Raw genomic sequence first — 230,686 nt, 5'->3', positions numbered from 1 at the left:
AACGGGCTGCAGGAGAGGGCTGCCGCACTGTTGATGCGCTACCATTTTACATAATCTATCAATAGAAAGAGAAATAGTTGAGGGGAACCGAGGATTCCTTACAGGGTGGTGTATAATATGGCGGCTAACAAAATAGTTGTATGGGACCCGGGACATGGTGGTACCGATTCAGGTGCAGTCGGCAACGGACTATCTGAAAAGGACATAACACTCCGCATTGCAACAGAGGCTGCAAAGCGCTTAATGGCTCAATACATTGGCGTAACAAGCTATCTGACTCGGTCGACTGATGTGTTTGTAGAGTTAAGTGCGCGGACTGATATGGCCAATGCAGCTAAAGCAGCTCTTATGGTTTCTATCCATTGCAATTCAGGTGGGGGAGCAGGTGGATTCGAATCCTATACGTATTCAGGTACATCGGATAATATGACAGCGTATCTGCAAAATGTGCTGCATGGTGAAACTATGACTCAACTAAAACCATTTTCGGTCATCGATAGAGGTCAGAAAAAAGCTGATTTTCATATGCTGCGTGAGAGTAAAATGCCAGCAGTGCTTACGGAAAATTTATTTGTTGATGTGGCTTCGGATGCTGCCAAGCTAAAAAATCCTGCTGTTATAGATGCGCTTGTTAACGGTCATGTATTGGGCGTGGCCAAAGTTCTTGGATTGATTCAGAAGCCCACCGATCCTAATGCAGTAACCATCGCGGTGGATGGGCAAGTGATTACTCCGGGCATTAATATTAATGGGACCACTTATGCGCCGGTTAGAGCAGTGGCGGAATCGCTTGGTGCGACGGTAAGTTGGAATCAAGCAGAGAGACGGGTGGACATTAAGACGACGTAAGTTATAGGTTATAGGGTTCTCTCCTATAAGCGAGATTATCATCCCTTTTGAATATACAGTTGGTGCTAGTCATGAACTGTATATTCAAAAGGGATTTTTGACTGTACCTTCTGGGGATATTAGTCATATATTGTCCATTCATAGAGACGAAGATATGCAAACGTTTAAAAATGGCAGTCACACACGCTTCCGGGGGCGCAAATATATTGGTATAGTAAGGGAAAAGGTGGATTAACGATAGGAGCGAATGTTGTGGTCAGTATTAAAGATATCGCTAAGAAAGCGGGGGTTTCCATCTCCACGGTATCCTATGCGTTAAACGGGAACCCCAAAGTAACAGAGGAAACAAGCAATCGAATATTAGCAGTTGCAAAAGAGTTAAATTATGTGCCTAATGCGGCTGCGCGGAATTTAAAGAAGCGGGAAACAAAAATTATTGGGGCGTTTCTGACTGATTTTAACGGTGCATTTTATGGAGAACTTCTGCAAGGAATTAAAGAAGTGGCGAACAAAAAGGGATATGACTTGATCGTGTGCAGCGGAGCTCAATCGCATCGGCTGCTGCCGGAACGGATGATTGATGGCGCCATTGTGTTGGATGCTTCGTTTCCAAGTGATGAACTGCTCCAATATGCAAACCGCGGACATAAGCTTGTGGTGTTGGATCGTGAACTAAACCATCCCAATATTAATCAGGTTCTGCTTGATAATAAAGCAGGAGCTACATTGGCAATGGAATACTTAATTGAAGCAGGGCACCGTAAAATTTACGTGATCACGGGACCGAATGCCTCGTTTGATTCCATGCAGCGTCTGCAGGCTGTACGTCAAGCTGTTGAGCGTCATCAGCCTCTTGAATACATACCGATTCAAGGTGACTTTAACAAGTCGGCAGGGCAGGCAGCCGCTGGGCAAATTTTGAGCGAGTATACGGGACCTGCCGCTGTCTTTTGTCTGAATGATGAGATGGCCATAGGTTTATATGATGCTGTAAAAGAAACGGACCATGTCGTTGGACAGCATATTCATATCATCGGCTTTGACAACATTGAATTGACACATTACACAACACCTCGCTTGTCGACAATAGATTATTCTAAGCGAAAGTGGGGCTCCCTAGCTGCTGAGCAATTGATCAAGCTTATTTCAGAAGAAGAGGTGGAGTACGAGCGTATTTATGTGAGCTTGGTACAAGGTGATTCCGTTCATCCTGTCATAAAGGATTCAAATTCAAAGTGATCGTACGCACAATTTGCAATCGCTTCCCTTGGTAAACTGGATATAACAACCAATCCAAGGTGAGGGGGAACGGATATGTTTTGTTATCAATGTGAACAGACACCAAGCGGGGGATGTAAAGTAATTGGTGTCTGCGGGAAGAACGAGACAGTAGCCAGTTTGCAGGATACGATTATATTTGCCTTAAAAGGAATCGCCGCTTATGCAACGCATGCGCGTCAGCTCGGGTACGAAGATTCGGAAGTGAACCGCATCACGCATGAAGCCTTATATATGACACTTACCAATTCAAACTTTAACGTGCAGGAGCATATTGAGATGGCGTTGAAGGTGGGTAACGCAGCAGTTCGCATTATGGATGTGTTGGATCATGCCCATACGGATCGTTTCGGTATTCCGGAGCCAGTCACCGTATCACAGAATGCGGTAGAGGGTCATGCTATTGTGGTGACGGGGCACAACCTGTACGCGCTTGAGGAACTTTTGAAGCAGACGGAAGGAAAGGGCATCAATATATATACTCACTCGGAAATGCTTCCCGCCCATGGATACCCAGCCTTGAAGAAATACGGTCATCTTCGTGGAAATATCGGGAAGGCTTGGTACGATCAGCGTCGATTATTTGAACAATTCCCGGGTGCAATATTAGCTACTACCAACTGTGTTATGCCGATCAAGGGAACGTATGCGGACCGCTTCTTCTCTTATGAGGTAGCAGGCTTAGAAGATGTCGCCAAGATTGAGAACGATGACTTCACGCCATTAATAGAAAGAGCCTTAGCTCTGCCGTCTGTTACGATATCCTCTGATCAGGTGTTGACGACCGGCTATCATCACGAGACGGTTATTGGCTTGGCTCCGGAGATTATTGAAGCGGTGAAGGCGGGTCAGATCAAGCGCTTCTTCGTTATTGCGGGCTGTGACGCTCCTGGCAAAGGCGGGGAATACTACCGCGAGCTGGCGACATCACTGCCACCGGAAACGGTAATCCTGACAACATCTTGCGGTAAATTCCGCTTTAATGATGTGGACTATGGAACTGTGCCTGGCACGGAAATTCCACGTTATATTGATCTTGGTCAATGCAACAACTCGGGTTCAACCGTGAAGATAGCGCTGGCGCTGGCAGATGCATTTGGCTGTACAGTTAATGAGCTGCCTGTGTCGATCGTCCTCTCTTGGTTTGAACAGAAGGCAGTGGCCATCTTGCTGGGGCTGTTCAGCTTAGGCATCCAGGATATCCGGATTGGGCCGAAGCCGCCAGAATTTATTTCGGAAGGTGTAATGGATGTGCTTGTTGAGACATTTGGCCTGAAGTTAATTGGTGATGCACAAGAGGATATTCAAACGATGATGCAGTTGGCGCATTAAGTTGTGATCACGGCAACACTTGCAAGCTTAACTAGTGCACGCCTGCTCGTATAATTGGATATTGTATAAGAGAACGGTGTAACGATCATATATACACCTATCATAGAGTCCTCCAGAACGTGACTGTGCCTAACGGCAGTTACGTTCTGGAGGACTTCTTTGTGCGGCATAGGTCATTTGCGTTCAGATAATCTATGCTTGCTGCTCTAAGGGGAGCGAAAATACCGTTGCTGCGTTGGCCCATGATCTACGGAAACCGCTTGAGATCGTTCAGGGCCATACAGAAGGGGTGTTGGACGGAGGGAAACAACATGCGGACCGACCTGAATTTCAACTATTAATCCGAAATATTAATGTGTCACAATATATGAGTGAAAAGTGTGCAGAATATAGACAGCTTTGCGAACAGCAAAACGTTCAATATGAAGGTGAAATATCGATAGATCCTGATCGCTTAATTGCACTAGATCCCGACCGGATATCTCGGCTTCTCGATAATGTTACTACAAATGCGATCCGATACACTCTGGAGGCAGAGTTCGGCTTGAGGTGGGACAAACAGATCGGAAGCTCATTTTAAGTACGATAAACCGACATTTCTTGTAAGATTATGCTGTAAAAAGCAAGCAGTCTGCCTTATACTAGATGGAAGTAAAAGATGATAAGTAGAACAAAGGAGTGGAGCTTAGATGCAAGCACCGATTCGTATAGGTATTGTGGGTTATGGTAATTTAGGAAGAGGGGTCGAACAATCGATTCGACAAAACCCTGACATGGAGCTTGTGGCCGTCTTTACACGACGCCAACCGGAAATGGTACAAGCTAGTGTACCGGTAGTGGCTTTAAGCGAAGCTCATTCTTATAAGGATCGTATCGACGTTATGATATTGTGCGGGGGTTCGGCAACAGATCTTCCAGAGCAAGGCCCTCAATTGGCTGAGCTTTTCCATACGGTAGACAGCTTTGATACACATGCTCGTATCCCTGAATATTTTGACAGCGTGAACCATGTAGCTGTAGCAAGTGGACATGTTTCTGTCATTTCTACAGGTTGGGACCCAGGCTTGTTCTCCTTGAACCGTCTTCTCTTCGAAGCCGTGCTTCCTGAAGGCAATGAATATACATTCTGGGGCCGTGGCGTAAGCCAAGGACACTCAGATGCGATCCGTCGTATCGCAGGCGTGCAAGCAGGCGTGCAATACACGATTCCTTCTGACGAGGCGGTAGCTCAAGTACGTCGCGGGGATAACCCAACATTGTCTACACGTGACAAACATTTGCGAGAGTGTTTTGTTGTAGCTGAAGCCGGCGCAGATCAAGCACATATTGAGCAGGAAATTAAGACGATGCCGAACTACTTTGTGGATTATGATACGATTGTACATTTCATCACCGAAGAAGAGCTGCGTGCTAATCACAGCGATATACCTCACGGTGGCCTAGTATTCCGCAGTGGTATTACAGGAGAAGGCACAAAGCAAATTATGGAGTTTGGCTTGAATCTGGGCAGCAATCCAGAGTTTACATCCAGCGTGCTGGTGGCATATGCTCGTGCAGCTTATCGTTTGGCACAACGTGGCGAGAACGGAGCTCGTACAGTGTTCGATATTCCATTTGGTCTATTGTCACCGAAGTCGGCTGCAGAGCTGCGACAAGGACTGCTGTAAGCTGATCCGTTAGTGCAGTATATTGGAACTATCAGTTTCTAATGTAGAAGCTAGTTAGCATATCCTGACACCTCCTTAAATCGTTCTAACGATGATAGGGAGGTGTTTCTTTTTAGGCTCATGCACATGAAGCGGTGACCATACAGCACAATGTAGCGAATGAACTCCATAAAAACAGATAAACCACTTCGTATAAAGTGGTTTGGGTTTTGGTTATGGTGGGCTTAGGGCTCAAGGCCGCTGAGTGCAGCCATACTTAGACTAGGTCTGTTTGGCATGAAGCATATGCTCCAGCAGCTGCTTTATTTGTTTCTCAGGAAAGGCCGTTAATAATACTTCTTCAAAAGTCACTTGTGCCTTGTCGAGCTTGTCTTGGCCTATTGATGTTAACGAAGTATAAATACTTCGGCGATCGTCACTGCAGGCAATTCTTTTTAAGGCACCGCAGCCCTTTGCCTCAAAGCGGCTAACAAGTCGGGATACCGCACTCTGACTTAAACCAACCATAGACTCCAATTGTTGTAGTTTCAATTTTTTCTCTGAAGCTTCTGACAAAAACAAAAGCAAATAAAATTCTTTTAATGACAACTGATACTTCTCTTGCAAATTCGCTTCCAATTCATTGGCTACGTTCATTTGTATTTGAGTTAAGGTCAACCAATTTGTTATAAGGTCATTGTTAAGAGCATTCTTCATCCCACAATTCCACTCCTGAGTGTAAGTTACTGATCATAATGAATCTTAATTATCCTTTCAGCATTATAGCATTAATAAGTTTGATTGTCTGAAATCAAACTGGTACCAACACAACACCAGTTTGGTGTAAAAAGAGACCAGCTTGAGCTAACCCTGCTGGTCTTTAAACGGAATCATCCACATGTAGTTTATTTTATTGTTCTTGGAAATCCAAACTTATATGGTTTAGGAATATCCGCCTCTTTATGAAGCTGAACAGCAGCCTCCAATGCCCAGTAAGGATTTCTCAACATCCCTCGTCCAATCGCAACTAGGTCCGCCTCTTCATTGCCTATTACCGCATCGGCAAGAGCTGGTTCATCCAATCTTCCAACCGCTATAACTGGAACATGCAGACTCTCCTTGATTGCTCTGGCTAACGGCACTTGATAAGCTGCATGGGACCCTGGTTTTTCACTAGTGGTGGCGATAGGCCCAACTCCAATAGGTCCTTCACCGCCTGTACTAACGTGAAAAATATCCGCTCCGGCTTCTTTATAGGCCTTGCTGAACTCCAGACTGCCGCTAATTCCATATCCGCCTTCTACATACTCCTTAGCAGAAATACGCACAATTAGAGGCATCCCTGCCGGCATTTCGCTTTTGGCAGCTAGAATGACTTCCCGACCAAACAGAGTTAAATCTTGTCCATACTCGTCCGTTCTGTGATTGGTTAGAGGGGAATGAAATTGGTGAATGAGATACCCATGTGCACCATGAAGCTCAATAACATCAACGCCCGCTTTGACAGCTCGTGCTACGCCTTGACGAAATTTCTCGATCATTGCTTTCACTTCTGCAGTCGTTAATTCTCTTGGAGTGTTAGAATTAGCGTCAAACGGAATTGCCGATGGTGCTACAGGAACCGCCGCATCTTCGGCCTTGCGTCCTGCGTGCGCGATTTGAATGCCCACCTTGGCGCCATAAGCATGACAACCCTCAACAATTCTAGCTAACGCATGAATTTGCTCATCGGACCAGATCCCAAGATCAAAATCAGAAATACGGCCATCAGGCTCAACATCCGTCATTTCGATAATAATTAATCCGGCTCCACCGATAGCCCGGCTCACATAATGCATATAATGCCAATCCGTAGCAATCCCATCTTTGTTATTGACGGAGTATTGACACATTGGAGGCATAACTACACGGTTTTTCAGTTTCAAATCCATAAGTTCATAGGGGGTAAATAAATCCTTCATGACTTATCTCCTCTTTATATGCTATCTATATTTGGCATGTTTATTTGTGCTGAACAAAATGTTCAATCGAATAGTAAATGCATGCTCATGCATATAATTTAATGAATAACACCTTGTCTGTCAACACATTTTTGAGAGATACAGGCTTTGTTGCTGCAAATGATACGATTTGTCCAGAATCCTGGAATCAAATCATACAATTCCATTCAATAAAATGGGGGTGTCCCGTCCATTGTTAGCAAAGAATGCAATCCCTCCCTCTTACTAAGCGCGGAGGGAGAGGCATTTTACACCTAGAGGGTAGACTATGGTCTTGACTGCCAATGCACATCCAGAAATTCATCTCTTCCCGATGCTGCACGGTCCTGCTTGTAATGGTCAGGTTCTTTCCGGTAATAATCCTGATGATACGCTTCAGCCGGATAAAATGGAACTGCATCACGAATCGGAGTTACGATCGGCTTGTCAAAGCGTCCGCTCTCAGCTAAATCCCGTTTGGAGCGCTCTGCTTGTTGGCGCTGTTCTTCATCATGGACAAATATAGCCGTTGTGTAAGACTCGCCCCGGTCCTGAAACTGGCCGTGTGCATCGGTTGGGTCGATTTGAGCCCAGAATAGCTCCAGAATCTTCTCATAAGAGATGAGGCTTGGATCAAATGTGATCTGCACGGCCTCAATGTGTCCAGTTGTCTGGGTTTTTACTTGCTCATAGCTGGGACTAGGCACATGACCTCCGGTATAACCGGATATGACAGCATGTACTCCCTCCCATTGGTCAAATGGCTTCACCATACACCAGAAGCAGCCCCCCGCAAAGGTAGCAAGCTGCAGAGGGATAGAAGATAGATGGGCTTGATTCGTCATAGTCAGCCTCCTTCGTTACTTTATGGCTAATGCCATCGTATATAAATAACAATAGTGTACAGCGGACGAGCTTTTCTGTGAAGCATCGTATCATCTATTTTGAAGGTGAAATTGTATAGTTGCTATTCCCATTGATGAAATGTATGAGGTGATTATGTAATGGAGAAAACACGTATAGAGTCTGCCTTTTCCAGTGTGGCATATATTAAGCATGTCGAATTAAGGCGTGAAGCAGTGCCTCGATTTGACTTGTACCCATTTTGCCTGGATGCAGTCCGTACTTTAGATAAGCTGTCGTTTACAAAGCCAGTTACGTTTCTAGTCGGGGAAAATGGATCAGGGAAATCTACTTTGCTTGAAGGGATCGCTGTAGCATACGGATTTAATCCAGAGGGCGGCTCTAGGAACATGAATTTTGAAACCAAATCCTCGCACTCTGATCTTCATCATTATTTGAGAATTGCGAGAGGGATCAAGAAAGCGAACGACGGTTATTTCTTCCGTGCGGAAAGCTACTACAACGTGGCTTCCCAGATAGATATATTGGACGAGGATAAAGAGGCAACAGGGCCTCCGATAAAAATGTCATATGGAGGGAAATCGCTGCATGAACAATCTCACGGCGAAGCCTTCTTTTCAACCTTTATGCAACGTTTTGGCGGACATGGCATTTACTTGATGGATGAGCCAGAAGCCGCTTTATCACCAATCCGCCAAATGTCGCTCCTTGTTCGTATGCATGAGTTGGTGCAGAAACATTCCCAATTTATTATCGCTACACATTCACCTATCCTGATGTCTTATCCTGGGGCAGATATTTATATGCTAGATCAAGCAGGTATTCGGGAGACGGCGCTTGAAGACACAGACCATTATGTGGTTACACGCAGCTTTATGAATGATCGTGAAGCCATGCTGCGTCAATTACTGCAAGAGGAGGAGTGAAGCCATACGGAGTTGTTTGTGAGACTAGACGCTAAGGTGTGCACCTCATATTGTAGCTTTACAGGAATAGTTCAGGGAGCACCTTTGCAGACTGTCTCGCAGTGGATATGGCAGCTCGATGGTTACAGAAAGAGTCTATGAATTGAACCTTTATTTAAAAAGGACTTGACTCTTGTTTATGTTGTAACTATAATGATTACATCAAGTGAGTAACGAACTTTCAGGAGAGTAATAGTATATTCTTTATTATACGAATACCGTCCGCTCACTTGGATAACTTGTAGACTCATATGTATTTTTTTTGTTTGGGTTGTAACAATGATAGTTACAGATTGTGAGCACGTCAGCATGGTGTTGCAGCGTTTAATTTAATTCAGTTAATGGGGCAGTGTTATTGACATATTCAGCCCTATACAGGGAATACTTAAATAATAATTTTTGGAGGGAATCATGATGAAAATAGCTATTATCGGAGCAACAGGAAAAGCGGGAGATTTTATTTTGAAAGAAGCTGCCAATAGACAGCACAACGTTACGGCCATTGTTAGAAATGCTGCAAAATTGACTGACAATGCAGTTGGGGTATTGGAAAAAGACGTATTTCAACTCACTTCTGAAGATCTTAAGGGATTTGATGTTGTGGTGAATGCATTTGGTGCAGCTCCAGGCAACGAGCATCTTCATGTAGAGGCTGGTCGTGTATTGATCGAAGCGCTTAAAGGTGCTCCTGCTACCCGTTTAATCGTAGTTGGCGGTGCAGGCAGCTTATTCGTAGATGAAGCGAAGACATTACGTGTGATGGATACGCCTGAGTTCCCGAATGAGTACTTGGCTACTGCACAAAATCAAGGCAAAAACTTAGCAGATCTGCAGCAATCTACAGGTATTCAATGGACTTTTATTAGCCCTTCCGCATTCTTTGATCCGCAAGGCAAGAGAACGGGCACCTATCAGAAAGGTGCAGACAATTTGCTGATTAACGCTGGTGGACAAAGCTATGTAAGCTACGCTGATTATGCGATTGCGGTATTGGATGAGATCGAGAATCCGCAGCATCTAAACCAACGTTTCACGGTATCTTCTGAAGCTGAGTAATATAGAGATAATGAAAGAGCTAAGAGCATTTTTATAATTAAAAACAGACATACGCGACTAACCATCACGTATGTCTGTTTTTGCGTTATAGGCATATTGTAACCTGAATGGGGATCATCATAGCCTCATTACAGGTCCTGGAGCCAATGACTTTGTCGCCAAGAAAGGCCACTGGAGCGGAGACGCTGTTCACTAAGGTGAGTGGTGGTCGCTTGTGGCCGGGTTGAACGTCATCAATAACAGGAGCAACCACCTCTCCTAATGTGCTGTGAAGAGCAACTTCTGACAGAGCGGAAGCCGCACAGTTTCAAATAAAAGTGCGCCTGCTGAAATGGGATGCAGATTAAATGCGGACGCCTCACTTAATGGGACAGTCACGGTAAACACATCATCTATGGAGATTGCGATCGGTTATAAAATTGATTTGACCAATCCCATAACACCAACTATGATTTGTCCTAAAGAGTAAATATTTTCAAATCCCGATAATGGTTTTGGGAAACAACCGCAATCTTAATTGAAAGGAGTAGTCTGAATTGTGCGCCGAATCATAAGCGTTTGTGCAGGCAGATGTCTGGATGACGTTCATGAACAATGTTGCAGTATCACGAGTATGTTAGACTATTGCAACTATTGACGAGGGACGGAATGGAGCGTAGATTCACGCTGACAACATACCGCAGCTTTGAGACTGGAACGACTGAGCTTCGTTACACACAGTTGTGATGCGAAGTTATTGTGAATTGAAGTCGTAAGCTGCAGCTGTACCAGAAGGTGCATGCAGCAGTGAATGAGGACTTCATATTCCAATTAAAGGAGTATGGTAAACATGAATGTGATGTCGGATATGAGGAAGTTCTTACACGTACAAGGCGCGAGCCTCTTGCTGCTCGCTCTGTTTTGTTATGGTATTGGTCTAGGTATTCTGGCACCGATGAATTCGGTTTATCTAAGTGACAGCCTTGGCTTGTCAAAAGGGCAGATCGTATCCATATTCTCGATCTCGCTGGTACTTAATATGATCATGACGATAATGGTCGGACTAGTCAGCGACAGGATTAAGAGTAAGAAGCGATTGGCGATTATGGCCGCTGCGCTGTGTCTGGTTGGGCTTATCGTATACATGCGCGCCACCACCTATGGCACAGCCCTAGCAGGAATGTGTATTGCGTCTGCTCCCTCGGGGCTCATTATGGGGCAGCTTTTTGCGATGTCACGTAATCATTTTCAGCGAATAGCACCTGAGATCGTAGAGATCGGGCAGATATGGCTGCGTGCAGGGCTTAGCGTCGGTTTTTTTATAGGGCTGCTGTTAGGGGCTAATCTTTATTTACTTGCAGACTTTAGGGGCGTGCTCTGGGGAAATATGGCCGGATATGGTATGCTGCTGCTCTTACTGCTCTGGTACAAGGAGCATGAGGCAGTTGTAGATGCGGAGAGTGGTGCGGGTGGTGAAGCATTTTCGCTCATTATGCTGTTTGCTCTACTTCTGCTTTCTTGTGCGGATGCGATTCGTGGGTTATATTTGCCGCTGGTGGTCAAAGATTTGTTTGGCAAACCAGAGCTGATGTCATACATCTGGAGTGTCCAAGCGGTGTTTGAACTGATGTTTATGACATTGGCAGGGTATTGGTCTGCTCGTTACGGGAGTCGAAACGTGATATGGCTTGGCGGTATTGGAGCACTTCTTACATACACCGCATATGCGTTCTCCTCGTCCCTCATCTTGTTCTTCCTTGTTCAGCCCCTCTATTCCTTTTTTGTGTCTGTATTGTATGGGGTTGCAATGGGCTACGTGCAGCGGATGTTTAAGCATCGAACTGGATTCGGCTCCAGTCTGTACGTGTTTATTTCACAGTCAGCTACGTTTATTGGTTACATGTGTCCGTTATTTATAGCAGGGTATAGCCCGACTATCTTTGTTATTCCACTTCTATTAGTGACGGTGTCGCTTGGAGTGATCGGAGGTGTAATCGGACGGGAAAAGTGGAAAGGGCGTCGTCAGGCGCTGCATGTCTAATCTCAAGCAGAGGCCGATCCATTAGCTGCACGAAGAGACCTGTCAGCAACAATATATCTTTGTATAACAAAATCCCCTCCTGCGCAATGAATTAAAGTGCGTACGCAGATAGGGGATTTTTTGGTTTCAGGGGGCTTTGTCGTTAATTTAGGTTCCCCTAAGACGGGCAATGAAAATCCAACGGCTACCCGAATCAGAGGGATTTTTGAGCTTGCTATTCGTGTTATCTACTTCAAAAAAGCATGCTTATGAACGCTCGATAATTGTATTGTAAGTTGTGCGATCTGTGTGCTTCACGAGCTGTACGAGCAATTCTTTGGCAGCATCAATATCGTCTGTGTGAACGATCGAGGCAGGCGTATGGATATAACGGCCTACGACACCGATAATGGTCGAAGGTACTCCATTGCCGCTCACGTGAATTTGGCCTGCATCTGTTCCGCCAGGAGAGACAAAGTACTGGTACGGGATCTTGTGCGTATCGGCGATATCCTGTACGAATTCCACCAATCCACGGTGTGTGATCATGGTCGGATCAAAGATGCGCAGCAGAGCGCCTTTGCCCAAATGGCCAAACGAATTGCGATCGCCTGTCATATCATTTGCTGCGCTGCAATCCAGACCGTAGAAGATGTCAGGCTGGATCAGGTTAGCTGCAGTACGTGCCCCGCGCAAACCAACTTCTTCTTGTACAGTCGCACCGGCGAACAGGATATTCGGCAGTTCGATCTTCTGACGGTAAACTTCTTTTAGCAGCTCTAGGGCAAGGCCGACACCATAACGGTTGTCCCAGGCTTTGGCCATAATTTTCTTAGGATTGATCATCGGTGTGAACGGGCATACCGGTACGATCTGCTGTCCTGGGCGAATGCCTGCTGCTTCAGCCTCTTCACGGTTGTCTGCACCTACATCTATGTACATGACCTTCGGATCGACAGGTTTGTTTGCTGTAGCTTCATCAAGCAGATGCTTAGGGATGGAGCCGACAACACCACGAATAGGACCGTTTGGTGTAATAACGTCCACTTGTTGAGCCAAGATGACTTGTCCCCACCAACCGCCTAACGTTGTAAATTTCAGCATCCCTGTATCTGTAATCTGGGTAGTCATGAAGCCGACTTCATCCAAATGGCCAGTTACCATGACACGGGGACCTTCTTCGTTGCCGCGAACGACACCAAATACGCCGCCCAGATTATCATGGATGATCTCATTTGTGTACTTGGAGATCTCTTCTTTTACCAGACCGCGCAGTTCTCGTTCAAAGCCGGATGCAGCGGGAAATTCAGTTAGCTTGCGGAATAAATCTAAAGTTTCTTGTTGCATGACAGTTGCTCCTTTGCAGACACGTTTTGAGTTGGATCTGACTCTGATTAGGTATAACTTTATACAACTAGTATGAACTTATTAGGATAAGGAAGCAAGCGAGAAGATGGGGTCAAGCAGCTTGTCTTGTTTCATGGAGAATGTCTGTTTAAATAAGAAGTAGGAGAGTCGGTTACGAGTGAACCACGGCGCTGACTCCACAATTAGAGAACACGATCATTAGCTGTAAAGAAATAAGATAAGCTGACATCAGTTGATTACTGATGTCAGCTTATTGTTAAGGAACTTATTCTTTAATTACAAAATAGCACATCGAGCAGCAGCCAGTTCAGCTTTATTTAAACAGCCTTATAAGGTTGCTAGATCCTTGCAAGGGCAGTAACAACGCCCTGCATTTAATATAAAGACAGAGCTCTGCCCTCGTATTAAGCTTGATGAGCTGCCACGTAAGCATCGATACGGGCCATTACATCTGCTGTTACGCGCTCAAGTCTATTCATTGCATCCGTACCATCTGTACCTTTTACCGCAAAATACATCTTGATCTTCGGTTCTGTGCCGGAAGGACGCAAGCAGAACCAACTTCCGTCTTCGAGGTGGAACTTCAACACATTTTCTTTAGGCAAGTCGTAGAGTCCAAGCGAGAAGTCCTCTGTCTTCGTAAAACGAATACCGCCTGCTTCTGCAGGCGCATTTGCGCGCCAATCCTCCATAATGCCACGTATAATCGCGACGCCTTCCATGCCTTTGAGCGTGCGGGTCTGCAAGCCCTCTAGGTAATATCCATGTTCTGCATACAACTGCTGCAGCACATCGTATAGGGTTAATCCTTTGGATTTATAGTAAGCACCGGCTTCACAGATCAGCATCGCTGCAATTACCGCATCCTTATCGCGAGCATAGTTGCCTGCAAGGTATCCATAACTTTCTTCGTACCCGAAAATGAAAGTATGCTCGCCAGTAGCGTCAAACTGTGTCATTTTCTCACCGATATATTTAAAGCCAGTTAGTGTGTTCATAACGGTCATGCCGTATGATGCTGCGATAGATGCGCCCAATTCGCTAGTAACGATAGTTTTAATTACCGCACCATTAACAGGTAATGTGCCCGCTTGTTTCATGCTGTCCAGCATATAGTGAACCATGATCGCACCAGATTGGTTTCCTGTAAGCACCACATATTCACCATTGGCATCTTTCACAACAGCGCCCATGCGGTCTGCATCTGGGTCTGTGCCCATGATGATATCGGCATTCCAAGCTTTTGCTTGTTCAATTGCAATACGGAACGCATCTCGTTCTTCCGGATTGGGAGACTTCACAGTTGGGAAGCTGCCGTCTGGCAGCTCTTGTTCAGCTACGACGTTCACCTGTTGGAAGCCAACACGTTCTAGTACGCGGCGAACAGGTATGTTGCCAGTACCGTGCAGTGGTGTATAGAGTACACGGAAAGCGTCGCTTGTGGCACGGATGACGTTCGGATTAAGACTGACAGCTGCCACGGCGGAAACATAAGCCTCGTCCATTTGTTCGCCGAGCCATACAAGCAAGCCTTGGGCCTCTGCTTCAACACGTGATAGCTTCTTCACTTCAGCGAGGGAAGAGATGCCGCGAATCTCGCCAATGATACGCTTGGCTGTATCGGACGTAATCTGTCCCCCATCGGCGCCATATACTTTGTAGCCGTTGTATTCTGGCGGATTATGACTTGCCGTAACAACGATACCGGCACTCGCTTGCAGGCGACGCACCGCAAAAGACAGTTCTGGCGTTGGGCGCAGGCTCTCAAACACGTATGCCTTCACGCCATTGCCTGCCAGTACAAGCGCGGACTCCAATGCGAACTCTGGTGAGAAATGACGGGAGTCATAAGCGATTGCCACAGAAGGAGTGTCGCTTTGTTCTTTTAAGTACTGAGCCAAACCTTGAGTGGCTTTACCAACGGTATACACATTTATGCGATTGGTTCCTGCACCGATAACACCACGCAGGCCACCTGTGCCGAACTCTAAGTCTGTATAGAAACGATCGATGATCTCCCGTTCCTGATCTGCGATCGCACGTAATTCTTCTTTTGCGGTTGTGTCCACGAGTGGATCGTTCAGCCACATCTCGTACATTTGTTGAGCATGACGTTCTGTTGCCAATGTAATATCCTCCTTAGACGGCAATATCGAATGCCGAAACTTTACATAAATCTTATTGTAAGCGATTTTGTAGCCAGATGCATGTGACAAAATGGAACCCTCTTTAGGCTAGAGGCCTCTAAATCCAGCGTATGAGCGAATTATATGCGCTATTCGTCCATATTTGTTTGATCAGGCTGCTTTCCATCGTTTTTAATTTACTTGCGTAGCACGCTGTTTCAATCGAGGGGGAATTCCTCTCCTTTTTGAGAAGTGAAGCAGTATGGATAGTGACGCACAGAGATCGTGCTCATACTAAATAGCTAGCCCTAGGCCTGATTAGGAGACCTAGGGCTAGCTATCTGTCGTGTCTTACGGCAAATCAATTAACATAAAGTGTGAATCCTCATTTGCTGTTATCCTAATCTCATTGGTGTTAATGATTCGAGCATCGTCACGTGAATATAATAGTGTTCCATCGTGCAATTTTAAATGGCCTTCAATGACAAAGATATAAGTGGATCGTGCCGCTTGCTGACGAAAGCATATTGTTTGCCCTGCTTCCGGCTTGCTTAAGTACAGCGTCATATCTTGATGAATATGAGCAGTATTCAACTCGCCAGACTTGTTCGATACAACAGGCAGCAGTTGGCCACGCAAGTGATCAAGCCCATACGTAAATGTCTCATAAGAAGGAACTGCATCTTTCAGCTCCGGGAAAAACCAAAGCTGCAGCAGGTGAAGCTTTTTCTCTTCAGAAGCGTTGTGCTCGCTATGATAAATTCCGGTTCCTGCGCTCATGCGTTGTACTTGTCCTGGAAGTATGAATTCCTTATTGCCAGTGCTGTCTTGATGCTCTAATTGTCCTTCCAGCACAATGGTGACAATCTCCATGTTATGATGGGGATGGAGATCGAAGCCAGTACCAGGTGAGATGTAATCGTCATTTAACACGCGCAACGAACTAAAGTGCAAATTGTCAGCATCAGCATAATCAGCAAAAGAGAAGTTAAAGTTTGACCTCAACCAGCCGTGGTCAGCAGTGTACCGATCCTCTGCTCGGTGAATGTCCATGTTGATAGCAAACATCTATATCTCTCCTCATAAAGGTGAAAACATTACGTTATATAACTCTCGATTACCTAGGGTGGTACAGCTCCTATTCATGCAATTACTTCCAATTAAGAGAGGAATGATGTTCATCGAACATATTGTAGAATTAGAGAATGGCGTCCAGTGAGATACTCCCTGCTCCGATCATTGCAACCGCAATCGCGATGACGATTAGAATCAGGTTGTATTCGTACCCATTTTGCGTGACCCAATATCCGTTTTTGCCATGCACAGATCCGATAGCTACAACCATTGTGCCCACAATAAGAATCGCCCCAATCCAAGTGAACAAGCCGAGGCCAAATAACAATCCACCTACTAGTTCACCCGCTCCGGCTATAAAGGCCATCAGTACACCAGGGCGAATGCCGATTGATTCTAGCCAACCACCGGTGCCTTTAAGACCGTAGCCTCCGAACCAACCAAATAACTTTTGAGCCCCATGGCCCATCATGGTTAATCCCAATATGACGCGAATAAGTAACAACCCGTAATCTGCTAGCATCGATATCTTCTCCTTTAATCGTCCCAATAGTAGGGATTAGTGAGTAATCGAAATAACTAGAATTTATTAATCTCGAATTCAAGATATAAGAGGTGGATAATCCGAATCCCACTCCTAGACTAGCTAGGAAGGGGACACGGAACCTTTGCCAACTTTCTTGAGTAACTCGACTAGCTTCTCTTGTTCTTCCGTTGATAATGTACCGATCGCGTCGTGCAGCACTTGAGCATGTTCTGGGAAGATACGTTCCATCAGGGTCTCACCATCAGGTGTCAATTGCACGTAAATAACACGTCGATCACTCTCACAGGACTGTCTTACAATCAGTCCCTTGGCCGCAAGTTTATCGATGACATACGTCATCGTACCACTGGCCAGTAGAATTCGACTGCCAATCTGCTGAATCGGAGTAGGCCCCTTGTGGAATAACAGTTCCAGCACAGCAAATTCAGAAGGATTCAAGCCATATCGTTTGATGTCAAGCTGCGCAAGGTCCATCAGCGAACGTGAAGCGCGCGACAGCACAACAAACAACTTTAATGAACGTTGAATCTCGGGTGCATATACATCAAACCGCGTATTATTACTCATCGTTATTCACCACCTTGATGATTAATGATATTACAGCAGATGATACTAACATGGAGAGTCAGCACAAGAATGCCGACAACGTTACGTTTCATTCTGCAATATAAGACGGATTCATATTCTTGAAAATAATTATCTTGAAGTTGAGATAAATATATCATAACAAAATGAGGATGTCAACACTTTGCCAAGGTGTGAATCCTCACTTTTATTTCCTTAAGGACAGCATAGATTTATCTGTCATCGTCATAGAGGGTAAAGAATGTGAACTGTTTATTTTATTAAAGGTCGAATGTAAGGTGCCATTTCAAGTCCGATTTCCAGCTTACGTTGAGTATCTGTGTGCGGCTCACTAACTAACTGTTGCTGCAGCATATAGTAGAGCGTAGAGAGTGCAGCATGCACATGAGCGACAGAAGCAGCAATGGGTGAGGCAGCGATTGAGTCGAGCACAAGGAGCATGTTGTTTATTGCAGTATGGAAATCGTTTCGGTGTGCGGCCGTTGCTGCCGTTAACATCATGCGTATAGCAGGTTGCTTGAAGCCTTTTGCCGCCTCCTCGTAGTGCCTAGCGGCCACCTCTGAGCGGTGAAGACGTTCAGCCATACAAGCTGCGGCCCAATGAGAGCGCCACCCTCCAGCTCCCTCTGTAGTTGTATATAAATGTTCTATATTGCCGCAACAAGTGGCTTTGTGTGCACAGTTGTAGGCTTCCTCGAATCTGTTTAAGGTTCCTAGCAAATAAGCGTGAAGTTCCAGTAAATCAGGGAAGTTCGGATAGAGCTCATTGCCGAGCTGCGCCAATTCAAGTGCTTTTTGAATTTGGCCTGTCATTTGCAGAGCGTAGACAGATTTAAGCCAGACATCAGACATGTAACCGGGTATATCCGCTTTTTCTGTCATTATAGATAATGTGCGCATAAGCCAAGGGAGACATTCCTCATATTGCTCGTCCTGAAATAATTCCGTGCCATAGGCATACCACCATAAAGGGTCGTTAGGGTATTCTTGCAGTTGTTTTAAAAGCAGCTGACGATTGCGGTCGCTTTTGTGCTTGAGACGAAGTACTTCTGGCGCATATCCATCATGCCACAATGTTAACGGGGCCCACTGTAGTCCGTCAGGATAAGCCGTCTGTACAGAAGCAGCGATCTCCTCGTGAATGCATCCTTGGAAGCGGAAGCGCGGATCATTCCGGAATAGACGACAAGCCATGTCGACGGCTAATGAATCCGGGCAGGGCTGGCCGATGTGCCAGCGTTCAGCAAGATGAACGCAGCGGACGTAATAAGCGTGGACTCTGTCTTGGAGCAGAAGCGGCAATACGTTTCCAGCCTGCCACGATTCAGGCTCCATGATCTCATCGGCATCCAGCACGAGTATCCATGGTTCATGCGCAAGGACGATGCTGGCATTGCGGGCGGCGGCAAAATCATCCGCCCATGTAAAGTAGTGTACCGCAGCGCCGTAAGCTGCGGCGATGTGGGGAGTATCGTCGATCGAGCCGGTGTCGACAACGATAATCTCCCGTACTAACGGCACAGCTGAAGCCAGACAACGGCCGATGACGTCGGCTTCGTCACGGACAATCAGGCATAGTGTAATGGGGAGCAGGGATGTGTATGGTATACACTTCTCAGCATTCATCGCCTGTGAAATATGTGTTGCAGCGTAATGGCACGGGGGAGGACGGTCACCATGAGTCCCAATGGATGTTGTATGTGTGCTGGCGAGGACATCATTGATGGATATTGTTTTGTGCGAATCATGTAAGGAGTGGTGCCGACCTGCTTGTAACGAACGTGCAGCGTGGCTATGCACTTGATTATGCACCTCGTTATTCATGTGGCCGTGCCTCCTGTTCGGCAATAGTTAGTGCCAGTGTCCCAATCGGTATGACTAAGCGGTTCAATTTTGCTGCTGCAGATCCGCAGGGCTGCTGTTGAATGCGGGCTAATGCAATGTCTGCCTGATGCATGAGGCGAAGCGCTCCTTCTGCATTAGTTAGGGCAGAATGGTCTGTTAGGGGAGGCGTGAGCGGCGTGTCCTGTTGGCCTCCCAGCGGCATTGTTGTGTGTGATGCAGCAGGCTCGGAAGGCATGGGATGTTTAGCAGCATCAATTTGTTCATTACATGCCAGCGTCCGCATATGCGCCTTCTGCAGCGTAAGCTGTCGCGCTTCTGTCTGGGTCGTGAGCCATGCGACGGACGAAGTGTCAACAGCGGGTGCGATACCGGAGATCACCCGCATCCGCTGCCAGGCAAGCCATACCGATGCGGGACACCGCGCATCGTCCAAAGAAGCGCGATACGCGGCGTCTGCGTCATGCCAAGCCCGCGACTCCAGTGCCCATGCTGCAAGCTGCGCATAGGCACGATACGTGCCAACTCCGCCTTCGGTATGATAATGCGAAGGCGGAACGCCTAGACGTGCCGCTTCACGCATAGCACGAAGGGCTGCCCCGCGGTCGCCGGCGGCATCGTGATATATCGCCTTCGCGAAGTGGAGATCTGTATAGTCTGGATAATGTGAAATGCCTGCCGCACAAAGCTGTACGGCTTCTTCATATCGACCTAGGGCTGCGCAGGTCAGAGCTTCATACTTCACCATTAGATGGGCAAAGGTCGCGGAAATGGGAGTGGTCGCCCGGGCTTCGCGAAGCAAAATGAGCGCTTGATCCATCTTGCCCTGCCTGATGCGTTCTACTGCCAAGTTAAACAGATGAAATGGCTCTCGTCCTTCACGAGCTAATGTTAGCTCGAGCAGTTCGGCGTTACGCTCAATCTTGCGTTTATCGCGGACAATATCCGGCTGATAACCGATATGCCGCAATCTTATAGTACTAAAGCCCAACTCTGCTTGCGGACGTTCACGTAAAATAACAGGAGCGATCTGCTCATGAATGGCACCTTCGAATCGATATTCAGGACGGTTGCGAAACACCCGCAGCAGTGGATTTACACTGGCTGGAGTTGCCTGTGGGTCTTCCGACAAGGTGTGCTCTACTTGCAGAAACCAGCCTTCGCTGGTGCAATTGGCTTTCTGCAGCAGCTCCTTGAAGGCGAATTGGTCTTCTGGGACGAGCCGTTCATCTGCATCAAGCGACAAAATCCATTCACCGGTAGCTTGTTGCAGTGCAGCATTGCGGGCATCGGCAAAATGGTTGGACCAAGGATGCAGCGCAACCTTGGCATGATACTGTTCAGCGATTGAAATAGTGCCATCTGTTGAGCCAGTATCAATTATGATTACCTCATCGGCTACATCTGCTATGCTCAGTAGGCAATCGGGCAGCAAGCGCTCCTCATTCTTGACGATCATGCACACCGATAACAGAGGTCTTGGTGACAAGGCGCATATTCCTCCTTTGCAGCGTAGTTCGCTCCGTTTGCCAAGGAATGCGTTGAACGGCAGCAATAGAGCCTTGTAGCGCCTGCAACTGCTCCTTCCAAGAAGCGGAATCTGGCTCAAGCGATACAGCTTGCATTAGATGGTTCTCGCTTAACTTTAAATAAGCTAGCGCGAGCATGCGGTCACGTCGGATCGTATTCGCACCAGATGGTTCGCTCTGCTCTTGCAGCCGACGTGCACCTTCTAGCAAATCAACGGCTTCTCGCCATTGACCGGCATTCATTAACATTTCGCCGACGATTACAGCTCCTTCCGCGTCCAACCGCTGTTCGCTCATTGCTTCCAATAGATAGTGCACGGCTGTGTAAGGATCGCCAGCTTGGAACAGTGCTTTAGCACAGAATACGTCCCAAGGTGCCTGATACTGAATCCATTGGCGCAGCGGGCCGATCAAGCCTTCGCTTCCCAAGAGATTTACCCATTCGGATAATAATTGTTCTGCTGCTAACGAACAACCCTGGTTTGTATCCAATTCGTATAAAGCTTCGTCGGAATGAGAGTGTTGAGATTCTATTTCAGATCGATCTGCGACTGCAACGGCTGACGATTGAAGGATAGAACTGGAGCTCGCAGCAGTACGGACGACCGAGTAAGCATTGGTTAGACTAACCAACCAATCGTAAGCTTCCGAGGTTGTGTTGTCCCATTTGTCGCGAGAGGGTACTTGAATGGTTCCTTGAATATACGCCTGCCAGGCACATATCGCTTGTAGGGAGACCAGTCTATGTTCATCTTCTGGATGAACACGCGCGGCCTGAAGCAGATGACGTAGAAGTTCATGAGCTTCCGCATATCTACCCATGTGAAGCCATGCTGTGGCAAGTCCTCGCATGGCCTCCGGTGCAAAGAGATGAGCCGAACAGAGCTTTGAGAGTGCACTAACATATCCAGCTTCTGCATACACGTGTGCCAGTGCGGAGGCTTCTGGGAATTGGATTGCCCCCCATTCTTGCTCGAGATGGGCTACGATCTCTTCTTCATTAACCTCCATGTCAGATAATACTGCACTTAGTCCAAGTAAAGCAGTTTCATAATGTGGGAGTACACGCAGTGCGGCGTTGAACCGCTGAGCAGCCTCTTGATAGCGACCGAGGACGTGTAAGGCATTTCCCATCGCTGTTAGTGCAAGATACGTATTTGCCCCTGCTTCCAACACATATTGATCGGATATGGCTTCACTTGCATTTGTATAAGCCTGTAGAGCCTCATCCCACAATCCCTGTTTTTCTAATGATTGACCATGAACAAGTTGAAGATCCGCATAATCATGAAAAGAATCTAATCCGTCACGTGTCCATTCTTCAGCCAAGTGGGGGAGGTTGCGAGCTAACAGGACTTTAGCGGCATCCCGGATCAATGTTGGTCGATAAGCTGCCATTGGGGGAACGGTTCGCCTAGCCAGCTCGAACCATTGTGAGGCTTCAACCAGTTCACCTCGTTGAGTAGAATTTACACCTAGACCATAAAGGACAAATGGGTCAGAAGATTCATGTGGACTTTCTAACGAACTGACCAAAATATCGTAATTGCGTTTCAATTTCTGTTTGGCGTGGACATGAGACGCTATCGTACCTAGATGATGAATTTGAATTGTGCTGTTGCCAATGGAAGTTGGACCTGAATGATGCAAAATGGCTGGACCGACATCTTCATGAATTTTGCCCTCGTATTGATATTCCTGCCGTCTGCGGAAGAGGCGGATAGTACGGTGCTGTAACGTGTGCCAGTCATGATGCTCACTTAATCGGTTATGGATGATCACTGTATATCCTTCTATGTTCGAGTGCTTGATCCATTCCTTTACTTCATTAACTGGAGTGGTCAATCTCTCATCTGCGTCTATGACGAGTACCCAATCAGAAGTCATATGCGCGAGTGCTTCATTTCTCGCACGGGCAAAGTCGCCATGCCATTCAACGCCAAGGACATACGCCCCGTGATCTTGTGCAATTTGTGGGGTGCCATCTGTTGATCCAGTATCGGCCACTAATAATTCGTCTACTCCGATCGTGCTTGCGATACACGCACCGATGTATGGAGCTTCATCTTTAGCCAGTATGAGCACGCCTAGGCGATTAGCGCTCTTAGGACGACGAAGAAACATTGAATCACCTCGTCTTTATGAATTGTAAAATGGCAAATAAGCACATGATGGTCATGTGCTTATGCCAATGGTATTGATATAGCGTATGCCCAGAATGAATATTACGTGCCTTGTGCGTTAAAAAAGACGTCAATTGTAGCAGGTGCGGCTAACAAGGTTGATCGATAGGACAGACGCGTGTATTTGAGGAACCTTGCAGGTACAATAACATCTGTTGCTCCCGCTGCAATGGTAGCGCCGTTGGTATCGCTGTAATAGTGTGTTCCATCTGCACTGACTTCCACAACAGTTGTAATTGAGCCGCCCTGACGATTGTATACAAAGAAGGAGTACACGCCAAGATTACTTGTAGTGATGGCTGGGAGTGGAGTGAATGATGTGGCCCCCACTTGAACGTTTGATGTGGATTGTTCTACAAAGCTCTTTTGAGAAATGGAAGTAACACTCGACAAAGTACCAGCGGTGATAGTAGCACCGAGTATGTTGGAAATGGTACCGTTCAGGATATTGGTGATAGTTCCAGCAGAGGTCAGATTACCAGCGGTGATAGTAGCACCGAGTACGCTTGAAATGGTCCCGTCAAGAATGTTGGTAATTGTCCCGGCCGAAGTCAGGTTACCGGCGGTGATGGTAGCGCCGAGTACGCTGGAGATGGTGCCGTTCAGGATATTGGTGATAGTCCCTGCAGAGGTCAGGGTACCAGCCGTGATAGTAGCGCCGAGTACGCTGGAGATGGTGCCGTTCAGGATGTTGGTGATAGTTCCAGCAGAGGTCAGGTTACCGGCGGTAATAGTAGCGCCAAGTACGCTGGAGATGGTGCCGTCAAGGATGTTGGTGATGGTTCCGGCCGAAGTCAGGTTACCAGCCGTGATAGTAGCGCCAAGTACACTGGAGATGGTGCCGTCAAGGATGTTGGTGATGGTCCCGGCCGAAGTCAGGTTACCGGCGGTGATGGTAGCGCCGAGTACGCTTGAAATGGTGCCGTCAAGGATGTTGGTGATGGTCCCTGCCGAAGTCAGGTTACCGGCGGTGATAGTAGCGCCGAGCACGCTGGAGATGGTGCCGTCAAGGATGTTGGTGATGGTCCCTGCCGAAGTCAGGTTACCGGCGGTGATAGTAGCACCGAGCACGCTGGAGATGGTGCCGTCAAGGATGTTGGTGATGGTCCCTGCCGAAGTCAGGTTACCGGCGGTGATAGTAGCGCCAAGTACGCTGGAGATGGTGCCGTCAAGAATGTTGGTAATCGTCCCGGCTGAAGTTAGGTTACCGGCGGTGATAGTAGCGCCAAGTACGCTGGAGATGGTACCGTTCAGGATGTTGGTGATAGTTCCAGCAGAGGTCAGGTTACCAGCGGTGATAGTAGCGCCGAGTACACTGGAAATGGTACCGTCAAGGATATTGGTGATAGTTCCAGCAGAGGTCAGGTTACCGGCGGTGATAGTAGCACCGAGTACGCTGGAGATGGTGCCGTTCAGGATGTTGGTGATAGTTCCAGCAGAGGTCAGGTTACCAGCGGTGATAGTAGCACCGAGTACGCTTGAAATGGTGCCGTCAAGGATGTTGGTGATGGTTCCGGCCGAAGTCAGGTTACCAGCCGTGATAGTAGCGCCGAGTACGCTTGAAATGGTGCCGTTCAGGATATTGGTGATGGTCCCGGCCGAAGTCAGGTTACCGGCGGTGATAGTAGCGCCGAGTACGCTGGAGATGGTGCCGTCAAGGATGTTCGTGATGGTCCCGGCCGAAGTCAGGTTACCGGCGGTGATAGTAGCACCGAGCACGCTTGAAATGGTACCGTTCAGGATGTTGGTGATAGTTCCAGCAGAGGTCAGGTTACCGGCGGTGATAGTAGCGCCTAGTACACTAGAGATGGTGCCGTCAAGGATGTTGGTAATCGTCCCGGCTGAAGTTAATGTACCAGCCGTAATGGTAGCACCCAGGACGTTTGAGATAGTTCCATCGATAGGTACAGTTAATAAATGACCGCTGGAATCAGTAGTTAGTGAAGTTGGATTACCTAACGAATCCGATCCGAATATTAGAGTTTTTAAATTGTTGGGATCGGTTTGAAACACATTATAGTTAGGCACTTGTTAATGACCCTCCCTCGATATACCTAATGTCTGATCTTGATAATACACATCTACCGCTGCCCGCTCAGTATGAGCAGCGGTCAATCAAATTCGTGTCCATCGCAAAAAAACGATTAAGCACAATCACCTTTAGCGCACCAGCATCTACCGTGGCCACAGCATCTTCTGTAAAGTCAATTCCATTCGGACTTATTTCCAGCACGGCAGATAGGGTGGAGGCCCCTTTGTTTTTGACCGCATAGGATATGACAGAAGCAACGGAGGTGTCTTGAATTAGCAGTAAGTGTGCGCTGATAAATGAGACATTAAGAAATTTCTGCCTTATGGAATAGCGTACGAGTTCCTGAGACGACGTCCACATTACAGCGATGGCAACGATGCTGAGATTGTGATGGCTTGCATGTGTGTAGTTTTTTTCTTCTGTTTTTTGCTTTAGGCCGTCGCTTTAGTGGACATTGCGGCTTTTTACGGCATGCTCTCCAAGGTGAATACCGTAAAGCATAATCATATAATCACCTTTTCCTTAACATATGGGCCCCCTCAGTGCTTGGCACTTCATCATGAATCGGACGTACTGTTGGGTGATACAAGTAATCGTTGGTTAAGCTCTTGTATGAGATAGATAGGCACACCAATTCCGTTGTCAGCCATAAATCATCATATTTGTTGTTGTAGATATGGACATGAAGAAGGCATGGACAAATGCTGGGACAGCTAAGATCATTAAAAGTCGTGTTGCGCTTGGTAATAGGTATAAGCATGGGAACTGTTATGCTGCTTCCTTGCTGTAATCAATTAGCGCTTCTAGTTGCGAACGGAGAACTACAGATAGATGGAGGGCACTGAGCTGCCGAATAAATGAAGCTGATTGAGGTTACCTGCCACTTCGACGTCAGCCCCACCTTTCTTGCATCAATCTGCTAATGGATATCCTATTCATGAAGAGCGGCAGGAATCACGGCGGGTGCCCATTGTAAAATCAAAGATAGATGGTCAAACAAGGAGAAAATGAGATGCCTTAATTAATAGTTAGAGGAATTCCAATACTATGTTCAGAGTGTACGATGCGACAAGCTTTAACTTGAGCCTGCAACTGATATTAGATTGAGCTTGATCAAGAGATAATCATATCGATAAGGCGATGGATTTGCGATAGACATAGGGTTAGAATGGCCTTAATCAAAAGGCTAGCACCATGGTTAGCATACCTAAGTCTATTAATAAAGGGAGTGCATGGTCATTCTTACCTCCATGTTCAGACAGCGTCGCAAGTTCTCTGAAAGTCGTAAAGCTTTGTGGATTTCCACGATTGAAGGGATTCCGGCGGTTATTTCCTTAACGCTGCTAGGAGGTCCTTTTCTAACCGGATATTTGCTGTACTTAGGAGCTACTTCGAGTCAGATTGGATTTGTCTTGGCGATTACGACATTCGTAAACATTGCGCAGTTAGGGATTGCATTCTTATTGCAGAAGTTAACTTATCCAAAGTGGACGATGGTTGGTCTTGTAGCTGTGCATCGTTTGCTCTGGGGAGCAACAGGGCTAATTCCGTTTTTATTTGATAAGGACGTATGGGTGATAAGTTATATCGTGATGTACACGGTTGCTTTTCTAGCTAACGCCGGTGCCGGTATTATTTGGACCAATATGATGGGGGATATCGTTCCTGCACCTGTCAGGGGCCGATACTTTGGGATTCGTAATACAATTGTAAGTGCAGTTGGCAGTCTGGCCTTATTTATAGGTGGGCAGATCCTAAATGCTTATCCAGGAGGCACAGGGTTTCACATTTTATTTATCGTCATCTTTGTGTTTAACGTATGGGATATCGTTATGTTTATGATTTATCCCAATTTGCCGCTAAGCAAATCGAATGAGACCCAGTTAGGGCCGATGATTCGTAAGCCTTTGCGTGATAAACAATTTATTAGAGCGGTCATGTTTCTGGCTGCATGGCTGTTTGTGCAGAATATGATTCTTCCATTTTACTCTTATATGATGCTGGAGTTGCTTCACCTACCATACAATATGGTGTCAATCATCACCGTCGTTCAAACCTTAATGTCTATGGCGAGTTTGTATGTCTGGGGAAACCTGAACGCTAAGTATAATAACAAGTTTTTGCTGTTATGCACGTTACCGGTCATTGCGCTGTCGTGTCTGTCCTGGTCGTTAATTGCTGTTATGCCTACGCTTGTTGGTCTGTTTGTTGCTCATGCTTTGGTAGGAATTGGGACGGGTGGTTTTAATCAGATGGCGTTTAATTTTATTATTGGGGATACCCCGAAAAGTGAAAGACCAATGTTTATCGCCATGTATTCTGCCATCACTGGCTTTGCGGCCTTTCTTGGCCCTATAACGGGGGGGTTAGTATTCGAATGGTTGACACCAGCTCCTTCATGGGTCCAGACTTGGGGTGTTACAGGCCTGCTTGGAGTATGTCTATTCATTCTAGGTGGAACTTGGGGACGAAAGGTGTTATTGACTGAGGGGAAGCATGTAAACTCGCTGGGACAAAAGACGACTCTGCATGCAAAATAACCAAATAATCAGACTGCCTTGATAGGTGAGCTGCACTTCATACAGTAGTCAGGTGTAACAATAACAACCTGCTGTTGTAAGGGGCAATTCATGGGGAAGGTAGTCTTTTTTGTTTTTTGCTAAAGGAGCTTTCGTTTATTCGCATGAAAAGAAAATGGGGAGTGCATGATGATATTAGTACCATTTTTGCAGTTGTGTTACTTTTAATGTAGTTAAACGTATGTAAATGACGGATGTATCTAGTCGTGTTTGTTGTTAAGGCAAAGGCGGGATATTGATTATCGAAAGACATGAGGTACTTATTCATGAAAGAAGAGAAGCAGCAGCATCGTGCAGTAGGGATACAAAAAGACCGACAGATCCACGCACCTGCAATTTTCACAAATGAAAACAAAGATGCTGACAGGCGAGAGACCGTTATGATCGGATTAACGGCGGACGAAGTACGCTTCAGAATGGAGCAGGGGCAAGTCAATAAGCTGCCGAAAGCCCCATCGCGGACATTTGGACAAATATTACGTGCAAATCTGTTTACCAGCTTTAATCTTTTAAATGCGGTGCTGGCGCTTGCGGTAATTATCGCAGGCTCACCAAGGAATGCGTTGTTTGCCGGTGTTATTATTACCAACACCTTAATCGGTGTCATCCAAGAGGTTCGTGCTAAACGGATCCTTGAGAAGTTGTCTGTGCTGAATGCAGCGTATGTTACGGTCTTAAGAGACGGGGCTCCTGTTCATATAGATCTTGAGGAAATCGTGTTGGATGACATCATTGTGCTGACGCCAGGTTCCAAGATTGCGGCTGATGCCGAAGTGCTTCCGGGCAGTGATTTGGAAGTTGACGAATCGATGCTGACTGGAGAAGCAGATACGGTAAATAAAAGTGGTGGCGCAAACATTTTATCAGGAAGCTACGTAACGGCTGGCAGTGGGTATGCCAAAGTAAGCAGCGTTGGTGGAGCCACTTATGCAGCCAAGTTGGCCGAGGAAGCGAAGAAATTCAAGCTGATCAACTCGGAACTGCAGACGGCTGTTAACCGGATATTTAAAGTCATTATTCGCATCGTGGTTCCTGTAGGATTGATGCTGGTCATTACTCAATTGTGGTTTACAGGCAAGAGCTGGCAGGAGGCGATACTTGGCGCTGTCAGCGGCATTATTGGGATGGTACCGGAAGGTATGGTGCTCCTTACAAGTGCTACGTTTGTGGTAGCGATTATCCGTCTCGCCAAATGGAAGGCGCTCGTGCAGGAGCTTCCCGCGACTGAGGTGCTTGCAAGAGTTGATATGTTATGTCTGGATAAGACGGGGACGATTACGGTAGGAGACCTGAAACTGACGGACATTGTGCCATTGAGCAGCAGCGGGACACAGATGCTGGATAAAGTATTGTCGGGAATTGCACATGCTTTTCCCAGTATTAATCCGACCCAGGAAGCCATTATGGCGCAATACCCGCAACCATCAGAGTTCGTGATCGAGAGGCGGATTCCCTTCTCTTCCGATAAAAAATGGATGGCGGTCTCATTTGAGAAAGTGGGAGGCTGGTTACTAGGCGCACCAGAGGTCCTGCTGGGAGACCGTTACGCTTCTATTCAGGATCAAGTGGAAGCCGCTGCTTCCCAGGGGCGTAGAGTGTTACTGCTTGGACGTTTGGGCGATGTAAGCCTGGAGGATTGGCAGACGACAGATGTGAATCAAGAAGCACTGTTGTTTATTGAGGATATCATTAGAGAGGATGCGCCTGAAGCGCTGGACTATTTTAATCGCGAAGGTGTCGAGATCAAAATTATTTCAGGGGACAACCCCGTGACTGTCTCAGCGGTTGCTGCGCGTGCAGGTGTGGCAAGGGCAGACAAATACATCGATGCAAGAACATTACCTAAGGCCCGTGATGAGCTTGCCAAGATACTTAAGGATTACACGGTATTTGGGCGCGTAACGCCGCATCAGAAGAAAGAGATGGTAATGGCGCTGCAATCCAATGGACATACCGTGGCCATGACAGGCGACGGTGTGAATGATGTGCTGGCACTGAAGGAGGCGGACTGCGGCATTGCGATGGCCAATGGAGCAGATGCCACCAAGGCTGTTGCTCAGCTCGTGCTGCTGCAGTCAAATTTCAGTGCGCTGCCCAAGATTGTAGCGGAGGGCAGAAGATTGATTAACAACCTGGAACGCGTTTCTGAGCTATTTCTGTCAAAGACAACTTACTCCACGATATTGTCGATCGTTTTTTGTCTGCTGCTGCTTCCATTCCCTATTGTCCCGATTCAATTGACGCTGCTTGGTTCCGTTGCTATTGGGATACCCGCCTTCTTCTTGGCGCTTGGTCCCAACAAGGAGCGAGTAAACAAAGGCTTTCTTAAAAGGGTATTGCAGGCATCCATTCCAAATGGAGTCGTGCTGGGCGTATTGACATTGCTTATCTTTATTATCGCTCACTATGCGGGGTTGCCGCTAAAACAATGCCGCACCTTGTCCACGATTGTACTGGGTGGATCGAGTTTGGTTGTGCTGGCAAGAGTCGCGTCGCCGTTAAACGGTCAGCGATTATTAATTGTGCTAGGAATGCTGTTGTTATTTGTTGCTGCCTTTGTGGTTCCAGCGGGTAGAGACTGGTTTCTACTGTATGATATCGAATGGGAATATATTTTACTGGCAGGCTCGATGGCGGTTATGTCCTGGCCGATATTGTGGCTTGCAGACAGGCTGATTCGCAGAATGAGCTTCTGAGATGCCGACTAATCCGCAGTTCATGTTTCGGTTATCCATTAATAATTAAAGCAAGCAGCGCGCTGTTGATGTCAGTCTATCGTAGGCATGAGCAGCGGGGCTGCTTGTATTTGTGCTATAACGTATATGCTGCGCCGCGTTTAGATCGGAATGGGAGTGTGATGGCAAATAACGCTAATAGGGTACCAAGGCCAAGGGCGGTGTAGAAAATGCCAACATTGCTATGGTTGGCGACCGCTATGCCGACGTATGCCCAGACGAATACCAGTACAAAGGTCGAATCCCGATTGGGACCACCTACAAGCCAAGCGAGTAAAGCACCTACTGCTAACCCAATAACGGTCCATACTTCTTGGCTGAGCCCCATGCCGTTCCATTCTCTATCATAAAGGACTACCGCTGTATTGACGATCATAGCCACACAGATCCATGCCAAGTAAATGCTAAATGGGAGTCTTACGAACCAGCGTCCTCCTTTTGTCGATAATTCGTTTCTACGTACATTTGCATAAATAAAGATCAGGCTAACGAATAGTCCTGCCATTGCAATCAAAGACAGCCACACCTGATGGTAAGCATAATGCCACAAGAGCAGCCAAGCGATGTTAAAAAGATTGCTTAATACAAATAAGGGCCCGATCTGGCTGGCCGTTGAGGAAGATCCGGGCAATATTTGATAGATTGCAAACCCGATTAACAGCACGTATATCAATCCCCATATGCTGAACGTGAAGGGAGCTGGAGTAATAAGCACAGGGAACATAGCTGATATCTCTCCGGTCGTCTTCCCGTTAAATGGGATCAGGTTGGCTAGCGCGTTGATGGCAATGACGGCAACGATGGTTAAAAGGTTCATCCATTTCCATGCTGATGCTGACTGCATCTTGCAACCTCCTCTATTATGAGAGCCGCATACTATTTGGTTAATAAGGTAGCAATATCTCGCCTCCGATATCGCTTTATTCCACCATACGATGCTTCTCCCTCATTTATGCCATGTCATGAAGTATGTTTCATCAACAGTAAATAAGTAGTAAGCTAGGGTTAAACAATATGTATCTGGCTGCAAGCTAATTATTTTATACAGGGAATCATTTGGATATGACCGAACATTCTAGCGGCTTGTTAGAAGATGTGTATCGGGGGATAGTGACTAACGATAATTCATTGTTAGGATGACACTTCAACCCATAATTAGGAGGCTGTTATTTAATGATCGAATCTTTATTTCAAGCTGCACAAACCGGTGATGCTGAGCAAGCGCAAGTAATACTTCAACGGCATCCTTCTTTGGCCAATACTGAGAATAAAGAGGGATTGACACCACTTGGTTATGCTGCGCACTTTGGACATGCAGCTGTCGTGAAGCTGCTGCTTGAAGCAGGCGCAAATGTAAACGCTCTATCCCATTCTAAAGTCAGTTATATTCCGTCTAACACGGCACTACATGCCGCTATCGCAGGTGAAAGGGACTTGGACGTTATTCGGCTTCTTCTCCATCATGGTGCAAAGACAGTTCTTATGGACAGCAATGGTCATACCTGCCTTCAGGTGGCGGAAAATCACGGTCACAATATCGAATTGATCCGTTTATTACTAGAACATGGGGCAGATAGCGGACAATAAGCATTATAAGGACTCTTCCCCTGCTGTCACGAGGTCCACAACAAACGTCAATCAGCAGGGAAGAGTGGCAGGAGTATATAGTCTGGCTGGCATACGGACTAATAGTTAAGAATTAACGCTTAGGCAGACTCCGCCTAGACTTGTTTACTCTTACGGTATTCATTTGGAGAAACGCCTACTTGTTTTTTAAATACTTTGCTAAAGTATTTTTCATCCTGGATACCAACCATGGCGGCCACCTGCGAGATGCGTAGGTGAGGATTAAGCAGGAGCAGCTTGGCCTTTTCTGTACGTATACTGGTCAGATAGTCGGATAAGTTGATGCCGAACTGCTGCTTGAACTTGCGCGAGATGTACTCGCGGCTGACATAGAAGCGCGTCGCCATATCTTGCAGCGACAACTCTTCATGATAGTGCTGCTCGACATATTTGGCGATGTCGAAGATGATATGCTGCTCTTGCCCTTGCTGTGCAAAGCAGGCATCGGCCAACACCGTTAGTTCCCGCTGCCACAACTGCTGCCACGCTTCAAGTGAGAATGGCGCAGCAGTGATTGCGGCGTCGCGGTCAGTCAACGCGGGATTATCCCGCAGCAACAGCTCTGCAGCGTCGCCCACGGCTTCATGCGCGATATTAGCGCGCATCGTCTCCCATTCGCGATAGCAGTCGCGAATCTGCCGCGGGGAGATGGAACTGGCTGTCTTGATCGACGCTATGAACGGCTTGATGGCTGCCGAGATTTCTTCGGCACTGCCGCTCAATACGGCTAGTTTCCAGCTTTCTTCGTATGCCGCCATACGAATGCTCTTCGTATACTCTGGTGAAGCGGCATCAGCACCTGAAACTGACAGGTGTTCTTCTGCTTTAACATCCACGGTGGGCGCATTGTGTAAATAGCGTCCTGGCAGAAGCAGGTTGCGCAGATTAAGCGCCCGCTTAGTGTCCGCGTAACATTGCGGCATACCCTCTGGGAACGCATGTATGCTGCTCAAGCCAAAGTGCAGGCGGCGGTGCATCGTAATGTGCAGCGCTTCATTAATATCCTGCAGCACCGCTTCAAGCGCATCTGACTGGAGCCACATCACAATGACGATTTCCCCAGGTGCGTTCCAATGGCGGAAAACGGCCCCGCGTTTCGTACCGCGGTTCACGTACTCCTCCATAATATTTACAAGTGAGAAGTAGAGCAGATCGCTGTTATTGCCGAACTTCTGCTTAAATTTCTCATCTGTGGACTCCACAAAGACGAGTGCCATACGGAGCTGTGTAATGTCGGCAGCCAAACCAAACGTCTGCTGAAGGCGTCTAACAACAGCGGACTGTGCGATTGGGTCGTCAATCAGACTTGACCACAGTTTCTCCGTGATGACTGGCTTGAACTCATTCATCTGGATCTGCTGCGAGTATCTTGTTGAGCGCTCTTCCTCATCCTTTATCCAAGCTGTAACCGCCTTGGCTATGGCTTCATTGACTGCGTCCTGCTCGATTGGCTTTAAAATGTAATCGATCCCGCCATGTTTTAGTGTATGTCGAACCAGGTTGAAATCACCGTGTCCGCTGATTGCGATAAGCTTGCTGTCGGGACTATTGGCGCTAACCCACTCCATAAGCTTCATGCCGCTTACATTTGGCATCATCATATCCGTTATAATGATCTGTGGCTTTGCCTCTTTGATACAGGCAATGGCCTGTTCTCCATCGGAGGCTTCATCTATATGGCTGATACCGTACTGCTTCCAATCAACAAGCAGGCGTATCGCAGCCCTTACGTGTGCTTCATCATCCACGATTAGTGCCTTCATCCAGCTCTTGTCCCACCTTCATCTGTATCTTCACTTTAGCTCCATGTGGATCAACTGCTTCAAGCTGCATACTTGCATGCTGACTGCTAAAGATGTGCAATCGTGTCAAGACATTCATTAATCCGATTCTTGACAAGGCTTCTTCCGCAGTCCCAACGCCGTCCATGTTTAACGTCTTACTCTCATCCTGTAAAGCAGACAAACTAGGCTCTAACTCGAATGTTTTCATTTGCATGGAATCAGCAGTTCTATGATTTCTGCTGCCAGACTCGGCTGAGCTCTCTTGAAGTCTGCGGTTTAATTGTTCGAGCTTATCTGTTGGGATACCGAATCCGTTGTCCTCAACGATTAGTTCTAATGTATGTTCGTCTGACCATCGGCTCGTAATTCGGAGCATGCCTCCTTGTACCGTACGATCAAGGCCATGCTTGAAGTAATTCTCAACGATAGGCTGCAGCGTCATCTTTGGCACAATCAGATGAAGTGTCGTCGGATCAATATCCATTTGAACGTCAAATGTATGCTCAAAGCGCTGCCCTTGCAGCTTCAAGTAGGCTTGTACATGCTCGACTTCAGCTCTAAGCGTTGCTGTGCTTTCCTCATTAAACATGCTGTAGCGCATCATCTTGGCCAACGCTGCGATCAACGAATAGATATGCGGCGCATTATGCTGAAGCGCTAATGTACCGATTGACTGCAGCGCGTTATTCATGAAATGCGGATTAATTTGTGCTTGTAATGCTTTTAGCTGATTCGTCTTATTCGCAAGTTCCAGCTTATATTCCTGCAAAATAAGATTGTTAATCGTATCCATCATGCTGCGGAAGCGCTTTGACATGACGCCGATCTCGTCTTGACTTCCTACATGAATGTCCACATTCAGATTTCCGGCCTGGATCTGATTCATATAACGCATCAAGCGGCGGATCGGTTCCGTAATACGAATCGTAACCCATAAAGTAGCCGCTACAATGATGAGCAGTGATATCGCTAATAGCAGCATATTAAACGAAACAGCCCGCTTGGCTTCCAAGAGCAGGTATGTATTTGGTATCCGCTTGATGACCGTCCATTGTGCAATAGGTGAGTCGATGCTTTCATGCACGTACAGGGCTTGATCATATTCAAAATGACCGCTTTTACCCGGCTTTAGCAGCTCCGGTGTCATCCAAGGCTCCTGAACCTGCTGGCCAAGCCGCTCTCGGTTGTCCGAATAGACCACGAAACCGTCTTCGTCAAGAATATATAGTTGTTCTTTGTCCTTCACATAGAGCTGATCGCTGATTGCCGAGATGGCATCAAGTTTCACATCAATGGATAACATGCCAAGCTGCTTGGTAGAAGGAGTCTTATATATAGGCCGATGAATAGTGAAGACCTGGATGCTCGGAAAAAAGTACGGCGATGTCGAGAACCCGTAAGTATGGCTCATATGTGTAGGCTGCATACGGATGCCTTGTTCTGTATAACCAAGAGAGGTGACGTAAGGCTCTACATCATACAGACGACGCGGTACACTCTGCACAACTAGTGTGGAACGCTTTACTTCACTGCGATATAAATACACCTGCCATATGTCCCGCATCGAAGACTCGATATTTTGCAGCATCGTGTAGGTCTGTGCTTCCATCTGCGTATCATTGTATCCTCGCTCAAGCATACGGAAAAATTCAAAGTCCGTGTACACAGACAATGAGCTTCTGTTCAAGTTGTCCAGCATATTCAGCAGGTTCTGCCTACCTTGATAAATAAGCCGTTGATTTTCTTCCAATGCACGTTCTCGTAACGAGTGCGAATTGTATACATATGTGATCACCATAGTAGCGATTGTCGGCACGATGGTAGCAATAAGCAGGAAGCAGATAAGCTTGGTTCGGATACTATTCCAACGCATGTTTAATCCCCCGGTCAATATTTTACACCAATCCGTTCATCTCATTCGGTGTTGCCTCTTGTGCTCCCGATTCATAATGAGGATATCATATGATGTCAGAAAGGTTAAACGTCATTCTTGCAGCCAGCTCTGATACTGAACTATACGATTGGACTATACTCTCATGAAAAGGGGCGAGGCGGATGTCGCGCAAAGCTTGGTCACAGCTTGGACAACAACTCTTTTTCGTCGGACCGGCGACATTCTTTTTTATTCTTATCGTCGGAATTCCGTTTTTGTTGGGCATGTACTACTCCTTTACGGACTGGAACGGTGTTGCCGGAACGGTAGCATGGGTTGGTCTTGATAACTTTAAAGCGATTTTTACCAATGGATCGGATTATTTTGCTGCATTTTGGTTTACCGTTAAATTTACAGTCGTTGGGGTCGTATTAACGAATCTGTTTGGATTTGTGTTTGCGTATGTGCTGACAAAGCCGTTAAAGCTGCGTAATGCGCTGCGGACTGTATTTTTTATGCCAAACGTCATTGGTGGCTTGCTGCTTGGCTTTATCTGGCAGTTTATCTTCGTCAAAGGCTTCTCGGCAATCGGGGAAACAACGGGGTGGTCGTTCTTTAATCTACCTTGGCTAGGGGATGAGATGACGGCTTTTTGGGGTATCATTATCGTATTTGTATGGCAGACGGCAGGTTACTTGATGGTCATCTACATCGCTGGTATGACCAATGTGCCAAAGGATGTGCTGGAAGCTGCCGAGATCGACGGTGCCTCTAAGCTTCAAATATTGCGGACTGTCATTATTCCGCTGATCATGCCAGCAGTAACCGTATGTTTGTTCCTTGCGATCTCTTGGTCGTTTAAGATGTTTGATCTGAACTTGTCGCTTACGAAAGGCGGACCATTTAAATCTACGGAATCAGTAGCGCTTAACATCTATTTGGAAGCGTTTCAAAATAACCGTTACGGCTTAGGAACAGCTAAAGCGCTCTTATTCTTTGTTGTTGTGGCGCTAATTACGCTCATTCAGGTTCGCATCACGAAGAGCAAGGAGGTTGAAGTGTAATGTCGAAGATGAAGCGGGATTATTCCGTCAAGACCTTTGCGCTTGAACTATTGATGATTGCAGCAGGACTTATCTTCTTGGTTCCGTTTTATTTTTTGCTCGCTAACTCGGTAAAGTCATTTGGAGATTTGCTTTCTAATGCAGCCAGCTGGCCATCGACATTCGAATGGAGCAACTACCAGCGGGCTTGGGAGATAACTCGGTTCCCGGAGGCATTTATGAATTCGCTGCTCGTGACAGTGATCAGTATTCTGTTAATTGCCATAATTAGTGCGATGGCAGCTTATCGCATGGTACGTCATAATAGTCGTACGAATCAGATCTTGTTTATGATGTTTGTTGCAGCGATGGTCATCCCATTTCAATCGGTTATGATTCCGCTTGTGAAGGTGGCGGGCTGGTTGGACTTGGCCGATAGCCGCACGGGACTTATTATGTGTTACCTTGGCTTTGGTGCACCATTGTCCATCTTCTTGTTTCACGGCTTCACGAAGTCGGTGCCGTTGGAAATTGAAGAGGCCGCAGTCGTAGACGGTTGTACACCTTATGGGGTGTTTTGGAAAATTGTATTTCCACTGTTGAAACCAATGTTTGTCACCGTTGTAATCCTGAACAGTCTCTGGATATGGAACGATTACTTGCTTCCATCCCTGATGCTGCAGAGCGCAGAACTGCGGACCATTCCACTGGCGACTTACTCGTTCTTCGGGCAATATACCAAGCAGTGGGATTTAGCTCTGCCAGCATTGACGCTTGGCATTCTGCCGATTGTGATCTTCTTCTTAGCCATGCAAAAGTACATTATTGAAGGGATTACAGCGGGATCCGTCAAAGGGTAAACGAGAAGATGCGGCGTGGGTGTCGATATGGAATCCAGTATTCAAGGAAAAGTATCTTGGTCAATGATTTACACCTGAGTGGTCAATTTCATCGGTGCAACCGTTTGCAAAAGGTAAATATAATGGAATCAGAACAAGTGCACTATGCTTCGTTCTAAGAATGAAAAGGCAGCACAATGGTCTGAAACAAGTCCCTGCTGCCGACTATGAAGTAGATGGGCTGCTCATAAAGCAGCAAAGTAGAGAAACAATATGCAGCAATAGGGAAAGTGCAAGAACTAAGGGGAGGTCTTACGGATGAAACATGTTGCGAAATTATCTTTGTTGATGTTATTGGCAGTATCCGTTATGCTGGCCGGTTGTGGCTCCAAAGGATCTGACGAAAGTAGCGCGAATGGAAGCGCGAATAACGGCAGCAAGGAAGTAAAGACCGTGAAGATTTTTCAGTTTAAAGTAGAGATCGCCGAAGCGTTAAATCGCTTGAAGGGCGAATTTGAGAAAGAACATCCGAACATTAAGCTGGACATCCAGACTGTAGGCGGCGGTGCAGATTATGGTGCGGCGCTGAAAGCAAAGTTTGCTTCTAATGATGCGCCTGATATATTTAATAATGGTGGTTTCCAAGAGATGGAAACGTGGATGGAGCACTTGGAGGACTTGTCTGCTGAGCCATGGGTAAAAGATGTGATTCCCCTCGCCAAGGAGCCTATGACCAAGGAAGGAAAGCTGTACGGTCAACCGATGAACCTTGAAGGTTATGGTTTCATTTACAACAAAGATTTATTTGCCAAGGCTGGTATCACTGAGCTGCCGAAGACCTTGACACAGTTGGAAGATGCAGCAAAGAAACTGCAAGCCGCAGGTATTACTCCGTTTTCCAACGGCTATCAAGAATGGTGGATTCTCGGGATTCATAACCTGAATGTGGCGTTTGCCCAGCAGCAGGACCCTAATGCGTTTATAAAAGGCTTGAATGATGGCTCCACCAAGATTACAGGCAGCAAAGAGTTCGAGAATTGGTCGAACATGCTTGACCTGACCGTCAAATACGGCAACAAAAATCCGTTAACTACCGATTACAATACACAGGTGACCTTATTTGCAAAAGGCGAAACGGCGATGATGCAGCAAGGCAACTGGACGCAAGTGCAGATCGACGGCATCAACAAGGATTTGAACTTGGGCGTGCTGCCGATGCCAATTGACAACGATGCAGCTAAGAATGACAAACTGTTGGTAGGCGTTCCGAATAACTGGGTCGTTAACAAGAACTCCAAAGTAAAAGAAGAAGCCAAAACGTTCTTAAACTGGATGGTCAGCTCTGACATCGGTAAGCAGTATATTGCCAAGGAATTCAAGTTTATTCCTGCATTCTCAACTATCCCAGCAACTGCTGAGGATCTGGGCGACATCGCAGCAGAAGTAACCAAGTACAGCCAAGACAACAAGGTGTTAAGCTGGAACTGGTTCAAATATCCGGACGGCGTGACGCAGGAATTCGGCAACTCAATCCAAGCTTATATCGCAGGGAAGACGGATAAAGCAAAGCTGCTGGAAGACTTCCAAAAAGCTTGGGACAATTTGAAGAAAAAATAACAACTAACGAATGTTTGAAGTCTGGAATGCGGAAGGCATGCGGAAACTATAGAACAGAATTCTCATTCATCATCCTCGTGAAAACTCAATTGTATTTGGTAAGGGCTATCCGCTTGGCAGGGCGGGTAGCTCTTTTTTGTGCATGTAGTGAAGAAGGTGTGTACTTCAACAAAAATTTAGTTTAGTGCTATATAAAAGCAGGTATAAGCACATCAAGGAACTAGATGTGAGAGTTCCTCTCCGATAATAAAAGCATGACGAGGGTTGACAAAGATTGGATTTATCCTCTAATATATAAACATATTTTCATGAAAGGAGGCCGATGAAGGTGACCATTACGAATAGCAGCATTCAGCAATTGCATATTAGGAAGTGTCTTTCGTCGGACTCTACGGCATAATCTTCAGCACGAGTACTCTACTCGGTGGAGGGACCTGCTTGATACAAGCGCTGTCAGTATCGTAACTGTCAGCGGACTTGTGCGCAGGCTTAATTGTACATGTAGGAGCCATAGACGGAGGTCTATGGCTTTTTTATATTTTCGCCGCCTGCTCAATTTCAACTTATCTTGCTGTTGCAAAATAAGACGAAAAGAAAGAGAAGGGGATGCAGCGTATAAAACAAGCCGTAGACCATTCTGTCTGCGGTTTTTTCTATACAGGGATGAGACTCGGAGATATGGCGTAGGCCGCTGCTGACTGACTTTGGAAGCTGCATGGCAGCTTGACACATAAGATCAACATAGAAACGGATGAATGGAAAGGATCGATTTAAAAGATGAATACGTATTGGAAACAGGCTTCAGAAGAGGAAGCCGCTTATTATCGAACGGTAGATCTGCCAGCTGGTAAACTGCATGTGTATGCAAGTGATGCGTTGTATGCAGAACTGCCCAATAAAGTGTTTGAGATGGCAAATAACAATCTATTAATCCCTCACGCAGCGTACATGAGCTATACGCCAGACGTCCATGTGGGCGTCGGCACCTGCATTGGCACGACAGCTGTATGGAAAGCGTCAGAAGGATATGTATCGCCATCAATTATCGGCAACGATATCGGCTGCGGTATGAGGGTGCATGTGACGAATATGCACCGCAATGAGTTGAAGGATGTGAAGGTGCGACGGAAGCTAATGCGAGCTATGGAGAAATATGTGCCAGTAGATACGCACGCGCGCGGACATTTCTCGGACATTCGACTGGAGCATATTCTCACGAAAGGCGTGCATGGCCTGCCGAAGAAATATGTGCCGGATATTTATACGCCAAAGAAAACAACTTCCTTTACCCATGTGGAATGCAGCAAATTCCACTTTGATGCGGCGGTGCTGGACCTTATGCCAGAAGCAGCTTGGCATCGTGCGCATCGCCAGCTCGGGACGCTTGGCAGCGGCAACCACTTTGCGGAGGTGCAGGCGGTGGAACTGGATGAACGAAACCGCGAGGTGGCGGAAGCGTGGGGGCTGTTTGACGGGCAAGTGATTGTCATGCTGCATTCAGGGTCCCGCGCATGGGGCGGTGCAGTTAATCAGCATGGCACAAAGGCGATAGCGGATTGGATGCGTGCATCCGGGAAAGGAACGCCGGACCCGCGCCTCTTGTTTGCGCCTCTTGGCCACGCAGCGGCAGACACATACGTGCATCTGATGTACTCGGCTTTAAACTATGCTGTAGTTAACCGTCATTTGATGGCTTACGGCGTCCGCGAGGCTTTTCGTGACGTATTTGGCACTCAGGTGGAGTTGCGCACTTTGTATGACTTAATGCACAATTATGCTTGGGAGGAACAGCATGATGGAGAACGGATGTTTGTCCATCGCAAAGGAGCGACAAGATCGCTGCCTCCGCAGCATCCTGATAATCCCAAGCCATATATGGAGACAGGACACCCTGCCCTTATACCTGGATCGATGGGTAGTGCCTCTTATCTGATGGTGGGCCGCGAAGGCGGGGCTGCCAATTATTATTCGATCTGTCATGGCGCTGGACGTATTCGTTCGCGTAGTGCAACCAAGCAGTTAGTTTCCGTGGATGAATTTGCGGCCTCGCTGCGGATCGGAACAGAGGAAGAGGTTGTTGTTAATCAAAAGACGTTGGATTCCATTATTGACGAGTCACCGCAAGCATATAAAGACGTAGAACAAATTATCGACAGCGTTGTAGGTGCAGGTCTTGCAGACGTAGTAGCCGTCTGTAAGCCGCTGGCAACACTCAAAGGAGCATAAGGTGAGTATTATTAATAAATTAGATAGGCCAGTATTAGTACCCTTTCAAGCAGGCATGACGGATTATGAACATTTTGCACAAGCAGTAAAGGCTGTCCAGCTATTTCTTTCAGAGCGCTATGGCAAGTCGTGGCTTATCATTTCAAATGAAAATCGATTGGAAGAAGCTTGGGATCGGTTGGATGATGATGTGCAGTTGACGAATGCGGAAGTGGAACTTGCTGCAACGGTATACGACTTTTTTGGTGTGCGAGATGTCATATATGAAGAAGGAAGCCGGTTTGCCGAACAAGATGTGGCTGCAGGCTACAAAATTAGCAGTTCGATTCAGAATCTATTATATGTGTATCCCTCATCAGAAGTGGCGTTTGTGCGCATTCCGGTGTGGATGCATTATGGAACGGACTCAGAGAAGGTATGCTTTGCCGCCAGTGATGAGGCAATGCTGCGTTTTATGAACGAGACGCAGATTAAGCGCAGAGAGCGCGAGCGTAACAGCATTACGGTATTCACAGATACAAACAATGGGGTAGATCGGGAAACGGAGCGTCTTACAAGATCTGTGCAGCGAGAAGATGTCGTGATGGACGACAAGCTCAAAAAAGAGCTTTTCCGATCCATCGATCGCTTCTTCGACAGCGACAGTTCCTTTTATACGACTTATCGCGTTCCGTATAAGCGAGGTATCCTGCTGTATGGCAGACCGGGCAATGGCAAGACAACGCTGGTGAAGTCTATCGCAGGAAGTGTGAGTGCCCCTGTCGCATATTGGCAAATTACTGAGCACACGTCAAGTCATTCGATTGACGAAGTGTTCAATGAAGCGGTTAAGATGGCACCGATGGTGCTTGTAATCGAAGATATCGATGCTATGCCAGAGCATGCACGCTCCTTCTTTCTGAATACGCTGGACGGTGCTACGTCCAAGGAAGGCATCTTCTTGATTGGCACGACAAACTATCCCGAGAAGATTGATCCGGCGCTGATGAACCGAGCTGGTCGATTTGATCGAGCATATGAGATGCCGCTGCCAGAAAGGACGCTGCGCTTGCAATATTTGCGTCAGTTAGGCTTGGTGAGCATCCTCGGAGAGGAAGAAGAAGCACTTGCTGCCGATTTGACGGAGGCGTTTTCCTTTGCCCAGTTAAATGAAGTATACTTAACGATTGCGCTGCTCTGGTATGACAAGGAGCCAATCGATCTACACCAGATTGTACGAGATATGAAGCAAACACTAGACAAAGGTCGCAAGCAAACTTGGTTTAAAGGAAATGATACCGTCGGGTTTTTGGGATAATATTGAAAGAAAATATGGTTAAGGACAGTTGTCCCATTAGTTATTCCCTTACGTCATGAAGGGAAGAGTTAATGGGATGCTGTCTTTTTTCCGTTATAGGGAGAAGCAAGTTGATAGCAGCACAGAACTTCCTGATGATATAACATCTGGTTTGGGATTCAACTTTATTTCTAGTATCATAATGAGAGCATAAGAGATTGCAAAAGGTACTGCATAACAGACCTCATACTAGGCCGATACAAGAGAAGGAAGAACAGCCAAGATGTTGTGATGTGGCTTACAAAAACGATCCGTGTAAACGAGTTAAAGATTATATCGGCAAGGAGACTCTTAATGAACGTATTAATAGCAGATGATGAACCACATATGCTTCATATTATAAAGGCTTACTTCGAGCGGGAAGGGTTTCGTACCTTCACGGCTGAAGACGGTGAGGCTGCGCTGCATGTACTTTGCAGCGAAGCGATAGATTTGGCCATTCTGGACTGGATGATGCCGAAGGTCAGCGGCATAGAGGTGTGCAAGCACGTGAAGGTACACAGCCATGCCAAGGCTTTGCTTCTGACGGCTAAGGGAGAAGTCGAGGATGAATTGCTGGCACTTGAAGCAGGGGCGGACGATTACGTACGTAAGCCATTTGATCCGCGGATTTTGCTGCTGCGGGCTAAGAAGCTGCTGCAAGTTGCTGAGGACGTGCATGTCGGACCTCTAAACGTGGATATGCAGGGACGAAAAATATACAGGGATGGAATGGACATCGAGGCGACAAACAAAGAGTTTTTGCTGCTGAAGACGTTTATCGAACATAAAGGCCGTATTTTGACGCGTCAGAACCTGCTTGATCAAGTATGGGGCTTTGACTACTTTGGTGATGATCGAACCGTAGACACCCATATTAGACGCTTGCGCGAGAAAATTGGAGAGCACTTGATCAAGACACATCGCGGTATTGGTTACAGTCTGGAAGTGCCAAAGGAACATCCAAATGAATAAGCTGAGCCGTAAGTTGTTTGTTCGTTTCTCACTCATCGTCGGCCTTGTGCTTGTACTTAGTTATGTGGCTAATACGTTTTTTCTTCCTAAATACTATTTATATCAAAAAAAGACAAATCTGGCTCAACTAACAGAAACGCTGGAACGTATAGACGAAGACAAGCTGACGAATGAGCTTCCACATGTGGAACATCGTTATGGAGTTGATATTGTCCATGTTCCTTTTCAGACGAATATCGATGCCTTGAACGAAGCGGTGATCACGACACTTGATCGCAGGGGCATTCGACTAAGCAAGTTCTGGATAACAGAGGAAAGTGTGGCCAAGCTTGCACAGCAGGAGAAGGTTCATAAAATATTTAGCCAGACCAAGCTGAAGTCAAGCTTTCTGGTTACGTTTATGAACAAAGATGATGAACTTTATGTCATCGGCGAATCGATCGCTTACTCCGACGAGACGTTACATATCGTAAACCGCTTTACGCTGTACATCTCCGTGAGCGCTCTGGTCTTGACCTTGCTGCTGTCCGCATGGTCAGCGAGACGGATCTTGCGACCGCTTGCTGAATTGCGCGACACAGCCGAGCAGATCGCGGAGCTTAAGTTCAGTCGAGCAAAGATTCATACAGGGGACGAGATAGAAGCTTTAGCGGATAGTGTGAATAGGATGAGTGACAATCTGGAACGGGCGCATCAGGAACTGCAAGTGCGTAATGATAATTTGCGTGTGTTCATTTCGGATATTTCACATGAGCTAAAGACTCCGCTTGCGCTCATGAAGGCTTACACCGCGGGAATGAAGGATGGGCTCGACGATGGTACCTTTACAGACGTAATTGAGCAGCAAGCGGATGATATGGCACGACTCGTTGAACGTTTGCTTGAACTGTCAAAACTTCAGGCTGATACGTATGAGATAACCTCATTTAACTTTATGGAGCTTCTCGCAGAGAATGTTGATAAATATAAAATCGTTATGGCTGAGCGGAGTATAGAGCTAGAGTTGGAGCTGGCGGACGGGATTCAACAGGTTAGCGTAATGGCAGATCGTACAAAGATTGAGATTGTGCTGAACAATTTCTTTACGAATGCGATCAAGTATGCGACAGATTCTTACATTCACTGTGCTGTCACATGTGAGTATCACGTGCTGACTTTTCGCCTGCGCAACCGCACAGGGGAATGGACAGAGGCTGAATTGAAACGGATGTGGGAGCCCTTCAGTGTTGCCGAGCAATCGCGCAGCAAGCAATTAAGCGGGACTGGATTAGGGTTGTCGTTAGTGAAAACCATTCTGGAGAAGCATCAAGCTGCGTACGGTGCTAGAGCAGAAGGTGGTCAGATCGAATTTTATTTTTCTCTGCCTGTCACATTGGCGTAACAGAGAACCGCTAACATAGTGCATGCAATCAGTAATTAGGATACAGGAGGCATGCACAAGATGAATAAAGCTTTACTGATTATATTATCAGCGGTGATGGCATTCAGCCTGTTAACCGGCTGCAGTGGGCAAGGAGTGGCGACAGCGGAGGTAGCGGTATCTCCGATTATCGCCGAGACAGTGAAGGCCGCATACCATGACTTTACGTACGAGGTGGACCCTGCGACGCTTGGCATTGTTATTACAAGCGACGGTGTGAAGGAGCAAGCGTCCGTCCCAATGAAAAAGCGCGAATTTACCGAATATAAGCAAGAAGCTGGTCGGACGGAATGGACATATCCTGCGGAGCAAATCAAGGTGGTAATCGAGAAGAAGGATCATTATCTGGACATTCAGATTCAATCACTTGGTGCAGAGCAGTTTCAATGGCCGACCATTCAGGCAGACGACTACTTGCTGCCCTTGTGGGAAGGGAAGCGAATTCCGAGCAAAGATCCTAACTGGAGGCAGTTCTTGAAAGAAGAGACGTTAACGTGGAGCGAGTCGTTCTCGATGAACTTTATGGCGATGGGCATGCAAAAATATGCGCTTGTCTATGTAGTGGACAATCCGTTCAACAACGAGGTGTCATTTGGCACGGAACCCAAGATCAACCTGACATTTACACACGAATTTCCAACCCTTAATCCGAAGAAGGAATATGGATTCCGCTTATATGTCACCGCCAATGACCCTGTATCAGTAGCCAAGCTATATCGAGGCTATATTCAGGAGACACACGGGTTGAAGACACTTGCCGAGAAAGCCAAGGAGAACCCGGAAGTGGCGAAGCTGTACGGGGCACCGCATATTTATATGTGGAATAGCCAAGTGTTAACTAATGAGAATGTAAATTGGCCTGCTATGAAATCAAGGCTGGGCAGCCCAATCTGGGCATGGATTACAGAGCTTATGGAACGATATACGGAAGACGGATCACAGGAGCTTAATAGTGTGCTAGGGGAGGCGAAGAAGGAGCCGCTTAATGCTTATCACAAACGTGTCCTGGTGAAGGCGCTTAATCAGGTGTTAAAGCTGAAGCAGTTGTACAGACCAGATCTGTTCCGGTCAGCAGATGCAACAATGTTGACGGCGATCGCTGGTGGTGTCGATAAACTAAGCGAGCAGAAAATGTATGCCTTCAATAAGAGCTTGCTGAAGAGTGTCTTTGGTGATGCGTTAGCCAATCCATCCGAGTGGGGGCAGGAGCAATCGACCAAGCTGGTAGAGGACATGCATCAGGCAGGCATCAAACAAGCCTGGATCGGTCTTCCGAATTGGGCGAACGGATTGATGAATCCAGCATTTGTAGAGAAGTCTGCTAAGCTTGGTTATTTGATTGGGCCGTATGATTCGTATCACTCGATACAGGAGAAGGAAAATAAGGAATGGAATACGGCGTATTTTCCCGATAGCAAGCTGTATAACGAGGCAACCGTCACAAACAAACGGGGAAAAAAGATCGGTGGTTTCCTAAACCGCGGCCGCAAGCTAAATCCTACTCTATCACTTCCCAGCGTGAAGCAGCGATTAGAGGGTATCTTGCAGGACGGTATTTTGTATAACTCTTGGTTTATTGATTGTGATGCAACAGGAGAAATCTATGACGATTATACGCCTGGAAACATTACGACTCAGGAGCAGGATATGCAGGCGCGTCTTACGCGAATGGAGTACATCTCCAAGGAAAAGCGGATGGTTATCGGTTCGGAGGGTGGTAATGACTTCGCCAGTCGAGTGATTGCTTTCGCACACGGTTTGGAGACGCCGGTTATCAAGTGGAGCGACAAAGATATGCGTGAGAATAAAAGTAGTCCCTATTATATAGGAGGGTACTGGTCGGCACAGGGCGGAATACCTGAGCGATACGCGAAGGAAGTGCCGATTAAAGAGCTGTACCAGCGTATTTATGTAGATCCAACCTATTCGCTGCCCTTATTTAAGTTAGTATACAACGACTCTGTCATTACCACGCATCATTGGGAATGGGGCAGCTTGAAGATCAAGGATGAGGCCGCTGAACGTATGCTTTATGAGTTGTTATATAATGTGCCGCCACTATACCATTTGGATAAGGAGCAGTGGGAGAGTTATCAAGACATGATAAAGACGTATTTGGACGTATGGTCGCCTTTTCATGCCAAGGCCGTGACCAAGGAGATGACCCAATTTAAGGTGTTGTCGAAGGACCGGCTGCTGCAAACCGCCAAGTATGGTGAGGACCTTCAGGTGATTGTGAACTTTTCTAAGAAGGATGTCCAATACGAACAGGAGGCGATTCCAGCGATGTCTGCTGTGATGAAGGATGGCAATTCACGAACCGTGTTTAAAGCTAGGGATGCTGTATATAAAGGTTGATTCTGACCGTCAGTGCTGTGGCTTCTGTTTTCATAGTATCATATGACATTAACAAGAAGGCTGAACGGCTCTAGAGAGTAGAACTGTTCGGCCTTGTGACATTTGACATTATACGGGGCTTTATGATTTCATCCGTTAATAAGGGTTGATATTGATTTAGGATTGCTGCTTCGTGTACAAAAATAGCTCATCGACAGAAACCTGCAGTACGTGGGCAAGCTGAAAAGCAAGTGTAAGGCTTGGATCGTATTTGTTATTTTCAATGGCATTGATCGTCTGACGTGATACATTACAAGCTTGAGCCAAATCCTCCTGGGACAACTTCAGCAATCTTCGTAAACGTTTAATTTGATTCTCCATCGTCTACCAACTTTCACTGTTCCAACATATGTGGCATCATCATACAAGATCATTGATTAAATGTAAAATACTTTTTACATAATAATGCAGTTGATCCGGGTAAACTAGAGTTAAGAGTTCATAATGAGACCAAACTATTATCCTAATGACAAAGCATCATAAGGGGAGGAAGTTTTCATGAGTCATTATCCGATTGAACCGATTGTACAAGCGATGAAAGCCAACGCTGATCCAGAGAAAGCGGCAGCGATGTCAAAATATATGCGCGGACAGTTTCCCTTTTTTGGTATTCCCCAACCGAAGCGTAAGGAATTGTTCAGATCGCACATACGAACTTACGGGAAGCCTGCATCGGCAGATGTTTTATTAGCCGCAGTTGAGGTGTTGTGGGCATATGAAGAGAGAGAGTTGGCTTATGTGGCCATGGAACTTCTAGAAGGAGGATTGAAGCTGCTGGAATTGTCACATATACATCGAATCGAACGCTGCATCCTGACAAAATCCTGGTGGGATACAGTGGACGGATTGGCTTCCCATACAGTAGGGGGCGTGATGAGTCGTTATTCGGATGATTGTCGTCATTATGCTGGACGCTGGATAGGTTCGGATCAAATGTGGTTGAACCGCACAGCACTGTTATTCCAACTGAAATATAAAGGCAAGACAGACCGTGAGTTGTTAGCAGCGGCGATCGCAGCACACGTTGAATCAAAGGAATTTTTTATACAGAAAGCGATTGGCTGGGCTCTGCGTGAATATGCGAAAACAGATCCGGGATGGGTAGCACATTATGTGGAACAGCATGAACTAATGCCGCTCAGCCGTAGGGAAGCAGTAAAGGGACTGATGTTAGAGGGTGTCTGATGCGAGAGGGTTAAGAGAAGTGTTCAAGTAGTTTATTTGCAAAAAAAGGAGTTGACGATAACATCCCTTTGTTTTTATAATACCAATTAAACAGGTAGGAATTATTATATAAATATTACGGGGTGAACGTCGATGAAAGATCAAGCTTGGCTACCGCTTCAAGATCTCTCGGTGTATGGCAGTTGGGGCGTAGCGTTACTTTTAACCGTTGTATTGTGGTGGCTGGCGAAGAAGAAGGTCGGCTTTGGAACCCGAGTTTTACTTGCAATGGTGTTCGGTTTTGGTATTGGAGCATTATTTGGTAAGGACGCTGTGGATGTAGGCATTCTCGGTTCTATATATGTAAGCTTGATTAAAATGGTCGTCATGCCGCTTGTATTCTCGACGATTATTACGAGTATTACTTCAGTCAAAGATCTTAACGTACTTAAGAAGCTAGGAACAAAGACAATTGCGATCTTCTTAATAACAACGGCGATTGCGGCTACGATCGGTATTGGCGTTGCTGTGGTGGTTGATCCAGGAGCAGGTATCCCACAAAGCACGGATGCTGCGAAAGATTTTGAGGCGCGTGAGATTCCAACATTTAAGCAAGTACTGCTTGATCTTGTTCCATCGAATCCTGTTAATGAGATGGCAACTGGGAAAGTAGTACCTGTCATCATATTTGCTTTCTTCATTGCGATCGCCATTACGTGGGAAGGCGGACGTCATCCGGAGCGTGTAGAGCCGGTGAGGAGCTTCTTCCAATCTTTCTCTCATATTATGTTCCGCGTAACTAAGATTATTATCAGGTTGACCCCATACGGTGTGCTCGGTTTAGTCACATCAATGGCTGCTAAGTATGGCTTAGAGACACTCAAGGAATTAGCTTGGTTTATCGCAGCGGTCTTTATTGCTTGCTTGATTCATATGGTTGTCACTTATGGATTGCTGGTGACATTTGTAGCAAGAGTGAATCCTCTACGCTTCTTCAAGAAGGCGTACCCTACGATTGCGGTAGCTTTCACGACTCGCAGCAGCTATGCGACGCTGCCTGTCAATCTGGAGGTGATCACCAAGCGGATGAAGGTGTCCGAACGTGTCGCAAGCTTTGTGGCTCCACTCGGAGCTACGATTAATATGAACGGATGCGGCGGTCTTTATCCGGCTATCGTTGCGGTGTTTGTAGCCAAAGTATTTGGCATCGAACTTGGAATCACGGACTATTTGCTTATTATCGCAGTAGCTACGCTGGCATCAGTCGGTGTTGCGGGTGTGCCTGGCCCAGCATCCATTTCAACGACGGTGGTATTGGTTCAAGCAGGATTGCCATTAGAGGGCTTTGCCCTAGTACTTGGTGTTGACGCCATTGTGGATATGGCACGTACTGCTGTTAATGCTACTGGTACAACGGTAGCCTCGCTTCTGGTGGGCAATAGCGAGGGCGAGTTTGACCGTGAGGCATTTAATAACGAGCCTGATGAAGATATTGGCATCGGGCAAGAGCGCAATGTAAGAGGCAACGGAGCCGTAACAGCAGGTTAGTGCCACGTAGAATAGGGAGTCTAGCACAGGTTCTGCCTTGCTAGACTCTTTTTTTCGCATGACTAGATGAGCAGAAAGGACACTCTATCTGCCATCTATTTCTATTATGAAAATGATGACTGTGAACTAATTCTTTTAATCCGTTATAATAGAGTCTCAATCTAATAGACAAGATAGAGCAGCGGAATGAAAGGATGATAGAAATGAAACAGAACAAACAGCGTCGGTTAGCCGCCGTGTGTATGATAGCAGCGCTTAGTGCGACCCTTTTGATAAGTGGATGCTCCAACGGAGCTACCCCCACTACGGAAGGACAAAAGACACCTCAGACAGGTTCAGGACAAGTCGATCCTGCTTTGACGCCTCAGACAGGAGAAGATGCCGACAGCAAAGGAGAGGAGCCAGTGGACAAGCTTGCATCCGTAAAGAGTGAGGCCGCAATGGCGAGTACTACGGAAGAGAAAGATGGTAAGTCTGTTGTGACAAATCCAGAATCCATCTATGTCGTGGTAAACAAACAGCGTTCACTGCCGGATGGATATGAGCCGGCAGATTTGGTGGAACCCAATGTAAAGTTCTCCTTTAGTGAAGCGCATGAGAAGCGTCATATGCGTAAGGAAGCGGCAGCGGCGTTAGAGCAGTTGTTCGCCAGTGCAAACGAGAGTGACATCGAGCTGAATGCAGTATCCGGATACCGATCTTACAAGCGTCAGCAATCCTTGTTTAGTCATTACGTGGATACACAGGGTCAGGAATATGCTTCACGTGTTAGTGCTGTACCAGGGACTAGTGAACATCAGACAGGATTGTCCATTGATGTATCAAGCCCAAGTGTGAGCAATGAATTGGAGCAAGTATTTGGTGCTTCCAAGGAAGGTAAATGGCTGGCAGAACACGCGCATGAAGCAGGCTTTATTATTCGTTACCCAGAGGATGGAGAAGCCATTACAGGTTATATGTACGAGCCGTGGCATATTCGATATGTTGGTGTGGATACTGCCACTGCTATTTACGAGCAGAAGACTACGCTGGAGCAATTCCTTAGTGATTAAATGTCCGCAGGGCGAGGTCGTTATACGTATTTTAATAAATGAAAGTTAGCGATGAGCAGCATCCTGAATGAGAGAGCTTGCAGGCTGTGTAACAGCTTGTAGGCTTTTTTCTGCGACCAGACCGGCAAACGACCGTATTGAAATCGTGCAGATGGAGAGTTGCGTAGATATCCTTTTGCATGAAACGTATTGAAGCGTGTAAGATAAGGCTGGGCATAGCATTAGCTTTTAACAAATTTTGCTCAGTTCTTTTCATTTTAGAAGGAGGAATCCATGTGGCATTTGGAGCGCGGGTGCTGAAGACGGGGATTGCGGTAACGCTGGCCCTCTATATCACGATGATTCTGCAGCTTCACACACCAGTCATTGCGGCGGTGGCCGCGATCTTTGCGATGCAGCCTTCCATTTACCGTTCATGGCGGTACTTTCTGGAGCAGCTCCAGACGAACACCTTAGGCGCAGCTATAGCATTGTTGGCGGGGATGGTCATATCCAACAACCCTATAGTGGTCGGTATTATCTGTATTTTAGTTATTATGATTTGTCTCAAAATGAAAATGGAAGAAACGGTCGGCCTAACCTTAGTAACGGTCATCGCGGTAATGGAGGCATCTGGGCAGTGGGATTTTGCATTAGCAAGATTTGCACAAATTCTGGTAGGGATTGGTTCGGCGTTTGTCATAAATATATTATTTTTCCCACCGAATCCTAAAGTCCAATTTAATCAACAGCTAGAGGCAGCATTTAGTAGGATGTCGCTGCTCTTAAGAACAGTTGTGTCTGATGAGATGAAAGAAACGGCATTCCGTGCAGAGAAGGGCGCGCTTGAGGACAACTTAAAGTCACTTGGCGATAAATTCAAATTGTTTGAAGAAGAAACCAAAAAGCTGAAACGGGCCAGGTACCGGGAATCCAGACATATCGTTGTGCACAAGCAACTGCTGTATACGCTTCATAAAGGAATGGAAGTATTGGAAGCGATGGAGAACCATTATTTCCAGTCGTTTAGAGAAGAGGGTGTAGACCGTTTATTTGACGCTCATCTGGAATTGCTGATCAAGGGTCATGAACACGTTTTGTTAAAGATGGAAGACAAAGTGAAGCAGGACAGCCACGAAATTGAGCGGCTGCAGCAAGATAATGAGTCATTTCTATATGTGTTGATGACACAATGCGTACAGGGCGAGGAAGGATCGAGGCGATTATCTATCGTTGCGGCGGCATGCTATGAGTATGGTTTCCAAATTTGTCGTCTAGATCGCTTGGTAGGGCATGTGGAATCAGGGCAGGACAAGAAAAAGTGAAAGATATGCGAACACATAAAGAGCCTGTATACGGCGTTAGGGAGTTAGTCCCATACGTCATATACAAGCTCTTCTTAAGACTGCTTCAGTTAGCCGCAAGGCACCGCAGCAGACTCGCTATGAAGCCATGACACGTAGAGACGTTTGCAAATCAACATGCGACTGTTCATCTTAACCGAATGAATAATTCCTATCGTTGATAATCGAAAGTACCTATTCTTGGCAAGAGCAGCCCAGTCCGTCTTACTTATCACATCGACATACTCATTTTAATAGCTACTGTTCAACATGCAGCTATTAAATGGTGTGTAAGTGTGATAACAGACGTGCCGTGTTATCTACACAGCTGCCTGGTGATGTTGAGATCGGCAGTGTCTTACGTCATCATGGTATTCGGGACGCTAAGCAAAATCAGGTGATGACGTCACCTAGCGTCAATACTTAGCATGTTTTAACTTGTACAGATGCATACGAAGGAATATTTTCCTGTATACGTACGTGTATCTTTCAGGGAACTAAGACGGCGAGTGTTTAGTTACGTTAACAGCTTCAACTCGAGTATAAGGTTTAGTGTCGTTTAAGACGTCGCCCAGGCCCTCGGACAACCCCGATATCCACTCTTCTTGATTATAAGATAATATCTCTTTACGCAAATCGAGCATCTTGCGATCCAACTCATCAACGGCTTTGGCGGCCTCCGTGAGTTCATTGATGACATGCTGCGGGACTTGCTGCTGGAATTTATAATAAATAATGTGCTCCAGACTAGCCCAGAAATCCATCGCCAATGTACGCAGTTGAATCTCGATGTATACCCATCGCACATCGTCAAACAGGACAAGCGGCACCTGTACGATTACATGCAGACTCTGGTAGCCATTTCCCTTTGGACTGGCAATGTAGTCTTTAATGTCGACCACACGAATATCGTCTCGTGATTTTAAGTGATCTAGTATTAAATAAATATCCTTCACAAAGGCACACACAATACGCATGCCAGCTACGTCATATATTTTACTAACGATAGAGTCCAAAGTTAGGGGTAAACCTTTGCGCTGCAATTTATTAAAAATGCTGTTAGGTTCTTTTAGTCGGGTCTTGGTATGCTCAATCGGAGAATATCCATTGCGTATCTTCCATTCTGCTTGAATAATCTTAATCTTCGTCTCAAGCTCTTCCAATGCCAACTGATACAATGTGGGCAACTGCTTTACTTGTTCATACTGCTTTAGAATCATATCAGACTTGGACATGTAAAATCTCCTTCTTGCGTGTTATCGCAGATTATAAATGCAAATCTTTATCTCAAAAGCATTTCTCTGCGTCTACTCTCTATTGTAATAGATATCAGGGGGGTATTTCAAAATACAGAATGAACTTTCCCCTATTTACTAATTTTTTAAACAGCGCAGCAGCACAGAGGTTATGCCATCGTATTCACACTATGCTGTCATTTAGCGGGCAGTGCAGGTGAATTTGGTGTAGGACCACGCCAGGCATCTATCAAGAACCGACTGACCCCCTGTTTCTTGCCGTGTACGATGACAGGTGAACTGATGAAGAGCTCCTGTCTTGCACGAGTAATGCCGACATAGAGCAGACGTCGTTCTTCTTCTAACAGTGTTTGCTTGACGTCAAGTGCGCTGGACGATGTGCTTGTGATGGAATGGATGGTGCTGTCCAAGTGAACTGGATTTACAGCTTTACCATCACGAGTCCTACTAGTCGAATCGATCGAACCAACTGTGTTGGTTTGCATGGAAGAGAACTGTTCCTTCTCTGCGGGTGGCTTATCCCGAAGCGATATTCGATGCGGAAGCAATTCCTCCGTAATGCCGATTAAAAATACGCAAGGGAACTCCAGTCCCTTGGCTCGATGTATTGTCATAAGTGTAAGGGTATCGTGTTCGTCTGTGGACTGCTTGCCTGCAAGAGCAGCTGTAGGGGCCTGCGCAGCCCGCTTGTGAGCCTTTGCTGGCTTTAAGGCTGCTGCGGCAGCATAGCGTTCTCTCAGATCTTCAATATGCTTTAAATAGGCTTCGACCGTGTCAAAACGCTGAGCTGAGCTCTCCAGTTCTTCTAACGTCTCGGCAATGGTCTCTTGATAGGCTGTTGCTTTTTCTCCAGCCATTGCAGTTGTATATTTATCGTAAAATTCACGGCGCATGTCACGTATTGCCATCTGTGGCTTCAAATTAGCCAACTTTTTGATGTATCGAATGCGAGGTTTGACCGCAGCTTGCTGGAACTCGGCAATACCCGGGCAAGTAGCCAGATGCACCAGTGGGTACTTCTTGGCATGACCTTTATCTGCTTGCTGCACATACGTCAAGCCAGAATCTTTCGGTACATACAAACAAGCAACTGCGCTGCCGAGCGCATCGAAATCACGCGGCTTCAGGGCGAGCCGCAGATGATCAAGGAGCGGCTTAACCAGCGCGTGTTCATAGAACAGTGGTTCAGCACCTAACTGCTGAAACGGGATGCCGTTCATCGTCAGATGCTCAACTAATGCACGGCTTGTATGGCCCGTCCGATACAGGATCGCAATATCTGCATATCGCAGCTTACCTGACGATACAAGCTGCTGAATGTGCTCTGCCAATAGCTGAGCTTCTTCCTCGCCATCCGCGGGCCGCAGGTAACGCGGCATGGATATAGAATTAGCACGAAGAGGGGGTGAATAGTTATCCACATGGTTACCTGCTCTACCAAGTGGGAGATCCGCTACGCCCTGCATTGTCTTAGCTAAACGTTCTTTATTATGTTCGATGACTGCATTTCCCAATCCGACAATTGCCGGATTGGATCGAAAATTCATGTCGAGTGTAACTTGTACCGCGTCAGGGTATGTCGTACGGAACTCTGTCATATATAAATGACAAGCTCCGTTAAAGGTATAGATCGTCTGATCGTCGTCCCCGAACACAGCCAAGTTGCGGTGCCCATCAGTCACATGGCGGAGCAGTTGAATCTGGACAGGGGTCGTATCCTGAAATTCGTCGACCATGACGTAGCGGAAGCGACGGCGGAGCTTCGCCACGAGTGCTTCATCGCTGTCCAACAGGTGGACGAGGTCAACAAGCAAATCATCGAAATCTTTTAATCCACGTTCGCGCTTCTGGTCCTCAAAGCGCTTCATTGCGCGCTGCATGTCGCGCTCTGCGTTGCCATCCGGTCGCCAGTCCATAGGGGACTGGCAGCGCGCCTTCAGCGCGGACAGCGCGGCAAGCACCGTCTCGGCCTGCAGCGTGTCGTGCAGGCTGAGCTCGCGCAGCACGCGGCGCATGAAGCCGTGGCGCGCACGCTCTTCCGCGAGCAGCGTGAACGGCGGTGCGTACGCCTGCAATAGGGCAAGCGCGAACGAGTGGAACGTTCGTGCTTGCACGCCGCGTGCCATGGCCGAGTTCACGCCAGGCAGCCGTGCTAGCCGCGAGCGCATCTCTGCTGCGGCTTTGTTCGTAAACGTGACCAGCCACAGCGCCTCTGGCGCAGCTCCGCGCACGGTTAACAGGTAAGCAGCCCGTGCCGTCAGCACGGACGTCTTGCCTGAACCGGCGCCCGCAAGGCAGAGCAGCGGTCCTTCGCCGTGACGGACCGCGCTGCGCTGTGAGGCATGCAGCGATAGGCCCTGATTCGCCAGCCCTTGAAAAAACCAGGCATCTTCCTCGGATTCAACTGCCGCCGCAAGGCGGGCTTGGTCAGCCGTAGCTGCAACCGGGACAGGTGCTGCTGAGGTTACCCCATCGGGCCTCGACCGCCAGGATACAGCGGCACGTTGTTCTTCTTTCTTCATGTGAGTAATTCCTTTCTTATAGTAAAGGCCAGTTAACAGTTAGCCCAGTAGAGTTCTGTTATAGCTGCTGAATGAAGGGTTCATGTTACAATCAGTCTCTTCTATTATGATAGCAGAATGCTGACACCGCAAAGGCCATATCTTCCTGAAATTCGAAATGTTAAATAGAAGAGAAGAATACAGCACAACACAAACATGTTTTTACACGTATAAGCATACGTTGTCCTTAGATTAAATTAAGGGGGAGACCCTTTGAAATATGAACCAAGGAAGGGAAGTGCGATCATTCACACGTCTAACGATTCATATTGATTTGTGCATTAAATAATCAGTTTTTTACGATTTCAAGTTTCAATTGTCATGCCTTTGTTTAAAGGTTATCAGGGTTTATACTGAACTTCGCGAGAAGAGGTGAATTCACCTCTCTGCCAACAAGTATAATCTCGTATGTACTTGTAAATGCGGGACAAACATACTATGTTTATAATCGATCTATTTCAAATTTTAAATGATGGAAGTTTGGTGTGACAGGAAAGGAGGGGCCATAGGATGAATCGTTTTTTGCAGAAAATGAAAGAAGGAGCGTCCAAGGCATCTGAGAAAGCCCAAAATGTGGTGGAGTTAAATCGGATTCAATCCCAAATTGAATCACTCCGCAAAGAATGGGAGCAGAATACATATGAGATAGGCTGCCTGGCCTATGAAGCATATAAAACGAATGAACTTTCGGGACTAGAGCATCAGCTAGCCGCGCTTGCCCGTGTCAATGCGCGTGTAGAACAGGATATCGAACAATTGGAATGGAAAAGGTGCGAGCTGCGTCACGAGAAGCGATGTGATTGTGGTGAGATTGCGCCATGGACGGCCAATTACTGTGCAAAGTGCGGCACCAAGCTGCCTGATCCGCCGAGCATGGGAGAAGAGACTGCGGCCGCCTATGAGCCGCAGGGTAAAGTGACAGAATTGCGGCCATTTGAGTATAAGGATGGTCAATATGCACATCCGGAACATGATGATGCAGAGGATGCTTTCCATTCGGTAGTGGATGAGGAAAAGTATCCTCGTTATGCCGTGCCTCAGCAAACAGATGCGTTTGAAGATGAGGATGCGTATGCATTTGACGAGGAACAGTTTCTGCTTCCACGCTCCCAGCATCGTCAACATACGGTGACTGATTCCTTGCATAAGTCGGCTGTGCCTAATGCTTACGATGGCCATATTGGCACGAAGCGCTTTGAAGCTGGTCCTGAACCATTGCCAGAAGCTAAACCCTGTACAGCATGCGGCTCATTTGCACCTCTAGAGGCGAAGTGGTGTGAGCGCTGCGGCTCTCCATTTGTATAAACGGGTATTCCAAGCTTATTTATAGGATAAGTAATTTGCCGCTGAAGCTCTATCCAAGTCACATGATTGTGGATTGGATGGAGCTTCAGCGGTTTATTTATATTTATATGCAAGGGACCAGGTAGGGGGTTGCCACTTTGTTGTTCAAGACATCATCTTATATATGCTGGGCTATGAGTTGGAACAGCAGAATAGTGGGAAGGTTAGAGAATAATGAAGTCCAAGATTTATTCGGTTAGAACCTTATTGTTAATAATAATCGACAATTGAGCATAATTTCACTAGATGTTCACTACATTGCAAATAAGTACCTGCAACGGTTTGCTGTTCCTGTCGTAAGGGATAGTATACACAGAACAGCGTTTATGATAAAGCGAAGAAGGATACATTAACCTTTGCATAGAGCGAACACTTGGCTGTCTGAAATTGTGCACGAGGAGGGATTAGGATGAAAGAATGCATCATCCATTTTGATTTACAAGCACGTAACGGTGAGATAGAAAAGCTTCGCGGTCTCGTTATGATTGAGGAGGGGAAGAAACCTACTGCTGCACAAATACTGGACATGTTGGATATGATGGGCTATAAAGCATCGATAGAGGACGAAGATCATTATGTATTCGCTCCTGCCGGCGGCAGCAGCACATTCGACAAGATTGTAGTCAAGAAGATGGATGCTGGAGAAGAATCATTTACACCTGATCCATTCTTAAAAGCGATCGCTGAATCGATGATGGAGAAAAATAGACGGTTTCTCTAACTTAGATATAATGGGATATATATGAAGACAAAAGACCGTTGCTCGCACAGAGGTATGGACAAGCCATGCTGCTCTAAGCGAGGACGGTCTTTATTGTTTAAGCAAATGATATCTAAACGTTAACGAATTCGGATTCGTTAAGCATAGAAGTACAGCTTGGGCAGCGTGTTGCGGCCTTTGGAATCTCGGAAACACAGTATGGGCAGGCTTTGGTTGTAGGCTCTGCGACGACTTCCTCTTTATCTCTCTTGCGGTGCATGACATTTATAGCTTTAACCATGACGAAAATAGACAGGGCAATAATAATAAAGTCAATAATCGTGCTGACAAAGGAGCCGTAGGCAATGACAGCGGCACCTTGCTGTTGTGCTTGTGCCAATGATGTAATTGCAGATCCGTCTGGCATAAGTTTGCCATCCATTTGCCAGAATAAGTCCTTAAAGTTAACCCCGCCAAGCATATATCCGATAGGCGGCATGACCAGATCGTTAACGATCGAGGTGACGATCTTGTTAAAGGCACCGCCGATAATGACACCGACTGCCAAGTCGATCACATTGCCACGCAGCGCAAATTGCTTAAATTCTTGCGCCAGTGTTCTTACTTTTGATTCTCCCACTTTCTTGTCCTCGCTTTCTAATGTGTACATGATTACATTACACCTTGTCGACTATTTTGAATCGACATAAGGTGCATATATGTTCAGCTTCCCTGGATGTATACAAGCAGTGAAGGGCGTTGTCCCGATCCGTTCTCCATCTCCGATAGATACGATAGACTGTGAAGACTTCACGTCAATGATGGATCCGCGCTTCATGGCCACATAACGCAGTTTGACATGCTTACCTGAAAATACGGTAGGAAGTAGTCGAATGAAGGTAAACCGACTGCAATTATGGACGATACAAATATCAAGCTTGCCGTCGTCTGCTCTGGCTGCGGGACATATTCGAATTCCGCCACCATAGCTGTTGACATTGGAAATAGCGGTTAGCCACACGTTGCGATACTGCGATTTCTCGCCATCAATGTTTATTTCAACATTGGTAGGACGGTAAGTAAAGAGCATATGGATGATGCCAATTAAATACGCGACAGGTCCTATTTTTAGGAGGTTGCACCAGCGTTTATAGACGCTTCGATTGACGATATCGGCCACTGCGGCATCGAAGCCGTTGGCAATAGCTGTTAGAGTCCATCTGTCATGAGCCTTGATGAGGTCAATCAAGCGTCGCTCTCCAGCAAGCATTACTTCAAGCGCGCCAATTGGTTCGGATGGTATGCCGAAACCTCTTGCGGTATCGTTGCCCGATCCTGCCGGAATAATACCTAGTGTCGCATGAGTTCCTGCCAGCAGCGGGAGCATGCGGTGGATGGTTCCATCTCCTCCAATTACAATTACATCAGCGTATGGGTAGGTGACCAAGTGAGCTTTAACCTGTTCTTCTGCTTGCTCCGGGGTAGTAGACACACATGCTGCATAAGGGATGCCAAGCTTTCTGTATCTCGGCTCAATATCCGTCCATACGTGTTGGCCATTGCCATTGCCTGCGTGTCGATTAATGACAAACAAATTCAACGTCCATCTCTCCCATGATAGCCTAATCTGTCGTCCTTTATAAGATTGCTGCAGAACTGCTTTCCTATTATAGCATTCATCATTTTCTTGCCAACCCTTTTTAGATAAAACAACAATAATCATGAAACATTTGCCAAATTCGGTCCGTATTATCAGGAGACAGGCAAGTGAAATCGCATACTATTTAGAATGAGTAGAATTCCAATCCTTAGGCGGAGGTCATGAGATGTCCATGTTTAATCGCTTGTTAGCAAGTGTAGGGATCGGTAATGCCAAGGTAGATACGCTTCTTGAGCACGTACGTTATGCGCCGGGTGATCAAGTGAAAGGTGTCGTCAAAATAGTAGGAGGGCAAGTGGCGCAACAGGTTGATGGGATTAGATTAACGTTGATGACACAATATCTGAAGGAAAGCAATGATCATAAGCATTGGGTAAATTGCGAATTAGCACGATATCGTGTGAGTGAGGCGTTTAGTCTCCAGCCTAATGAAGAGCGTGATTTTCCGGCTCTTATCACACTGCCCCAGCAGACGCCGCTTACCATCGGCAATGCACCGGTCTGGTTGAAGACGGAGCTGGATATCGCAAGCGCAGTTGATCCATCTGATCAAGATCGAATTGAGATTGTGCCTAGCGTTGAACAAAGTATTGTTATAGATGCTTTGAATCGACTTGGCTTTCGCCTCCGCAAGGCTGAATGCGAATATGCGCCGCGTCTGGGCAGCGTATCCCCATTTGTGCAGGAATTCGAGTTTGTACCTACATCTTATTTTCGGGGTGAGCTTGATGAACTGGAAGTCATCTTTTACCCGACTGAGCATCAATTGGAACTGCTGCTTCAGATTGATCGCCGAGCACGCGGTTTGGGCGGCTGGTTGTCAGAAGCGATGGATTCGGATGAGACTTTTGTCCGATATCGCTTGAGCAGGGACGAATGGAGAAGGCTTGGCGCGGAAAAGGTATCGACACAGTTGGCTGAGCTTATTCGTAAATATGTATAAATTCAATAAAAAGCGGCCCAAGCGTGAATGCTGGGCCGCTTTTATTGGATTTGTTGCAAAATGCTGCAAAGGGATGAGGCTGTTGTTTGTTATTTGTCGCCGCGATCCGTATGTTTGCGCGGATGATTCTGTTTCGGCGCTGGCATATCTTCGTCCGCCTTGGCTACGAGCCGGACGTCGGTCTTGCCGTCATGGTGATTATCATAAATAAATTGCGTTAGCTCCCACTCCGTCGCGCCGAGCTGCGGGTCAGAAGGATAATGCTGACCACGATGCAGCACTTCTTCTCGACCCCACTCATTTGTGTAGATGCCATCGACTTCCACTTGCTCGCGAGAGACCGGATTCATGCGATCACGTTCTTTTGACATAGGGGCTAGGCTCCTTCCTGATATGGGTTAACCGCCTAAGCATAACGTTCCCAAGAAGAAGTCTGACTATCCTTCGTATGTTCTAAGTCGTGTGATATCGGGCTTCCAGCTTCTTGCCGCCAAACCACAGCAGTGCGAAGACCGCGATGGCGAGCGCAATGCGCCATGGCTGGTGAATAAAGCCTTGCCAGTCATGACCGATAAAAGCCATCATAAAGATCATCAATGATTTACCGGCGAGTACGGCGATCATAAACGTACGGAACTGAAGCGTGCTGAGACCGGCCGCTACATTAATCAAGGATGACGGTGTGAATGGGAAGCAAAGCAGGACAAAGATTGGGGTAAAGCCTTTTGTTTCGATCCAGTGAAAGAAGCGTTTGGTACCTGGCATTTTACGCTGGACGTATGCGTTGAATCGGCCCCCAAACAAGCGTGCAATCCAGAATATAGCAAAGGAACCTGCACAGACTCCGATCCAGGAATATAAAAAGCCAAGCCATAGCCCATACGCTGCCGCATTAGCCATCACAAACACGATGAGCGGCAGGAAAGGTAAAAATGCTTCCAGAAAGGGAAGCATAATTCCTGGAATCGGCCCTAAATTAGAATATTGTTTCAACCAAAGTTCCACTTGATTCATATCTATATGTTTTAACGTTGTGATGACTTGTTGCAACCAATCCCACATGGTTAGTATTCATCCTCTCCCAGACAATACGACTGTTCCTGATCTTGCGCTAATGTTCAGCGAACCAACGCGATGGGAACAGTAAATAGACAATCGCAATTATGCCGAATAATCCTGCACTAAGCCAGACGACTGTGGCTGCCGAGAATTTGTCGGCTAGAACACCGCCAATGACAGGGCCAATCAAGACTCCAATTCCTTCTACCGTTGACAGCAGACTCCAGCCCAATCCTTTCTGACCAGGCGGCACATAAAGAGCCAGCAGTGCGTTCCATGCAGGTAGTACCGCGGCGTAAGAGACGCCCAATATTACAGCAAGTAGGTAAGCCATCCATACGGCAGGCTGCAGTGACAATGAGGCAAGCGTTAAGGCAAATATGCCAAACCCAATAATTAGAAATGGCTTGCGTCCAAGACGATCAGACCACTTACCCATTGGTACCAGTCCTAGCACTGTACAGCCGCCCCCTATAAGAAGTAGTACCGAGTACTGCTTGTTAGACAATGATAGGGAGGCCTCCGCAAAGGTGGGGAGTATGGGTACAAGCATACTCGCGCCAAGTGTCTGCAGAATCATGCCTGGAAGTAACGGTTTAATGGCACGTAATCTCTCCTTGAGTGCAATCCATTGTTCATGGAAAGGGACTGGTGTCGTCGGCGCTCCCGTCTGTCTGCCACCTGGAACAGCAAAGCTGATGAGCCAAGCAAGGCCAGCCAGGATAAGCAGCAATGTAAATGCCAGCTCAGGTTTGTAGTCAAGAATGACATTTAACACAACTGGACCTGCCCCCATACCGACCAGCCATATCGTATACAGGAAACCCATCTGAGCGGCACGCTGTTCTTCCTTTACTTTGGTAAGACAGACAATCCATACAGGGGAGATACCAACACCATAAAGCGCGGCAGCCAAGATGAATACCCAATTCCATTCTCCCCAAGCAAAAAGTCCGATCCCGATCAAGGATATAAGCAAGCCTATATTAATGATCAAACGAGCAGACCAACGATCAAGTAAGTACCCAATACCTGTCTTTAACACTGTATCTGTCAAATAATGGGCTGTAATAGCGATGCCTATAATGGCCAGGCTGTTGTGAAGTTCATTTTTACCGTATATGGGGATAAAGCTGACGATTGCTGCACCGCGAACAAATTCAACAAGGAATAAGATTACGGATAACAGAATGATGTCAGTCCCCAAGCCTAATGCGCGAATGGATTTCAATGCAGGTCGCTCCTTTAATGCCGACTTCTCGTTCCCCTGTCTTATCCAAGATTGAGAACTGTACCCATTATATCGTGCAGTACAAGCCAATTCCAATGGGATTCTTGTTAACGGCATGTTAAACATTTGTATGGGCCGCAGTGCTGTCAGTGCGTTATGACGACGGGTGTCTATCTCTATCCTTCAATAAGATAAGCAGGCAGGCAGTAAATGCTGCTCCAGCCATAATCTTGGGTGGCGCCATCTTCTAACGTGCGAATTGCCTGCCAATACCACAACAATATCCAGTTCGGGCACGATATAAATCATCTGTCCGCCGTGACCCAGTGCACAAAAGGCATCGTATCCTTGCAAACGATGTGACCATCCTTGATAGCCGTAATTTCCGTAGGCATCCATGCCTGCATGATGGCTGCGCATTGTTTCTTTTATCCATTCGGAGGGTATTACGTACAGAGCGTCTGTGCTGTTGCTTACATTGTTGTCACGTATGATTCCCTTATCCAGCATTAATTGCCCGATTTTTAGCATATCTCTACCTGAAAGATGAAGCCCGATATGACCAGATGCATCCCCATCGGGAGACAGTGCCCAGCGGTAGTTGATGATCCCAAGAGGCCCGAACAAATGCCGTTCCGCATATTGATCTGCGCGCATACCAGTTATACGTGTTAACAATACAGATAATAGATGGGAATCAATACTTCGGTACTGAAAATGATTCATGAATTCAGCATGTACTGGCAAACGAAGAGCAAAGCGAGTCCAACTTGCGCTATTGTGAAAACGATGAATCCATTGTTCGCCAAGCTTAGGACCGGTCTGCCAGTGGAGGCCGCTTGTCATCGTGAGCAGATGATAAAGAGAAATACTGCTCCATAGAGGGTCATTTTTGTTGCTTTGTGGAAGTTCTGCTTCGAAATAGGGCTTAATTGATTCTTCGAGTGCGGGCATCAGCCCGCGGCTTGATGCGATGCCAACAAGTATGCCGACCACAGTCTTCGTTGCGGAACGAAGATCATGAAGCGATGTCTTGTCACAGTCAGCGTACACCTCGCATAGGGTTTCTCCCTGACGGGCTAGTAGAAAGCAGCGCAGATTGGGATGAAGCTTATAAAGCGCTGTGATTGCTGTTTCTAGTCGTTTGTGATGGATTCTTTTTTTTTCGGGGACAGGAGTAATCCAGCACTTTTTATTGGTCAAGTCAGACGAGGTATTGCATATGGTCATAAGAGAGGATTCACTCCTTTGAAGTTGGTGAACGCAGCTGCACATTATTTTTTAGAAGGCGATAAGTTAAAGAATCGAAACAAAATGCTTGTCCTGTAAAGAAAAATGGAGCTGATGTGGTTAGTATGCCCAATAAACAGATGTACAAGTAAAGATTGTGTGTTTTTGTTGCTCTGGGGAATATGATATAATAGGAACTATTATGCAGTGAATTCCAGCGTTACAAGCGAGTCCGAAGTCCGTTAGTTCTCCGTTGCGGAGCATGATCTACAACGCTTTGGGAGGGAATTTTCATGGCTACAAAAGGTCACAACGAAGTGAAAGAGAGCTTGTTGGAGATGACGCGGATCTTCCGACCTAAGAATCCTAGGAAATTCGTAAAGGAATATATCCGGAAATATCGGATTATGGGAGGCTATGAAGACGAATTAACTCAGCTTGTAGAGTTGGAGCTTGGCAAGATTGACAGCAGTGTGTCATAACGGAAATTTTTCAGATGACATCTGATATATAACTTATTGAACAAGGCGTCCCTTTAAGGGATGCCTTGTTTGCATATGAGCGTATAAGCTGAGCATAGAGCTGCAGGGTGATCTTAAATGCGACATATGCTATGTAGTGTTATGACTGCATCATCACACGTCATAAGTATCTGCTGTCATATAAAAGATCAGCGCGGAATAAGTCTACTAGAAGTGCGTCAATGAGCATGCAAATACGCCTGCGGACAAATTGGGGGAGCGACTATGTTGGAGCTTAAAAACGCGGAGCAGATTGCGAAAATACAGGCCGCCGGTCGATTGGCCGCAAGATGCCATCGTGAGGTGGCTTCTCGTTTGGCACCCGGGGTCACAACTAAAGAGATCGATGCATTTGTAGAGAAATGGCTGCTGCGAGAAGGAGGGTATCCTTACCAGAAAGGCTACAATGGCTTCCCATACTCGATCTGTGCTTCTCGTAATGACATCGTATGCCACGGATTTCCTACATCCATACCGCTGCTTTCAGGGGATATCGTAACGATAGATCTTGTCGTTCAATATAAAGGCTGGTTGGCAGACCTTGCTTGGACTTATAACATTGGGCGCGTCCGCCCGGAAGTGAAGGCTCTTGTTCGTCATACGTTAAAGGCGCTGCGATTAGGGATGGAGAAAGCTCGTCCTGGCGGCCGAGTTGGTGATATTTCGAACGCGATTGGCACGTACGGGCGGTTGAGCGGTTACGGGGTGGTCCAGACCTTGGTCGGCCACGGTATTGGCAGACAGCTTCATGAAGCACCAGAGGTGCCTAATGAGGGCAGTGTCGGAACCGGAGATGTGCTCGAAGACGGGCTGGTGATTACCTTGGAACCGATATTCACGATGGGTGGAAATGATGATGTATGGCTTGGGCGTGATGGTTGGACAGTTCGAACGATGAATGGCCAGTGGGCAGCTCACTTTGAGCATACAATAGCGGTAACCAAGCAGGGCCCGCGTATACTAACAACAGCAGTGAGCCCTTTGGCACAAGTTAGTGGGTTCAGCTCGCGACGCTTGCGTCTGTAATTACCTAGGGAGCGTGCATTGAGGTTCAGTGACCGTCAACCTATTAGGGGGTGGCGGTCACTGGGTCATAAGTGTGAATGTTCATTTGACCGTTTCTCAGCACACAATCTATTGCATATAGCGGCTAATGATCTGTTTTAAAGAAACTACATAGGGCTCAAGGGATTCTTGTGGATACACCTTCATCGCAAGTGCGCTAATATGATTGAAGAAATCTGCATTTGCACTAATATAAACTTGTTTAACATCAGGAAGTTTTTCCCTGACAGCAGTAGCGACGGTTTGCTTGAATTCATGCGAGAGATGCTCGCTATGTGCTTCGGAGGTAGTTTGACTGCTTGGGTTCACGATCTGGGGAACAGGTTGATCCAATCGCTGTTCTGCAAGCTTGCTTGGATCGGAGACATTGGTATCCCGCTGTTCGCGCGCAGAGTGTCCGCCCACGCCTTTGGTACCAAGTCCAGTGGCATCGAGGGTCAAGGCAACATATGCATTGTGATTCAGATCGATGACATAAGCGAGCGCTACTCCGCTTACCTGACTTACATGATTGCTTGCTGCTTTAGCAACTCTTGCAGGGGGCTCAGACGACGTATGGGCCGATGCCTTGTACTTGTTATCTTTTAAAGGTGTTTCCCCCATCATATTGCCATGGAGATCGTTATACGAAGGATGATTGGAAATGCGATAATCTCTTGTTGTGCGGTCGGCATAATTGGATGCCAGATCTTTGGTTGACTTGCCGCCGTTTTCATTATAAGAATGGCAGCCTGACAGTAAGGTCATACACGTGACGAAGGATAATATGACAATATTGTGAACGAGGGAGTTTCTTTTCCATGATTTAACTTTAAATAGTTGATCAAAATGTGAATTCACGTCTGTACACTCCTTTCGATGTGGCTCTATTTTTCCGAAAAAGGATGGAACATATGCAACACTTGGAATTTGTAACATCTAGATAAGCGGTAAAACGACACAATTATTAGGGTTTCGACACTACTTATAGAGGTGTGAACGATAAACTGTAAACGCTTACAAACGTTGATTTGACGCGAAAAAACGGACTTTTCGAACAATTTGTGAACTAGGCGGGAAACATTGACAAATAAAATTATGGAAATTATATTTAGGTGAGTGATTGTGTTTATTGACAGGATTAAGACATCCGTGCTAGAGCCGGTGACTCACCTTTTATGGACCGATATGAATCTGAGGGGCCTTCTGCAAAGGATTTCCAAGGATCTGACTCGGCCAAGCAGACTCCTCCACACAGCATATCGGGCGTATGTTCGCTCACCATGAACGTCATTTGTGCGTTAGGGTGTGCTGAGGAGTTGGAAAGGGCATGAGATGTGATAATCTGCGAAAACGTAAAAAGTGGGGTTGATCAATGATGAAACGGTGGCATGCTGTGAAACGACTCCTTCCGCTATTCGCTGGGCTCGTCTTGCTCTTGAGTGCTTGCGGTCGTGCGGATCTGTCCGCTCTCAACCCGCAAGGTCCTGTTGCGGAGAAGCAGTTCGGGCTCATGCAGTTGTCCATTATAATTATGATGCTGGTCGTCATAGTTGTATTCGCCATCTGCTTTTATGTCGTTGTGCGCTACCGTAGAAAACCGGGGCAGAACGATATTCCGAAGCAAGTAGAAGGTAGTCACAAGCTCGAAATCATTTGGACAGTAATACCGATCATTCTTCTTATCATCCTGGCTGTTCCGACGCTTAAGTATGTATTCGCTTTCGCAGAGGATTACAGCAAAGACAAGGAAGCCATCAAGGTTAATGTCACCTCTCATCAATATTGGTGGGAATTCGAATACCCTGAATTGGGTGTTCGTACGGCACAGGATCTGGTTATACCTGTAGGCAAGAAGATTGCGATTAACCTGAAGACTCAAGATGTGCTTCATTCCTTCTGGGTGCCGGCACTTGCGGGCAAGATGGATACGAACCCTGAGGGAAACAAGAATAAGATGTTCTTCGAAACAGCGAAGGAGAATGTATACCGCGGCAAGTGCGCCGAGTTATGCGGACCTTCCCATGCGTTTATGGATTTCAAAGTGAAAGCTGTAAGCGAAGCGACGTTCACTGCTTGGGTTAGCGAGATGAAGGCTGAGCCGAAGCCGTTCGTTGGTGACGCGGCTGTCGGGGAAAAGTTCAAAACAAGCTGCTTGTCCTGCCATGCTGTCGAGAACGCGGGTTCGTTGGGGCCGAACCTGAAGGGGATCGGGAGCCGTGAATCGGTGGGGGGAATATTGCTAAACCGCGACAACGCGGAAGAAGCGATCGACCAAGGCAAATTGGAGAAGAATCTGCATGATTGGATTGAAGATCCGGACAAGTTGAAGCCGGGCAACAAGATGCATAAGATTCCGCTGACGGATACTGAACTTGATCAGATCGTCGATTACTTGGCGAACTACAAGCTGGATTCATTAAAGACAGTTAACAAGCAATAAAGTGAACAATAAGCATCTTCTAGGGGAGGGTAACGACCTTGGCTCACACGGCACACACAGTGAAGCGGTATCGCGGCTTAATGGATTGGCTGACGACGGTCGACCATAAGAAGATCGGTGTCTTGTATCTCATTGCCGGCGCACTATTCTTCGGCATTGGCGGTATTGAAGCGATTCTGATTCGGATACAGTTGATTAAACCTATGAATGATTTCGTTGATCCGCAGACTTTTAACGAATTAATCACCATGCACGGAACCACGATGATCTTTCTCGGCGTCATGCCGATTATATTTGCATTAATGAATGCAATCGTCCCGCTGCAGATCGGCGCGCGTGACGTAGCATTTCCTTTCCTGAACTCCCTCGGCTTCTGGACGTTTTTCTTCGGCGGCTTGCTCTTGAACTTGAGCTGGCTGATCGGTGGAGTACCAGACGCAGGATGGACTTCGTACGTTCCACTTTCAAGTACCGAGTACAGCCCGCATCACGGGGTAGACTTCTACACACTAGGACTTCAGATATCCGGTATTGGTACACTTATCGGGGGTATCAACTTCCTCGCTACGATTATTAATATGAGGGCGCCAGGCATGTCCTTCATGCGGATGCCGATGTTCACTTGGGCATCATTTATCACTTCCGCATTGATCCTGTTTGCGTTCCCCGCAGTAACAGTCGGGCTTGTCTTACTGACGTTTGATCGCCTGTTCGGCGGCAACTTCTTCTATATTCCGAATGGCGGCAGCATTGTACTGTGGCAGCATATCTTCTGGATATTTGGTCATCCCGAAGTGTACATCTTGATATTGCCAGCGTTTGGTATTATATCTGATGTCATTAGCACATTCTCTCGCAAGCGCTTGTTTGGATACAGCTCGATGGTATTTGCGACGGTGCTTATCGGGTTTCTAGGCTTCATGGTATGGGCTCACCACATGTTTACGGTTGGTCTGGGGCCAGTTGCAAATGCCTTGTTCTCTATCGCTACGATGTTGATTGCCGTTCCAACTGGAATCAAGATATTTAACTGGTTGTTTACAATGTGGGGCGGTTCCATCAAGTTTACAGCTGCCAACTTGTATGCGGTCGGCTTTATCCCGACATTTGTAATGGGGGGCGTTACAGGTGTAATGTTGGCGTCAGCACCTGCGGACTTCCAGTTCCATGACACCTATTTTGTTGTAGCCCATTTCCATTACGTAATTGTGGGTGGTCTAGTATTAGGCTTGTTCTCTGGTCTTCACTATTGGTGGCCGAAGATGTTCGGACGCGTACTTGCGGAAGGCTTGGGGAAAGCTACATTCTGGATGTTCTATATTGGCTTCCAATTAACGTTCTTTGTTCAGCATTTCCTAGGTCTGATAGGTATGCCTCGCCGTGTTGTTACTTACTTGCCGAATCAAGGCTTTGACACGATGAACCTGATTAGTACAATCGGTGCCATCATGATGGGTATTGGCGTATTGATGTTCTTGTATAACATTGTTATTACAAGTCGTAAGCCTGCTAATGCTTCGAACGATCCTTGGGAAGATGGACGTACACTGGAGTGGACAATTCCGTCACCTGCCCCAGAGTACAACTTCAAGCAGACTCCACTTGTACGTGGTTATGATGCTTGGTGGAAAGAGAAAATGGACGGCAATACGGAGATGAAGCCTGCTGAACCAATTGGTTCGATCCATATGCCATCACCATCGATTTTACCGTTCTTTATGTCCATAGGTTTGTTTATTGCTGGCTTAGGCTTTATGTTTGCAAAAGATGAGTTTGGAAGCGGCGTAGTCGGCTTCTTATTTAACAACTACATCATTTCTGGCTTAGGCCTGTTGATTACATTTGGCTGCATGTTCTTGCGCTCGGTAATTGATGACCACGGTTATCATATTGAGAAGGAAGAGCTGGAGGATAAGGGGGTTAAAGCATGAGCGCATCTGCACACCACGCAGAAGAGCACTGGCCTCACGAACCGGAGAAGGCAACGTTAGAAGGCCGCAACAAAGTGCTTGGCTTCTGGCTGTTCCTTGGCGGAGAGGCGGTATTGTTCGGTACGCTATTTGCTACGTTCCTGGCCCTCCGCGATCAAGTTGGAGACGGTCCTACGGCTGCAGAGTTGTTTAAGCTTCCGATGGTCGCAGCAGCAACTATGATCTTGTTGGTAAGTTCGTTGACGAGTGTATTTGCGGTTCAGGCTCTGCATCGTAAAGATGTAAAGGCGATGCTGAACTGGCTGATCGTAACGGTTATTCTCGGCTTCGGTTTCCTCGCTCTGGAAATTTATGAGTTTGTAGAATATATACATGAAGGTCATACCTTTACAACTAGTGCTTTTAGTAGTGCATTTTACACCTTAGTTGGTTTCCATGGTGCCCACGTTGCGTTCGGGGTTTCTTGGATTACGATTCTAATTGTGCAAATTTACAAAAAGGGACTCAACTTCGTCACAGCGCCTAAAATCTATGTTTCAGCGATTTATTGGCACTTTATCGACGTGGTGTGGGTATTCATCTTTACCGTCGTATATTTAATGGGAAAGGTGGGCTAACAGATGGCAACACAACAACTCACTTCGGACGACACGAAGCGTCGTCATAAGCACGAGGGGCCGCAGAAGCATATTATTGCGTTTATTTTCTCAATTGTGCTGACGTTGATTGCCTTTGCAACGGTTGGTGCGGCTGGTGAAGTTAACCCTACATTTACCATTATTATCTTGCTTGTAATGGCAGTCCTGCAAGTCATTATCCAGATGGGCTACTGGATGCATATGAAAGACAAAGGTCATATGCTTCCCATTATCTTTATGTTTATAGGTGCTTTTATCGCATTTACGTGCATTGTAATGGGCATATACTGGGTATGGTGGCCTTAACATTGTCAAAGAATGAGAGGTGATGCAGCGGCGTCGCCTCTTTTTCCATAAGAGGGTAAAATGTGGCGAAAGTATGACAGCAGGGTAGTAAGGGAAGGGGGCGCAGCATGTTTGGCTTGGAGCAGTTCACTTTTGCGGATCTATGGAGTCCGTTGATTCTGGTTGCAGCCGTACTTATCATCATTTTGTATTTAGGGTTAACGGGCCCATTTCGGTCTCGATTCGAGAGATCTGAACCAGTAGGGGCTTGGAAGAAATTCATGTTTATAATCGGTATTGTGCTGCTGTATCTTGTACAGGGGGGACCGATAAACGTTATGAGTCATATGATGTTTACGTTTCATATGGTGATGATGTCGGTTTCTTATATCATTGTGCCCCCGCTTCTTATGTTAGGGATGCCAAGCTGGTTGTGGCGTTATTTGCTGGATCGTCCAGTTATGCGCAAGCTCAAGTGGGCGATGCACCCGATTCTGACTGCCCTGCTGTTTAATGTCCTGTTCTCGTTTTATCACGTTCCGGCTGTCCACGACTATGTGATGCTGAATTATGGTGTCCACATTATTTATTACATCGCCTTGTTTATTACTTCCGTCATGATGTGGTGGCCGATCGTTACACCCGTTCCTGAATGGGTGATCTTAACCGACGTCAAGAAGATGGGGTATATCTTTTTGAATGGCATGTTGATTACACCGGCTTGTGCTTTAATTATATTTGCGGATACCCCGTTATACTCGACTTACACGGATCCTGATACTTGGGCGCAGGCGATGGGCTACTGTGTCGCTGGTGACCCCAAGGCGCTGTTGGCTGCATTTGGAGGGCCGCAGTTCTTTAACTGGTTCGATGGAGCTGAAGATCAGCAATTAGGCGGTATCTTAATGAAGATGGTTCAAGAACTGATGTATGGCGCTATTTTAGCCTATGTGTTCTCACAATGGTTCCGCAGAGAGGGCAAGGATGATGATGATGTCGTAGAATCGACACTGGAAGGCCATTTCAACCAAGCATAATCCGTTATAATATTAGGATGACAGGTTCAAGCTATAGTTGCAGCTGTGCTGCTTAAGCGCGTCTCTTTTGCTCAAGGAGAATGCCTATTAGCTCTGTTGGACAACCTCTATAAGGGAAGGTGCGGACATCCGTGGATATTTTCAACATTATGCCGACGATCAGCACAGCATTTATCGTCATCAGCGCCGTGTTGGTTGCAATCGGCTGGAGTCAAATCATTAAAGGGAAACGTGAACAGCATAAACGCACGATGACAATGGCGGCAATTGCAGCTATTATCTTTTTTGTTATATATGCGTCGCGAACAATCTTTGTCGGAAATACAGCATGGGGTGGGCCTGATAACTTGAAGACGATTTATTTGGTCTTCTTGTTATTCCATATCGTATTGGCGACAGTGGCCGCAGTATTTGGCTTAACAACGTTGTATACGGGCTATAAAGCCAAGTACAACAAGCATCGGAAGTTGGGTAGAGTGACATCTGTTATCTGGTTTATTACGGCGATTACAGGTGCAACTGTGTATGTATTGCTTTACATTTTATACCCAGGTGGGCATACAAAGCCGGTAATCGACGCGATCTTAGGCTGGTAACCGCGTAAGAGTGCTCTATCTGCAAGAATGAGGCATAAGACATTCTAACGAAATAGATAGCTCAGCAAGTAAAGCCCGTCAGGCTGATTCCATCATGGAACAAGCCTGACGGGCTTTACTTGTAGATCAGGATCTCTAGCAACCAGCGTGGAACGTATCGCATGAGGCTCCAAATTCTAGGTGTGAGTTAAAAAGCTATCAAGGCGATGTATGGAACCTAATGGTATCACCCACGCGAATGAGTCCTGGTGTCTTAACAGATGCATACACACCAAAATGGATTGCATTTTGGCGTGCCACATGTTTGAGAATATGAGGGGTAATTAATCCGCTTAACGGTTCTACGTTAATGATAGAACAACGTGGACAATCGCCTGTCACCTGGATTACGGTTTCGCCCACAAGGAATTGGTGATCCCGCCATGAGCCTTCCAAATAGGCCGCTGCGTCTGTAGTCGTAAGGCGAAGGTGTAGGTTCGGTCGGAAGCGTCTTATATCGATGGGCGCACCATATAGAGAGCTTAAAGCGGCTAAGCTGTGGCTGGTCGTTAACAGCAGGTCGCCGTCTTCGATGGCCCCCTTGGGAACGTACCCATTAGGCGCCTCCCAGCGCAGCAGCTTGATGCCGGCTAGCTGCTCCAGTTCAGCAAGCCATTCCTCGTCTTCCCATCGGTAAGCTCTTTCATCAGGCGTATAAATAGTGATCTCTGGCCAATCCCCAGGATGGCTGGCATCGATCCGCTGCTCAGCTCGATAAGCTGCAAGCTGCGGTACTTGTGTGATCGTAACAAATCGATCTGGATTGTCCGCACGAACGAGACCTCTGGCCCGGTCACCGTATAAGCCATAAGATTCGATCTGAGCTTCTCGCAGCAACTGTCCCGTCATAGACTTTACGGGATGCACGTACATTTCCTCAACAATCCCTATGATTTCAGACATAAACACCATCCTTCTTTGTAAGGATCTAGACCCTAAAAGGGATTATATGCCGTTGTGCTTCCAACCCTATCATACAAAAGCATGTACCTTATTTTCCACGAAAAAGAAATTTTAAACCATACATTTCCTTAAAATGTATTGACATCAATTGGATAAGGTCATTATACTGTATATAAAGATATACACAGTAATCACAGTGATCATGGAGCAAGATCACATCACATACTTAGTACTCCATCATGCGGGAACGATTTTGGATCAGACATCTGATGGCATAATCGTGAAGATAATAGAGATAAAGCGAGGGTGTGCTTATGAGAAGGAAACGATGGAAAGATGCATGGATGCTTTGTAAGCGGGACTTTCAAAGGTATTGGATAGGATTATTATTTACGTTTTTATTTGCCGCTTATATGGCAGTATGCACACTACCGATGCTAGGGGCTAACTTGGGTAAGGAGGATGATTCAGTAGCCATACGATGTTTGCTGGATTTTATTAGTCTGGTGATGATAGGCAATCTGGGGTTCGTCTTTAACCGAAGAGGACGCAGATACTTGGCTGACGACTCGCACAGGAAGCATATCGTAAAGTTGAGAACCTTGCCGGTGGAGCTTAAAACGATAATCCTGTCACGTTTTATGCATCTTAGTATTGCAACGTTGCTAAACGGAACGATTTATTTTTTAATACAATATGTGTTTATGCGGGATTTAAGGGAAGTGCTCCCTGTAGGTAATTATCTTGTATATGTATTGGCCTTGATGACGTGTGCTGTACTCATTCACATGTTCTACATCGGCTTCGAATGGAGTGTAAGTGGAAAGGGTTATATGATTGTTGTTCTCCTAATGATGATCGGATATTTGCTGATTTCCATATGTGTGTCCTTTACCGGAAAAAGCCTGGTGGTCATGCTGATCCAAAGTTCGAACCAATACGTGCTTGCTGTTGGCGTCATCTCGGTTGCCGTGCTTATCCAGACTTATACGTATAGCGGGAAAATTCTGCTTGGTCTGCTTAAACGAAAAGATCTGATGTAAGTTTAGGCGTGATCTGCGAAAAAATGGTGTAACAGAGATAGTGAGGTTAAGACAATAGAGCATGCCAGAGCACGCTATTGTTTAAATACAATCCATTGATTTTAATAGATAGCGCTACATAGGCAGGAGGTGAGACAGACCGTGTTTATGCCCATCCAAGTAAACGAGAACAGCGCAGAACCTCTTTATGCACAGATCAAGAATCAGCTAAGGGCTCTTATCCTTTCTGGGCAGCTCGAAGTGGGTACATTGCTGCCTTCAATTCGTGAGTTCGCCAGTCAATTAAAGTGCAGTGTGATTACCGTAAGACGCGTATACCAAGATCTGGAGAACGAGGGGCTCCTGCGAACAAGACAGGGAACAGGGACCTTTGTAGCCCACGTGCAGGAGGATGACAAGGATAAATTTCGTAAGAAAGCTGTGGAAGAAGCCATTTTGGCAGCTCTACAAGCAGCACAGCAAGTCCAGATGAGCGAGGTGGAGCTGCGCGCATGCTTTGACGAGATGATCATGCGAACATGGGATGTTTCCAGCAGAGGCAGACCAAAGGAAACCACAGAGGAATGACGTGGGCTAGAGGAACCCGATAAATGGTTGTGAGGAGGAGACAACGTGGCTCAACCGCCAGTTATTCAACTGAAAAGTATGGTGAAGCAACGGGATACGCTGACGATCGGTCCGCTTGACTTTGAAATCCCACAGGGCTGCGTGACAGCCATCGTAGGTATGAACGGATCGGGTAAAAGTACGCTGATGGGAGCCTTGATGGGATTCATTCACCTTGATGGGGGAGAGATGCACATCGAAGGGGAGCGTTATAACATTGAAAATGACATCGCCTGGAAGCAAAAAATAGGTTATGTGCCTGAACTGCCTAGTTCTGAGGATGATGATCAGACACCTGATAAACTGGCAACACTTGCTGCCTACTGGTATGACAAGTGGGACTGGAACCTTTACCATAAACTGATGGCCAAGTATGAGATTAGTCCGCGTATGAAGCTAAGCAAGATGTCCAAAGGTATGCGGCGCAAGTTCGAGATCGTGCTCGTTTTGTCCTATCGGCCAGAGGTTCTGCTATTGGATGAGCCGACGTCTGGGCTTGATCCGATATCTTGGCGGCTGCTGATTGAGGATCTGCAGCACGTGATGGAGGATGGAAAACACACGATTGTAATTGCTACTCATGTGATCGAGGAAGTGAAGCGACTGGCAGATTACATTCTGTTTATGCATAAGGGTCAGTTGCTGACACTAGCTGAAAAAGACGAGTTGTTTGACGCATGGAAGGAATATTGGATTGAAGGTTTGGATGTGGGTGACCTAGAGGGAGCCCCAGGTGTGTCATGGATAGAGCAGGAGTGGCAAGTGGTACGGGTAATCTCGAATGATGCGGTTCAATTGGAAGCTTATTTCGGAGATCATGGTATCAGTCCCATACGAACACAGGCTATGCCATTGGATGAAATGATGATTCACATGATACGAATGGAAGATGAGAGGAGAGGGCGTTTATCATGAAGACTTTGGAATTAGATCAGGTGGTTAAGCAGTACGGAGATAAGACTGCGGTTAATGGTGTGAGCTTTGATGTAGAAGAGGGGGAGATCTACGGCTTACTTGGTGCGAATGGCGCTGGAAAGACAACCACGATGCGGATGGTTCTAAGCCTCATTTATCCAGACGGAGGCAGTATTAAATATAACGGCAAGCCTTACTATAAAGGGCTGGAGCAGATCTTTGGTTATCTTCCTGAGGAGCGGGGGCTGTACCCGAAGGTTAAGGTTAGTGAGCAGCTGCTCTACTTGGCGCAACTTCGTGGAATGGCTCGCAAAGATGCGGACAAGAGCTTAAAATATTGGCTTGAACGGTTTAACGTGCCGGAGAACTATAACAAAAAGATAGAAGAATTATCCAAGGGGAACCAACAGAAGATCGGCTTTATTGCTTCGATCTTGCATAACCCTAAGATTGTCATCATGGATGAAGCGTTCAGTGGTCTGGATCCAGTTAACGTTGAGCTGATGAAGGAGACGGTGAAGGAACTTCGCGATAATGGTACGAGTATTTTGTTCTCTACACACCGAATGGAGCATGTTGAAGAGTTGTGCCGCAACATCTCGATTTTGCAGAAGGGAAATGCGGTTATTCAAGGCAATTTGCGTGAGCTGAAAAGTAAATATCCACGTGAGAAAGTCGTGCTTCGCACAGTAGGTGCAGTCGAAGGACTGGAGCAAATAACAAGTGTAAGCGAAGTGACGCGGACAGAAGAAGGGTACTTTATTCGAATTGCAGATGAGTCCGCCGGTCAGCATATTTTGCAAGCTGCAATGAGCCAGACGGAAGTGAAGCAATTTGAAATAAAAGAACCGACGTTAAACGAAATCTTCATTAAAGTGGTTGGAGGCGAGTCGAATGCGTAATCTGGGAACGGTTATTGGCTTTACATTACGTACTAAAATGATGACTAAGGCGTTTATCGTAACAACGATCATATTGGCGCTCATTATGACTATCGGTGTAAACGTACCTTATCTCATCTCGTTGTTCTCAAAAGATGAGCCGATGAAGATTGGCGTAATGCAGGGCAATTATCCGGTCATTGAGCAATCGCTGGAAAAATCAATGGCAGAACAAAAAAACAAGGATCTGATGCTGGTTTCTTATCCAAATACAACAGAAGCGCAATTAAAGAAAGATATTGAAGCTGGAAATATCGATGGCTACCTGAAGCTGGAGAAGCAGGGTGAGGGTGCAACAGAGCAGTTCCCGAAAGTTATTTTTACAGGTACAGACAGCTTGGGTATGTCCAAAGAAAATGTGCTTATGAGCACGTTAACGCTATTAAAAACCAAATGGGTAGCTAAAGGTGCTTTATCAGAGGAACAATTTAGACAATTAAATGAACCTGTATCGTTTGAATCTGTGAAAGTGCAGGCTGATGGTGAAAGCAAGGACCCGGAAAAAGAAGACGCGAACAAAGGCGTATCTGCGATGGTAGTTATGGTGCTGATTGTCCTATTCTTTATGACCAATCAGATGACAGGCAATATGATCGCATCTGAAGTGACGCAGGAGAAAAGCTCGCGGATTATGGAAATTCTGATTACGAGTGTGTCGCCATTAGCTCAGATGTTCGGCAAAATTATTGGCATGTTCTTGTTAGGATTAATTCAGATCGTAGTATTCCTTGTGGTTGTGTTGGCTAACTTGATGCTGCCGCACAACATTGAGCCACTAAAGGATATGAACTTTGATATTTCAATGATTGATCCTGCTGTTGTTGGCTTGGGCTTGTTGTTATATGTACTTGGTTATTTCTTGTACGCTACCTTATATGCAGCTGTAGGCTCTATCGTAAGCCGCACGGAAGACTTGGGGCAGGCTATTATGCCTATTGCCTTGTTATCGATGGTTGCTTTCTATATTCCGATTTTCAGTATTTCCGCACCGAACACGATGCTGGTTAAAGTGGCTTCCTACATTCCGTTCTTTACCCCTACAACGATGCTGCTGCGAATTGGTGTCGGTGAATATGCTTGGTGGGAATTGGCCGTGTCAATAGCTATCCTACTTGTATCTGTCTTGTTGTTTGGTTACTTGGCAGCGAAGATCTATCGCACGGGCGTGTTGATGTATGGCAAACGTCCGAGCTGGAAAGAAATCCGCAAAGCGATGAAGGCATACAAGATCTAACACATATCTAACTTCTACAAGGAGGAAGGAAGCATGAAGAATGCACGCTTGAAGTTAATTTCAGCAACGCTGGCGGCCGTTATGGCCGTCAGCGCTCCAGTTACTGCAATGGCAGCGAATGGTCAGGTGCAAGGTTCTGTCTGGTACAAGGCGGGAGTAGACGCCCTAGTAACAAAAGGGATTCTGGACAAAGGAACAGCGCTGACGACTGCAGTATCTGTTCAAGATTTTGTACGATATGTCGTTCAATCACAGACTTACCTGCATGGCACAGATACCATGAAGATAGCTCTTGCAAACGGATGGGTGAAGGAAGGCGAGTGGTCTCAGACTTCGGTTGCGCTGAAACGTGGAGAGATGGCACGTATTTTGGTGCGCGCCCTTGGCAAGGAACAGGGAGAACTAAGCTTGACTGATTATGCGGCTAGTGCGAAAAAGCTTGGTCTCATTACAGGCTATCAGGATGGCAGCTTGCAGGAAGACCGTCAGGTGACAGTACGGGAAGCAGCGGCAGCGCTTGGCAATCTAGGAAAGCTGCGCATGGCAGGGATTAGCAATCAGGGCGTACCGCAAATATCTGTTGAAGACTTTATGCGCAGTCCGGGTAACTTTGCTTATCAGATGTCCCCGGACGGCAATTACATCTCTTATGTGGCACCTTGGGAAAACCGTGCCAATGTGTATGTGAAGAAGATGGATGGTTCCAGTGAGCCTGTGCGTGTTACCAGTTCGAAGGATCGTGATATTGCGGGCTTCTTCTGGAAAGGCGATCATATTTTGTACTTAAAGGATAAGGGCGGCGACGAGAACTTTCATTTGTATGCTTCGGCCTTTAACGGCAATGAGGAACGAGATCTAACACCTTATGACAAGGTAAGAGTGGGCCTTGTTAGTTCATTGTCTAGTGTAAAGGAAGAAATTTTGATTACGATGAATAAAGAAGATGCCAAAGTGTCAGACGTCTACAAGCTGAATGTAAAGACAGGGGAGACAAAGTTGGTCGCCAAGAACCCAGGGGCCATTCAGCTGTGGCTTGCCGACAAGGATGGCAAGATCCGACTAGCACTTGCAAGTGATGGCGTTGTCAGCTCTCTTTTATATCGGGATAATGAAGAGCAGCAATTCCGTACACTGCTCTCGCTGAAAGCGGGAGATTCGATCAGTCCAGTTGCTTTCTCAGCAGACGGAAAATTTATCTACGCTGCTTCTAATCAAGGACGAGATAAAGTAGCACTCGTGAAATTGGATCTGAACGGCAAAGAACAAGTACTGTATGAACATCCAGAGGTGGATATATCCAGCGCATTATATGATTCCAAAACGGATAAGATTCAAGCAGTCACTTATGTTACGGATAAGGCTCATATTCAATTTTACGATGAGAAGCTTGAAGCTTTATACACCAAGCTGGAAAGCAAGCTTGGTGCAAGCCGGGGCGAGGTCAACATTAATGATTATAACGAAGACATGACTAAGCTGATTGTTACGGTATCTAACGATAAAACGTTTGGCAGATATTATTATTACGATGCCGCATCGGATAAAATGACACAGCTTGCAAACCTGAGCGATTGGCTAAAGCCAGATCAATTGTCGGATGTACAGCCGATTTCATTTAAGAGCCGAGACGGATTGACGATTCACGGGTATTTGACGCTGCCCAAAAATAAGAAGCCTGAAAATCTCCCGCTGATTGTCAATCCGCACGGTGGACCTTGGATGCGCGACATGTGGGGCTTTAATCCAGAGGTGCAATTACTTGCTAATCGCGGTTATGCCGTGCTTCAAGTCAACTTCCGTTCTTCTATCGGATATGGCAAAGCATTTGTGGACGCTGGTGACAAGCAATGGGGCTTAAATATTCAAAATGATATTACTGACGGTGTACAGTGGGCGATCAAGCAAGGGATTGCCGATAAAAAGCGTGTTGGCATCTATGGTGCTTCGTTTGGGGGCTACGCTACACTAGCGGGAATTACGTTTACGCCTGAACTTTATGCTGCAGCAGTTGATTATGTAGGGGTGTCAAATATCTTTACATTGTTGGAGACACTACCTCCGTACTGGGAGACATTACGCAACATGTTCTACACACGTGTTGGCGATCCTGTCAAGGATAAGGAGTTGTTAACGTCGGTGTCCCCTGTATTCCATGCTGACAAAATTGTTACGCCGCTCTTTGTAGCACAAGGGGCTAATGACCCACGTGTAAATAAAGCGGAATCGGATCAGATTGTTGCTGCACTTAAGAAGCGTGGAGTGGCTGTGGAGTACATGGTGAAGGATAATGAAGGCCACGGCTTTAATAACGAAGAGAACAAGTTCGAGTTCTACAATGCCATGATCAAGTTCCTGGATAAGTATTTGAAAAAATAAAATAGTCAGTATTTAGATCGAGGACCGATTTAATGGAAGTTAAAAGACAGAAGGAAATTATCCCGCGGCATAGCCATCGGAATGATGTTTGGTTTGGTGCTAGGTCTGGCCATGAACAATCTGGCCGTTGGTGTCGAAATTGGCATTGCTTTTGGAGCCGCAATAGGAGCGGTAAGAAGCAGACGTAAGTCCGAGTAAGTATAAGATGCTGCTGTGGATTTGTAGCAAATTAAAAACCGTGCTTGTAACTTATATAAGCCCCTTACAGGAAACAGTGATTAAAGAGTTGCGGAGCGATCACTGTTGCTTGGAGGGGCTTCTGTATGATGATGTAAAGAGTCAAGGTGTAAGGAGGCAGCAAACCTTCTACATCAAATTTGTAGCTCGCACAATTAGATATGAGAATAAACTATATAAGTTTAACCAGTGAGACTTTCATTCTTGCACAGAGCCGATCAATAATCTCCATAGAATGATCTTTCATAATATTGTCTATAAATGCTCCCGCATTTTTACAGATCTCAGAAGCTGTAAGGTAAAAGATGTTGTTGTTGACATCCACCTTCTCTCACTATACAACCCCTCCATAAGATCAAGTTTAGGGCTGCATAGTGGAAGAAATACTTGAGCGGAGACCAAGCGATAAGGGCAAAACGGGCAAAATAAAAAATGACCATCTAGCTGTATGGGGAAATTTAATGAATTCGAAATTGAATTTAGGCATTTTCTATGTTATATTTACCAATTGGGTAGGAAGAATTTGAGCAATACTAGCCAAAGAAAAGACGCGCCTTTTTATAGCTTACGCTTTTGACAGTGTATGGGGGATTAGTGTATGTCGACATATAACCAGATGATTTTAGATTTTTTATCAGAAACTGAACCGCTCATTAAAAGAGTTAATGAATTGCCAAATGAAACTGCCGTTGAACTATATGATATGCATGAGGCAGCAGGACGATTGGCAACTTCAAACATAAAGAGTCTAGATACTGAATTGCGAGTAGAAATATGTGCCCGGCAAGATGAAGTGTTGGAGCATATAATTGATTTAATGCAGTCTGATAGTGTGATATCTGACAACAGCAAACCCGATGGCATATATACGCCTGCTGTTCAAGGTTATAGAAAGTGGTCAAATACGGAACTGTTAAAAGATAAAGGGCTAACGGGGTATATGTTAGCGAAAGCTCTCAATGCACGACCTGTTATGTACTTTGGAACAAATATTTCTGACTATCCGTATTTGTCGGTTTTACCGGACCAAGAGGTCCTATTCCATGATTTTACAAATGGACAAGCTGATGCATACTATAAGCATTTAAATGATAATTACACAAAGATGGATGTACTTATTTTACATGGTATGTATGAGCAAACCACAGATTTCCTTGAAACATATCGTAAACTGCGCCCTGACGGTAAAGTATATTGTGGCCTTGACATGAACCGTCACTGGATGAGCAGAATTAACTGGGCAAGCCCGAGAGTAAGAAAATTTGCGGACCAGTGTGATATTATAGCTACATCATCCATCTCTTTGCGTGATGCGTTAAATGGAAACCCAAATGTAAATTTTACATGTCATTGGCTCCCTAATGGTTTCTTTAATTCAACAGAAACAACGATTACTGCTGACCCCGATCTAAAGAAAAATATTATACTTACAGTTGGCAGAATTGGCACAGCACAGAAAAACAATGCTGAGTTACTGATTGCATTCGCAAGAGTTTCAAATGAAATTAAAGATTGGACAGTACGTCTTGTAGGAACAGTAGACCCCGAGTTCCAATCGTTTATAAGTGAATATTTCGCACAACGTCCTGATTTGAAAAGTCGGGTTATTTTCACAGGAGCGATTACAAACAAAGACGAATTATACCGTGAATATGCTGAAGCAAAGATTTTTGCGCTCACATCACAGTTGGAGGGTGGAACTCCAAACGTATACGCTGAAGCCTTGTTTCACGGTTGTATGTTTGTAACATCAGACATTGATGCTGCGGACGATATAACAGGTTTTGGAGCACTTGGGCTTCAGTACAGGCTAGGGGACATTGATGCACTAGCGAATACATTAGTAAAGCTGTGTTCCGAAGCAAATAAACAAACAATTCAAAATCATATTCCAGTGGCACTTGATTACGCCACAAAATATTACGACTGGCACCGAAACGCGAAGAAACTCGCATATATGCTGTATAAATCAAAGCGATGAAACCTTGGTATGTTGTCGCAAAGAGAATACTTGTTGTTTTTACGTTTGAGTAAGACAAACAAGTCCTTGCTAAATAGATGCATGAAAGAAGCATATTTAGAAAGGGCTTATTTGTCTATATATGGACAAAAACAGCTTCCTAAAAGAAATCCTAACGCTTCGCCAATGGTTATGCTGGCGATTTGAGCTAGAACCCAAACCCACAAAATTACAATAGTACTATGGACCCCGGAACGGCAAAGAACAAATGAAAGTTTTTCAATTCACTATTGCATTTTACGCCCCATTCGGATGCAATTGGCACTTGTTCTTTTAGAGCTCCGTAAGGTTCAGGTAATTAATCAGCAATTTTTTTTCAACACTTGACTTTTGTTCCTTTTCAAGCGGTTGTTGCAATAACAGGTTTCACCTCGAGCGAGGTTCCTTCCACAGCAGTTGAATAAGGAGAGAATAGGATGCTGCTGAAGGTAATCGGTTCCGCTAAAGAAAATCCACAATCCAAGTGTATGATGATGTAAAGGGTTAAGGTCTAGAAGGACAGAGAACATCTTATTTAAATTTTGTAGTCCGCACCATTACTTATGAGACTAAGCGATTAATATGACTTATTGAACATATTTAAATACTAGTGTTATTAAAATATACTGATAAAGTGGCTGAGCGTATACATGGATACTGCTAATGCTAGCCCAGGAAATAATATAATACGAGCAACGCGTGGGAGAAGTGTTCATTTAAAGATCGTGCAATAATAGCAATGGGGCATAGCTTAGTCATACAACGTGACTGAACTAGGCCCTTTTTCTATGCGTCAGTAGATCAGCGTGCCGCATGAAGGCGGGCTTGCGCCCAACCACGGCCTTATCTACTGCTACAAAGGCAAGGACGAAGCTGATATGATGGTACATAATGAAATTTAATGACATGTGATAACGTATAAGGATATGTGATCCTATAAAAAGCAGGTGCAGATATGAAGGACATTCGCATACTTGTAGCAGATGATGAGAAGGAAATACGGGATCTCATCCACAAATATTTACAAAGGGAACTCTATACAGTAGATACGGCTGCAGACGGTGAGGAGGCACTCCGTCTTTTTGAACAACATCGTTATAACCTAGTCATACTGGATTTGATGATGCCGCGAGTGGATGGCATTGAAGTGTGTAGGCGGCTGCGGCAATCGACCAACGTACCCATTTTGATGCTGACTGCGAAGGATCAGGAAGTGGATAAAATTGTAGGACTAGGCGTCGGGGCGGACGATTATGTAACAAAACCGTTTAGCATTCATGAATTAGTGGCGCGTATCAAGGCGCATCTGCGGCGTTTCTTCGTATTAGGCAGTGAGCGTGGCAACCAGGAAGAGCCGCTATTTCTCCGGTATGAGGGATTAACAATTGATCTCAAAAAGTATGCCGTTACCAAGGCAGGCACGGAAGTGTCGTTAACAGCAAAGGAGTTTGAACTGCTTAAATTTCTGGCTGCACATCCCGAGCAGGTCTTTACGAAGACCCAAATCTTTCGGCATGTCTGGGACAGCGACTATGTCGAAGACGACAATACGGTGATGGTGCATATTCGCAAGCTGCGGATGAAGATCGAAGAGGATCCGTCGGATCCAAAGTGGGTGCAGACCGTATGGGGAATCGGTTATAAGTTTGTAGGTGAGAAAAATGAGACCTGACAGGAACATCGTGCTGATCTGCTGTTTGCTGCTAGCTCTTACATTCCTTCTGATTCATGATATATGGAACGGCCCCTTGGGAACGGTACGAGGGGTTTTATTTATCGTGATTTATATGTCTGCCAGTATACTGCTGCTGGCTAGAATTCGTTTTGTTGCTAGACTAAAAGATGCTCATCAAGCACTGAAGCGTGCTGTACAGGGCAATCGAAACACACGACTATTGGCAAATGGAGAGCCTTTACTTAACGAAGTTATATTCTCCATTAACGAGTTAATAGAGCAGATCGATAAACTTCAGGTACAGACTATCCGCTCTGAGGCGGCGAGAAAGAGTTTATTATCTAATATCTCGCATGATATCCGCACGCCGCTGACTTCCATTATTGGTTATGTAGATGCCTTGATGGATGATATAGCCGACAATTCGGCGGAGAGACAAGCATATACCGCCATTGTTTTAAATAAAGCCAATAACCTTAAGAAGCTGATTGACCATCTCTTTGACCTTTCGAAGCTGGATGCAGACGAAATAGTGATGAAGCCTGAGCGGCTTGATTTGGCAGAGCTGGCTAGAGAATGTGTGATTGAGTTTATTCCAGAACTGCGCAGACAGCAGCTTGAGGTTAAGGCTTCTATTCCAGACGTTCCGTGTCTGATTGTGGCGGACCGTGTAAGTATGAATCGGATTATTAGCAATATTATGAAAAATGCCGTGCAGTATGGCAAGGACGGTAAAGTGGTTGGCCTGGAGTTAACAGAATGCAAGCAGGAGTACGAATTACGCATATGGGACCAGGGCACGGGAATAGTGGAAGAAGATAGAGAGAAGGTATTTGACCGATTGTATCGTACAGAGCGATCAAGAAGCTCTTTGCAGGGCGGGAGCGGGCTAGGACTTGCTATCGCTAAAGCTTTGATCGAGAAAAATGGAGGGGCGATCTGGGTTACTAGTGATCCTGGTGTATGCACGACTTTTGGTATCACAATTCCTAAGCATCCTTAGCCGCAGCCATTTAAGAGTTAATTAAGAATTGATTAAGAGCTATTTAAATTCGCCTGCTTATGATGTTAATAAGAGTTCTGAATTTATTATGCGAGGCAGGAGGTACAGCACATGGGCAGTATAATTCGCACGACCAATTTGACCAAAATATATGGCTCGCAAGCCGTAGTCGACAATTTGGACATTCATGTAAAGAAAGGACAGATTTACGGTTTTCTTGGTCGAAATGGTGCTGGAAAAACCACAACAATTCGAATGTTATTGGGCTTGATCAAGCCCTCACACGGGGAGATAGAGATTTTCGGAGAAAGCATGTCTGTCAAGCAGAAAGAGATACTGAGAAGAATAGGCTCAATGGTTGAGCATTCGGGGTTCTATGAGAACCTGACAGCTAGAGAAAATCTGCTTATTAATGCCAAGCTTATGGGGGTTCATAAGAGAGATGCGCTTGAGGACGCGCTTGAAATTGTAGGACTTGAACATGAAACCAGCAAAAGAGTTGGTCAATACTCGATGGGTATGAAACAAAGGCTGGGCATTGCAAGGGCAATTCTCCACCATCCCGAGCTGTTGATTCTGGACGAGCCCACGAATGGACTTGATCCGATTGGAATTAAAGAAATTCGAAAGCTGATTACTTCTTTGGCTTCGGAAAGAAAGATCACCGTGCTGATTTCCAGCCATATTCTTTCGGAAGTTGAGCAGCTAGCTGATCATATTGGCATTATTCATCAGGGTAAGCTGTTGGAGGAGGTTTCTTACGAGGAACTGCGAGCCAGAAATCGCAACTATTTGGAGTTTAAAGTATCCAATGACAATAAGGCAGTGAAGCTGCTAGAGCAGCGATGTGGCATTGTGGATTATGAGGTGTACGACGATGGTCATATCCGAGTATATTCGCATCTTGGTCAACAAGGCCTAATAAACAAGTTGTTTGTGGAACAAGGGATTGAAGTGTCGAAGATCACAGTAAGCGAAGACAGGTTGGAAGACTACTTTGTTAGGCTGATTGGTGGTGGGAGCATTGGTTGATCTCGTATACACGGAGCTGCTTAAGCTAAAGCGGGCTAAAATGTTTCTGGTCAGCGTTATCGGCGCCTCAGCAGCACCTATCATGATGTATCTCGCCTATTTGAATATGAAAAGCAAGACGCCAGATGAACCGATTTCATTTGAGCTGTCCTTCTATAATACAAACTTAAACGTGCTGTTGCTGATTGGACCTTTATTATATGGGGTCATTACAGCGTACCTCTTTAATCGTGAATACGCGGAAGATACATTAAAGAACTTGTTAACGATACCTGTGTCACGGACAAATCTTATTATAAGTAAATTGATCCTGCTGTTGGGATGGATTCTAGTGCTGACACTGGAGGCGTGGGGGTTAACGCTGCTGCTTGGCATTATAGGCGGATTTGAAGGTCTGAGCGCAGCCATACTGATACAATCGTTAAAGGAGTATTTGATCGGAGCTGTCTTGTTGTTTTTACTGTCTACACCAACGATGTTAACCACGTTTTTGTATAAAAATTATGTCCCGACCATTATATTTACGGCTGTGATTACATTGGGGAATGTATCTGTGATCAATTCCGACTTCAAGCCGCTTTACCCATGGTCGGCTGTTCATGTGATCACGATTAACGGTTATCTCCCGCAGTATCCCCCTTTATATTCTTTTTTGGCGATTGGGATTACTTCAATAGTTGGACTTATAGCTACAATCGTTTACTTTAAGAAGGTGGATATTAAGTGACATTAAATATAGAGTTATTTTGGGCCATTAACAATCTAGGTCAGCAATACGCCTTTCTTAACCCGAGCGTAGTCATTACGGCGGAATATACGATATATCTTTTGGCGTTAAGCATGCTTGTGTACTGGTTTACCAGAACTGCCGCTAACCGGATGATGGTCATTCAGGCCGGTCTCGCTTTTGTGTTTGCAGAGCTAACTGGAAAGGTGCTAGGACTTTTACATGCTCATCAACAGCCATTTGCCGAACTGAAAGATGTAAATAGATTAATCGAGCATGGCATTAATAACTCATTTCCAAGTGACCATACAATTTTGTTCTTTTCAGTGTGTATGTCTTATTGGCTGGTCCGCAGGAAATGGGGATGGTTATGGCTTGCTCTGGCCTGTTGTGTTGCGATATCTCGCATTTGGGTAGGCGTTCACTATCCTGTTGATATTGCCGTCGGATCGCTGGTAGGCATCACAGGAGCCTTGGTTTCCTATTGGTTGGTGCCCAAGCTTCCGTTTATTGCAGTGTTCCTTAAGCGGTATGAGCAAGCGGAACAGCGAATCTGGCCGACAACAGGCTAGTGATTGGGAAGAAGCTATTGTGAACGTAGGAATGACACGATAGCAGAAGCTGAGAAAGAGCATAGATTCGCCGTAAAAGCAGTCATCCCATGGATGGCTGCTGTTTTGTCATTCGTGGGGAGCATTATAGCAGAGTACGTTTCCCCTTTATAATGTCGTTCATAGGTTGTTCAAACTTTTTTGGTAGACTTACAACTTGGATGAATAACGGTAATTCCCTGCGTCAGCTGCAGGGAGCTATTTAGGTCAAAGGGGAGAGTGGAGCATGCGTTCCAAAATAAAACTAATCGGTACAGCTGCTGTGCTGATAACAGTATGTGTGGCAACTTATTTATGGGTAAATAAGCCGAAAGAAGCGCAGTCTGCACCTGTACCAACAGCACAAGTCACAAAAGGGGACATCGTAGTGAACGTGTCGGGGGCGGGGACAGTATCGCCCCGTTACTCAGCAACTGTCAAGCCCCAACAGTCAGGTGAACTGGAGAGCGTTACTTTTAAAAGCGGGGACGTCGTCAAGAAAGGGCAGCTGCTTGCCTCCTATAAGAGTGAAGACTTTTCCAGTCAGATTGCGAAGCAAAAGCTTCAACTACAGAAGCAGGAGATGGAGCTCGCACAGTTAAAGACGAAATATATCGAGGCGGATGAGCAGTCAAGAGGAGCTGTTGCCAATCAAATTGAAAGTATGAAACTGGATATGGCATTAAGCAACCAGGAGCTTCAAGACTTACAGGACAAACAAGCCAAGAAAGTGACGATCACTGCACCTATGGCAGGTACGATAACTTCAACAGATATAAGTTCAGGCATGCAAGTATCAGGTAACACGGTGGTGGCTGAAGTTGTAGATTACACACAGTTAAAAGCTGTGATTCAGATCGATGAGCTGGATATCCCGAAAGTGAAACTGAATCAGAAGACAGAGCTGACTTTTGAAGCGCTGCCAGACAAGAAACTGGAAGGAACGGTCATAGACATTGCCAATGAAGGCACAGCTTCCGGCGGTGTGGCCGTTTTTGACGTAACGATCGGGTTCCACTCGACGGTTGGTGTGAAGAGTGGCATGTCTGTACAGGCTTCAATTGAGGTAAATAAAAAGCAGAATATTTTGACGGTGCCTATTGAGGCCGTCTCGCAAATAAATGGGAAATCCTATGTTATGGTAGCATCAGGGGCCAATGAAACTGGATCACAGGCTGGCAGCGGCATGAAAGGTAAAAATGGTGACGAGAAGAGTTCTGCTGGAGTTGGATTAGAAGATGGGAACGGCGAACGGGACATAGATATGCCTGATAGTAAAGGGGGGAGTCAGCGACTGGAACAATCTAAAGGTGAGCGTGAGGAAGGATTTGTCGGCGAAGGTGGAAATACAAGCACTTCTAGAAGTGAAGCAGACGGAAAACGTGTAAGGAATATGTCCGATGAGGAGCGTGCTGCATTCCGAGACCGGATGCAAGCAGCAGGAGGACGTCAGTTAGCCAATGCAGGCAGTGGAGCAGCAGGTGGAGCCTTGGTTGCCACCGCCGGAACTAGAACTGAAGTAACGGTAGGTATTAACAACGAGACTTACATGGAGATTGTGAGCGGAGTAAAGGAAGGCAGCACGGTTATTCTTCCTGCAGTAAAAGCTTCGTCTGCGAGCAGTACGAACCAATTTAACGGTATGGGCGGCTTAGGTGGTTTCGGTGGCATGAGTGGAGGAATGGGAGGGAGCTTCAGCGGAAACCAACGCCAATCAGGTGTACAGCGTCAGTCAGGAGGTAATTCTGGAGGCGGAGGCGGGCGATGAATAGAGATGATTTAACACCGATAACGGATCATGCTGCCATTGTTCTGCCGGGACATCAGAACCCCCGTGAAGAGAGCATCCAGTTGATAAGAAAGATGTCACTGATCCTCAAAGATATTACAAAGACGTATGTTATGGGCGGAGAAGAAGTGATCTCGTTGGATCGAGTATCACTTAACATCTATGAAGGGGAGTTCTTGGCGATTGTCGGCCCTTCGGGATCTGGGAAATCAACGCTCATGAACATTATGGGCTGTTTGGATACTCCGACGAAAGGTCAATATTGGCTCGACGGACAAGAGACAAGTCAATTGTCGAACAACCGATTGGCGGAAATTCGCAATCAAAAGATCGGATTTATTTTTCAAGGGTTCCATCTGATCCCAACGCTAACGGCGTTTGAAAATGTTGAACTGCCGCTCGTCTATCGTGGGTTACCGACTAAGAAGAGGCATGACATGGCGCTGAGTGCATTAAGGCAGGTAGGATTGGAAGATCGTATGTTTCATTTGCCAAAGCAGCTTTCTGGTGGTCAACAGCAGCGTGTAGCCATCGCCAGAGCATTAGCGGGAGATCCGCCCCTAATTCTGGCAGATGAACCGACAGGGGCACTGGATACGAAGACCGGCAGCGAAGTATTGGCATTTATGAAGCAGCTAAATGAAAAGGGGAACACAATCGTCTTAATTACACACGATCCTGAGGTTGCGAAGCAGGCCGAAAGGGTGATCCGCATTCAAGATGGCGCAATCCATGAAGTTTGGAGGGAGCATCCATGAGAACGACACAGGCACTAAAGATGGCCTGGCGGAGCATACTGTCAAATAAGCTGCGCACGCTACTAACTATGCTGGGAATTATGATTGGCGTAGCGGCTGTCATTACACTAGTGTCGATGGGTGAAGGAACGGCCAAGCAAGTGAAGTCGCAGGTCGCCAGTCTGGGCTCCAATCTATTGTCCGTCACTGTAACGGGCAGAGGTGCGCTCTCTTCGCTGACTTTGGATGAAGCGATGTCGTTCCAAACGATTCCGGGTGTAGCTGCGGTGTCGCCAGTGGTGAGCGGAAATGTGCAGGCAAAGGCAGGACTCCAAAACACAAATGTACCTGTAGAAGGGATTACAGCAGAGTACGAGACAGTACGCGATTATCACGTGTCAAGCGGACGATTTATATTGCCAATTGATGCGACTTATTACCAGAAGGTCGCGATTATAGGAACAGATACGGCAGCCGAACTTTACCCTGAGATGAACCCGCTTGGCCAGAACCTATCCTTGAACGGTGCAGCTTATAAAATTGTAGGTGTTATGGAATCCAAGGGCAGTTCGTTAGGAAGCTCCAACGATAATAAAATCTGGATTCCATTGACGACAGCTGAACGACTGCTGCAGTCAAAAGGGATACGCACTGTGTATGTGAAGTTTACCGAGCCGGAACAGGCCGATACGATAACGACAGTGTTAGAGTCTAAATTGACGTCCAAGTTCCGGGGCTCTACAGATAGTTATCGTATTTTCAACCAGGCAGACATGGTCGAGACGATCAGCAATGTATCACAGACGATGACATTGATGTTAGCTGGAATTGCATCTATTTCATTGTTGGTTGGAGGCATTGGCATTATGAACATTATGCTTGTATCCGTAACGGAGCGAACACGTGAGATCGGCATTCGCAAATCATTAGGCGCCAAGAAGCGTGACATTATGCAGCAATTTATGATGGAGGCTGCGATGATCAGCGGATGCAGCGGGTTGTGTGGCATCGCTATTGGTATTGCAGGTGCTTATTTTGCTAGTCGAGCGATGGGTACACCGTTTGCGCTTGCCCCTGACATGATGTGGCTAGCTTTTTCTTTCTCTGTTGGCATCGGTGTGGTATTCGGCTTGTTCCCAGCCAACAAAGCATCCGATTTGAAACCGGTGGATGCCTTACGGTACGATTAAGACAAGAAGAAAAGGAACGTTTGCACTACGCTATGTGCCAGTTAAGGAGGTAGAGCATTGTTAAAGCAGCCTCACATACTCATTGTAGAGGACGACGCATACATTTCAGATCTCATCGCGCTTTATTTAACTAAATACGCATATACGTATCTAATTGCCGAGGACGGGGCACAGGCGCTTGAACTGCTGTATGCCCAACCGCCGGATTTGGTGCTGCTGGATATCATGCTGCCCAAGGTGGATGGCTGGGGTGTATGCGCGGAGATCCGAAAGAACAGTGATGTGCCCATTATTATGGTGACGGGTAGTGGCGAGAGCTATGACAAGTTAAAGGGCTTCGCAGGGGGCGTTGATGAGTATATTGTAAAGCCGTTTGACCCGAAAGAATTGATCGCTCGTATACAGGCAGTGCTGCGAAGAGCAAATCCTGTCTTTTTTAAGCCTTCGCTGCAATATACCGGGCTTCTGATCCAAGCAGCTGACAATCGAATCATTACCGATGCGGGAGAAGTTATGCTGGCGCCAAAGGAAATGGAACTGCTTCATGTGCTGGCGTCCAATCCCAATAAGGTATTTACGCGCGAACAACTGCTTGTGCAAGTATGGGGGGCAGACTATCCGAACGACTTTAGGACGGTTGATGTGCATATTAAGAGGATTCGGGAGAAAATTGGGTATTCAGCGCATTGGAATATGGCTACCGTGTGGGGTGTCGGCTACAAGTTCGAGGTGATGCGATGAAGAGCTTGATAAAGTTCAGTCCTAAGGGGATGTTCTTTAAAATATTGATGACGCTGCTCATCCTGCTAGTAGCATCTTATGCTTTGCTGATAGGAGTATCCTCCTTTTTTTTCAAAGATGATCTTCGTGAGAGGCAGCGATTTCAGGACCGTAATCAACTGGACAGCATTGGGCAATTTATGATTGAAGCCGACACATCAGGTTGGAGTGATGAGATGGTATTGTCTGCACTTAAGCTGACTGTACCGCCGCAGCTTCGTTCCTTATATATTATCGACCGGGGGACTAGTCGCATTCGGATCTCGCTTGCACCGCACAATAGCCCCTTTCAGCCAGATGCATTAATGCTTAAAGCTGTTGTGCGTGGAACGGAGGGGGGCGGGCGATACTTTAACGAATTCGAGCAGAGTGGAGACAAAACTATTGTTGCTGCTCAGGCCGTTGAAATTCCAGGAAAACCGGGATTGATCGTCATGACGGCCTCCAATATGTTAGAGAAAGACGTGCGCATGTGGAGCCGCAGATTGTGGCTTGCGATTGGCATTACCCTGGCGATGGGGATTATATTTGCTCTGATCCTGTCTTCGTATTTGTCTGGCCGATTGCGCAAGCTGGAAGAGGCTTCACGTCGGATTGCCAAAGGAAAATTCGATCTGTTGATTCCCATTTATTCTCGCGATGAGCTGGGGCATCTGGCGCGTTCATTGGAACAGATGGCGCTTGAGTTGGGCAGCCTTGACCGGATGCGCAAGGAGTTTGTAGCTAATGTATCACATGATATGCGTTCTCCGCTTACTTCGATGCATGGCTATCTGGAGGCAATACTGGATGGAACGATTCCGTCCGAGCATGTACCACGTTATGTGCGAATCGTGCAGGAACAGAACAAGCGATTAATTCGACTAGTAAATGACCTGCTGGATATAGCGCGTATAGAGGCGGGGCAGTTTCATATATTAGCGGTTCCATTTAACTTAACGGAGGCCATCCGGCAGGTGTTGGCTCGGATGGAGCCGCATTTGCAGCATCATCGGGTGATGTTACACGCTGCTGATTCGCAGGGAAGAGATATCTGGGTTCATGCGGACTCTGACAGGATCGAGCAGGTTCTAGTTAATCTCATTCAAAATGCGGTGGAATATTCAGGACCAGACACAACCATTGCGATCACCGTAGAAGCAGGAATGGAAGTATTCGTCTCCGTATCTGATGAAGGCATTGGAATGGAGGAAGCTGATCTACAACAGATTTGGGAGCGGTTCTATAAGACGGACAAGGCAAGAACACGCAAAAATGGAACAGGTATTGGCTTATCTATCGTAAAAGCAATTATTGATGGCCATCGCTCTAACATCAGGGTGCATAGTATACCGCAGCAGGGTACAACTTTTATTTTTACGCTTCCGTTAGCTGAAGGACCAGCGGCTTTGGGTGATATGACAAAGTAAGAGGTATCAAGCTGATGATCTCGCTTGCCGCTTGTTGGTGTTGTTGTATGATCGATGTTAAATCAATTCGACTTCCTCCGGTTTAATGGAGATTAAGTCTAAAAACATATGCTGTATGTATCCTTATAGGTAAGCAAAAGCACCTTCTGCGCCGTAGGCTGCGGAGAGCCCTGCATCAGTTTGAAGCGGCCTCACCGTTACACAATGGACGTAAAGGTGCTTTTTTCTTAATAAAGGTTTACACGCTTAGGATCAAATAAAGGATAAAAGTTCCCGCAATAGCATACATGATTGGTGATACTTCTTTCCATCGGCCAATACATAGCTTAATGAGTGCATAGGCAATGAAGCCAATTGCAATACCATTTGCGATACTGAATGTTAATGGAATAAGTGCGATTAGCAGCACCGCCGGAATCCACTCGCTCATATCAGTGGTGTCGATCAACGTGATCTGCTGCAGCATTAAGGCACCAACGATAATAAGAATTGGTGCTATCGCGCTTGCAGGTATCCATTGCAAGAGCGGAATACAGAACATGGCGGGAATAAAGAGAAGCCCCGCAACTAACGAAGTAAGCCCCGTTTTACCACCAGCGGCAATTCCGGTAGCGCTTTCAGCTGCAGTAGAGGCTGGGCTGCTGCCTAATAGTCCAGCCCCGATAATGGACACCGCTATCGCTCTGAAAGAATAGGTAAAACGATCGCGGTCAGGAATCATACCCAACTGCGCCCCCATATTTTCAAATAATACTGTAATCGTTAAAGCAAATACGCCGATCCAAAACGAGAATGATGTCCATCCACTGAAGTCCACAGCACCAAGCAGCTCACCATATGATGCGAATGAGGGCAGCATACTGTCAATCTTGTCACCTTTAACTATGCCCATCAGCCATCCAACTAAGGTTCCAAATAGGATGCCGAGTAAGAATCCGCCTTTTACCTTCCGTAAAAATAACCAGATCATCACGAGCAAGGTAATAAGCGTAGTTGCCACATAAGGATCATGGACGTTACCCATTTTGACAAAAGTACCAGGGTTGGCAACTACCAGCCCGCCATTTTTTAATCCAAGAAAAGCTATAAAGAAACCGATGCCGGCTGTCATAGCATGAATAAGCGATTTGGGGATTGCCGCAAGCAGGTGCTTAGCGAACGGAGTTACCGTAATAAGGAGGAATAGTCCGCCGGCCGTTATCACGACTGCCAATGCCTGCTGCCATGGAAGTCCTAGTGAGGCGACGAGTGTAAATACGAAAAAGGCACTTGTGCCGAGTCCGGGTACAACGATAAAGGGGGAATTGGCATAAAAGGACATCATCATACATCCGAAAAAGGACACGATTGCAGTTGCAATCATCGCTGCTTCATAGGGAACTCCTGCTTGATGCAGCAGGCTTCCATTCACCGCAATAATGTAAGACACCGTAATAAATGCCGTTAATCCTGCCATCACTTCGGTGCGGACAGTCGTACCGGCGTCTTGTAATTTGTACCATCGCTGCAGCATTATTGATACAACTCCTTTACACATTTGTGCCTGATTTGCAATTAGTTTAGACTTCTACTTCTATTCGATTTTTATACCGAACATCCATACGTTATAACGTGAATCGTAAATATGCAATAGGAGAAATCACAAATGCGATACATGCAGAGTTCGGGAGCTGTTTTTAATGAGGTAATGAGAAGTTTATTTTGATTTAAAAGCTCGTCAGAAGTCATATATGATGTGAACTTAAATGCAAAAAATAGGACAAGAAAAGCCCTGTTCATAGGTGAACAGAGCCTTGCAGCCCTAGCTAGCACAGCTAGTCCCAGGCATGATGCGAGTGTGAAGCAGACGCTATTTGTGCCCATTGTCTGCATTCGCGGATTGGGAAGCACGCTGCGGTGTGATGTCAATCCAGGCAGCTGGCTTATGATCAATCAAATCGAGGTTCCGAAGCATTTGCTGCGTTCCTTTACGTGCTTGCTGTACACCGTCTGTGATGTTTCCACGAAGTTCGCGTCCAGACTTTGGCGCTAGGAGCAGGGCTGCCGCACCTCCGATTACGGCTCCGACGATCGAGCCGAGCAAAAATGCACGGTTGGATGAGGGTTGGGACATCGTAATTCCTCCTCGTTCAAGATTTATATTGAATATATCACGAGGCGCTAAGGAATTGCACATTTCGGGCATTTTGGCAGGGACAAGATGTCGATGTGATGTCGAAAATTGTGGATGTTACATGTGGAACAGTCAACTTTTGTAAAAATATGATGGCGATAATAGGTCAAAATAATGCTTCATTATTTTTGCGATATTATTTATGATATAACGTTTACTCGTAAATGTAGCCTGCGAACACCAATGCTCTAAGGTATTGTTGATAAAAACTTTCTTTAACAACCATATGCTGAGGCTCTATACCCGAAAGGACGATAATTTCATCGTACAAGAGAGCAGAACCACCGCGGACGGTCCATCCACTCGGGTATATGTGATCTTTGGATTCAATAAAAATATATCCGGTTCTCTCGCTGACGGGATCGTAATTAAACCATCCTTGTTTTTCATCAATGGATCTTTGTTGAAAGGTTGTTTCTCTTTCGCATAATTCTTTCAGTATTGCGGGATGGTCCACTTTATAAGCGGCAACACCATCGGCATAACAAGCATGAGGATCTTTGCTCAAGTCTTCAAAGTAGGAGATATCGATTGAGCTTGCCAAGTATCTTGTTTTAAGTCTTTGGTCTATTTCTTTTAACGTAAATTGATTGGGAAGACTTAGCCGTTTAAATTGTTCTGATAAAAAATCATAATCCATAGAATTCACCTGGCCATAATAAAGATGGTTTGCTAACTAGCCTGTGGTAAAGAAACGAAGGGATTGATATATAATGTTCTTGGATTCTTACCTTCTCTTGCTGACATCCCATAAAATACATGTCCGTGAGTTCTATAGGTATCGTGGTAATGGTTGTAATACATAATGCCTACATAACCTGAGTCATAATGATTTTCCTGCCCTTTTGGAGTCAAACCACCAGATGCCGCACGTGCTAAAGCTATAGCATCGCTTTCTTTGGCTGTCCATACATCATTGTATTTACCAGTCGCATAATAGGCAAGTGCTGCCTCTTTGTTCATAGCTTCTCCAATTAGCAGTTTGCTTTTGTTGCTGTAATTAAAAGATACTTTATGGTATTTAAACTCTGTCTTCTCAGAGTTTCTATATAGTTCTTGGAAAACGTCATCAACTAATGCTTTACCTTCTATTAACACAATAGTTGCCGCAGCCAGCCAACCTAGAAGTTCTAAAAGTTCAATCAAGCCAATAACAGCACCTACAGCGCCTACAGCATTAGTCTGAGATGGTTTTTCTTGGTAGTTATCCTGTGGAGTGGAGAAATGTAAAACTTGTGAATAGATATTTGAGGCGCTCTGATTCGATGCATATGATGAGATAGGGAACACAAATAACAATACCGTCACAAGTAGAAAGGCAATAGATTTATTCCATTTATTCTTCATATTAAAATAATACCTCCTCAAATAAAAACGGTGTTTAATAAAAATATAAGCTTTAAGTGATTTTCAAGGAGTTTTTTAAAATGTATTTTTTTACCTTCTTTCGCGAAAGTGATTTCATTATAGAACAAAAATTTTTGGTTTCAATTCATTATTCTCCATTAATGTATCTTAAAGTAAATATATTGGAAGTAAACTTATGTTTACAACATGAGAAGGTTATTATCTTATCTTTACTAGAAATTATGTAAAGAGTAGACTGCTTCAGTATAACGTAGATGAAAAGGATGAAGGAAAAAATAGAAGGCTTTCATTTAACGAAGATGTGCAGCTTTTAAACTTTCGCAACAAATAACCTTCACATTTGCATGCCTGAGCAGATGGAAGGTTATTTGTATTGTCTTGACATACTAACTGATGAAACTGCAAATACATAACTTCTATATAGTAAGAGTCTCATCTCAAGGGGTCAAAGCCGCAGTACGATTGTCTCGATGATCGCAGCGACACCAGCGGCCGCCAGAATGATGAGCAGCCACCAAGCACCCGGAACAAATAGTACCAGCGCTGTCAGGAACAAGGCAGACCAGATTCCGGTGCACCAATGGCACAATAAGATTAAACCGATGAAGCGGCGTATTCCAGTACCACGAGGCTCAAATACTGTGATTACTTGTCCTTGCTCGTCCTTCTGTGCAGACGGTTCGATAAAGTGACGGCGCAGCGGGATAGATATATCATCGTATACGAGCAGATGAGTAAAGCGGAAGCTCGCAAACGCAAGAATAATAAATTGAAGCCAGCTAAGTTCAGTGAACATCATTAACCCTCCTTCAAAGGATAATGGGTCATAAGCGCTATCCAATAACGGAATGTGTTTACGGCAGCATAAGTTCGTCCAATCCTATTATTCTATTATTCATATACTGTTTAGTAGAAAGAGCAGGAGGTGAGCAAAATGTGTTTCTGTAATTCCGTGAATAGAGCTAATCAAGCTGCTAATTCTACATGGTGGAAAAACGGTTCCCAACCAGCGGTACCAATTACGCAGGCTCAACCTGGGATTGTTCCACCTGCACCTCAGCCAATCTCGCTGCAGGCGGTGCCTGTGAAGAAGTAAATGTGGAACTATATCGTAATATATTCAAGCCTGCAAAGTTGGTGCGCCTTTTCTATCACTTTTGCAGGCTTTACTTTTCTCTATGCATTTAAGAGGCGGAATATGTACGGTTATAAATGAGGTATCACAGTATACTGCTGTATAGTTTTATTTACACTTGATGTATAATATTCCCTCTTGTGCACACGATACGTGTACAGGAGGTGGAGGCGATGTGCCGCCAATATTCAATCAGTGCGAGTGTCGTTGAGTTACAGGCTTTATTTGGTATCGATCAGGTTAATATGAATTATCGCCCTCGTTATAACGTAATTCCGACACAAGAGGTACCTGTCGTTCACCTGATGGATGGGCAACGAATACTGGACAAATTCAGGTGGGGACTCGTACCTTTCTGGGCAGTTGATGCCGTCAATGCCGATCTTTTATCTGTTTTTGAAAATGTAGCGTATCGCAAAGTGATTGAGCGCCAGCGCTGTATTATTCCGTGCACGGGTTTCTATTATTGGCGTACGACGGATAAGCGCAAGCATCCGGTACGGGTTGTGCTGCGTACGAACGGTACTTTTGGCATTGCAGGGCTATACGACATGTGGCGTAATGCTAAAGGTGACACGTATCGTACCTGCACGCTGCTTATGGCTCCCCGTGGGAATGCGCTTACGGTTGAGTTTGATCGTCGTATGCCTGCTATACTGGAACCGGAGGAGTACACCAAGTGGTTGGAGCCGGAGTCGCTTGAGGTGGAGTATTTTCAGAGAATGCTGAAGCCTGTTCATGAGAACCGAATGCATCTCTATCCCGTATCGCCATTAATTGAGCATTCGTCTTATGATGAAGAAGCTTGTATTCAGGAAATGGACTTAAAGCAGGCATGGGTGAAAAACTAACAGGCTTGAATTAAACTCATATAGATGATTCCGCATTCTGATTTGAACGTTAAAAGAGGCTAGTCCAGTTACTGGGCGGGCCTCTTTGTTTTGTGCAAAGGCCAGCGATTAGATATCTGCGTATAAATTGTTGTGCTCCCTAGGGTAATATACAATGGAAGAGTATGGTTATGCCTCGTAAAATTATAGTCATGAACGGATGGTGAAAGTGATGCGTAATCGACAGCTTGTCTGTGTAACAATCGTTATTACTCACATCGTGTTTGCAGCAATAGTAGTCATACTTGCATCATCACTTCATATGCAGCAACTGGATCCAACTGTACAGTTGAAGCCATTCACATCATGGAGACACGTAGAAAGTTCGGAAGGGTTACGAACACTGCCCGTTGGCATGATCGTGTACAGTCGAGTGTCAGCCCATGAAGCCGAGTTGGATCGACATGTAGTTCAGCAAAGAATGGATGTGCTAACACGATTATGGCCAGATAAGGAGGGACTATTACTCCGTCACCTATATCATTTCCCCGATGCACAGTAGGCAGCAGCGCTATCCCATCGTTCATAACTATCCATGATATAATAGCGATTAGTTGGAGCAGGTTCCTGCAGGGAGCCTGTTCTGTATATTTAGGAAGTTATTCATATAAAGGAGTCGAACCTTCATGCCGCCAAGACCTTATCCGGATTGGTCGTGGTCGCCTTCGCGCCATAACCTGTTTGAAGAATGCCGCCGCAAATACTACTTCCATTACTACGCTGCGCATAATGGTTGGTATTTGGACGCTCCGCCTATGGCGAGGCAGGCGTATCGATTGAAGCAGATGACGAATCTATACCTTATATTCGGAGATGCTGTGCACAAGATGGCTGAGGAAGCGGTGAAGTCTTATCATCACTATGGAAAAATACAGGAGCCAGAGGAGATCATAAAACGAATCCGCTTTCTGTTAAACCAAGCTTATAAGGATTCCAAGGACATAGAGGCTTGGACAGCACAGCCCAAGCAGCGGCGGATGCTGCACGAGATGTATTATAGAGGCGGATTGCCGCCGCAGTTAACGGAGACCATCAAGACACGCTTGCCGATTTTAGTTGATCGGCTGCTTGGCAGTGAAAGCTTGCAGCATTTTATGCATGCGGATAGCTGTCATTTGGTGGAGCTGGAGAAGCTGAATACGCTTGATCTGGGCGATACGATGATCTACGTTAAGCTTGACTTTATGTACCGCCAGGCGGGCCGTTATATCATTGTGGACTGGAAAACGGGGCAGGAGGACGAACGAAATGTCACACAGCTTCGTCTATATAGCTGGTATGTTCATGAGAATTATGGCATTCCGTATGAGCAGATCGATATTCGTACGGAATATTTGCTGAGTGGGCAGTGCAAGCTGGACCAAGTGGAAGAGTATGAGATGAATGAGCTTGCAGCTTATGTGGAGACTAGCATTGCCAAGATGCGTCATTATTTGTCGGATACTGCTGCTAATGCCCCCAAGTCTATAATGGATTTTGAGGTTACGGATGACGAGCGAAAATGCCGCCGCTGCTCTTATCGTGAAATGTGCGAAGGGGCTAGGCCGCGAACAGATGAAGAGTAGTTGTTGTTGGTTGTTTTAAATAGGAGTTTGTGTGACAAAAGAGCTATTAAACATGTAGGCCAGTGCAGGCAGCAGGTACTTATAATTCATGAACTTATAGAGAAACTTACAGAGAATGTGACAGCATGGGTGATGCTTAAGTGGGGATCGGAAATAGACTTGAGCTGACGTCGTAAATAAGCGGGAAAGGAAGCACCAGATGACACAAATGGAGCATGATTCACTTGCAGGTGATGCCAACGGATGTAATCAGGGGATAGACGGCAGGATGTCCCGGTCGTGGTTTAGGCAGGGAGCGTTGCCTCTGGCACCACATCTGCTCGGACAGACATTGGTGAGACGAACGTCCGAAGGGTTGATTCGATGCCGAATTGTGGAGACGGAAAGTTATGTTGCACCGCTTGATAAGGGTAGTCATGCCTATGGCAATCGTCGTACGAAACGAACCGAGACGATGTTCCAAGATGGCGGCAAGGCTTATGTTTACTTAATATATGGCATGCATTACTGCTTAAATGTAGTTGCAGCGGAGCAGGAGCAGGCTGAGGCTGTGCTGATTCGCGCAGTTGAGCCGTTATCACAACTGGACGCGGATTTGATGCGTGCACGTAGGCCAATCCGCTCACGTAAAGCGGCGGATATTAGTAACGGGCCTGGGAAGCTGTGCGCTGCGCTTGATATCAACAAGCGTTTTGATGGTGCTGATCTGGTGATGGGAGAAGAACTCTGGATCGATCAAGGAATCCAAATTCCCTATGCGCAGATTGCATGTGCTGCTCGTATTAACATTCCTTACGCAGAAGAGTATGCGGATAAACTATGGCGTTTCTACATTGCGGGGAATCCATATATATCTGTTGTAGACAAGCAGGCTGTGCCATTGTCCAGCACCGCCCGCATGATGGAGACGTTTCAAGCTGAATCTGGTGAATAGTTTCGAATCTAATGGTAGACAATGAACGCAGGAACAAATGTATGACAAGCGATGGAATGTGCGCGAAGCACGGCCCATCGCTTTTTACATATTGGGTAGGCAAATAAGGAATTTTGAATAACATTTAAAAAATCATTTGAATATACGAATATGTGGTGATATAATTCAATTAAACATTCAAACGAATACTTGATTAACAAATATTTCGTTTTGTTATACAACTACTAATCTTCAGAATATGGAGGTACAAAGAATGGTGCCTAAACCAATTAAAGAGGATATTCAACAAGATGTGTGTGAGCTTGTGTGCTACGACCTAGCTAAGATTAACAAGCTCAAAGGACGTGTCGTTGAGCATGAAGTGAGCAATATGGCCCAAATGTTTAAGGCGTTGTCTGACTCGACAAGGATGAAAATGGCGGTGTATCTGGATGAGGGCGAAGAGTTGTGCGTGTGTGATATGGCTGTTTTAACGGGTCATTCGATCGCAACAACTTCGCATCATCTGCGGTTGATGAAATCGCTTGGTATCGCGAAGTCGCGTAAAGAAGGGAAAAATGTATTTTATTCACTGACTGACCATCATATTCGTATGCTGATTCGGATGACTCAAGAGCATATGAGAGAGGAGCATTGTCATGACTAGAACACTCCCTAATCAACTAGCACAAGGTGACGAGCGGCAGTCGTTTCAGGTAAAAGGCTTATCTTGCGCCAATTGCGCTCGTGAATGTGAGATCGATATTCGACGTTTGGAGAATGGCAAAGACGCGGAATTACATTACAACAGCGGAACTCTAAAGATTAATCCATCAGTCAATCGCAAGCAAGTGGAGCGTATTTTGCGTCGGGATGGTGCATATCTCGTAGAGGCAGGTGCTTTAACTGGGGAAGGCTTTACGAGAGCCTCGGGCAGCAAGGGCAAGGGATCTCAACAGAGTGAGCAGCTTCATGCAGCGGGACATGAGCATGGGCATGAACATCACAATTGTGAGGGGCATTCACATGGCTCGCATTCGCATAATCACGCGAATGGCGATAAGCATGATCATTCTGATGCTAACCACGAACATGGGGAAGCGCATGGGCACGATCACAGCCACGGACATAGCCATGAGCACGGCTCGATGAAACGAATGAAGTGGTTTCTCGGCATATCGTCTGTGCTTTACGTCTCTACTTTCATGTTGGATGGTCGTATCCCACAGTGGTCCTTAATCGCTCTTTACTTAATTGCCGTGCTATTGAGTGGTCACACCACATTTATGCAAGGGCTGCGTAATCTGTTCCGTTTACGTTTTAATATGGATACTCTGATGACAGTAGCACTTACAGGCGCAGTAGTAATGGGCGAATGGAAAGAAGCAACTCTAGTTGCTATCTTGTTTGGACTTAATGAGATTCTTGAAGGTTACGGTATGGAACGGGCAAGACAATCAGTTGCTTCGCTGTTAGCAGTGGCGCCTAAGCAAGCCAATGTACTGCGACACGGTGAGACGGTTACGATTCCAATCGAGCAGCTCAAAGTCAACGATACGGTCGTTGTGCGACCAGGCGAGAAGATTCCATCTGACGGCACCGTGTTGGAGGGAATCAGCGGGGTCGACGAAGCTGCTATTACAGGTGAATCATTGCCGGTAGCCAAAGAGGTCGGAAGCAGCGTTTATGGAGGCAGCATTAACACATCTGGTCTGTTAAAAGTTCGGGTAGACAAAGCGTATGAGGACTCATCCTTAGCTAAAATATTACATTTGGTTCGAGAAGCGCAAGACACTAAGACACCAACGGAGTTGTTTATTGATAAGTTTGCGCAATATTATACTCCTGTCATTATGATCATTGCAGCGCTAGTAATGGTTGTACCGCCGCTCCTGCTGGACGGGGATTGGTTCAAATGGGTCTATCAAGGCTTTGCTGTCTTAATTGTTGGCTGCCCATGTGCCTTAATTCTGTCCTCTCCAATTGCGATCGTAAGCGGTATAACACGCACGGCACGTATGGGAATTCTGGTCAAAGGCGGCGTCCATCTGGAGCAGCTTGGCAAAATTAACGCCCTTGCTTTTGATAAGACAGGAACTTTAACCAAAGGCGAGCCTGCTGTAATGGCAGAGGTCGTGTATGATCAGGGACGCTGTTACGATGTTATCGGCGCTGTTGAGCAGGGCTCGCTTCACCCGCTTGCGAAGGCCATGATTCGATATGTAAATGGAAAGGGCTTGACGCAATTTGTAGAGCCTTCACATGCAGAGACTGTTGCGGGTGAAGGAATCGAAGCTATTATTGAGGGTACGACTTATCTAGTAGGCAGTGAGCGCATATTAAATCGGGACGGGGCCGCATTCGAGCAGGCACAAGCAGATGCCGAGCGCATGAAGGCTCAGGGTTATACCATCGTTGCAGTCGTGGAGCATGGTCGTCCCCTTGGTGTATTTGGCCTTGCTGATGAGATTCGGGAAGAGAGTCGGGCTACGATACAGGCACTTCATGATGCGCATATCACACATACCATCATGCTGACAGGCGACCACAAGCAATCTGCTGCTCGAGTGGCAGAAGCGGTTGGTGTGTCAGAATGGCATGCGGGACTGCTGCCAGAGCAAAAGGTCGAGCAAGTAAAGGAACTGGCCAAGAAGTACCGTGTAGCGATGGTAGGGGATGGCATTAATGATGCACCGGCCCTAGCTTCCGCACAATTAGGTATTGCGATGGGCAAAGGAACGGACAGCGCCGTTGAGACGGCCGATATCGTATTAATGCAGGATCATCTCGGCAAGCTGCCAGCAGCTATTCGGGTATCCCGTCTCGTCAATCGGGTCATTCGACTTAACATTGGTTTATCGCTGGGGCTGAAGATAATCGCTTTGCTGCTCACCATACCTGGTTGGCTTACGCTTTGGATTGCGATCCTGTCTGACATGGGGGCTACCATAGTTGTGACATTGCTGGGGCTCACAATCCTGCTCGGCAAAGATCCAGAATGATTGGTAATTGAATAAAGAGTTACTTAAATATAAAACGGTACTTGAGCGTCATGCTCGGGTACCGTTTTTTAATTGATTTGGATATTCAATTGGATTATAGAGGTTAAGCGTGTTCGTGCAAGGAAGGACTTTTGTTCCTTTAGAGTAAGAGGAAGTATGAGAGCAGTTTATTAAATAAGTGATACATATATTTTGAAAAATCGGGGACGCTGTGATAAGGAAATCATTTGCTTGCGTAAACTTGCATATTGAGATGAGAAAGGTGGAGCCTCACTTGAAATTTAATCACCTTGGATTACCATTTGTCACAGCCAGCAACAGAAGACAACGAAGAAGGATTACGGTATCACTACTTGTATATACATGCTTGGGTATTATCCTGAACATCTCAACGGCTCATGCGCAAGCATGTACAACGGCTGTTACAAAAGAACGTAATGCTGCATACGTAAGAAATCTTATGACAGCTTCTGAAGGTGAACACATAGCAGCTAGGGGAGAAGGTCTTGCTCTTGCGACTCAACGATATCCTACAGATCACGGCAGCAAGTACACGGATGATTCCCGAAAATACACTACGATGCCGACGCTGAATAAAACAAATGAACCGTGGGTGGTAACCAACAATACGGTGCGTATCAATCAAGATGACCCTGTTTTGGCGGCTATCGCTGTCTCAAGAATAGCTTGGCCTGCTCTGACGGAGGAAGGAAGGCCTAACGGCATCGTGCTGGTGACCAAAGAGCATTGGGGGATAGCTGCCGCGGCAGCACATCTGATTCACCATCCGCTGAACGCACCGCTTCTTTATACAGATCAAGATCGTATTCCTGAGGCTACGCGGCAAGAGATTGCAAGGCTGCGACCTAAAGGAATCGAAAAAGGAGCCTATCCGCGAGTAATTGTAGTCGGCAATGTTCACCAGTCTGTGTGGGATCAATTGAAAGCAATGGGCTTCGATGTGAGGCGGATTGCCAGTAGCGAGCCCGCGCAGGCAGCCGCAGATGTCGATCTATACATGTCGCGTACAAGTGGGCAGCTTTCTCCAACCGTCGTCGTAGGTTCACTAGATGCACCTGCCTTCACGCTGCCTGCTGTAAATTGGACAGCACATATGCCTGAGCCGTTGTTGTTTGTAACAAAAGACGGCATTCCACAAGCTACTGCTGATGCGCTTGCAAAGCGGCGCAAGACTGCAGTTATTTACATAATAGGCCCGCGCACCGCAGTATCAGCGGAAACAGCAGCGCAGTTATCTGCTTTCGGAAGAGTGGAGCGGATTGAGGGAGCCAACCCTACCGCCAATGCGGTGGCTTTTGCCCGATACAAGGACCCGAACACAGGCTTCGGGTGGGGGATTACGACACCAGGGCATAACTTTTCACTTGCTCTGGGGAATGATCCGCTGCTAATTGCGGCTGCTGCGCCATTTGCTCACAAAGGTAAGCATGCGCCCTTACTACTGACAGCTGGCAGTCAGATCCCGCCTGTACTGCGTCAATACCTCGAAGGAGTTCGACCGACGTATGATCGCACGCCTGCCGAAGGGCCCTATAATGCTGCATGGCTGCTTGGGACTGCATCCAGCCTGACACCTGCGCTGCAGGGGGACATTGATGATTTGCTCGAAATTAGCAGCGGTTCCGGAGCGCATGCAGCGCATCACGGCGGGCATGGAGCGTAACTTCTCCTCGGGGTGGCACCTCATCCTCGGTGACTGCCGTTGAACTTGCTCGTATGAGCGTATCAACCTTGACAGGGTTTCCCTCTTACATACAGAACACACTCGCTCGCAAAAGTGGTTCCACTCCGAATCCGGGCCACACACGGCCACAGCTGGAGCATCCTGTGAAGCTGTGCATTAAACAATAGGGTTGGAGCAGGCTGCTCCAATGCAACTGATGACCGACAGTCACCCGGAATGTTAGTTTCGGGTGACTGTCGGTCATCTTTTGCTGTTTGTATGTTTGATGGAGAAGTGTCTTTGAAGATGTTATTCCTGTACCCCTCAGTTCTTGCTTCTGATTTAGACAAGTTAGGCTGCACACACCTTCTGCTCAGATCAAGGAATCTGCCGCATTATCATTAGGTACCAAATGAACCTAAAATGTTACCATTCGATGACATAGATCACATTGAAATGACGATTCTAGTAAAAGAAATAGAAAAATTGTCGGTTTTCGTTTACATTAGAAAGGAGTAGATACCTATGTCAGCGAATATAGACATCATGACATACATACTAAAAAAGCAATGAAGAGGTGAATCTGTTGGGTAAAAGTACGTCGAAATCAAAGTCGTCATATTCCAGCAAGAAGAGCAATAACAAACTGATGCTTATCTTGTTTCCGGTCGTGTTAGTTGTACTGCTGGGGCTTATATTTGTGCTAAATCAACAAAGCACAGAGATTGGCAAGCAGCAGCGTGATGAACGTGTTGTTGATTTTAAATTGGAGGGGCAGCCGATTCTAGGTTCTCCTGAGGCTAAAGTCACAGTCGTAGAATTTGGAGATTACAAGTGCCCTGCCTGCAAGTTCTGGGAAGATACAAATTACAAGCAATTGAAGGCAGACTTTATTGATACAGGCAAGATTCAGTTCTCGTTTATGAACTATCCGTTCCTAGCACCTGATTCACGTACAGCGGCACTGGCTGGTGAAGCTGTCTATGCACATAATCCGGAAGCATTCTGGGCTTATCATGAAGCGATTTATGCGGGACAGAAGGATGAGCGTGAACAATGGGCGACACCTGAATATCTAGTTGAGATCGCCAAGAAAGCGGTACCGAGCATGGACTCCGCGCAGTTGCTAAAGCAGATACAGGATGAATCGTACAAGAAGGAAGTAGATCAAGATTTGGCTTTTGTACAACAGGCTAAGCCTCAGGGAACACCCGCCTTTTACATTAACGGCAAAGAGTATACAGGGCAGTGGGACAGCTATCCTGCGTTAAAGCAAGCGATTGAAGATGCCTTAGCGGCCGTGAAGTAATAAAGGAGGTCGTCCGAGTATGACATTTATTCGTAAATATGCACTTTATTTTGCTTTTCTCATTGCGCTCCTGGCAACAAGTGGAAGCCTTTACATGAGTGAGATTCTATTGTGGGAGCCGTGCAAGCTGTGCTGGCTGCAGCGGATCTTTATGTATCCGCTCGTCCTTTTGCTTGGAATCGGGGCATACCGCGAAGACTACGGCATTATAAAATACACGATTCCTCTTGCTATTATAGGAGGATCTATCTCCACGTATCATTATTTAGAACAGAAAGTGCCAGGCTTGGCTGCAATCACTCCTTGCCGTGTAGGTATTCCATGTAACTATGATTATTTGGATATGTACGGTTGGATTACGATTCCGCTCCTAGCCTTTACTGCTTTCCTGCTTATTACGATATTGTTGTTTGCAGCGCGCAAGCACGAATCGCAATCCGATGTCGAAGCATAACGCTAGATATAGAAAGGTTACCAGACATGGGGGATGATCAATGATGAAATTTGGTCTGCAGAAGAAAATGGTACTCGGTATTCTAGCTGTATCAACGGTGACGTATACGACTAGCGGTTTTTTTATTTTTGTACTGAAGCCTTACATTGCGCCAAGTATGAGCGAATTGGCATTTGACGCGATCATATTTTCGCTAGGAATATTTTGGACATGTTTGTTGGGGTGGCTTGCAGCCCGTTTTATTGTAAAGCCGCTCGTCCGCTTGACCAAGGCAGCAGAAGAAGCAGCGGAGGGTAATCTGAACGTCACGCTGCCAGATTACCCATTCCACGATGAAGTCCAAGTACTTAACGGTGCATTTGGCAAGATGATTTGCAATCTTCAGCGCATGATTCAAGAGATCAAGTCCAGTGTTGAAGTCACTACCCGGAACACGGTTACACTAAGCGATGCGATGACACACGCAGCGCATCAGATTGAGCAGATCTCGGAAACCGCTGATGGCATGAGTCACGGAGCCGAACGCCAAGTGTCATGGACAGCACAGACGACCTCTACTGTAGAGCATATACATACGTCAGCTGCCGCAGTTCGCAAGCGAGCAGATGAAACGGAACGTATGACCGCACATATGCTTGAAACATTGTCAGAGAGCGAACGATTGCTAGCCTCCATTATTGACGGCATGTTGAATGCCGCTTCCTCTGGACAAGCCTCGATTGCAACGGTTCAACGCCTCAACGGACAAGCCGAGCAGATAGGCAGTATTTCCACCACCGTACGAGAGATAGCAGATCAGACCCATCTATTGGCACTAAATGCTTCTATTGAGGCGGCGCGAGCGGGTGAACAAGGAGCTGGCTTCGCAGTTATTGCCTCACAGGTACGCAAACTGGCAGAGCAATCCGCAACCGCAGTCGACGATATTAATGATCGAATCGTGCAAATGCAGGCAGAAGTCGTTGAAGCGGTGCGATTGATCACACAGCAGGTGAAGACGGTCAACACCGAGGCGGACAAGAAGGAAGATGCTGAGCAAGCCTTGCAAAATATCGCACTGGTGACACGTCAAGCTTCTTCTGCCGTTCATGAGATTGTCGAATCGGTGAATGAACAGACTGAACGATTTGCAACTACTTTGGAGCAGACTCGTCAGATGGTAGCAATTGCGGAAGAAATAGCGGCAGGTACTCGTCAGGTTGCCAGTGCTACGCAGGAGCATACCGCAGTCATGGAAGAGATGGCGGCTTCATCTGATGTGCTGCGTGGACAAGCGGATCATTTGCGTGCACAGATTGCGATTTTTAAGGCATGAAACTATTCTTATAGCGTTATAATTGACTTCGGTAGAACACTAATCATTTACAGTCCAGAGCCCTATACTAGTATTCGTAGTAAATGTGTAAGTCTGCCTAGAACCAATCATTACATCGTAATCAGTTTAAGAAGCACCGTTTGTACGGTGCTTTTTGCTGTGTAAAGGGATTATTCCGGCATCTTTATCATTCTTGATGGATTTTTGATGGACTTCAAGGAGAAAAATAGCCTGCGTTAGTCGTCGATGTTTTAGATTTACATTCTTCTCGGACCGGGGTAAGCCCGGCATATGGTATGAAGGCTGGGGAGAGCAGCTTCTTTTTCACACATTTGTACATGTACAGGTAAAGATATTACATGGTCAATCCCTAAAAAAGCGCTATCATGAACGTTATACCTAACCTATTTGATGTTTTAGGAGGAGAACATATGACGCAGCTTACGTGGGAAGGCCAACAAATGCTCTTGCACGATAGACCGTTTCGCATCATCTCTGGGGCGATGCATTATTGTCGCATTGTACCTGAATATTGGGCAGATCGTCTTTGCAAGCTGAAGGCAATGGGCTGCAATACGGTAGAGACATATGTGGCATGGAATTTGCACGAGCCACGGGAAGGCCATTTTAACTTTAACGGCATAAATGATGTTGCTGGTTTTGTTCGTTTGGCGGGTGAAATGGGGTTATATGTGATTGTGCGGCCAACACCATATGTGTGCGGGGAGTGGGAGTTTGGCGGTTTGCCTGCGTGGCTCTTAAATACGCCGATGCGCCTTCGCTGTAGTGATCCTCGTTATTTAGCGAAAGTCGCAGCCTATTATGACAAGTTGATCCCATTGTTGACTCCACTTTTGTCTACTAATGGCGGTCCTATTATTGCTATGCAGGTTGAGAATGAGTATGGCAGCTACGGCAATGATGAAGCCTACTTGCATGCACTGCGGGATATGTTAATTGAACGGGGTGTGGATGTCCTGCTGTTTACCTCTGACGGACCACATGACGATTTGCTCCAGGGAGGTATGGCAGAGGGAGTTTGGGCGACTGTGAACTTTGGCTCTCGCTCGGACGAAGCATTCGACAAGCTGCTGGAGTACCAGCCAGATGCGCCGCTAATGTGCATGGAATATTGGAACGGCTGGTTTGACCATTGGTTTGAGGAGCATCATACACACAGCGCGGAGGACGCAGTTCAATCGCTTGACGAAATATTGGCGCGCGGCGCCTCCGTTAATTTTTACATGCTGCATGGTGGTACTAACTTTGGGTTTATGAATGGTGCTAACCATGGCGGTAAGTATGAACCTACGGTGACGAGTTATGATTATGATGCTGCAATTAATGAAGCGGGTGATTTAACACCGAAGTTCGAGGCCTTTCGTCGTGTCATAGGCAAATATGTGGAGCTGCCGAAAGAGCCTTTGCCTTCGAATTTGCTGAAGGCTGCATATGGCGAGGTGACACCTTTCAGAGGCGTGAGGCTATGGGACACGCTGGACACGATCTCGGATCTTCATCACAGCATATGTCCTGAGCCGATGGAGCATTATGGGCAAGGACTGGGCTTTATTATGTATTCCACTACAATTACGGGTCCAAGACCGGAGAGCCAATTAACGATCCAAGACGTGCGTGATCGAGCGCTTGTATTTATAGATCAAAAGCTGATTGGTGTCGTGGAGAGATGGAATCCCACGTCTATTCCAGTGGTAATACCCGAGGGAGGAGCAAGACTTGATATTCTCGTGGAAAATATGGGAAGGGTTAATTATGGCCCTGAGCTGATTGATCACAAAGGCATATCGCATGGCGTACGTCTAAACAATCAGTTTCAGTTTCATTGGGAGGTGCGGACGATTCCTCTTGAATCCATAGCTCAGGTCCAATTTGATGTGCCTGCATCAACACTTGACGGTGAGCAGCCTGCGTTCTACGAGGCAGAGCTTGTTATTGAAGGCGAGCCAGCGGATACGTTCTTATATTTGAACAATTGGAGAAAAGGTGTTGTCTTCATTAATGGTTTTAATCTGGGCCGTTATTGGGAAGTAGGACCTCAGCAATCCCTATATGTGCCAGCACCTATTTTAAAACAAGGAACTAATCAAATCGTTGTATTTGAGCTTCATGCTCCAGGCAAACCGCTTCAATTTAGAAAAGAGCCGCAATTGTAAGTGTTGTTAAGGAAAGGTATTTATGGGCTGGTCACAAGCTCTCAATGCCAGGTTATCGCTAATTTTGCCTCATTGACGCAGAGCAGGTGACCGCTTACGATAAGCCTGTAATTTAGAAGGTTACAACATGGACTTTGCAGAAGAAAGAAGGGTTTGGCGATAATGGACGTATATTTAGGCGTAGCACTTGTACTATGCTCGGCTCTTACACATTCTATATGGAATTTGTTTGCTAAAAGGAGCTTGCACAAGTCTACCTTTTTATGGTCTCTGCATGTATTGGCGAGTATTATATTTATGCCGTTCTTTGTTCAAAATATGATGGTTATGGACGCTAGCTGGGCTGAGATTGGGCTGCTTGTCTGTACATTTTTATGCCAAGGGCTTTACTTCTTGCTCCTTAGCAAAGCATATCAATATGGAGAGTTGTCCCGTATGTATCCCATGATGCGGGGACAGGGGCGCTGCTCGTTCCGGTGATGAGCATGCTGCTGTACGGAGAGAGCTTAACAGCCCTGGGCTGGCTCGGCTTAATCTGTATTGTGGGCGGTTTATTTGCTATTGGCGGATTGCTGAGCTCTAGTTGGAGAGAGCAGTTAGGTGCAATGAAGCTCACATTTGCTATCGGACTATGCATCACGGGCTACACGCTAATCGACAAAAGTGTGGTTACGTTTATGTCACCGCTAGGATTATTACAGCTTTCCAATCTGGCGGCGCTTGTCATGTTGTTCCCTGATATGCGCAGAGCCAAACGGTTGAAGGAAGAATGGAGACATAATTGGAAGACAATTATATTGGGAGCCTTCTTAACTCCAGGTTCGTATTTGATCTTCTTGTTTGCGATGAATCTAGCCCCACTGGCGCAGCTAGCTCCACTTCGGGAATTCAGCATCGTATTCGGCACCATACTGGGCATGTGGGTGCTCAAAGAAAAACAGGGAATGTCACGCATTGTAATGTCGCTTGTTATTACGTGTGGCATGCTGCTTGTCGGCTTATTCGGCAGCTCTGTATGAACATGAGAACAGACAGGTGACTTGTATGTTTGTTACAGTCAGCCTGTCTGTTTGTTACTGTTGTGGAGCGTTGTCATAGTCATTGTCAGAGTCTTCATGAGACACTGTTGCGGCTTGTGCGGCCATTTCGGAACAGGCAGCGTGGCGTACTGGGGTAGGAGTGTGACAGTTATCAGCTGAATAGGAGTCCAACTCTCCATATTCGCCCCTGTTGGCTAAGCTTTCCGATAGCACAGCATATGTTCCGACATGCTGCTGCACAAATCGGGTTACTTCTGCTTCGTATAGTTCCTGATCGTAGCAGTAAGCTACGCCGTGGGTCGCTTTATCAATGAGCAGCAGTTGCTTAGGCCCGGGTTTAGTGTTAAACATTTCCTCGCTCATATAAGTAGGGACAAAGATATCAGACTTTCCATGTATAAACATAATCGGCAGCTTGCTGTGTGCAATAATGTGAATAGGACTTACATCCTCCATCTTGAATCCTGCCTTGCGCTTTAACAAGCGATTTACTAAAGTCATGGTGGGCCAAGCAGGCATGTGATTGAGCTTTGTAACCTGATGTCGAATGAGCTTTGTCAGATCGGAGTATGGACAGTCTGCTACAACAAAACGCACCTGAGGGCGATGGATCGCGATATACTCAAGTACAGTTCCTCCACCTAGAGATTGACCGTGAAGGCCAATGATACAATCTTCACCTTTACGGTTGACGACCCAGTCTACCCACGCTTGAACATCGTATTTTTCTTTATATCCAAATGTTGTATATTTACCTTCGCTATTTCCATGCCTGCGCTGGTCAATCAACAATGCGTTAAATCCTAGTCTAGAAAATAAAGGCAAAAATTGCGCAGACCAAGGCAGTGCGGCAGTGTAGCCATGGATGAGAATGACTATACGTTTAGATTGAGGATGCTGTTCAATATACACGCCGCACAATTTCAACCCGTCATGGCTCATGATGGTGATATCTTCTTTATAAAGCGCCTCATACTGTTTACGACTGTAGACTTTGTATTCCTCCAGCATATCGAAACAGCCTTCATATGTAGAACATTTCATTTGCGTCATCCGATTGACAGCGTAATGCGGGAGCAGCCAGATCGATAAAAGCATAAAAATGAAAATTCCTGCTGCTATCCACGCCAACATACTGATCGCTCCTTTTGGTCTGTATTGTATCGTTGGGATCGGTATTTCTTAATTTGTTCAGATAAGTCACATGGTATTCGCTTAACGAAGTAGGAATATAAGATTATACAGGCCACTTTATTCGGAAAGAATGTCAACTGCTAAATCTTAAATTATACATATGTTATAAATATTTACTGTAAAAGTAATATTGGCATAGGGCGGTATCTTGTACTATGATGGAGAGTATGATTTTTGAGAATCGATTGTTGTCGGCGGTGTCGTTTTCCGTCAAAAAGGTTTATAATGTAGCGAAGGCTGTATAATGTATCAGCAATGCCCTCCGCGTTAGTCGCAGGGATTTCATAATACGAATTAATTCGACACTGTTATACGTGTTAGCGAAGGGGTTAGGGAGAACAATGTGTGGAATAGCGGGCCTATTGAATTTTGACGGTCAACAGCCGTCTGAACATATTATTAGCAGCATGATGTCGGTCATTCATCATCGTGGACCGAATGATGGCAAGTTGTGGATCGGCGATCGTGTGGGACTTGGATTCCGTCGTCTGTCTATCATTGATGTGGCGGAAGGCGCTCAGCCATTGAGTAATGAGGACGATTCGGTCTGGATCGTGTTTAACGGGGAAATTTACAATTATATGGAGCTGCGCAACGATCTGATCCATCGTGGTCATCAGTTCAAGACCCATACAGATACAGAAGTTATTGTGCATTTGTATGAAGAGCATGGCGAGGATTGCGTCCATCATTTGAGAGGCATGTTCGGTTTTGCCATCTGGGATCGCAACAAGCAGCAACTGTTCCTGGCACGAGACCATTTTGGAATTAAGCCGGTGTATTACTTCTATAACCATGATATGTTTGCGTTTGGTTCGGAGATCAAGAGCTTGCTCACCGTTCCCGGAATGCCGCGCCAATTAAACATGAACAGCTTCTACAATTATTTGACGTTCCAATATGTCCCGGACCCGGATACGATGTATGACGGCATACATAAGCTCCCGCCGGCCCATACCATTACGATACCATTCGAAGGTGCTCCACAGATTCGTAAGTATTGGGACCCGATGTTTGACCCGATGGATCGTCCATTGTCACAAGTGCTCGAAGAGATTCGGGATGTCATGACGGATTCCGTGAAGCATCACTTGCATAGTGAAGTACAGCGGGGATGTTTCTTGTCGAGTGGTATCGACTCAACGATCACGTCTACACTGATGCGTTCAATGGAGCCCATCAAGACGTTTAGTGTTGGCTTTGAAGGCGCGAATAACGAGACCATTATTGCCCGTGATACAGCGCGTCAAATCGATACGGAGCATTATGATCGGATGATAACGGAAGAAATGTACTTTGACGCCGTTCCACGTGCTATCTGGCATTTGGATGAGCCGATTGCAGACCCATCCGCCATTGCGCTTTATGAAGTAGCAAGACTGGCTCGCGAGCACGTCACGGTAGTATTGTCTGGCGAAGGGGCGGATGAATTGTTTGGCGGGTATCGGATTTACCGGGAACCCCACTCTTTGCGCTATCTTTCCTGGATGCCGGAGGGAATGCAGCGCTCAGTGAATCAGATGTTGAAGAAGATGCCGAATTTCTACGGCAAGAACTACTTGATGCGTGGCACCACGCCGCTTGAAGAGCGTTTCTTAGGCAACGCTAATATTTTCTCAGATGATACGAAGCTAGGTCTGCTGCGTGCAACAGAAGAGCAGATTGAGACGTTCTCTAAGCCGTTTGACAAGGCAAAATTATATTATGACCGGACTAAGCATCTGGACCCAGTATCCCGCATGCAGTATATCGATATGAATCTGTGGATGCCTGGTGACATCTTGATGAAAGCGGACAAGTTGACGATGGCGCATTCGATGGAACTGCGAGTACCGTTCCTAGACCGCAAAGTATTTGATGTCGCACGTCGTATCCCGATGAAATACCGCATTGCGGAAGGGACGACCAAATATGCACTGCGCAAGGCGATGCAGGGGGTTATTCCGGATTCGGTGCTAAATAGACCGAAGCTTGGGTTCCCGGTACCGATGCGTGACTGGATGCGTACACAGCGGGCCGATACGATGTGGGAGCATATCTCTGCGAGCGGGATCGATCCAATCATTAACTTAAGCGCGGTTGAAGATATGTTCCGCCGCCATAAAGCCGGACAAGGTGATTACTCACGTAAGCTATGGGTGTTGTATGTGTTTGCACTTTGGCATGCGACATTTATTAAACACGTGTAATGTTTAAATACTGAATAAACACAACAAGACCGCTTATGGACACTCATTCAGGTAGGGTGAGACCACAAGCGGTTTTTTGATTCCTACTGAATGGGAAATAAAGGAGGTATAGTAACATTCAAACCATTATATGCAATTTGCTTATTTAAATCCTTTTGATATTTGGAATCAAATGGTATATTAATATTGTGGTGGAAAAAACTAGAACAGAAAGGTGTGAATGTAGCATGCGAAGGACTTTATTTTTTGGATTTGTTGCTGTATCGAGCTATTTTACAGGGATTCTATTTTATGTTTGCCTTTTTTTATTTATATACCAACAAAATATTGTTCACGAAATAGGGAAACTCATAACTTGGACGGCCCCATCTTACATTTTTATCGTAATAGCTTGTTATTTAGGTATCGATCTGGTTCTTAAGATAAAAAGCGTGTCATCATTTTTTATACGCACCGTTATATTTATACTAGTGGGAATTATCCCAACTTATATAGCTGCCGTAATGATGGGATTTCGTTTTTTTGTAGATATTAGCTACTTTGTATCTTCTGAAGCACTTCCTTTTTATGTATTTTTCACTGGGACAGCTTTAGTGTTCTCTTATGGCTGCCATGTTGCACAGAAAAAACAGGGTGTAAAGATTTATACGGCTATTTCTATACTTGTTATCGTGGTAACGCTAGGTGTACTTAATCAAAATGTAATTTAATACAGGTCAAGCTTGTGGAGAGGCTTGACCTGTATTCTGATTATACCGTTTTATCTACCTTGTACTCCATATCTCCGCCTAAAGAAAGTGGAGTATCGCCCGTTTTTCTAGGGTCGTGTGTATAAATCTTAACAGGGGTACCGTTATCAACACGTTTGTAAATTTCATGTGCAGGATAGCCATCATGCTCACCAACTACAGTGACAGTACCGTCGCTTTTTACAGTAACGTCGTATTTCCAATCAATATTTGGAGCATCCGTAAACAATGGATTCCCAGTCGAAGCACGAATGGAAAAAGATGCAGAGCTGCTGCTTATACTTTTCTGTGAAAAAGTTAGTCCTTCATCTCCTGCTTGTTTATGTGCATAACGAGTTGCCTCACCTTTCTTGCTAACTGTCTTCTCCGTTGTAGGCCCTACACTCTTATAGGGTGTAATCACTTTGTTTTTAAAATCAACCACAATATGCTGGACCATTTTTGAAAGACTTGGCTGATTCTCAGTATAGTAAGTAAATTCCCTGTTATTTCCATTATAGTACACATCAACAGCAGAGGTTGACCAAAAAAGAATCCAATCTTGAGGAATAAAAGCAGCTACCCTCAATACTACAATATTAGCCATCTAAACCACTCCTTTTTATTTGATGCAGCATAGGGAATTTCGGAATTAATACAATCCCCCTGTATTAATTCTTTTTTATGCTCTCATGTATAAGGTGTTTCAGAGGGTCAATTAACAACCTTGATTTAAAAAAGGGAACAAAATATTATAGGTATTTATAGTGATAATATTAGAACTACTAGTAATGACAGGGGATCCGCATCATAGTATGCAAGTACATTGTTGAGGGTAATTTCTGGTGAAGACTCGGTTCGAATAGCATACGTGTTAACGAGCTTTTCTTTTTTTAAACAGTTCAATTAATTCCACAATCATACTTTGAACGGCATCTTCTTGTGGCATTTTAATAAACCTGCTCAAATGAATGATGTCTTCTTTAAAGAAATTTATTAGCTTTACGATGGCGTCATTGTTGTTCTGTTGGGCTAAATGAATCAGTCTTGAGAACTCATCTTCTGATATAGAAAAAGGAGACTTTTTTTCTTCCATTTATTCACCGCCTGTTGACTTATATTTAAATTTTGAGCAACTTGTCCCTCAGTCTTATCTTGTAGGTATATTTCATTTATAATTTTTTTCCCAGTAGCTGAAGGTATAGAGGAAATCAATTGATGCAATAAGATTGTTTCGACCCACTCAGTCGAGTTCTCAGGCTGTGGACTATTATGAGTTAGTGGAAGCTCGCGATTACAATTTCTTCTCGCTCGATATTGCAAACGCCATGCGATTCTATGAAGTTCCTCTTTATAAGAATCAATAACACTTAAGCTTTGGTTCATTATGATACGCCCCTTATATAATTAATGACTTCATAAATTATGGAGAGCAGAAATAGTATTTAACAACCAAAATAAGAACTTATGTTCCTATAATAATATTTTTAGTTCGATTAACAAAGACAAAAATTGTAATATTTTATAATAAAAAAGGATAAAAAAACTTCCACATCACTGGAAAGTGACATGGAAGTTTTGCATTCAGTATAGTTACAGACTCCAATTATTAATTAATAATTAACTTAATTAAGCTACGCCTTGTTTCTCTTTGCTGCCTGGCTGTAGTCTTCCCTTACCAATAAACAGCGATACGAGTATACCCAGCACAATAAAAATCAGGCCGCTCAAAAATACGGTAGAGAAAGAAGCTGACCAATTGTCTTTAACGAGATTAATAATTGTGTCTTTCGCTTCTGCTGGAATTTTCTGCTGCACCTCAGGATTAACCAAAATCTGATACAGCTTGTTGGAATCCGTTCCAATCTGTTCAAACATCCCTTTGACCATAGGGTCTGCTTGTGCTGTGGCAGAGGCCATATTGGATTTGACCACTTCGTTCATTATGACGTTAAATACAGTGGCACCAATTGTTCCCCCGATAGAACGGAAAAATGTAGTCGACGAAGTAACCGTACCAAGCTGCTCGCGCGGAAACTCATTTTGGACGACAATGGTAATCGTAGGCATCACCAGACCGATTCCGAATCCGAGCACAATCATAAACATATAAGCGGTGAACTGTGAAGTGCCAACCCCCATTGTGCTCATCAAATAAAAACCAATACCGGCAATAGCCATACCTGCAGCCAGTACACTGCGGTAAGGTACTTTTAAGAGCATTCTTCCCCCAAGTATACTAGCTGCAATAAGGGAAATCATCATAGGTGTCATCGTCGAACCTGCTTGAGTGGAGGAGACACCCAGGATACCTTGCATAAACATAGGCACAAACATAATTGCTCCGAACATACCCAAGCCTACAAGGAAACCAAGTGCAGAAGATACATTAAATACACGGCTCTTAAACAAACTCATGTCGATAATCGGTTCCTCTGCGCGTCTCTCTACAAAGATAAACAAGACTAGAAATACAAATGATGCTGCGAACAATGATAAAGTCGTGAAGGAATCCCAAGGGTAGGTCTCATGATCAATGGACAAGGCCAGCAGCATAAGCACCAAGCACGGGATTAGTGTCATAATGCCGGACCAGTCAATTGGTGGTCGCTTGCCCGACACTGAAATTTTAGGCTGTTCAATCGCCTTCATGCCAATAAAAATAAGCGCTGTAGACAACAAACCAAAAGGTACATTAATCAGGAAGATCCAATGCCAGCTAATATGGTCTACAATAAACCCGCCGATGAACGGCCCAATAACAGAGCTTAAGCCGAATATGGCTCCAAATACGCCCTGCCACTTGGCCCGCTGTTCAGCGTCAAATATATCACCGATAATCGTCTGCGACATGGGCATCAGCATACCGCCGCCCAAGCCTTGAATGGCTCGATAGATGACAAGCTGCTCCATATTGGTCGCAGTCGCACAAAGAGCGGAGCCGACAACAAAGATGAGCCAGCCGATCAAATAAATAAATCTTCTGCCGAACATATCGGCCAGTTTTCCTGCAATTGGGATAACGGTCGTGGAACAGATCATGTATGCCGTGGTTACCCAAGCAAAGAAGGAGAATCCGTTAAGCTCCTTAATAATCGTTGGCATAGCCGTACCCACGATTGTCTGTTCCAAGGCGCTAAAGAACATCCCTAAGATCAGCCCGGCCAACACCATGTTGCGCCTTGACTTTACGTGGTCATTACTCATGTGAATATCACCTTAATCCTTTCTAAATCTGTGCCTAGTGCTGTATTCTTTCTCACGCGACCGCACATTACTGACGCTTTGGACACTGGCGTGACCAAGTGGTCAAAAATAATCATGACTTGTAATATATACTGTGATGACCTAAAAGTCAAATGTTTTCGTTCTAAAATATTTCTTTCACAAAGAGCTTTGTGTTACCATTAGGGGTAGAACATAACCGATGTATGACTTTATGGTCAAATGACATCGGTGAGGAGGCCGAGTCACATTGGAACCGAAGAAGCGTCAGATTATGGAAGCCGCCTTGGCGTTATTTGCCGAAAAGGGATACCATGATACGTCGATTCAAGAAATTGCGGATCGAATTGGTATCGCGAAAGGGTCTATTTACACGTTTTTCCGTTCAAAGGAAGAGCTGATGACTACAATATTTGAATATTATCACCAGCATATGTACGAGAAACTTCGTGACACTTTAGCTGAACAGGTGCCCCCGCGAGACAAGATGGAACGATTAATTACCCAATCATTGGAACAGTTTGTTCGATTTAAAATGTTTATTTTTTTGCAAAGAAAAGAAGCACATTTACAGCAGAAGCGCGAACTTAAAGAGATGATATTTGATTTCCGAGCGAAGCGCTTCTTTACTTACCGGCATATTGTTAGTGAAGTGTACGGCTCTCAAGCGGAACCTTACTGGTTGGACTTGGCAGCTGTATTAAGTGGGATGACTTTTGAGTTTATGAATTATACAGCTTTTGATAAAAAACATATCGATTATCAGAGAGTAAGTGGATTTATTATGAGTGTTTTGGATGCATCTGCTGAGCATTTTATGAAACGTAAGACGGAACCGCTGCTCACCGATGATATGATGAATGACTTCATTCGTGCAGGTCGGATTGGGATATCTCCGCAACAGCAAGAACTACTAAATACGGTATGGAAGCTCAAAGATACAATTGCAGCCTGGGATTGTGATGTGAAGCATAAAGAAGAAGCGGAGCAGGCTTATACGGTGCTGGAATCTGAAGTATTAAAGGGTAATGGAGATAGCGTGAAAGCACGGGCTATGGCGATGTTCCTCCAGTCGATGCCAAATTCACTGATTCACGAGGCTGTCGCGGATGTATTCAAGGGAATCGTATTGCTGACGGAAGCGGTGGAGAGCGGTAGGGGGTTAAAGTTGTAGTATGGTTAACATCGGCAAGAGCGGAACAGTCCGCCTCCGAGCATGGCTGCATAGACTGGACCCGATTACAAAAGGAATATGGCTGCTCAGCACAGGCCTAGCCGTCATGATGACAATGTCTTTGGCGGGACAAGCTGCCTGGTTTGCTTCTGTCCTCTTATTTGCATGGACAGGGGGGGATTGGAGCGGCAGACAATGGAGGCTGCTCTTCATTTGGTTGCTGGGCTTTGGCATACCGCTTATTGTGTTTCAATGGCTCGTGCTCCCGGGTGAGACGCCGATTCTGTCGTCGCTAACCGGGAAGCTGCTGACCGAAGAGGCGCTGCGCGATTCGGTCAGCTTAACGCTGCGATCGATGACGTTAATGGCGTCATCGATCGTGTATGCGACGACCACGGAGCCGCGCGATGTGGTCGTCGCGCTTGTAGGCCAGCTGCGCGTACCGGATCGCGTAGCGTACGCGGCTGCCATTGCGCTTCGCTTCGTGCCGCTGCTGCTGGCCGAAGCGGAGCAGATGCGCCATGCGCAGCGCCTGCGGCGCATGGCGCCCGCACGCGGGGTTGGCGAGCGGCTTCGCTCCGCTCGTCAACTGCTGCTCGCCGTGACCCAGGCTGCGCTTCGCCATGTTCACATCGTCTCGACGTCAATGGAGGCGAAGCGCTTTGGTCAAGGCGGACAGCGGACCCTGCGGCGAAAGCTGCGAATTCGGCCTCAGGGAATAGGGTTGGCTGCGGTTTCTATAGGTACCGCAGTCACTTCCCTATACTGGCTGTAGCCTCGTAGGCGTGTGTTAAATAATTTACGCTTGCATTTCTCAAGGTCCCCTTGTACTTTATATAAAGGTAAACCATTTTTATTTGAAGAGGGGTAACATTTACATGAGACAAGTAGGTAAATCATTTATACAGTCCATCACGATTACCGAGTGGGTACTGATGGCACTTTTAGCTGCATCTAACAGCGTGCTATCTAGTTTGATCTCACCGCTTAACAAGCTGCTGACTGCATGGGGAGGACCTATACTTACATCAACTACGACCGGATTATATATGGTTTACGGTTTGCTTGCTATGTATATTATTCGCAAGCCAGGCGCGGCCTTATTTACCTATGCTATAGGTGCATTGCTGCAGATTATGATCGGGGTAGCCTACGGTGCTTGGTCTGCAATAGCTGCAGCGGCATGTTACGCTGTTATCGTGGAGCCGATTTTCTATTTGTATCGGTACAAAAGGTTCGGGTGGGTTACGATGTTGTTAGTGGGAACTATTATGGTGCCGTTATGGTTTGTAGTTGCGGCATTTATGTTTGGGTATACGAAGTATGCAGCTGTAATCTTGCTTATTACTTTGGCTGTGCGGTGTTTAAGTGGAATGCTGCTTTGCGGTGCTCTAACCAAGTGGCTGGGTGATCAATTAGCAGGAACACGATATGTTCGTCCGTTTGCAATTGGACGAGATTCTCGCTCTAAACAAGCTTGAGTCCAATCGATTTTACGATTAATATTATGTAAGAGCATACACAAGGGAGGGGCTATCTGTGGAACGACGACAGATGGAGTACAGTTTGCAGCAGCCCCTGCACAGAGCGGAGAAGGTCATGCGTGTAGAACGCGTGACCTTTACCTATGTAGGGGAGCGTACGCCGGTACTACAGGAGTGCAGTATAACGATCAAGCCGGGTTCTGTTCATCTTGTTGTCGGTCGTAATGGGAGTGGCAAAACCACGTTGTGCAAGCTGCTTGCAGGTTTAATGCATGAGCATGACGGCAGTTTGTCTGGTCATGTTGGCTGGTTAGAGTGTGAGGAGGGAGCAGATAGTTCAATTCACGGAACAGGCGAAGGCGAAGAATGGAAAGCGTCTAAGAGAAGTTCCTTATGTCTCCCACCAGAGCTTTCTCCTATAATTGGATATATTGGCGGTGACGCTGCTCAACAGTTTGTAATTGGTGTAGTTGAGGATGAGCTCGCATTTGGTCCAGAAAATATGGGAGTAGATGCCGAAGAGATCGAGCGTAGAATTGACGTCCAATTGACAGCAGTGAGTATGGAGTTGTACCGGCAGGCAAAGGTAGAACGGTTGTCTGGAGGCCAACAGCAGCGAATAGCAGCAGCATCGGTGTGGACGATGGCGCCGGATGTGCTTATTATTGATGACGCCTGGAGCCATCTCGACGCAGAGGGACGCGGGCAGTTTGCAGCATCGCTATATAAATGGATGTACCCGAACGGTGAACGCTCAGCTACTCGTACATTATGGATGACGGTTCCACGAATCGATACGGAGGATTTGCAGTATCCAATTTGGCAGCAGGCGGCATGCTGGGAACTGGAGGACGGCAAGCTCCAACCGTATAAATCTGTCGCCCCTGTAAACCGTGCCCATATGGCTACTGTCAGCATTTCAGAAGAGGAGGCAGCAAGTTCGCGGACAAAAGAGGAACAGACTATGCCAGTTCACGTTGTACTTGACTCGGTATCTGCCCGCTACTCGCATGGACCCGAAGCGTTGCGCAGTGTAACTGCTGAGGTGCGTGGAGGGCAGGGCATATTGCTGAACGGCGTAAACGGTGCGGGCAAATCAACTTTATTCCGTGTATTGACCGGCGCGTTACGCGGCTATCGCGGATCTGTTTTGTTTAACAACTGTGAATTACGTATGATGAAGGCGGAACAACTAGCCCGTTATGTTGGATATGCGCCTCAACAAGCTTATGCGTCATTTATTACCGATCAGGTCTGGAAAGAATGTATGGTCGTGCGGGATTCTTTGTACAATTCTGGTATTATACTTGATCAAACTTTATCTGCCGAGGAGTGGTGCCGCAACCAGCTGTTGAAGCTTGATATGCTGCACGATGCTGCTCGTCATCCTCATGATTGTTCTTTATCTGCACAGCGCAAGCTTAGCTTGTTTATTGCAACTGCACATGCCCCCGCATTCATTTTGTTGGATGAGCCGACAGCGGGTTTGGACTTGCAAGCAGCACTCGACGTTATGAGCTGGTGCGATCAGGCAAGAGCTCGCGGGGCTGCCGTTGTCGTAGCCACTCATGATAAAATATGGACGGAAGCTGCTCAAGAATATTCAGACTGGCTTAATTGGAAGATGCATGAAGGAATACTGCGGATGTAAGACGAGATTATTTTGATTCTCGGCCTTTCTCAGCAGATAGCATTAGGAGGATCAATATGTCTAGCGAGACGTTAAATGGTAGTGCCTATAAGAATGGCCACGAAGCGACAATGAAGCCTGGGCGCAGCCGTCAAATGGTTACGTTGGCACTTCTATTGTCTACCTTTCTAGCTGCAATAGAAGTTACCGTTGTCAGTACGGCTATTCCCAAGATTGTAGCCGATCTTGGGGGACTTAAGCTTATTAGCTGGGTCTATGCAGCATATTTATTAACGACGGCCGTATCCACGCCGTTATTTGGCAAGTTGTCTGATTTATTTGGACGCAAAAATGTATTTATTTTTGGGTCCGTGTTATTTGTTGTCGGATCGATGTTGTGCGGCTTGTCTCAAAATATGACCCAAATGATCATATTTCGAGCGATTCAAGGGATAGGAGCTGGCGCGGTGCTGCCGGTGACATTTACGATGGTTGCCGACATCTACAACTTTGAAGAACGGGCCAAGATTCAAGGACTTTTCAGTTCGATCTGGGGAATTGCCGGGCTGGTCGGGCCGCTAGTTGGCGGTTTTTTTGTTGACTCTTTATCGTGGCATTGGATCTTTTTCTTTAATGTACCTTTTGGCATTATATCGGTATGGATGATCATCGTGACGTTCCACGAGAAGGTTGAGCGTAAGAATAAGCCGATTGATTATGCAGGTGCGGTGACGTTTACGATTGGGATGACAGCATTCTTGTTTGTGCTTATAACGGGTGGTCAGGATATTGCTTGGAATTCCCCTGTTATGTATACACTCATCGGAATTGCAGTTGTATTTTTATTGTTGTTCTTCCGAATTGAATTAAAAACAGAGGAGCCGATGGTTCCACTCCAACTGTTCCGCGTTCGAGACATTGCCGTCTCCAATGGGGTAGGCTTTTTATTGAGCGGAGTACTTATCGGTATTAATTCTTATATGCCGCTTTGGATACAAGGGGTGCTGGGAGAAAGTGCGCAGCATTCGGGATTATCCTTAACTCCGATGTCCATTGGCTGGCTGATCGGCTCCGTTGTTGGTGCGCGTATGCTGATCAAGAGCGGCGCAAGACTTGCGGTAGCTATAGGAACGACAGCAGTTGTAGTTGGTTCGGTATGGCTCGCCAGCATAAGCGGGCATACCTCGATGTGGATGATTATGGCGCTTACCTTTATTTCAGGACTTGGTTTTGGATTTTCCTTTACGTGTTTTACGATCATTGTACAATCTACCGTAGCTTGGAATCTGCGTGGTGCGTCAACAGCGCTGAATACGTTTATTCGTACACTAGGACAAACTTTGGGCATAGCGGTATTCGGCACCTTTTTGAACAGTCACATTGCACAGGCGGTTCGTGATGCTGGGCCTGAAGTGGCTTCTAAAGTGACCAATGAGGACCTGAATAAATTGTTAACACCGGAAAAGGCGAGTCAACTGGCACCGGATTTGCTTGTCCAACTACGCCAATTTCTAGAGAACGGCTTAAATAGTGTATTTATGTTATTAGCGGTACTTGCTGTGATAAGCTGGTTGTTCGTCTGGTTGATGCCAGCGCATCAGTCAGCTGCCAAGAAGCAACCATCGGAAGAGCATTGTAAACAAGCGAATTAGAGACAGATACCGACAACTAATTGTTGTCGGTTTTTTTCTGATTGTGGAGTAGGAAAAAGTAAGGTTGGTGTCGAAATGATTGTACAGGGAACTTCTATACGCAGATGGAGTATAGATGGAATGCGTTTGACATGTAAAGGAGCATCACCGCTATGCCGCGTACTCTCATGCCTTATCATTCGCTTCGTGCGAGTGTCGTCTGCGCGCTGCTCATCATTCTGGCGGCCATATCCACGCAATACGGCATACAGTATTCATATGGCGCGGAATTTATGATTTGCAGTGCCTTTTTGCTCGTTATTCTTGTGTTGTTTGGCTCTTATTGGGCTGCGAGCTCGGCTCTTGTAGTCAGCTTAGGGCTTTACTTCTTCGGACACGGTTCAATTACGTTGCTGCTGATTGGCCTCGAGTTGATTATGGTCGGATACTTGTACGAACGAAGAAAAGCTCACTTGCTTCTCTGGGACGGGGTGTTTTGGTTTGTTATCGGCGCGCCGTTCGCCACATTATTTTTTTACCTGCAGACTGATATTTATAGCTCCGAAGCACTGCTGCAATATTTTATGTTTGCGATGAATGGCCTGCTTAATGCCTTTATTGCAGATATCATCATCACGTATTTTCCATGGTCAAGGATTATTCCTGACTCGGAGAAGAAGACCGTATCCTTAAGTCAATTACTTACCCACCTCTGTGTTGCAGCCGTATTTATCCCGTTTATGATCAATATGGTGTTGGATAGCCAACAAATGCGTAAAGAGATTGAGACGGATTCGCTTAGTCTGGTAGAAACGCAATCGCGCCTTATGACGGACTGGCTGCAAAATATGAGCCCAAAAGAACAGCAAGGCCTGTATCTGAGCTCCATTATCGAGACTGGGAAAGTAGAAGAGAAGCTGAATAGCTACTCGCTTCACAGCCTGTTGAAGATGGCCGTATACGATGAACAAGACCATGTTGTCGGTTCAACCGATCCGCGCTGGTTCGATTCTATGAACACTTATAGACCACAAGGTGAAATTGATGAGGTTGCTTTAGTCCTTTTAAGTGACAAAGTAACGCGCAGTACAGCCAATCCCAACGTAGATAAGATGTTCTATCGATGGTTGCCGCCAGAACACCAATATGATTATGACACTAGGCGCTGGAATGATGGTTATTATGTGCTGGAGAAGACGATCAGCAATCATCCGGCCCATCGTGTAATGACGTTTATTCCGATCTCGTACTATTTACAGGGTACAATTGAGATGTATCTGAAGAAGTTTTTGACCTTGTTCTTGTTGTGTGCGTTAGCAGGCGGTATTGCCTTGATGGTCACCCGTTATATCACACGTTCTTTAGGCAATTTGAAAGAAATAACGACTGGCATGCCAACGAAGCTGCTTACACAGCAATCGGTCCCGTGGCCTGACAGCAACATTGGAGAAGTGAGGTCACTTGTTCACAACTTCAAGATGATGTCCGAGCGATTGATCGAGATGTTTCGTGAGATGCACCGCATGAATGAGAAATTGCTTGATCAGACCAATATGCTGGAAAAGTCAGAAGAACGACTGCAGCAGCTTGCCTATTACGATACGCTCACCCAACTGCCGAACCGCCACTACTTCTCTATTAATTTGGAGAAGGCGATCAAGGCAGCTGAGATTAAATCCTCGCAAATTGTGCTGTTGTTTATCGATTTGGATCGCTTTAAGCACATTAATGATTCGCTAGGTCATAATGTGGGGGATGCGCTTCTTGTAAGGGTCGCTCAACGACTAAGCGGTTGCATGTCGAAGCTAAGCGGCTCACATATGTGCGCTCGGTTGGGTGGCGATGAGTTTGTGATTGTACTTGAAGACAGCACAAGGCAAGATGCGAAGACGGTTGCACAGCGTATCTTGTCGCACTTTAGCGACAGTTTCTTTGTGTTGGAGTATGAGCTGTATGTATCGCCAGCAATCGGAATAGCGGTCTATCCTCAAGATGGACAAGAGTTCACTACATTGTTGAAACATGCGGATACTGCGATGTACGCAGCTAAGGATCGAGGCGGTCAGACTTACATGTTCTATGATCAGCTCCATCCGGAACAGCTTCCAGAGCGATCCATGCTGGAAAGCGAGCTGCGCAAAGCAATGGAGAGAGATGAGCTGCTGCTCCATTATCAGCCAATTGTAAGTGCTGACGGAGAAGTGACTGCGGTAGAAGTGCTTATACGGTGGAATCACCCGGATCGAGGCTACATCTCACCAGCTCAGTTTATTCCGCTAGCGGAGGAGACAGGTATTATTATTCCTATAGGGGAATGGGTGCTGCGTACAGCTTGCATTCAGCATAATGCCTGGATGGAGACGGGGAATATGCCGTTGTTTGGACTATCCGTTAATGTGTCGCTGAGGCAGTTTTTGAATCATGACTTTGTAGCAATGGTGGACCGAATTTTAAGAGAAACAAGCTTTAATCCGCATCATTTGATCCTAGAGATAACGGAAGGTTACGTGCACAAGCATGTGGAACAAGCTAACTATGTACTCCGACAACTGAAGAAACGTGGAATCCGGATCGCGGTAGACGATTTTGGCACAGGCTACTCCTCTTTAAGCCGATTAAAAACGCTGCCTATCCATGTCCTAAAGATGGACAGGTCATTTGTTCGTCACTTGCAGCATGATCAAGCGAATGCCTCGATTGTACAAGCCGTTATTCAGATCGGGAAAAGCATGAATCTGAAAGTAATGGCTGAGGGTGTAGAGACAATTGAGGAGCTTATCCATTTGAAGTCGCTTCATTGTATGCAATATCAAGGATATCTCATCAGTCCACCGCTTGCAGCGGATGAATTTGCCGCTCGGTTTCATGAGTTTTCGGTTGTAGAAAGGATACTCGGAGCGGCGCAACTTGGGGGTTGAAACGGTATGACTCATGCTAGGTTGTTACGAGGGTATGGTTGGATAGTCGCCTTTATGCTGGTCTTGCTCCTAACAGGATGCAGAACGGAGAAGATTTCGACGATGCCTGTAGAGAATGTCAGTGCTTCAGATGTTCATCCGCCACAAGAACTGACTGTATGGTGTTATGGTGACAGTTGTGCCGATTTTGCAAGCAAGTTTGAACAGGAGAATAAGGGTGTCAAAATTAACGTCAAGCGCTTTACCTACAACGATCATGCCCAGACGTATTTAGATGCAATGGTTAAGGGTAAAGCTCCTGATGTTATGGAAGTAGAGAATACGTTTCTCGGTGAATTTAATGCTATTGAAGGCATCGTTAACCTGCTAGAGGAACCGTTCAGAGCGGATCTGCTAAAGGCTAGCATTGCTCCAGCACTATGGGATGCGACATTATCTTACGACGGCTCCAGACTAATTGCCTTACCCATCGCATCTTCTCCTAGAGTTACGTTCTATCGAAAGGATATTATGGAGAAATACGGCTTCCCATCAGAGCCTGAGGCATTAGGACGCTACATGGAAGACCCCAAGCGATGGCTGAATATGGCCATTAAGCTGCGCAAGGAAGGGATCTTCATTACACAGTGGGATGCCGATCCTTTGGAATTGTACGAGACAACAGTACCCCAATTCGATAGCAGCATGAAATTTAATCGCAATAATGAAGTCATTCGACAGGGGCTTGAGTTGTCCCAAGAGGTTAATCGCAGAGGGCTTGATGCTAATATCGGATTATGGACAGAGCTTGGTGAGCAAGCTTTGCAATCAGGCAAGCTTGCGATGGTATACCTTGGCACATGGGGAGAGCTGCAATTGGAGCAGTGGGCTCCCAAGACAACTGGCTTATGGCGGGTGACACGCTTGCCCTTTAATCTGTATGGTTACTCAGGCTCTACTTCCTTGATGTTATCAGAGCAATCCAAGAATAAGCCGCTTGCGTGGAAATTTATGTACTCCATGTTTATGGGGATGGATGGTAACGCTACGGTGGCCGCTCATTTACCTTCAAGAAAGGCAGTATTAGACCGGAAGTACAGCAGCAATTTCTTAGGGGGACAGTATTCCAACGAGCTGTACATGGATCTGGCTATCAAGATGAGGGAATACAAGCCTACACCGCTTGATGTGGTGGCAAATGAGTGGTTTCGTGTAGCCAAGCTGAAAGCGATTGAATTTAATATGTATCCGGCGACAGCTTTAAAGACGATAAACGACGAGATTAATGTAAAGCTGGAGGAGTCACGACGTATCTTGTTAGCACGTTTAAATAAACGACGATAAGCACAAATGTGAACGAAGAAAAGTTGTACAATCGTCGGCTTGGTAAGCGCTTTGTTTACTAGACTACAATGACGATATAGCCTGAAGAGCCGGTAGTTTATACCGGCTCTCGCTGTTTAGGTTAAGATCCAGGCTTGTTGTTGGTGCATCCGAGTCGTTCAGCTTGCAGACCAAGTTTCTTTAGCAAGGAAATCGCCTGCTGCTTCTCATCCAGCGTAAGGCCGCTCAGTGCCCGACGAAGCATGACAGCTTGGCGTGGAAAGATACGCTCCATCATGTCACGACCGTCTGCTGTTAATTCTGCGAAGATAACACGGCGATCTTTGGCGCTAGGATGACGCTCCAGATAACCATTCCGCTCAAGCTTATCGATGACATACGTAACATTGCCGCTTTGCAGCAACAACTTGGAGCCAATCTGTTGAATGGGCTGCGGGCCTTTATGATAGAGCATTTCAAGTACGGCGAAATCAGTTGGGTTAAAACCTTCATGTTTGCAACCGGCTGCGGAATGATCAGACACACTTTTAAATGCTTTGGAAAATACACGGAACAAATGTAACGATGCTTCTGTTTCTCGGTCAATACGTTCATGCATAGTAATCCCACCTTACTCGAATGGTTACGATTTCATGATAGTACGAAATTAAATTTTGTAACGTAACATTAATCACATTTGTGAAAGATTGAACACAATAAATTTAAACTTTTTTAATTTGTTTGATTTTTGGTCAGATTATGAAAGCAAAATCTCACACCTTGAGGAGGATAATGAGGATGCAAACTAGTATGCAAGCATGTTTAATTGGAAGTGATCATTCCTTATACTGGGGCGACTGGGAAAAGCCAACATGCGGCCCCGATGAATTGTTGGTCCGGATCTATGCAACTGCCGTCAACCGGGCAGACCTGCTTCAGAAACGCGGTAAATACCCAGTGCCACAAGGCGCTTCTCCCATTCTTGGCCTCGAAATGGCCGGCACAGTTGAGGAAGTCGGAGCTAATGTCGTGAATTGGCAGGTTGGTGAGCGCGTAGCAGCGCTTCTCTCAGGTGGGGGATACGCGCAATATGTGGTAATTCCACAAGCTATGGCTATACAGATACCAGATCAATTATCGCTGGAGCAGGCTGCTGGTATTCCTGAAGTATTTCTGACGGCTTATTTGAACGCTTTTAAATTAGGTGGTTTACAAGCGGGGGAACGTATACTTGTGCATGCGGCAGCAAGCGGTGTAGGTACAGCAGCTGTTCAACTGGCTAAAGCTGCAGGTGCTCGTGTTTATGCTACCGCAGGTACAGATGAGAAGGCAGAGGCAGTGAGAAGGCTTGGCGCAGATTGTGTCATGAACTATCATCATCAATCTTTTAAAGACAGAATTCAACAAGAGACAAACGAGCAGGGGGTTCAGCTGATCCTAGATCCTGTTGGTGCCTCTTACTGGAAAGATAATCTGGACAGTTTAGCGTTTGACGGTCGCTTAGTGCTGTATGGAACGTTGGGCGGCTCCAAAATCGAATCATTTGATTTAATGGCAGCAATGCTGAAGCGAATTCATATCATGGGGAGCACATTAAGAGGGCTGCCTCAAACACGCAAGGCAGCATTGACAGCTGATTTTGTCGAGTGGGCAATGCCTATGTTTAAGTCTGGCCAATTACAGCCGATTATTGACTCTGTTTGGGATGCAGAGGAAGTTAATGAAGCTCATGTTCAGATGGAGAGAAACGCCAACATTGGCAAGCTGATCATTTTAACTCCGTGAAGTTAAAATGGTGGCTGGTTTGTTTGATTTGTGATATTTGCATGTGTACTAGGCAATAGTCTGCTCATTATTTGTGCTTGATGAATCTTATATAAGGAACATCATTACCGCAATTGAGCGACTGCGGCAGGGAGCTGGTACTATTGAAATACGTTTTGGGTATATTTTATGTAAATCGTCTGGATTTGTTATATAAGGCACTCTACAGTATTCAGGCGTATTGGCCTAATGTTATCGTAATCGATAATTCATGGAACCACGAGCTCCGATCCGCAGCAGCTATCCCGAAAGAAGTTAGTGTATACGAACCTCCAGTTCCGCTGTCGCACAGTCAATCGCAAAATATGCTTCATTATTGGGGGGCTGAGAAGAACTGCGACTTTGTTATGTATATGCATAGTGATGCCGAAGCTGAAAGTGGTACACCTGAGCTGCTCCTTAAACGTGTCCAGTGTCTGGTAGAGGATGGGACGAAGTGGGGGGCTGCCTATACGTATTTCGACACATTAGCAGTTTTCTCTATGAAGGCCATTAAATCAGTAGGTCCTTGGGATCCGAACTTGCCGATGTATTACTCGGATATTGACTGGTTCAGAAGAATGCGTCTCAGTCACTATGAGCTGATAGAGACATTGCTTCCGGTTAAGCATCATAATGATGGAGCTTCTACTGTGAAATCAGACTTGTACTTGCTGCATTTACACGAGGTGACATTTCCTCTATATCAGGATTATTATATAAGAAAGTGGGGCGGCGGCATGGGGCAAGAGACATATGTCTTAGCGTTTGATCGCTTTCCCCTTAATCCGGTTCCCGAGTACTTGCGCTAATCACTAACGTTTGCTTATATAATAAGCATATCATGAGGTTGGCTTGACTGTGCATGTTGGTTCAAGGCTCAACAGGGGCTCGTCCCTCTCGATAGTGTGGGATATGAGTGGATGGTTATAGAGGAGGATCGTGTATGAGCATACTTAAAGTCAATATGGAGCACGCGGGATACGATGCTCAGGAAATGAAGATCCATCAGATTACATTTGACGTGAAGCCTGGTGAATTAGTAGGCATCATCGGGCCGAATGGAGCCGGGAAGAGCACGGCAATAAAGTCGATACTAGGCATTATGAGGTATGTTAAAGGCAGCGTCAGCTTTGGAGAAGACGGGCGAGGCAAATATGCTTATGTGCCGGAGCAGCCGATCTTGTACGATACGATGACATTGTGGGAACATCTAGAACTGGCAGCCGCCGCCTACGATATGTCCATGGAGCAATTTAAATTACGAGCAGACGAGCTGCTTGCCCGATTTCAACTGAACGATGTCGTTCATCATTATCCGACAAGTTTCTCAAAAGGTATGCAGCAGAAGTTGATGTTAATTATTTCCTTCATGCTGCAGCCTTCACTTTATATTATAGACGAGCCCTTTGTGGGCCTGGACCCGCGGGCAACTAAACGTTTTTTGGACATGCTTCATGAAGAGCGGGTAAGAGGTGCGGGAGTACTGATGAGTACCCACGTGCTCGATACCGCGGAACGAATATGCGACAGGTTTATTCTGATCCATCAAGGGCGAATTGTGGCCCAAGGGACTTTTGAGGAAATAAGAGAACAGAGCGGACTGCCTGCAGGTACGTTGATGGACTGCTTCGAGGTACTGACATGATGCGGCCATGGCCGCTGGCGTACCGACGTTGGCGTTTGAATCTGAACTATCAATGGAACGCGTTGCGTATTGTGATGGATTGGACGGTCATGCTTTATATTATCGTACCAGCCTTGCTGCTCGGATTAAAATTTTATTATAGCTGGTGGACAGATGCAGTTGTTATCCCTCAACAATCATTATTTCAGACATTATGGATTTACCCGTTCTTTGTGACTATTATGATGTCTCGTGTGCGAACGTGGTCGGAAGGCGGGGACATTTTATTCCTTCGTCAGCACCCCGTTTGGTATGAGACATTTGTTCGCTTTGGCCTGTTGGAACTTGCGGTTAGGCAGACCCTGTTGACAGGTGCTCTGACCATTCTTTTATTACCATGGCTTATTCGGGGCTACCATTTTGATACAGCGAGTGTAATTATGTTGTCGCTCCTGGCGGGGTTGATTGGATGTTTGCACGCACTTGTAAGGAATCAGATAACTGTACGCATGAATGGCTGGAAGAGGGTTGTATGGGGATGGATATGGAATGTGGCTATTTTACTTGCCTTTCGATACATAATTATATCCATGCTGTCCTACTTGTTCGCAGGGGCCGCGCTCGCAGGGCTGCTTATCATATGCATTTATATGCTGGCGAGATGGCGTATCCATGTCCGTTATACATTCGATAGAGATGTGGATGTAGAGACAGGCTTCAAGATGAAGCTGACAAGCCTCTTGTTAAAGCAGGCGCTAGGCAAACAACCTAGGCGTAAACGTGGCAAGAAGCCGCTGCTGTTTCCTCATTCAGGGTACTGGAAGCAGCTCAATACGGCGGGTGAACGTATCGGAGCCATCGCTGTTAAGACGATGTGGCGGAGCAGCGTTCATGTCCTTTTTTATTGCCAACTCATTGGAGTGGGTATGATTGCTCTGTTTATTGTGACGCTGAAGGCAGCCTCATTGTTAATGCTGGTCTTTCCGGTGTTGTGTGCTATTTTGGGATACTGGCTGAATTCCTATTGGCGGGAGCTTGTAGGTAGTGAAGTGTGGAAGATGTATACCTTTGATGTGGAACAAGTTCAGATCGGGGCTTCACATTTTGTTAAAGTAAATGGAATATTACCTGGCATGCTCTGGGGAGCTGCTTCAGGCTGGCTGATCTCGCCAGTGGCAGGAATCTTATATATGGCCGGAGGGGCTGTGGTATCTGCCTTTATATCCAATATGGTTATGATGATGCGAGGATATAAGTTAAAGGAAGACATCAAAGTTGAAGCAGAGCAGTCGTGATGATGACCGAGTACAGCAGCATGATCTTTTCCTGATACGGGTATAGTAACAGCAAACAGTATCAAGTAGGAGGAGGGTTTTTCATGGAGCAGGCCGTAATCAGATTTGAATTTAGCGATGCTCACAGCACCGAACTGGCGTATGATACATTGGATGAGCTGGGTTATCATCCCGTTAAGGAGACAGCTGGCAACCAGCTTCATATTCATGTGGAGCGGCAGGATATCACTTCTGCATTGGAGATCGTCGAAGCATATGGCGGTCAGCTGATCGAGCAAGCGGAGATGACTGAAATGAGTATTGTAAACGATGCCTACGGAATGGACATTATCCCGATACCTGCCCATGTGGTGAATGAAGATTGGATACATCATGATGCTTATGTACAGGTTGACCCAAGAGAGGATGACTTGTCCCATCGTGATGAGGAGACGCGGGGCTGGTCGGATGAGGAATCGACTAATCACTTTCAGGGTGGGATTCATCTGTAACTCTTGATAGCCAATAGAGCCGGAGAAATATAGATTTTCCGGCTCTCTGCCTGTTAGAAAGAGATATTTATTTCGCTGCGCTCATTCCGGCTGTATACCCTGTCACAAAGGCGGCAGTAATGTTGTATCCTCCTGTGTAGCCGTGGATATCTAATATTTCACCACAGAAGAATAAGCCAGATGTGAGGCGTGACCCCATCGTTTTGGGATCAAGTTCCTTAAGATGAATACCCCCGCCCGTTACAAATGCTTCTTCTAGAGAGCGTGTTCCGCTAGCCTTTAGCGGAAAAGCTTTAATAAGCTGACACAGGTGCGCCCACTCTTGTTTGGGGATGTGGTCAAATGTTATGGATTCGTCGATGTCAGCCATACTAAGCAGCAGCGCAACCATTCTTTCAGGGACGATCTGCTTTAGAATGTTCTTGACGGCCTTCTTGGGCTCTTGCTTCCATAAGGCAAGTGCATCTTGGCTCAGCATATTGGCAGAAATCTCGGGCTTGAGGTCAATCGTTAGCTGTACCGTTTCTCGGCCAGTGCGTTTTCGTTCTTTAACGACGAACTGACTGCAGCGCAGAGCAGCTGGACCAGACAGTCCGAAGTGGGTGAAGATCAAATCACCTGCATGCTCTACTACTTTTTTGCCCTTCTCATTCCATACAGCAATGTGAATATCTCGTAACGAGAGCCCTTGCAGTACCCGGTCACGAATAAAGGAAGTATTGGACGTTAAGGGAACTTCTGTTGGATATAGCTCCGTTATGGTATGACCTGCAGCTTCTGCCCACGGATACCCGTCACCCGTAGAGCCTGTGTGAGGAACTGACTTGCCGCCGGTAGCAATTACAACGGAATCCGCCCGCAGAAAGGAACCGCTCTTTAGTCGGACACCGCGAACAGCACCGTCCTCATATATGACTTCTTCGACAGGCTCGTTTGCTCGCAGCACCACGCCAAGTCTGACTGCTTCGCCAATGAGTGCATCCACGACAGTTTTGGCTTTGTCCGACACGGGAAACATTCGTCCGTTGTCCTCTTCTTTTAAAGCTATTCCCAAACGCTCAAAGAAAGAAATGATGAGATCCGGGTTAAAATGCTGGAACGCACTATGCAGAAATCGGCCGTTGCCAGGCATATGACGAATGAGCTCATCAAGCGGTTTGTTATTCGTAACGTTACAGCGACCGCCGCCTGAGATTGCCAGTTTGCGCCCTAATTTATCTCCTTTATCAATAAGCAGTACTTTAGCCCCGTGCTCGGCAGCCGAGATCGCGGCCATCAGCCCAGAAGGACCGCCTCCAATGACTATAACTTCAGTTTGTTGCATCGTAATCTCCTTTTACGGTAGTTCGCAATGATTAGCGGTTCTTGTCTTATTGTATCCTTGTCTAGATTGAATGCAACCGCGGTTTAATAAAAAAACACTAAAAGTTAATCGATAACAATTGTTTAACCGGCAGTAGTATGCTTTAATCTAAGCTACAGAGGAAGAAATAACCAATTTAATATGGAGGAGTAGTGTATGTTTGTCGCTTTAAAGGAGACCGTATTGCAAGTTTTTATCGCCTACATACCCGCTTTTTCCTGCCAACTTTATACGATGAAACCAGAGCGTATATCCAAGGCCCATATCAATATAGGAGTTTTTTCGTCCATTTCTGTTCTGCTATGTATGATGTTGTCGTTTTATTATTTTTCAGAGACAGCGCAGCCTTTTGATTTTAGGTTAATACCCTACATGCTTGGTATTCTTTATGGGGGGTATCGTATCGGTGCCCTCGTATCTGCGCTTTATTTCTTTATGCTGCTCGGTTTTCCGGAAGCTTACTTTTCACACGCTTTGTGGAGCGATGCCCTTGTTTACTTAACGCCATTTTTATTTATGTATGTGAATAAGTTTCGTCATTCAAGCGCCCGACATCGGATGATGATCGTAATGAATTTTGCATTGCTTGGTATGGCTCTATATTTGATTCATTATGTATATGTCTTGTGGGATAGTCGAATTAAGCTAGAAATGGACGTGTTCCTATTTATGGCGATGTTCGGTGCTGTATTTTTGTTGGCAGCGTGTACCGTTGTGCATTTTATTGAGAGTACGCGAGAGAAGGCTTATTTACAGCAGAGCTACTTATCTATATGGCGGCAGTATAGACAGGAGGCGCAGAAGCTGCATCAGGTAATTGATGCGACGCCATTAGGTGTCATCGCGGTTGACGCTAACGCTCGTATTACGGCGGTTAATCAATCGCTGCTCCATACACTGCGTCAAATTAATCCGCATTATGATGCCTCGAATATAATCGGGCAAGAGTATGGGAAGTATTTTGCCGATAATCAATTTTGGGAAACGGACAATCTGCTAGTATACCGAGTACTGTGTGGTGAGTCGATGCAAAGCGAAATGCTCACAGTAGGCGAACGGACTTATCTGACTCGTGCGTCATCGATGCGTAATCAAGAAACCGGGGAAATAGTAGGCGCCGTTGGGATGATGCACGACATTACGGAGCTCGTGCAGCTGCGGGCTGAGATGGGCAATATGGAACGCTTAAGCCTGGTTGGACAAATGGCTGCCAGTATTACACATGAGATACGTAATCCGATGGCGGTTGTGCGTGGGTTTATTCAGTTAATGAAACAGAAAAGTCCAGGGCACCTTGAAGACTACTACACAATAGTCATGGAGGAGCTGGATCGTGCAAACAGTATTATTAATGACTTTTTGTCGCTTGCGCAGAATCGAATTGTCGAGAAGGAAAGTATCTATTTACATGAATTGATTATGAATATTTCACCTCTCTTGTGGGCTGACGCGAACTTGCGCGGACAAGAAATCCAGTTGGAACTCGCAGAGGAACTGCCCCCACTCTTATTAAATCCGAAGGAAATGAAGCAGTTGCTGCTGAACCTAGCACGAAATGGCATGGAGGCGATGACTGATAAAGGGATATTAACGATAGTAACAAGATATTGCAACGGTCATATTGAACTGCTGGTTCAGGATACCGGAACGGGAATTCCTAAAGCAGTTGTGGACAAGCTGTTCGAACCTTTTTATACAACCAAGGCAAAAGGCACCGGCTTGGGCCTGCCATTGTGCTTAAGCATTGTAGAACGACACGAGGGTGTGATTCGGGTAGAAACAAAGGAAGGTGCAGGGACGACTTTTATTGTAGCTTTTAAAGCCGAGGCCAACGAACAGGATATCATCACTTCTGCTGCTGTATAACAAGGCATGTATTGCCCTAATTATGGTAGTATAAAGGCATATATACGTTAGCGGAGGTCATCAATGGAGGTCATTCAGCTTGGTTCGTTCACATTGCAATGGAGTATGCTTGTGCTGCTCGTCAGTTTTGTCTTCGGGATAGTAGCGATCGCGTTGCGCCTAAAGATGGAGAATGTCCCTGTGAAGCCTTGGACAGAGTGGGCAGGAACTATTCTCGTATGTATATTGTTAAATGAAAAATTCGGTTACTTATGGGACTCGCCGTCCATTATATGGAACCAGACCAAAGCGTTACTTTTTTTAAGCGGCACATCTGTTAATGGCAACGTTCTGTTAGGTATCGGTCTGGTGGCTTGGACCATTACTTATATCCGCAAGCATCAGTTAAGTTACGGCTTACTGTCGGATGTAGCGGCACATGGCTTGCTGATGGGACTTGCCGTATATGGTTTTATGTATGCCTATTCGGGTACGCCAGCTCCTTATTTGACGCCGCTCCCTTTGCCTGCGGTCATGGCTGTTGCGCTGCCGCCGTTTGAATCAATCATGAGTTTGCTGCTGCTCCTGGGGCTATGGCTGCGCAAGCGGGAGATGGGCAGCTATGCAGATGCCCAGTTATCCGCACTTGCAGCCGGTGTCATTGGCATGCTTATGTCCTATATGTATCCAGATGACGAGCGAATGTTTGGCTTATCTATACTGCAGTGGGTGTCCGTTGCATTACTTGCTGCATCCTACTTTATTACACGGGCGTGCGAGCGAGTAGAAGCTGTTCGCGTGCAATCTGAGACCACTATCGAAGATTTTCCACGGCCTCTTGGGGAACAAGAGGCAGCAGATGGGAATAGCGGAAAAATCGGATAATCCGTCTATAGCGAGCACATAATAGCTGAGACTATATGACGGAAAGGAGGCTATCCGATATGACCCAAGACTCCAAGGAACAACAGCAGCAAGCAAATCGCAGCACGAAGGCAAATGGCGGCTCAGGCGACAAGAAGCTGAATGGACCTAACCGTCCATCAACGTAAGTGTTAGTAGTTGGCTTCCTTCTCTTGCTTTTCACTCCTGAGCATGGTTACAATATTACCGATAGGTAACGATGAGGGCGTTCTATCGGATTATATTTCATTTAGGAGTGAATGCGGATGTCAATGTCATTTGAGCAATATATGCAGGATATGGTTCAACCGATGCGTGAGGAATTGACAAGAGCGGGTATTGTCGAACTTCGCACAGCAGCAGAAGTGGAAGAGAAGCTTCCAACAGCAAAGGGCACTTCGTTGGTAGTTGTGAACTCGGTATGCGGCTGCGCAGCTGGTCAATGCCGCCCAGGTGTTCGTAAGGCATTGGAGAATGACGTTACACCAGATCATTTGTTTACCGTATTTGCTGGGCAAGACAAAGAAGCAACAGCTAAGGCGCGTGAATATTTTGCGCCATATCCACCGTCTTCTCCTTCAATCGCACTGATGAAGGATGGCGAACTGGTCCATTTTATCGAGCGTCTTAGCATTGAGAACCGTTCAGCAGAAGAGATTGCTGCAGAATTGTCAGCTGCATTTGATCGTCATTGCCGCTAAGCGCAGCCCAGCGCTTATACCCCGCGCATCGTTTGCATGCGCGGGGATTTTTGCACCATGCACATGGAGGGAGTATGACAGATGAGCTTACAAGAAGAGATTGTAAAGCGTTTTGGCGTGCAGCCTCAGATCGATGAGGCGACAGAAGTACGGAAACGTGTTGATTTTCTGAAACAGTATGTGAAGCAATCGGGAACGTCAGGTCTGTTAATCGCGATTAGCGGGGGAATTGATAGTGCTGTGGCTGCGGCGCTCTGCAAGCAGGCGACAGATGAGTTAGCTGCGGAGAGCGGTCAGCCTTACATGACTCTCGGCGTATTTCAGCCTTACGGTGAACAGGTTGATATTGCAGACAGTTATGCGGTTGCGGAAGCCTTTAAGCTTCAGCATACAGTAGAGACCAACGTACAAGATGCCGTAAACGAAATTGCCCTGGAGACAGAGCAGGCGTTTAAGCAGCTAGGCAATTATCGTCATATTAGCATTCCTGGCAAAGGCAACGTGAAAGCACGGATTCGTATGGTGACACAATATGCGCTTGCTTTTGACCTGAATCTGCTTGTGGTAGGTACTGATCATGCCTCTGAGGCTTTAACGGGCTTCTATACGAAGTGGGGGGACGGGGCTGTAGATATTACGCCATTATCTTCTCTTAATAAGCGTCAAGTTCGTCAATTGGCTCGTTATGTCGGCGTACCAAGCAGTGTGATCGACAAAGCACCTACTGCTGGATTGTGGGAAGGCCAGACAGATGAGAAAGAGTTGGGCATTACATACGATGAAAATAGCGATTATCTGGAAGGCAAACCGGTCAGCGATGAAGCTCGTGAGAAGATAGAGCGTCAATATCGCAAGACAGAGCATAAGCGTTCTGCAATTCCAGGAATCTAATAGTATTGAGATCGTTATGGCAAATGGGGGTCGTCCAGTCTTCATGTGAGACTAGCAGACGCCCCATTTATGTTATAAGGCCTTATATCTCGTACCTCCTATTGACTTGTTCATATAATATGAAGAGTGCAAGTTGGATCAGCCTTGTATTAGGAGGTGCAGGATGAAACGGTGTATCATCTACAGCAATTGCCACGCCAAGCCATTACGCCAGTATTTAGAAACCTCGCTCACTTTTAATCGGAACTATCAGCTGGTGGATATTCCTTTTATTCAGGACTGTCCACGTACAGGATTAGCGCCTGAGCTGCTACACAGCTGCGATTTGTTTATTTATATGCGTACGAGTGACGCATTTGGTCCTTACTTGTCAACGGATTATTTGCTTAGTCAATTGCCAGAACACTGCGTGTCTATTAGTATAGGCAACAGCTTTTTTACCCCCTACTATCCCCAATTTACTGCTAATAACAAGGAACCGGAGTTTGCCTATGGGGATCAAAACATAATTCGTATGCTGTGTGAGGGAAAGAGCAGGCAAGCGATTATCAATCTAGTATCCGATGAGGATTTCTATACGGAATCAGAGCTAGAGCGGCTGTATGCCGATTTTATGTACAGCTTTAGAATAAGAGAGATAGGTCTTGATATTCCGATTTCCCCATTTATAGAAACCTACTACCAACAGTTCCACCTATTTAGTACAATATGTCATCCGCGAAGTGATATTTTAAGGGCAATCGCCAAGAACATACTTCAAGGTATCGGCATTTCGCAGTATGAGATTTCGCCCTACGTCAACGGTGGGGACTTTACGGACCTGATCTCTCCTATTTATCCAGCTGTAGTCAAACATTTAAAGCTTCAATTTGCCTCAGGTAATGCTCCAATCTATGCGTTCAATTACACGCAACTTAATTTTGAACAATATATGCATCATTATATTACTTATCACCAGGGGCAACTGGCGATTCGGGACTAAAGCATAACAAATAGGCTCTATGTAAAGGAAATTCAGAGAGCCTATTATTAGAGCCGATTCTCACAGGTTACAAAGCAGCCGCGTGCGGGACGTCGGATGAGCCATTCCAGAATAACTCCTCTAGACGCGGCTTGTGGCCTGGGATCACTGCGCACTGTTGGCGAAGCAGCATCATTAACTTCATGCAGGCTTGTTCCAGCACTGCTTCTGTGGAGGCGATAACGAGCAGTCCTTTCTCCGGTGAGAAGGTGATCAAGATTTCGTCTTCCGCAAGATCCCTCTTGAGTCGAAATGGCGAATCCTGATGCTTCAATTGAGCTGTCGTGCTTATTTGAATCGTCTCTTTAGGGGAGAGTGCTATCTCGATAAATGGAGTATGAGAAATTCGAACAGGATTTAATGTAAGCGTTGTCAATATATGCTGCAATTGATGGATGGTAGTGGGAATGCGTCCTGCTAATGGGGACGCGGCAATTATCGTCATGCCCATCGTGACTTCTCCTCGCTTTCTGCTTGCTCGATTGAGTAGATCTTCATCTTAGCTGTCTCATGATAGACATTCATAAGATTATCCGTATTCTAACAGATTACATCAGAACCGCAAGCGACAGATTTGTGACGGGATGAGCTATTCTCACGAAACTCATGGCTGCGGTTCTGATAAGTGAAGCGCCTTGCGCCGTATCTTCAATCGTTTGTCAGTCGTGCGAAAGAAGGCCAGCTTTATATATGATGGTGCCAATTGATGCTGGTATGGCGAGGATGGTTTGGCAAGCACCCGAAGTCAAAGCTTCCAATAAGCTAAAAACATCAGCATTACGCCTGCAACTGCTCACGTATCCATGTGGCTGTGGTCTGTATAGCATCATCCAGCGCATCCGTTGCACCTGCAAAAGGATGAACCGCATTAAAGGTATGTCCTGCGTCCTGTACAGTATGCCAACTCGCCTGGGCATAATGCTCTACAATTCGAGCAGAGCCGTCACGGAAGCCTGGCAGGTCATCAGAACCTTGAACGAGCAGCAGCGGGAAGGAGGCACTGGATATACGACCGATCAAGTCGTACCGTGCCCGGTTCAGCTCTAGATCGTGCAGCACGACGGCATCCAGGGGAAGTGCTTCGCCAGTACGCGCGTTTATGACTTGCGAGCGGCCAGTACGTCGTAGTTCTTCTTTTTGCGCTTCGGAATAGAGATCCATGTTCGTAACCCCATTCCATGATATGACACCGGTTAGCTCGGTTGGATGGTCCAGGGCGTACAGGATAGCCGTTGCACCACCGCGACTGTGGCCTAGGACGAATATAGGGGCGTCTTCCAGCGAGTTGTCTGTACGAATTGCTGAAGGGACTTTTAGGGCCTGACTGTTTTGATTGGTCGAGAAATTAGCTTCCTGTTCGATATTTATGTGGTCAGACTCTAAATTGGAAGTGTTGGATCTTGCTGAGCTTTGGGCTGTGTGAACAGTAAATGAACTTGTGCTCCTAACCCCTGATGCAGTCGAATTCGCCTTAGCATGTTCAAGTGAGTTGTTGAATTCGTCAGAACGAATGAGGGCTAAAAGTGCTGTTAGATCTTCTTGCTCATATGTATACGTATTAATGGCAAATTTCTCAGGTTCGCTAAAGGTCAGCAGATCGCTGCCAATACCGTTATGGGAGAAATTAAAGCATACAGTCATAAGACCTGTCTTCTCAGCGAGCTGTGCGGCCGTGTGCGGAAAAAAGCCCCAGTCTTTAAAACCTTTGAAACCATGACAGATAATTAGTACGCCCGATTGCGGAGCGTCCCCCAAACTTAAGTGGGGCACAAAGACGTCTCCTCTAATTATTCTTACGAGCGGCTCTTCGGGATTCATATCCAGCTGAAAAGAATAATGCATAATAAACTCCTCCTTGAGCGTTTTGTAGACAGCTGCTAGCGTAAACGTGATGATTACGAAGATTGTATCACAGTTGTAGGTAAGCGACCCATTTTGGGTGGAGAAACGGAATTGACAATAGTAAGTTGTATATGTATTATGTGTATTAAGTGTACTATTATATATAATACACAAAGGTGTGAACAATTTCTTCATTGTTTCAGCAGTATTAAGAAAGATATACATATGCTGCTTCTAGTCGGGTAGGAAGGCTCAAGCTTTGAATAGATTCAATAGGTAGGCTAGGGTGACCATCTGTACAAACAGATTCAAAAGATAGACCCGAGTCGTCTGTACAAATGGATTCAACCGAAAGTGCATGAGCTCTCGCAAGCAAGATGGTGAGATGGCGGTAGAAGTAGAGTAAGAGAAAGCAAGCATGCAGGTAGAAGAGAAATAGTGTGTGAGAAGTAGTTAAAGCAAGTATGGTGCAAGAGAGGAGGCAGCGCATGATTCGTCTTCAAGAGCGTGGCACAACCCCTATCTATGAGCAGATTGTGGAACAGATTAAGGCATTGATTGCTAAAGGAGCGATGAAGACAGGAGAGAAGGTGCCGTCCGTAAGGGAACTATCATCGATTCTGCTTATTAATCCGAATACGGTCAGCAAAGCTTATCAAGAGCTGGAACGACAGGGAGTCATTCAGACGATACGAGGGAAAGGTACTTTTGTAGCGGAGCCTGATGCTCCACGTATGGCGGCAGAGCGAATTGAGGTGTTACATGAAGAGGTGCGGCGCATAACGGTGGAAGCCAAGCATCTCGGCTTAAAGAGAGAAGAATTTGTACAGATGATTACACGGGAATGTAATTTTTTATGGGGGGATGGACATGCTGCGGATTGAATCCGTACATAAGAAGATTGATGACAAGCAGGTGCTGTCCGGTGTGTCGTTACATATTCAACCGGGTACGATTATCGGCTTGATTGGGCGCAACGGGACTGGTAAGACCACTTTGATGCGTACGATCGTGGGTATTTATGATCCAGAGCAAGGACAAGTCATGATCGATGACATCAACGTACATAAGCTTGCACAATCGAAAAGAGATATTGTTTTTATTCCGGATTCTCCAATAGCTCTAGAAGGGTACACGCTCCAGCAGTGTGCTCAACTGTTCGGCAGCATTTATCCGAACTTCGACGGCTTTTTCTTTCATGAAGCTATGGAACGGTTTCATTTGCCAGTCAACAAGCCTGTGCGGTCCTTATCAAAAGGGATGAAGATGCTGTTCAGCACGGCATTGGGTCTTGCGACACGAGCACGTGTAATTATGCTTGATGAGCCGACAAATGGAGTAGATGCGGTGGCCAAGAAGCATTTGCTTGCGCTGATCATGGAATCGGTCACACCAGACAGCGCCATTCTGATCTCGTCTCATATGCTCCATGAGTTGGATCGCATCGCAGATACAGTTGTGCTGCTGCGTGATGGACGGACTGATGAGCAGTGGGCGCTTGAGGACTTGCGCAGTCAAGTACGCAAACTGCAGATTGTGTTCACCGAGCATGAGCCTCCGGCTTGGCTTCAGCAAGAGCAAGTATATGTGCTTCAACAGGTAGGGCGTGTCTTTACGGTGCTCATTGAGTCGGAGGAACTGTATGGCACATTGCGGCAGCAAGATACGCTGCTAATCGAGGAGCTTCCGCTTACATTGGAAGATTGGTTCAGTTGGAAGTCGGGAGGTGACGGGGATGTGGCGTAAATGGTTTCCCTCAGGGCTGTGGGCAAAGGAGCTGCGACAGGTCAGGCTTATGATGTGGGCGATGCTGGTGATGGGGCTGTTTGTATTGCCGATTCCACATATGAATAAATGGCTGTTAGACTCCTCTGATCAAGTGGAGGCAGCACTTACATTTATACAAGCTCATGGCATGGATTATGATGAATACAGCTTCATTAGTCTGCGAGTAATATTATGTCTGTTAGCTGCTATACTTGCTATTTGGCAGCTTGGGTTTGAACGACGCTCTGGTATTCAAGAGTTTACATTGTCTCTTCCCTATTCCCGCATTCAAATTTTCACGACGAAGTTTCTGGTGGGAGTGAGTTTTATTACGATTGCGGTACTCGTTAACGTCATCATGGATGTAGTTGTGCTTAGTACCTCAGTTGTCCAGCCTTACTTACAATGGGGCAGTTACATCAACAAGGCTATAGTCTGTTTACTTGTGGTGTACTCTGCATATGCAGTATCCTTATTTATCGGTACCATTAGCGGGAGCTGGGTGTCTCAGCTTGTTTTTTCCTTTGTGATGCTGCTCGTACCGTATTTTTTAGTGCTGCAGTTCCAAAAGCTGATCTCTGCATTTGGAATTTTTCATGACAGCTATTATCAAATTGAAAATTTTTTGCCGGATATCAATAAGTGGTTAGTCGACTATTATGAAAATTATAGTTGGTTCAGCCTGTTGCTGCTAACCGTGCTAGCACTTGTGGGAGGTTTATACGCCTACTCTAGGAATCGTGCTGAAAATAACGGCAAGCTCGTTATTTTCCCAGTGTGGGAGACCGTGCTTAAGATCGGCTTTACGCTATGTGTGGCACTGCTCGGCGGCTCATTCTGCTACGAGAGCATTTACCGGGGACGGATCGGGTATACGATCGGGTTCGCGGTGGCGGGGCTGATAGGCTATGTTATCATTAAGACGTTATCACGTATGAAGATAAAGTTGTAATTCAATTGACAGGCGAGGGCCCAAACAGGCTCTCGTCTTTTTTACTTATTTGAAGCATGCAATATCATTTCTATTTTGAATTGAGGATTGACACGCGACAGAATGAGGTCTACCTTATTTATTAGTCGACTAAATAAATGAGGGGCTATGTATATGGATATATATCAATCCGAATCGCTGACGCATATCATGATGCATGTTATGAAGCTTCACCGCCGCACGCTGCATGATTTGACACAGGATGTTGAGGTATACCCGGGCCAGCCGCCGTTGTTGTTCCGTCTTGCAGATGAAGATGGGCAGAGTCAGAACGAATTGGCGCAGAAGCTGCGTGTACAGCCGGCAACCTTAACAGTTATGATCACGCGGATGGAGAAGACAGGTCTTGTGGAACGAAGACAAGATGAGCAGGATCATCGTTTGTCGCGCGTATTCCTGACGGACAAAGGACGCTGCGCCGCTGGGGTGCTGAAGGAAACGCTGCAGACGTTGGAGCAGCAGTGTTTTGAAGGCTTTTTGCAGGAAGAGAAGCTTCTGTTTCGCCGAATGCTGCTGCATATGTACGGAAATCTGAATCGAATCGTGCAGGAAGATCGTTAGTCGGCTTTATGATTAGAGGAGTGTCAGGATGAACAGTTTAATTCGTTATTTGAAACCTTATTGGGCAGCGGCATTATTAGCTCCTTTATTTATGATCTTGGAAGTAGGTATGGATTTGCTGCAGCCGCAGTTAATGGCATCAATCGTTAATGATGGTGTGCTGAAGGGGGATTTGAATCACATCTGGCACGTCGGGGCTGTTATGATCGGCGTTGCCATGGTGGGATTGATCGGAGGTGCTGGCTGCACGGTATTTTCAAGCAAAGCTGCACAGAACTTCGGCGCAGATTTGCGGTATGATCTGTTTCGCCATATACAAACGTTCTCGTTCCGCGATCTGGATCGCATGACGACCGGGTCTTTGGTTACCCGTCTGACAAGCGATATTGTACAGGTGCAGAATATGGTGCAGATTGCGTTAAGGATAATGGTACGCTCGCCGTTTATGCTGCTTGGCAGCATCATTATGGCAGTGATCATCAGCCCACAATTGTCTCTCGTATTAGCAATTACGATTCCTTTGCTGTTAGCCGTATTGCTGATATTAATGAGACTGTCCATCCCTATGTTCGCTAAGGTACAGCACAAATTGGATCGTGTAAATACGGTGCTGCAAGAGAATTTGTCCGGGATTAGGGTTGTTAAGGCCTTTGTCCGTTCAGAATATGAAGAAAAGCGATTTGAGACGGCGAACCAACATTATTTTGAACATGCCTTAAAAGCGTTTCGGACGATTGCTATTAATATGCCGCTTATGATGCTGGTGCTTAATACGAGTATTGTAGCGGTGCTATGGTATGGTGGCGCGCAAACTTGGGATGGAACTATTAATGTAGGCCAACTAATTGCTTATTTGAATTATATGACTCAGATTTTGTTTTCGTTGCTGTCGATTGGATCGATGATTATGAATATTTCGCGTGCTAAAGCTTCTGCAGATCGGATTAAAGAGGTGCTGAACACAGTCCCTGACATGGAAGAGGCAGCCAATCCACGGCATGAAGTTGTACAGAATGGCCGGATTTCATTTGAACACGTCTCTTTTGCTTATGATGAGGGGATGCAAGAACAGGTGTTAAAAGACATCCATTTTCAGGTGGAAGCAGGTAAGACTGTAGCTATTATAGGGGCTACCGGATCAGGGAAGTCTTCTCTTGTCAGCCTCATTCCGAGGTTGTACGAGCCGACTTCTGGTAATGTGCTTATCGACGGTCACAATATTAAGGAGATGGATGTGCATGAACTGCGCCGCCGGGTGGGGATGGTACTGCAGCAAGCCTTGCTGTTCAGCGGCACGATCAGGGACAATATACGGTATGGCGTGCCGGAAGCTTCCCAAGCGGAAGTGGAGGATGCAGCACGTGCGGCCGAAGCGCATGAATTTATTGAACGACTGCCGGGAGGTTACGATACGGTTGTCGGTCAGCGAGGCGTCAATTTATCAGGAGGTCAGAAGCAGCGAATATCGCTCGCACGAACGCTGCTTGCCAAGCCCGATATTTTAATTCTGGACGACAGCATGAGTGCTGTCGATCTGAAGACGGAGGCGCGCATTCAACAGTCGCTGCGTGAACGGATGCGCAATAGTACATCTATCGTGATTGCGCAGCGTATCTCTTCTATTGTAGCAGCGGACAGTATTATCGTGCTCGAAGATGGACAAATTGCGGCACAGGGGACGCACGATGAGCTGCTGCGAAGTAGCTCGTTATATCAAGATATCGTCGAATCTCAGCTCAGAAAGGAGGACGTATTGCATGGCTAAAGCAACATCAGGTCACGGATCTCCTTCTCAAGCCCATCATTCGAAGGAATTGCCTGCAGCGGCTGGCTTTGGCGGCCGTCGTCCTGCTGGGCCTGTACCTAAGGAACGTGCTAAACATACAAGCGCCACATTAAAGCGGTTATGGGGTTACTTAAGCAGACAGCGGTCTAGATTAACATGTGTCATCATTTTGGCAATAGCAAGCTCAGGTCTTGCTTTAATTGCCCCTTATTTGTTGGGAAGAGCAGTCGATCGTCATATTATCCCACAGGATTCGGAAGGTTTGTTTCAGCTTTGCCTTATTCTGCTTCTTATATATGCTTGCAGCAGCGTGATGTCTTGGCTCCAGACGTATATGATGGCGGGTTTGTCCCAACATACGGTGTTGGATCTGCGTAGAGATTTGTTTCATCATATGCAGCAGCTTCCGTTAGGTTACTTTGACCGCACGCCGCATGGCGAATTAATGAGTCGAACCACAAATGACATTGAGAATCTGTCCAATACGTTAAATCAGAGTCTCATCCAGATTGTCTCGAGCGTGGTGACCATTATTGGGGCAATCGGCTTTATGCTGTACTTAAACGTCTGGCTGACGGTTGTCAGTCTGATCGCAATTCCGCTTGTAACGATTGCAACCAAGAAGATTGCGGTTCATACTCGCAAACATTTTAAAGGCCAGCAAGAGAGCCTGGGGCAATTAAACGGATATATTGAGGAAACGATATCCGGACAGAAGGTCGTTAAACTATTTCGCAGGGAAGCACGCTCTGCCGAGGAATTTAAGGCCATGAATGAACAGCTCCGTCTGGCAGGCACAAGGGCACAGATCTTGTCTGGCATGATGGGCCCAGTTATGAATATGATGAGCCACTTTACGTACATCGTGATTGCTGTCGTTGGAGGCTGGATGGCCTTTTCAGGATGGACACGTGTTGGTGTTATCGTTAGTTTCCTTAACTATTCCAAGCAGTTAAGCGGACCGGTAAATGAGCTGGCGAATCAGTACAACATGATCCAATCCGGCATTGCAGGTGCCGAACGGGTTTTTGAGATTATGGATACAAAATCTGAATTTAATTCTGAGTTGGAAAATGAATATATGGGTCGTGTCGCCGGTCATGTACAATTTAATGAGGTAAGCTTTGGATATAATCCAGATCAGCCTATTCTGAAGCGGGTAACGTTTTCGGCAAAGCCTGGTGATGTCATTGCGCTTGTAGGCCCTACTGGTGCGGGGAAGACAACGATTATTAACCTGCTGACGCGGTTTTATAATATTGATCAGGGAACGATTCGGATTGATGGTCAAAACATAGGTCTTGCTGACAAACATAGCTTGCGGCGTCAGCTCGGGATTGTACTGCAGGATGCGCATGTATTCACCGACTCGATCCGAAATAATATTCGTTATGGCAAACTAGATGCTACAGATGCGGAAGTGGAGGCTGCAGCCAAGCTTGCTAATGCACACGAATTTATTAAGAAACTCCCGCACGGATATGACTCCGTGCTTAGTGGGAGTGGCGGAAGTCTGAGTCAGGGACAACGGCAATTGCTGACGATTGCGCGCGCTATTTTGGCTGACCCTGCAATACTAATCTTGGATGAGGCTACCAGCAGCGTGGACACAAGAACAGAATTGCATATCCAAGCTGCAATGAATACGTTGATGAAAGGACGAACCAGCTTTGTCATTGCGCATCGTCTCAGCACAATTCGTAACGCAGACATGATTCTTGTAATTAACAATGGTGAGGTCATCGAGCGTGGTTCGCATGGCGAACTGATTGAGAAGCGAGGGTTCTATTACGAGCTGACCATGAGCCAGGATCGAGAAGAGGCTGGATGAGAACTGTATTTCACACAGGTATGCAGTCGGGAATGGGACAGTAGCGAATACAGGAGCAGATTCTGTAATTAGAAATTGGTTGTAGGCATAAAGAGACGGCATTCCCGTGAGCTTTAGTTATAGGCTTAACGTTGTTAATACAGACAAAGGTTCGATGTCATAATGATACACCTGTTAAGTGAAGTTCAAGGCGTGAGCTGCAGCGAAGATAGGTCAGTGGCACTGCTAGTTATATGGGATCTTGAAAATAAAGTCACACGATGTATTTAGTCACACGTTATATTTTTTATATTCAAGCCCTCCAGTCTCTGTGGAGGGCTTTTGGTGCACAAAGTTATAGCTGCATCATGTAAAATCGCACAGCGGCAAATAGAATGGTAGTTTGCTACCATAATAGTTTCCGAAGCAAACGGCTAGCTGTCAACACAATAGCAGGGCTTGAAGGAGCTATCTGTACTGCTAGTCAAGCTGTCCCAATACGCGGCGCAGCACGCGTACCGTACGCATGACGATATCACGTACGTCTTCTGGCGTGGCGCACAGTGGCAGCCAAAAGTACAGCGTATCGCCGAGCGGGCGGAGGATTAGCCCCTCCTCGAAGCCCGCAGCATACGCAGCCGCCCCGACCCGTTGTTCGGGGCGGAACGGCAGGCGGCGCTCGGCATCCTCATAGAGGTCGAACGCCGCTACCAGACCGAGCTGCCGCACATCTGCCACGTGCGGCAGCTTGGCCAAGCCGGAATCGCCCAGCGCAGCGGCGAGTGCGGCGATGGTGTCCTGCGCTTGTTCGAGGACATGTTCTTCCTCGAACAAGCGCAGACTTTCCAGGGCCACGGCGCAGGCAACAGGGTTGCCCGTGAAGCTGTGGCCGTGGAAAAAGGTCTTCTGTGCTGCGTAATCGTCATAGAACGCAGCGTAGATCTCGTCGGTGCTGAGCGTTGCAGCAAGAGGCATCACACCAGCGGTGAGCCCCTTGCTCAGGCACATCAAGTCAGGGCTTACGCTGGCGTGCTCACAGGCAAACATCTTGCCTGTTCGCCCGAAGCCAGTTGCGACTTCGTCGGCAATGAGATGCACGTTATTTGCCGTGCATAACTCCCGCAGCCCTTGCAGGTATGCAGCGGGAGTCATGATCATGCCGCCTGCGCCCATCAGCATCGGCTCCACGATGATCGCAGCTATCGTATCGCTTTCCCTAGCGAACAGCTCGCGTAAGTGAACAAGTCCTACTTCAGCGACTTCACACTCGCTGCCTGAAGCTGTTTGGTATACTTGCCGCAAATCCGGCGCAGGCACGCGGTGTGCGTGGAAGAGCAGCGGCTTAAACAGTTCATGGTATAGCGCTACGCCGCCAACGCTGACGGCACCCAACGTATCGCCATGGTAGCTGCCTTCTAAATACACAAATTTTGTCTTTTCGGGTTGTCCGATCTGCTGCCAATATTGAAAAGACATCTTGAGTGCGACTTCTACAGCTGTGGAGCCGTTGTCGGAGTAGAATACTTTGTTTAAACCAGATGGTGTAATCTTCACAAGCCGTTCGGCTAGCTCGATGCCTGGAGCATGAGTCAGACCGCTAAACATAATATGATCAAAGGCATCCAATTGGCGGGCAATTGCAGCTTTGATGCGGGGATGGCCATGCCCATGCAGGTTGCACCACCAGGACGAGACGGTATCGTAATACCGTCGGCCATCGGCGTCGTATAGATACATACCTTGTGCTCTTTCGATCAGCAGGTGGTTTCTATCTTCATATTCTTTCATTTGTGTAAATGGATGCCAGACGTATGTACGATCTTTAAATAGTAATTCATTATGGTAAGCTTGATTCATAACATCATTTCTCCTCTAAACTCACTTATTGTTAACTTTATATTTATTAAAAAGGTTAACATTATAGAAGGCAGATCGCAATATGAAGTAATTTGATATAAAAACAAGAGGGCCGCAGCCCTCTTGTTTAAAGATCCGTTTGGAATATTGAAGTTTGCTTCCAAGCACGATACGCATAGTATTGGCCTTATGACTTCGATATTGTATTGCGTGCTGAGAAGCTTGGGTTCATCAGATTAAGTCAACAGCCAGAACTTTGTTGAGTGGAATAAATACCGCGTTGCCGTTGTTTCTTGAAATCAGAACGGAACCACTCTGAATACCAAGGAATATACCCTCGTGTGATGTGCTGTCAAAGTGAACCCGAATACGAGTACCGATTGAAATTCGGTGAATTAAGCCCGCAATCCCGTTGTGACCACCATTGTTGCCGTAGCAGTTGTAACCTGACATCTCTCATACCTCCATCTTTAAGAAGATACTATAATGTATTCTATGAAACTCGTTTTGACTAGATAGTTGGCTCAGGGGAAACGTTGATTTTAAGAGAGTGCTAGGGATTATGGCAAGCTAAATAGGCAAATGCTATGTCTAGTGAAGCCGTTACGTGATTAATGAAGCGAAATTCATTTGCAAATCGGGTTCGCACATAAGATAATGATAAAACTTATGATGCTGTTTTCAGGCGAATAACGATCATATACAGGTGCGATTAAAGAAGCTTTATGATTTATTTGCTGTAATCAGTTGGATGATATTCGGTAAGACATGGATGTAACTGTTTTTTGATTATGGGTATACCCATACTGACGATATGGGTTGAAGGGCTGTATCTAATGAATATCAGCTGCTTTGAACAGTTGATATCTAATGGAAGGTGCTTATAGAAAGAGAGGAAAGAGCCACGTGATATATGGAGTTGGACATGATCTGCTGAATATGGATAGGATCAGCCGAATTGTAGAGGGGCGGAGCAAAAAACGTTTCCTGCATCGAATATTAACACCTAATGAAATTCAGGCGCTGGAACGGCGCGAAGCTCGTATGGTGGAGTGGGTGGCAGGAAGGTTTGCGGTAAAGGAAGCCGTGGTCAAAGCATTCGGCTGTGGCATCGGTAAGCAGATTGGCTTTCAAGATGTAGAGGTGCTGCCGGATATACTTGGCAAGCCGCATGCGAAATTAAGCGAAGCAGCTTGGGATCGGCTCGGCCTTGCATCAGGTGCGATGCGCATTCACGTCAGTATTTCTCACCAGCCTGGCATGGCTTCAGCGTTCTGCGTGGTTGAGACAGTGTGACCTTGTAGGTGATCAGAAGGTATTGGAATTACGTACCGTACACGAATCCATTATAAATAGGGATCGTCATTGAACGTCAATATGACGTATATCCAAAGAAAAAAGGGCTTTCCCAATAGTCACATTCGACTCATGAGAAGGCCCGCAGCTTCGATTCCATATAGAAGAAAAGGTTGATGCAGCGATAGAATGTGCGACAGTAGTCTTCGATCATTAAGCTTGTTGTCAGATCATTCCTCGAATCGTACGAGCTGTACAGCTTCAACCAGATTGGTGAATTCGGCTAATTTGGAGGATATATCTTTGCCAAAGTTCAGCAGTCCGAGCGACTTCACATCACCCTTCATTTGCTTGTAAGCTTCCTCGCTTACGATAGCAAACATATCGACCAGCTTGCGGCCGTCACCGATGATGTTATTACCACCGTACGCAAAGGATACACCATCAAGGGTAAATGCCTTGATATCTTGCTTGGCGAATATTACGCCTTGCTGCCCAGATACTGTCGGCAGGGTATCCAGCTTAGATACTTTATCCTTCTCCGTAACCTGCTTCATAATTCCAGCCTCGATCAACGCCTTAGCGCTATTTTCATTCAGAATTAGCATACGTCCCTGTGGGGTCGTCTGGTCTTTGAAGGGAATCGTTCCGCTGAATTTAATATCTTTAGCATAGTTATCTACTGTGCTTTTTACATCATCTTGCAAGCCATACAGTACAATCCCGTTCGCTTTATCATTAAACACGCAGCCTGTTCCTAGTATGGCGATAAGCCCTGCCAATACAATTGTAGATATCCATCTTTTCATTCGAAAACACTCCTCTTGCTGTATTTTATGTCTCCAGCGTACAGCAATAAGGGGAATGGGCGCGATGGATCAACATGACTGTGTCTTACATTGTTGCAAGCTGAGTCGGTATTATTTCTTGTCCGACAACCAGACTGCAATTTTTTCAATATCGGCATCTTCGATGCTGCCTCCAAGTGCAGGCATGCGCTTGCCGCCATTTTTCACTGTAAGTACAATGTCGTCTTTTGTAAGCTTAGAGCCGATCTTGGAGATGTTGGTCTCTGCACCCATGCGTCCCTTTAGATCTGTGCCATGGCACTGCATGCAGCGCTGCTTGTAGATGGCAACTACATCCTCTGGACCTTCGAGTGCTGCTGAGTCGGCGGGGGTACTGTTGTTGGCGCCCGAACTCGCCCCGCATCCCGTCAATGCAAAAACAAGTACAATGGCACATGTCATGAGTAACTTTCTATGTCGCAGCTTGGGCAATGATTGAAGCATCGATATCGCTCCTTTGGATAACGTCAATGATATTGATTACAGTATGGATAGGATAGGAACTAAAGGCAAGCTGTTCCGCCGATTGTTGGCAAAACGTTCACAACTGGTACCATTCGTGTATAATGGGCGAAGGGTTTCTGTCTGCTGGACAGAGCTATCATATATGGGATTTCCATTTAAGCCCATTATAATTTTAGATGATCTATTATTTATGAAGTGAAGTTGTGTTCATGGAGATAGGTACAGGGCCTCAGATTGTATCATGTGGATGAGGTATGATGAAAAACATTTCTGGATTGATATATCGATGACATAAATGAAGGGAGCCGACATGGACGAACAAAAACGACATTTTAGCCGGGAACTACTGCGCTGGTATATGAATAATCGACGGGATCTACCTTGGAGACGGCAGCAGAACGCTTATTATACATGGGTATCCGAAATCATGCTTCAACAGACACGTGTGGATACTGTCATTCCATATTTTAACCGATTCATTGGTAAATTTCCGACAGCTACTGCACTTGCCGATGCGCCTGAAGAAGAGGTGCTAAAAGCATGGGAAGGACTGGGCTACTACTCGCGAGCACGCAATTTACAAGCCGCAGCACGTGAGGTAAAAGAGCGTTATAACGGTGAAGTACCGGATGACAAAGCAGCCGTAGCTTCGCTTAAGGGGGTCGGTCCTTATACGACCGGCGCGATTATGAGCATCGCATTTAACCGTTCAGAGCCAGCTGTAGATGGCAACGTCATGCGTGTGCTTTCCCGTTATTTCCGTCTTCATGATGATATTGCCAAGCCGAGCACGCGCCCCCATATCGAGCACATCGCACAGGAGCTTATTCCAGAAGGTGAGGCCTCACATTTCAATCAGGCTTTAATGGAGCTCGGTGCGCTTGTATGCACTCCGAAATCGCCGGCATGTCTGCCATGTCCTGTAATGGAGCATTGCGCAGGGCGTATCGCGGGAGAGGAACTAATCCTGCCGATCAAGACCAAGGCTAAGCCGCCGAAGCCGGAGCTGCGCTACGCAGCGTTGATTGAAGGGACGGGCCCCTATGAGGGCAAAGTACTGATCCGCAAGCGCCCTGATACGGGACTGCTTGCCCGCATGTGGGAGCTGCCGCATCTGCTGGCACCCAAAGCGGCTCAGCTCACAGGGCTGCCGGACGGCGAGGCGATGGACATGCTCCGTGGTATGCTGCATGCGGATGGAATTGAGGTTGAGCCTGTGGAACGGCACGTGGATGCGGAGCACACATTTAGCCATATTCATTGGCAGATGCGTGTATTCCGGTTTAAAGGTACCGACACACCATCTATATTGCCGGAAGGATATGCTTATATCCGTCCAGAGCAAATGGAAGGATATGCGTTCCCGAACTTATTTTTGCGATTAATCAACCAGTATTTTGAATATGAAGAAACATCAGCAAGTATAAATTAAAGAAAAGGTGTACTTATTTAAGGGGATTGCTCGAATAGGAGTAATCTCCCTTTTTTTATGGGCTATTTTAACTATAATAGGAGGAAGATTATGTGGAAGCGCTAACATTGGATTGTAACCGTTACCAAGAAGGTGCTTGCTATATTGGACATCTTAAGGGGGAGAATGACATGAAACGAATGAAACCTACTGTGTTATCTCGCAGCAGCATAAAGAAGAAGATCGGAATGATTCTCGGCACCGCATTAATCGCTGGAACTTTGGCAGGCTTTGCAGGACAGGCGCATGCCGCACAGCCGCTGTCTTCCTTCTGGTACCCGGAGACATTACTAAGTTGGTCGCCTACAACGGATAAGGATGCTGCCTTCAACCGCAGCACGGTGAAGCTGAATAAAGATCGCGTTCAGGGACAAAAAGAAAATGCGAATGCCAAGCTAGAACCAAAAGTCATGGCGCTGTCCGCGATGTACAAAAATACGTCCGCTGCTCCTTCGCAAGGCAATGACAGCTTCCATGGGTATGCATTTAGCTATTGGCAGTACATCGATAAGTTGGTTATGTGGGGCGGTTCTGCGGGTGAGGGGATCATCGTGCCGCCAAGCGCAGACGTTATCGATGCTGGGCATAAAAATGGCGTCCCTGTGTTTGGAACCGTATTCATGCCACAAACGGAGCATGGCGGAAAGTTCCAATGGACAAAAGAATTACTGCAGCAAAAAGCGGACGGCTCGTTCCCTGTCGCAGACAAACTGATCGAAGTAGCGAAGTATTACGGCTTCGACGGTTGGTTTATCAATGAAGAGACGCAAGGCGGGACGCCGGAAGACGCGAAGCAAATGCAGGCATTCCTGAAATATTTGCAAAAGGTAAAATCGCCTGAAATGGAAATTATTTGGTACGATTCGATGATCAATGATGGTCCTGTAAAATGGCAGGGCGGCTTGACGGATAAGAACCAGATGTTCTTGCAGGACGGTGATCAACGTGTAGCGGACAACATGTTTATCGATTTCCGTTGGCAGTTCAAAAAAGAGGGCAGCTACGATTATATTACGCCATTTTTGAATTCGCCTGACAAGGCAAAGGCATTGGGACGCAGTCCATTCGATTTGTTTGCGGGTATTGACGTGGAAGCGGGCGGTTACAAAGGCAAGTATAACTGGCCGGTACTATTCCCGAAAGATGGCAGTCCAGTCACTTCACTAGGTATTTATCGCCCAGACTGGGCATTTAATGCTTCAAAAACCAATGAGCAGTTTATGGACAATGAACAAATCTTCTGGATCGGTGCGGACAAAAATCCGATTCAGACTAAGGAAAATGATAAAGAATGGCGTGGTATTGCTAACGATATCGTGGGTCGTACGGTAGTTACAGATTCCGATTTTATCACCCATTTTAATACAGGTAATGGTAAAATGTTTAGCGTGTTTGGCAAGCAGGTGCGTGATCGTGAATGGTTTAACCGCAGCTTGCAGGACGTGCTGCCGACATGGCGTTGGGTGAACGAGGAGCAGGGCAATCAGTTGAAGGTAGACTTTGACTTTGATAAAGCCTTCTACGGAGGCAGCTCGCTAAAAGCGACAGGCAGCGTGACAGCTGGCGGCACATCAAATATTAAGCTGTACAAAGCCGAAGTTCCGGTTACAAAGTCTATGGAAATGACACTGACTTACCAATCAGCTAACAAGGATGCAGCTGCTCTGAACATGGGAGTAGCCTTAGAAGGTGCTGCTGATCAGTACGTTATTTTGAAGCCAAAGCATACAAAGCAAGTTGGTGCTAAGAGTGACTGGTTGACGGCAACTTACGATCTGTCTGCATATGCAGGTAAGAAAGTCGTGGGTGTGTCTGTACAAGTTGAAGGCAAGCAAGCCGTGAATAACTATGCGGTTAACCTTGGTGAATTAACGATCCGCGATCAGAAAGTTAAAGCACAGCTGGTTAAAGAAGTTAAGCATGCAGCTATTATTGAAAACGATTTCCGTGACGGAATCTATGCTGATGCACGTCTCAAATGGGACAACGCTGGCGGGGATGTCATGTACTATCAAGTATACCGTGTGAAGTCGGACGGATCCCGAGAATTTATGGGTGCGACGGGTAATGATCATTATTATGTATCGGAAATGCGTCGTAATGGCCTAGAGAAAGAAACAAAGCTGATCGTTGTGCCAGTGAACCGTCATTATCAAGAAGGCCGTGCGGCAACAGTTGCTTTCCAATGGCCGGCTTATCCGTCCCCGAAGGCGGACTTCGAGGTAGATAAGACTTATGTGGCACCAGGTGAAGCCGTCCAAGTGACAGACAAGTCGACAGAAGTGACCAGTGAGTGGAACTGGAGCTTCCCAGGTGGAACGCTATCTTCCAGCAAGGATCGTCATCCAATTGTGAAATACGCGCAAGAGGGTGAATATGAGATTACGTTAACGGCAAAAAATGAAGTCGGTCAGGACGTTGTTACGAAAAAACTGATCACCGTTGACAAGGAAGCCGCGTTCCGCTCGGAAGACTTGGCAAAAGGCAAAAAGACAACAGCATCCTCCTTCGTAAATGATGGCGAGGCACCGCAATATGCAGTGGACGGGGAGTCCAAGACAAAATGGTGTGCGGTAGGTAATCCACCACATTGGATTTCGGTTGATCTGGGGGAGAACTATGACCTGACAGAGTTTGTCATACATCATGCGGAAGCTGGCGGCGAATCTTCCTCCTTTAATACACGTGAGTTCAAGATTCAGCTGAGCACTGACGGTGAGAACTGGAAAGATGCCGTGGTAGTGAATGACAATGAGAAAGGCGTGAGCAAACATGCGATCGCCAAAACAAAAGCACGTTATGCGAAGTTGATTGTGGAGAAACCAACACAAGGCGGCGACACGGCAGCACGCATTTATGGGTTTGAAGTTAAAGGAATTGCAAATAAAGTGGAAGCCAAGTAATCTCGAATAAACGGAATTAGGAAGCGGGCTGCTGTTCAAGCGGCCCGTTTTTGTATATTTTAGTATATAGTAGGGTTTATATGTATATAGGTGAACAAAGGAGCTGCAGAGAAATGACTGTACGAACGATATTGCCATTTGGTGATCCGCTGCTGCGTAAGAAATGCAAGCCAATTACAGAGATGACACCACGGATCCTCACGATGCTGGGAGATTTGAAAGAGACCTTGTATGCAGATCGTGGTCGGGCGGGGCTTGCGGCGCCACAGATCGGGCTGCTGCGTCGTGCTGTTGTGCTGGATGTAGGCGAAGGGTACTGGGAGTTAATCAATCCGGAGATTGTTGATGCGGATGGAGAACAGGAAGGAATGGAAGGGTGTTTGTCTTATCCAGGATATTACGGATTAGTGAAGCGCTTTGAACGGATAAAAGTCAGGATGATGAATTGCCAATTAGAAGAAGTGATTGTTGAAGCAAACGGTTTTCTGGCTACTTGTATGCAGCATGAGTTGGATCATCTGGACGGTGTATTGTTTATTGATCGGATGGTGAGCGATTATTTGGTACATGAATCATCGCATGCTCGTATTTCATTGTTAAAGGTGATTGAGCTTGCCAATCAGAACGTTTGTCATTTGAAATGAAGCAAAGACGGTCTGCCCGTAAATGTTCGCTTGTAGGGCGGATCGTCTTTATTAATTTAACGAATTGTGAAATACATAGACATTTGAATTAAAGTCCTTTTCACTTATCTGGGCAACGCGGCAGGCTTATATCGAATATGAAAGTAGTTGATTTTTCCAAATCAAGGAGATATATTAAAGTTATATGTCATCAAGTTTTTTATAAATATATTTAAGCATGAGTTTTTTTTCGTTTTCCCCAGTACCAACTACTCGTTACTTGCTGTTGACACTACCCCAAATCGCCCCCAATACAATCTTATTTTCATAAGTTCAGAGCAACAGCGAATTCCATTACAAGCCAATCATTCATAGGGAAGGATACTTTCTATGAATTATGGTGCCGATTTTATTCCACAGTACCCCTTATTATTCATTGGAACGAAAATAGTTTATATCCTCCAGTCATTTTATATTCTCTACATTTCCTGCACCTGATTCCAAGTGAGTTGAACAGTCATTATTTCACATCTATATTGCTAATATATGCCTAGTGTATTAGATGTCTGCGTATGCGGGATAAATCATACTAAAGAGAATCAGCTCATTATTTGGAGAGATTTCTTTCTTAATCTGCATCAATACAATTAGAAGGGGGAAAGAGAACTCTTATTACAGTCTATGTTTGAATATCTGGGGAAATCGTTTTATTAATTGCGCTATTACTTAGCTAAAGCTCGTTCGAGTATTCTTATTTAATAATGCTTTATTCCTTTATATGGGGTGGTATGGAGGCAAGAGTATGTATTTTAGAAGGAGTATGCTGACATGGCCCAAACGTGCAGGACTATAATCGTTTGTGATCACCCTTTGAGAGCTTCTGCCTTAAGACAAATTGTTGCAGAACTGGAACATACAGAAGTTATAGTGATAGATAACACTTGGAGCGCTTCATTTGGTGGTTTGGAAAACACAAGCATAGATACTATAATTATCGATATGGATGAACTTAACAGTCAGTTAGAAGTTATTTCGGCTGCAAAAAATAAATTCTCAACGACCAAAATCATCGTATTATCGGACAACATATCTTACTGTCATATGGCCGAAATAGGTGTAAGTGGGATTATACCTAAGAAATCGACAGAGAAGCAAATTAGTAGGATGATTAACGTCGTAAAAGAAGGCAAAACCATTATCCCGATCTCCAGTTTATGTACTTTGTATTCAGACAGAAGCAGCAACAGACAGATGCTGACTTTGAATGAGCAGCGTATATTGTCCCTGGTTGTACATAGAAACACCAACACTCAAATTGCAAAAAAGTTATTTGTAAGTACAAGAACTGTTGAAAATCATTTAAGAAGGATTTATGAAAAATTGGGTGTAAGCTCACGCACAGAGTGTATTGAGAAGATGAACAGTCAGAAATTGAATTTGTAAACTTGGTGGTATACCGCAAATTTAAATGCGGTGTACCGAATAAAAATATGTGCTGCTTGCCTAATTCCAATTTCGGTGTGTTAATCCGTATATTTACTGTAACAGCAAATATAGGTTGTAACACAATGAAATGGAGGAATTACGATGGGAGCACTTATTAGAAGAATTGCACGGTACTTGGTTGATAAATGGGACTCGCTGAGCTCATGGGTGAAAAAAGGAATCGAGTGGCTTGCAGGAACAGCCCTTGTTGAGGCAGTCCTCGCAGGATTTGATGCTCTTGTAAATTACCTCTCCGGTTTGAGCCAATCGGTTCTTGAAGCCATCGCTAAATTGTTGGGATTGTAAGGAGAAAGGGCTCAGCACAATACACAACACAGTGCAGACAGGACAGTTGTACAGTTTCTGTAACGGATAAGGGGTGGCTCTCGCACAGCCGTACCTAATCCCGCTGTCCAGTCTATATGATCACGGTCTTGTGGTTATTGTGCCAAGCTAAGATGAGGAACAGTCGGATTTGCATGATTCAACTGTAATCGTTGGTTGTCAAGAACATCAAATTTAAACACTTGCAACCTGTATTTGCTGTTTAATTGTTAATATTATATTATATTAGGGAAGTTGTAAAATATGACAAATGTTCTTCTTGAAGTCAATAGGTTCTCTAAATCATTCCAGAATCATATATTGCTCGAGAATATCAGTTTGCAGATTCACCCTGGGGAAATTTGTGCCCTCGTAGGCCAAAATGGTATTGGAAAAACGGTGTTTTTAAAATGTATCTTGGGGTTTGAGGCTTTTGAGGACGGTCATGTGTCAATTGCGGGTCATCCCCTGGCGGAACGAGAATCTGTCAGAAGGCTTACGGCGTTTATTCCGTCGGATGGCTATGACATCTGTGATTTGCTGACGCCTGAGGAATATTTTGAATTTATTATGACGGTGTATCAGCTTTCCCAGACGGACACGTTACCACTAATACAGGAGCTCGTCTCCCGTTTGGGGGTGGAGTCGCATCTTAAGCAATTAATTAAGGAGTTGTCGTTTGGAACGAAGAAGAAGGTATTGCTATTAGGCACTATACTGTATGACCCGATGCTAATCGTTTGTGATGAGATATTTGAGGGGTTGGATCAGACCTCTGTCGCAACCGTAATCGAGATTTTCCAAGAGCGTGCTATGAACAAGCGGGCTGTTCTATTTACGACTCATCTATACCATTTGGTAGAGTCTGTTGCTACTACCGTCTATAGGGTAGAGAACAATCAAATTTCATTGGTGGGGAAATAGCGATGAAAGCAGAGTTTATATGTTTCTAAGAACTTACAGCAGACTTTATGCCAAAATGTTAGGGGATTCATTTTCCTGGCTGCTAACTATTGGGAGCGCAGTTGTTTTTTCAGTAATCGTTAGCTTATCGTTATTATTTGTAGATGCTCCGCTAGTGTTGAAGGTAATCCCGGCTATTCTTTTCTTCTTAAATGTCATCGCTATTTTCATGGAAGATCCATCCAAAGGAAACATGGGTCAGCTGTTCTCGTTTTTGAAAATCACTCCGATCCCCAAGTGGCGTATAATCGGGGCTAATTATATGTGCAAGACTTTTGGAATCGATCAGCTTGTGTTATATGGCTCGTTATGTGTCGTTTTTCTGTGTTTCCAGCAGGAGCCCTTTGCCGTCTTTATGTTTTTTATCAGATTGTTTGTATTGCTTTTTATTGCACAAACAATGGAGTATGCCTATGTGTATTATAAAGAGAAGTTTTTTTATCATTTTATGCTGCCAGTAATGCTTCTGATCGTAAGTTTGGTGCTTAGTCATAGCAATCGTTTCGATTCACAATGGTTAAGCTTCTTAGAGCAGTATTATGATGTGGCTGTGTTACTTCTCTTTGCCTTGGCTATACTGGTTTGTCCAATAGTTACAAACAAGCTGTTAGTTGCAAAAAAATCTACTGTGCCTCTCCTCATTATTCAAATAAGCAATTTGACAGCTAAGCTATCCCATATATCTTTAATGACCTCGCACAGAAAGCGTCTTGTCAGCTATCAACTAAGAGCATATGTCAGAAATATTCATATATTATCGAAGTATTCGCTCATTACCTCATTAACCGTTGTATACTCTACGATCAGTTACTTAATGCAAGGAAATGCGAATCATGCTAACAATCTGATGATTATGGCCTACATTATGAGTATTTATTTTTTTAGTGAGATTAAACTTCATTTTTTGTTAGAGAAGCATTCGCTCTTGCGTCTGTTCCCAGTACCCGCCAAGGTTGAAAGAAGGGTAATACAGAGCTGTGGAATGCTATTTGTATCCTTCTTTGGATGTATTGGATTAATCTACAGGTACCTCCTTTTGGATACATCGCTGTCTATCTTATTAAGCAGTCTATTATTTCTTCTTTGTTGTTACTTTATTAGTGCTTGTATGCACATCAAGATACCTCCCTCTACCAAGAAGGAGAGATTTAAGCTTATCGGCATATACAGTGTGTGTTGCATGGTGGCGTTAGTTTTATTTCTTAGGTTAGATTTGCTCATCGGACTATTAATTGTTGTACTTCTAGGTTGGTATGCAAATTCAAATCAATCGAAATGAGGGGATCCAATGCCGCATCTTTTGCTTGTCATAGGTCTTATAGGTTATATTATTTTTCGTTCCAGTCCGCCTTATCATTTTATTTTTGTGGCCGTTCTGGTGCTAGGATTAGTGCTCGTTTTCACGAATAATAAAAAGAAAAAAGCAGCAGAATCGATTGGTAAAGAAAAATAAGTTTAGAGCGTGGTGAACTTTGATATGTTTACAATTGCCAAACGTGAATTTTTAGCATTGTTTAAAAGCTTCAAATCGGTTGCGATTGTACTTTTATTTGTCGTGTTTGCTTTTTCCATATCCAACTTTGTAAAGAGTAATCCTGCTCTCTTTTTGAATGAAAGTTCAAATCCATATGTATCGGGCATTCGATTTTTAACGACCGTATTTGGATTTTTATTTGTGCTGACACTCTCTCATGACGTCTTAAACAGAGAAGTAGAGAGTCAGACGATTCGTTTTGTCGTCACTAAAATATCTAAATCATCAATAGTGGTGGGCAAGTATATAGGTGTGTCCTTATTTTGGATTGTATGTCTGTCCATTTCCTTTACAGTTATTTTTATAAGCATTCAACGGTTCGATATCCTTGAATTTCTTCGCCTGCTGACTTTTATATCTTACGCCATAGGTATCAATTTTCTAATTACAACGCTTGTTTCAAAAACGAGTTATTCTATGTTTATCAGTTTATTAGGCGGGATATTGTTTCCAACATTCGGTATATGGAGCATGTTCTCATCAAACAGCATATTGCAGGTTGTCAAGTATGTGACTCCATTTCACTATATCACTCTAATGGACTGGAAATCATACTTGCCATTCGCCTTTTCTCTCCTCTTTTTAATGGTGTCCATTTATACGTTTAGGAGGAAAGATCTATAATGAATGCGATTGAAGTAAATAACTTGAAAAAAAAGTATAACGACAATTATGTCGTTAAAGGGGTTTCGTTTAACGTAAAAGCAGGAGAAATATTTGGTTTTCTCGGTAAAAACGGTGCTGGAAAAACAACGACTATTAATATGCTTTCAGGAATTATTCGTCCTACCGAGGGTGCATTTTGTATTATGGGGCAAACTCATACAAGGATGGATATGATCAAGAGCCAGATTGGGGTAATGCCTGATGCCGCCAATTATTATTATGAGATGACTGCACTTAACCATCTGGTTTTTTTCTCTGAATTAAAAAACGCAAAGGTAAAACAAGATCAGCTTATCCACATTTTAGAGCGCGTGGGGCTGAGTGGACATGAACGCAAAAAAGTAAAGGGCTTTTCCTTTGGTATGAAAAAGAAGCTGGGTATTGCCCAGGCTTTGATTGGGGACCCCAAACTGATTTTTCTGGATGAACCGACATCGGGTTTGGATCCGGAATCTGTAGTTGAAATCCAACAATTAATTCAAGAGCTTAACGCTCAGCACAAGACGATATTTTTAACTTCGCATAATCTTCATGAAGTGGAGAAGCTGTGCTCTCGTATTGTTATTATGGAACAGGGGTTAATTACGAAGTACGGTTCAATGGATGAGCTGAAGAAGCAATACCAGCAGCACATTGAGTTATTTTTGAAGATTGGGCCGGTACCAGCTGCGAATGTGCAAAGTATGCGGCAAGAGCTGTCCCAATACTGCACAGACTTGATGTTTGAGGAATCAGAGTTGACCTGCTCTGTCTCCAACGAGGAGCATATTCCACGAATTGTGTATACTTTAGCCAAAAGAGATATCGATATTTATAAAGTGGTTCCTAAGCAAGTGACACTAGAGGATATCTTCTTTGGATAAGTATGGGTTCATTTCTCTTCATTTTGTGCAAAAAGGACATCGCTCTGATCAACTCTATTCGAATGGACAATTACAAAAGGTTACATACTGCGACTCCTTCCCGGCACTCTGCCGGGGGAGTCGTTCCGCATTTTTGATAGCTATTTAATTAAAATAATATTTTTAACAACATCGTGGAAACCATCCAGGTTATTAGGTTCTTCAAGATGCTCTTTTATCGATTACTCACCGCTCGATAAGTTGTATGATTATCTTCCTGTGCAAAGTAATCGACGACGACACGGAAGCCGATATTGCCGCTAGAGCTGTCTGGCGTATTGCTGCTGCGTGCAGCAACGCGGTAACGATTGCAATAGGATTGATGACACAAGTAAGAGCCGCCCTTCATCAAGCGGCTAGTCCCATGGGCAGGTCCATGCGGACTTTCGCTTGACCCTCTGTCCTTCGGATTGGAAGTGAACCAATCTGAACACCATTCCCATACGTTCCCAGACATGTTATATAGTCCGTATCCGTTAGGCTTATACGTATGAACAGGGGAAGTTCCTGCATAACCATCGCTTGCTTGGTTAAAGGTTGGGAATACACCTTGCCAAATGTTACATTGGTGCTCTCCTCCTTGGCGAAGCACATCTCCCCATGGATAACGCTTCCCTCGAAGTCCTCCTCTTGCGGCCGTTTCCCATTCGATTTCCGTAGGCAGGCGTACACCTGCCCAACGGCAGTATGCTGTGGCATCGTTCCAAGATATATGCACGACAGGATGATCCATGCGGGAAACGATCTCACTTCCTGGACCTTCTGGTTGTTTCCAATATGCGCCTTCGACAGCCAGCCACCAGGGGGTTTGTGGTGGTGTTCCGATTACATTGACCTGCTCAAGAGATGGGAGCAGTAAATGAAAAACGTACGACCAACCGAATCGTTCGCTCTCCGTTACATATCCCGTAGCGTCCACAAAAGCAGCATATTCCTTATTGGTTACCGCATATGGCGAGATTCGGAAGCTTGCGACCGCAACCTCACGGGCAGGCCCTTCGGCATCCGCAGGAAAGCCTTCGTGTCCATCTGTCCCAAGCCAATAATTGCCGGCAGGTACAATTGGCCAATGTTCGAACAAAACAGGTATCACTACTTGCTTGGCAACAAGCAAATTCTCTAGAGATGCGTTGCCGCAGGACTCCCGTGGATTTGCTACTGCTGCACGGGTAGATGAACAGCAAGCAGCTGGTGTCGGCTCGATGGCTGCTTCAGATCCTGTGTGACGTTCCATCGGAACCGCCTCCTTCCAATTTCAGTTCATGAATGTATATAGGGATTTAGTGAGCTTGTATCGAACAGGAACTGTCTCGCTACTCCGTCAACTTGTCGATAACGATTAACGCAGCACCTACAGCTAATGCCTCTTCACCATAACTTCCTTTACTGAACACGACCTGATAATTGGGATAATGATAGGTCTTGCGTATTGCGGTCTGTGTAGCCGTATAGAAAAATAAATCATGTGTGGTCATTAAAGGACCGCCGAGCACAACTTTTTCTGGGTGAAGCACGTTCAACAAATTGGCTAACCCGATGCCGAAGTAAGTTGCGGCTTGGGTGACAATCTCGGTCGTAAGTGGATCACCAAGCCGCAGCGCTTCCATGACATGGCGAAATTGTATGGGCTCGTCGCGGCGCAGCATTTGCTGCAAGCAACTTTGCCGTCCCATCCGAATGCGAGCATTGATCTCACGTTCAATGGCATAGATGGTTGCGTATGAATCGAGACAGCCATAATTACCATCTGGTGTTCGGAAAGGAATGCCATCGGCCTGAATAATCATCTGGCCAAGCGATCCTTCCATATCAACAGCACCATAGATTAATTTGCCATCCGACATCATGGCGGAGCGCAGGCCAATGCCAGCGTGCACATACAGCATGTGCTGCACATTTTTGGCACGATTTGCCCAAGACTCAGCGATGATGGCTGCGTTTGCACCATTATCCAGCAAGACTGGAAAGTGAAGTTGGCTCTCTAATTCTTTGACGATCGGAACGTGCTTCCAGCCGGGAGCTGCAAACCATTCTGGCTCTTCAATCACGCCGTTGAACCGATGAATCGGACCAACTGCTCCCACACCTAGACCGATAATATGCTCGGGCTTGAGATGATGCTCATCTGCCCAGACCCTAATTTGTCTGACAACGGATTCTATCAGTCTCTCAGGCGTCGTGTCTTCATTCATCTCCCAAACGTAGGTATCCAGCTTGTTGCCAGCCAAATCCAGCAGCACGAGGCGGGAACTGACACGTGAAATATCCAATCCCAGACTGTATCCATAATCAGCACGCACGCGATATAAAATCGGACGTCTTCCACCCGTGGAAGCGCCGAAGCCACTCTCTTCGATCAGTCCCAGCGTGACGAGTTCTTCCAATACACGAGTTAACGTACTGACCGTTAAGCCGCTATCCGCAAGTAGATCATTTTTGGCGATTTCATGTTTACGTCGAATCCGGTGGAACAATTCTTTGGCCTTAGGAGAAGGCAGTCGTTCCGCAAGTTCGATTCGACGGTATGGTCCATTAGGCATATATGGCAATCCCCACTATTCCTGACAATAGGATGACGGTTATTGGATGCATCCGGAACTTCACTAGCCCCAGCAAGGAAAGCGCAAATATGACGATACTGGCATAAGTGCGGATTGAATAACCTTGAAGGATCTCGGAATGCATCGCCATGTTAACAGCCGCATACGCTACAAGTGCGATGACAGCCGGCTTCATGCCGCCGAGTGCAGCTTGCACCCATTGATTATCATACATTCGATAGAAAATAGTGGCAACCAAAAACATGATCATAACAGATGGTAAAATAATGCCGAGTGAAGCAACGAGACTGCCGGGCAATCCTGCAGCTGTAAAGCCGACATATACAGCGATGTTCATAGCTACAGGTCCTGGAGCCATGCCAGCAAGTGCTACGGCTTCAGTATATTGCTGTGCTGACATCCAATGATGGACAGCAGCTTCATATTCGATGACAGGCAGCATCGCATAGCCGCCGCCGAACGAGACAAAGCCCAATTTTAAAAACGTCCAAAATAAACTCCATAACATAGGATGGCCTTCTTCCTTTGTTCTGTTGTGACGGTTCGTCAAGAGTTGATATACGCTTGATATTGTTCGACTGCGCTGTCCATACTGAACAATAATCCAACAGGCCCATATGGTGCTTGAGAAAGTACAGGCATATTTAAGATTATGCTTGAAAGAAACATAGCTCAGCGTGCAGAAGTGGAGGAGTGATACGTATTATGATCTTCTGCCTGATGTTTTTTTGTAGAGCGGCGTCTCAAAGAACGATAACGCCTGTACGCTGCGCCAAGCCCAGCTGACGCACCAAGCAGGAGAATAATTAACGGATTAATGGTTGTAAACAGCAGCAATAAAGAGCATATAGCCACCAAGATCCAGGCAAGCTTGTCATTGAGTATTTGACGTCCCATTCGGATGGCGGCATAGGCAATAAGTGCAATAACGGTAGGCTTGATACCTATAAGTGCTGCCTGTACCCATGGATAATGGCTATAGTGGGCCGCACCAAGACAGAGCGTCAGCATGATCACAATTGTCGGCAAAGAGATACCGATAACTGAAACGAGAAGTCCTGGCAGTCCTGCGATGCGGTAACCAACTAAGGAAGCAACATTAATGCCGATGCCTCCAGGGGCAGCAGCCGACAGGGCGGTGATCTCGCTCATTTCATCTTCTCGCAGCCATTGGCGGCGTCCTGTAACTTCTTTATCAATAATCGGCAGAATAGCGTAGCCTCCACCGAAAGTTGTAGGTCCAATTTTCAAAAAAGTAATAAATAAAGGGATGCAAAGCAGCAGCTTGGGAATTGGAGGGATAGATGGTTCTGACATAGCGTATCCTTCTTTCCTGGTGATTGGTTACGAGAACTAAATTAAAATTAAAGTTATACATAAAGTATACCTTACTTAATTCCAAAATGATATAAACTATTTATTAAATGGGTGTTTTAATTGGTTATTTATTTAATGTGGTATAAAAAATATAGCCTATTAAGTTTACTTAATTTCAAATTGGGTGTTAAATGGAGTTAATATTATTTTAATAAGAACAGGGGAGAGGTATAAGCGATGACAACTTCAAGCGACAGCTCGCAGCGCCCCAATGTGCTGCTGATTACGGTTGACCAAATGCGCTTTGACTGCCTTAGTATAGCTGGGCATCCGGTCGTAGAGACGCCAAACCTGGATGAGCTGGCACGTACGGGAGTCCGATTCGATCGTGCTTATTCGGCTACACCGACTTGTGTGCCAGCCCGCGCGGCTATATTTACAGGTCAAAGTCAACGTACACATGGTCGTGTAGGTTATCAGGACGGTGTCCCGTGGAATTATGACACGACACTTCCTGGTGAATTGGCTAAGGCAGGCTATCATACACAGTGTGTTGGCAAGATGCACGTTTATCCTGCGCGCCGCTTATTAGGTTTTCACAACGTAGTGCTGCATGACGGTTATTTGCATCATAACCGTAATCGCTCTCATGTGGCGGCAAAGGATCATTATGATCAAGTGGACGACTACTTGAATTGGCTGCGCGAGCGTGTACCGGGAGCAGATCTGACGGACCTGGGATTGGATTGCAACGCCTCGACAGTAGCAAGACCATGGCACCTTCCCGAAATGCTGCATCCAACCAATTGGACCGTCACTCAATCGATAGACTTCTTGCGTCGTCGAGACCCTGATAAGCCATTTTTCTTGTGGATGTCGTTTGTGAGGCCGCATCCGCCATTCGATCCGCCGCAAGCCTATCTGGATTTATATGCGGACGCTGAATTTCAGGCACCAGTAGTTGGCGATTGGGCGGATGGCGACGATGCCATGCAGGAAGGATTGAATCCAGTCACATTCCGCGGCAAAGTGCCGCAGCGTCGTCTAAAACAAGCAATGGCTGCCTATTATGCACTGATTACACACATTGACCATCAGATTGGTCGATTTTTACAAGTGCTGAATGAGTATGGAGAATTAAATAATACCATTATTATGTTTACTTCTGATCATGGCGAGCTGCTTGGCGATCACCACTTGTTCCGCAAATCGATGCCTTATGAAGGAAGTACTCGGGTGCCATTTATCGTAAACGATCCGGGCGGATGGCTGGGTTTGAAGCAAGGCGCGGTTCTTAGCGAAGTGATTGAGATGCGGGATATTATGCCGTCGTTGCTGGAGGCAGCAAGCGTGCCTATTCCATCAAGTGTCGATGGGCAAAGTATATGGAAGCTTGCACGTGCTGTTCCAACTGAGAAGACGGATGCTTTAATTGAAGGAACTGCCGTTAGTGATCTGCCTGCATTGTCAGGACGAACACGAAATATAGAAGCATCAGCTTGGCGCTCTTATTTGCACGGTGAGCAAGCACAAGGAGATGCATCCAATCATTGGCTGACCAACGGGAAAGAGAAATATATTTGGTTCTCCCAGACAGGCGTAGAGCAATATTTTGACCTGGTTCACGATCCGCTTGAACTTCACAATGCGGTCCATGATTCGGAGAAGGCAGCACGTGTAGTTTATTGGCGCAATATTCTGGTTCAAGAATTGTCAGGACGTGAAGAAGGGTACAGCAATGGACAAAAATTGATTGTTGGCTGCAGGCCAATTGCGACACTATCACATGTATACGAATAATGTCGGTATACAGGAGAAGCAGATGAATGGATGAAGAATAGAACATTTTTGAGGATAGCGTATTGAATAAATCTTACTTTACCTTATAAGTACGGATGTATGGACATCATGGAATTAAGTAAGCCGACACTATCTAGGTGTTGGCTTACTGTTATGCAGAGGTTGCATATTATCGTGCGAGTGAGCTATAATAAATAAATTGAATGTAACTGAAAAAACTATAAATGTTTTGTTAGTTTTTATTCATTGTTGTTAGGAGGGGGATAGACATCGATGCGTGAACGAATAATGCAGGCTTTTGTGGATGAGATATTAGATAAGGGCATGAAGTTTACAATGGATGATCTGGCGCATCGTCTAGGAATTAGCAAGCGGACGTTATATGAGCACTTTCCATCCAAAGTCGAAGTGCTGGATTCGATTGTTGAACAGGCACTTCACGAGTCTGAGGTAAGAGCAAGGGAAATTGTGCAAGATCATTCGTTAACGGTGCTGGATAAGATTAGAGCGGTTATGACTGTACTTCCGAACAACTTTGAATTAGTGGACAATCGAATATTGGACCAAATGAAACGGCTGTTTCCCGCGCAGTGGGAGAAGATCGATGGTATGCTAAAGGACGATTGGGCGATGCTGCGTGAGTTAATTGAAGAAGGAATGGAACAGGGCGTCATTCGCAAGCAGAATGTTGCTTTCTTAATGAAGTTAATAACGGATGCCGTTAATTCTACATTGGATCAGCGATTTTTCGCCAAACAAAATATTTCACTGCCAGATGCGATGAATGCAATTGCGGATGTTATTTTGTTTGGATTGGTACCACGGGAATCCCAAGTGCAAGCACTAGGCCGTGAGTGAAGAACATCCAGCTTATAGCTGTATGCAATGCATACATTGAATACAAGGGAAATCGAATATTAACCGTCGTAATGCCAGGCCCATGGCTTGGCATTATCGTATATAAAAACTAAGAAAAACGAAATAGTTTTAGGAGTGGGAGTTATGTCATTATTAAAGAAATTAACACGGACGCAATGGATTGGTTTAGGTTTGGTCATCAGTATTTTATTTATCGACATGTTATTGTACAGCATCTTTATTCCTGTCGTTCCGTATTTTACGGAAGTGTATCAGATGTCGTCGACGACATTAGGGCTGCTATTTGGGAGTTATGCGGCTGCGCTGTTCTTAATGACACCTATGTTTGGTCGAATTACAGATCGATTTGGTAGACGCAGAACGATTATGCTAGGGCTTGTCTGTATGATAGGTGCTACGATGTTGTTCGTCTTTTCACAGACGACGGGGACACTAATACTAGCACGGTTTATTCAAGGATTGGCGGCAGCAGCATCTTGGACTGCCGCATTGGCGCTGCTGGCTGACTTATTCTCGGGACCGATGCGGGGGACCGTTATGGGAATTGCGATGACAGGCATCTCGTCAGGATCATTGCTTGGTGCGCCTATTGGCGGATGGCTGTTTGAGGTAGGTGATCATCATACGCCGTTTTGGTTTGCGGCGGCGATAACAGCCGTTATATTTTTGTTGGCGCTTCTATTTTTGCGTGAGCCTGAGCGGGTGGAGCGGCAGGCTAGTGGAGGCACGTTCTCGCTGCTTCGTCATCGAACGGTGCTCTTTATTGCCGTTGTTATTTTGTTGGCAGAGACTACATTAACGTTATTAGAGCCGCTGCTTCCCAACTTTATGACGGAGCGGTTCCAAATGTCGCCGCTGACGTTAGGTTTGCTCTTTGGTGCAATGACGTTAAGTTATGGCTGTATAGCGCCAATAGCGGGAACGTTAGCTTCACGCGGCAACCCGTTTAAGTTAATGCTGATCGGCCTGGCCGGAATTGCCGTTACGCTGCCCCTAATTGCAATTGTGGATCACATCGTGCTCGTATTTGTTGTGGGGAGCTTGATTGGAGCAGCGGTTGGCTTCACACTCTCGCCAACCTTGCCAACGCTAGGAGGAATCGTGGATCGAGACACAGATGGTGATTATGGAGTCGCGTATGCGTTATTTAACATGATTCATGCTGTTGGTATGATGCTCGGACCGATAGCGGGAGGCGTGCTTACTGATTTGATGTCTGTGACTACTGCTTTGGTCGTTATTAGTATTATGATTCTTGCAGGCGTGCTCAGTGGCGTTGTTTTGATTAGAAAGAAGCCAGCGACATTCTCGCCTATACTTTCACGTCAAGCGGGCACGAAAGCTTAATCGGAATAAAGTATGGAAGGCAAAGAGGCCTTTGCTTTAGCAGAATAACTGCTGAAGCAAAGGCCTCTGTAGATATTGCCCTAATTATTTGTTCAAAGCCGCCGCGTAACGTTTCTCAACTTCAGTCCAGTTAATTACGTTAAAGAATGCTGCGATATAGTCAGGACGTTTATTTTGATAATTCAGGTAGTATGCATGTTCCCACACGTCAAGGCCAAGAATCGGTGTCTTGCCTTCCATGATTGGGGAGTCTTGGTTAGGCAGGCTGTAAACGGACAATTTGCCGTTGTTGTCTACTGCCAAGAAAGCCCAGCCGGAGCCGAAGCGAGTTGTAGCTGCTTTCGCGAAGTCTTCTTTGAACTTGTCGAAGCCGCCCAGTTCAGCACCGATTGCATCTGCTAATGCGCCGGAAGGCTGGCCGCCACCGTTAGGTCCGATAACTTCCCAGAAGAGAGAGTGGTTCGCATGGCCACCGCCGTTGTTGCGTACAGCTGTGCGAATGTTCTCAGGTACGCTGTCAAGATCAGCGATCAAGTCTTCAAGCGACTTGGATTGCAGTTCTGGAGCTGATTCCAGCGCCGCGTTTAAGTTTGTTACATAAGTATTATGGTGACGATCGTGGTGAATCATCATTGTAGTCTCGTCGATATGAGGCTCCAATGCGTTATTTGCATAAGGAAGAGCGGGTAATTGATGTGCCATCTGAAAATACCTCCTAAAAGATATGTAGTAGTATATACACTTCATTAAACATGATTCAAGGGAATAAATCAACATAAATGTTTAGAAAGTAACGCGGAGTCAAATGTGCTGATGTCCCAACCTTATCACATTACCCGAAAACAGCGTTGTTCAAACGGTGGGAGCTCAAATTTCATGCCATTTGCTTAGTAATAGAGGCAGTATATAGAAAATAGTTGAGCTCGGTGGGCTATGACAGAATCAAAGGGGAGTTAACGTTACTTGAGCGAGAGCCTGATTCTATTTTTCGACAGCAGCTGACGTATATGGTTTTTATCTTTGAGGCCGAGTATATCATGCTAGTTTTACCAATTTATTATTGATTTGGTGTAGGAGAGGTATGTAACCGCTTACTATTAAGCGCTTACATGAGGAAACAAGAGATTTACCATGATTTTTTATGGAAAATGGTTAAGAAAGAAGGAATTTCGTCTTTTTTGTCGTAATTGTAAACTGTATAATAGATATAAGTTAGATATAAAGTAGCAGACGGACGTAGAGATAAATAGTCGAACCACTATAGCTCAGGATGAGGGAGAAGCTAAACATGAATGTTCGTTCCTTTCGATTGTCGGATTATATGCCGGCTACAGAGTTGTTGCAAGCGTCATTATCAGAAGAGTGTTGTGAGAAGACGTTGGAAGCTTTTGCCAGACAATTGTCGTTGGATGGAGAGTTGGTTGTTGTTGCAGAGATGGAGCAGGACGGCGAGACAAGTATCGTTGGAATTGCCATCGGCACAGTAGACCGCAACAATGGTTATTACTATCGATTAGCCGTGCATCCGGAGTACCGCAGTCAAGGTGTAGGTCGTGCACTTGTCGCCAAATTGGAGCAGAAGTTCCAGCAGCGTAAGGTCAAGAACATTATGATTGCTGTTGATGAGCATACAGAAGTTGTACTGCCATTCTTCGAGCAATTGGGTTATGGAGCGCAATACGTCATGCGTTCGCTACAGAAGCTTCGTATCGTTACGGGCTAATGCAACAAGAGTGATTACAAACACTCTAATCAGGATATCATTGTATGGGAAGGCATATCTTTTCAACCGTTGCAATCGGGGGAAAGATATGCTTTTCTATTACTATAAATAATTTGTTAAAATTACGTCATTTATAAATGAGGAAAGCGTATGGATCGTTATGAACAAGTGCTCGTAAAAAGTTTTAAGCATGATGGTCATCTTCACCGCATGTGGCTGGAGAATTGGATCGTACCGCAGTCGAAGCGTCATCCGCTTCATGCGTGCGAGGACATGCGCATACTCATTAATAGCCAGACGCCGATACAAGAAGCTGACGGTAAGCAGTGGCTGAGTAAAGTGCCGGCGGTTACCTTTTTTATCCCTCAGCAATGGTTTAATGTGGTTGCGTTAATTGAAGAGCATGGTGTTCGTTATTATTGTAATGTGGCGTCTCCTTATTATGAATATGCAGGTGTATATACCTACATTGATTATGATCTGGATGTTATACGACATGCAAATGGGCATGTGGCAGTGGTGGATCGGGATGAATATGACCATAATCGCTTAGTATATCGCTATTCAGAACTTGTGGACCGCAAGGTATCGACTGGTCTCGAAGCAGTAATGGAGCGGATACGCGAAGGTCGTGCGCCGTTTCAGGATGAGGCGGTTTGTTGGTATTTCGAACAATGGAAGCTGTGGATGTCGACGGAGGGGTTGTCTGAGTAGCAGTTGGATTAGGTATACTTTATCATCAGCATACGTTTAATTATGGAATTAGCGCGAGATGGCGCCAAGAGAAGTTTTTGGGATCAGTCGCTATAAGGGCAGAATGAGTTCGGGTGTTTGGGGGTATACGGGTGAAGCTAGTTACAATCTATACGGATGGCGCCTGTTCTGGGAACCCTGGTCCCGGTGGATGGGGCGCCGTTCTTCTTTATGGGCAGTATCGAAGGGATATGTCGGGAGCAGAAGCATATACGACCAACAATCGTATGGAAATCAAGGCCGTCATTGAGGCCCTAAAGGCACTGCATGAGACATGCGGGGTTAAGCTTTACAGTGATTCGGCATATGTGGTGAACTGCTTCCAACAAAGATGGATATACAATTGGATGAAGAATGGCTGGCGCAACAGCAAGGGACAGGCAGTAGAGAACAAGGAATTATGGCAAGAACTGTGGAAGCTGATGCAGAAACATAAAGTTGAATATATTAAAGTCAAAGGTCATAGCGACAATGAATTTAACAATCATTGTGATTTTCTTGCACGTGAAGCGATTAAAAGTATGGCGAAATAAGCACTGCTGATTATGATGCTTCATTATAAAATTTAAAAAGGATTCAAATGTAGATGTGAGTCTGATCTGATTTGTAGGGCAAAGGGGAGGAGGTGAACGGGAATGACGAAGCGTGATAGTGTCGAACTGGTACCAAAGTGGGCGCGCGAGCAGGCAGCGGAAGCCGCACGTAGTATAAGGAAGGGTGTGCAATCAGGAGCGCGAAACGATCCGACTGTGGATCAGTTAATTGAAGACGTGGGTGCACAAGAACACCGATGCAGCGAGAGGTTGTATGGTGCCGTAAATAGGGGAGAAGGCATCACAGAGGAGATCGTAACTGCTATGTCAGAGGGCATAGATGTTGACTACAGTAACGCTTCTGTACTTATGCCGATACATGACAGCACTGTTCAGACAGCACGCTGGGCACGTCTGAAACAGCTTATTTTAGAGGCAGCACCTACGCTTGGCATTGACCAAATCGGCTTCACCACAGCCGACCCGTTCATCGAATTGAAGGCGCGTCTGCAAGAGTCAGTCGATAAGGGGTATGCCTCAGGTTTTGAGGAGCCAGATCTGGACAAGCGTACGAATCCACGGCTGCTGATGCCAGAAGCGCAGTCCATTCTCTCCATTGCGATAGCTTATCCTTCCAAGCTGCCGGAGATCCCGAAGTCTGAGCCAGGTGCTTACCGCGGTATGTTTGCACGAACGGCATGGGGGATGGATTACCACCATGTACTGCGTGAACGATTAAAGCGGCTGGAGGAGTTCATCCGTGAGCAGGTCCCTGATTTGGAGCTCAATTTGATGAGTATGGTGGATACTGGCGAGCTGTCGGATCGTGCAGTAGCGGAGCGAGCAGGCATTGGCTTTAGCGGGAAGAACTGTTCTATCATTTCGACGAAGCTTGGTTCATGGATCTACCTTGGGGAGATGATCACGAATATTCCATTTCCGCCAGATCACCCTGTGACAGAGGATTGTGGGGAATGCACGCGCTGCCTGGATGCTTGTCCAACATCGGCATTTGTCGGGCCTGGGCAGTTGAATGCGCAGCGCTGCATCTCGTTCCAGACACAGGTAAAAGATACGCTAACCGACGAGATGATGGTTAAAATGGGTAACCGTCTGTATGGCTGTGATACGTGTCAGATGGTATGCCCGAAGAATAAGGGATTGAACTGGACGCACCAGCCGGAGCTGCAGCCCGATCCGGAGCAGGCGAAGCCGCTGCTTGTTCCGATGCTGGCGCTGTCCAATCGTCAATTTAAGTCGGAATTCGGCATGAGCGCCGCCGCATGGCGCGGCAAGAAGCCGATCCAGCGCAACGCGATTGTGGCGCTGGGGAATTTTCGCGACCGCCAAGCCGTACCGGCATTGGCGGAACTGCTGCGTGCGGACGATCGCGCTGAGATTCGTGCAACGTCCGCGTGGGCTCTTGGCCGCATCGGTGGGGCGGCTGCAATCGAAGCGCTCGCGAAGGCACTGCCGCGTGAGCGGGATGAGGGGGTTGTGCAGATGGTGCAAGATGCGATAGCACAGGCAGTAGGTGAACCAGAGCCGCTGTACGTGCAGGAGATGGTATCGCCAATCGGGCCATTGACGTTGGTGGGGACGCTGGATGGGTTGTGCGCGATTGAGTTTGGCTCGATTCTGGAGCGTTCGGAGAAGATTCATGAATGGGCGGAAAAGGCGATAGGCCCTGTGACCTTGCAGCGCCATCCTGAAAGGCTGAAGGCAGCCAAAGAGCAGCTGGAACAATATTTTGCAGGTGAACGTCGTGAGTTCGACCTTAAGCTCGACCTGCGAGGCGGTACACCGTTTCAGCGAAGTGTGTGGCTGGCGCTGAAAGAGATTCCTTACGGCACGACATGCAGCTATAAGACAATTGCGGAAGCGATTGGCAATCCGAAGGCTGTTCGTGCAGTTGGAGGTGCCAATAATCGTAACCCGATGTCGATTATTATCCCTTGTCACCGTGTAATTGGCGCGTCCGGCGCGCTTGTAGGTTACGGCGGTGGATTAGGTATTAAGGAGCAGTTACTGCGTTTGGAAGGAATCATCACGTAGCTGTGGGCTTGTTTTTTCCATGGCAGAAGATTAGGGCATAATTGTAAAGGAGCGGCTGACATGCTATCATTATTGCGGTGGCAGTCTGTCTGTCGCTATAGGTGTAGAGCAATATTACATTAGATGATGTTGGGGTGACCATAAGAAGATGTGGATTACGATTACGGCGATCGTGTGTCTTATAGTTGGCGCTGTGGCAGGCTTTGCAGGCGGTGTATTCTATTTGCGCAATCAGATGACCAAGATGCAGTCTGACCCTGAAATGCTGCAGAAGATGGCGAAGCAAATGGGCTACAACCTGAATTCGAAGCAGATGCAGCAGGCGCAGAAGATGATGTCTGGTAATGCAGGAATGCCAGGCAAGGGCAATCCAGGTAAGAAATTTAAAAGATAAGCAGTTTAGTTATAGACGGGTGTCTGACACCTAGAGTGTATGGCAGGGGGGAGCAATCATGGCCGGCGTGAAAGATTACGTCAATACGCAAGTTGGCGCAAACCGGGAGCGAATCGAATTCCATATTAAGGAATTATTGAAGCTGATCGGTGAAGATGTCGAGCGAGAGGGGTTGCTCGACACACCTGCGCGAGTCACGCGTATGTATGAAGAAATATTTGCGGGATATGATGTCGATCCCCGTGAAGTATTAGGAGTCACCTTTGACGAGCAGCATGAAGAGCTTGTCATTGTTCGAGATATCACGTATTATAGCCAATGCGAGCACCATATGGCGCCGTTCTTTGGTAAAGTGCATATTGGGTATATTCCAAGCGGCAAGATAGCGGGCCTTAGCAAGTTTGCTCGCCTCGTTGAAGCGGTCACACGTCGCCTGCAAGTGCAGGAGCGAATTACGTCCGAGATTGCAGATATTATGGAAGAGGTATTACAGCCTCATGGCGTTATTGTTGTGGTAGAGGGCGAACATTTGTGCATGTGTGCACGGGGTGTGAAGAAGCCAGGCAGCAAGACGATAACATCTGCGACACGAGGTGTCTATAAGACCGATGCCGCACAACGCTCGGAATTTTTGACGTTATTAAAGCAGTAGTTGCAGGGTTTTAATCAATGTTAACATGGAACCCGTTCCGGGCTGGAACGGGTTTTTGTATCGTAAGAGAGTTATAGCTGCTAATCCTCTGTGTGTAGGACTAAACAATGATCACAGACGCAGCAGAGGTTCGAAGTTATTACAGCATCGGACCTGAAGGAATGATGACCAGAAAGCAAAGTTTATGAAACAGCGTTCTTAAGGTTCATCACGACAGCGATGGATTACGTTGTCAGGCACACAAAGGAGGAAAACAGAACAAATGATAGAATCAAAAGAGCAAGTGGAAGTCACTGAGCAGGAGATCGTCTTGACGAAGGAACAGGCGGAATGGGTACGACTATATGAAGCGGCTAGTGCTTATAAGAAGATGGCAAGCTGGACGTGGATGTCGGGAAACCATATTTTTGGTGTGCGTAATCCGGAAAATGGAGAGATGGGTTACTGCAGCATTATGGGTGCCGATGAGTCATTATTCGGCCTAGCCGTGTTCCGGGGCGGGGAAGGTCTGGAAAGCCTGCACGATATGCTGCTAGAGCGTGATGAGCGTTATGCTTGGCTGCATCGTCAGAAATGTATTATGGTAACATTTGAAGACCGTACAGATCTGGAGAAGCAGGACCTCGCGCAAATAAAGGAGTTGGGTCAGCGCTTCCGTGGTCGCAAGACATGGCCGATGTTCCGTATTTTTGACCCAGGGTTGGTGCCTTGGACGCTGGATCAGGAGCAGGTACGTTATTTGACGATAGCCTTGGAGCAAGCTATGGACTTGGCCGGCCGCGCCAAGAAGAATGAGGCTGTGTTAACGGCGCCTCGTTCCGGGCAAGTGCTCGTTCGCTCCAATGAGAATGGCGAATGGCAGGACGTCTGGATGGACCCGGAATTTGTTCTAAAACGCCCTGTTAAAGCGGAGTGTGAGGATCAAGCCCTGCTGAACGATATTATGACACGTTTTCCTAACAAAAAGGGACAGTGGGAGACGGAGTTCTTCTTTGCGCCAGTAGCCGTTAAGGGAGAAGGCGATCGTCCGTACTATCCGCGCCTGTGCCTATGGGTGGATCGAGCAACACGTTCAGCGGTAGGATTCCATTTGGCCTATGACGACAATTATGAGCAGGAATTCTTGAAGCATTTCTTACAGTTGATTGAGGAGAAAGGGATACGACCACAAAAGCTGATCATCCGCACAAATGATACGGTCGACCTATTCGAAAAGACAGCGCAGCGCATGAAAATCCGCATTGAGCGTGAACCACGTCTTGCTTATTTGGAAGAGGCACGCGACGATCTGTTTGAATACTTTATGAAGAACCAGAAGTAAGAACGACATGACGCACAGGAACATCCGCTGTGTGTTGTGGAGATATAAATATGATCTATTAATGAGAGGTGGCTTCTGAATTGATCAGAAGTCATCTTTTTTATATATTTGTTGCTTTTAGAATCACATAGGTTAGAATTACATGTTCACAAAAAATTAAAACGTCCTGACCTGTTCATTTGTAGTTTCGCTGCGGAAACTCAGATTTACAAATCAAGACGTTTTAGTTTGTATTGTGGGACTAGGCGAGGTTAGTAGGTGCCTCCTCTTGTAGCAGGGAGATTAGATTTTCTGCTAACTGAGGTGGCTCATAGTTCATAATAATGAGTTCTGGAATTTTCCCCCGCGCACTGGGTACGGAGTTAATTAGTCTTCGTGCCTCTACATGGTGAATGTGATACTCCTCAAATAGCTCCATAATAAAATCAGTCGCATGGTTGGACAGCATCACGTATACGCCACGCTTGTCCAATTCCCGAAACAACTCGGCAAGTCTGCGCTGTTCTTCACGTCCGAATCCTCCGATTGTATACGTGGTGAACGAGGAGGTCGTAGACAATACATCGTACGGAGGGTCAAAATAAACAAAATCCCCGGCACGCGCATGTCGTACAGCAGCCGTGTAATCGCCTTGTCGCATCAGAATTTCATTGGATTGAAAATAGTGTGACAAGGTCCGAATCTTCCGCTCCTGAACGAAGTCAATGGAAGAATATTTGCCAAAGGGAACATTAAAAAAACCTTTACTGTTAACCCGATATAATCCATTAAAACATGTTCTATTCATATATAAGGTGCGCGCAGCCCGCTGAATAGGAGTAAGATTTGAATAATTTACCCGGTCACGATCCCACGACCTTACTTCGTAATAATAATCTTCTGTGTTCTGATGCGTCGATAAAATATGGATCAGCTCCTCGGGGTGCTGCTGGACGACGCGGTACACATTAATCAAATCTTCATTTATGTCATTAATGACTGCGCGTACAGGGTGAACTGCAAATAAAAGAGCACCTCCGCCGACAAAAGGCTCGTAATAGGACGCGATTGACCAGTCGAGCAGCGGTAACCGCGCACGAAGATGAGGCAGCAATTGTCGTTTGCCACCTGCCCATTTGACGATTGGCTTAAGCATCCTTATCTCCTATCTCATGTCATTTATTTTAACGCTAAACGATTTATATAAAAGAAAAAGCGGCTGAGAGCCGCATTAGTAATCAAACTAATATTAAACAAATGAATGTTGATAATGCTATTGTATCGTTGGCGAGATAGGGAAGCAAGACTGAAAAGACTGGAGAATGAACCAATTTAATTGTAGTACATAGATGTCGCAAATCGGCTGACATTCATAGAGGGTTCGTTTGGACGCCATATCTAACTATACGATACGATAAACAGAAGCCGTGTTAATGATGAGGGTTGTAGAGTTAGGCTAAGGTTAAAAGGGTTCCCACTGCAGCTTGCGCGCCTGGACATAACGTTCATTTACAATAGGCCAATAGACAACGTTCCACCAGTCTGTAATGTAATCGGCGCGCTTATTTTGGTGCTTTAAATAATAGGCATGTTCCCAGACGTCAACCGGCAGGAGCGGAACGATATCCCACTGTGAAAGGTTTTGATGTTTTTCTGCTTGCAATATTTCGAGTCGTCGGCTGCGTGGGCTCCAAACAAGGACAACCCAACCCCCACCTTCCACCTTTACGGCAGCCTGTGAAAAGTGCTGCTTAAACGCTTCATAGCTGCCAAAGTCACGCTCGATCTGCTGCCGGAGCTCGCCATTCGGCTCCCCTCCGCCATGCGGATTCATTGTGTCCCAGAAGATAGTGTGGAGGTAATGCCCCGCACCGTTAAAGGCAAGCTCACCAGAGAGTGCTTTGACCGATTCGTAGTTGCCCGTACGGCGTGCCTCTACAAGCGCAAGTTCGGCATGGTTTAAGCCGTCGACGTAAGTCTGATGATGCTGATTATGATGGATACGCATCGTCTTCTCGTCAATGTGCGGTTCAAGCGCATAGTAGGGATAGGGAAGCGGCGGCAGGCGGTGTCCGCCGGGCGGCACGTATACATTGTCGGGACGCTTTGCGACCTGTGACGCCGCAATTGGTGCGACGCTACGCTGCGACTCAGCGCCAGCAGCTGCACCAGCATCGGCAGCTGCACCAGCGCCGATACCAGCGGCAGCAGTCGCGACAGCCGCATAAGCGCCGTTGCTGCTGCCGGCCAGCCACGGCTTACCGCCGTTCGGGCGCTGGCCGCGCCCAGTGCCGATGACCGCGCGGATGCCGTCAGCGCCTCCCGTCAGCGCCTGTGTCACAGCGCGATCATCCGCAGCATGCGGCTGCGCGGCGCTAGGCGGTACCGACCGCAGCGCATGTATGTGCGCCTTCGGCTCTGCTGGCTGAGCGGCATGATTGCTGATCGCAGCCAGCGGCATGCTTGCGAGTGCCTGCGCCGCACTCACAAACACATAGGATTCGCGTACAATGTGCGCGATAACAAGGCTGACAAGCGGTAAGTTCTGCACCGCTTGACTGTACTGCTTTAAATAGTCGAGCTGCTCGGTAAACTGTTCGGACTGATATACAGCGGCCTTAAGCAGCAGTTCGATCTGGTCGTTCAGAGCGGCATCTGTTTGGCCGTTGTTTTTTTGAATGGCGTGGAGCCAATTACGAGCCGTTTCTTCCGTCTTGATAAAAACATGCTCCCACTCATTTAACAGTTGTACGTAGGTGGGCTCGAGATCAGGAACCATTTGGTGTACAAGTACGGTGTGCTCCTGCTCTTGATTTTTCCAACATTGAATTTCCTCCAATAAGCGAACGGGCATTAATGGCCCATAAATCGTTAGCACGACAGTCCCTCCCTAGCCTCATAGCTCCATGATGCGCTGCTATAAATATATGACAAGAAGGGGTTGACCTATTATTTGTTTTGAACAGTTAAGAGATGAAGGCGATTCGTCAGCCAGAGCCAATTATGATGCTTGTATGCTAGATGGGAATTCATGCAAACAATAATGTTGATCTATTTATACAATTGCAAAATTAAACATACGCTATGTGTATAATTCCTGCTGCAGAGCAGCTGCCTCTACAGCAGTATCAAAATAAAAGGCATCCCTAATGTGGGACGCCTTGTTTCAGCATGTAATATAGCACATGTGTGATTCGCGCATAAGCAGTAACAATTAGAGTTAATAGCGTTCATTGCGCATCGCAAGCAGCATTTCCCGTTCCTCTGCACGTTCCAGGAACAAGGACACTTTACGTAAATAATCTTTACTATGCGCCCGGTAAACCATCTCATGTTGAGCTTGCGGGACAATCCAGGAGGAGGAAAGCTCCGGGTCCTGGTTAGCCGCAATGTGTTCGGCAATCGTATAGGGTGCTTTGGTATCGTCCGTTCCGTGAATAAACAAGGTTGGTATCGTATACTGATGCGTTTTTACTTCGTTATAAGGGATTTGGTTCAAGCTTGTATCGTTAAGCAGCGGGAACATACCGCGCAGTATATCCAGAGAAGGATGCTTAGGTACATCAACGAATTGCTGCAAATTGTGATACAGTGTATCAGGTTCCAATAGAAATGTACTGTCAAGAACCATGCCATCAATGCCGTTATTTTCAACAAGCCCAGCCTGCAATGCAGTTCCAGCTCCCATTGAAAATCCCCACACAATGACTTCCTTAGCACCGCGTGTATGAGCAAGTTCTACCGCTCCAAGGAGTTGTTCTTTCTCCAAACGACCGCCTGTCGCCTTCGTCTTGTGCTGCTCTGAAGCAAACCCATAGTCAAACATCACCACATTGTATCCTAGCCGGTGTGCATATTGCGCCAAGTCATACATAGGTACCCAGTATTCTTCACGATTGGCCCCGTAGCCATGGCTGAACACGATGGTACGTTCAGAAGCTTGGCTGGCTGGGATGTACCATCCGTCAACTAACGTATGTTTATCCCGAGCAGGGAAGGTAACGGTATCATATTTCATACCTTTTGATGCCAAAGGATTAGAGAACAATGGTGGTACTTCGGGATTGGCGAACATCCAGGCAATAAAGGCATGGAGGGCCAGGAAAATGATAACAGCCGCAAATAGGATGGACAACGAGAGGGCGATGGCCACGTGTTTAAGCCGCAGTCGCTTAGCTGCCAATGAGCCGGGGCTTAATGGAACAAGCCATTCTGGTTGTACAGCAGGGGAAGTCGTTGTCACGGGTGCGTTCATAATGATGCCCTCCTTTTGCGAGTGAATGCTGGATAGATAAGCTTCACTGTTTCTGCTCGTTAGTTATACCTTCTAGGCGATAAAAGAAAAGGCTAGGGCCTAAGTCTTATTTGAAAGAGTTGCTCTCGAAAATGTCGATAGTTGTAGCTTAGATTATAACGGGATCTGAATCTCGTTCTTCTATATCTATCGTATGCCGGGAAGCCTATCATAGCAACGGTTCTGAGTGATTTGTAAGGAGAATGTAATCATCCCGTAACATAAGCGATGAGCACAGGATCTAATGTCGAAAGAGGGACTAAAGTCCATGGCATAATACTGCAACTGTGCGAGATGTGCTGATTTTTTATTACTAGTGTGCTGAGAGGCATCATAATATGAAATACAAAGGGCTCTTTACGATTGATTAGCAGGAGAGTTATACTAGATGTAACAAAGTTTCATAGAATGAAACGGAAGAAGGCGATATTAAGATGGAAGAACGCGGGGGAAAACAAACGGTACGCGCGGTTGAACGCGCGCTTGATATATTAATGTGCTTTGCTGGGGAGAAGGACTTAAGTTTGACCGAGATTGCGGCTCGGATCGAGCTCAATAAGAGTACTGTTCATCGGCTGCTGGCTACGTTAGAGGAACGCGGCTTTATTCTGCGGAATAACGATAAGTTCCGACTGGGCTATAGCATCTGGGAGCTTGCAGCGAATCTGACGGAACTGGACGATCCAGCACAATTGCTGCTGCCAGAGATGGAACGATTGCGTGAACAACTGGGTGAGACGGTGAGCCTCTACGTTCGCGATGGGAATAACCGCATTCGTATTCAGGCCGTTCAAAGCAAGCAAGCGATTCGCCGTGTAGCGACTGTGGGTGCCCGTCTACCGTTGTATGTTGGCGCATCCAGTAAGGTGTTGTTGGCTTTCGCGGAGTCTGCTGAACGAGAAGCAGCTGTACAAGAGTCGACATGGCCGGATTCAATTGACCGCGATTCGTATTTGCACCAACTGGAAGAGGTGAGGCAGACGGGTTATGCGCTTAGCATCGAGGAGCGAGAGCCGGGAGCTGCTGCTGTATCGGTGCCGATCTTTGATCGGAATCATAAACTGACGGCAGCGTTATCCGTGTCAGGGCCAGTCAGCCGTATGTCGGTTGAGACGATGCGTGAGTATGCCCCGCAATTGATGGAAGCGGCTCAGCGTATGCAAACAATGATGAGGGCTATGACATAAAGTGGAATAAATGACTTCGAATGTGCCTTGCCAAATGCTTTAATTTCGTGTATCTTAAGATAGATTAAATCGTTAATTATTTCCAACCAATTTAATCATGCGTTACTAGGGGAGCCCCGAGCGTGGGCTGAGACAAGATCGCAACGAAGATCTTAAACCCTTTGCACCTGATCTGGATTATACCAGCGTAGGGAAGTAATCGGCACTTGATATGGATGCAGCGAGACTTGTGTGACTTGTCACCGCTTGTTGTATCTTGAGGCAGTTCGTTGACGCCATTCAAGCCGGTTCCTTCGGGGATCGGCTTTTCTATTTGTGATGACGGTAATGGTGTATGCGTCTGTTCTCCTTGTCTTGTGTCTCTTTCACCTCTGAAATGAACGGATTTAGGCAAGATAGATCAACGTCCAGTTCTCATTAGGGCTACATCTATACTACCGCTCCTTTCACTTTCCCTGCCGCTCCACTTGCAACGTGTTGCCCGGTGCAAGTACCTGCATAATCCTCAGAACTGCACAGTCCGCATGAACTTTCAATATGGTTTGGAAAGTACAAGGAGGACTCATAATGTCAAATGTATACAAAAATACTCCTCATATGGATGCAGACGCTCGAGAGTGGTGCGCTCCTTTTCCGAATAGCACTAAGGTGTATACGGAAGGGTCGCGAACAGACATTCAGGTGCCTGAGCGCGAGATTAGACTCGCGGACACTGAGACACCTGACGGCATAGAGACTAACGAGCCGCTGCGTGTTTATGACACAAGCGGTCCTTACACAGACCCACAGTATGCAGTGGACATTCGTAAGGGAATACCTGTTATCAAGCATGACTGGATTACGGAGCGTGGAGATGTTGAGGCGTATCAGGGACGGGATGTCCGTCCTGAGGACAACGGATTCCGGACAACGGATGCTGTAAGAATTGCAGGTGCTGAGATATTTCCGGCAGAACGTCATGTGCCGCTTAGAGCAAAATCGGGGAGCAATGTGACACAGCTTCACTATGCGCGCCGCGGAGTTGTAACACCTGAGATGGAATTTGCAGCTATTCGAGAAGGCTTGTCGCCGGAATTTGTACGTGCGGAGATTGCATCGGGACGTGCGATACTGCCAGCTAATATTAATCACCCTGAGTGCGAGCCGATGATGATCGGACGGCATTTTCATGTCAAAATTAACGCCAATATCGGCAACTCCGCTGTTGCGTCTTCGATCGAGGAAGAAGTAGAGAAGATGACATGGGCCATTCGCTGGGGAGCCGATACCATTATGGACTTATCGACAGGGAAAAATATTCATACGACCCGGGAGTGGATTATTCGCAACAGTCCGGTTCCGGTTGGAACGGTGCCGATTTATCAAGCGCTGGAGAAGGTTAACGGCAAGGCAGAGGATTTGTCGTGGGAAGTATTCCGCGATACTTTAATCGAGCAGGCGGAGCAAGGGGTGGACTACTTTACGATTCACGCTGGCGTGCTGCTGCGGTACATACCGATGACGGCTAAGCGTATGACCGGCATCGTGTCGCGTGGCGGCTCGATTATGGCCGCGTGGTGCTTGGCGCATCACAAGGAGAACTTTCTATATACTCATTTTGATGACATCTGCCAGATTATGAAACAGTATGATGTTGCATTTTCGTTAGGAGATGGTCTTCGTCCAGGCAGCATTTATGACGCTAATGATGAAGCACAATTTGCTGAGTTGAAGACGTTGGGCGAGTTGACGGAGATCGCATGGCAGCACGATGTCCAGGTGATGATTGAAGGGCCTGGTCACGTGCCAATGAATAAGATTAAGGAGAATATGGACCTTCAGCTGGAAATATGCAAAGAGGCGCCGTTCTATACGCTTGGCCCATTAACGACTGATATTGCCCCGGGCTATGACCATATTACATCCGCGATCGGTGCGGCGATGATCGGCTGGTTTGGCACTTCGATGTTGTGTTATGTGACACCGAAGGAACATCTTGGCTTGCCAAATAAGAATGATGTGCGCGAAGGTGTCATTACATACAAAATTGCGGCGCATGCAGCAGACCTAGCAAAAGGGCATCCGCGAGCGCAGCGGCGTGACGATGCGTTGTCGAAGGCACGCTTCGAATTCCGATGGCGTGATCAATTTAACTTGTCGCTGGACCCAGAACGCGCCATAGAGTTCCACGACGAGACATTGCCTGCGGAAGGTGCCAAGAGTGCCCATTTCTGCTCCATGTGCGGGCCAAAGTTCTGCAGCATGCGGATCACGCAGGATATTCGGCAGTATGCGAAGGAGAACGGGCTGGAAGATGCTGAAGCCATCGAAGCAGGGATGCGGGATAAAGCTGAAGAATATCGAGCGGCCAGATAACAATGTAGAGAATATTAGAACAGCTCCCTTCTTAAATAAGGGGGCTGTTGTTGTAATGGAGAGAATGGACAACGTAAACGTTTTGATGGAACTAGGGGAGCTGTGATTTGAAAAACTTAACCCTGCGCCAGTAAACTGTAGTTTTACAATTTTTTTGTTTTTAAAAAATAAAAATTGAGGAAATATATCAAAAATCGTTGATTATTAATATTTATTTGTCATTTTTTTCATGTATGATTGTAACAATGATTCCAGTTATTTGATTAATAGTTGCGATGTTCTAAGGTTAAGAAACTCTGAAAATCTTTACTCCTAGAGATAGACGGTTCGTAAATCATGAGATTTCCAAAGTGAATTCACTTGAAGTACAACTACGTGTATAAGGAGGAGAAATGTTGAAAATATATTCACAGACTCCGCACAGCAGTCATGAAAATTATTTGGATAACATCATTTCAATTGCTAAGTTATCTGAAGAGTTTGGTTATACGGGGATACTAGAGACATATTGATACTTCTAGTATGAACCCTTTAATGATCAGTCAAGAACTTACCAAGCTCACATCTTCTTTACGATCTGTACTGATCTTAGATCCTAACATCCCTTTTACAAAAGCTGAATTCGTGCATCGAGATGAAGTATTTAAAAGATTGTCTGTTTCGATAAGCACTTATTAAAGGAGAACAATATGGGGCTTATTAAAGTTGAGGAATTATACAAGGTATATAAGGTGAAGGATTCAAGGAAAGGCCTACTTGGGGGAGTTGCAGATCTTTTCGCACCTCAATGGATTGATAAGGAAGCTGTTAACTGCATAAACTTCACGATTAATCAAGGTGAATCTGTGGGTTATATTGGTCCGAATGGATCTGGGAAGTCTACGACAATTAAGATGCTGACAGGCATCTTGTATCCCACAAGCGGCCGGGTACTAGTTAATAATGTAGAGCCGTATCACAATCGCCTTAAGAACGCATCCATGATTGGTGCTGTATTTGGTCAACGTTCTCAACTGTGGTGGGATTTAGCTATTAGAGAATCATTTGAGTTGTTTAGACACATTTATCGAATTCCCTACCCCATATTTAAGAAGAATTTGGATAAGATGATAGAGCTGCTAGGACTAAATGAGTTTTATTCTACTCCTGTTCGACAATTGAGCTTAGGACAAAGAATGAGGGCCGAAATTGCTTGCGCATTTTTCCACGAGCCGCTAATTGTCTACTTGGATGAGCCTACTATCGGTTTGGATGTAGTTGCTAAAGAGCAAGTTAGAATTTTTTTAAGAGAAATTAACAAAGAAAAGCAGACAACGATTATATTAACAACACATGATATGGATGATATCCAGCAAGTATGTGAGCGTTTAATCTTGATTGATCGAGGACAGTTAATTTTTGATTCACCAATGGAACATTTTGTGAACCAGTACGGGAAAGAACGAATGTTATTGCTTCAATTAGAACACCATGTAGATAATCTACATGTTGATCAGGGTGTATTGGTAGAAAATCAAAATAACCAAGCAAAAATATTATTTAACAAAGATAGTATAAGTGCAACAAAACTTATTCAGAAAATGACAGAATCTTACCCGATTATTGATTGCAAAATTGAGGAACCCAAAATAGAGCATTTAATGCGAATGGTGTACGAGGAGCGAGGCAGGCATTAATGAATAAGCCATCATATTTCTCAACGTTCTTAGTAATTAGTCGGCAGTCTTTTCTAAATTCGCTTGTTTTCAGAGCCAACTATTTCATAGATCTTATAACAGAATTTATTTTGGTTCTACTTGGCATCATACTATGGAAAGCGCTTTATAACTATGGTGGTGCGAATACTCCGATATCATTAGAACAACTTGTCGCATATATGGCTTTGTCAAGAATTATTGTAAGAATAGATATGGAGTTTGTCGCGCAGATTCAACAGAAGGTTCTTAATGGGGAGATTGCAGGAGAGCTTCTTCGTCCCATTCCCCTTAAGGTGAACATGTTATTTCAAGAGGTGGGACGGTTTGCAAGTACGCTTCTTATGAGAACGCTTCCGATTTTTTTGACAGTTAGTCTCTGGATTGGGGTGTCTCTTCCCAAATCCTTCGGCTCGTTGTTTCTTTTTATAATAAGTCTTTTTTTCTCTTTTTTACTCGTTTTTTATTTGAATTACATTGTAGCGCTCATGGCATTTTGGGTAACAAACTTATTTAGTTTAAGCGTGTTTAAAGATCAAACGATTCGGTTATTATCAGGAACGCTCATTCCACTATGGTTTTTCCCAAAATCATTGGTAGCAATCGTATATGTGCTCCCATTTGCCGGGATTGTTTTCGTTCCTATTAATATTTATTTAGGGAACTTTGATAGCATACAGTCGCTAAAATTCATTGCCATACAAGTTATATGGATCGTGGTATTTGAATTATTATCCAAATGGGTGTGGAAAAGAGCAGTGCAACGAATTTGTGTAAATGGAGGTTAATAAGTGCATAGTTTATTACTATATTATAAATCGATGATCATGCAGGTGAAAACGAGTCAAAGCTATCGATTTAATTACTTTTTGACCATATTTACAGTCATATTTCATTATATGGTGCAGTTGCTTGCTTTGTGGATCACTCTTAACTACTTTGATTCTATTGGGGGGTGGAGTATTTATGAAGTGAGTTTTATGTATGGTTTATTTACACTCTCTTATGGCATCATGATTTTCTTTTTTGCAGGTTTTCGAGACTTTTCTAGCCTTATTCACCATGGGAGCTTCGATGTTTTGCTAATTAGGCCGCATAACATTCTGCTTCAAGTCATATGTGGAAAGTTGGAACTGACTTCAGTTGCCCACTTTGGAGTCGCATCCTTGCTTCTTTGGTGGTGTTTTAAAAATATCGAAATAACTTGGTCAATGATTAAAGTACTGCAATTCATTGAAATTTTAATTGCTGGTGCTTTAATTCAAGGTGGGTTACTTCTATTATGGGCAGCATTAAGCTTTTGGTTGGTTAACACGAGCGCGCTAGTGCGTTTTGGGTGGGTGATCAATGCTAACTTTTTGAGTTACCCGCTTAGCCTATACAACAAGCCTGTTCAATGGGCCTTTACAGCTTTTCCACTCTCTTTTATCACGTATTATCCGGCTAAGTGGTTCTTGCATAAAAGTGACGCAATGGATCCTTGGACGGAAAGCATTGGATCAATGAGTTTGATCATTGGCATACTGTTCTTTATTGCTGTTTATTTCTTATGGTTACTAGGAATACGAAGTTATAAAAGTACTGGCAATTAGGAGAATAGGCTATGAATCAACTATATGAAAAGCCCAATCTGAATGAGGGAATCCGTTTCCCGCTTCCATTTATGGTACGGACTGGTCTCCAGATTGTTCAGCAAGGCCATTATATATAATTGACTGATATAAATATATTTATTTGATGCGATTGGCGCTGCAGCCTGCGCAATTAAGCAGCATGTCTAGCTCATGTTTGGCAGGCCGCGGGGCGTTGTGTGGCGCTGAATAAATGAGAAGCTTACTACCTGAATAGAAGCAATAGAATAGCTGTAATTGTAGTTGCAGTCAAACCTATAAGAACTGGAACAAGATTACGACGTGCTAGCTCAAACGGGCTAATTCCGCAAATGGCAGCGGCAGGGATCAACGCCCATGGAATTAGGGTGCCGCCCCCTACCCAGATAGATGCGATTTGCCCTAGGGCGGTCAACGTGTCGGTACCGCTGCCCATAGCTGCACCGAACACAGCGGAAACCGAACCTGCCAGTGATATGCCGGAGAAGCCAGAGCCGTCTAGGCCAGTAATAGCACCTACAGCGGTCATCGTAGGTGCACCAACAGTTGGATGAAGCGGGACCGTATGCGCCAGTGCTGCGCCGAGATCGTTGACGATGCCATGTGATCCAGAAGGCAGCACGCTGCCGTACAGTTCTGTAAAGGCGGAGTCGCCTAAATAGAAGAAAGCAGCGATCGGAATGACAGGTCCAAATACACGGAATCCAAAAAGGAAACCATCCACCAAATAAGAGGTCGTTTGCTCTAAAGCACGAAAGCGATGAGTCAGAATACATATCAGCACGAGAATTAACGCAGCGGTTCCGCCAACGAGTGCAGTTGCTGCACCGCCTTGAAGATGGAACCGGAACAAGATTACGACGTCGATTGTAAACAGGAACACAATCGTTAACGCCATGAATTGCTTCAGACGGACAGACAACGGTACACGAGGAACATCTAACTCGCTGTACCCGCTCGATGCAGTAAGGCCTGAAGACATATTCAATTTGCCGGACTTCATATCCCGGCGTATGAGCCAGAAGGCAGTAAACGTCGTAACGACACCCATCACGAGCACTAGCGGTATACTTGCGGAAATAACACTGGCTACTGGGAGGCCGGCTGCTTCTGCTGTAAGCTTAGGCGCACCTTGAATAATAAAGTCACCTGAGAGGGCGATTCCGTGACCGAACAGGTTCATCGATATCGCCACTGCTAGCGCAGGCAAGCCGACTCTTACCGCTGCAGGCAGCAGCACTGCGCCAATAAGCGCTACTGCTGGGGATGGCCAGAAGAATAATGAGATCACCATCATAACGATACCGAGCGTCCAGTAGGCAAGGCTCGGACTGCGCATGAAGCGTGTAAAGGGAGACACAAGCGCTTCATTAATACCGGAGGCGAGCAGCACGCGGCTCATTCCTACAATAATCGAGATAATTAGAATAGTGCCTAGCAGTTCTTTAATGGCGTAAACGAAACTGGAAAATATACCGCTGACCGCAGTAATAAGCGAGCCGTCTGCCATCCATCCGAGGGCGAGAATGCCCAGAATACAAATCAGCGTTGTATCCCTCCGACAAATTAGAAAACCGATGATAAGCGCGACAAATAGGACGTATACACCGTGTATAGCTGCAAGTTCTATTCCCATAGGACACCTCCATGAATGGGCTTTCATCATGCTGCATTATCATATGCATAAGCCTATTTGAGGGGAAGTAAGTTGTCTCATTCGTGAAACAGCCCTTCTGCCAGTAACGGACAGAAGGGCTGTTATACTACTTTTTATGAATTATTCTGTACAGGATAGCTGCTGTTTCTGCTCTAGTTGTCTGTTTATGCGGTCGATAGCTTCCGTCTTGATAACCCGTAAGAATATGGGTGTTGGATAAGATTTGGACTGCCTCTTGCGCCCAGACCGGGATACGGTCTGCATCAGTAAATTTAAGCTTGCTGACTGGAGCAGTCGGCGTAAATGCACGATAGATCATGGCTGCCATTTCGGCACGAGTGATGATGGCATGCGGCTTAAATTGCCCGTTATCATATCCTTTCACTATGGCTCTGTTGTATAACCGATAAATAGAAGCCGCTGCCCAATCAGGAATCGACTGTTTGTCCGTAAAGCCAGGTGCTGATGCAGCCCCTTCTAACTGGAGGAGTCTGTCCAGCAGGACCGCAAATTCTGCACGTGTGATTGAGTTGTTTGGACGGAATGTGCGATCCTCGTACCCGTTAATGACCTTATCCTTGACTAGACTGACAATGTATTCCTTCGCCCAATGACCTTCAATATCGCGTAATGAAGTATCCTCCGGCAGTATTGGACCAGTGCCGTCTCCGCCGCCGGTGCTGCCATTGGAATTACCATTCCCATTGTTGCTAGATCCGTCTGATCCGGTAGTACCACCATTATTCCCAGATCCTGAACCTGAATCTCCACCAGATCCGTTGTCCCCACCCGAGCTTGCAGGTGTGACGGTGGTGAGGTAGCTGGTCGTATTGTTAGCGGTCTGTTTCTCGTCCCCGCCGCTAACAGTTGCACGTGCCGTTAACGTTGCTGGAGCGTTGGACGCAACCTTGACCATGACGACTAGAACGGGGGCAGACTTGCCGACATCAACAGTTCCATTGTAAACGCATGTGCTGGTGGTCATGTCACAGATCCATTGCGAATCGCCAGCCTTGACCAGTGTTAGATCAGAAGGCAGCTGCACCTGCACAGTTACAGGTGCTGTCGTTGCGGATGCGCCTTTATTGTGGACAGTGACTCCATATTTGGCATCGCTTTGTCCTTGCTTAAAACTGCCGTTTGGACTTAACTGGATCGTTAAGTCTGGCAGCTGTTTAATGGCAGCTTGCAATGATGCCTTATTGTTGGCACCGTTAATTTCTGCACCCCCGCTTACTTCCGCTGCTATCGAATAGGACGCCAAGGCATCCCAAGGAATGTTAAAGCGAAGCAGAAGGGTAGGGAAGGATTCGCTTTGCTTTAGTTCATCCGCCCGTGTACATTGCTTTTTGGCTAGGTCGCATGACCAGCCGCTTCCTGCTACCGTGAGCAGCTGCAGCTCCTGTGGGAAGTCCAACTGGACATGTACAGGTCCAGTCGTTGCGCCTTGTCCATAGTTAGCCACTGTGACCGTCATCTCGGCCTGCTGCTGGCCTTGCTCATATGTTCCAGACGCTTGTAATAATGCTGTCAGATCTGCTGCCGCTGTAATCGCGGTGTGCGCCTCAGCATTACTATTGGCTGAATTAACCTCACCGCCGCCGCTTACTACTGCCTTGGCAGTCAGCGTGGCAGGGGCATCGAGTGCAACCGCGACGGTGGCGATAATGTCTGGATAGTTATCCCCGCTCTGTACGGCGTCGCTGCGCGTACACTGGGTTGTCGCTGTGTCACAGGTCCAACCTGCTCCTGCGAGATGCTTTAATAGCAGCTGTGACGGCAGTTCAAGCTTGGCAGTTACGCTGCCTTCAGAAGGACCATTACCTGCATTGGACACCGTCATCCTATAGGAGGCATTCTGCTGCCCTTGGCGGAAGGTACTGTCCGCTATGAGTGTAGTTTTCAAATCAGCCAACTGCTTGACTGTTACATTTTTGCTAACCGTGTTATTGGCGTTATTCACGTCACTGCCGCCTTGAACTTCTAAGCTGATTACCGCTGCTGCTGATGCATTACTTGCAATGCGGAAGAACGCTTCCACCTCTGATGCAGCTGCGCCTGCAACGATTACGCCAGAGTAAGAACAAGAGCCGGTGTTGACATTACATGACCAACCCGCACCGTAATTCCAGCTGTCCAGTGTCCAACCAGAGGGAGGGGTAACTTTCAGCGTAATCGTGCCTGAAGAAGAGCCTGTACCGTTATTTTGAGCAGTTAGCAGTACCTTGGCACTGGTCTGGTCCTGTGCGTAAGGTCCAACTGCTGTGATAGATGGTACGAGATCTGGCTTCTGCGCTACTTGAACGATATATGCTGCCGAATTATTGGTCGTGTTCTGCTCACCGCCACCTGATGCGGATGCTTTTAACTCAATGGATGCCGGCGCGGTTGGGTCTACTGCTAACTCGGCCATTATCGTTGATGAACTATGTGCTGGGATGGCAGTATTCCGTGTACATATTTTTGTTGTCTTATCACAGATCCAGTCATTCCCGCTTAGCCCAGTCAATTGAAGTCCCGGTGGAACTTGAAGTGCCAAATTAATGGTGCCTACTGTAGCGCCGCCGCCTTCATTACGAACCTCGACTTTTACCAATTTGCCGCTATCTCCCTGATTAAAAGTATCATTTGATTGCAGCAGGAGAGAGATGTCCGGTACTTGTTCTACAACAGCCAAATGTGAAGCTGTGTTGTTGGCCGTGATGGTATCTCCGCCACCAGCAATGGATGCATTCACAGATACGCTGGCGGGTGCATTGGCTGCAACCATCACCTGTGCTGTAATGATCGGATAGTTGGCTCCAGCTGGAAGTGAATTTGTACGTGTACAGGAGGAGGTTGCAACTGAGCAGGACCATCCTGACCCACTTAATCCAGTAAGCGTAAATGCTGCTGGTGTTGTGAACGATACCACAACTGGCGAGCCGTCCGTCTTAAAGGATCCTTGATTTGTCACACTAAGTGAATAAGTTCCTAATTCATTCTGACTAAATGTTCCTTGCGGGACGAGACTAAGAGTCAGGTCTATGCCGGACTCAATCAGAGTTGGGTCTTCGACACTATTATTCATCGGATTGCCGTCTCCGCCGCCAGATACTTCAGCACGGTTGATGGCAGTTGACGGTACACCATTTACGTTCACAAGTAGGGTAATTGGCGGATATTGACCCCCTCCAGCCAGAACATCGCTGCGTGTGCATGCAGTAGCTGTACCAATTGCACATGTCCACCCTGCGCCTGTGATAGACGTGGCGATAAGGCCTGGCGGTAGCAAGTCTGTCACCGTGACTGGCCCTGAAGTAGCAGCAGCACCTATATTTTTCGCAATCAGCGTATAGCTGGCATTAGTCTGCCCCTGCTTAAAATTGCCAGTATGTGTCTTCGTAAGCGTCAGATCAGGTATGGCAGTTATAGTCACATCGATAGAGCGTGTGCCGATTCTTCCATCTAATGCGGTAGCCGTTAATAAAACATTTGCTGAACCGGCTTTACCTGGGATGGTACGTATTTCAAGCACCCGTTCTTGGCCCGACCCCGTGATAGTTGTACTGGCAATCAGTGCAGGATCGTAGGTCACGGCGGTTACGTTTACGACTTGGCTCACATCTCCGACTCGAAATGGTATTTGTAGAGAACCGCCGCTCTGGACACTCTGCCCAGGAATCGGAGATAGGGTAGGATGCGCCTCGATAGCTCCTATATCAACTGTTGCAGTTGTATCTGGATCAGCACTATCTAAGATCCGTGTGGTCCCGTACATATCTACAGCGGTTAATACAAGAGAGTTGCTGCCGGCATCAATAGCTGGACTATCCATCTGTAATGGAATATATGGCAGCTTGCCAGGAAGTACAGCTAACGGTTCTAGGCCAGCACTGTTGACATTGAGTTGATTTCCAATATCGGTAATTAAGGTCCCGTGGCCTGGTCCGATTAAATTATGCTGAGCAGATTGTATGGCTGCTCCTGCGATATTGCCACCGCTGCTCGTATTCTCAGCAACAATATTATTATGCAGCGATAGTTTGGGATTGCTCGCTTGCACCCATAGGCCGCCACCGGCGGCAACGGCTTGATTGTGCACAATCGTATTCTGAGCCAGGGTCACGGGTGATCCTGATTCCACGCTAATCGCCCCGCCGCTGGCAGAAGAAACGTTGCCGACAAATGTGGACTGCACGACACGTCCGGTTGTAGAAAAAAGAGTTAAGGCGCCGCCGCGACTGCTTGTATTGCCAGAAGCAATATTATTGATAAAAGAAGAATTCTCGATATTAATGTAACTTGGTGTCGAGGCGGAAAGACTATCCGCGTATATCGCTCCACCAGCACGTGATGCTGTATTATTGGAAAATACATTATTTTGGAGGTTAGCAGTTATGGTGCCCGTAATAAACACTGCCCCCCCGTTAGAAGTGGAACGATTCTGACTAAAAGTTGTGCCGCTAATAATCAAGTGTGCGCCGTTGCTGCCGCCATAGTAAAGGGCAGAGCCGCCGACGTCCAAGCTTACTCCGCTTTCTTTGGACTCTATATGCTTAAAGATGGAGTTGCGAATGGTCAAAGATCCATTACTTACATAAGCGGAAATACCGCCGCCGTATTCGTCTTTCCCTTTGGCATTTTGCAAAGTTACGTTTTCAATTGTAACGTTAGCATTCATCAAGGGATCGTCCGGCGAATGGGAACTCACCAACTCGAAGATTCGATCTATGCTGCTCGCAGGGGAACTGCCTGCTTGAATGACTACTTGAGAAGGATCTGGCGTCATTCCCCTAATTGTTACAGAGCTGTGGATGTCCAGATCTCCAGCAAGTCCAGTATGGTCAGTACCTGCAAGAGTAAGCGTATAGAGACCAGGCGGGACCAAAATGATGGTGAGATCAGCTGTGCGGTTGCTCTCCATAATTGCTGCACGCAAGCTGCATTGATTGAAGCTGTCTAGACATTTTCCATCGCTGCTACTGACATCAACTGTATCCGCGAATGAATTAACTTCAAATGTAGCACTGCCAGCGGCTTCTATAGCCGGCAGTTCTAAGGGAAATGTTTGAATAATCAGCAAGATGGATAGAACGATTCGGACCAAGAAGACAAAGGCACTTCTCGGCTTACTTTTACGCATGCGGTAAAGCTCCTTTCTGCACTCAGACTACAAGACTAACTTCGTGGGGGGTATACCCCTTCTAGGGAAATGATATAGTTCATTACCAAATAAGGCTGCATGTTGTTATGCGCTTGATTGCCACCGGAACGCTGTACAGTGGATGGAGACATGGATACATCTGCCGTGCTTTGATACAGATTCGGCCGCGGCTTCTTGGAAGACTCAGCCCAAAGGTTGGGAGATGGCTTCTCTTGATTAGCCCCCTTGGTAAACTGTGGAGCATGCGTATGCGCCGGAATCTCTGACGCCAATAGGGTCACAGTCTCGTCGCCGCCAGTGCTGCCGATCGAATAACTACTAAGAGATACTCCTGTTCCTTGATGAATTGGAGCTTTGCCCTGCATATTAGGCAGTGCAAAGGTTGTCTTGCCGTCTCCGCCATACGTTGTTCCTATTATGGAATACAGAGGGGCATTTGATCGGATACTTAGAAGCTGTCCGTTGCATAAGGCCCAACCCACAGGTGCAAAGTTACCTGCAAATATTCTAATTTCACCTACATATGGATCCATTAATGTGTCCTCCTCAGATTAGCTGCGGCTTGGATAAATACCAACAGTGGCAATACAGAATTGTAAACTAAGGTAAGGCTGCATGTTATTATGCGGCTGGTTGCCTCCTGCTGCAGCCAGCGCATTGACGGACATCAAGTCGGGAGCTGCCGTCAGAGGTGCATAGCTGTCCGTAACCGGTGCTGCCCATACGTTGTCCTGCGCGGATGGGAGTGATGGTGGCTGTGAACTCGCGCGAGCCGTGTGTGTATGTACAGGCATTTCATTAATCGTTAGCGTATGCGCTGCTTCTCCCTGAGACTGTCCGAATGGATGAGTTGGGCTTGTATGAATAGGAACTCTTCCTTTCAGGTTGGGCAGTGCAAAGGTATTTCTGCCGTCTCCGCCATAAGTAACGCCAAGTAGAGAATATAAGGCCTGGTTGGTATTAATATTGAGTAGTTGTCCTTCACATGGTAACCAGCCTTTAGGGGCAAAGCCATATGGGAAAAGACGGATTTCTGCCAAAAAGGGTTCTGACATGAGAATACCTCCTCCTGTGAATCGTAATTAGCCTTGGCTAGGGTAGATGCCGAATAAAGAGATGATAAAGTTGACCGTTAGATAAGGCATCATATTGTTATGGGGATGATTGCCGCCTGTTGGCAGTATACTTGCCGGACTCATTGTTCCCGCGGGTGCTTGGTCCCCATAAATGGCGCTGCTTGGGGCCGCCCAGACTGCGTTCTCAGGGCTTTGCTGCATCGCCTGATCATTCGTGGAGACGATGCCGTGGCTATGAACTGGAAGTTGTGCCGACGTAAGTGTTACCGTCTCGGTTCCACTTCTGCTGCCCAGTGGGTACGTGGGTGTATTATGAATAGGGACACGGCCACGAAGATCAGGCAGTGCAAAGTTGGTCTGTCCATCGCCTCCATAAGTAGTACCAAGCAGCGTAAATAAAACCTCATTTTCTGAAATAGATAACAGTTGTCCATTACATAGCGCCCAGCCTTGAGGGGCGTAACTGCCTGAGAACATGCGTATTTCGCCAATATAAGGTTCTGCCATATGTTAATCTCCTTTCAAATAAGCGCCATCTATGACGGTTGGTATGTATTCCATCGGAACATAAGGATATTGCACGACAGGATGAGACTCAAAGCCTAACTTTTCATACCATGTTTTTGCTTTTCCTTGTATGTCTGCATGCAGAAAGACAGAACGATTGGCATCATAAGCAGATTGCATTATAGTGCGCAGGATATGGGTCCCATGACCCTGATCTTGATGTTCTGGAGCAATAGCGATATCTAAGATGTGAATATGACTTGCATCTTGATGAATAATAAGCCGTCCGATTGGTTGGGCGTCAAGCTCAATGATGCTGCATTCTAAGTGGGGATATCGCTGCTGATAGTCGTACATTTGGAACGCTAATTGCTGTTGGATAAACGCTTCAAGCTCAAGTTGAGGCCAATTCCATACTACAAGCTCGTTCCGTTTAACTACAGCGGCTAACTCGAACAAGAGAGGGTGACCCGGCTCGACAAGCTTTGTGACAGCGTTTATTATAAACACCTCATTTCATCATTAGATTCATAATATGAATAGTACAGAGCTAATTGTAACAAAAGTGCGTCGTTCTGTGTCAAAAAACGGAAAAAAATATAATAAGAAATGAATAATCATACTTAAATCTAGCTATTTAGTACTAGTAGGAGGTTAGTGATGGTCGGTTCTGCTGCCAATATACATAACAAAGCACCTGCGGTTAGATCCGCAGGTGCTGTTCAAGGTTAAGCTATTCATTAAGCATGAGTGCGCTCGCTGGCAATCATTTGACGAAGAACGGTTTGTAGAATACCACCATTATGGTAGTAGTCTACATCTACCATGCTGTCCAGTCGGACGCAAGCGTTAAATTCAAATGTCGTACCATCCTCGCGAGTAGCTGTCACTCGAACTTCTTGACCTGGCTGTACGTCATTGGACAGGCCAGCGATATCGAATTTCTCGCGTCCTGTAATTCCTAATGCCTTCCAGCCTTGGCCTTCTTGGAATTGCAGCGGGAGTACGCCCATGCCAACCAAGTTGGAGCGGTGAATCCGCTCGAAGCTTTCTGCGATGACAGCCTTGACGCCAAGCAGGAGCGTGCCTTTTGCGGCCCAGTCGCGCGAGCTGCCTGTTCCGTACTCCTTACCCGCAATAACGATCAAGTTATTGTCTGCTGCCTGATACTTCATGGAAGCATCGTAGATCGACATGACCGCATCATCAGGCAGGTAAGTTGTTACACCACCCTCTGTACCAGGTGCGACTTGGTTGCGGATACGAATGTTCGCAAACGTGCCGCGCATCATCACTTCGTGGTTACCACGACGGGAGCCGTACGAGTTGAAGTCTTCGCGTTTCACGCCATGCTTGATCAAGTACTCGCCGCCAGGGCTGTCTGCCTTAATATTACCTGCTGGGGAGATATGGTCCGTCGTAACAGAATCGCCCATCAAAGCCAGGACATTTGCATTCTTGATATCTGCAATATCAGCCAAGCCATCACCCAAGTTCGAGAAGAACGGTGGGTTCTGGATATATGTTGAGTTCTCATCCCACTCGTACAGCTCTCCTTGCGGCACAGGGATAGAATTCCAACGTTCATTTTGTGTAAATACATGCTCATACTTGTCACGGAACATCTGAGGTGTGATCGCTTGGGCTACTGCCTGTTTGATCTCATCGTTAGATGGCCAGATGTCCTTCAAATATACAGGTTGATCGTTCTGATCATAACCGATCGGGTCATTAGCCAAGTCAATGTTCACCGTACCAGCCAGCGCATAAGCAACAACCAGCGGCGGAGAAGCCAAATAGTTGGCTTTCACTTGCGCGTGAACACGGCCCTCAAAGTTACGGTTACCAGACAATACTGCTGCCACTGTCATGTCATTATCCGTGATTGCCTTGCCGACTTCATCAGGTAGTGGACCAGAGTTGCCGATACATGTTGCGCAGCCATATCCGGCTACATGGAAGCCAAGTGCTTCGAGCGGATCGATTAGGCCGGCTTTATTCAAGTACTCGGTAACAACAAGTGAACCCGGCGTCAAGCTGCTCTTCACATATGCTGGCTTCTTCAAGCCGCGTTCAACGGCTTTCTTGGCTACTAGGCCAGCGCCGATCATTACACTCGGGTTGGATGTGTTCGTACAACTCGTAATCGCCGCTATTACGACAGCACCTGTGCCGAACTTACTTACTTGACCGTTCGGATGTGATATCGTTACTTCTTCTGCGATCTTCTCATCGGACAAGCCATAGCCGCCCTTATCGATAGGTGTACGAATGATATCGTTGAAGGCTTGCTTCATGTTAGCCATCTCTACGCGGTCCTGAGGACGCTTTGGTCCTGCCAAGCTTGGCACGATAGAACCAAGGTCAAGTTCAATCGCATCCGTAAATGATGGATCTGCTGTCTCATCTGTACGGAACATGCCTTGCGCACGATAATAGGCTTCAACCAGTTCGATCTGATCTTCTGTGCGGCCTGTGCTGCGCATATAGTTTAAGGTCTCGCTGTCTACGGGGAAGAACCCGACAGTAGCGCCGTATTCTGGGGCCATGTTGGCTACAGTAGCGCGGTCAGCCAAGCTGATGTTGGACAACCCTGGTCCGTAGAATTCAACGAACTTGCCAACAACACCTTTCTTACGCAGAATCTGTGTAACTGTCAGTGCCAGGTCAGTCGCTGTGGCGCCTTCAGCCAGTGTGCCTGTCAGCTTGAAGCCAATAACTTCAGGCGTTACGAAGTAAAGCGGCTGACCGAGCATGCCGGCTTCGGCCTCAATACCGCCGACACCCCAGCCAACAACACCAAGACCGTTAATCATCGTCGTATGAGAGTCTGTACCTACAAGTGAATCCGGGAATACTTCAGTTGCGCCGTCAACCGTCTTGGTTGCTGCCACGGAAGCCAAATACTCCAGATTAACTTGGTGAACGATACCTGTTGCAGGTGGTACTGCTCGGAAGTTGTCAAATGCAGTCTGAGCCCAGCGAAGGAAGCGATAACGCTCCTCGTTGCGTTCAAACTCTACGTTCATGTTATATTCAAGCGCATCCTTTGTGCCGAACGCGTCAACCATGACAGAGTGGTCAATGACGAGATCAACAGGCACAAGCGGATTGATCTGCTTCGGATCGCCGCCAGCTTTCTTAACGGTATCGCGCATTGCCGCGAGGTCAACAACGACAGGTACGCCTGTAAAGTCTTGTAGAACGATACGTGCGGGAATAAAAGGGATCTCCTTGTTCTCGTCACGGCCTTCTGCCCAATTTGCAATCTGTGCGACATGCTCTGAAGTGATCGCGTGACCATCGAATTGACGGATTGCGGCTTCAAGGAGCACCTTAATCGAAAACGGCAGGCGGGATATGCCATTAAATCCTTGTGTTGTAAGGGCCTCCAAGCTGTAGTAACGGTAAGACTTGGTTCCGACGCTCAATTCGCGAGCTGCGGAGAATGCATCTGTTCTTGCCATAATAGTACCTCCTCCATGGTTGTGTTGATGACTGATAGAGCGGGTTGTGTGTAAAGTAGGGCAACTCATCCAAATTTTCGTACACGTTTCACTAGATGGAACGTGATTTCATATTTTTATTCGTACTCTCAGTATAGCGTTTATTAGAAATTTGGTAAAGGTTTTTTGCTGCAAAATAATGCCTAAATATTTGATTGTGGCTTAACATTCTGCCAACTTCATCATGACCTCATCATGCGATCTGCATGACCCGCATACAATGAACTAACTGATCAAGCTTAAGATGGGCATGCTCCTTATACTAAAGCGGTCCTGCCTGTCTAATTAAGAAAGGTTCTATTAATGAGACGCAAGACGCGGAACAAGGAGGCGTGAATGATGCGGCAGGCATGGAAAAATACGCTCTATTTATATGTAGACCAGCATAATCGGCATGAGGTGGACGATCGGCATCAGACACTCCATGCCCCAATTACCGATATGGACTACACACTGCGAATGAGTGAACGAAGCAGACGTTTAAAACTTTGGTATCGGGAACGCGACACTTCTCCTCTCAAAAGCCAAACCAAAGCGAAGCTGGTCCGAACTCGAGAGGGAGAGGGCGAAGTGACGGTAGATATGGAGTTCCATGTACAGCGAGAGGCAGAGCAGCAGGGAACAACATTTGTAGAAGAACGTATTGATCGAGAGCGAATCACACTGACGAGAGAGGGGGAAAGCTGGATTATCTCGCAGATTGATCATCCTCAGATAGAGCGGCATGTGCGCAATATACAACTGGGGACAGAACGTGAACAGGGGCAGTTATCACCTCCGCTGCCGTACTTGAATATGGATGTTCTAGGGTCCGTTAAGACGGTAAAATCTTCGCCTTACCTTAGGGAGAAGGCTGTTCAGTATGCTGAACAGTGGTGGAATGAGCCTAACCCGAGATTTTTGTCATTTGAGGTCGATTGCACCAATTATGTCTCCCAATGTCTCTTTGCAGGCGGGGCGCCTATGAACTATACTGGTAGGAGAGAATCGGGCTGGTGGTATAAAGGCATGGTGAATGGCAGTGAAGGCTGGAGCTACAGTTGGGCCGTATCGAACAGCATGGAGCGGCTTCTTACCTCCAGTACGACTGGGCTGCGGGCTGTGGCTGTTAAGCATGCTAGTGATCTGCAGTTGGGTGACGTCATTGCTTATGATTGGGATGGCGACGGCCACTACCAGCACAATACGATTGTGACCGCATTTGATAAGAATGGAATGCCGCTTGTTAACGCACATACGAACAACAGCAGGCACCGTTATTGGGATTATCAAGATTCCTATGCATGGACAGAAGCGACTCAGTATCGCTTTTTTCATATAACTGACTTCTTCTGACTGAACAGGCTGGACACGTTCCGATTAGCGGGCTGGTAGCGGGCAGGACGGATAGACGTCATAAGAGAGAACTATTGGCGCTACAGCGCTGACGGAGGGACTTATGGGACAACAAAGAGTAATGCGCGTCGGCATCGTGTACGGCGGCAAGTCGGGAGAGCATGAGGTATCATTATCGACTGCTTTTGCGGTTATGAAAGCATTTGATTATGACAAATACGAACTTGTACCTTTCTTTATTACAAGGTCGGGCGAATGGCGCGTCGGCGAGCCGCGGCATGCACCATTTCAGGACATATCGGAACTCACGCTTCTTTCTTCGAGTGGTGGAACTGTACGAGCAATGGAACTGCTATTTGCGGGCTTGGATAGCAGCAGAGAAACGGCACCGAGCAAGACGCTTGATGTTATCTTCCCATTGCTGCATGGTACTAACGGAGAAGACGGTACGATTCAAGGCTTATTTGAGATGGCGAACCTGCCGTATGTAGGAGCAGGCGTGCTTGCTTCCTCTGTAGGGATGGACAAAGCCTTTATGAAGCAGGCATTTGCTCATGCCGATATTCCACAATGCAAGTACGTTCACTTTATTGTAAGCGAGTGGAAACGTGAGCGTGAACAGGTGCTGCTTCATACTGAAGCGGAGCTAGGCTATCCTTGCTTTGTTAAGCCAGCGAATCTGGGCTCATCGGTTGGTATATCCAAGGCTCGTAATCGCACGGAGTTAATTGCCTCCATTGAACTGGCCCTGCAATACGATCGCAAAGTGATTGTGGAGGAGTTCGTAGATGCACGAGAGATTGAAGTGAGTGTACTGGGCAACGACGAGCCTAAACCTTCTGTGCCAGGTGAGATTATTTCCGCACACGAATTTTACGATTATAAGGCAAAGTACACAGATGGCAAGTCCAGCATGGCGATTCCGGCGCCGATAGACAGTGAGCTGACGGAGCGTATTCGTGAGCTGGCAGTAAAGGCTTACCGTGCTATTGACGGTTCAGGCTTGGCGCGTATTGATTTCTTTGTACGCCGTTCGGATATGGAAGTATTTATTAATGAAGTAAATACGCTGCCTGGATTTACACCATTCAGCATGTATCCGCTTATGTGGAAAGAAACCGGCCTGCCTTATCAGGATTTGTTGGATCAATTGATCCAGCTTGCGCTTGATCGTTTTGAGGCGAAGCAGCAGCTTCATTATGAAAGTGTTTAATTTCTATTAACTGCACTTATTATACACACAATTAACAATAATACTCCTTATGTGGGCGACAAGCTGGATGAGTACAACCAGCATCCACATAAGGGGTATTTTTTATGCCCGTTTACTACGCTCTTGTGTACGTTAATGAAATTTAATTTTATACTCATGTTTTATTAAGAAGGCCGGCTAACGCTAATGCTATGCCGTGGTTAGATATTTCCATAACGCCATGAGTAAGTGATGCAGGAGGAATGAGAATGAACAAGTACGTGCGGTTGTTGTTGGTGGCTGCCTTAGTTAGTGTGCTGCTGCCTATTGATGCTTGGGCAAAGAATAGTACGCCAGAAGTAAACTTTGCCGAAGCTGCACAACCTTCTGACAAGGTGACCGATACAGAGCAGATGCACGGCGCCAGAAAGGTCAGAATGATGAACATCGATAAGGCATTCGTATCGCTTGGACTCGGTGAAGATGCAATGAAGAAAGCTATGTCCAAAGGCCAATCATTAGTCGAATACGCTGCTGCAAACGGCGTATCGCGCAGCCAACTTTTACAAGCACTGAGTGACCAGTTGGAGCGGCAGCTACAGCAGGAGCTGCAGCAGGGCACAATTACAAACGAGAAAGCGGCTCGAATTAAGGCATCTATGACAGCAAAGCTGGAACGGATGATTGATCGCAAACATAGTCTTGCAGAGTTGGCAAAGCAAGAAAGCAAACGGAAAATTTTTAAAGACTCCCTGCATGCTGTATTAGGACAGATTGGTCTTAGTCAGGCAGAGGTAAGAAAAGCAGCTGCAGCAGGACATTCTCTTGGCGACATGGCGGCAGCTAAAGGAGTAAGCAAAAAGAAGCTTAGATTGCTGTTCAAATCGCAGGTTGAGCAGCGAGTCGAAGTAGAAGTAACGGGTGGCAAATTGACCGCGGAGGAAGGTGTACGGACTAAAGCAAGAATACTTTCACACATGGACAGATGGATTGAGGGGCATCACGATAATCGGGATGGCCAGCACGGACAGCCAATGAAGAAGGCGGAGCCTAATGCGTAAATAACGGATAACGATAACTTAACTTTGCGTACAATGGAGAGCGTGAATTCTATCTGTTGTACGCTATTTTTATATGTTTTTAAGGTTGGACTCATGTTTAGTTAAGATGTGAACCATATACTTATTCTTATTCAGTGAAATATCTGAGCAGATCTTGGTTAACACGGTACGGCCCTATTTTCATTGGCATTGCCTATCAACTGAATGGATATTACCCTACCTTCATGGATCATAAGATAAACAATCGAACTATTAGCTGAGGAGGAAGTAAGTTATGACGAAATACGCTAGACTTATAGCCATTACGATTTTGTTAGGTATGATGATTCCAGCTAACGCTTATGCGGAGACAACTGCATCTACATTATCATTATCGAAAGATAAACCCACAATAAGAACAGGAACACCAAACCAGCGTACAGATTCAGCCCCAAGTAAGCAGCCTGCTGCAACGGTTAACGTCAGCAAACAGTTAATGATGCTTGGACTAGGACAGGATGCTTTACGTCAAGCCATTCAGAACGGAAAGTCATTAGGTGAGTATGCAAGCGATCAGGGGATTCAGCCAGATCAACTAACGCGAGCGATGACGTTAGAGATGGAGAATCAGCTTCATGAGCAAGTCCAGCATCATCAGCTGTCCACTGAGCAGACAGCCAAGCTTCAACAGCACATGACACAGCGTATTCAACGTCTAATTGATGCCAAGAGGCAGCAGCCATAAGTTGATCTAATAATGAGCGAGAGCGGCTTTCTACAAAATGGGATTAGGAAACTCAGTTCTAGTTAGTACAAACGTTGGATGCAAGTCACACTGTTTTTGTTTAGTACATGAGGCCAATGAATACACAGTGTTCTTCGCTGCTTGCCAGTTGGCAGCGGTTCACATAGATAACGAAGACGGCCGCGGCCGTCTTCGTTGCGTTAGGTCCAGTGCAACGTTCGGGTACAAGAGAAATGCTGATTTCTATTCGTAAAATGCAAGGCATATCTATATAACATCAGAAGTTTGTGTATATCTATTAGCTCAGACAGTGGCAGGTTGGTTCTAATCAGCGATGTTGGACAGGGCATCCCTTATTTCTTGAACGCAGGTAGCAGACGTTCGGTTTGCCTTCTTTTCTGTATTCATGGTTCAATAGAAAGAAGAACAGTAAAGGAGCGGTGAAGATGGGATTCTCTACGGAATTTAATTCTGTTTGTAAATTCAAGACTGATCAGGAATTGTACGAGCTGCTGGAGTATGGACGCGGCAAAATGAAAAAAACGGGACTGCGTATCTTCCCGACAGGCCAGAAAGTCATTGCCTATAGTTCTGCAAATGTGGCTGTTGCGATCGTAAAGATTGTGGCCTCGATTGCAGAGATTAATTTTCAAGGCGAAGAAGTAACAGAGGTGGAGATGGAACTGGTTCGGAAGTTAACGTCAGAAGAGTCCCATGTCCAGACCGCGCTGGCACACGAAATGTTTTTCGGCGAACCTAATCGCAAATAAATAATGTTCTTTTTAGCGTCAATTGTCACGAGGGATTGTGACAATTGACGCTTTTTGATGTGGCAAAAGCGAGTGCAAATTCGGCTTATTGACAACAAAATAAACACATTCAGCCTCAGAGGAAGCGTTGTCATTTGAGTGTTAAAAGTCCATAAAATCCTTATGTACCAAGGGTTATGGCTATCAAAAGCACGAAGCGAAAACGACATATTTACGTTGTGCAAAGAAGTGGCCTACAATTGTCAATGTAAGCGCTAGCAACGATGCGATCTTAAATAGCTTGACTGTTGAAAGCCAAGCAACAAGGTGTAGTTGATGGACATCGTTTTGGAACATATCAACGATTTCACATCATGTTGTAACCGCTTTCTATAATGAAGGCTAGCTGCTTCCATTATAGATTGATGGAGAGATATACAGAGAAAAGAGAAAGCCTAACATTTGAAAGGAGGGAGTGGACACGATGCAAGAGAACGCACAAGGAGCAGCCAACGTGATTCAGAATCCAGGCAAGAACAACAAGACAGTGTGGAAGAGGATGCTTCAGAACTGGGAACTGTACTTATTTATAGCGCCAGCATTTCTTTACTTCCTTATTTTCCATTATGGTCCGATGTACGGCATTCAGATTGCCTTTAAGAACTTTATCCCAACGAAGGGAATCTGGGGTAGTCCATGGGTTGGATTCGACCACTTTACACGATTTTTTGAATCGTATTACTTCTGGGATTTGTTGTGGAATACGCTCAGCATTAGTTTATACGAGTTAGCAATTGGGTTTCCACTGCCGATTATTTTGGCCTTAGCGTTTAATGAGGTAAAGGATGGATTCTTCAAACGAAGCGTACAAACGATTACTTATGCACCACATTTCATTTCTGTCGTTGTTATGGCGGGAATTATTATCACATTTTTGTCGCCGTCTACTGGCATTATCAATCATATTATTCAGTTTTTAGGATTTGATCCTGTCAACTTTTTAACGGAACCGGCTTGGTTTAAAACCTTGTATGTGTTGTCGGGTGTTTGGCAAGGGACTGGGTGGGGAACGATTATTTATCTCGCTGCCTTATCGGGTGTTGATCCTCAGCTTCATGAAGCGGCAATTGTGGACGGTGCAAGCCGATTTAAACGGATTTTGCATATTAATATTCCGGCCATTACGCCTACGATTACGATTCTGCTTATTTTGAATATGGGCAGCATTCTAGGTGTAGGCTTTGAGAAAATTTTGCTTCTGCAAAACTCGCTTAATATGGGTGCATCTGACGTCATTTCCACCTTTGTGTACCGTTCCGGTCTTGTAGATGCACAATACAGCTTCTCAACTGCAGTAGGATTGTTTAACTCAGTCGTAAACGCAATTTTGCTGATTACCGTTAACCAAATCGCACGACGCACCGGCAACAGCTTGTGGTAGAAGGAGGGTGGCTATATGGCAGCCGTAGCTGTAAAGGAATCAAGAGGAGATAAAATATTCGTTATATTAAACTACATTTACTTATCGATTGCACTTCTTATCGTGTTGTATCCTGTACTGTATATCATAAGCGCGTCTATAAGTGATCCGAAGTATGTAAATTCAGGTGAAATGTGGCTATTACCGAAAGGCATTACATTTGAAGGGTATCTAAGGGTATTTGAAAATTCAAAAATATGGTCTGGTTATGGAAATACGATTCTGTATACGACCGTAGGAACGTTAGTCAACTTGTTTGTGACCTTGCCAGCGGCTTACAGCTTAAGTCGAAGCGACTTCGTCGGACGTGGATTCTTTATGGGGATGTTTATGGTCACGATGTTCTTTGGCGGCGGTTTGGTACCAGGTTACCTGTTAGTCAAAAATTTAGGTATGATAAACAGCATGTGGGCACTTATTTTACCTGGTGCAGCTTCAGTGTGGAACATCATTGTGGCGAGAACGTTTTTCCAGTCGACTATACCAAAAGAGCTGCAAGAAGCGGCACATATTGACGGTTGTACCAATATGCGCTTATTCATTAAAATCGTACTCCCGCTGTCTGCGCCGATTATTGCCGTTATGGCTTTGTTCTACGGTGTAGGACACTGGAACAGTTACTTTAGTGCACTCATTTATTTGAACGAGGAATCAAAGTATCCACTGCAAATGATTCTGCGCCAAATTCTTGTTCTGCAAGAGATGTCGGCCGAAACAACCGGCGCTGCGATCAACGCATCGGTAGCTTCTGCGCTGAATAATAAAGCGGATGCGGCATCACTCTTGAAATATGCGGTCATAATTGTATCAACCTTGCCGGTGGTAGCTGTCTATCCGTTCTTGCAGCGCTACTTCGTACAAGGGGTGATGATTGGATCTGTAAAAGGCTGATTTTACGGGTAAAGTTATCGATATCCTAACAGAAGTTCAGCCAACGCTGGTCTATGCATCATCGTCTGTAGGCAATTGTACTATTGAAATACGAGGCTAGGTAATAACGTAGGCCAGTGCCTATGATTATTATAAATGCTTGTCAATTGCAAGAAAGACCACACAAAAGGGAGGATCTTTACATGCCAAAAGGAAGCAATGCTGTCATGGGACATAAAAAGATATGGGCAATGTTATTATCCATGACTCTTCTTATCTCGTTATTATCTGGCTGCGGCGGTTCATCCGACAAAGCTGCGGAGAATGGAAGCACAGGCAGTGAGGCAAGCGCCAATCTGAATATGGATGGCTTCCCAATCGTTAAGGAGCCAATCACGTTAACGATGATGGGGCAAGACGTAGGGATGCAGAACTGGCAGGACATGGAATTCTTCAAACAAATGCAAGAAAAAACAGGCATTAAGTTTGATTTCCGCAATGCGCCGCTAGACAGCTTTGATACGAAGCGCAACCTTGTATTTGCAAGTGGTGATTATCCTGACGTATTTTTCTCCGGTCAGTTGAAAGCAGCTGATGAAGTAAATTACGGTGGTCAAGGCGTACTCATTCCGCTCGAAGGGTTGATCGATAAGTACGCACCTAATCTGAAAAAGATACTGGATGAGCATCCTGACATCCGCAAGTCTATCACAACACCAGATGGTCACATTTACGCTTTGCCGAACATTGATCTTGATGCTGGCTGGTATCGTGGTCCAATCTGGTATAACGGGAAGTTCCTAAAAGCATTGGGCATGGATAAAGTGCCTTCCACCACGGAAGAATTGTATACCTATTTGAAACGAGTCAAAGATGAAGATCCGAATGGCAACGGTAAGAAAGATGAAATTCCATTTGTGTCCGTCAAGCTTGATGATGTGCGGATGTGGCTGCTAGGCTCATGGGGCATCTTTAATGAACAAATTTATGCAGACAGAGAAGATAAAGTGCACTACACGCCGATGGAACCTGGATACAAAGAATATCTCACATTCCTGAACCGTCTCTGGAACGACGGCTTGCTTGATAAAGAAACGTTCTCGCAAACGGACGAGCAGAAGAAAGCAAAAGGGAAAAACAACCAAGTGGCCTTATTCTCTGACTACCATGCTTACTTTACATTAGGTGGCGAGCCAAGCCAAGATGATCCAATGTATGCACCTGTAAAAAGTGAAGTAGTCGGTTCGCCAGTAGCTGCAAAGCACCCTGGACTTGTCAGAGGCGTATTTGCAATTACCAACAAGAACAAGCACCCGGAAGCAACGATGCGTTGGGTTGATTACCTTTACTCAACAGAAGGTGCGGACCTGATTAGCAGCGGACCAGAAGGCGTATTGTGGAAATATACGAATAAAGCTGATTTTACGAAAGAGAAGTTGGAAGTGCCTGGCGGTAAAGACCGTGAGGAATACCGTGCGACATTAACACCGGATTATGGTGTGGTACTGCCAAAAGTCAGCAATGAAGATACGAAGCGCGGCTTCGAAGACGACTTTGCACGTTGGTTGAAGAAAGAAACATCTGAGAAGATAGATCCAATTAGCAAAGTACCGTTCCCTAGTGTATATCTATCTCAGGATGAACAAAGCGAAGCATCGGCTAAGCTGTCCGATCTTGATACTTACGTCAAGCAAATGGAAGCAAAGTTTGTTACTGGGCAAGAGCCGCTCGCCAACTGGGATAAGTATCTCGAGACATGTAAGAAGATGGGCGGCGAACGCGTCGCTGAAATCTACCAAGCTGCATATGATCGTTGGAAGCAAGGATAAGTACAAGTAGGAAGTACATCTTTAAGCTTTCTTCACAAACTACCCCCTAGTTTGTTAAAGAATAAAATCCCCGGGATGAGCGTTCATCTCGGGGATTTGACTTAACAGGTCATACATATCACGCTAACAGTCTTCGACTGTGCTGGCAATCTCGTCGGAAGCAAAGAGCTTGCGGTATTGCCCAGGTGTGTGGCCTGTCTCTTTCTTGAACTTGCGGATAAAATTAGGCGTATCCAGATAACCGACACGGTTGATGATGTCCTTGAGTGAATCCGTAGTCGTCAACAATTGACGAATGACTTCCTCCATGCGCTTCTGCCAAATGTATTGAGAGAAGTTCGTGCCGACCTTCTCCTTGAATGAGCGGCTGAAGTAGGAGGATGAAATCGCATACTTGACCGAGATCGTTTCCAGACTCAGTGTGTAGTCGGTGTAGTGCTCATCGATATATGCGACGATCTGATCCATTAAGGAACGTTCTTCTTTAACTGTTTTTTGTTCCACTTGCGAGCAGATTTGGGCCGCGAGCCGCAGCAGCTTCTGCTCCAATTCTTCCAGTGAATCAAAGGAAGTAACATTTGGCAGGTCCTGCACGACATCGTTGATGCCCATCTCCGAGGCTGTCTTCAGCATTGTGTTTAAAATATCAAAGCAGATGCAGCGCAGCAACGGTACAGTCAGTTTTTCGGTTTTTACGTTAGCAAGTGCATTTCCGACCATATGAATGGCAACATCGTGGCTGCCTTGTTTTAGGCTTTGGGCTAACTTCAAAAGCACATCCTTCGGTATCCAGAACGCATGATCCTGCGAATAGGAAAGCTTATCGAAGAAGGTGACACTGCCTTTGCCGTTGACCATACGGCATTCGAATGCAGATGAAGCTTCAATGTAGGACTGGTTTAATTGCTCCAATGCTGTGTAACAGGTGCCTACACCGATTGCAGGAATCAGATTGGAGCTTTCCATCACGCTGATGCGTAGTGCTTCAACGATCTGTTCCATACGAGTGTTCACCGGTATGGCCAGCTCAGTAGTAAAGCTGATGAGAAGAGCCAATTGGTCAGGCTGCGGCAGCTCGATGCCATAAGCATGGGCTTCATATTCTGGAATTTCTACTTCGGTCAGCAGTTCCATAATAACCTGTCGCTCATGAAGGTCGTCTTGAAGTCCTGGCGTCCCGTCCCATCCCATATGAATGACAAAGTGGTGGGAACGATCTAAATGGATGCCGAGTTTGTCCATTAAATCTGGATTCAGGCTGCTCGAATTACCATGTTTCAACATCATAAACAAAAATTGATTGCGAGCGTACGGTTCTTGAATGTCAACACGAGAGCTATAGTCGTGCAGCGTTTTTTGAATCCATTCCAACTCATTGCTCGATGGAGAAGGAATTCCGGATACTGATTCCGTGTTCAACTTGGCGAACTGCATCAGATTAAATATCGGATGATATTGCCTTCTAGCCAGCATAATGGCAATAACAGTGCCTGCAAGCACTACAATACAGAACACATACACAATGATCGTCTGGATATGGAAAATGCGACTGAAAAACTGGGCGCTTGGCATGGATGTCACATAAGTCCAGCCATTTACCTCCGACTTAATCGAGACGACGGAATGCTGTTCATGGTTCAGCATCGTGTTGTGAATCCCAGGGCCAAGTGCGGATAGCAGCTTAATATCCTGTTTGGAATTCAAGGTACCATGATTGTTAGCGGCCAAAACCTGACCGTTTGTATCAAAGATGTAGCTGTTACCTTGAAAATTATCCAAGATGGACTCAATCAGGTCAGTAAGCATAGACTCATTTATCCAATACATGATAGTGCCGTGTGGATAAGGACTATTGGGAGTTATCGGTACCAAATAAGCAAGCTTGGATTCCTGCACCGAGTTCCGATTTACCAATTCCGCTGGACGCATCGTTGGAACATTCATATTGTTTAAGTCTTGAACGAATGCTTCCTTCGTCCAATTGTGGAACATATAAGACTTGGTGAATACGTCCAGGTCTGTTAAACCCTGAGATGAATAGATGACTTTGTCTCCTCTAAAATAGAGGAACAGTTCGTCGATGATAGCACTTGTCACTTTGTATTTATCTAGAGCGCTAATCGCGTCTCTGCTGAAATAAGGATGATGAACCTGATAAGAGCTTAACTGTTCATCAAAAGCGATACGTGTCGCAATGTTCTGAAGCTCTTTCATCCGATCGTCGATTGACTTTTTAGCTTGAGTTAATTGGTTCACATTTGTTTGTTCGATCTCGGAACGGAGGTTGTTGACAGCATTTTGATATATAAAGACAGTCAGGATTACCAACGGGATGAGACAGATCGACAAATAAGAAATAATATACTTGAGCAGAAGCTTGGACTTAAAGTGATTCCATTTCATTTGGCGCCTCCTGTAAGTCTTTGTGTATTCGGTTCCATTCTGTTCATGAAAACGCATTCCTTAATGAAAATATTAGGGTAGCGCGTGCGATAAATCAATGAATTTTAATTTTTGGTCGTGAAAATAGATCAGAAGATTCATTTTTGAAAGGCACATTTAGTAGACAGGCAGGAAAATATTTAGGCAATAAGGAATTGTTGTACAACTATAAAAGATTGGATGAACATTCCAGACTCAGATTCGCGCCGAAGTAGAGGAACAAAAAAGATGGAGGTGTCGCAAGCATGAAGGCATTTACAGAGTTAGTAAAAGAGTATCGTGCAGATGTGCTGGAAAATGTGCATTACGGTGCAGTTTGCATAGTTAATGAACGTGGGGAAGTTGTCTATCAGGCGGGCGATCCTGACCATGTCGTATTTTTGAGGTCAGCAGCCAAACCATTCCAGGCGATCCCCGTCATGAAGCGAAGGATTGAACATGTATATGGCCTGACGGGAGAAGAGGCCTCTCTATTTGCGGCCTCACAGAGAGGAGAGGCCTTTCATATTGCGGCATTGGAGTCGATCGCACGAAAGACGGGCATATCGGAAGAGCAGCTATATTGCTGCCCTTCGCTTCCCCTTAATGAACAAGCAAAGGCGGAACGAATTCAACGCGGCGAGACGAAGCGCCGTATTTTTCACAACTGCTCAGGTAAGCATATGGGACTCCTTGCGCTGTGTAAACATATGGATTGGGACGAGAAGTCTTATTACAAGCCGGAGCATCCTGTTCAGCAAGAGATTCTATCGGTGATTGCTGCAATGACAGAGGTTCCTAAGGAGCGGATAGCGGTTGGCATAGACGGTTGTGGTTTACCGATTCATGCTGTTCCGCTGCACACGATTGGCCGCGCTTATTTGAAACTTGCTTGTCCTGATTTGATTCATGAACATAATATCCGCGGGGCCGCGGAGCGGATAGCCACACTGATGAACGAATATCCGACTATGATTGCGGATACTCACTTTGTTTGTTCGGCGCTTTTGAAGGATGCAAATATTTCGGCGAAGGGCGGAGCAAAGGGAGTATACGGCATCGGCTTGAGAAAAGAACGGCTTGGTATCGCTTTAAAGGTATCTGATGGATCAGAGCAGGTATGGCCATGTATAATCGCTTCAATTCTAGAACGGATTGGCTATGATAATTCAGATACGATTGCTAGGCTGTACGAAATTGTTCCTAATACCATCTACAATGATGGCGGCTTGATTGTGGGTGAACGAGAAGCGGTGTTTGAATGGGTGTAAGAGGCGTGCACAATCAGCAGTATACAGGCACTGCTGTATCGTGATATGGGATGCCGAATGGACTTCGATTGAACAATTGGGAGGAAGACCGAATGATTGTAGTTGCAGAGAGATGCCGTGATGCTGCAGTTGTACAGCTATATATACATGATGACAGCGAAGATTTCCATTTGCCACTTCCAGCGGGGAAGTTGAGGGTGGGAGATCATTTGTTGTTCTACAGTCGTTCCGCTGAGGAGCCGACCATAATGGTCATTTACATGGGCAATCGAAGAGTGTGCACAAGCGAAACGGTGAAGCGGGCTGCCAGTTCGGCTGCACGCAAGCTTCAGGTAGAAGGATTTGCGAGCGCTTATCTGATGCCAGTATCAGCACGTATAAGAACATTATTTGGGATACCAGCGGAAGACTGGCTGACAGCTTGGGCCGAAGGCTGGCTCCTTGGAAGCTATCAATTTCATCAGTACAAGACAGCATCACCAGAACCTCAGCCTGTGTATTTACAGGTAGACACCGGATCGTTCTCGACATTGTCTGTACAAGTGATGGAGCAAGCGGTGCATACAGCCAAAATTCGTGCCCAAGGTAATATATTGGCGCGTAACCTCGTAAATGAACCTGCAAACACGCTATTTCCCGGGGAATTTGTCGAGCGCATCGTGTCGCATTTCAACGCTGCTGAGGGTGTGCAAACCTGTGTGTATCAAGGAGAAGAACTGGTTCAACACCAGATGAACGGCTTAATTGCAGTTGGTGCAGGAAGCGCCCACCAGCCAGTAATGCTCCAAGTTCGTTATACAACGGCTCCGGAACTGCCGCTGCTTGCACTGGTTGGCAAAGGAATCACATTTGACATGGGTGGTATGAACATCAAGAATGGCAACGATATTAGCGATGCGCGAATGGATATGGGGGGAGCAGCCGCTGTAATTGGTGCATTAGACATTATCGTATCGAAGAAGCTCAAAGTAAATATAGTGGCGTTAATCCCAATCGCGGAAAATGTGCCTGACGCCAAAGCGATGTTGCCCTCTTCAATTATACATTATCCGAATAACATGACGGTGCAGGTAGGTAATACAGATGGCGAAGGGCGGCTCATACTCGCAGATGCATTGCTGCATGCAGAGCGACTGGGAGCGAAGCAAGTTATCGACATTGCGACGCTGACAGGTAATGTTGGCGCTGCGCTAGGACTTGGAATCGCGGGGATATGGGGCGATGAACAAATGAGCGCGTACTTGGTAGAAGCAGGTGAGAAGTGTGGAGAAAGATTATGGCCGATGCCATTAATGGACGAATACGAATGTTATTTGCACAGCGACTATGCGGATATAAACAATACAAGCTCATTGCCATTGGCGGGGGCGATAACAGCTGCGTTGTTTTTACGCCGATTTGTAGCTGAGGATATGACATGGACGCACATTGATATGGCAGGCACATCCCAGTACAAATCAGAGACCGCTTATGCTGCTGCAGGGGCAAGTGGGTATGGCGCTTGTTTGTTGGCGGACTATGTAGCAGCGAGGGCTAGTTGTCGCGGGAAATAGAGTGTGAACAGCACCAAGACTAGTAACAATCTAGTACGATCATCAGCAGAGAAGCAGAGAAGCAGAGAGGCAGAGAAGTTGATGTACAAGGTAACCCGTGCCTTATTAATCAGGAGGAGATGAAAGTTAAGATGACGATAAACAGAAGCAATGTGCCAGAACCTGCTATCGGTGATTATTGCCCCCAGCATTATATATGCAAGCGCGCGCGCGAGCCGCTTGTACTTGACGGTCGTCTGGATAAGTCTTTCTGGGAAACAGCAGATTGGACGAGTGATTTTGTAGATATCGAGGGTGATCTTAAGCCGCTTCCAACCAAGCGAACACGACTGAAAATGCTCTGGGACGATCAATATTTTTACTTTGGTGCTGAAATGGAGGAAGAACAGATCTGGGCCACGCTAACAGAGCGGGACTCTGTTATTTTCCATGACAACGACTTTGAAATCTTTATCGATCCTGACGGTGATACGCACAATTACTATGAATTTGAGATTAATGCCTTAAATACGGTATGGGATCTGCTGCTCCCGAAGCCTTATCGGGACGGGGGCCCGCCCATTAATGGTTGGGATATTAAAGGGCTGCAGACAGCAGTCCATATTGATGGTGAATTAAACAATCCGCATGCGGCTAACCGGAAATGGAGCGTGGAGGTTGCAATGCCATGGAGCTCTTTGAAAGAATGCGCAGCAGAAGGTCGCATGCCTAGAAACGGCGAGTATTGGCGTGTTAATTTCTCGCGGGTAGAATGGCACGTTGATGTTGTAGAGGGGCAATATGTCAAGAGACGTCACCTGGATAGCGGGCGCGCGTTGTCAGAAGAGAACTGGGTGTGGAGCCCGATGGGTATTGTGAACATGCATTATCCGGAACTATGGGGCTATGTTTTGTTTACAGAGGACGCAGACGCATCATTTGAGCTTCCAGATGATGAACTGTCGAAATGGCAGCTGCGAAAAATATACTATCGGCAGCGTGATTATTATGAACGTTATGGCCGATTCTGCGAGGACCTATTGACTCTTCAGCAGGACGAACAATGGTTTGAATCTGGCACCTTCAAACTTTCTACAACAGGGGGACTATTTGAGGCTTCGGTACCGTCAACAGATGGACGCACCAGGTTGTATATTCGAGAAGACGGCAAGACATGGCGAGAATGACAGATTGAAAATACATCTAGACTGGCGAAGGGTGGAATGGGGATGAATACAGCCGTAACATACGGGATTGATCAGATGGTGTTGGAACAGAAGTTGGTGATCAAAATGGAATGGGCGCAGCATCGTAGACAAGCGCTGTTTGGCATCTTGGATCATCATTTGACAGAAGAAGAGACAATATTGCTGAAAGTGTTATATGCCTACATGCCGTTAAATGATCTAGCAGACTATGATGGTGCTTTCTTCCTGGATCATGTGCGGCAAGCTTTGAAGGTCCGTGAAGAGCTGCCGTGGGGGAGCGCGATACCAGATTCGATATTTCTGAACTTTGTATTGCCGTATCGTGTGAACAATGAAAATATCGATGATAGCCGAAAGGTCATTTATGGAGAGTTGGCAGAACGTGTAAGGGGTTTGTCTATGTATGACGCCATCTTGGAAACCAATTACTGGTGCCATGAGCGGGCGACTTATATCGGTACTGACATGAGAACGGTGTCGCCGCTTACCCTTATGCGTACAGCGCTTGGGCGCTGCGGCGAACAATCTACATTGGCTGTGGCAGCACTGCGCAGCATCGGTATTCCCGCTCGCCAATGTTACACGCCTAGATGGGCACATTGCGATTCCAACCATGCCTGGGTGGAAGCTTGGGCGGATGGCCGATGGCATTTCCTAGGCGCCTGTGAGCCAGAGCCTAAGCTGGACGAAGGCTGGTTCCGTTCGCCGTCCAGACGGGCCATGCTTGTGAACACACGAGTATCGGCTGATTATAACGGTCCCGAAGAAATATGTTCCGATCATCCGTGGTATGCCGAGATCAACATGTTGGACAACTATGCGCCAGTGAAGCAGATTACGGTGCAAGTGGTGGATGCAAAGGGGGCTCCGGTTGAAGCTGAGGTACATTTCCAGCTTTACAACTATGCGGAGTTTTATTCTATTGTGACTAAGAAGACGAATGCTGCTGGTCAAGTGACCTTGAAGACAGGTCTTGGCGACCTTCTGCTGCACGTCCGCAATGAGCAGGGATTTGGTGTCCGGAAAATCAGTGTAACGGACACGGATACGTTTGAAGTTAAACTGCATGCTTCGACAGAACAGATGTTGGTTCAGGAATGGAGCATGGTTCCGCCTCCAGTGACAACGGATATGGAGGAATGCGTCGTATCAGAAGAGGCCAAGCGTCGGCACGAGGCACGTGTCAAAGAAGGTACCGCCATTCGTGCAGCATTCGAGGGCACATTTTATTCAGAGCAGCAGGCGATGGCACTGGCTCAGCAGCTTGGATTGGCGTCTGATCGGGTGTGGGTGGTATTGGAGAAGGCAAAGGGCAACAGTGGGCAGATTGCGGCATTCCTACTGCAAGAGTGTCCGCGATACGGCGATCTTCCGTTAAGATTGCTGGAATCGCTGCGGGATAAAGATCTGGCAGACACGTGCCAATCGACGTTAGCTGATCATTTGTACAGTGCTGCAGCGTATGCTGATCAGGGAGTTCCTGCCGGGCTGTTTGATCCCTATGTCTTATGCCCGCGTATCCATTTCGAGATGATTGCTCCTTACAGAGAACAACTCCTTCAGTCGTTATCTGAAGTGGAGCGTCATGAGTATATATCTGATCCACAATTACTTATTACACATATTAAGGATAGTATATTGATCGTGCAGGATGTAGACCGCTACACGGGGATGATGACTCCAGCTGGTGTTCATCGTATGAAGGTAACTGATCGAATGAGCCGCGAAATTTACTTTGTGGCGATGGCAAGATCACTAGGTATCCCGGCAAGACTAGAACCGCTTAATTTGAGTGCTCAATATTGGCTGAACGAACAATGGCAGGAGGCTCGATTTGAGACTGTGCATGCCCCATTGGAGACGAGCATGCCTGCAAGAAGTTCGATAGTTTTTGTAGCGGCGGAACAACACGCCGAGTTGGCAGCCTACCAGCAGACGTTTACGATTGCTCGCTTGGAAGATGGTATGTACCGTACCTTGTCGATTCCCTTTGGGGAGAAAGATGTATACGGCAAGCCCTATGAGGTGTTAAGCGGAAGCTACCGCGTGACGACAGGTACACGATTAAGTGATGGTACCGTGCTTGTACGCTGCAGCTACTTCACAGTTAAGCCAAATGAGACGGTGCATACAACGCTTATTTTCAGACAAGAAAACGAATCTGTTCCGGTACTAGGCGAGGTGTCAGAGGACACAATTACTTGTATCTCAGCTGGAGTAATGACAGAGCTGCCACAAGCGGGTATCATACTGGCTTGGCTCGATCCTGAACGGGAACCTTCCAAGCATTTAATGCGGGAGATGAGAGAGTTGCAGTTGGAGTTTGATAGCTGCGGCAGTGCTGTTCTGCTGCTGGCTCGTAACGAGGAAGCAGTTTCCAGCATTGCAATGAAAGGACTTCCTGCCGCAGCCACGGCTATACGGGACTCATCCTACGAGGGGCTGAAATTAATTCAAGAAGATATTAGGATGATAAAGGGAAGCGAGTTCCCAATTGTCGTTGTTCTAGATGCGAAGCGGCAGCTTCGTTATGTGTCGGAGGGGTACAAACTGGGAATCGGTACCGAGATTGTAAAAACAGTTCGGAACATGAAAATAGAATAGTACGAAGAAAGCCGACTCTGGCTATTCATACAGGCAGCTCCTTTCGGGCAATATAGAACATAAATCCCAACATCATTCACTTTAAATATTGCCGGAAGGAGCTTGCCCTTTTATGCTGGTCCGCCTTGGTTACGTGGCTATGTCCATGACTGTCGCTAATAGTTCTCCCTCCCGTACCATGACCTATGCTTCATTCAGCAAGCTTGATGACCACGAAGCGGCAATTCGCAGGTTAGAGCGTGTCGCAGAAGAAAATCTGAACAATACACTGCGATTGTTGAAGCACAACAAGGCGCACGATATTAAGTGCTATCGCTTTTCCTCCAAGCTAATTCCACTTGCAACTCACGAGGCGCTGCTTCAGGTGTGGGACCCGTTCCCTGTTTTAAAGGAGTCATTCTTGGCAATTGGCGATTATGTGAAGAAGCACCAGATGCGTGTATCGTTCCATCCTGATCATTTTACCGTATTAAGCACCCCGCGAGAGGATGTGCTTGTTAAGTCTATACGTGATCTTCAGCACCACCTGCACATGCTGGAGGCAATGGGACTCGATGCACGCGCTAAAAATAACATTCACATTGGCGGGGCTTACGGGGACAAACCTTCTGCAGCTGAGCGATTTGTCCATAACTTTGAGTCGCTGCCAGACAAGATCAAGTGCAGAATGACGCTGGAGAATGACGATAAGACGTTTAACGCAATGGAAACACTTGCCGTATGTAACCGCCTGCAAGTTCCAATGGTGCTAGATATTCATCACCATTGGGTGAACAACGACGGCGAGCATGCAGCGGAGTTGTGGCCTGACATTCTGAAAACGTGGTCCACCCGGAATGCCCAAATGGATGCTGTATCAAGTGATCCATTACCGCCCAAAATTCATGTATCCAGTCCGAAAAGCGAGAAGGACATACGTGGGCATGCGGATTTTGTCGAGGTAGGGCCACTCCTTGATTTTCTGCGACGCATAGCTCCCTTTACGGAACGTTTGGACGTTATGATTGAGGCCAAACAGAAGGATGAGGCGTTATTCCAACTGATGCGTGAACTGTTATCTTATACTAATGAGGGCGTTACTTATGTAGATCAGGCAAGCGTGATTGTTGACGGTTAATGCCTGATGGGGTCAAAAATTTAAATAGGCTCCGTTATCAGGAGCTAATATTAAGATCTGGTACTAAAAATTTGCTCAAATGATGTAAAATGCGCCTCGATTGACTTGAAAATCATCGTAAAATACGTTACGTTGGACAAAGAGTGCAAACCGTTATCATGCCTGAACATTGCTGTACAAGTAGTGGCACCCGACATGATTAAGGCGGTAAGAGGAGGATTTTATAACATGACTCAAGTATTAGCAGGTAAAAATATTGTGGTCATGGGCGTAGCAAATGATCGCAGCATCGCGTGGGCGATTGCGCAATCACTTGCCGCCCAGGGCGCTAGATTGGCATTTACATACGAGAGCGAGCGCGTTGAAGGACGCGTACGCAAGCTTGCGGAGACTATCCCGAATTCGGTCATTTTACCGTGTAACGTTACGGTTGATGAAGAGATCGATACGTTGGCTGCCCAACTCAAAGAAGAGTTTGGCACGCTTCACGGTCTCGTGCACAGCATTGCGTTTGCGAAGACGGAAGAATTAACAGGGTTGTATGCAGACACGTCTCGTGCTGGCTTTGCGCTTGCTCAAGACATCAGCGCATACTCGCTTGTGGCAGTGTCTAAGCGTTTGTACCCGCTTATGACTGAAGGCGGCAGCATCATGACGATGACTTACCTCGGCGCAGAGCGTGCGATGAAGAACTACAACGTTATGGGCGTAGCCAAAGCTGCGCTGGAAGCATCCGTGCGTTACCTGGCGAATGACCTTGGCCAGTTTAACGTTCGTGTAAATGCAATCTCAGCTGGCCCGATCCGCACACTGGCTGCCAAAGGCATCTCCGACTTCAACTCCATCTTGCGTGATGTGGAGGAGAAAGCGCCGCTTCGTCGTACGACAGAGACAGCCGAAGTGGGTGATACAGCGATGTTCCTCATGAGTCATTGGTCACGTGGTATTACTGGTGAAGTCATTTACGTAGATGGCGGCTTTAATATCGTAGGTGTATAATTTTCCATCGTTCGCTATATCGTAAGATAGAGGCGACATCCGTACGTCAATCGTCCGCCTTGCGGCACAAGTGCGCTCCAGCAGCGTCATTTGGGCAAGGCGGATTTTTGCGTAAGAAAAGCGCTACTACCTCTTAGATTACACTTCATATGTGAAAGGTTGAACATGAAATGGAGATAACGATCTTGCTTCTGGCCATAATCGGGCTCGCGGCTGCGACATTTGGCAGTATCGTTGGACTTGGTGGAGGTATTATACTGGTTCCAGGTCTTATTTATTTAGGGCCGCTCATGTTAGGCAAGACGATTGACGCTCAAGTGGCGGTAGCAACGTCACTTGCAGTGCTCATTTTTACTTCCTTATCCTCGACGCTCGCGTATCGGAAGGTCAAGCGTGTGGATTGGCGGAGTGGAATCATTTATTTTATTACAAGCGGTCCAGCATCGATGCTGGGCGCGGCTCTGACCCAACAGTTCAAGAATCAGTCCTTTGAGCTGGCATTTGGCTTCTTTATGCTTGCTATGGCGATCTTGATGGTGATGAAGGACAAGATGAAGCCGCTTAACATCCGTTGGAGCCAGACCAAGCAGTTCACGGATGGTGCGGGTGTTACGTCTGAATATGGTCAGCATGTATGGGTGATGCTGCTCATAGGCTTTATGGTTGGTCTCGTATCCGGTCTGTTTGGCATCGGAGGCGGTTCATTATTTGTCCCGCTTATGGTGTTATTGTTCCGTTATCCTGCTCATGTGGCGACAGCGACTTCCATGTTTGTCATCTTCCTCAGTTCAATTCTTGGTACGACAGTACACGCCTGGAACGGATCCGTCGACTGGCTGCTTGTAGCTATTTTGGCACCGAGCGCATGGATTGGCGGCAAGCTGGGGGCGATGATTGCCAACAAAATGTCGGGAAAAGGACTACTGTTGCTTCTGCGTTTAACCTTGCTTATTCTTTCCATACGCATGATAGTCAGTGGCTTACTGGCCGGATGATTCATTTCATAACCGATAGGGCAAAGGGATGAAACTTCGCTAACACGATGGCGTATATTTGAATAAGGGTGTGTCACTTTATTACAGAAAGTAGTGTGAAGTCATTGCGCAATGAAGAGAAAATTCCGTATGTGGTGACGGGCAAAAGCTTTACCGCGGTTGCAGTTAACTGTGCAGCTAAAGCGGGAGAGTGGATTAAGAGCAGACTAGGACAATTTAAGAAGCTGAGTATAAAGTCATCTATGCATGACCTTGTCACCGAAGTAGATAAAGGCGCGGAAGTCATGATCCGGAAGTTGATTATGACCCATTTTCCGCATCATGAAATACTGGGCGAAGAAAGCGTAGAGCCTGGCCGAGACGCCTCTCAACGTGCATTGGAACAAGCACAGAAGGCCGAATACTTATGGATTATTGACCCGCTTGACGGCACGACCAATTTTGTTCATGGGTTTCCTTATTTCTCGGTGTCGATTGCGCTTGCCCATAAAGGTGAAGTAATTGTAGGAGTTGTGTATGATCCGATTAGAGACGAGCTATTCGTTGCGGAAAAAGGCAAAGGTGCTTACGTACATGGCGCTCCGATGGAAGTCGCCAAGGAGACCGAGCTTTCTGACAGCTTGATTGCCTCAGGCTTCCCGACGGAACGTGAACGGGCGCTGCCATTGAATCTGGCAGGTATTCAGGCGTTGGCACCGCAGGTGCGCAACATTCGCACGTCCGGATCAGCTGCTCTTCATATGGCCTATGTGGCTGCGGGACGACTGACAGGCTTTTGGGAGCTGAACCTGAATGCGTGGGATTTAGCGGCAGGCAGCTTACTGATTGCCGAATCCGGCGGTCGTTTGACGGATACGCATGGTAATCCATATCATTTAGCTGTTCGTGACATTGTAGGTACAAATGGACATATTCATGATGCCATGATTCATGTGCTTAAGGAAGCCAAGGCACAAGGATAACTGGAGCTTGTCTAAGCATGTTGTAAAGTAAATGCAAGTTAACATGACAAGAAGTGACTATAGGCAGTAACAGGTGAACTTCTAGTTAATTGCAATCATTTGGCGTCATAAGAGTTAGCATGTTAACAAGAGCAACAAGCGGGGATCGTATCAGTGTTAGGGCATATAATGCCGCGATCCATCGAATATGTACGAGCTTCGTTTGCAGGTATTACTCGTACCAGGCACTTGCAGCAAGCCCTGAGCATGATCAATTCCGAGAGGTATTGGTCATGCTTTTGTATATTATGGAGCATCTTAATAGGTGTAAGGAGGCTGTGTCATGAGGAATGAAAAGGAAATGCACAATGCAGCGATAACGGACGATGCCGCATCGAACGATATACAAGTTGGACAAGAACAAGAGCAACAAGAACAACAAGATGGGTCGCTTAAGGAGCTGGAAGCACAGCTAGAGGCGCTTCTGACGGCAGGGGAGATGGAGACGGAGGAGATGGAAGAGGCTGCTCGAAAATGTGTAATTCCACGCACGGAGGTCCGTATTCAGACTGAGCTGGACCCGATCGTAGAGGAGACAAGACGCTTCCGGAGTATCGCCAAGGAAGTGGATAATCGTTACGATTTATACTTAAAGAGAGTACACGCTGACTTAGCACCGAGTGATCATATAACAAAAGAGGACCGGCTGAAGTAGTATTTGTATGAAGAGGAGGAAACATTTTTTAAGCCCGATACAACTATCCTGAAAGGGGAGTTGGACTGCCTGTACGTTTAGATTTGGTTAGCATCAAGGAAAGAAGATGGTGCGGCCTGAAGGCGGGATGTAACCATTTACAAAATATTAGTTAGGCTTGTACTTTAATTTTATGGAAGGCGATTGACATCAACTATATTTGGGAGTATATTACAGTAAACCGAAGCGCATGTAGTTATATCAATTTAGAAATCTTCTCTAATCGAGGTGATGATTATATCATTTACAAGCAAGGCTCATGCGTGAATAAGCTTTATAACCGTACATTTGTAAATTTAATATTTTAGTTACTTAAGGTAGGAGGTATAAGATTGTATCGGAACTTACCTGAAGTGTTAAACGAGACGGCGCACCATTATCCGGAACGCAAAGCTTTTATTTATTTAAAAGACGGAGAGATGGAAAGCGTCAGTTGTACCTACCGAGAATTGCTGCTCCAATCTCAAGCGCTCGCTGGCTACTTCCAGTATTTAGGTTTGGAAGGGGAGAGGATTATGATTCTTTTGCCCAGTGGAATTGATTATATTATTTCTTTCTTAGCAAGTCTCTACGCCAAAGCTATACCCATCCCAGTCTACCCTCCAAGCAAGTCTCGCAATGCAGAACGTATTGCAGCTATTTATGCAGACAGCACGCCTGCTCTAATTATCACACCAACTCCTCAAGATGCAGATAAACTTCCATCATCTATGCAAGCTGCCCACATCATTCAACTTAACGACATTATGAGTTGCAACCACCTGTTTTACAATCATACAGAATCCATCCCTAGCGAAGATATTGCATTTTTGCAGTACACATCAGGTTCTACCAGCAGTCCGAAAGGTGTTATGGTAAGCCATCGCAATCTACATCACAATTTTGCTATGATGCAGCAGCGGTTTGAACACGCTGCCAATACCATTATGGCAACTTGGTTGCCGATATATCATGACATGGGTTTAATTGGTAATGTACTACAAAATATTTATAACGGCGGGACTTGCTACTTGATGTCACCGTTGGATTTTATACAGAAACCCATTAGATGGCTGCGGGCCATCAGCAAGTTCGGTGTGACTTTTAGTGGCGGTCCTGATTTTGCCTACCGATTATGTATCCAGAAAATATCGCAAGAGGAAAAAGCAGCATTGGATTTAAGCTCATGGACAAATGCTTTTAATGGCGCAGAACCCGTCCGTGCAGAGACAATCCGTCAATTTGTAGATCAATTCGGCGTATGTGGCTTTCAAGAACAAGCCATGATGCCCAGCTATGGATTGGCGGAGGGCACCTTATGTGTAACTGTAGGGTCAAGATTAGCATCACCAAAGCTGCTGCTTCTTAATGACAAAGCGATGCAGAAGCATCAGGTTCTCCTTGAAGACAATACTGGACCGGGAACCCGCTTATTAGTAGGCTGTGGACAGATAAGTGCTCACCAACAAATTAAGATTGTTGAACCTTTTACCAAATTAGAACATACCGAGGGAGAAATAGGAGAAATATGGATTAAGGGGGATAGTGTTGCCCAAGGTTATTGGGGTGCACCTGTCGCGAGTGCTGATACGTTTGCTGCTTGCTTGTCTGACACTGGAGGGGGACCCTATTTACGGACAGGGGACCTTGGTTTTATTCATGAAGGCGAGCTATTTATAACAGGCAGATTAAAAGATCTCATCATTATACGAGGACAGAATTACTACCCTCAGGATATTGAGCAAATAGCAGCTGGCTGTCATTCGGAAATTAACGCAGCCAGTACAGCGGCTTTCTCGATTGACGTACAAGGGAAGGAAGAACTCGTTATATTGTGTGAAATGAACCGTGAGTTCAAACATGTGATCCAGCGTAAACAACTTGATCTCGCTGCTAGCCTGAACGACATTGCTCAGAACATTCAGATGAAAATTAATGAACAATTCCAACTACATGCTCACGATATTAAGATCGTAAAGCCTTTACATATTCCGAAAACATCCAGTAATAAAATTCAACGCCACAAATGCAAGCAAATGTATCTCAGTGGAAGCTTAATCGCATGGGGTGGTTAATTGAACATGGATCATAATAATTATCAACATATTCGTGATTGGTTCATTCAAAAGATTGCGGGAATAAAGCGCTATCCACACCATGATGTCGACCCAGAGCGGCCCTTTTCTTACTACGGTCTTGACTCGCAGGAACTCGTTGTTTTATCTGGAGAGCTGGAGAATTGGATCAAACAAAAAGTAGATCCTACCTTGTTTTG

196 protein-coding genes, 1 pseudogene and 1 riboswitch (1 of these 198 running past the window's edge) are annotated in these 230,686 nt (G+C 46.2%); of the genes and pseudogenes, 136 read left to right on the top strand and 61 right to left on the bottom strand.

Features of this window, described 5'->3' with window-relative positions:
• Positions 1–117 precede the first annotated feature (117 nt).
• The 5 genes from MH117_RS14660 (at position 118) to MH117_RS14640 (ending at position 5,126) form a co-directional block, all read left to right on the top strand.
• Positions 118–849: an N-acetylmuramoyl-L-alanine amidase gene (locus tag MH117_RS14660; RefSeq protein ID WP_239329509.1), complete on the top strand. Its 732-nt coding sequence runs from the start codon at positions 118–120 to the stop codon at positions 847–849.
• A gap of 252 nt (positions 850–1,101) precedes the next feature.
• Complete coding sequence (locus MH117_RS14655) at positions 1,102–2,088, top strand: LacI family DNA-binding transcriptional regulator (RefSeq protein ID WP_239329508.1); 987 nt, start codon at positions 1,102–1,104, stop codon at positions 2,086–2,088.
• A 75-nt stretch (positions 2,089–2,163) separates the two neighbouring features.
• A complete protein-coding gene (gene hcp / locus MH117_RS14650; RefSeq protein WP_239329507.1) occupies positions 2,164–3,459 on the top strand; it encodes a hydroxylamine reductase in 1,296 nt (431 codons plus the stop codon).
• A 235-nt stretch (positions 3,460–3,694) separates the two neighbouring features.
• Positions 3,695–4,039 (top strand): sensor histidine kinase family protein, encoded by a 345-nt coding sequence (locus MH117_RS14645; protein ID WP_239329506.1) that lies wholly within the window; start codon positions 3,695–3,697, stop codon positions 4,037–4,039.
• Between the two features lie 109 nt (positions 4,040–4,148).
• A complete protein-coding gene (locus MH117_RS14640; RefSeq protein WP_239329505.1) occupies positions 4,149–5,126 on the top strand; it encodes a diaminopimelate dehydrogenase in 978 nt (325 codons plus the stop codon).
• 261 nt (positions 5,127–5,387) lie between these two features.
• Here the strand turns inward: MH117_RS14640 and MH117_RS14635 are convergent, their stop codons facing one another.
• The 3 genes from MH117_RS14635 to msrA all read right to left on the bottom strand — a co-directional run bounded on the left by MH117_RS14635 (position 5,388) and on the right by msrA (position 7,929).
• Positions 5,388–5,822 (bottom strand): MarR family winged helix-turn-helix transcriptional regulator, encoded by a 435-nt coding sequence (locus MH117_RS14635; protein WP_239329504.1) that lies wholly within the window; start codon positions 5,820–5,822, stop codon positions 5,388–5,390.
• Positions 5,823–6,010: 188 nt separating this feature from the next.
• Complete coding sequence (locus tag MH117_RS14630) at positions 6,011–7,066, bottom strand: NADH:flavin oxidoreductase/NADH oxidase (protein ID WP_239329503.1); 1,056 nt, start codon at positions 7,064–7,066, stop codon at positions 6,011–6,013.
• A 305-nt stretch (positions 7,067–7,371) separates the two neighbouring features.
• Positions 7,372–7,929 carry a peptide-methionine (S)-S-oxide reductase MsrA gene (gene msrA, locus MH117_RS14625; RefSeq protein WP_239329502.1) on the bottom strand — a complete coding sequence of 186 codons (558 nt, stop codon included), beginning with the start codon at positions 7,927–7,929 and terminating at the stop codon, positions 7,372–7,374.
• 159 nt (positions 7,930–8,088) lie between these two features.
• On the opposite strand from msrA, the gene MH117_RS14620 reads away from it, so the two are divergent.
• The 3 genes from MH117_RS14620 to MH117_RS14610 all read left to right on the top strand — a co-directional run bounded on the left by MH117_RS14620 (position 8,089) and on the right by MH117_RS14610 (position 11,989).
• Positions 8,089–8,874 (top strand): AAA family ATPase, encoded by a 786-nt coding sequence (locus MH117_RS14620; RefSeq protein WP_239329501.1) that lies wholly within the window; start codon positions 8,089–8,091, stop codon positions 8,872–8,874.
• A 453-nt stretch (positions 8,875–9,327) separates the two neighbouring features.
• Positions 9,328–9,969, top strand: coding sequence for an NAD(P)-dependent oxidoreductase (locus tag MH117_RS14615; protein WP_239329500.1), 642 nt, complete (start codon positions 9,328–9,330; stop codon positions 9,967–9,969).
• An 829-nt stretch (positions 9,970–10,798) separates the two neighbouring features.
• Positions 10,799–11,989: an MFS transporter gene (locus MH117_RS14610; protein WP_239329499.1), complete on the top strand. Its 1,191-nt coding sequence runs from the start codon at positions 10,799–10,801 to the stop codon at positions 11,987–11,989.
• A gap of 246 nt (positions 11,990–12,235) precedes the next feature.
• On the opposite strand, the gene MH117_RS14605 is transcribed toward MH117_RS14610, so the two are convergent.
• The 10 genes from MH117_RS14605 to MH117_RS14560 form a co-directional block, all read right to left on the bottom strand.
• Positions 12,236–13,315 (bottom strand): M42 family metallopeptidase, encoded by a 1,080-nt coding sequence (locus tag MH117_RS14605; RefSeq protein ID WP_239329498.1) that lies wholly within the window; start codon positions 13,313–13,315, stop codon positions 12,236–12,238.
• Positions 13,316–13,740: 425 nt separating this feature from the next.
• On the bottom strand, positions 13,741–15,435 hold the full coding sequence (locus MH117_RS14600; protein WP_239329846.1) for a phospho-sugar mutase: 1,695 nt from the start codon (positions 15,433–15,435) through the stop codon (positions 13,741–13,743).
• 378 nt (positions 15,436–15,813) lie between these two features.
• A complete protein-coding gene (locus tag MH117_RS14595) occupies positions 15,814–16,530 on the bottom strand; it encodes a pirin family protein (RefSeq protein WP_239329497.1) in 717 nt (238 codons plus the stop codon).
• Positions 16,531–16,660: 130 nt separating this feature from the next.
• On the bottom strand, positions 16,661–17,059 hold the full coding sequence (locus MH117_RS14590) for a DoxX family protein (RefSeq protein ID WP_239329495.1): 399 nt from the start codon (positions 17,057–17,059) through the stop codon (positions 16,661–16,663).
• A gap of 123 nt (positions 17,060–17,182) precedes the next feature.
• On the bottom strand, positions 17,183–17,650 hold the full coding sequence (locus MH117_RS14585) for a MarR family winged helix-turn-helix transcriptional regulator (protein WP_239329494.1): 468 nt from the start codon (positions 17,648–17,650) through the stop codon (positions 17,183–17,185).
• A gap of 270 nt (positions 17,651–17,920) precedes the next feature.
• A complete protein-coding gene (locus MH117_RS14580; RefSeq protein WP_239329493.1) occupies positions 17,921–19,492 on the bottom strand; it encodes a glycosyltransferase in 1,572 nt (523 codons plus the stop codon).
• A complete protein-coding gene (locus MH117_RS14575; RefSeq protein WP_239329492.1) occupies positions 19,485–20,999 on the bottom strand; it encodes a glycosyltransferase family 2 protein in 1,515 nt (504 codons plus the stop codon). The genes MH117_RS14580 and MH117_RS14575 overlap by 8 nt, the downstream gene beginning before the upstream one ends.
• Positions 20,953–23,163, bottom strand: coding sequence for a glycosyltransferase (locus MH117_RS14570; protein ID WP_239329491.1), 2,211 nt, complete (start codon positions 23,161–23,163; stop codon positions 20,953–20,955). The genes MH117_RS14575 and MH117_RS14570 overlap by 47 nt, the downstream gene beginning before the upstream one ends.
• A gap of 101 nt (positions 23,164–23,264) precedes the next feature.
• On the bottom strand, positions 23,265–25,250 hold the full coding sequence (locus MH117_RS26705; RefSeq protein WP_239329490.1) for a beta strand repeat-containing protein: 1,986 nt from the start codon (positions 25,248–25,250) through the stop codon (positions 23,265–23,267).
• A gap of 67 nt (positions 25,251–25,317) precedes the next feature.
• Positions 25,318–25,614, bottom strand: a complete 297-nt coding sequence (locus MH117_RS14560; protein WP_239329489.1) for a DUF6385 domain-containing protein — start codon at positions 25,612–25,614, stop codon at positions 25,318–25,320.
• An 872-nt stretch (positions 25,615–26,486) separates the two neighbouring features.
• On the opposite strand from MH117_RS14560, the gene MH117_RS14555 reads away from it, so the two are divergent.
• Together MH117_RS14555 and MH117_RS14550 are read left to right on the top strand one after the other, a co-directional pair.
• Entirely contained in the window at positions 26,487–27,794 is a 1,308-nt protein-coding gene (locus MH117_RS14555; protein WP_239329488.1) for an MFS transporter, read from the top strand.
• 305 nt (positions 27,795–28,099) lie between these two features.
• A complete protein-coding gene (locus tag MH117_RS14550) occupies positions 28,100–30,529 on the top strand; it encodes an HAD-IC family P-type ATPase (RefSeq protein ID WP_239329487.1) in 2,430 nt (809 codons plus the stop codon).
• 115 nt (positions 30,530–30,644) lie between these two features.
• On the opposite strand, the gene MH117_RS14545 is transcribed toward MH117_RS14550, so the two are convergent.
• Complete coding sequence (locus tag MH117_RS14545) at positions 30,645–31,412, bottom strand: tryptophan-rich sensory protein (protein WP_239329486.1); 768 nt, start codon at positions 31,410–31,412, stop codon at positions 30,645–30,647.
• Positions 31,413–31,741: 329 nt separating this feature from the next.
• Between MH117_RS14545 and MH117_RS14540 the strand changes: the two genes are divergently transcribed.
• Complete coding sequence (locus tag MH117_RS14540) at positions 31,742–32,155, top strand: ankyrin repeat domain-containing protein (RefSeq protein ID WP_343224463.1); 414 nt, start codon at positions 31,742–31,744, stop codon at positions 32,153–32,155.
• Between the two features lie 134 nt (positions 32,156–32,289).
• Here the strand turns inward: MH117_RS14540 and MH117_RS14535 are convergent, their stop codons facing one another.
• Together MH117_RS14535 and MH117_RS14530 are read right to left on the bottom strand one after the other, a co-directional pair.
• Positions 32,290–33,957 carry a response regulator transcription factor gene (locus tag MH117_RS14535; RefSeq protein ID WP_239329485.1) on the bottom strand — a complete coding sequence of 556 codons (1,668 nt, stop codon included), beginning with the start codon at positions 33,955–33,957 and terminating at the stop codon, positions 32,290–32,292.
• Entirely contained in the window at positions 33,935–35,851 is a 1,917-nt protein-coding gene (locus MH117_RS14530; RefSeq protein WP_239329484.1) for a sensor histidine kinase, read from the bottom strand. The genes MH117_RS14535 and MH117_RS14530 overlap by 23 nt, the downstream gene beginning before the upstream one ends.
• Positions 35,852–36,033: 182 nt before the next feature.
• Here MH117_RS14530 and MH117_RS14525 point away from each other — a divergent pair, with 182 nt between their 5' ends.
• The 8 genes from MH117_RS14525 (at position 36,034) to MH117_RS14490 (ending at position 47,644) form a co-directional block, all read left to right on the top strand.
• Entirely contained in the window at positions 36,034–36,915 is an 882-nt protein-coding gene (locus tag MH117_RS14525; protein ID WP_239329483.1) for a carbohydrate ABC transporter permease, read from the top strand.
• Positions 36,916–36,923: 8 nt separating this feature from the next.
• Entirely contained in the window at positions 36,924–37,754 is an 831-nt protein-coding gene (locus MH117_RS14520) for a carbohydrate ABC transporter permease (RefSeq protein WP_239329844.1), read from the top strand.
• Positions 37,755–38,051: 297 nt separating this feature from the next.
• Positions 38,052–39,350, top strand: a complete 1,299-nt coding sequence (locus MH117_RS14515) for an ABC transporter substrate-binding protein (RefSeq protein WP_239329482.1) — start codon at positions 38,052–38,054, stop codon at positions 39,348–39,350.
• A 777-nt stretch (positions 39,351–40,127) separates the two neighbouring features.
• Positions 40,128–41,576 (top strand): RtcB family protein, encoded by a 1,449-nt coding sequence (locus MH117_RS14510; RefSeq protein WP_239329481.1) that lies wholly within the window; start codon positions 40,128–40,130, stop codon positions 41,574–41,576.
• A 1-nt stretch (position 41,577) separates the two neighbouring features.
• Positions 41,578–42,873: an ATP-binding protein gene (locus tag MH117_RS26700; RefSeq protein WP_239329480.1), complete on the top strand. Its 1,296-nt coding sequence runs from the start codon at positions 41,578–41,580 to the stop codon at positions 42,871–42,873.
• Positions 42,874–43,206: 333 nt separating this feature from the next.
• Positions 43,207–43,866 carry a response regulator transcription factor gene (locus MH117_RS14500; RefSeq protein ID WP_239329479.1) on the top strand — a complete coding sequence of 220 codons (660 nt, stop codon included), beginning with the start codon at positions 43,207–43,209 and terminating at the stop codon, positions 43,864–43,866.
• Positions 43,859–45,247, top strand: coding sequence for a sensor histidine kinase (locus MH117_RS14495; protein ID WP_239329478.1), 1,389 nt, complete (start codon positions 43,859–43,861; stop codon positions 45,245–45,247). Before MH117_RS14500 ends, MH117_RS14495 begins: the two co-directional genes overlap by 8 nt.
• A gap of 60 nt (positions 45,248–45,307) precedes the next feature.
• Entirely contained in the window at positions 45,308–47,644 is a 2,337-nt protein-coding gene (locus MH117_RS14490) for a glycoside hydrolase (RefSeq protein ID WP_239329476.1), read from the top strand.
• A 156-nt stretch (positions 47,645–47,800) separates the two neighbouring features.
• Here the strand turns inward: MH117_RS14490 and MH117_RS14485 are convergent, their stop codons facing one another.
• Positions 47,801–48,004, bottom strand: coding sequence for a helix-turn-helix transcriptional regulator (locus MH117_RS14485; protein ID WP_239329475.1), 204 nt, complete (start codon positions 48,002–48,004; stop codon positions 47,801–47,803).
• A gap of 177 nt (positions 48,005–48,181) precedes the next feature.
• On the opposite strand from MH117_RS14485, the gene MH117_RS14480 reads away from it, so the two are divergent.
• The 4 genes from MH117_RS14480 to MH117_RS14465 all read left to right on the top strand — a co-directional run bounded on the left by MH117_RS14480 (position 48,182) and on the right by MH117_RS14465 (position 52,751).
• Positions 48,182–48,868 (top strand): DNA alkylation repair protein, encoded by a 687-nt coding sequence (locus tag MH117_RS14480; RefSeq protein ID WP_239329474.1) that lies wholly within the window; start codon positions 48,182–48,184, stop codon positions 48,866–48,868.
• Between the two features lie 132 nt (positions 48,869–49,000).
• Positions 49,001–50,395, top strand: coding sequence for a dicarboxylate/amino acid:cation symporter (locus tag MH117_RS14475; RefSeq protein WP_239329473.1), 1,395 nt, complete (start codon positions 49,001–49,003; stop codon positions 50,393–50,395).
• 203 nt (positions 50,396–50,598) lie between these two features.
• Complete coding sequence (locus tag MH117_RS14470) at positions 50,599–51,447, top strand: M15 family metallopeptidase (protein ID WP_239329472.1); 849 nt, start codon at positions 50,599–50,601, stop codon at positions 51,445–51,447.
• 275 nt (positions 51,448–51,722) lie between these two features.
• On the top strand, positions 51,723–52,751 hold the full coding sequence (locus tag MH117_RS14465; protein ID WP_239329471.1) for an FUSC family protein: 1,029 nt from the start codon (positions 51,723–51,725) through the stop codon (positions 52,749–52,751).
• Positions 52,752–53,266: 515 nt separating this feature from the next.
• Here MH117_RS14465 and MH117_RS14460 read toward each other — a convergent pair.
• Both MH117_RS14460 and MH117_RS14455 read right to left on the bottom strand, forming a co-directional pair.
• Positions 53,267–54,004, bottom strand: a complete 738-nt coding sequence (locus MH117_RS14460) for a GTP pyrophosphokinase (protein WP_239329470.1) — start codon at positions 54,002–54,004, stop codon at positions 53,267–53,269.
• Between the two features lie 197 nt (positions 54,005–54,201).
• Positions 54,202–56,547, bottom strand: coding sequence for an ATP-dependent helicase (locus MH117_RS14455; protein WP_239329469.1), 2,346 nt, complete (start codon positions 56,545–56,547; stop codon positions 54,202–54,204).
• Between the two features lie 549 nt (positions 56,548–57,096).
• Between MH117_RS14455 and MH117_RS14450 the strand changes: the two genes are divergently transcribed.
• Both MH117_RS14450 and MH117_RS14445 read left to right on the top strand, forming a co-directional pair.
• Positions 57,097–57,891 (top strand): zinc ribbon domain-containing protein, encoded by a 795-nt coding sequence (locus MH117_RS14450; protein ID WP_239329467.1) that lies wholly within the window; start codon positions 57,097–57,099, stop codon positions 57,889–57,891.
• Positions 57,892–58,339: 448 nt separating this feature from the next.
• Positions 58,340–58,651 carry a dipeptidyl aminopeptidase gene (locus tag MH117_RS14445; protein WP_239329466.1) on the top strand — a complete coding sequence of 104 codons (312 nt, stop codon included), beginning with the start codon at positions 58,340–58,342 and terminating at the stop codon, positions 58,649–58,651.
• A 112-nt stretch (positions 58,652–58,763) separates the two neighbouring features.
• Here the strand turns inward: MH117_RS14445 and mscL are convergent, their stop codons facing one another.
• Both mscL and MH117_RS14435 read right to left on the bottom strand, forming a co-directional pair.
• Positions 58,764–59,300, bottom strand: a complete 537-nt coding sequence (gene mscL, locus MH117_RS14440) for a large conductance mechanosensitive channel protein MscL (protein ID WP_239329465.1) — start codon at positions 59,298–59,300, stop codon at positions 58,764–58,766.
• A gap of 21 nt (positions 59,301–59,321) precedes the next feature.
• A complete protein-coding gene (locus MH117_RS14435) occupies positions 59,322–60,230 on the bottom strand; it encodes a diacylglycerol/lipid kinase family protein (RefSeq protein WP_239329464.1) in 909 nt (302 codons plus the stop codon).
• A gap of 226 nt (positions 60,231–60,456) precedes the next feature.
• Between MH117_RS14435 and MH117_RS14430 the strand changes: the two genes are divergently transcribed.
• Complete coding sequence (locus MH117_RS14430; RefSeq protein ID WP_239329463.1) at positions 60,457–61,233, top strand: sporulation protein; 777 nt, start codon at positions 60,457–60,459, stop codon at positions 61,231–61,233.
• A gap of 89 nt (positions 61,234–61,322) precedes the next feature.
• Here MH117_RS14430 and MH117_RS14425 read toward each other — a convergent pair whose 3' ends face one another.
• The 4 genes from MH117_RS14425 to MH117_RS14410 all read right to left on the bottom strand — a co-directional run bounded on the left by MH117_RS14425 (position 61,323) and on the right by MH117_RS14410 (position 64,753).
• Entirely contained in the window at positions 61,323–61,604 is a 282-nt protein-coding gene (locus MH117_RS14425) for a transposase (RefSeq protein WP_239329462.1), read from the bottom strand.
• 82 nt (positions 61,605–61,686) lie between these two features.
• On the bottom strand, positions 61,687–62,295 hold the full coding sequence (locus MH117_RS14420) for a TVP38/TMEM64 family protein (RefSeq protein WP_239329461.1): 609 nt from the start codon (positions 62,293–62,295) through the stop codon (positions 61,687–61,689).
• Positions 62,296–62,344: 49 nt separating this feature from the next.
• Positions 62,345–63,523 (bottom strand): MFS transporter, encoded by a 1,179-nt coding sequence (locus MH117_RS14415; protein WP_239329460.1) that lies wholly within the window; start codon positions 63,521–63,523, stop codon positions 62,345–62,347.
• A 183-nt stretch (positions 63,524–63,706) separates the two neighbouring features.
• Positions 63,707–64,753 (bottom strand): serine hydrolase domain-containing protein, encoded by a 1,047-nt coding sequence (locus tag MH117_RS14410; protein WP_239329459.1) that lies wholly within the window; start codon positions 64,751–64,753, stop codon positions 63,707–63,709.
• A 293-nt stretch (positions 64,754–65,046) separates the two neighbouring features.
• Between MH117_RS14410 and MH117_RS14405 the strand changes: the two genes are divergently transcribed.
• Positions 65,047–65,235: a hypothetical protein gene (locus MH117_RS14405; protein WP_028544733.1), complete on the top strand. Its 189-nt coding sequence runs from the start codon at positions 65,047–65,049 to the stop codon at positions 65,233–65,235.
• A gap of 264 nt (positions 65,236–65,499) precedes the next feature.
• Positions 65,500–66,300 carry a type I methionyl aminopeptidase gene (gene map / locus MH117_RS14400; protein WP_239329457.1) on the top strand — a complete coding sequence of 267 codons (801 nt, stop codon included), beginning with the start codon at positions 65,500–65,502 and terminating at the stop codon, positions 66,298–66,300.
• Positions 66,301–66,408: 108 nt separating this feature from the next.
• On the opposite strand, the gene MH117_RS14395 is transcribed toward map, so the two are convergent.
• Positions 66,409–67,179 (bottom strand): YhcN/YlaJ family sporulation lipoprotein, encoded by a 771-nt coding sequence (locus MH117_RS14395; RefSeq protein WP_239329455.1) that lies wholly within the window; start codon positions 67,177–67,179, stop codon positions 66,409–66,411.
• A gap of 514 nt (positions 67,180–67,693) precedes the next feature.
• On the opposite strand from MH117_RS14395, the gene coxB reads away from it, so the two are divergent.
• The 6 genes from coxB (at position 67,694) to MH117_RS14365 (ending at position 73,248) form a co-directional block, all read left to right on the top strand.
• The gene (gene coxB, locus MH117_RS14390) at positions 67,694–68,761 is read left to right on the top strand and encodes a cytochrome c oxidase subunit II (protein WP_239329454.1); all 1,068 of its coding nucleotides are present in this window, start codon (positions 67,694–67,696) and stop codon (positions 68,759–68,761) included.
• Between the two features lie 80 nt (positions 68,762–68,841).
• Positions 68,842–70,692, top strand: coding sequence for a cytochrome c oxidase subunit I (ctaD, locus tag MH117_RS14385; RefSeq protein ID WP_239329843.1), 1,851 nt, complete (start codon positions 68,842–68,844; stop codon positions 70,690–70,692).
• The gene (locus tag MH117_RS14380; protein ID WP_239329453.1) at positions 70,689–71,309 is read left to right on the top strand and encodes a cytochrome (ubi)quinol oxidase subunit III; all 621 of its coding nucleotides are present in this window, start codon (positions 70,689–70,691) and stop codon (positions 71,307–71,309) included. Before ctaD ends, MH117_RS14380 begins: the two co-directional genes overlap by 4 nt.
• A gap of 3 nt (positions 71,310–71,312) precedes the next feature.
• Positions 71,313–71,636 carry a cytochrome C oxidase subunit IV family protein gene (locus MH117_RS14375; RefSeq protein ID WP_239329452.1) on the top strand — a complete coding sequence of 108 codons (324 nt, stop codon included), beginning with the start codon at positions 71,313–71,315 and terminating at the stop codon, positions 71,634–71,636.
• 107 nt (positions 71,637–71,743) lie between these two features.
• The gene (ctaG, locus tag MH117_RS14370) at positions 71,744–72,652 is read left to right on the top strand and encodes a cytochrome c oxidase assembly factor CtaG (RefSeq protein WP_239329451.1); all 909 of its coding nucleotides are present in this window, start codon (positions 71,744–71,746) and stop codon (positions 72,650–72,652) included.
• Positions 72,653–72,783: 131 nt separating this feature from the next.
• Positions 72,784–73,248, top strand: a complete 465-nt coding sequence (locus tag MH117_RS14365; RefSeq protein WP_239329450.1) for a DUF420 domain-containing protein — start codon at positions 72,784–72,786, stop codon at positions 73,246–73,248.
• Between the two features lie 198 nt (positions 73,249–73,446).
• Here the strand turns inward: MH117_RS14365 and MH117_RS14360 are convergent, their stop codons facing one another.
• Complete coding sequence (locus MH117_RS14360) at positions 73,447–74,190, bottom strand: MOSC domain-containing protein (RefSeq protein ID WP_239329449.1); 744 nt, start codon at positions 74,188–74,190, stop codon at positions 73,447–73,449.
• Positions 74,191–74,392: 202 nt separating this feature from the next.
• Here MH117_RS14360 and MH117_RS14355 point away from each other — a divergent pair, with 202 nt between their 5' ends.
• The 19 genes and pseudogenes from MH117_RS14355 (at position 74,393) to MH117_RS14270 (ending at position 94,473) form a co-directional block, all read left to right on the top strand.
• Complete coding sequence (locus MH117_RS14355; protein ID WP_239329448.1) at positions 74,393–74,545, top strand: hypothetical protein; 153 nt, start codon at positions 74,393–74,395, stop codon at positions 74,543–74,545.
• On the top strand, positions 74,505–75,233 hold the full coding sequence (locus MH117_RS14350) for a hypothetical protein (protein WP_239329447.1): 729 nt from the start codon (positions 74,505–74,507) through the stop codon (positions 75,231–75,233). The genes MH117_RS14355 and MH117_RS14350 overlap by 41 nt, the downstream gene beginning before the upstream one ends.
• A gap of 147 nt (positions 75,234–75,380) precedes the next feature.
• Positions 75,381–75,800, top strand: a complete 420-nt coding sequence (locus MH117_RS14345; protein WP_275444666.1) for a GntR family transcriptional regulator — start codon at positions 75,381–75,383, stop codon at positions 75,798–75,800.
• 45 nt (positions 75,801–75,845) lie between these two features.
• Positions 75,846–76,754 (top strand): ATP-binding cassette domain-containing protein, encoded by a 909-nt coding sequence (locus MH117_RS14340; RefSeq protein ID WP_239329444.1) that lies wholly within the window; start codon positions 75,846–75,848, stop codon positions 76,752–76,754.
• The gene (locus tag MH117_RS14335; RefSeq protein ID WP_239329443.1) at positions 76,751–77,656 is read left to right on the top strand and encodes an ABC transporter ATP-binding protein; all 906 of its coding nucleotides are present in this window, start codon (positions 76,751–76,753) and stop codon (positions 77,654–77,656) included. The genes MH117_RS14340 and MH117_RS14335 overlap by 4 nt, the downstream gene beginning before the upstream one ends.
• A complete protein-coding gene (locus MH117_RS14330) occupies positions 77,649–78,929 on the top strand; it encodes an ABC transporter permease (protein ID WP_239329442.1) in 1,281 nt (426 codons plus the stop codon). The genes MH117_RS14335 and MH117_RS14330 overlap by 8 nt, the downstream gene beginning before the upstream one ends.
• 33 nt (positions 78,930–78,962) lie before the next feature.
• On the top strand, positions 78,963–81,305 hold the full coding sequence (locus MH117_RS14325; protein ID WP_239329441.1) for a S9 family peptidase: 2,343 nt from the start codon (positions 78,963–78,965) through the stop codon (positions 81,303–81,305).
• A 63-nt stretch (positions 81,306–81,368) separates the two neighbouring features.
• Positions 81,369–81,503 (top strand): annotated as a pseudogene (locus MH117_RS26840) (glycine zipper domain-containing protein); the annotation flags it as partial.
• Between the two features lie 637 nt (positions 81,504–82,140).
• The gene (locus tag MH117_RS14320; RefSeq protein ID WP_239329440.1) at positions 82,141–83,523 is read left to right on the top strand and encodes a glycosyltransferase family 4 protein; all 1,383 of its coding nucleotides are present in this window, start codon (positions 82,141–82,143) and stop codon (positions 83,521–83,523) included.
• Between the two features lie 973 nt (positions 83,524–84,496).
• Positions 84,497–85,213, top strand: a complete 717-nt coding sequence (locus MH117_RS14315; RefSeq protein WP_239329439.1) for a response regulator transcription factor — start codon at positions 84,497–84,499, stop codon at positions 85,211–85,213.
• Positions 85,203–86,219 carry a sensor histidine kinase gene (locus MH117_RS14310; protein ID WP_239329438.1) on the top strand — a complete coding sequence of 339 codons (1,017 nt, stop codon included), beginning with the start codon at positions 85,203–85,205 and terminating at the stop codon, positions 86,217–86,219. Before MH117_RS14315 ends, MH117_RS14310 begins: the two co-directional genes overlap by 11 nt.
• A 111-nt stretch (positions 86,220–86,330) precedes the next feature.
• Complete coding sequence (locus MH117_RS14305) at positions 86,331–87,251, top strand: ABC transporter ATP-binding protein (RefSeq protein WP_239329437.1); 921 nt, start codon at positions 86,331–86,333, stop codon at positions 87,249–87,251.
• A complete protein-coding gene (locus MH117_RS14300) occupies positions 87,244–87,978 on the top strand; it encodes an ABC transporter permease (protein ID WP_275444664.1) in 735 nt (244 codons plus the stop codon). Before MH117_RS14305 ends, MH117_RS14300 begins: the two co-directional genes overlap by 8 nt.
• Positions 87,975–88,550 (top strand): undecaprenyl-diphosphatase, encoded by a 576-nt coding sequence (locus tag MH117_RS14295; protein WP_239329436.1) that lies wholly within the window; start codon positions 87,975–87,977, stop codon positions 88,548–88,550. Before MH117_RS14300 ends, MH117_RS14295 begins: the two co-directional genes overlap by 4 nt.
• Before the next feature lie 265 nt (positions 88,551–88,815).
• Positions 88,816–90,336, top strand: coding sequence for an efflux RND transporter periplasmic adaptor subunit (locus tag MH117_RS14290; protein WP_239329434.1), 1,521 nt, complete (start codon positions 88,816–88,818; stop codon positions 90,334–90,336).
• 95 nt (positions 90,337–90,431) lie between these two features.
• Complete coding sequence (locus MH117_RS14285; protein ID WP_239329838.1) at positions 90,432–91,115, top strand: ABC transporter ATP-binding protein; 684 nt, start codon at positions 90,432–90,434, stop codon at positions 91,113–91,115.
• Complete coding sequence (locus MH117_RS14280; protein ID WP_239329433.1) at positions 91,112–92,284, top strand: ABC transporter permease; 1,173 nt, start codon at positions 91,112–91,114, stop codon at positions 92,282–92,284. The genes MH117_RS14285 and MH117_RS14280 overlap by 4 nt, the downstream gene beginning before the upstream one ends.
• Before the next feature lie 57 nt (positions 92,285–92,341).
• Positions 92,342–93,025 carry a response regulator transcription factor gene (locus MH117_RS14275; RefSeq protein WP_239329432.1) on the top strand — a complete coding sequence of 228 codons (684 nt, stop codon included), beginning with the start codon at positions 92,342–92,344 and terminating at the stop codon, positions 93,023–93,025.
• Positions 93,022–94,473 carry a sensor histidine kinase gene (locus MH117_RS14270; RefSeq protein ID WP_239329431.1) on the top strand — a complete coding sequence of 484 codons (1,452 nt, stop codon included), beginning with the start codon at positions 93,022–93,024 and terminating at the stop codon, positions 94,471–94,473. The genes MH117_RS14275 and MH117_RS14270 overlap by 4 nt, the downstream gene beginning before the upstream one ends.
• A gap of 238 nt (positions 94,474–94,711) precedes the next feature.
• Here the strand turns inward: MH117_RS14270 and MH117_RS14265 are convergent, their stop codons facing one another.
• The 5 genes from MH117_RS14265 to MH117_RS14245 all read right to left on the bottom strand — a co-directional run bounded on the left by MH117_RS14265 (position 94,712) and on the right by MH117_RS14245 (position 98,810).
• A complete protein-coding gene (locus tag MH117_RS14265) occupies positions 94,712–95,986 on the bottom strand; it encodes an NCS2 family permease (protein ID WP_239329430.1) in 1,275 nt (424 codons plus the stop codon).
• A gap of 336 nt (positions 95,987–96,322) precedes the next feature.
• Positions 96,323–96,586, bottom strand: a complete 264-nt coding sequence (locus MH117_RS14260) for a YtxH domain-containing protein (RefSeq protein ID WP_239329429.1) — start codon at positions 96,584–96,586, stop codon at positions 96,323–96,325.
• 214 nt (positions 96,587–96,800) lie between these two features.
• Positions 96,801–97,286: a hypothetical protein gene (locus tag MH117_RS14255; RefSeq protein WP_239329428.1), complete on the bottom strand. Its 486-nt coding sequence runs from the start codon at positions 97,284–97,286 to the stop codon at positions 96,801–96,803.
• A gap of 32 nt (positions 97,287–97,318) precedes the next feature.
• Positions 97,319–97,993 carry a hypothetical protein gene (locus MH117_RS14250; RefSeq protein WP_239329427.1) on the bottom strand — a complete coding sequence of 225 codons (675 nt, stop codon included), beginning with the start codon at positions 97,991–97,993 and terminating at the stop codon, positions 97,319–97,321.
• Between the two features lie 466 nt (positions 97,994–98,459).
• A complete protein-coding gene (locus MH117_RS14245) occupies positions 98,460–98,810 on the bottom strand; it encodes a DUF1360 domain-containing protein (RefSeq protein WP_239329425.1) in 351 nt (116 codons plus the stop codon).
• A 156-nt stretch (positions 98,811–98,966) separates the two neighbouring features.
• Here MH117_RS14245 and MH117_RS14240 point away from each other — a divergent pair, with 156 nt between their 5' ends.
• The 14 genes from MH117_RS14240 (at position 98,967) to MH117_RS14175 (ending at position 113,474) form a co-directional block, all read left to right on the top strand.
• Positions 98,967–99,110: a hypothetical protein gene (locus MH117_RS14240; protein WP_239329424.1), complete on the top strand. Its 144-nt coding sequence runs from the start codon at positions 98,967–98,969 to the stop codon at positions 99,108–99,110.
• A gap of 212 nt (positions 99,111–99,322) precedes the next feature.
• Positions 99,323–100,000: an SOS response-associated peptidase gene (locus tag MH117_RS14235; RefSeq protein WP_239329423.1), complete on the top strand. Its 678-nt coding sequence runs from the start codon at positions 99,323–99,325 to the stop codon at positions 99,998–100,000.
• 199 nt (positions 100,001–100,199) lie between these two features.
• Entirely contained in the window at positions 100,200–100,541 is a 342-nt protein-coding gene (locus tag MH117_RS14230) for a hypothetical protein (protein ID WP_239329422.1), read from the top strand.
• 124 nt (positions 100,542–100,665) lie between these two features.
• Positions 100,666–101,604: a PD-(D/E)XK nuclease family protein gene (locus MH117_RS14225; protein WP_239329421.1), complete on the top strand. Its 939-nt coding sequence runs from the start codon at positions 100,666–100,668 to the stop codon at positions 101,602–101,604.
• A 199-nt stretch (positions 101,605–101,803) separates the two neighbouring features.
• Complete coding sequence (locus MH117_RS14220) at positions 101,804–102,538, top strand: DNA-3-methyladenine glycosylase (RefSeq protein WP_239329420.1); 735 nt, start codon at positions 101,804–101,806, stop codon at positions 102,536–102,538.
• Between the two features lie 253 nt (positions 102,539–102,791).
• The gene (locus MH117_RS14215; protein WP_239329419.1) at positions 102,792–103,184 is read left to right on the top strand and encodes an ArsR/SmtB family transcription factor; all 393 of its coding nucleotides are present in this window, start codon (positions 102,792–102,794) and stop codon (positions 103,182–103,184) included.
• Positions 103,177–105,519 carry a heavy metal translocating P-type ATPase gene (locus tag MH117_RS14210; RefSeq protein WP_239329418.1) on the top strand — a complete coding sequence of 781 codons (2,343 nt, stop codon included), beginning with the start codon at positions 103,177–103,179 and terminating at the stop codon, positions 105,517–105,519. Before MH117_RS14215 ends, MH117_RS14210 begins: the two co-directional genes overlap by 8 nt.
• A gap of 274 nt (positions 105,520–105,793) precedes the next feature.
• Complete coding sequence (locus MH117_RS14205; protein ID WP_239329417.1) at positions 105,794–107,203, top strand: cell wall-binding repeat-containing protein; 1,410 nt, start codon at positions 105,794–105,796, stop codon at positions 107,201–107,203.
• Between the two features lie 577 nt (positions 107,204–107,780).
• Positions 107,781–108,512 carry a DsbA family protein gene (locus MH117_RS14200; protein WP_481857268.1) on the top strand — a complete coding sequence of 244 codons (732 nt, stop codon included), beginning with the start codon at positions 107,781–107,783 and terminating at the stop codon, positions 108,510–108,512.
• Positions 108,513–108,531: 19 nt separating this feature from the next.
• A complete protein-coding gene (locus MH117_RS14195) occupies positions 108,532–108,966 on the top strand; it encodes a disulfide oxidoreductase (RefSeq protein WP_239329415.1) in 435 nt (144 codons plus the stop codon).
• A gap of 40 nt (positions 108,967–109,006) precedes the next feature.
• Positions 109,007–110,281 (top strand): methyl-accepting chemotaxis protein, encoded by a 1,275-nt coding sequence (locus tag MH117_RS14190; RefSeq protein ID WP_239329414.1) that lies wholly within the window; start codon positions 109,007–109,009, stop codon positions 110,279–110,281.
• A gap of 431 nt (positions 110,282–110,712) precedes the next feature.
• Positions 110,713–112,455, top strand: a complete 1,743-nt coding sequence (locus tag MH117_RS14185) for a glycoside hydrolase family 35 protein (RefSeq protein WP_239329413.1) — start codon at positions 110,713–110,715, stop codon at positions 112,453–112,455.
• A gap of 162 nt (positions 112,456–112,617) precedes the next feature.
• On the top strand, positions 112,618–112,935 hold the full coding sequence (locus MH117_RS14180) for a hypothetical protein (protein WP_239329412.1): 318 nt from the start codon (positions 112,618–112,620) through the stop codon (positions 112,933–112,935).
• Entirely contained in the window at positions 112,935–113,474 is a 540-nt protein-coding gene (locus MH117_RS14175; RefSeq protein ID WP_239329411.1) for a DMT family transporter, read from the top strand. The genes MH117_RS14180 and MH117_RS14175 overlap by 1 nt, the downstream gene beginning before the upstream one ends.
• A 54-nt stretch (positions 113,475–113,528) precedes the next feature.
• Here MH117_RS14175 and MH117_RS14170 read toward each other — a convergent pair whose 3' ends face one another.
• Complete coding sequence (locus MH117_RS14170; protein ID WP_239329410.1) at positions 113,529–114,629, bottom strand: alpha/beta hydrolase; 1,101 nt, start codon at positions 114,627–114,629, stop codon at positions 113,529–113,531.
• 401 nt (positions 114,630–115,030) lie between these two features.
• Between MH117_RS14170 and asnB the strand changes: the two genes are divergently transcribed.
• Positions 115,031–116,878, top strand: coding sequence for an asparagine synthase (glutamine-hydrolyzing) (asnB, locus tag MH117_RS14165; protein WP_239329409.1), 1,848 nt, complete (start codon positions 115,031–115,033; stop codon positions 116,876–116,878).
• Between the two features lie 227 nt (positions 116,879–117,105).
• Positions 117,106–117,588, top strand: a complete 483-nt coding sequence (locus MH117_RS14160; RefSeq protein WP_239329407.1) for a hypothetical protein — start codon at positions 117,106–117,108, stop codon at positions 117,586–117,588.
• A gap of 40 nt (positions 117,589–117,628) precedes the next feature.
• On the opposite strand, the gene MH117_RS14155 is transcribed toward MH117_RS14160, so the two are convergent.
• The 3 genes from MH117_RS14155 to MH117_RS14145 form a co-directional block, all read right to left on the bottom strand.
• On the bottom strand, positions 117,629–118,213 hold the full coding sequence (locus MH117_RS14155; protein ID WP_239329406.1) for a DUF3238 domain-containing protein: 585 nt from the start codon (positions 118,211–118,213) through the stop codon (positions 117,629–117,631).
• A 267-nt stretch (positions 118,214–118,480) separates the two neighbouring features.
• Positions 118,481–118,702 carry a helix-turn-helix domain-containing protein gene (locus MH117_RS14150; protein WP_239329405.1) on the bottom strand — a complete coding sequence of 74 codons (222 nt, stop codon included), beginning with the start codon at positions 118,700–118,702 and terminating at the stop codon, positions 118,481–118,483.
• Between the two features lie 533 nt (positions 118,703–119,235).
• Positions 119,236–120,813: an MDR family MFS transporter gene (locus MH117_RS14145; RefSeq protein ID WP_239329404.1), complete on the bottom strand. Its 1,578-nt coding sequence runs from the start codon at positions 120,811–120,813 to the stop codon at positions 119,236–119,238.
• A 268-nt stretch (positions 120,814–121,081) separates the two neighbouring features.
• Here MH117_RS14145 and MH117_RS14140 point away from each other — a divergent pair, with 268 nt between their 5' ends.
• The 7 genes from MH117_RS14140 (at position 121,082) to MH117_RS14110 (ending at position 130,991) form a co-directional block, all read left to right on the top strand.
• Positions 121,082–122,005 (top strand): TetR/AcrR family transcriptional regulator, encoded by a 924-nt coding sequence (locus MH117_RS14140; protein WP_239329403.1) that lies wholly within the window; start codon positions 121,082–121,084, stop codon positions 122,003–122,005.
• Position 122,006: 1 nt separating this feature from the next.
• Positions 122,007–122,780 carry an energy-coupling factor transporter transmembrane component T family protein gene (locus tag MH117_RS14135; RefSeq protein ID WP_239329402.1) on the top strand — a complete coding sequence of 258 codons (774 nt, stop codon included), beginning with the start codon at positions 122,007–122,009 and terminating at the stop codon, positions 122,778–122,780.
• A 103-nt stretch (positions 122,781–122,883) separates the two neighbouring features.
• A complete protein-coding gene (locus tag MH117_RS14130; protein WP_239329401.1) occupies positions 122,884–123,486 on the top strand; it encodes an ECF transporter S component in 603 nt (200 codons plus the stop codon).
• A 58-nt stretch (positions 123,487–123,544) separates the two neighbouring features.
• Positions 123,545–125,140, top strand: a complete 1,596-nt coding sequence (locus MH117_RS14125; RefSeq protein WP_239329400.1) for an ATP-binding cassette domain-containing protein — start codon at positions 123,545–123,547, stop codon at positions 125,138–125,140.
• Between the two features lie 110 nt (positions 125,141–125,250).
• Complete coding sequence (locus MH117_RS14120; RefSeq protein WP_481857270.1) at positions 125,251–126,771, top strand: MDR family MFS transporter; 1,521 nt, start codon at positions 125,251–125,253, stop codon at positions 126,769–126,771.
• Between the two features lie 152 nt (positions 126,772–126,923).
• Positions 126,924–129,668, top strand: coding sequence for a putative bifunctional diguanylate cyclase/phosphodiesterase (locus tag MH117_RS14115; RefSeq protein ID WP_239329398.1), 2,745 nt, complete (start codon positions 126,924–126,926; stop codon positions 129,666–129,668).
• A 6-nt stretch (positions 129,669–129,674) separates the two neighbouring features.
• Positions 129,675–130,991, top strand: a complete 1,317-nt coding sequence (locus MH117_RS14110; RefSeq protein WP_239329396.1) for an ABC transporter substrate-binding protein — start codon at positions 129,675–129,677, stop codon at positions 130,989–130,991.
• 121 nt (positions 130,992–131,112) lie between these two features.
• Here MH117_RS14110 and MH117_RS14105 read toward each other — a convergent pair whose 3' ends face one another.
• Positions 131,113–131,589: a MarR family winged helix-turn-helix transcriptional regulator gene (locus tag MH117_RS14105; protein ID WP_239329395.1), complete on the bottom strand. Its 477-nt coding sequence runs from the start codon at positions 131,587–131,589 to the stop codon at positions 131,113–131,115.
• Between the two features lie 179 nt (positions 131,590–131,768).
• Between MH117_RS14105 and MH117_RS14100 the strand changes: the two genes are divergently transcribed.
• The 5 genes from MH117_RS14100 to MH117_RS14080 all read left to right on the top strand — a co-directional run bounded on the left by MH117_RS14100 (position 131,769) and on the right by MH117_RS14080 (position 136,186).
• Positions 131,769–132,755, top strand: coding sequence for an NAD(P)H-quinone oxidoreductase (locus tag MH117_RS14100; RefSeq protein ID WP_239329394.1), 987 nt, complete (start codon positions 131,769–131,771; stop codon positions 132,753–132,755).
• A gap of 143 nt (positions 132,756–132,898) precedes the next feature.
• Positions 132,899–133,585, top strand: a complete 687-nt coding sequence (locus MH117_RS14095; protein ID WP_239329393.1) for a glycosyltransferase family 2 protein — start codon at positions 132,899–132,901, stop codon at positions 133,583–133,585.
• A gap of 134 nt (positions 133,586–133,719) precedes the next feature.
• Complete coding sequence (locus tag MH117_RS14090; protein WP_239329392.1) at positions 133,720–134,421, top strand: ABC transporter ATP-binding protein; 702 nt, start codon at positions 133,720–133,722, stop codon at positions 134,419–134,421.
• Positions 134,418–135,695 carry an ABC transporter permease gene (locus MH117_RS14085; RefSeq protein ID WP_239329391.1) on the top strand — a complete coding sequence of 426 codons (1,278 nt, stop codon included), beginning with the start codon at positions 134,418–134,420 and terminating at the stop codon, positions 135,693–135,695. Before MH117_RS14090 ends, MH117_RS14085 begins: the two co-directional genes overlap by 4 nt.
• 83 nt (positions 135,696–135,778) lie before the next feature.
• Positions 135,779–136,186, top strand: a complete 408-nt coding sequence (locus MH117_RS14080; protein ID WP_239329390.1) for a DNA/RNA helicase — start codon at positions 135,779–135,781, stop codon at positions 136,184–136,186.
• Positions 136,187–136,253: 67 nt separating this feature from the next.
• On the opposite strand, the gene MH117_RS14075 is transcribed toward MH117_RS14080, so the two are convergent.
• Complete coding sequence (locus MH117_RS14075) at positions 136,254–137,510, bottom strand: BaiN/RdsA family NAD(P)/FAD-dependent oxidoreductase (RefSeq protein WP_239329389.1); 1,257 nt, start codon at positions 137,508–137,510, stop codon at positions 136,254–136,256.
• Between the two features lie 195 nt (positions 137,511–137,705).
• Here MH117_RS14075 and MH117_RS14070 point away from each other — a divergent pair, with 195 nt between their 5' ends.
• From MH117_RS14070 to MH117_RS14050, 5 genes are all read left to right on the top strand, one after another.
• Complete coding sequence (locus MH117_RS14070; RefSeq protein WP_239329388.1) at positions 137,706–139,415, top strand: two-component system sensor histidine kinase NtrB; 1,710 nt, start codon at positions 137,706–137,708, stop codon at positions 139,413–139,415.
• 63 nt (positions 139,416–139,478) lie between these two features.
• On the top strand, positions 139,479–140,279 hold the full coding sequence (locus MH117_RS14065; protein WP_239329387.1) for a hypothetical protein: 801 nt from the start codon (positions 139,479–139,481) through the stop codon (positions 140,277–140,279).
• Positions 140,280–140,563: 284 nt separating this feature from the next.
• A complete protein-coding gene (locus MH117_RS14060; protein ID WP_028544686.1) occupies positions 140,564–140,998 on the top strand; it encodes a BrxA/BrxB family bacilliredoxin in 435 nt (144 codons plus the stop codon).
• 81 nt (positions 140,999–141,079) lie between these two features.
• A complete protein-coding gene (gene nadE / locus MH117_RS14055; RefSeq protein WP_239329386.1) occupies positions 141,080–141,889 on the top strand; it encodes an ammonia-dependent NAD(+) synthetase in 810 nt (269 codons plus the stop codon).
• A 163-nt stretch (positions 141,890–142,052) separates the two neighbouring features.
• On the top strand, positions 142,053–142,871 hold the full coding sequence (locus tag MH117_RS14050) for a WcbI family polysaccharide biosynthesis putative acetyltransferase (protein ID WP_239329385.1): 819 nt from the start codon (positions 142,053–142,055) through the stop codon (positions 142,869–142,871).
• A 67-nt stretch (positions 142,872–142,938) separates the two neighbouring features.
• On the opposite strand, the gene MH117_RS14045 is transcribed toward MH117_RS14050, so the two are convergent.
• Positions 142,939–143,361: a hypothetical protein gene (locus MH117_RS14045; protein ID WP_239329384.1), complete on the bottom strand. Its 423-nt coding sequence runs from the start codon at positions 143,359–143,361 to the stop codon at positions 142,939–142,941.
• A gap of 326 nt (positions 143,362–143,687) precedes the next feature.
• Positions 143,688–144,752 (bottom strand): alpha/beta fold hydrolase, encoded by a 1,065-nt coding sequence (locus MH117_RS14040; RefSeq protein WP_239329383.1) that lies wholly within the window; start codon positions 144,750–144,752, stop codon positions 143,688–143,690.
• Positions 144,753–145,240: 488 nt separating this feature from the next.
• Between MH117_RS14040 and MH117_RS14035 the strand changes: the two genes are divergently transcribed.
• The 6 genes from MH117_RS14035 to MH117_RS14010 all read left to right on the top strand — a co-directional run bounded on the left by MH117_RS14035 (position 145,241) and on the right by MH117_RS14010 (position 151,688).
• Positions 145,241–145,636, top strand: coding sequence for a GntR family transcriptional regulator (locus MH117_RS14035; protein ID WP_239329382.1), 396 nt, complete (start codon positions 145,241–145,243; stop codon positions 145,634–145,636).
• Positions 145,623–146,498, top strand: coding sequence for an ABC transporter ATP-binding protein (locus MH117_RS14030; RefSeq protein WP_239329381.1), 876 nt, complete (start codon positions 145,623–145,625; stop codon positions 146,496–146,498). The genes MH117_RS14035 and MH117_RS14030 overlap by 14 nt, the downstream gene beginning before the upstream one ends.
• Positions 146,488–147,471, top strand: a complete 984-nt coding sequence (locus MH117_RS14025; protein WP_239329380.1) for an ABC transporter permease subunit — start codon at positions 146,488–146,490, stop codon at positions 147,469–147,471. The genes MH117_RS14030 and MH117_RS14025 overlap by 11 nt, the downstream gene beginning before the upstream one ends.
• Before the next feature lie 153 nt (positions 147,472–147,624).
• On the top strand, positions 147,625–148,071 hold the full coding sequence (locus MH117_RS14020; protein WP_239329378.1) for a MarR family winged helix-turn-helix transcriptional regulator: 447 nt from the start codon (positions 147,625–147,627) through the stop codon (positions 148,069–148,071).
• Positions 148,072–148,099: 28 nt separating this feature from the next.
• On the top strand, positions 148,100–149,836 hold the full coding sequence (locus MH117_RS14015; RefSeq protein WP_239329377.1) for an ABC transporter ATP-binding protein: 1,737 nt from the start codon (positions 148,100–148,102) through the stop codon (positions 149,834–149,836).
• A complete protein-coding gene (locus MH117_RS14010) occupies positions 149,829–151,688 on the top strand; it encodes an ABC transporter ATP-binding protein (RefSeq protein WP_239329376.1) in 1,860 nt (619 codons plus the stop codon). The genes MH117_RS14015 and MH117_RS14010 overlap by 8 nt, the downstream gene beginning before the upstream one ends.
• A gap of 459 nt (positions 151,689–152,147) precedes the next feature.
• On the opposite strand, the gene bioA is transcribed toward MH117_RS14010, so the two are convergent.
• Positions 152,148–153,524, bottom strand: a complete 1,377-nt coding sequence (bioA, locus tag MH117_RS14005) for an adenosylmethionine--8-amino-7-oxononanoate transaminase (RefSeq protein ID WP_239329375.1) — start codon at positions 153,522–153,524, stop codon at positions 152,148–152,150.
• Between the two features lie 231 nt (positions 153,525–153,755).
• Positions 153,756–153,977 (bottom strand): hypothetical protein, encoded by a 222-nt coding sequence (locus tag MH117_RS14000; protein WP_239329374.1) that lies wholly within the window; start codon positions 153,975–153,977, stop codon positions 153,756–153,758.
• A 453-nt stretch (positions 153,978–154,430) separates the two neighbouring features.
• Here MH117_RS14000 and acpS point away from each other — a divergent pair, with 453 nt between their 5' ends.
• The gene (gene acpS, locus MH117_RS13995) at positions 154,431–154,820 is read left to right on the top strand and encodes a holo-ACP synthase (protein ID WP_239329373.1); all 390 of its coding nucleotides are present in this window, start codon (positions 154,431–154,433) and stop codon (positions 154,818–154,820) included.
• A 230-nt stretch (positions 154,821–155,050) separates the two neighbouring features.
• Here the strand turns inward: acpS and MH117_RS13990 are convergent, their stop codons facing one another.
• Together MH117_RS13990 and MH117_RS13985 are read right to left on the bottom strand one after the other, a co-directional pair.
• Complete coding sequence (locus tag MH117_RS13990; RefSeq protein ID WP_239329372.1) at positions 155,051–155,629, bottom strand: lipoprotein BA_5634 family protein; 579 nt, start codon at positions 155,627–155,629, stop codon at positions 155,051–155,053.
• 111 nt (positions 155,630–155,740) lie between these two features.
• Entirely contained in the window at positions 155,741–156,112 is a 372-nt protein-coding gene (locus MH117_RS13985) for a c-type cytochrome (RefSeq protein WP_239329371.1), read from the bottom strand.
• Positions 156,113–156,443: 331 nt separating this feature from the next.
• On the opposite strand from MH117_RS13985, the gene mutY reads away from it, so the two are divergent.
• The 6 genes from mutY to MH117_RS13955 all read left to right on the top strand — a co-directional run bounded on the left by mutY (position 156,444) and on the right by MH117_RS13955 (position 163,863).
• Positions 156,444–157,565 carry an A/G-specific adenine glycosylase gene (mutY, locus tag MH117_RS13980; RefSeq protein WP_239329370.1) on the top strand — a complete coding sequence of 374 codons (1,122 nt, stop codon included), beginning with the start codon at positions 156,444–156,446 and terminating at the stop codon, positions 157,563–157,565.
• Positions 157,566–157,735: 170 nt separating this feature from the next.
• Positions 157,736–160,507, top strand: a complete 2,772-nt coding sequence (locus tag MH117_RS13975) for an endo-beta-N-acetylglucosaminidase (RefSeq protein ID WP_239329369.1) — start codon at positions 157,736–157,738, stop codon at positions 160,505–160,507.
• A 113-nt stretch (positions 160,508–160,620) separates the two neighbouring features.
• Positions 160,621–161,151 carry a peptide deformylase gene (gene def, locus MH117_RS13970; RefSeq protein ID WP_239329367.1) on the top strand — a complete coding sequence of 177 codons (531 nt, stop codon included), beginning with the start codon at positions 160,621–160,623 and terminating at the stop codon, positions 161,149–161,151.
• Positions 161,152–161,958: 807 nt separating this feature from the next.
• The gene (locus MH117_RS13965; RefSeq protein ID WP_239329366.1) at positions 161,959–162,573 is read left to right on the top strand and encodes a response regulator transcription factor; all 615 of its coding nucleotides are present in this window, start codon (positions 161,959–161,961) and stop codon (positions 162,571–162,573) included.
• 144 nt (positions 162,574–162,717) lie between these two features.
• Positions 162,718–162,921, top strand: coding sequence for a hypothetical protein (locus MH117_RS13960; RefSeq protein WP_239329365.1), 204 nt, complete (start codon positions 162,718–162,720; stop codon positions 162,919–162,921).
• Between the two features lie 282 nt (positions 162,922–163,203).
• A complete protein-coding gene (locus tag MH117_RS13955; RefSeq protein ID WP_239329364.1) occupies positions 163,204–163,863 on the top strand; it encodes an ATP-binding cassette domain-containing protein in 660 nt (219 codons plus the stop codon).
• A gap of 45 nt (positions 163,864–163,908) precedes the next feature.
• Here the strand turns inward: MH117_RS13955 and MH117_RS13950 are convergent, their stop codons facing one another.
• The gene (locus tag MH117_RS13950) at positions 163,909–164,073 is read right to left on the bottom strand and encodes a hypothetical protein (protein WP_239329363.1); all 165 of its coding nucleotides are present in this window, start codon (positions 164,071–164,073) and stop codon (positions 163,909–163,911) included.
• Between the two features lie 1,117 nt (positions 164,074–165,190).
• Between MH117_RS13950 and MH117_RS13945 the strand changes: the two genes are divergently transcribed.
• The 3 genes from MH117_RS13945 to MH117_RS13935 are packed head-to-tail and all read left to right on the top strand — an operon-like array spanning position 165,191 to position 166,965.
• Positions 165,191–165,355 (top strand): hypothetical protein, encoded by a 165-nt coding sequence (locus tag MH117_RS13945; protein WP_239329362.1) that lies wholly within the window; start codon positions 165,191–165,193, stop codon positions 165,353–165,355.
• Between the two features lie 12 nt (positions 165,356–165,367).
• A complete protein-coding gene (locus MH117_RS13940; protein ID WP_239329361.1) occupies positions 165,368–166,060 on the top strand; it encodes an ABC transporter permease in 693 nt (230 codons plus the stop codon).
• The gene (locus MH117_RS13935) at positions 166,060–166,965 is read left to right on the top strand and encodes an ABC transporter ATP-binding protein (RefSeq protein WP_239329360.1); all 906 of its coding nucleotides are present in this window, start codon (positions 166,060–166,062) and stop codon (positions 166,963–166,965) included. The genes MH117_RS13940 and MH117_RS13935 overlap by 1 nt, the downstream gene beginning before the upstream one ends.
• Before the next feature lie 214 nt (positions 166,966–167,179).
• Here MH117_RS13935 and MH117_RS13930 read toward each other — a convergent pair whose 3' ends face one another.
• The 4 genes from MH117_RS13930 to MH117_RS13915 form a co-directional block, all read right to left on the bottom strand.
• The gene (locus MH117_RS13930; RefSeq protein ID WP_239329358.1) at positions 167,180–168,238 is read right to left on the bottom strand and encodes a formylglycine-generating enzyme family protein; all 1,059 of its coding nucleotides are present in this window, start codon (positions 168,236–168,238) and stop codon (positions 167,180–167,182) included.
• A gap of 79 nt (positions 168,239–168,317) precedes the next feature.
• Positions 168,318–169,544 (bottom strand): ROK family protein, encoded by a 1,227-nt coding sequence (locus tag MH117_RS13925; RefSeq protein ID WP_239329357.1) that lies wholly within the window; start codon positions 169,542–169,544, stop codon positions 168,318–168,320.
• Complete coding sequence (locus tag MH117_RS13920) at positions 169,537–170,073, bottom strand: chromate transporter (protein ID WP_239329356.1); 537 nt, start codon at positions 170,071–170,073, stop codon at positions 169,537–169,539. Before MH117_RS13920 ends, MH117_RS13925 begins: the two co-directional genes overlap by 8 nt.
• 164 nt (positions 170,074–170,237) lie before the next feature.
• Positions 170,238–170,882 (bottom strand): chromate transporter, encoded by a 645-nt coding sequence (locus MH117_RS13915; protein ID WP_239329355.1) that lies wholly within the window; start codon positions 170,880–170,882, stop codon positions 170,238–170,240.
• Between the two features lie 237 nt (positions 170,883–171,119).
• On the opposite strand from MH117_RS13915, the gene MH117_RS13910 reads away from it, so the two are divergent.
• The 3 genes from MH117_RS13910 (at position 171,120) to MH117_RS13900 (ending at position 174,908) form a co-directional block, all read left to right on the top strand.
• Positions 171,120–172,682 (top strand): arylsulfatase, encoded by a 1,563-nt coding sequence (locus tag MH117_RS13910; protein ID WP_239329354.1) that lies wholly within the window; start codon positions 171,120–171,122, stop codon positions 172,680–172,682.
• A gap of 273 nt (positions 172,683–172,955) precedes the next feature.
• The gene (locus MH117_RS13905; protein WP_239329353.1) at positions 172,956–173,540 is read left to right on the top strand and encodes a TetR/AcrR family transcriptional regulator; all 585 of its coding nucleotides are present in this window, start codon (positions 172,956–172,958) and stop codon (positions 173,538–173,540) included.
• A 144-nt stretch (positions 173,541–173,684) separates the two neighbouring features.
• Positions 173,685–174,908: an MFS transporter gene (locus tag MH117_RS13900; RefSeq protein WP_239329352.1), complete on the top strand. Its 1,224-nt coding sequence runs from the start codon at positions 173,685–173,687 to the stop codon at positions 174,906–174,908.
• A gap of 84 nt (positions 174,909–174,992) precedes the next feature.
• On the opposite strand, the gene MH117_RS13895 is transcribed toward MH117_RS13900, so the two are convergent.
• Positions 174,993–175,610, bottom strand: a complete 618-nt coding sequence (locus MH117_RS13895; RefSeq protein ID WP_239329351.1) for a superoxide dismutase — start codon at positions 175,608–175,610, stop codon at positions 174,993–174,995.
• Positions 175,611–176,196: 586 nt separating this feature from the next.
• Here MH117_RS13895 and MH117_RS13890 point away from each other — a divergent pair.
• The 7 genes from MH117_RS13890 to MH117_RS13855 all read left to right on the top strand — a co-directional run bounded on the left by MH117_RS13890 (position 176,197) and on the right by MH117_RS13855 (position 182,339).
• Entirely contained in the window at positions 176,197–176,631 is a 435-nt protein-coding gene (locus MH117_RS13890) for a GNAT family N-acetyltransferase (RefSeq protein ID WP_239329350.1), read from the top strand.
• A gap of 150 nt (positions 176,632–176,781) precedes the next feature.
• Positions 176,782–177,345 (top strand): DUF402 domain-containing protein, encoded by a 564-nt coding sequence (locus MH117_RS13885; RefSeq protein ID WP_239329349.1) that lies wholly within the window; start codon positions 176,782–176,784, stop codon positions 177,343–177,345.
• A 131-nt stretch (positions 177,346–177,476) separates the two neighbouring features.
• On the top strand, positions 177,477–177,917 hold the full coding sequence (gene rnhA, locus MH117_RS13880; protein WP_239329348.1) for a ribonuclease HI: 441 nt from the start codon (positions 177,477–177,479) through the stop codon (positions 177,915–177,917).
• A 369-nt stretch (positions 177,918–178,286) separates the two neighbouring features.
• Positions 178,287–179,972, top strand: coding sequence for a tRNA epoxyqueuosine(34) reductase QueG (gene queG, locus MH117_RS26525; protein WP_275444661.1), 1,686 nt, complete (start codon positions 178,287–178,289; stop codon positions 179,970–179,972).
• A gap of 148 nt (positions 179,973–180,120) precedes the next feature.
• Entirely contained in the window at positions 180,121–180,366 is a 246-nt protein-coding gene (locus tag MH117_RS13865; RefSeq protein WP_239329347.1) for a YneF family protein, read from the top strand.
• A 58-nt stretch (positions 180,367–180,424) separates the two neighbouring features.
• Complete coding sequence (folE, locus tag MH117_RS13860; protein ID WP_028544652.1) at positions 180,425–181,018, top strand: GTP cyclohydrolase I FolE; 594 nt, start codon at positions 180,425–180,427, stop codon at positions 181,016–181,018.
• Between the two features lie 262 nt (positions 181,019–181,280).
• Positions 181,281–182,339 carry a DUF7309 domain-containing protein gene (locus MH117_RS13855; RefSeq protein ID WP_239329346.1) on the top strand — a complete coding sequence of 353 codons (1,059 nt, stop codon included), beginning with the start codon at positions 181,281–181,283 and terminating at the stop codon, positions 182,337–182,339.
• A gap of 241 nt (positions 182,340–182,580) precedes the next feature.
• Here the strand turns inward: MH117_RS13855 and MH117_RS13850 are convergent, their stop codons facing one another.
• From MH117_RS13850 to MH117_RS13840, 3 genes are all read right to left on the bottom strand, one after another.
• Positions 182,581–183,474 (bottom strand): DNA adenine methylase, encoded by an 894-nt coding sequence (locus MH117_RS13850; protein ID WP_239329345.1) that lies wholly within the window; start codon positions 183,472–183,474, stop codon positions 182,581–182,583.
• Positions 183,475–183,780: 306 nt separating this feature from the next.
• The gene (locus tag MH117_RS13845) at positions 183,781–185,196 is read right to left on the bottom strand and encodes a Fe-Mn family superoxide dismutase (protein ID WP_239329344.1); all 1,416 of its coding nucleotides are present in this window, start codon (positions 185,194–185,196) and stop codon (positions 183,781–183,783) included.
• Positions 185,197–185,538: 342 nt separating this feature from the next.
• Positions 185,539–186,573, bottom strand: coding sequence for an alpha/beta hydrolase (locus MH117_RS13840; protein ID WP_239329343.1), 1,035 nt, complete (start codon positions 186,571–186,573; stop codon positions 185,539–185,541).
• Between the two features lie 473 nt (positions 186,574–187,046).
• On the opposite strand from MH117_RS13840, the gene MH117_RS13835 reads away from it, so the two are divergent.
• The 5 genes from MH117_RS13835 to MH117_RS13815 all read left to right on the top strand — a co-directional run bounded on the left by MH117_RS13835 (position 187,047) and on the right by MH117_RS13815 (position 193,440).
• Complete coding sequence (locus tag MH117_RS13835; RefSeq protein WP_239329342.1) at positions 187,047–187,799, top strand: IclR family transcriptional regulator; 753 nt, start codon at positions 187,047–187,049, stop codon at positions 187,797–187,799.
• Between the two features lie 97 nt (positions 187,800–187,896).
• Positions 187,897–188,010, top strand: a riboswitch (TPP riboswitch).
• A 386-nt stretch (positions 188,011–188,396) separates the two neighbouring features.
• Positions 188,397–190,154, top strand: a complete 1,758-nt coding sequence (thiC, locus tag MH117_RS13830) for a phosphomethylpyrimidine synthase ThiC (protein WP_239329834.1) — start codon at positions 188,397–188,399, stop codon at positions 190,152–190,154.
• 689 nt (positions 190,155–190,843) lie between these two features.
• The gene (locus MH117_RS13825; protein WP_239329340.1) at positions 190,844–191,830 is read left to right on the top strand and encodes an ABC transporter ATP-binding protein; all 987 of its coding nucleotides are present in this window, start codon (positions 190,844–190,846) and stop codon (positions 191,828–191,830) included.
• Complete coding sequence (locus MH117_RS13820; protein WP_239329339.1) at positions 191,830–192,636, top strand: ABC transporter permease; 807 nt, start codon at positions 191,830–191,832, stop codon at positions 192,634–192,636. The genes MH117_RS13825 and MH117_RS13820 overlap by 1 nt, the downstream gene beginning before the upstream one ends.
• A gap of 3 nt (positions 192,637–192,639) precedes the next feature.
• Positions 192,640–193,440: an ABC transporter permease gene (locus MH117_RS13815; RefSeq protein ID WP_239329338.1), complete on the top strand. Its 801-nt coding sequence runs from the start codon at positions 192,640–192,642 to the stop codon at positions 193,438–193,440.
• Positions 193,441–193,684: 244 nt separating this feature from the next.
• On the opposite strand, the gene MH117_RS13810 is transcribed toward MH117_RS13815, so the two are convergent.
• From MH117_RS13810 to acnA, 7 genes are all read right to left on the bottom strand, one after another.
• A complete protein-coding gene (locus MH117_RS13810; protein WP_239329337.1) occupies positions 193,685–195,094 on the bottom strand; it encodes a hypothetical protein in 1,410 nt (469 codons plus the stop codon).
• Between the two features lie 127 nt (positions 195,095–195,221).
• Positions 195,222–200,240 (bottom strand): S-layer homology domain-containing protein, encoded by a 5,019-nt coding sequence (locus tag MH117_RS13805; RefSeq protein ID WP_239329336.1) that lies wholly within the window; start codon positions 200,238–200,240, stop codon positions 195,222–195,224.
• Between the two features lie 35 nt (positions 200,241–200,275).
• Positions 200,276–200,794, bottom strand: a complete 519-nt coding sequence (locus MH117_RS13800; protein ID WP_239329335.1) for a phage tail protein — start codon at positions 200,792–200,794, stop codon at positions 200,276–200,278.
• An 18-nt stretch (positions 200,795–200,812) separates the two neighbouring features.
• On the bottom strand, positions 200,813–201,316 hold the full coding sequence (locus MH117_RS13795) for a phage tail protein (protein WP_239329334.1): 504 nt from the start codon (positions 201,314–201,316) through the stop codon (positions 200,813–200,815).
• Between the two features lie 27 nt (positions 201,317–201,343).
• Positions 201,344–201,844, bottom strand: a complete 501-nt coding sequence (locus MH117_RS13790; RefSeq protein ID WP_239329333.1) for a phage tail protein — start codon at positions 201,842–201,844, stop codon at positions 201,344–201,346.
• 3 nt (positions 201,845–201,847) lie between these two features.
• Positions 201,848–202,354 (bottom strand): GNAT family N-acetyltransferase, encoded by a 507-nt coding sequence (locus MH117_RS13785; RefSeq protein ID WP_239329332.1) that lies wholly within the window; start codon positions 202,352–202,354, stop codon positions 201,848–201,850.
• A 230-nt stretch (positions 202,355–202,584) separates the two neighbouring features.
• Complete coding sequence (gene acnA, locus MH117_RS13780) at positions 202,585–205,311, bottom strand: aconitate hydratase AcnA (RefSeq protein ID WP_239329331.1); 2,727 nt, start codon at positions 205,309–205,311, stop codon at positions 202,585–202,587.
• A 378-nt stretch (positions 205,312–205,689) separates the two neighbouring features.
• Between acnA and MH117_RS13775 the strand changes: the two genes are divergently transcribed.
• The 8 genes from MH117_RS13775 to MH117_RS13740 all read left to right on the top strand — a co-directional run bounded on the left by MH117_RS13775 (position 205,690) and on the right by MH117_RS13740 (position 214,590).
• Entirely contained in the window at positions 205,690–206,685 is a 996-nt protein-coding gene (locus tag MH117_RS13775; RefSeq protein ID WP_239329330.1) for an amidase domain-containing protein, read from the top strand.
• Positions 206,686–206,788: 103 nt separating this feature from the next.
• Positions 206,789–207,898, top strand: coding sequence for a D-alanine--D-alanine ligase (locus tag MH117_RS13770; RefSeq protein WP_239329329.1), 1,110 nt, complete (start codon positions 206,789–206,791; stop codon positions 207,896–207,898).
• 248 nt (positions 207,899–208,146) lie between these two features.
• Positions 208,147–208,938: a hypothetical protein gene (locus MH117_RS13765; protein WP_239329328.1), complete on the top strand. Its 792-nt coding sequence runs from the start codon at positions 208,147–208,149 to the stop codon at positions 208,936–208,938.
• Between the two features lie 274 nt (positions 208,939–209,212).
• On the top strand, positions 209,213–209,662 hold the full coding sequence (locus tag MH117_RS13760) for a hypothetical protein (RefSeq protein ID WP_239329327.1): 450 nt from the start codon (positions 209,213–209,215) through the stop codon (positions 209,660–209,662).
• 446 nt (positions 209,663–210,108) lie between these two features.
• Entirely contained in the window at positions 210,109–210,432 is a 324-nt protein-coding gene (locus MH117_RS13755; RefSeq protein WP_239329326.1) for a hypothetical protein, read from the top strand.
• 463 nt (positions 210,433–210,895) lie between these two features.
• Complete coding sequence (locus MH117_RS13750) at positions 210,896–211,852, top strand: ABC transporter permease (RefSeq protein ID WP_239329325.1); 957 nt, start codon at positions 210,896–210,898, stop codon at positions 211,850–211,852.
• A gap of 15 nt (positions 211,853–211,867) precedes the next feature.
• Positions 211,868–212,782 carry a carbohydrate ABC transporter permease gene (locus tag MH117_RS13745; RefSeq protein ID WP_239329324.1) on the top strand — a complete coding sequence of 305 codons (915 nt, stop codon included), beginning with the start codon at positions 211,868–211,870 and terminating at the stop codon, positions 212,780–212,782.
• A gap of 182 nt (positions 212,783–212,964) precedes the next feature.
• Entirely contained in the window at positions 212,965–214,590 is a 1,626-nt protein-coding gene (locus MH117_RS13740) for an extracellular solute-binding protein (RefSeq protein ID WP_239329322.1), read from the top strand.
• Between the two features lie 123 nt (positions 214,591–214,713).
• Here MH117_RS13740 and MH117_RS13735 read toward each other — a convergent pair whose 3' ends face one another.
• Positions 214,714–216,993 (bottom strand): helix-turn-helix domain-containing protein, encoded by a 2,280-nt coding sequence (locus MH117_RS13735; protein WP_239329321.1) that lies wholly within the window; start codon positions 216,991–216,993, stop codon positions 214,714–214,716.
• Between the two features lie 284 nt (positions 216,994–217,277).
• On the opposite strand from MH117_RS13735, the gene MH117_RS13730 reads away from it, so the two are divergent.
• From MH117_RS13730 to MH117_RS13680, 11 genes are all read left to right on the top strand, one after another.
• Positions 217,278–218,282, top strand: coding sequence for an asparaginase (locus tag MH117_RS13730; protein ID WP_239329320.1), 1,005 nt, complete (start codon positions 217,278–217,280; stop codon positions 218,280–218,282).
• Positions 218,283–218,332: 50 nt separating this feature from the next.
• Positions 218,333–219,835 (top strand): M17 family metallopeptidase, encoded by a 1,503-nt coding sequence (locus MH117_RS13725; protein WP_239329319.1) that lies wholly within the window; start codon positions 218,333–218,335, stop codon positions 219,833–219,835.
• A gap of 137 nt (positions 219,836–219,972) precedes the next feature.
• Positions 219,973–221,001 (top strand): carbohydrate-binding family 9-like protein, encoded by a 1,029-nt coding sequence (locus MH117_RS13720; RefSeq protein WP_239329832.1) that lies wholly within the window; start codon positions 219,973–219,975, stop codon positions 220,999–221,001.
• 42 nt (positions 221,002–221,043) lie between these two features.
• Positions 221,044–223,626 carry a transglutaminase-like domain-containing protein gene (locus MH117_RS13715; protein ID WP_239329318.1) on the top strand — a complete coding sequence of 861 codons (2,583 nt, stop codon included), beginning with the start codon at positions 221,044–221,046 and terminating at the stop codon, positions 223,624–223,626.
• 112 nt (positions 223,627–223,738) lie between these two features.
• Positions 223,739–224,743 (top strand): UV DNA damage repair endonuclease UvsE, encoded by a 1,005-nt coding sequence (gene uvsE, locus MH117_RS13710; protein WP_239329317.1) that lies wholly within the window; start codon positions 223,739–223,741, stop codon positions 224,741–224,743.
• Positions 224,744–224,971: 228 nt separating this feature from the next.
• A complete protein-coding gene (fabI, locus tag MH117_RS13705; protein ID WP_028544622.1) occupies positions 224,972–225,742 on the top strand; it encodes an enoyl-ACP reductase FabI in 771 nt (256 codons plus the stop codon).
• Between the two features lie 170 nt (positions 225,743–225,912).
• Positions 225,913–226,737 (top strand): sulfite exporter TauE/SafE family protein, encoded by an 825-nt coding sequence (locus tag MH117_RS13700; RefSeq protein WP_239329316.1) that lies wholly within the window; start codon positions 225,913–225,915, stop codon positions 226,735–226,737.
• A gap of 104 nt (positions 226,738–226,841) precedes the next feature.
• Positions 226,842–227,699: an inositol monophosphatase family protein gene (locus MH117_RS13695; protein WP_239329830.1), complete on the top strand. Its 858-nt coding sequence runs from the start codon at positions 226,842–226,844 to the stop codon at positions 227,697–227,699.
• Between the two features lie 322 nt (positions 227,700–228,021).
• A complete protein-coding gene (locus tag MH117_RS26695) occupies positions 228,022–228,393 on the top strand; it encodes a hypothetical protein (protein ID WP_343224462.1) in 372 nt (123 codons plus the stop codon).
• 371 nt (positions 228,394–228,764) lie between these two features.
• Complete coding sequence (locus tag MH117_RS13685) at positions 228,765–230,486, top strand: fatty acyl-AMP ligase (protein WP_239329315.1); 1,722 nt, start codon at positions 228,765–228,767, stop codon at positions 230,484–230,486.
• 6 nt (positions 230,487–230,492) lie between these two features.
• On the top strand, positions 230,493–230,686 hold the start of the coding sequence (locus MH117_RS13680) for a type I polyketide synthase (protein WP_239329314.1). The gene runs 3,172 nt beyond the window's last position; the window shows 194 of its 3,366 coding nt (coding positions 1–194); it begins with the start codon at positions 230,493–230,495; the stop codon falls past the right edge of the window.

This window comes from Paenibacillus sp. ACRRX (assembly GCF_022346885.1).
Lineage (GTDB): Bacteria > Bacillota > Bacilli > Paenibacillales > Paenibacillaceae > Paenibacillus_B.
This window is presented reverse-complemented; position numbering and strand designations above follow the sequence as displayed.

Coding starts and splice junctions, on each gene's coding strand:
- MH117_RS14325 (WP_239329441.1), top strand. CDS start 78,963: ATGAAGAATGCACGCTTGAAGTTAATTTCAGCAACGCTGGCGGCCGTT.
- MH117_RS14405 (WP_028544733.1), top strand. CDS start 65,047: ATGGCTACAAAAGGTCACAACGAAGTGAAAGAGAGCTTGTTGGAGATG.
- MH117_RS13810 (WP_239329337.1), bottom strand. CDS start 195,094: ATGGGAATAGAACTTGCAGCTATACACGGTGTATACGTCCTATTTGTC.
- uvsE (WP_239329317.1), top strand. CDS start 223,739: ATGCTGGTCCGCCTTGGTTACGTGGCTATGTCCATGACTGTCGCTAAT.
- MH117_RS13700 (WP_239329316.1), top strand. CDS start 225,913: ATGGAGATAACGATCTTGCTTCTGGCCATAATCGGGCTCGCGGCTGCG.
- MH117_RS13795 (WP_239329334.1), bottom strand. CDS start 201,316: ATGTCAGAACCCTTTTTGGCAGAAATCCGTCTTTTCCCATATGGCTTT.
- MH117_RS14105 (WP_239329395.1), bottom strand. CDS start 131,589: ATGCATGAACGTATTGACCGAGAAACAGAAGCATCGTTACATTTGTTC.
- folE (WP_028544652.1), top strand. CDS start 180,425: ATGGCCGGCGTGAAAGATTACGTCAATACGCAAGTTGGCGCAAACCGG.
- MH117_RS14100 (WP_239329394.1), top strand. CDS start 131,769: ATGCAAACTAGTATGCAAGCATGTTTAATTGGAAGTGATCATTCCTTA.
- MH117_RS14550 (WP_239329487.1), top strand. CDS start 28,100: ATGAAAGAAGAGAAGCAGCAGCATCGTGCAGTAGGGATACAAAAAGAC.
- MH117_RS14185 (WP_239329413.1), top strand. CDS start 110,713: ATGACGCAGCTTACGTGGGAAGGCCAACAAATGCTCTTGCACGATAGA.
- MH117_RS13750 (WP_239329325.1), top strand. CDS start 210,896: ATGCAAGAGAACGCACAAGGAGCAGCCAACGTGATTCAGAATCCAGGC.
- MH117_RS14090 (WP_239329392.1), top strand. CDS start 133,720: ATGAGCATACTTAAAGTCAATATGGAGCACGCGGGATACGATGCTCAG.
- MH117_RS13770 (WP_239329329.1), top strand. CDS start 206,789: ATGGGACAACAAAGAGTAATGCGCGTCGGCATCGTGTACGGCGGCAAG.
- MH117_RS13955 (WP_239329364.1), top strand. CDS start 163,204: ATGACAAATGTTCTTCTTGAAGTCAATAGGTTCTCTAAATCATTCCAG.
- msrA (WP_239329502.1), bottom strand. CDS start 7,929: ATGACGAATCAAGCCCATCTATCTTCTATCCCTCTGCAGCTTGCTACC.
- MH117_RS26695 (WP_343224462.1), top strand. CDS start 228,022: ATGAGGAATGAAAAGGAAATGCACAATGCAGCGATAACGGACGATGCC.
- MH117_RS14070 (WP_239329388.1), top strand. CDS start 137,706: ATGTTTGTCGCTTTAAAGGAGACCGTATTGCAAGTTTTTATCGCCTAC.
- def (WP_239329367.1), top strand. CDS start 160,621: ATGACTGTACGAACGATATTGCCATTTGGTGATCCGCTGCTGCGTAAG.
- MH117_RS14230 (WP_239329422.1), top strand. CDS start 100,200: ATGGTGAAAGTGATGCGTAATCGACAGCTTGTCTGTGTAACAATCGTT.
- MH117_RS14480 (WP_239329474.1), top strand. CDS start 48,182: ATGAGTCATTATCCGATTGAACCGATTGTACAAGCGATGAAAGCCAAC.
- MH117_RS14595 (WP_239329497.1), bottom strand. CDS start 16,530: ATGTTTGCTATCAACATGGACATTCACCGAGCAGAGGATCGGTACACT.
- MH117_RS14635 (WP_239329504.1), bottom strand. CDS start 5,822: ATGAAGAATGCTCTTAACAATGACCTTATAACAAATTGGTTGACCTTA.
- MH117_RS13990 (WP_239329372.1), bottom strand. CDS start 155,629: ATGAAAAGATGGATATCTACAATTGTATTGGCAGGGCTTATCGCCATA.
- MH117_RS13755 (WP_239329326.1), top strand. CDS start 210,109: ATGGGATTCTCTACGGAATTTAATTCTGTTTGTAAATTCAAGACTGAT.
- MH117_RS14535 (WP_239329485.1), bottom strand. CDS start 33,957: ATGAAGGCACTAATCGTGGATGATGAAGCACACGTAAGGGCTGCGATA.
- MH117_RS14260 (WP_239329429.1), bottom strand. CDS start 96,586: ATGTCCCAACCCTCATCCAACCGTGCATTTTTGCTCGGCTCGATCGTC.
- MH117_RS13725 (WP_239329319.1), top strand. CDS start 218,333: ATGCCGAATGGACTTCGATTGAACAATTGGGAGGAAGACCGAATGATT.
- MH117_RS14285 (WP_239329838.1), top strand. CDS start 90,432: ATGTCACTGATCCTCAAAGATATTACAAAGACGTATGTTATGGGCGGA.
- MH117_RS14030 (WP_239329381.1), top strand. CDS start 145,623: ATGCTGCGGATTGAATCCGTACATAAGAAGATTGATGACAAGCAGGTG.
- MH117_RS14460 (WP_239329470.1), bottom strand. CDS start 54,004: ATGTCCAAGTCTGATATGATTCTAAAGCAGTATGAACAAGTAAAGCAG.
- mscL (WP_239329465.1), bottom strand. CDS start 59,300: ATGTACACATTAGAAAGCGAGGACAAGAAAGTGGGAGAATCAAAAGTA.
- MH117_RS13975 (WP_239329369.1), top strand. CDS start 157,736: ATGAAACGAATGAAACCTACTGTGTTATCTCGCAGCAGCATAAAGAAG.
- MH117_RS14515 (WP_239329482.1), top strand. CDS start 38,052: ATGAAACATGTTGCGAAATTATCTTTGTTGATGTTATTGGCAGTATCC.
- MH117_RS14255 (WP_239329428.1), bottom strand. CDS start 97,286: ATGGATTATGATTTTTTATCAGAACAATTTAAACGGCTAAGTCTTCCC.
- MH117_RS14120 (WP_481857270.1), top strand. CDS start 125,251: ATGAAGCCTGGGCGCAGCCGTCAAATGGTTACGTTGGCACTTCTATTG.
- MH117_RS14640 (WP_239329505.1), top strand. CDS start 4,149: ATGCAAGCACCGATTCGTATAGGTATTGTGGGTTATGGTAATTTAGGA.
- fabI (WP_028544622.1), top strand. CDS start 224,972: ATGACTCAAGTATTAGCAGGTAAAAATATTGTGGTCATGGGCGTAGCA.
- MH117_RS14215 (WP_239329419.1), top strand. CDS start 102,792: ATGGTGCCTAAACCAATTAAAGAGGATATTCAACAAGATGTGTGTGAG.
- MH117_RS14475 (WP_239329473.1), top strand. CDS start 49,001: ATGAAAGATCAAGCTTGGCTACCGCTTCAAGATCTCTCGGTGTATGGC.
- MH117_RS13950 (WP_239329363.1), bottom strand. CDS start 164,073: ATGAAAATAGCGATGACATTTAAGAAGAAAAGAATAGCCGGGATTACC.
- MH117_RS14110 (WP_239329396.1), top strand. CDS start 129,675: ATGACTCATGCTAGGTTGTTACGAGGGTATGGTTGGATAGTCGCCTTT.
- MH117_RS13745 (WP_239329324.1), top strand. CDS start 211,868: ATGGCAGCCGTAGCTGTAAAGGAATCAAGAGGAGATAAAATATTCGTT.
- MH117_RS13775 (WP_239329330.1), top strand. CDS start 205,690: ATGCGGCAGGCATGGAAAAATACGCTCTATTTATATGTAGACCAGCAT.
- MH117_RS14660 (WP_239329509.1), top strand. CDS start 118: ATGGCGGCTAACAAAATAGTTGTATGGGACCCGGGACATGGTGGTACC.
- MH117_RS14425 (WP_239329462.1), bottom strand. CDS start 61,604: ATGTCAAAAGAACGTGATCGCATGAATCCGGTCTCTCGCGAGCAAGTG.
- mutY (WP_239329370.1), top strand. CDS start 156,444: ATGGACGAACAAAAACGACATTTTAGCCGGGAACTACTGCGCTGGTAT.
- MH117_RS13840 (WP_239329343.1), bottom strand. CDS start 186,573: ATGAACGCACCCGTGACAACGACTTCCCCTGCTGTACAACCAGAATGG.
- ctaG (WP_239329451.1), top strand. CDS start 71,744: ATGTTTGGCTTGGAGCAGTTCACTTTTGCGGATCTATGGAGTCCGTTG.
- MH117_RS13730 (WP_239329320.1), top strand. CDS start 217,278: ATGAAGGCATTTACAGAGTTAGTAAAAGAGTATCGTGCAGATGTGCTG.
- MH117_RS13855 (WP_239329346.1), top strand. CDS start 181,281: ATGATAGAATCAAAAGAGCAAGTGGAAGTCACTGAGCAGGAGATCGTC.
- MH117_RS13930 (WP_239329358.1), bottom strand. CDS start 168,238: ATGGAACGTCACACAGGATCTGAAGCAGCCATCGAGCCGACACCAGCT.
- MH117_RS13760 (WP_239329327.1), top strand. CDS start 209,213: ATGACGAAATACGCTAGACTTATAGCCATTACGATTTTGTTAGGTATG.
- MH117_RS14580 (WP_239329493.1), bottom strand. CDS start 19,492: ATGAATAACGAGGTGCATAATCAAGTGCATAGCCACGCTGCACGTTCG.
- MH117_RS13800 (WP_239329335.1), bottom strand. CDS start 200,794: ATGGATCCATATGTAGGTGAAATTAGAATATTTGCAGGTAACTTTGCA.
- MH117_RS13895 (WP_239329351.1), bottom strand. CDS start 175,610: ATGGCACATCAATTACCCGCTCTTCCTTATGCAAATAACGCATTGGAG.
- MH117_RS14600 (WP_239329846.1), bottom strand. CDS start 15,435: ATGTACGAGATGTGGCTGAACGATCCACTCGTGGACACAACCGCAAAA.
- acnA (WP_239329331.1), bottom strand. CDS start 205,311: ATGGCAAGAACAGATGCATTCTCCGCAGCTCGCGAATTGAGCGTCGGA.
- MH117_RS14010 (WP_239329376.1), top strand. CDS start 149,829: ATGGCTAAAGCAACATCAGGTCACGGATCTCCTTCTCAAGCCCATCAT.
- MH117_RS14620 (WP_239329501.1), top strand. CDS start 8,089: ATGGAGAAAACACGTATAGAGTCTGCCTTTTCCAGTGTGGCATATATT.
- MH117_RS14500 (WP_239329479.1), top strand. CDS start 43,207: ATGAACGTATTAATAGCAGATGATGAACCACATATGCTTCATATTATA.
- MH117_RS14040 (WP_239329383.1), bottom strand. CDS start 144,752: ATGCATTATTCTTTTCAGCTGGATATGAATCCCGAAGAGCCGCTCGTA.
- MH117_RS14235 (WP_239329423.1), top strand. CDS start 99,323: ATGTGCCGCCAATATTCAATCAGTGCGAGTGTCGTTGAGTTACAGGCT.
- asnB (WP_239329409.1), top strand. CDS start 115,031: ATGTGTGGAATAGCGGGCCTATTGAATTTTGACGGTCAACAGCCGTCT.
- MH117_RS14050 (WP_239329385.1), top strand. CDS start 142,053: ATGAAACGGTGTATCATCTACAGCAATTGCCACGCCAAGCCATTACGC.
- MH117_RS13890 (WP_239329350.1), top strand. CDS start 176,197: ATGAATGTTCGTTCCTTTCGATTGTCGGATTATATGCCGGCTACAGAG.
- nadE (WP_239329386.1), top strand. CDS start 141,080: ATGAGCTTACAAGAAGAGATTGTAAAGCGTTTTGGCGTGCAGCCTCAG.
- MH117_RS14430 (WP_239329463.1), top strand. CDS start 60,457: ATGTCCATGTTTAATCGCTTGTTAGCAAGTGTAGGGATCGGTAATGCC.
- MH117_RS14490 (WP_239329476.1), top strand. CDS start 45,308: ATGAATAAAGCTTTACTGATTATATTATCAGCGGTGATGGCATTCAGC.
- MH117_RS13850 (WP_239329345.1), bottom strand. CDS start 183,474: ATGCTTAAGCCAATCGTCAAATGGGCAGGTGGCAAACGACAATTGCTG.
- MH117_RS13825 (WP_239329340.1), top strand. CDS start 190,844: ATGGGGCTTATTAAAGTTGAGGAATTATACAAGGTATATAAGGTGAAG.
- MH117_RS14265 (WP_239329430.1), bottom strand. CDS start 95,986: ATGCTGCAGCGATGGTACAAATTACAAGACGCCGGTACGACTGTCCGC.
- MH117_RS14605 (WP_239329498.1), bottom strand. CDS start 13,315: ATGCAACAAGAAACTTTAGATTTATTCCGCAAGCTAACTGAATTTCCC.
- map (WP_239329457.1), top strand. CDS start 65,500: ATGTTGGAGCTTAAAAACGCGGAGCAGATTGCGAAAATACAGGCCGCC.
- MH117_RS14225 (WP_239329421.1), top strand. CDS start 100,666: ATGCCGCCAAGACCTTATCCGGATTGGTCGTGGTCGCCTTCGCGCCAT.
- MH117_RS14060 (WP_028544686.1), top strand. CDS start 140,564: ATGTCAATGTCATTTGAGCAATATATGCAGGATATGGTTCAACCGATG.
- MH117_RS14350 (WP_239329447.1), top strand. CDS start 74,505: ATGAGAAGGAAACGATGGAAAGATGCATGGATGCTTTGTAAGCGGGAC.
- MH117_RS14180 (WP_239329412.1), top strand. CDS start 112,618: ATGGACGTATATTTAGGCGTAGCACTTGTACTATGCTCGGCTCTTACA.
- MH117_RS14310 (WP_239329438.1), top strand. CDS start 85,203: ATGAGACCTGACAGGAACATCGTGCTGATCTGCTGTTTGCTGCTAGCT.
- MH117_RS14075 (WP_239329389.1), bottom strand. CDS start 137,510: ATGCAACAAACTGAAGTTATAGTCATTGGAGGCGGTCCTTCTGGGCTG.
- MH117_RS14525 (WP_239329483.1), top strand. CDS start 36,034: ATGTCGCGCAAAGCTTGGTCACAGCTTGGACAACAACTCTTTTTCGTC.
- MH117_RS14495 (WP_239329478.1), top strand. CDS start 43,859: ATGAATAAGCTGAGCCGTAAGTTGTTTGTTCGTTTCTCACTCATCGTC.
- MH117_RS14555 (WP_239329488.1), top strand. CDS start 26,487: ATGGTCATTCTTACCTCCATGTTCAGACAGCGTCGCAAGTTCTCTGAA.
- MH117_RS14025 (WP_239329380.1), top strand. CDS start 146,488: ATGTGGCGTAAATGGTTTCCCTCAGGGCTGTGGGCAAAGGAGCTGCGA.
- MH117_RS14445 (WP_239329466.1), top strand. CDS start 58,340: ATGAAAGAATGCATCATCCATTTTGATTTACAAGCACGTAACGGTGAG.
- MH117_RS13965 (WP_239329366.1), top strand. CDS start 161,959: ATGGCCCAAACGTGCAGGACTATAATCGTTTGTGATCACCCTTTGAGA.
- hcp (WP_239329507.1), top strand. CDS start 2,164: ATGTTTTGTTATCAATGTGAACAGACACCAAGCGGGGGATGTAAAGTA.
- MH117_RS14355 (WP_239329448.1), top strand. CDS start 74,393: ATGGAGCAAGATCACATCACATACTTAGTACTCCATCATGCGGGAACG.
- MH117_RS14345 (WP_275444666.1), top strand. CDS start 75,381: ATGCCCATCCAAGTAAACGAGAACAGCGCAGAACCTCTTTATGCACAG.
- MH117_RS14320 (WP_239329440.1), top strand. CDS start 82,141: ATGTCGACATATAACCAGATGATTTTAGATTTTTTATCAGAAACTGAA.
- MH117_RS13735 (WP_239329321.1), bottom strand. CDS start 216,993: ATGAAATGGAATCACTTTAAGTCCAAGCTTCTGCTCAAGTATATTATT.
- MH117_RS14080 (WP_239329390.1), top strand. CDS start 135,779: ATGGAGCAGGCCGTAATCAGATTTGAATTTAGCGATGCTCACAGCACC.
- ctaD (WP_239329843.1), top strand. CDS start 68,842: ATGGATTGGCTGACGACGGTCGACCATAAGAAGATCGGTGTCTTGTAT.
- MH117_RS14115 (WP_239329398.1), top strand. CDS start 126,924: ATGCCGCGTACTCTCATGCCTTATCATTCGCTTCGTGCGAGTGTCGTC.
- MH117_RS14035 (WP_239329382.1), top strand. CDS start 145,241: ATGATTCGTCTTCAAGAGCGTGGCACAACCCCTATCTATGAGCAGATT.
- MH117_RS13740 (WP_239329322.1), top strand. CDS start 212,965: ATGCCAAAAGGAAGCAATGCTGTCATGGGACATAAAAAGATATGGGCA.
- MH117_RS14485 (WP_239329475.1), bottom strand. CDS start 48,004: ATGGAGAATCAAATTAAACGTTTACGAAGATTGCTGAAGTTGTCCCAG.
- MH117_RS14585 (WP_239329494.1), bottom strand. CDS start 17,650: ATGAGTAATAATACGCGGTTTGATGTATATGCACCCGAGATTCAACGT.
- MH117_RS14155 (WP_239329406.1), bottom strand. CDS start 118,213: ATGGCTAATATTGTAGTATTGAGGGTAGCTGCTTTTATTCCTCAAGAT.
- MH117_RS14410 (WP_239329459.1), bottom strand. CDS start 64,753: ATGACCATATGCAATACCTCGTCTGACTTGACCAATAAAAAGTGCTGG.
- MH117_RS13865 (WP_239329347.1), top strand. CDS start 180,121: ATGTGGATTACGATTACGGCGATCGTGTGTCTTATAGTTGGCGCTGTG.
- MH117_RS14000 (WP_239329374.1), bottom strand. CDS start 153,977: ATGTCAGGTTACAACTGCTACGGCAACAATGGTGGTCACAACGGGATT.
- MH117_RS14590 (WP_239329495.1), bottom strand. CDS start 17,059: ATGCTAGCAGATTACGGGTTGTTACTTATTCGCGTCATATTGGGATTA.
- MH117_RS14420 (WP_239329461.1), bottom strand. CDS start 62,295: ATGTGGGATTGGTTGCAACAAGTCATCACAACGTTAAAACATATAGAT.
- MH117_RS14245 (WP_239329425.1), bottom strand. CDS start 98,810: ATGTTCACTGAACTTAGCTGGCTTCAATTTATTATTCTTGCGTTTGCG.
- MH117_RS14045 (WP_239329384.1), bottom strand. CDS start 143,361: ATGGGCATGACGATAATTGCCGCGTCCCCATTAGCAGGACGCATTCCC.
- MH117_RS14530 (WP_239329484.1), bottom strand. CDS start 35,851: ATGCGTTGGAATAGTATCCGAACCAAGCTTATCTGCTTCCTGCTTATT.
- MH117_RS13885 (WP_239329349.1), top strand. CDS start 176,782: ATGGATCGTTATGAACAAGTGCTCGTAAAAAGTTTTAAGCATGATGGT.
- MH117_RS14015 (WP_239329377.1), top strand. CDS start 148,100: ATGAACAGTTTAATTCGTTATTTGAAACCTTATTGGGCAGCGGCATTA.
- MH117_RS13925 (WP_239329357.1), bottom strand. CDS start 169,544: ATGCCTAATGGACCATACCGTCGAATCGAACTTGCGGAACGACTGCCT.
- MH117_RS13805 (WP_239329336.1), bottom strand. CDS start 200,240: ATGCGTAAAAGTAAGCCGAGAAGTGCCTTTGTCTTCTTGGTCCGAATC.
- MH117_RS14610 (WP_239329499.1), top strand. CDS start 10,799: ATGAATGTGATGTCGGATATGAGGAAGTTCTTACACGTACAAGGCGCG.
- MH117_RS14315 (WP_239329439.1), top strand. CDS start 84,497: ATGAAGGACATTCGCATACTTGTAGCAGATGATGAGAAGGAAATACGG.
- MH117_RS13910 (WP_239329354.1), top strand. CDS start 171,120: ATGACAACTTCAAGCGACAGCTCGCAGCGCCCCAATGTGCTGCTGATT.
- MH117_RS14375 (WP_239329452.1), top strand. CDS start 71,313: ATGGCAACACAACAACTCACTTCGGACGACACGAAGCGTCGTCATAAG.
- MH117_RS14455 (WP_239329469.1), bottom strand. CDS start 56,547: ATGAAGAAAGAAGAACAACGTGCCGCTGTATCCTGGCGGTCGAGGCCC.
- MH117_RS14195 (WP_239329415.1), top strand. CDS start 108,532: ATGACATTTATTCGTAAATATGCACTTTATTTTGCTTTTCTCATTGCG.
- MH117_RS14450 (WP_239329467.1), top strand. CDS start 57,097: ATGAATCGTTTTTTGCAGAAAATGAAAGAAGGAGCGTCCAAGGCATCT.
- MH117_RS14510 (WP_239329481.1), top strand. CDS start 40,128: ATGAATACGTATTGGAAACAGGCTTCAGAAGAGGAAGCCGCTTATTAT.
- MH117_RS14570 (WP_239329491.1), bottom strand. CDS start 23,163: ATGTTTCTTCGTCGTCCTAAGAGCGCTAATCGCCTAGGCGTGCTCATA.
- MH117_RS14280 (WP_239329433.1), top strand. CDS start 91,112: ATGAGAACGACACAGGCACTAAAGATGGCCTGGCGGAGCATACTGTCA.
- MH117_RS14520 (WP_239329844.1), top strand. CDS start 36,924: ATGAAGCGGGATTATTCCGTCAAGACCTTTGCGCTTGAACTATTGATG.
- MH117_RS13935 (WP_239329360.1), top strand. CDS start 166,060: ATGAATGCGATTGAAGTAAATAACTTGAAAAAAAAGTATAACGACAAT.
- MH117_RS13790 (WP_239329333.1), bottom strand. CDS start 201,844: ATGGCAGAACCTTATATTGGCGAAATACGCATGTTCTCAGGCAGTTAC.
- MH117_RS13820 (WP_239329339.1), top strand. CDS start 191,830: ATGAATAAGCCATCATATTTCTCAACGTTCTTAGTAATTAGTCGGCAG.
- MH117_RS14615 (WP_239329500.1), top strand. CDS start 9,328: ATGAAAATAGCTATTATCGGAGCAACAGGAAAAGCGGGAGATTTTATT.
- MH117_RS14020 (WP_239329378.1), top strand. CDS start 147,625: ATGGATATATATCAATCCGAATCGCTGACGCATATCATGATGCATGTT.
- MH117_RS14305 (WP_239329437.1), top strand. CDS start 86,331: ATGGGCAGTATAATTCGCACGACCAATTTGACCAAAATATATGGCTCG.
- MH117_RS13765 (WP_239329328.1), top strand. CDS start 208,147: ATGAACAAGTACGTGCGGTTGTTGTTGGTGGCTGCCTTAGTTAGTGTG.
- MH117_RS14560 (WP_239329489.1), bottom strand. CDS start 25,614: ATGTGGACGTCGTCTCAGGAACTCGTACGCTATTCCATAAGGCAGAAA.
- MH117_RS13920 (WP_239329356.1), bottom strand. CDS start 170,073: ATGTTATGGAGTTTATTTTGGACGTTTTTAAAATTGGGCTTTGTCTCG.
- MH117_RS14210 (WP_239329418.1), top strand. CDS start 103,177: ATGACTAGAACACTCCCTAATCAACTAGCACAAGGTGACGAGCGGCAG.
- MH117_RS14290 (WP_239329434.1), top strand. CDS start 88,816: ATGCGTTCCAAAATAAAACTAATCGGTACAGCTGCTGTGCTGATAACA.
- MH117_RS14360 (WP_239329449.1), bottom strand. CDS start 74,190: ATGTCTGAAATCATAGGGATTGTTGAGGAAATGTACGTGCATCCCGTA.
- MH117_RS14160 (WP_239329407.1), top strand. CDS start 117,106: ATGCGAAGGACTTTATTTTTTGGATTTGTTGCTGTATCGAGCTATTTT.
- MH117_RS14540 (WP_343224463.1), top strand. CDS start 31,742: ATGATCGAATCTTTATTTCAAGCTGCACAAACCGGTGATGCTGAGCAA.
- MH117_RS14175 (WP_239329411.1), top strand. CDS start 112,935: ATGAGCATGCTGCTGTACGGAGAGAGCTTAACAGCCCTGGGCTGGCTC.
- MH117_RS13985 (WP_239329371.1), bottom strand. CDS start 156,112: ATGCTTCAATCATTGCCCAAGCTGCGACATAGAAAGTTACTCATGACA.
- MH117_RS13915 (WP_239329355.1), bottom strand. CDS start 170,882: ATGTCAGAACCATCTATCCCTCCAATTCCCAAGCTGCTGCTTTGCATC.
- MH117_RS14330 (WP_239329442.1), top strand. CDS start 77,649: ATGCGTAATCTGGGAACGGTTATTGGCTTTACATTACGTACTAAAATG.
- MH117_RS14470 (WP_239329472.1), top strand. CDS start 50,599: ATGAAACAGAACAAACAGCGTCGGTTAGCCGCCGTGTGTATGATAGCA.
- MH117_RS14630 (WP_239329503.1), bottom strand. CDS start 7,066: ATGAAGGATTTATTTACCCCCTATGAACTTATGGATTTGAAACTGAAA.
- MH117_RS14065 (WP_239329387.1), top strand. CDS start 139,479: ATGGAGGTCATTCAGCTTGGTTCGTTCACATTGCAATGGAGTATGCTT.
- MH117_RS14085 (WP_239329391.1), top strand. CDS start 134,418: ATGATGCGGCCATGGCCGCTGGCGTACCGACGTTGGCGTTTGAATCTG.
- MH117_RS14545 (WP_239329486.1), bottom strand. CDS start 31,412: ATGCAGTCAGCATCAGCATGGAAATGGATGAACCTTTTAACCATCGTT.
- MH117_RS14130 (WP_239329401.1), top strand. CDS start 122,884: ATGAGACAAGTAGGTAAATCATTTATACAGTCCATCACGATTACCGAG.
- MH117_RS14250 (WP_239329427.1), bottom strand. CDS start 97,993: ATGAAGAATAAATGGAATAAATCTATTGCCTTTCTACTTGTGACGGTA.
- MH117_RS13905 (WP_239329353.1), top strand. CDS start 172,956: ATGCGTGAACGAATAATGCAGGCTTTTGTGGATGAGATATTAGATAAG.
- MH117_RS13900 (WP_239329352.1), top strand. CDS start 173,685: ATGTCATTATTAAAGAAATTAACACGGACGCAATGGATTGGTTTAGGT.
- MH117_RS14170 (WP_239329410.1), bottom strand. CDS start 114,629: ATGTTGGCGTGGATAGCAGCAGGAATTTTCATTTTTATGCTTTTATCG.
- MH117_RS13715 (WP_239329318.1), top strand. CDS start 221,044: ATGAATACAGCCGTAACATACGGGATTGATCAGATGGTGTTGGAACAG.
- MH117_RS13960 (WP_239329365.1), top strand. CDS start 162,718: ATGGGAGCACTTATTAGAAGAATTGCACGGTACTTGGTTGATAAATGG.
- bioA (WP_239329375.1), bottom strand. CDS start 153,524: ATGAATCAAGCTTACCATAATGAATTACTATTTAAAGATCGTACATAC.
- MH117_RS13835 (WP_239329342.1), top strand. CDS start 187,047: ATGGAAGAACGCGGGGGAAAACAAACGGTACGCGCGGTTGAACGCGCG.
- MH117_RS14150 (WP_239329405.1), bottom strand. CDS start 118,702: ATGGAAGAAAAAAAGTCTCCTTTTTCTATATCAGAAGATGAGTTCTCA.
- MH117_RS14190 (WP_239329414.1), top strand. CDS start 109,007: ATGATGAAATTTGGTCTGCAGAAGAAAATGGTACTCGGTATTCTAGCT.
- MH117_RS13945 (WP_239329362.1), top strand. CDS start 165,191: ATGCCGCATCTTTTGCTTGTCATAGGTCTTATAGGTTATATTATTTTT.
- MH117_RS14135 (WP_239329402.1), top strand. CDS start 122,007: ATGGTTAACATCGGCAAGAGCGGAACAGTCCGCCTCCGAGCATGGCTG.
- coxB (WP_239329454.1), top strand. CDS start 67,694: ATGATGAAACGGTGGCATGCTGTGAAACGACTCCTTCCGCTATTCGCT.
- MH117_RS14380 (WP_239329453.1), top strand. CDS start 70,689: ATGAGCGCATCTGCACACCACGCAGAAGAGCACTGGCCTCACGAACCG.
- thiC (WP_239329834.1), top strand. CDS start 188,397: ATGGATGCAGACGCTCGAGAGTGGTGCGCTCCTTTTCCGAATAGCACT.
- MH117_RS14335 (WP_239329443.1), top strand. CDS start 76,751: ATGAAGACTTTGGAATTAGATCAGGTGGTTAAGCAGTACGGAGATAAG.
- queG (WP_275444661.1), top strand. CDS start 178,287: ATGCCGATACATGACAGCACTGTTCAGACAGCACGCTGGGCACGTCTG.
- MH117_RS14220 (WP_239329420.1), top strand. CDS start 101,804: ATGACACAAATGGAGCATGATTCACTTGCAGGTGATGCCAACGGATGT.
- MH117_RS14145 (WP_239329404.1), bottom strand. CDS start 120,813: ATGAGTAATGACCACGTAAAGTCAAGGCGCAACATGGTGTTGGCCGGG.
- MH117_RS14270 (WP_239329431.1), top strand. CDS start 93,022: ATGAAGAGCTTGATAAAGTTCAGTCCTAAGGGGATGTTCTTTAAAATA.